At 47.6% G+C, this 230686-nt stretch carries 218 protein-coding genes, 2 tRNA genes, 4 pseudogenes and 1 riboswitch (1 of these 225 cut by a window edge); of the genes and pseudogenes, 79 read left to right on the top strand and 145 right to left on the bottom strand.

Annotation, left to right across the window (positions count from 1 at the left end):
• The 3 genes from ACYUJT_RS15455 to ACYUJT_RS15445 all read right to left on the bottom strand — a co-directional run.
• Positions 1-37: the 5' end (the start) of an urease subunit gamma gene (locus ACYUJT_RS15455; protein ID WP_460323743.1), read on the bottom strand. 266 nt of this gene lie to the left of the window's left edge; 37 of the gene's 303 nt are visible here — the first part of the coding sequence; it begins with the start codon at positions 35-37; its stop codon lies off the left edge, out of view.
• A gap of 63 nt (positions 38-100) precedes the next feature.
• Positions 101-1045 (bottom strand): urea transporter, encoded by a 945-nt coding sequence (locus ACYUJT_RS15450; protein ID WP_460323741.1) that lies wholly within the window; start codon positions 1043-1045, stop codon positions 101-103.
• A 174-nt stretch (positions 1046-1219) separates the two neighbouring features.
• Positions 1220-2146: a methyl-accepting chemotaxis protein gene (locus ACYUJT_RS15445; RefSeq protein ID WP_460323739.1), complete on the bottom strand. Its 927-nt coding sequence runs from the start codon at positions 2144-2146 to the stop codon at positions 1220-1222.
• A gap of 168 nt (positions 2147-2314) precedes the next feature.
• Between ACYUJT_RS15445 and ACYUJT_RS15440 the strand changes: the two genes are divergently transcribed.
• Positions 2315-3217 carry a MerR family transcriptional regulator gene (locus ACYUJT_RS15440; protein ID WP_460323737.1) on the top strand — a complete coding sequence of 301 codons (903 nt, stop codon included), beginning with the start codon at positions 2315-2317 and terminating at the stop codon, positions 3215-3217.
• 59 nt (positions 3218-3276) lie between these two features.
• On the opposite strand, the gene ACYUJT_RS15435 is transcribed toward ACYUJT_RS15440, so the two are convergent.
• A complete protein-coding gene (locus ACYUJT_RS15435; protein WP_460323735.1) occupies positions 3277-3828 on the bottom strand; it encodes a hypothetical protein in 552 nt (183 codons plus the stop codon).
• A 102-nt stretch (positions 3829-3930) separates the two neighbouring features.
• Between ACYUJT_RS15435 and ACYUJT_RS15430 the strand changes: the two genes are divergently transcribed.
• From ACYUJT_RS15430 to ACYUJT_RS15385, 10 genes are all read left to right on the top strand, one after another.
• Complete coding sequence (locus tag ACYUJT_RS15430) at positions 3931-4845, top strand: phosphatidate cytidylyltransferase (protein ID WP_460323733.1); 915 nt, start codon at positions 3931-3933, stop codon at positions 4843-4845.
• Between the two features lie 47 nt (positions 4846-4892).
• Entirely contained in the window at positions 4893-5765 is an 873-nt protein-coding gene (locus tag ACYUJT_RS15425; RefSeq protein WP_460323731.1) for a PhzF family phenazine biosynthesis protein, read from the top strand.
• Between the two features lie 305 nt (positions 5766-6070).
• Positions 6071-7429, top strand: a complete 1359-nt coding sequence (locus ACYUJT_RS15420; protein WP_460323729.1) for an ABC transporter substrate-binding protein — start codon at positions 6071-6073, stop codon at positions 7427-7429.
• Positions 7430-7527: 98 nt separating this feature from the next.
• Entirely contained in the window at positions 7528-8388 is an 861-nt protein-coding gene (locus ACYUJT_RS15415) for a carbohydrate ABC transporter permease (protein WP_460323727.1), read from the top strand.
• 23 nt (positions 8389-8411) lie between these two features.
• Positions 8412-9248 (top strand): carbohydrate ABC transporter permease, encoded by an 837-nt coding sequence (locus tag ACYUJT_RS15410; RefSeq protein ID WP_460323725.1) that lies wholly within the window; start codon positions 8412-8414, stop codon positions 9246-9248.
• Positions 9249-9298: 50 nt separating this feature from the next.
• Positions 9299-10225, top strand: a complete 927-nt coding sequence (gene rbsK / locus ACYUJT_RS15405; protein WP_460323723.1) for a ribokinase — start codon at positions 9299-9301, stop codon at positions 10223-10225.
• 6 nt (positions 10226-10231) lie between these two features.
• A complete protein-coding gene (locus tag ACYUJT_RS15400) occupies positions 10232-11131 on the top strand; it encodes an EamA family transporter (protein ID WP_460323722.1) in 900 nt (299 codons plus the stop codon).
• Positions 11132-11155: 24 nt separating this feature from the next.
• The gene (locus ACYUJT_RS15395) at positions 11156-12070 is read left to right on the top strand and encodes a nucleoside hydrolase (protein ID WP_460323720.1); all 915 of its coding nucleotides are present in this window, start codon (positions 11156-11158) and stop codon (positions 12068-12070) included.
• Positions 12071-12186: 116 nt separating this feature from the next.
• Entirely contained in the window at positions 12187-13191 is a 1005-nt protein-coding gene (locus ACYUJT_RS15390; protein ID WP_460323718.1) for an RNA polymerase sigma factor, read from the top strand.
• An 84-nt stretch (positions 13192-13275) separates the two neighbouring features.
• Positions 13276-13719 carry a VOC family protein gene (locus ACYUJT_RS15385; protein WP_460323716.1) on the top strand — a complete coding sequence of 148 codons (444 nt, stop codon included), beginning with the start codon at positions 13276-13278 and terminating at the stop codon, positions 13717-13719.
• A gap of 97 nt (positions 13720-13816) precedes the next feature.
• On the opposite strand, the gene hxlB is transcribed toward ACYUJT_RS15385, so the two are convergent.
• The 4 genes from hxlB to ACYUJT_RS15365 all read right to left on the bottom strand — a co-directional run bounded on the left by hxlB (position 13817) and on the right by ACYUJT_RS15365 (position 16722).
• Positions 13817-14380, bottom strand: coding sequence for a 6-phospho-3-hexuloisomerase (gene hxlB / locus ACYUJT_RS15380; protein WP_460323714.1), 564 nt, complete (start codon positions 14378-14380; stop codon positions 13817-13819).
• Between the two features lie 8 nt (positions 14381-14388).
• Complete coding sequence (gene hxlA, locus ACYUJT_RS15375; protein ID WP_460323712.1) at positions 14389-15021, bottom strand: 3-hexulose-6-phosphate synthase; 633 nt, start codon at positions 15019-15021, stop codon at positions 14389-14391.
• A 123-nt stretch (positions 15022-15144) separates the two neighbouring features.
• On the bottom strand, positions 15145-15483 hold the full coding sequence (locus ACYUJT_RS15370; RefSeq protein ID WP_460323710.1) for a winged helix-turn-helix transcriptional regulator: 339 nt from the start codon (positions 15481-15483) through the stop codon (positions 15145-15147).
• An 87-nt stretch (positions 15484-15570) separates the two neighbouring features.
• Positions 15571-16722 carry a hypothetical protein gene (locus ACYUJT_RS15365; RefSeq protein WP_460323708.1) on the bottom strand — a complete coding sequence of 384 codons (1152 nt, stop codon included), beginning with the start codon at positions 16720-16722 and terminating at the stop codon, positions 15571-15573.
• Positions 16723-17044: 322 nt separating this feature from the next.
• Here ACYUJT_RS15365 and ACYUJT_RS15360 point away from each other — a divergent pair, with 322 nt between their 5' ends.
• Entirely contained in the window at positions 17045-17782 is a 738-nt protein-coding gene (locus tag ACYUJT_RS15360) for a glycosyltransferase family 2 protein (RefSeq protein WP_460323706.1), read from the top strand.
• Positions 17782-18498, top strand: coding sequence for a glycosyltransferase family 2 protein (locus ACYUJT_RS15355; protein ID WP_460323704.1), 717 nt, complete (start codon positions 17782-17784; stop codon positions 18496-18498). The genes ACYUJT_RS15360 and ACYUJT_RS15355 overlap by 1 nt, the downstream gene beginning before the upstream one ends.
• Positions 18499-18528: 30 nt before the next feature.
• On the opposite strand, the gene pdxR is transcribed toward ACYUJT_RS15355, so the two are convergent.
• Positions 18529-19971, bottom strand: coding sequence for a MocR-like pyridoxine biosynthesis transcription factor PdxR (gene pdxR, locus ACYUJT_RS15350; RefSeq protein ID WP_460323702.1), 1443 nt, complete (start codon positions 19969-19971; stop codon positions 18529-18531).
• A gap of 100 nt (positions 19972-20071) precedes the next feature.
• Here pdxR and ACYUJT_RS15345 point away from each other — a divergent pair, with 100 nt between their 5' ends.
• Positions 20072-20623 (top strand): GNAT family N-acetyltransferase, encoded by a 552-nt coding sequence (locus tag ACYUJT_RS15345; protein WP_460323700.1) that lies wholly within the window; start codon positions 20072-20074, stop codon positions 20621-20623.
• A 21-nt stretch (positions 20624-20644) separates the two neighbouring features.
• On the opposite strand, the gene ACYUJT_RS15340 is transcribed toward ACYUJT_RS15345, so the two are convergent.
• Positions 20645-21112 carry an AraC family transcriptional regulator gene (locus ACYUJT_RS15340; protein ID WP_460324185.1) on the bottom strand — a complete coding sequence of 156 codons (468 nt, stop codon included), beginning with the start codon at positions 21110-21112 and terminating at the stop codon, positions 20645-20647.
• 163 nt (positions 21113-21275) lie between these two features.
• Between ACYUJT_RS15340 and ACYUJT_RS15335 the strand changes: the two genes are divergently transcribed.
• Positions 21276-21860 carry a TetR/AcrR family transcriptional regulator gene (locus ACYUJT_RS15335; protein ID WP_460323698.1) on the top strand — a complete coding sequence of 195 codons (585 nt, stop codon included), beginning with the start codon at positions 21276-21278 and terminating at the stop codon, positions 21858-21860.
• A 153-nt stretch (positions 21861-22013) separates the two neighbouring features.
• Positions 22014-23027 (top strand): zinc-dependent alcohol dehydrogenase, encoded by a 1014-nt coding sequence (locus ACYUJT_RS15330; RefSeq protein WP_460323696.1) that lies wholly within the window; start codon positions 22014-22016, stop codon positions 23025-23027.
• Positions 23028-23065: 38 nt separating this feature from the next.
• Here ACYUJT_RS15330 and ACYUJT_RS15325 read toward each other — a convergent pair whose 3' ends face one another.
• A complete protein-coding gene (locus tag ACYUJT_RS15325; protein WP_460323694.1) occupies positions 23066-23950 on the bottom strand; it encodes a LysR family transcriptional regulator in 885 nt (294 codons plus the stop codon).
• Positions 23951-24075: 125 nt separating this feature from the next.
• Between ACYUJT_RS15325 and ACYUJT_RS15320 the strand changes: the two genes are divergently transcribed.
• Entirely contained in the window at positions 24076-25266 is a 1191-nt protein-coding gene (locus ACYUJT_RS15320) for a coenzyme F420-0:L-glutamate ligase (protein WP_460323692.1), read from the top strand.
• Between the two features lie 110 nt (positions 25267-25376).
• Here the strand turns inward: ACYUJT_RS15320 and ACYUJT_RS15315 are convergent, their stop codons facing one another.
• The 7 genes from ACYUJT_RS15315 to ACYUJT_RS15285 form a co-directional block, all read right to left on the bottom strand.
• A complete protein-coding gene (locus ACYUJT_RS15315; RefSeq protein WP_460323690.1) occupies positions 25377-26885 on the bottom strand; it encodes a malate:quinone oxidoreductase in 1509 nt (502 codons plus the stop codon).
• A gap of 264 nt (positions 26886-27149) precedes the next feature.
• Complete coding sequence (locus ACYUJT_RS15310; RefSeq protein WP_460323689.1) at positions 27150-28232, bottom strand: sensor histidine kinase; 1083 nt, start codon at positions 28230-28232, stop codon at positions 27150-27152.
• A complete protein-coding gene (locus tag ACYUJT_RS15305; RefSeq protein WP_460323687.1) occupies positions 28229-28909 on the bottom strand; it encodes a response regulator transcription factor in 681 nt (226 codons plus the stop codon). Before ACYUJT_RS15305 ends, ACYUJT_RS15310 begins: the two co-directional genes overlap by 4 nt.
• A gap of 71 nt (positions 28910-28980) precedes the next feature.
• Complete coding sequence (locus tag ACYUJT_RS15300; RefSeq protein WP_460323685.1) at positions 28981-29796, bottom strand: ABC transporter permease; 816 nt, start codon at positions 29794-29796, stop codon at positions 28981-28983.
• Positions 29793-30824, bottom strand: coding sequence for an ATP-binding cassette domain-containing protein (locus ACYUJT_RS15295; protein ID WP_460323683.1), 1032 nt, complete (start codon positions 30822-30824; stop codon positions 29793-29795). Before ACYUJT_RS15295 ends, ACYUJT_RS15300 begins: the two co-directional genes overlap by 4 nt.
• A gap of 142 nt (positions 30825-30966) precedes the next feature.
• On the bottom strand, positions 30967-31800 hold the full coding sequence (locus tag ACYUJT_RS15290) for an alpha/beta hydrolase (RefSeq protein ID WP_460323681.1): 834 nt from the start codon (positions 31798-31800) through the stop codon (positions 30967-30969).
• Positions 31801-31852: 52 nt separating this feature from the next.
• Positions 31853-32275, bottom strand: a complete 423-nt coding sequence (locus ACYUJT_RS15285; RefSeq protein ID WP_460323679.1) for a MarR family winged helix-turn-helix transcriptional regulator — start codon at positions 32273-32275, stop codon at positions 31853-31855.
• 123 nt (positions 32276-32398) lie between these two features.
• On the opposite strand from ACYUJT_RS15285, the gene ACYUJT_RS15280 reads away from it, so the two are divergent.
• Entirely contained in the window at positions 32399-33409 is a 1011-nt protein-coding gene (locus ACYUJT_RS15280) for a phosphotransferase (protein WP_460323677.1), read from the top strand.
• 49 nt (positions 33410-33458) lie between these two features.
• Here the strand turns inward: ACYUJT_RS15280 and ACYUJT_RS15275 are convergent, their stop codons facing one another.
• A complete protein-coding gene (locus ACYUJT_RS15275; RefSeq protein WP_460323675.1) occupies positions 33459-33737 on the bottom strand; it encodes a hypothetical protein in 279 nt (92 codons plus the stop codon).
• Positions 33738-33942: 205 nt separating this feature from the next.
• On the opposite strand from ACYUJT_RS15275, the gene ACYUJT_RS15270 reads away from it, so the two are divergent.
• On the top strand, positions 33943-38223 hold the full coding sequence (locus ACYUJT_RS15270) for an S-layer homology domain-containing protein (RefSeq protein WP_460323673.1): 4281 nt from the start codon (positions 33943-33945) through the stop codon (positions 38221-38223).
• A gap of 124 nt (positions 38224-38347) precedes the next feature.
• Here ACYUJT_RS15270 and ACYUJT_RS15265 read toward each other — a convergent pair whose 3' ends face one another.
• Positions 38348-39808, bottom strand: coding sequence for a CAP domain-containing protein (locus ACYUJT_RS15265; protein WP_460323671.1), 1461 nt, complete (start codon positions 39806-39808; stop codon positions 38348-38350).
• A gap of 136 nt (positions 39809-39944) precedes the next feature.
• Entirely contained in the window at positions 39945-40862 is a 918-nt protein-coding gene (hprK, locus tag ACYUJT_RS15260; protein ID WP_460323669.1) for an HPr(Ser) kinase/phosphatase, read from the bottom strand.
• A 245-nt stretch (positions 40863-41107) separates the two neighbouring features.
• Between hprK and ACYUJT_RS15255 the strand changes: the two genes are divergently transcribed.
• From ACYUJT_RS15255 to ACYUJT_RS15240, 4 genes are read left to right on the top strand one after another with little or no spacing between them, the layout of a single operon-like run.
• Positions 41108-42193: an iron-siderophore ABC transporter substrate-binding protein gene (locus ACYUJT_RS15255; protein ID WP_460323667.1), complete on the top strand. Its 1086-nt coding sequence runs from the start codon at positions 41108-41110 to the stop codon at positions 42191-42193.
• Positions 42186-43196 (top strand): FecCD family ABC transporter permease, encoded by a 1011-nt coding sequence (locus ACYUJT_RS15250; protein ID WP_460323665.1) that lies wholly within the window; start codon positions 42186-42188, stop codon positions 43194-43196. Before ACYUJT_RS15255 ends, ACYUJT_RS15250 begins: the two co-directional genes overlap by 8 nt.
• Positions 43193-44224 (top strand): FecCD family ABC transporter permease, encoded by a 1032-nt coding sequence (locus ACYUJT_RS15245; RefSeq protein WP_460323663.1) that lies wholly within the window; start codon positions 43193-43195, stop codon positions 44222-44224. The genes ACYUJT_RS15250 and ACYUJT_RS15245 overlap by 4 nt, the downstream gene beginning before the upstream one ends.
• Positions 44224-45042: an ABC transporter ATP-binding protein gene (locus ACYUJT_RS15240; protein ID WP_460323661.1), complete on the top strand. Its 819-nt coding sequence runs from the start codon at positions 44224-44226 to the stop codon at positions 45040-45042. Before ACYUJT_RS15245 ends, ACYUJT_RS15240 begins: the two co-directional genes overlap by 1 nt.
• Positions 45043-45402: 360 nt before the next feature.
• Here ACYUJT_RS15240 and ACYUJT_RS15235 read toward each other — a convergent pair whose 3' ends face one another.
• Entirely contained in the window at positions 45403-45693 is a 291-nt protein-coding gene (locus tag ACYUJT_RS15235) for an alpha/beta-type small acid-soluble spore protein (RefSeq protein ID WP_460323659.1), read from the bottom strand.
• A 234-nt stretch (positions 45694-45927) separates the two neighbouring features.
• Here ACYUJT_RS15235 and ACYUJT_RS15230 point away from each other — a divergent pair, with 234 nt between their 5' ends.
• On the top strand, positions 45928-46809 hold the full coding sequence (locus ACYUJT_RS15230) for a GNAT family N-acetyltransferase (protein WP_460323657.1): 882 nt from the start codon (positions 45928-45930) through the stop codon (positions 46807-46809).
• A gap of 93 nt (positions 46810-46902) precedes the next feature.
• On the opposite strand, the gene ACYUJT_RS15225 is transcribed toward ACYUJT_RS15230, so the two are convergent.
• The 12 genes from ACYUJT_RS15225 to ACYUJT_RS15170 all read right to left on the bottom strand — a co-directional run bounded on the left by ACYUJT_RS15225 (position 46903) and on the right by ACYUJT_RS15170 (position 67888).
• The gene (locus tag ACYUJT_RS15225; RefSeq protein ID WP_460323655.1) at positions 46903-49815 is read right to left on the bottom strand and encodes a glycoside hydrolase family 3 C-terminal domain-containing protein; all 2913 of its coding nucleotides are present in this window, start codon (positions 49813-49815) and stop codon (positions 46903-46905) included.
• A gap of 107 nt (positions 49816-49922) precedes the next feature.
• Positions 49923-51071, bottom strand: coding sequence for a glycerate kinase family protein (locus tag ACYUJT_RS15220; RefSeq protein WP_460323653.1), 1149 nt, complete (start codon positions 51069-51071; stop codon positions 49923-49925).
• Positions 51072-51506: 435 nt separating this feature from the next.
• The gene (locus tag ACYUJT_RS15215; protein WP_460323651.1) at positions 51507-52772 is read right to left on the bottom strand and encodes a phytoene desaturase family protein; all 1266 of its coding nucleotides are present in this window, start codon (positions 52770-52772) and stop codon (positions 51507-51509) included.
• A 58-nt stretch (positions 52773-52830) separates the two neighbouring features.
• Positions 52831-53418 carry a TetR/AcrR family transcriptional regulator gene (locus tag ACYUJT_RS15210; RefSeq protein WP_460323649.1) on the bottom strand — a complete coding sequence of 196 codons (588 nt, stop codon included), beginning with the start codon at positions 53416-53418 and terminating at the stop codon, positions 52831-52833.
• A gap of 132 nt (positions 53419-53550) precedes the next feature.
• Positions 53551-53904 carry a hypothetical protein gene (locus ACYUJT_RS15205; protein WP_460323647.1) on the bottom strand — a complete coding sequence of 118 codons (354 nt, stop codon included), beginning with the start codon at positions 53902-53904 and terminating at the stop codon, positions 53551-53553.
• Between the two features lie 311 nt (positions 53905-54215).
• Positions 54216-58889 (bottom strand): S-layer homology domain-containing protein, encoded by a 4674-nt coding sequence (locus ACYUJT_RS15200; protein ID WP_460323645.1) that lies wholly within the window; start codon positions 58887-58889, stop codon positions 54216-54218.
• Positions 58890-59804: 915 nt separating this feature from the next.
• The gene (locus ACYUJT_RS15195) at positions 59805-60575 is read right to left on the bottom strand and encodes an SDR family oxidoreductase (protein WP_460323643.1); all 771 of its coding nucleotides are present in this window, start codon (positions 60573-60575) and stop codon (positions 59805-59807) included.
• A gap of 85 nt (positions 60576-60660) precedes the next feature.
• Positions 60661-61485 carry a MerR family transcriptional regulator gene (locus ACYUJT_RS15190; protein ID WP_460323641.1) on the bottom strand — a complete coding sequence of 275 codons (825 nt, stop codon included), beginning with the start codon at positions 61483-61485 and terminating at the stop codon, positions 60661-60663.
• Positions 61486-61500: 15 nt separating this feature from the next.
• Entirely contained in the window at positions 61501-62805 is a 1305-nt protein-coding gene (locus tag ACYUJT_RS15185; protein WP_460323639.1) for a DUF4129 domain-containing protein, read from the bottom strand.
• Between the two features lie 35 nt (positions 62806-62840).
• Entirely contained in the window at positions 62841-63941 is a 1101-nt protein-coding gene (locus ACYUJT_RS15180; protein ID WP_460323637.1) for a DUF58 domain-containing protein, read from the bottom strand.
• Between the two features lie 8 nt (positions 63942-63949).
• The gene (locus ACYUJT_RS15175; protein WP_460323635.1) at positions 63950-64918 is read right to left on the bottom strand and encodes an AAA family ATPase; all 969 of its coding nucleotides are present in this window, start codon (positions 64916-64918) and stop codon (positions 63950-63952) included.
• A gap of 36 nt (positions 64919-64954) precedes the next feature.
• The gene (locus tag ACYUJT_RS15170; RefSeq protein WP_460323633.1) at positions 64955-67888 is read right to left on the bottom strand and encodes a glycosyl hydrolase 115 family protein; all 2934 of its coding nucleotides are present in this window, start codon (positions 67886-67888) and stop codon (positions 64955-64957) included.
• A gap of 151 nt (positions 67889-68039) precedes the next feature.
• Here ACYUJT_RS15170 and ACYUJT_RS15165 point away from each other — a divergent pair, with 151 nt between their 5' ends.
• Positions 68040-68735 carry a Dph6-related ATP pyrophosphatase gene (locus ACYUJT_RS15165; protein WP_460323631.1) on the top strand — a complete coding sequence of 232 codons (696 nt, stop codon included), beginning with the start codon at positions 68040-68042 and terminating at the stop codon, positions 68733-68735.
• A 129-nt stretch (positions 68736-68864) separates the two neighbouring features.
• Here the strand turns inward: ACYUJT_RS15165 and ACYUJT_RS15160 are convergent, their stop codons facing one another.
• The 5 genes from ACYUJT_RS15160 to ACYUJT_RS15140 all read right to left on the bottom strand — a co-directional run bounded on the left by ACYUJT_RS15160 (position 68865) and on the right by ACYUJT_RS15140 (position 73483).
• A complete protein-coding gene (locus tag ACYUJT_RS15160; RefSeq protein ID WP_460323629.1) occupies positions 68865-69662 on the bottom strand; it encodes an SDR family oxidoreductase in 798 nt (265 codons plus the stop codon).
• Positions 69643-70446 (bottom strand): VOC family protein, encoded by an 804-nt coding sequence (locus ACYUJT_RS15155; protein WP_460323627.1) that lies wholly within the window; start codon positions 70444-70446, stop codon positions 69643-69645. Before ACYUJT_RS15155 ends, ACYUJT_RS15160 begins: the two co-directional genes overlap by 20 nt.
• On the bottom strand, positions 70443-71330 hold the full coding sequence (locus ACYUJT_RS15150) for an RNA polymerase sigma-70 factor (protein ID WP_460323625.1): 888 nt from the start codon (positions 71328-71330) through the stop codon (positions 70443-70445). Before ACYUJT_RS15150 ends, ACYUJT_RS15155 begins: the two co-directional genes overlap by 4 nt.
• Positions 71331-71876: 546 nt before the next feature.
• On the bottom strand, positions 71877-72875 hold the full coding sequence (locus ACYUJT_RS15145; RefSeq protein ID WP_460323623.1) for a DUF1835 domain-containing protein: 999 nt from the start codon (positions 72873-72875) through the stop codon (positions 71877-71879).
• Between the two features lie 62 nt (positions 72876-72937).
• Positions 72938-73483 (bottom strand): TetR/AcrR family transcriptional regulator, encoded by a 546-nt coding sequence (locus ACYUJT_RS15140; RefSeq protein WP_460323621.1) that lies wholly within the window; start codon positions 73481-73483, stop codon positions 72938-72940.
• A gap of 204 nt (positions 73484-73687) precedes the next feature.
• On the opposite strand from ACYUJT_RS15140, the gene ACYUJT_RS15135 reads away from it, so the two are divergent.
• The 3 genes and pseudogenes from ACYUJT_RS15135 to ACYUJT_RS15125 all read left to right on the top strand — a co-directional run bounded on the left by ACYUJT_RS15135 (position 73688) and on the right by ACYUJT_RS15125 (position 75421).
• The gene (locus ACYUJT_RS15135) at positions 73688-74743 is read left to right on the top strand and encodes an MBL fold metallo-hydrolase (RefSeq protein WP_460323619.1); all 1056 of its coding nucleotides are present in this window, start codon (positions 73688-73690) and stop codon (positions 74741-74743) included.
• Positions 74744-74748: 5 nt separating this feature from the next.
• A pseudogene (locus ACYUJT_RS15130) lies at positions 74749-75087 on the top strand (sensor histidine kinase).
• A gap of 22 nt (positions 75088-75109) precedes the next feature.
• A complete protein-coding gene (locus tag ACYUJT_RS15125) occupies positions 75110-75421 on the top strand; it encodes an RNA polymerase alpha subunit C-terminal domain-containing protein (RefSeq protein WP_460323617.1) in 312 nt (103 codons plus the stop codon).
• A gap of 3 nt (positions 75422-75424) precedes the next feature.
• On the opposite strand, the gene ACYUJT_RS15120 is transcribed toward ACYUJT_RS15125, so the two are convergent.
• A complete protein-coding gene (locus ACYUJT_RS15120) occupies positions 75425-75856 on the bottom strand; it encodes a rhodanese-like domain-containing protein (protein WP_460323615.1) in 432 nt (143 codons plus the stop codon).
• A gap of 93 nt (positions 75857-75949) precedes the next feature.
• A complete protein-coding gene (locus ACYUJT_RS15115) occupies positions 75950-76837 on the bottom strand; it encodes a LysR family transcriptional regulator (RefSeq protein ID WP_460323613.1) in 888 nt (295 codons plus the stop codon).
• Between the two features lie 447 nt (positions 76838-77284).
• On the opposite strand from ACYUJT_RS15115, the gene ACYUJT_RS15110 reads away from it, so the two are divergent.
• Positions 77285-78889 (top strand): acetolactate synthase large subunit, encoded by a 1605-nt coding sequence (locus ACYUJT_RS15110; RefSeq protein ID WP_460323611.1) that lies wholly within the window; start codon positions 77285-77287, stop codon positions 78887-78889.
• Here ACYUJT_RS15110 and ACYUJT_RS15105 read toward each other — a convergent pair.
• The 6 genes and pseudogenes from ACYUJT_RS15105 to ACYUJT_RS15080 all read right to left on the bottom strand — a co-directional run bounded on the left by ACYUJT_RS15105 (position 78878) and on the right by ACYUJT_RS15080 (position 83371).
• Positions 78878-79355 (bottom strand): annotated as a pseudogene (locus ACYUJT_RS15105) (isochorismatase family protein). The gene ACYUJT_RS15110 and the pseudogene ACYUJT_RS15105 overlap by 12 nt on opposite strands.
• A gap of 94 nt (positions 79356-79449) precedes the next feature.
• Entirely contained in the window at positions 79450-80151 is a 702-nt protein-coding gene (locus tag ACYUJT_RS15100) for an aspartate/glutamate racemase family protein (protein ID WP_460323609.1), read from the bottom strand.
• A gap of 19 nt (positions 80152-80170) precedes the next feature.
• Complete coding sequence (locus ACYUJT_RS15095) at positions 80171-80773, bottom strand: class I SAM-dependent methyltransferase (protein ID WP_460323607.1); 603 nt, start codon at positions 80771-80773, stop codon at positions 80171-80173.
• 82 nt (positions 80774-80855) lie between these two features.
• A complete protein-coding gene (locus tag ACYUJT_RS15090; protein ID WP_460323605.1) occupies positions 80856-81629 on the bottom strand; it encodes an ABC transporter permease in 774 nt (257 codons plus the stop codon).
• Positions 81601-82590 carry an ABC transporter ATP-binding protein gene (locus tag ACYUJT_RS15085; protein ID WP_460323603.1) on the bottom strand — a complete coding sequence of 330 codons (990 nt, stop codon included), beginning with the start codon at positions 82588-82590 and terminating at the stop codon, positions 81601-81603. The genes ACYUJT_RS15090 and ACYUJT_RS15085 overlap by 29 nt, the downstream gene beginning before the upstream one ends.
• Before the next feature lie 247 nt (positions 82591-82837).
• Complete coding sequence (locus ACYUJT_RS15080) at positions 82838-83371, bottom strand: hypothetical protein (protein WP_460323601.1); 534 nt, start codon at positions 83369-83371, stop codon at positions 82838-82840.
• On the opposite strand from ACYUJT_RS15080, the gene ACYUJT_RS15075 reads away from it, so the two are divergent.
• Entirely contained in the window at positions 83365-83529 is a 165-nt protein-coding gene (locus tag ACYUJT_RS15075) for a hypothetical protein (RefSeq protein ID WP_460323599.1), read from the top strand. The two genes, ACYUJT_RS15080 and ACYUJT_RS15075, sit on opposite strands and share 7 nt — an antisense overlap.
• 82 nt (positions 83530-83611) lie before the next feature.
• Positions 83612-84670: a bifunctional transcriptional activator/DNA repair enzyme AdaA gene (locus tag ACYUJT_RS15070; protein WP_460323597.1), complete on the top strand. Its 1059-nt coding sequence runs from the start codon at positions 83612-83614 to the stop codon at positions 84668-84670.
• Positions 84671-84766: 96 nt separating this feature from the next.
• Here the strand turns inward: ACYUJT_RS15070 and ACYUJT_RS15065 are convergent, their stop codons facing one another.
• The 5 genes from ACYUJT_RS15065 to ACYUJT_RS15045 all read right to left on the bottom strand — a co-directional run bounded on the left by ACYUJT_RS15065 (position 84767) and on the right by ACYUJT_RS15045 (position 88832).
• Positions 84767-86152 carry an MATE family efflux transporter gene (locus ACYUJT_RS15065; protein WP_460323595.1) on the bottom strand — a complete coding sequence of 462 codons (1386 nt, stop codon included), beginning with the start codon at positions 86150-86152 and terminating at the stop codon, positions 84767-84769.
• 108 nt (positions 86153-86260) lie between these two features.
• On the bottom strand, positions 86261-87361 hold the full coding sequence (locus ACYUJT_RS15060) for a DUF6138 family protein (RefSeq protein WP_460324183.1): 1101 nt from the start codon (positions 87359-87361) through the stop codon (positions 86261-86263).
• Positions 87362-87375: 14 nt separating this feature from the next.
• Positions 87376-87594, bottom strand: a complete 219-nt coding sequence (locus tag ACYUJT_RS15055; RefSeq protein ID WP_460323593.1) for a DUF6138 family protein — start codon at positions 87592-87594, stop codon at positions 87376-87378.
• Between the two features lie 211 nt (positions 87595-87805).
• Positions 87806-88180 carry a hypothetical protein gene (locus ACYUJT_RS15050; RefSeq protein WP_460323591.1) on the bottom strand — a complete coding sequence of 125 codons (375 nt, stop codon included), beginning with the start codon at positions 88178-88180 and terminating at the stop codon, positions 87806-87808.
• A gap of 166 nt (positions 88181-88346) precedes the next feature.
• Complete coding sequence (locus ACYUJT_RS15045) at positions 88347-88832, bottom strand: GyrI-like domain-containing protein (protein WP_460323589.1); 486 nt, start codon at positions 88830-88832, stop codon at positions 88347-88349.
• A 109-nt stretch (positions 88833-88941) separates the two neighbouring features.
• On the opposite strand from ACYUJT_RS15045, the gene ACYUJT_RS15040 reads away from it, so the two are divergent.
• Positions 88942-89916 carry a helix-turn-helix transcriptional regulator gene (locus tag ACYUJT_RS15040; protein ID WP_460323587.1) on the top strand — a complete coding sequence of 325 codons (975 nt, stop codon included), beginning with the start codon at positions 88942-88944 and terminating at the stop codon, positions 89914-89916.
• Between the two features lie 38 nt (positions 89917-89954).
• Here the strand turns inward: ACYUJT_RS15040 and ACYUJT_RS15035 are convergent, their stop codons facing one another.
• Positions 89955-90380, bottom strand: coding sequence for a DoxX family protein (locus ACYUJT_RS15035; protein WP_460323585.1), 426 nt, complete (start codon positions 90378-90380; stop codon positions 89955-89957).
• Positions 90381-90671: 291 nt separating this feature from the next.
• Between ACYUJT_RS15035 and ACYUJT_RS15030 the strand changes: the two genes are divergently transcribed.
• Together ACYUJT_RS15030 and ACYUJT_RS15025 are read left to right on the top strand one after the other, a co-directional pair.
• Entirely contained in the window at positions 90672-92327 is a 1656-nt protein-coding gene (locus tag ACYUJT_RS15030; protein ID WP_460323583.1) for a DUF2075 domain-containing protein, read from the top strand.
• Entirely contained in the window at positions 92314-92622 is a 309-nt protein-coding gene (locus ACYUJT_RS15025; protein WP_460323581.1) for a nucleotide pyrophosphohydrolase, read from the top strand. The genes ACYUJT_RS15030 and ACYUJT_RS15025 overlap by 14 nt, the downstream gene beginning before the upstream one ends.
• A gap of 103 nt (positions 92623-92725) precedes the next feature.
• Here the strand turns inward: ACYUJT_RS15025 and ACYUJT_RS15020 are convergent, their stop codons facing one another.
• From ACYUJT_RS15020 to ACYUJT_RS14955, 14 genes are all read right to left on the bottom strand, one after another.
• Positions 92726-93574, bottom strand: coding sequence for an AraC family transcriptional regulator (locus tag ACYUJT_RS15020; protein WP_460323579.1), 849 nt, complete (start codon positions 93572-93574; stop codon positions 92726-92728).
• Positions 93575-93809: 235 nt separating this feature from the next.
• On the bottom strand, positions 93810-95387 hold the full coding sequence (locus ACYUJT_RS15015) for a M56 family metallopeptidase (RefSeq protein WP_460323578.1): 1578 nt from the start codon (positions 95385-95387) through the stop codon (positions 93810-93812).
• 2 nt (positions 95388-95389) lie between these two features.
• Complete coding sequence (locus ACYUJT_RS15010) at positions 95390-95752, bottom strand: BlaI/MecI/CopY family transcriptional regulator (protein WP_460323576.1); 363 nt, start codon at positions 95750-95752, stop codon at positions 95390-95392.
• Between the two features lie 805 nt (positions 95753-96557).
• Positions 96558-97760, bottom strand: a complete 1203-nt coding sequence (locus ACYUJT_RS15005) for an ABC transporter permease (RefSeq protein WP_460323574.1) — start codon at positions 97758-97760, stop codon at positions 96558-96560.
• Positions 97760-98437 carry an ABC transporter ATP-binding protein gene (locus ACYUJT_RS15000; RefSeq protein WP_460323572.1) on the bottom strand — a complete coding sequence of 226 codons (678 nt, stop codon included), beginning with the start codon at positions 98435-98437 and terminating at the stop codon, positions 97760-97762. The genes ACYUJT_RS15005 and ACYUJT_RS15000 overlap by 1 nt, the downstream gene beginning before the upstream one ends.
• Positions 98430-99521 carry an efflux RND transporter periplasmic adaptor subunit gene (locus tag ACYUJT_RS14995; RefSeq protein ID WP_460323570.1) on the bottom strand — a complete coding sequence of 364 codons (1092 nt, stop codon included), beginning with the start codon at positions 99519-99521 and terminating at the stop codon, positions 98430-98432. The genes ACYUJT_RS15000 and ACYUJT_RS14995 overlap by 8 nt, the downstream gene beginning before the upstream one ends.
• A 39-nt stretch (positions 99522-99560) precedes the next feature.
• Positions 99561-100271 (bottom strand): YIP1 family protein, encoded by a 711-nt coding sequence (locus tag ACYUJT_RS14990; RefSeq protein ID WP_460323568.1) that lies wholly within the window; start codon positions 100269-100271, stop codon positions 99561-99563.
• Positions 100272-100290: 19 nt separating this feature from the next.
• Positions 100291-100806: a stage II sporulation protein M gene (locus ACYUJT_RS14985; RefSeq protein WP_460323566.1), complete on the bottom strand. Its 516-nt coding sequence runs from the start codon at positions 100804-100806 to the stop codon at positions 100291-100293.
• A gap of 75 nt (positions 100807-100881) precedes the next feature.
• On the bottom strand, positions 100882-101088 hold the full coding sequence (locus ACYUJT_RS14980) for a circular bacteriocin, circularin A/uberolysin family (RefSeq protein ID WP_460323564.1): 207 nt from the start codon (positions 101086-101088) through the stop codon (positions 100882-100884).
• 49 nt (positions 101089-101137) lie between these two features.
• Complete coding sequence (locus ACYUJT_RS14975) at positions 101138-101290, bottom strand: hypothetical protein (protein ID WP_460323562.1); 153 nt, start codon at positions 101288-101290, stop codon at positions 101138-101140.
• A gap of 2 nt (positions 101291-101292) precedes the next feature.
• Positions 101293-102042 (bottom strand): ABC transporter ATP-binding protein, encoded by a 750-nt coding sequence (locus tag ACYUJT_RS14970; RefSeq protein WP_460323560.1) that lies wholly within the window; start codon positions 102040-102042, stop codon positions 101293-101295.
• Positions 102043-102045: 3 nt separating this feature from the next.
• On the bottom strand, positions 102046-103551 hold the full coding sequence (locus tag ACYUJT_RS14965; protein WP_460323558.1) for a hypothetical protein: 1506 nt from the start codon (positions 103549-103551) through the stop codon (positions 102046-102048).
• Between the two features lie 496 nt (positions 103552-104047).
• Complete coding sequence (locus ACYUJT_RS14960; RefSeq protein WP_460323556.1) at positions 104048-104668, bottom strand: uracil-DNA glycosylase; 621 nt, start codon at positions 104666-104668, stop codon at positions 104048-104050.
• A 161-nt stretch (positions 104669-104829) separates the two neighbouring features.
• Positions 104830-105666, bottom strand: a complete 837-nt coding sequence (locus tag ACYUJT_RS14955) for a helix-turn-helix transcriptional regulator (RefSeq protein ID WP_460323554.1) — start codon at positions 105664-105666, stop codon at positions 104830-104832.
• Positions 105667-105785: 119 nt separating this feature from the next.
• On the opposite strand from ACYUJT_RS14955, the gene ACYUJT_RS14950 reads away from it, so the two are divergent.
• Positions 105786-106628, top strand: a complete 843-nt coding sequence (locus ACYUJT_RS14950; protein WP_460323552.1) for an NAD-dependent epimerase/dehydratase family protein — start codon at positions 105786-105788, stop codon at positions 106626-106628.
• A 131-nt stretch (positions 106629-106759) separates the two neighbouring features.
• Here ACYUJT_RS14950 and ACYUJT_RS14945 read toward each other — a convergent pair whose 3' ends face one another.
• The 3 genes from ACYUJT_RS14945 to ACYUJT_RS14935 form a co-directional block, all read right to left on the bottom strand.
• Complete coding sequence (locus ACYUJT_RS14945; protein WP_460323550.1) at positions 106760-107650, bottom strand: Vgb family protein; 891 nt, start codon at positions 107648-107650, stop codon at positions 106760-106762.
• 310 nt (positions 107651-107960) lie between these two features.
• Entirely contained in the window at positions 107961-108905 is a 945-nt protein-coding gene (locus ACYUJT_RS14940) for a VanZ family protein (protein WP_460323548.1), read from the bottom strand.
• Positions 108906-108965: 60 nt separating this feature from the next.
• On the bottom strand, positions 108966-109355 hold the full coding sequence (locus ACYUJT_RS14935) for a RidA family protein (protein ID WP_460323546.1): 390 nt from the start codon (positions 109353-109355) through the stop codon (positions 108966-108968).
• Positions 109356-109468: 113 nt separating this feature from the next.
• Between ACYUJT_RS14935 and ACYUJT_RS14930 the strand changes: the two genes are divergently transcribed.
• From ACYUJT_RS14930 to ACYUJT_RS14920, 3 genes are all read left to right on the top strand, one after another.
• Positions 109469-109810, top strand: a complete 342-nt coding sequence (locus ACYUJT_RS14930; protein ID WP_460323544.1) for a winged helix-turn-helix transcriptional regulator — start codon at positions 109469-109471, stop codon at positions 109808-109810.
• Between the two features lie 303 nt (positions 109811-110113).
• The gene (locus ACYUJT_RS14925; RefSeq protein ID WP_460323542.1) at positions 110114-110512 is read left to right on the top strand and encodes a nuclear transport factor 2 family protein; all 399 of its coding nucleotides are present in this window, start codon (positions 110114-110116) and stop codon (positions 110510-110512) included.
• A 37-nt stretch (positions 110513-110549) separates the two neighbouring features.
• Complete coding sequence (locus ACYUJT_RS14920) at positions 110550-111428, top strand: NmrA family NAD(P)-binding protein (RefSeq protein ID WP_460323540.1); 879 nt, start codon at positions 110550-110552, stop codon at positions 111426-111428.
• 77 nt (positions 111429-111505) lie between these two features.
• Here the strand turns inward: ACYUJT_RS14920 and ACYUJT_RS14915 are convergent, their stop codons facing one another.
• From ACYUJT_RS14915 to ACYUJT_RS14905, 3 genes are all read right to left on the bottom strand, one after another.
• Positions 111506-112126, bottom strand: a complete 621-nt coding sequence (locus ACYUJT_RS14915; protein WP_460323538.1) for a TetR/AcrR family transcriptional regulator — start codon at positions 112124-112126, stop codon at positions 111506-111508.
• Positions 112127-112359: 233 nt separating this feature from the next.
• Positions 112360-112836, bottom strand: coding sequence for an extracellular solute-binding protein (locus tag ACYUJT_RS14910; RefSeq protein WP_460323536.1), 477 nt, complete (start codon positions 112834-112836; stop codon positions 112360-112362).
• Positions 112817-113266, bottom strand: a complete 450-nt coding sequence (locus ACYUJT_RS14905) for a MarR family winged helix-turn-helix transcriptional regulator (RefSeq protein ID WP_460323534.1) — start codon at positions 113264-113266, stop codon at positions 112817-112819. The genes ACYUJT_RS14910 and ACYUJT_RS14905 overlap by 20 nt, the downstream gene beginning before the upstream one ends.
• Positions 113267-113454: 188 nt before the next feature.
• On the opposite strand from ACYUJT_RS14905, the gene ACYUJT_RS14900 reads away from it, so the two are divergent.
• Entirely contained in the window at positions 113455-114309 is an 855-nt protein-coding gene (locus tag ACYUJT_RS14900; protein ID WP_460323532.1) for an alpha/beta fold hydrolase, read from the top strand.
• Between the two features lie 123 nt (positions 114310-114432).
• On the opposite strand, the gene ACYUJT_RS14895 is transcribed toward ACYUJT_RS14900, so the two are convergent.
• The gene (locus ACYUJT_RS14895) at positions 114433-114609 is read right to left on the bottom strand and encodes a hypothetical protein (RefSeq protein ID WP_460323530.1); all 177 of its coding nucleotides are present in this window, start codon (positions 114607-114609) and stop codon (positions 114433-114435) included.
• 144 nt (positions 114610-114753) lie between these two features.
• Here ACYUJT_RS14895 and ACYUJT_RS14890 point away from each other — a divergent pair, with 144 nt between their 5' ends.
• Entirely contained in the window at positions 114754-114918 is a 165-nt protein-coding gene (locus ACYUJT_RS14890; protein ID WP_460323528.1) for a hypothetical protein, read from the top strand.
• 227 nt (positions 114919-115145) lie between these two features.
• Here the strand turns inward: ACYUJT_RS14890 and ACYUJT_RS14885 are convergent, their stop codons facing one another.
• From ACYUJT_RS14885 to ACYUJT_RS14860, 6 genes are all read right to left on the bottom strand, one after another.
• Positions 115146-115862 (bottom strand): response regulator transcription factor, encoded by a 717-nt coding sequence (locus ACYUJT_RS14885; protein WP_460323526.1) that lies wholly within the window; start codon positions 115860-115862, stop codon positions 115146-115148.
• Positions 115863-115876: 14 nt separating this feature from the next.
• Positions 115877-117343 (bottom strand): sensor histidine kinase, encoded by a 1467-nt coding sequence (locus ACYUJT_RS14880; RefSeq protein WP_460323524.1) that lies wholly within the window; start codon positions 117341-117343, stop codon positions 115877-115879.
• 3 nt (positions 117344-117346) lie between these two features.
• A complete protein-coding gene (locus ACYUJT_RS14875; protein WP_460323522.1) occupies positions 117347-118072 on the bottom strand; it encodes an ABC transporter permease in 726 nt (241 codons plus the stop codon).
• Positions 118069-118791, bottom strand: a complete 723-nt coding sequence (locus tag ACYUJT_RS14870) for an ABC transporter ATP-binding protein (protein WP_460323520.1) — start codon at positions 118789-118791, stop codon at positions 118069-118071. The genes ACYUJT_RS14875 and ACYUJT_RS14870 overlap by 4 nt, the downstream gene beginning before the upstream one ends.
• Before the next feature lie 27 nt (positions 118792-118818).
• Positions 118819-119790 (bottom strand): hypothetical protein, encoded by a 972-nt coding sequence (locus tag ACYUJT_RS14865; protein WP_460323518.1) that lies wholly within the window; start codon positions 119788-119790, stop codon positions 118819-118821.
• A 401-nt stretch (positions 119791-120191) separates the two neighbouring features.
• Positions 120192-120737 carry a helix-turn-helix domain-containing protein gene (locus ACYUJT_RS14860; RefSeq protein ID WP_460323516.1) on the bottom strand — a complete coding sequence of 182 codons (546 nt, stop codon included), beginning with the start codon at positions 120735-120737 and terminating at the stop codon, positions 120192-120194.
• A gap of 304 nt (positions 120738-121041) precedes the next feature.
• On the opposite strand from ACYUJT_RS14860, the gene ACYUJT_RS14855 reads away from it, so the two are divergent.
• Together ACYUJT_RS14855 and ACYUJT_RS14850 are read left to right on the top strand one after the other, a co-directional pair.
• Positions 121042-121938, top strand: coding sequence for an MBL fold metallo-hydrolase (locus ACYUJT_RS14855; protein ID WP_460323514.1), 897 nt, complete (start codon positions 121042-121044; stop codon positions 121936-121938).
• Between the two features lie 32 nt (positions 121939-121970).
• Positions 121971-122957: an alpha/beta hydrolase gene (locus ACYUJT_RS14850; protein WP_460323512.1), complete on the top strand. Its 987-nt coding sequence runs from the start codon at positions 121971-121973 to the stop codon at positions 122955-122957.
• Positions 122958-123066: 109 nt separating this feature from the next.
• Here the strand turns inward: ACYUJT_RS14850 and ACYUJT_RS14845 are convergent, their stop codons facing one another.
• Positions 123067-123516 carry a MerR family transcriptional regulator gene (locus tag ACYUJT_RS14845; RefSeq protein ID WP_460323510.1) on the bottom strand — a complete coding sequence of 150 codons (450 nt, stop codon included), beginning with the start codon at positions 123514-123516 and terminating at the stop codon, positions 123067-123069.
• Between the two features lie 176 nt (positions 123517-123692).
• On the opposite strand from ACYUJT_RS14845, the gene ACYUJT_RS14840 reads away from it, so the two are divergent.
• Both ACYUJT_RS14840 and ACYUJT_RS14835 read left to right on the top strand, forming a co-directional pair.
• Complete coding sequence (locus tag ACYUJT_RS14840; protein WP_460323508.1) at positions 123693-124544, top strand: aldo/keto reductase; 852 nt, start codon at positions 123693-123695, stop codon at positions 124542-124544.
• 698 nt (positions 124545-125242) lie between these two features.
• A tRNA-Met gene (locus tag ACYUJT_RS14835) sits at positions 125243-125319 on the top strand.
• Between the two features lie 120 nt (positions 125320-125439).
• Here the strand turns inward: ACYUJT_RS14835 and ACYUJT_RS14830 are convergent.
• From ACYUJT_RS14830 to ACYUJT_RS14820, 3 genes are all read right to left on the bottom strand, one after another.
• On the bottom strand, positions 125440-125796 hold the full coding sequence (locus ACYUJT_RS14830) for a nucleotide excision repair endonuclease (RefSeq protein ID WP_460323506.1): 357 nt from the start codon (positions 125794-125796) through the stop codon (positions 125440-125442).
• A gap of 503 nt (positions 125797-126299) precedes the next feature.
• Positions 126300-127745 carry a methyl-accepting chemotaxis protein gene (locus tag ACYUJT_RS14825; protein WP_460323504.1) on the bottom strand — a complete coding sequence of 482 codons (1446 nt, stop codon included), beginning with the start codon at positions 127743-127745 and terminating at the stop codon, positions 126300-126302.
• Positions 127746-128111: 366 nt separating this feature from the next.
• A complete protein-coding gene (locus ACYUJT_RS14820; RefSeq protein WP_460323502.1) occupies positions 128112-129371 on the bottom strand; it encodes an acyl-CoA dehydrogenase family protein in 1260 nt (419 codons plus the stop codon).
• Positions 129372-129506: 135 nt separating this feature from the next.
• On the opposite strand from ACYUJT_RS14820, the gene ACYUJT_RS14815 reads away from it, so the two are divergent.
• Entirely contained in the window at positions 129507-130067 is a 561-nt protein-coding gene (locus ACYUJT_RS14815) for a TetR/AcrR family transcriptional regulator (RefSeq protein WP_460323500.1), read from the top strand.
• Between the two features lie 263 nt (positions 130068-130330).
• Here ACYUJT_RS14815 and ACYUJT_RS14810 read toward each other — a convergent pair whose 3' ends face one another.
• From ACYUJT_RS14810 to ACYUJT_RS14775, 8 genes are all read right to left on the bottom strand, one after another.
• A complete protein-coding gene (locus tag ACYUJT_RS14810; protein WP_460323498.1) occupies positions 130331-130963 on the bottom strand; it encodes a hypothetical protein in 633 nt (210 codons plus the stop codon).
• Between the two features lie 14 nt (positions 130964-130977).
• Positions 130978-131415, bottom strand: coding sequence for a hypothetical protein (locus ACYUJT_RS14805; protein WP_460323496.1), 438 nt, complete (start codon positions 131413-131415; stop codon positions 130978-130980).
• 17 nt (positions 131416-131432) lie between these two features.
• A complete protein-coding gene (locus tag ACYUJT_RS14800; protein WP_460323494.1) occupies positions 131433-135128 on the bottom strand; it encodes an AAA family ATPase in 3696 nt (1231 codons plus the stop codon).
• A gap of 413 nt (positions 135129-135541) precedes the next feature.
• Positions 135542-135949, bottom strand: a complete 408-nt coding sequence (locus tag ACYUJT_RS14795; RefSeq protein WP_460323492.1) for a DUF7668 domain-containing protein — start codon at positions 135947-135949, stop codon at positions 135542-135544.
• 19 nt (positions 135950-135968) lie between these two features.
• Complete coding sequence (locus ACYUJT_RS14790; protein WP_460323490.1) at positions 135969-136844, bottom strand: DUF4261 domain-containing protein; 876 nt, start codon at positions 136842-136844, stop codon at positions 135969-135971.
• A 253-nt stretch (positions 136845-137097) separates the two neighbouring features.
• Positions 137098-138654, bottom strand: coding sequence for a stalk domain-containing protein (locus ACYUJT_RS14785; RefSeq protein WP_460323488.1), 1557 nt, complete (start codon positions 138652-138654; stop codon positions 137098-137100).
• A gap of 306 nt (positions 138655-138960) precedes the next feature.
• The gene (locus ACYUJT_RS14780; protein WP_460323486.1) at positions 138961-139311 is read right to left on the bottom strand and encodes a DUF4260 domain-containing protein; all 351 of its coding nucleotides are present in this window, start codon (positions 139309-139311) and stop codon (positions 138961-138963) included.
• Complete coding sequence (locus tag ACYUJT_RS14775) at positions 139311-139736, bottom strand: MerR family transcriptional regulator (RefSeq protein WP_460323484.1); 426 nt, start codon at positions 139734-139736, stop codon at positions 139311-139313. Before ACYUJT_RS14775 ends, ACYUJT_RS14780 begins: the two co-directional genes overlap by 1 nt.
• A gap of 251 nt (positions 139737-139987) precedes the next feature.
• Here ACYUJT_RS14775 and ACYUJT_RS14770 point away from each other — a divergent pair, with 251 nt between their 5' ends.
• From ACYUJT_RS14770 to ACYUJT_RS14750, 5 genes are all read left to right on the top strand, one after another.
• On the top strand, positions 139988-141049 hold the full coding sequence (locus ACYUJT_RS14770; RefSeq protein ID WP_460323482.1) for a sensor histidine kinase: 1062 nt from the start codon (positions 139988-139990) through the stop codon (positions 141047-141049).
• A complete protein-coding gene (locus tag ACYUJT_RS14765; RefSeq protein WP_460323480.1) occupies positions 141036-141689 on the top strand; it encodes a response regulator transcription factor in 654 nt (217 codons plus the stop codon). Before ACYUJT_RS14770 ends, ACYUJT_RS14765 begins: the two co-directional genes overlap by 14 nt.
• A gap of 86 nt (positions 141690-141775) precedes the next feature.
• On the top strand, positions 141776-142666 hold the full coding sequence (locus ACYUJT_RS14760) for a lysostaphin resistance A-like protein (protein WP_460323478.1): 891 nt from the start codon (positions 141776-141778) through the stop codon (positions 142664-142666).
• Positions 142667-142793: 127 nt separating this feature from the next.
• Positions 142794-143828 (top strand): alpha/beta fold hydrolase, encoded by a 1035-nt coding sequence (locus tag ACYUJT_RS14755; protein WP_460324181.1) that lies wholly within the window; start codon positions 142794-142796, stop codon positions 143826-143828.
• The gene (locus ACYUJT_RS14750) at positions 143773-143916 is read left to right on the top strand and encodes a topoisomerase DNA-binding C4 zinc finger domain-containing protein (RefSeq protein WP_460323476.1); all 144 of its coding nucleotides are present in this window, start codon (positions 143773-143775) and stop codon (positions 143914-143916) included. Before ACYUJT_RS14755 ends, ACYUJT_RS14750 begins: the two co-directional genes overlap by 56 nt.
• Position 143917: 1 nt before the next feature.
• On the opposite strand, the gene ACYUJT_RS14745 is transcribed toward ACYUJT_RS14750, so the two are convergent.
• Positions 143918-144283 carry a helix-turn-helix domain-containing protein gene (locus ACYUJT_RS14745; protein WP_460323474.1) on the bottom strand — a complete coding sequence of 122 codons (366 nt, stop codon included), beginning with the start codon at positions 144281-144283 and terminating at the stop codon, positions 143918-143920.
• A gap of 111 nt (positions 144284-144394) precedes the next feature.
• On the opposite strand from ACYUJT_RS14745, the gene ACYUJT_RS14740 reads away from it, so the two are divergent.
• Both ACYUJT_RS14740 and ACYUJT_RS14735 read left to right on the top strand, forming a co-directional pair.
• Complete coding sequence (locus tag ACYUJT_RS14740) at positions 144395-145045, top strand: nitroreductase family protein (protein WP_460323472.1); 651 nt, start codon at positions 144395-144397, stop codon at positions 145043-145045.
• A 181-nt stretch (positions 145046-145226) separates the two neighbouring features.
• Positions 145227-146054 (top strand): lysostaphin resistance A-like protein, encoded by an 828-nt coding sequence (locus ACYUJT_RS14735; RefSeq protein WP_460323470.1) that lies wholly within the window; start codon positions 145227-145229, stop codon positions 146052-146054.
• Positions 146055-146294: 240 nt separating this feature from the next.
• Here the strand turns inward: ACYUJT_RS14735 and ACYUJT_RS14730 are convergent, their stop codons facing one another.
• Complete coding sequence (locus tag ACYUJT_RS14730; RefSeq protein WP_460323468.1) at positions 146295-147176, bottom strand: MFS transporter; 882 nt, start codon at positions 147174-147176, stop codon at positions 146295-146297.
• Entirely contained in the window at positions 147148-147387 is a 240-nt protein-coding gene (locus ACYUJT_RS14725; protein WP_460323466.1) for an MFS transporter, read from the bottom strand. The genes ACYUJT_RS14730 and ACYUJT_RS14725 overlap by 29 nt, the downstream gene beginning before the upstream one ends.
• A 208-nt stretch (positions 147388-147595) precedes the next feature.
• Here ACYUJT_RS14725 and ACYUJT_RS14720 point away from each other — a divergent pair, with 208 nt between their 5' ends.
• Complete coding sequence (locus ACYUJT_RS14720) at positions 147596-148252, top strand: DUF1796 family putative cysteine peptidase (RefSeq protein WP_460323464.1); 657 nt, start codon at positions 147596-147598, stop codon at positions 148250-148252.
• Positions 148253-148488: 236 nt separating this feature from the next.
• Here the strand turns inward: ACYUJT_RS14720 and ACYUJT_RS14715 are convergent, their stop codons facing one another.
• Positions 148489-149382, bottom strand: a complete 894-nt coding sequence (locus ACYUJT_RS14715; RefSeq protein WP_460323462.1) for a LysR family transcriptional regulator — start codon at positions 149380-149382, stop codon at positions 148489-148491.
• Positions 149383-149516: 134 nt separating this feature from the next.
• Between ACYUJT_RS14715 and ACYUJT_RS14710 the strand changes: the two genes are divergently transcribed.
• Entirely contained in the window at positions 149517-150392 is an 876-nt protein-coding gene (locus ACYUJT_RS14710) for an SDR family NAD(P)-dependent oxidoreductase (protein WP_460323460.1), read from the top strand.
• Positions 150393-150620: 228 nt separating this feature from the next.
• On the opposite strand, the pseudogene ACYUJT_RS14705 reads toward ACYUJT_RS14710, so the two are convergent.
• A pseudogene (locus tag ACYUJT_RS14705) lies at positions 150621-151246 on the bottom strand (type 1 glutamine amidotransferase family protein).
• 109 nt (positions 151247-151355) lie between these two features.
• A pseudogene (locus ACYUJT_RS14700) lies at positions 151356-151481 on the bottom strand (DNA-binding transcriptional regulator); the annotation flags it as partial.
• Positions 151482-151817: 336 nt separating this feature from the next.
• On the opposite strand from ACYUJT_RS14700, the gene ACYUJT_RS14695 reads away from it, so the two are divergent.
• The 4 genes from ACYUJT_RS14695 (at position 151818) to metE (ending at position 158019) form a co-directional block, all read left to right on the top strand.
• Positions 151818-153245, top strand: coding sequence for a serine hydrolase domain-containing protein (locus ACYUJT_RS14695; RefSeq protein ID WP_460323458.1), 1428 nt, complete (start codon positions 151818-151820; stop codon positions 153243-153245).
• A 279-nt stretch (positions 153246-153524) separates the two neighbouring features.
• On the top strand, positions 153525-154253 hold the full coding sequence (locus ACYUJT_RS14690; RefSeq protein WP_460323456.1) for a helix-turn-helix transcriptional regulator: 729 nt from the start codon (positions 153525-153527) through the stop codon (positions 154251-154253).
• 100 nt (positions 154254-154353) lie between these two features.
• Entirely contained in the window at positions 154354-155307 is a 954-nt protein-coding gene (locus ACYUJT_RS14685; protein ID WP_460324179.1) for an aldo/keto reductase, read from the top strand.
• A gap of 441 nt (positions 155308-155748) precedes the next feature.
• Positions 155749-158019 carry a 5-methyltetrahydropteroyltriglutamate--homocysteine S-methyltransferase gene (gene metE, locus ACYUJT_RS14680; protein ID WP_460323454.1) on the top strand — a complete coding sequence of 757 codons (2271 nt, stop codon included), beginning with the start codon at positions 155749-155751 and terminating at the stop codon, positions 158017-158019.
• Positions 158020-158039: 20 nt separating this feature from the next.
• On the opposite strand, the gene ACYUJT_RS14675 is transcribed toward metE, so the two are convergent.
• Both ACYUJT_RS14675 and ACYUJT_RS14670 read right to left on the bottom strand, forming a co-directional pair.
• Positions 158040-158981 (bottom strand): LysR family transcriptional regulator, encoded by a 942-nt coding sequence (locus ACYUJT_RS14675; RefSeq protein ID WP_460323452.1) that lies wholly within the window; start codon positions 158979-158981, stop codon positions 158040-158042.
• 231 nt (positions 158982-159212) lie between these two features.
• Positions 159213-159417: riboswitch (cobalamin riboswitch) on the bottom strand.
• Positions 159418-160150: 733 nt separating this feature from the next.
• Positions 160151-160387, bottom strand: a complete 237-nt coding sequence (locus tag ACYUJT_RS14670; RefSeq protein ID WP_114498669.1) for a DUF6953 family protein — start codon at positions 160385-160387, stop codon at positions 160151-160153.
• A 395-nt stretch (positions 160388-160782) separates the two neighbouring features.
• Between ACYUJT_RS14670 and ACYUJT_RS14665 the strand changes: the two genes are divergently transcribed.
• Together ACYUJT_RS14665 and ACYUJT_RS14660 are read left to right on the top strand one after the other, a co-directional pair.
• Positions 160783-161625: a sialate O-acetylesterase gene (locus tag ACYUJT_RS14665; protein ID WP_460323449.1), complete on the top strand. Its 843-nt coding sequence runs from the start codon at positions 160783-160785 to the stop codon at positions 161623-161625.
• Positions 161622-162179: a PadR family transcriptional regulator gene (locus tag ACYUJT_RS14660; RefSeq protein ID WP_460323447.1), complete on the top strand. Its 558-nt coding sequence runs from the start codon at positions 161622-161624 to the stop codon at positions 162177-162179. Before ACYUJT_RS14665 ends, ACYUJT_RS14660 begins: the two co-directional genes overlap by 4 nt.
• A gap of 562 nt (positions 162180-162741) precedes the next feature.
• Here the strand turns inward: ACYUJT_RS14660 and rlmH are convergent.
• The 4 genes from rlmH to ACYUJT_RS14640 form a co-directional block, all read right to left on the bottom strand.
• A complete protein-coding gene (gene rlmH / locus ACYUJT_RS14655) occupies positions 162742-163221 on the bottom strand; it encodes a 23S rRNA (pseudouridine(1915)-N(3))-methyltransferase RlmH (protein ID WP_460323445.1) in 480 nt (159 codons plus the stop codon).
• A gap of 371 nt (positions 163222-163592) precedes the next feature.
• The gene (locus ACYUJT_RS14650; RefSeq protein WP_019639440.1) at positions 163593-163760 is read right to left on the bottom strand and encodes a CxxH/CxxC protein; all 168 of its coding nucleotides are present in this window, start codon (positions 163758-163760) and stop codon (positions 163593-163595) included.
• 133 nt (positions 163761-163893) lie between these two features.
• Positions 163894-165729, bottom strand: coding sequence for a glycerol-3-phosphate dehydrogenase/oxidase (locus ACYUJT_RS14645; RefSeq protein WP_460323443.1), 1836 nt, complete (start codon positions 165727-165729; stop codon positions 163894-163896).
• Positions 165730-165865: 136 nt separating this feature from the next.
• Entirely contained in the window at positions 165866-167173 is a 1308-nt protein-coding gene (locus ACYUJT_RS14640) for a S1C family serine protease (RefSeq protein WP_460323441.1), read from the bottom strand.
• A gap of 341 nt (positions 167174-167514) precedes the next feature.
• On the opposite strand from ACYUJT_RS14640, the gene ACYUJT_RS14635 reads away from it, so the two are divergent.
• Complete coding sequence (locus ACYUJT_RS14635; protein ID WP_460323439.1) at positions 167515-167724, top strand: hypothetical protein; 210 nt, start codon at positions 167515-167517, stop codon at positions 167722-167724.
• Here the strand turns inward: ACYUJT_RS14635 and ACYUJT_RS14630 are convergent.
• The 5 genes from ACYUJT_RS14630 to yycF form a co-directional block, all read right to left on the bottom strand.
• The gene (locus tag ACYUJT_RS14630) at positions 167693-168499 is read right to left on the bottom strand and encodes an MBL fold metallo-hydrolase (RefSeq protein WP_460323437.1); all 807 of its coding nucleotides are present in this window, start codon (positions 168497-168499) and stop codon (positions 167693-167695) included. The genes ACYUJT_RS14635 and ACYUJT_RS14630 overlap by 32 nt on opposite strands.
• Positions 168500-168507: 8 nt before the next feature.
• A complete protein-coding gene (gene yycI / locus ACYUJT_RS14625; protein WP_460323435.1) occupies positions 168508-169257 on the bottom strand; it encodes a two-component system regulatory protein YycI in 750 nt (249 codons plus the stop codon).
• A gap of 88 nt (positions 169258-169345) precedes the next feature.
• Entirely contained in the window at positions 169346-170626 is a 1281-nt protein-coding gene (locus ACYUJT_RS14620) for a YycH family regulatory protein (protein ID WP_460323433.1), read from the bottom strand.
• Positions 170623-172446, bottom strand: a complete 1824-nt coding sequence (walK, locus tag ACYUJT_RS14615) for a cell wall metabolism sensor histidine kinase WalK (RefSeq protein WP_460323431.1) — start codon at positions 172444-172446, stop codon at positions 170623-170625. The genes ACYUJT_RS14620 and walK overlap by 4 nt, the downstream gene beginning before the upstream one ends.
• A 1-nt stretch (position 172447) precedes the next feature.
• Positions 172448-173161, bottom strand: coding sequence for a response regulator YycF (gene yycF, locus ACYUJT_RS14610; protein WP_213591755.1), 714 nt, complete (start codon positions 173159-173161; stop codon positions 172448-172450).
• Between the two features lie 215 nt (positions 173162-173376).
• Between yycF and ACYUJT_RS14605 the strand changes: the two genes are divergently transcribed.
• From ACYUJT_RS14605 to ACYUJT_RS14590, 4 genes are all read left to right on the top strand, one after another.
• Positions 173377-174063 (top strand): response regulator transcription factor, encoded by a 687-nt coding sequence (locus ACYUJT_RS14605; RefSeq protein ID WP_460323429.1) that lies wholly within the window; start codon positions 173377-173379, stop codon positions 174061-174063.
• Positions 174060-175409, top strand: coding sequence for a sensor histidine kinase (locus tag ACYUJT_RS14600; RefSeq protein ID WP_460323427.1), 1350 nt, complete (start codon positions 174060-174062; stop codon positions 175407-175409). The genes ACYUJT_RS14605 and ACYUJT_RS14600 overlap by 4 nt, the downstream gene beginning before the upstream one ends.
• A 104-nt stretch (positions 175410-175513) precedes the next feature.
• The gene (locus ACYUJT_RS14595) at positions 175514-178624 is read left to right on the top strand and encodes an efflux RND transporter permease subunit (protein WP_460323425.1); all 3111 of its coding nucleotides are present in this window, start codon (positions 175514-175516) and stop codon (positions 178622-178624) included.
• Positions 178621-179670 carry an efflux RND transporter periplasmic adaptor subunit gene (locus tag ACYUJT_RS14590; RefSeq protein WP_460323423.1) on the top strand — a complete coding sequence of 350 codons (1050 nt, stop codon included), beginning with the start codon at positions 178621-178623 and terminating at the stop codon, positions 179668-179670. Before ACYUJT_RS14595 ends, ACYUJT_RS14590 begins: the two co-directional genes overlap by 4 nt.
• 73 nt (positions 179671-179743) lie before the next feature.
• On the opposite strand, the gene ACYUJT_RS14585 is transcribed toward ACYUJT_RS14590, so the two are convergent.
• The 18 genes from ACYUJT_RS14585 to rpsF form a co-directional block, all read right to left on the bottom strand.
• Positions 179744-181285: a peptidoglycan DD-metalloendopeptidase family protein gene (locus ACYUJT_RS14585; protein WP_460323421.1), complete on the bottom strand. Its 1542-nt coding sequence runs from the start codon at positions 181283-181285 to the stop codon at positions 179744-179746.
• A 238-nt stretch (positions 181286-181523) separates the two neighbouring features.
• The gene (locus tag ACYUJT_RS14580) at positions 181524-182270 is read right to left on the bottom strand and encodes a hypothetical protein (protein ID WP_460323419.1); all 747 of its coding nucleotides are present in this window, start codon (positions 182268-182270) and stop codon (positions 181524-181526) included.
• Positions 182271-182443: 173 nt separating this feature from the next.
• Complete coding sequence (locus ACYUJT_RS14575) at positions 182444-183730, bottom strand: adenylosuccinate synthase (protein ID WP_460323417.1); 1287 nt, start codon at positions 183728-183730, stop codon at positions 182444-182446.
• A gap of 245 nt (positions 183731-183975) precedes the next feature.
• Positions 183976-185337, bottom strand: a complete 1362-nt coding sequence (gene dnaB / locus ACYUJT_RS14570) for a replicative DNA helicase (RefSeq protein WP_460323415.1) — start codon at positions 185335-185337, stop codon at positions 183976-183978.
• Between the two features lies 1 nt (position 185338).
• Positions 185339-185782: a 50S ribosomal protein L9 gene (gene rplI / locus ACYUJT_RS14565; protein ID WP_460323413.1), complete on the bottom strand. Its 444-nt coding sequence runs from the start codon at positions 185780-185782 to the stop codon at positions 185339-185341.
• On the bottom strand, positions 185779-187767 hold the full coding sequence (locus tag ACYUJT_RS14560; RefSeq protein WP_460323411.1) for a DHH family phosphoesterase: 1989 nt from the start codon (positions 187765-187767) through the stop codon (positions 185779-185781). The genes rplI and ACYUJT_RS14560 overlap by 4 nt, the downstream gene beginning before the upstream one ends.
• 11 nt (positions 187768-187778) lie before the next feature.
• Positions 187779-188705, bottom strand: a complete 927-nt coding sequence (locus ACYUJT_RS14555; RefSeq protein WP_460323409.1) for a DUF2232 domain-containing protein — start codon at positions 188703-188705, stop codon at positions 187779-187781.
• A gap of 6 nt (positions 188706-188711) precedes the next feature.
• A complete protein-coding gene (locus tag ACYUJT_RS14550; protein ID WP_196427303.1) occupies positions 188712-189014 on the bottom strand; it encodes a MazG-like family protein in 303 nt (100 codons plus the stop codon).
• A gap of 86 nt (positions 189015-189100) precedes the next feature.
• Positions 189101-189529: a CBS domain-containing protein gene (locus ACYUJT_RS14545; RefSeq protein ID WP_460323407.1), complete on the bottom strand. Its 429-nt coding sequence runs from the start codon at positions 189527-189529 to the stop codon at positions 189101-189103.
• A gap of 138 nt (positions 189530-189667) precedes the next feature.
• Positions 189668-190720 carry an LCP family protein gene (locus ACYUJT_RS14540; protein WP_460323405.1) on the bottom strand — a complete coding sequence of 351 codons (1053 nt, stop codon included), beginning with the start codon at positions 190718-190720 and terminating at the stop codon, positions 189668-189670.
• A gap of 286 nt (positions 190721-191006) precedes the next feature.
• Positions 191007-192836, bottom strand: coding sequence for an oligopeptide ABC transporter substrate-binding protein (locus ACYUJT_RS14535; protein ID WP_460323403.1), 1830 nt, complete (start codon positions 192834-192836; stop codon positions 191007-191009).
• Positions 192837-192851: 15 nt separating this feature from the next.
• On the bottom strand, positions 192852-193760 hold the full coding sequence (locus ACYUJT_RS14530; RefSeq protein ID WP_460323401.1) for an ABC transporter permease: 909 nt from the start codon (positions 193758-193760) through the stop codon (positions 192852-192854).
• Between the two features lie 28 nt (positions 193761-193788).
• Positions 193789-194751: an oligopeptide ABC transporter permease gene (gene opp4B / locus ACYUJT_RS14525; RefSeq protein ID WP_460323399.1), complete on the bottom strand. Its 963-nt coding sequence runs from the start codon at positions 194749-194751 to the stop codon at positions 193789-193791.
• A 5-nt stretch (positions 194752-194756) separates the two neighbouring features.
• Positions 194757-195692: an ABC transporter ATP-binding protein gene (locus ACYUJT_RS14520; protein WP_460323397.1), complete on the bottom strand. Its 936-nt coding sequence runs from the start codon at positions 195690-195692 to the stop codon at positions 194757-194759.
• A gap of 14 nt (positions 195693-195706) precedes the next feature.
• Positions 195707-196702 carry an ABC transporter ATP-binding protein gene (locus ACYUJT_RS14515; RefSeq protein WP_460323395.1) on the bottom strand — a complete coding sequence of 332 codons (996 nt, stop codon included), beginning with the start codon at positions 196700-196702 and terminating at the stop codon, positions 195707-195709.
• A gap of 340 nt (positions 196703-197042) precedes the next feature.
• On the bottom strand, positions 197043-197312 hold the full coding sequence (gene rpsR, locus ACYUJT_RS14510; RefSeq protein ID WP_460323393.1) for a 30S ribosomal protein S18: 270 nt from the start codon (positions 197310-197312) through the stop codon (positions 197043-197045).
• 20 nt (positions 197313-197332) lie between these two features.
• On the bottom strand, positions 197333-197824 hold the full coding sequence (ssb, locus tag ACYUJT_RS14505; RefSeq protein WP_460323391.1) for a single-stranded DNA-binding protein: 492 nt from the start codon (positions 197822-197824) through the stop codon (positions 197333-197335).
• A gap of 81 nt (positions 197825-197905) precedes the next feature.
• Positions 197906-198190: a 30S ribosomal protein S6 gene (rpsF, locus tag ACYUJT_RS14500; RefSeq protein WP_155613261.1), complete on the bottom strand. Its 285-nt coding sequence runs from the start codon at positions 198188-198190 to the stop codon at positions 197906-197908.
• 199 nt (positions 198191-198389) lie between these two features.
• Here rpsF and ACYUJT_RS14495 point away from each other — a divergent pair, with 199 nt between their 5' ends.
• Complete coding sequence (locus tag ACYUJT_RS14495; protein ID WP_110930602.1) at positions 198390-198587, top strand: YjzC family protein; 198 nt, start codon at positions 198390-198392, stop codon at positions 198585-198587.
• A 545-nt stretch (positions 198588-199132) separates the two neighbouring features.
• Here the strand turns inward: ACYUJT_RS14495 and ACYUJT_RS14490 are convergent.
• The 4 genes from ACYUJT_RS14490 to ACYUJT_RS14475 all read right to left on the bottom strand — a co-directional run bounded on the left by ACYUJT_RS14490 (position 199133) and on the right by ACYUJT_RS14475 (position 200811).
• Positions 199133-199223 (bottom strand) — tRNA-Ser (locus tag ACYUJT_RS14490).
• 111 nt (positions 199224-199334) lie between these two features.
• Positions 199335-199568, bottom strand: coding sequence for a DUF951 domain-containing protein (locus ACYUJT_RS14485; RefSeq protein WP_460323388.1), 234 nt, complete (start codon positions 199566-199568; stop codon positions 199335-199337).
• Between the two features lie 99 nt (positions 199569-199667).
• On the bottom strand, positions 199668-200567 hold the full coding sequence (locus tag ACYUJT_RS14480; RefSeq protein WP_460323386.1) for a mechanosensitive ion channel family protein: 900 nt from the start codon (positions 200565-200567) through the stop codon (positions 199668-199670).
• Between the two features lie 10 nt (positions 200568-200577).
• A complete protein-coding gene (locus ACYUJT_RS14475; RefSeq protein ID WP_460324177.1) occupies positions 200578-200811 on the bottom strand; it encodes a DUF3343 domain-containing protein in 234 nt (77 codons plus the stop codon).
• Positions 200812-200972: 161 nt separating this feature from the next.
• On the opposite strand from ACYUJT_RS14475, the gene yyaC reads away from it, so the two are divergent.
• Entirely contained in the window at positions 200973-201581 is a 609-nt protein-coding gene (gene yyaC / locus ACYUJT_RS14470; RefSeq protein ID WP_460323384.1) for a spore protease YyaC, read from the top strand.
• Here yyaC and ACYUJT_RS14465 read toward each other — a convergent pair.
• The 11 genes from ACYUJT_RS14465 to rnpA all read right to left on the bottom strand — a co-directional run bounded on the left by ACYUJT_RS14465 (position 201553) and on the right by rnpA (position 213445).
• Positions 201553-202053 carry a DUF4446 family protein gene (locus ACYUJT_RS14465; protein WP_460323382.1) on the bottom strand — a complete coding sequence of 167 codons (501 nt, stop codon included), beginning with the start codon at positions 202051-202053 and terminating at the stop codon, positions 201553-201555. The genes yyaC and ACYUJT_RS14465 overlap by 29 nt on opposite strands.
• Before the next feature lie 23 nt (positions 202054-202076).
• A complete protein-coding gene (locus ACYUJT_RS14460; RefSeq protein ID WP_460323380.1) occupies positions 202077-203255 on the bottom strand; it encodes an aminotransferase class V-fold PLP-dependent enzyme in 1179 nt (392 codons plus the stop codon).
• Between the two features lie 125 nt (positions 203256-203380).
• On the bottom strand, positions 203381-204220 hold the full coding sequence (locus ACYUJT_RS14455; protein WP_460323378.1) for a ParB/RepB/Spo0J family partition protein: 840 nt from the start codon (positions 204218-204220) through the stop codon (positions 203381-203383).
• Complete coding sequence (locus ACYUJT_RS14450; RefSeq protein WP_155613253.1) at positions 204213-204974, bottom strand: ParA family protein; 762 nt, start codon at positions 204972-204974, stop codon at positions 204213-204215. The genes ACYUJT_RS14455 and ACYUJT_RS14450 overlap by 8 nt, the downstream gene beginning before the upstream one ends.
• A gap of 240 nt (positions 204975-205214) precedes the next feature.
• The gene (gene noc, locus ACYUJT_RS14445) at positions 205215-206033 is read right to left on the bottom strand and encodes a nucleoid occlusion protein (RefSeq protein WP_460323376.1); all 819 of its coding nucleotides are present in this window, start codon (positions 206031-206033) and stop codon (positions 205215-205217) included.
• A gap of 585 nt (positions 206034-206618) precedes the next feature.
• On the bottom strand, positions 206619-207341 hold the full coding sequence (gene rsmG / locus ACYUJT_RS14440) for a 16S rRNA (guanine(527)-N(7))-methyltransferase RsmG (RefSeq protein ID WP_460323374.1): 723 nt from the start codon (positions 207339-207341) through the stop codon (positions 206619-206621).
• A 4-nt stretch (positions 207342-207345) separates the two neighbouring features.
• Complete coding sequence (gene mnmG / locus ACYUJT_RS14435; RefSeq protein ID WP_460323372.1) at positions 207346-209232, bottom strand: tRNA uridine-5-carboxymethylaminomethyl(34) synthesis enzyme MnmG; 1887 nt, start codon at positions 209230-209232, stop codon at positions 207346-207348.
• A 125-nt stretch (positions 209233-209357) separates the two neighbouring features.
• Complete coding sequence (gene mnmE / locus ACYUJT_RS14430) at positions 209358-210737, bottom strand: tRNA uridine-5-carboxymethylaminomethyl(34) synthesis GTPase MnmE (protein WP_460323370.1); 1380 nt, start codon at positions 210735-210737, stop codon at positions 209358-209360.
• A gap of 696 nt (positions 210738-211433) precedes the next feature.
• Positions 211434-212147, bottom strand: a complete 714-nt coding sequence (gene jag / locus ACYUJT_RS14425; RefSeq protein WP_460323368.1) for an RNA-binding cell elongation regulator Jag/EloR — start codon at positions 212145-212147, stop codon at positions 211434-211436.
• The gene (locus ACYUJT_RS14420; RefSeq protein WP_460323366.1) at positions 212144-213019 is read right to left on the bottom strand and encodes a YidC/Oxa1 family membrane protein insertase; all 876 of its coding nucleotides are present in this window, start codon (positions 213017-213019) and stop codon (positions 212144-212146) included. Before ACYUJT_RS14420 ends, jag begins: the two co-directional genes overlap by 4 nt.
• A gap of 75 nt (positions 213020-213094) precedes the next feature.
• Entirely contained in the window at positions 213095-213445 is a 351-nt protein-coding gene (rnpA, locus tag ACYUJT_RS14415) for a ribonuclease P protein component (protein WP_460323364.1), read from the bottom strand.
• A 181-nt stretch (positions 213446-213626) separates the two neighbouring features.
• On the opposite strand from rnpA, the gene ACYUJT_RS14410 reads away from it, so the two are divergent.
• Complete coding sequence (locus ACYUJT_RS14410) at positions 213627-213893, top strand: hypothetical protein (RefSeq protein WP_460323362.1); 267 nt, start codon at positions 213627-213629, stop codon at positions 213891-213893.
• Here the strand turns inward: ACYUJT_RS14410 and rpmH are convergent.
• Positions 213883-214017 carry a 50S ribosomal protein L34 gene (gene rpmH, locus ACYUJT_RS14405; RefSeq protein ID WP_040735642.1) on the bottom strand — a complete coding sequence of 45 codons (135 nt, stop codon included), beginning with the start codon at positions 214015-214017 and terminating at the stop codon, positions 213883-213885. The genes ACYUJT_RS14410 and rpmH overlap by 11 nt on opposite strands.
• A gap of 341 nt (positions 214018-214358) precedes the next feature.
• Between rpmH and gnd the strand changes: the two genes are divergently transcribed.
• The 9 genes from gnd (at position 214359) to gyrB (ending at position 224793) form a co-directional block, all read left to right on the top strand.
• Positions 214359-215261, top strand: a complete 903-nt coding sequence (gnd, locus tag ACYUJT_RS14400) for a phosphogluconate dehydrogenase (NAD(+)-dependent, decarboxylating) (protein WP_460323359.1) — start codon at positions 214359-214361, stop codon at positions 215259-215261.
• 185 nt (positions 215262-215446) lie between these two features.
• Complete coding sequence (locus ACYUJT_RS14395) at positions 215447-216121, top strand: GntR family transcriptional regulator (RefSeq protein WP_460324175.1); 675 nt, start codon at positions 215447-215449, stop codon at positions 216119-216121.
• Positions 216122-216268: 147 nt separating this feature from the next.
• Positions 216269-217801: a gluconokinase gene (gene gntK / locus ACYUJT_RS14390; RefSeq protein WP_460323357.1), complete on the top strand. Its 1533-nt coding sequence runs from the start codon at positions 216269-216271 to the stop codon at positions 217799-217801.
• A gap of 522 nt (positions 217802-218323) precedes the next feature.
• Positions 218324-219670, top strand: coding sequence for a chromosomal replication initiator protein DnaA (gene dnaA, locus ACYUJT_RS14385; protein ID WP_460323355.1), 1347 nt, complete (start codon positions 218324-218326; stop codon positions 219668-219670).
• A gap of 289 nt (positions 219671-219959) precedes the next feature.
• The gene (gene dnaN, locus ACYUJT_RS14380; protein ID WP_460323353.1) at positions 219960-221102 is read left to right on the top strand and encodes a DNA polymerase III subunit beta; all 1143 of its coding nucleotides are present in this window, start codon (positions 219960-219962) and stop codon (positions 221100-221102) included.
• Positions 221103-221169: 67 nt separating this feature from the next.
• Positions 221170-221385 (top strand): S4 domain-containing protein YaaA, encoded by a 216-nt coding sequence (gene yaaA / locus ACYUJT_RS14375; protein WP_460323351.1) that lies wholly within the window; start codon positions 221170-221172, stop codon positions 221383-221385.
• A 66-nt stretch (positions 221386-221451) separates the two neighbouring features.
• Positions 221452-222564 (top strand): DNA replication/repair protein RecF, encoded by a 1113-nt coding sequence (recF, locus tag ACYUJT_RS14370; protein WP_460323349.1) that lies wholly within the window; start codon positions 221452-221454, stop codon positions 222562-222564.
• 16 nt (positions 222565-222580) lie between these two features.
• Positions 222581-222829 (top strand): extracellular matrix regulator RemB, encoded by a 249-nt coding sequence (gene remB / locus ACYUJT_RS14365; protein WP_460324173.1) that lies wholly within the window; start codon positions 222581-222583, stop codon positions 222827-222829.
• A gap of 50 nt (positions 222830-222879) precedes the next feature.
• Positions 222880-224793 (top strand): DNA topoisomerase (ATP-hydrolyzing) subunit B, encoded by a 1914-nt coding sequence (gyrB, locus tag ACYUJT_RS14360; protein WP_460323347.1) that lies wholly within the window; start codon positions 222880-222882, stop codon positions 224791-224793.
• An 88-nt stretch (positions 224794-224881) separates the two neighbouring features.
• On the opposite strand, the gene ACYUJT_RS14355 is transcribed toward gyrB, so the two are convergent.
• On the bottom strand, positions 224882-225661 hold the full coding sequence (locus ACYUJT_RS14355; protein ID WP_460323345.1) for a YheC/YheD family protein: 780 nt from the start codon (positions 225659-225661) through the stop codon (positions 224882-224884).
• Between the two features lie 339 nt (positions 225662-226000).
• Here ACYUJT_RS14355 and gyrA point away from each other — a divergent pair, with 339 nt between their 5' ends.
• A complete protein-coding gene (gyrA, locus tag ACYUJT_RS14350) occupies positions 226001-228529 on the top strand; it encodes a DNA gyrase subunit A (protein WP_460323343.1) in 2529 nt (842 codons plus the stop codon).
• Positions 228530-228612: 83 nt separating this feature from the next.
• Here gyrA and ACYUJT_RS14345 read toward each other — a convergent pair whose 3' ends face one another.
• Positions 228613-229068, bottom strand: coding sequence for a hypothetical protein (locus ACYUJT_RS14345; protein ID WP_460323341.1), 456 nt, complete (start codon positions 229066-229068; stop codon positions 228613-228615).
• 210 nt (positions 229069-229278) lie between these two features.
• Here ACYUJT_RS14345 and ACYUJT_RS14340 point away from each other — a divergent pair, with 210 nt between their 5' ends.
• Positions 229279-230397 (top strand): HD-GYP domain-containing protein, encoded by a 1119-nt coding sequence (locus ACYUJT_RS14340; protein WP_460323339.1) that lies wholly within the window; start codon positions 229279-229281, stop codon positions 230395-230397.
• The last annotated feature ends 289 nt before the right edge of the window (positions 230398-230686 follow it).

Genomic DNA, 230686 nt, shown 5'->3' with positions numbered 1-230686 from the left:
TCATCAGCTTCTCTTGTTCCCGATCGGAAAGCTTCATTTCGATCCTCCTTTATACCTTCAGTTCGATAAACCTCATTATTTCCTTAATTTGGGTCAATATTCAAAGATTCTTCAATAGCTGCCTCCCGGCGAGCATTACCCAAGTGACGAGTACAAAAGGCATCGTCAAAGCCGGGAGCCCATAGGGATTAAGCCAAGTTTCGATCCCTGCCGCGACCGGAACCGTAAGTATGGCGGCAAGCAGTCCTGCTGGGATGTTGGGCCCTTGAGCATTGCGGTACGCAAATGACACTGCGAGCACTGCCAATACGGCATTAAAACCATAGAGCCCGGAATTCAGCATCGCAATCTCTGCGCCTAAGCCGTAAGCCGTTATCCCACCAATCACCGTTCCGGCAATCGCATAAAGTCCCAGCCTCCAGCCAGCCACAAAAATAGCCAACAGAATCAATATTCCGGACACCAGGCCCTCCACGAAATAAACCTGCCCAATGCCATTAATTAAGCCGGCGAGCCATTCGATCGTTCGTTCTTTAAGGTCTGGTTGTAGGTTGACGATATCCTGGGGTTGTATCTTCGCATTAAGATGAACGGCGTTCAAGTGAAAGGCGGCAAGCAGCCACATCCAAGTCAGGAGAATATAGGGGAAGGTCAGCACGGGCAGCCCCCAATTTCTCATAACATGCATAGCGGCGGCTGTTGTAAGCGCCGCGACGGCTGCCCCGGCAAGCGCGAACCCCCATTTTGCGCTTCCATCCAGATATAGTGAAAACGCCAGCCCGGCTAACACCGAATTGTATCCAAACAGTCCTTGAACGGCCGTTGCCCTGTCCTTCCCTCCGCTGTAACCGATCCAAGTCCCGATCACCGAACAAGCCAGTGCGATCAGCCCCAACGAATAACTGGAAATGGCAATAGCCACTAGAACGAGGAGTCCGGTAGCCGCATTCTCGATTAACAAGACTTGGGATATTCCCCTGAAAACGGCCAGGACGAACTGCCTGAAATGACCATCTGGCTGGGCCTTGCGCTTAGTAGTATGCATGCTGCCCCCTCTATTCCAGTAGAATAATGAGATTATTATGCCCTCTGTAATATTTTTACATACACAAATCGCTTAATTTGAAATTAGCCAATGCAAAAAAGCACCCTTAGGGGTGCTGAGAGGTGCGTGCTTTTCCATGCTTCTTATTTAGCTCGGCATACTATCCTATAAACCCTATAAAATTTCGCTCAGTACCTTAGCCTGCTGATCAAGCCGTTTCGAGGCTTCTCCGATACCAATGAATTCATTAACTGCCAATTCGATATGCTGCTGATTGTCCGTAATAATCGTCTGTGATCGCTTCATGCCTTTTGAGATGTCTTCAATCTGAGCCGCAATTCCCGTCAGATTCGCCTGCACTTCCTGTGCCGCTTCCTCCGCTTGCCCAGCCAGCCGGCGGACCTCGGTTGCCACCACATTAAACCCCCGTCCATACTCCCCGGCATGAGCAGCTTGAATGGCTGCGTTCAGAGCCAGCAAATTCGTCTGTGCCGCCACTTCGCGAATGGTCGTGATAATGCTCCGGGCGGAACTGGCTCGCTGCTGAAGCAATCCAAGAACGCCAAGATTATTCTCCGACTGAGCTACAGCTTGTTCAATGGCCGAGGACATTTCACCGCTAGTGGATATGCCTTCCTCCGCCCGGATTAATAAATCAGCCGCCATTTCCTGCAAATCCTGGGTCATTCGAGTAGTGGCATTTTCCCTAGCCGTAATATCGGTTGCTACCTTAAGAACAGCCTCCACTTGACCTTCTTCATTGTAAACCGGAGTATAGGTAGCCTCAAACCACAATTCCTGCCCCTCTTTAGAGATACGCAAAATTTTCTCCTGGAACGAAAATCCCTCCCTCAACTGATTCCAAAAGGATTCATATTCCGGGCTATTCACAAACTCGGTCGAACAGAAATGCCGATGCATCATTCCCGGCAATTCCCCCGCTTCATATCCCATAGTCCGGGCAAACAACTCATTCGCCCATATCACCTGTCCATTGACATTAAATTCAATCATAGCCAATGACCGCTCTATGGCCGTAAGCACCGCTTCTTTATCAAGCACCTGAGTGCTGAAATAACCATTTTTCAACATACTCCTCATGGCATACTCCTTAAGAAACTAATTTGTATAATTTGTGTATAATATTTATGGTTAAATTATACAAACATTAGACAAATATATCAATATCGTTCACATAATGTTGATATAACGTCGAACATCCTAGTCATTTTGTATAGTTTATGTATAATTATGCTGAGGTGGATGAACATGTACTACAGCATTAAACAGGTCTCCGAACGGCTAGGCATTCCTCCCGTAACCATACGAGCATGGGAGAAGAGATATCAAATTATCAACCCAGCCCGCAGCCATGGGCGGCATCGGTTATATAGCGAAGAAGACATTCATACCCTCCTATCTCTAAAGCGCTTAATGGAAGAGCAGAATCTGAAGATTAGCGAGGCAGTTATGCTGTTGCGGACAAAATCCGCGGAAACCTACGGTCTGTACGGGCCCTATCAAGGCCAGCCTTTGAATACAACTTACGCACATATCATCGCTCGGCTGTATCAGGATCTCATCCATTTTAATGCGATGCAGGCTAATGAGACGATCGATTTAGCATTCTCACTGTATCAGTATGAAGATGTATTCCAACGCATCTTAGTCCCTACCCTCTACAAGATAGGCGACGAATGGGAGCAAGGCGAAATCAGCGTCGCCCAAGAGCACTTCGCTTCCCAGCTAATCATGCAGCGTTGTGTACAGTTTTTTAGAATTCTGCCCATTAATGAGCAGCTTCCGAGGGCCCTCGCTTTTTGCCCTCCGAATGAGCATCATCACATGGGTTTAACGCTGTTTAGTTTATTCTTGCGGAAAAAAGGACTCGATGTTATTTATCTTGGGCCGGACACTCCGCTTCACGGGCTCGATGATATTATCAAACTGAAGAAGATTTCTATTATATCTATATCCATGACGAGTGGTGCGCAACTTGAAGAATTGGAGCAATGGATTGAGCTCTGCCGCAAATCCTATCCGCAGCTGGTCTTCGCGCTTGGCGGAACAGGCTTTCAGAATTGCTCGCCTAAATTGACCCCTTATGTAGTTTCGGCTGACATGGACGAGTGGGATAGCTGGTATCAGGCCATTCAAATAAGACTCCCTTAAGAGAGGGAGCCTTGAGCCTTCAAACCGCCGAGTATGCCTTGGTTCGTCTAACGTTCCGATTATTCCTTATCGCAATCCGGTTCATACTCACTTAGTTTGCCTTCGTAGATCAGCTGCAATCGGTCGCTCTGCCGAAAATCGTCCGGCGTCACAAGGGCCGGCAGCTTGTTCCACAGCTTAATGCCGGATCTATCCAAAATTTCCGCAACGAATTGCGAGCAGAAATAAGAGTTGCTGAATTCGACGGGCTCCTTTAGGGCGATGCCGACCACGCCCAGAATGTTATATAAATACTTATTGCGGCTGCGGATGAAAATATGCAGGACTCGCTTCATCTTCTCGACTTCACGCTCGGATACCTTCAGCTCATAAATGACGCACGTCGTATTGGGATACTTGCTGAACGTACCCGTCTTGATATCTTCCTTCACGAACCCGCCATTCAGCGGATTGTTTGGGCTCTTCCTTCCAAAGCTGTACAGCTCGGATAGCTCCCGGTTAAAGGATATGGAGGCATGATTGTATGGGGCTCTCGTGTACCCTTTGATAACCCTCGTAAAGAGCGTCCCGGTATTCGTAAGCAAAATAAAGACCGAACGATCAGCTGCCATTTACGAAATTCCCCTTATCAAAATTGAATTGTTCCTTCATAATAACATATGATCACCCCTGTGGGAGGTCTTAAGTCATGACAAGTTGGATGGTGAAGGGCTATGAACAGCTCGCTCATAACGTTAACTCTTATTTTCACAGCTTTATTAGTCATTCAGGTCATCTATTATGTCCTGAGCAAAATACAACCGGACAAAGACTACGCTGCCATCGGCACCAAAATCAAGACCTGGTGGGGCATGTTCGCTATCTTTTGTCTAGCCACCCTATTTAATCCGGTCGTATCGCTGCTGTCTCTCATGGTGCTTACCTTCTTCGCGTTGAAGGAGTACTTCTCCATGATCCGCTCCAGAAAAGCCGACCGCAGGCTATATCTATGGGCCTATTTGTCCATTCCGGTGCAATTTTACTGGATCTACATCGAGTGGTACGGAATGTTCATTATCTTTATCCCGATCTATGTGTTCCTATTCCTGCCGCTCCCGCGGCTGATCAACAAAGGAACGGTCGGCTTCCTGCGCAGCGTCAGCTCCACCCAGTGGGGACTCATGCTGATGGTATTCGGGCTTAGCCACCTCGCCTATTTTCAATTTGCAACGCCGGAATATGGCGCAGGGCTTGTATTGTTCCTCGTCGTACTGACACAGCTCAACGATGTCGCTCACCATCTGGCGTCGATCTATTTCGGCAAACGCAAAGTCGTTCCGACGGCCAATCCCTACCTGACCTGGGAAGGGTTTGCCTTCGCATTCCTGGTGACGACCGGAACAGCCTATTTGATCCATCCATACCTGACGCCGCTTGGACCTGTGTTTGGGGTATTCTCCGGCATGCTGATCAGCTTGAGCGGTTTCTTCGGCAGCTTGACGGTATCCGTGCTGAAGCGGGATTTGTTAATCGGCGACGACAACAAGTTCGATGCCCTCAAGAAAAGTTATATCAGCCGGGTCGACAGTCTGGCCTATACTTCGCCGGTCCTTTTCCACGTCATTCGCTACTTTTTTGATTTCATGTAACCTGTGAAACGTTATACCTTACTTTGGATGCCTAGGAGATGCTTGCTATGGAATTCTATATCGTCGATGTATTCGCGGAACAAAAATATCAAGGCAATCCGCTCGCCGTACTGCTGCCGGATCGGGAACTGACCTCGGAAGAAATGCAGCAGATTGCCAAAGAGATCAACTTCTCGGAGACAACCTTCATCATGTCGGACAAACAGGAGGACGGAGGGTATCCTGTGCGCATTTTTACCCCGGATGTAGAGATTCCCTTTGCGGGACATCCTTCGCTCGGAACGGCCTTCGTCATTCATCATCAGCTCGATCCGAATAAGAGCAGGCATATTCTCTTGAACCTTGGCGTGGGTCAAATCCCCGTCTCCTTTGCCGAAGGATCAGATAACGAGTTATGGATGAAGCAGCAGCAGCCTGTATTCGGGGAGGCTATCGCCCCTTCCGTGATCGCAGAAATACTCCAAGTTCCTGTCGAGGACATTCAGTCCGCCTTCCCCATCCATGTATCCTCAACCGGGCTTCCATCCGTCATTGTTCCTTTGAAAACCCTTGATGCTGTCCAAAAATGCGAAGTTGACCCTAAGAAGTATAAAAACTTCCTTGAAAACACAGCGGATGCGAACCTGCTTGTGTTCACGCAGGAAACACTTCATGAACAAAATGATTTGCATGTACGGGTATTCGTCAATGACACGGGATATTATGAAGACCCCGCTACCGGCAGTGCCAATGGTAATCTAGCAGGCTACCTGTTAAAGCACGAATTCCTGCAGAGCAGCGTAATTCAGCTTCGCGTCGAACAGGGGTACGCCGCTGGGCGTCCTTCCCTCCTGCACATAGACGCCGCACAGCGCAGCGGTGCTTACGATATCAATATCGGCGGCCAGGTATTCTTCGTCGCTAAAGGCGAATGGCTATAGCACCGCCCCCTCTGGGGGTAATTTCCACAATAAAATAGATTGACACATTTTAGACACATCATATAAACTAGCCTTACGCAATTATGTAACCGTTACCATGCGGACAAACAAAAGTATTCTTTCAGCTGCATTCAGAAGTAAAGCATATTTTTTTATCCTTGTGTGTAACCGGTTACATGTCTATTTAGCATGCATTTTCTGAAAGGAGGACTTCTGCAAGACTCAATAGCATCAAATTATCCGGATTAGATTCACTGAGGTTAATAACAAAATACACTAACCAATCATCCAGGGGGAATTTATCAGTGAGAAAAGTACTTGTGGTATTGCTATCCGTAATGATGTTTATGTCGATAGCTGCTGGCTGCGCGAAAGGCGGCAATCAGACAACAGAGCCTGCTGCTTCAGGAAACGCTGCCGAGAACGGCGGCAAAACAAACAGCGGGGATAAGACAGAAGTCAGTTTCATGGTCGTGTCCACTTGGGCCGATGATTTGCAAGCGCTCGCAACGAAATTTGAAGAGCAGAACCCGAACATTAAAATTAATTTCGTGTCCCTCCCATTCCGCCAAATGCTGGAAGGCATCGAAGTGCAAATGAATTCCAAGAAACCGTCATTCGACGTCTTCATGGTTGACGGCCCGCTCGTATCCAACTACACGGTCAAAGGATTCCTTGAGCCGCTCGATAGCTACTTCAGCAATGATGAAAAAGCAAAATGGGTCGATGCCTCTCTCCAAGCCGGAACATATGACGGCAAATTCATGGCTGCACCGGTGAATACGTCGACAGACGTACTTTATTACAACAAGGATATTTTCGCAGAGAAGGGCATCGATCTCCCCGCCCAGGATCCCGATAAACGCATGACCTGGGAAGATACGGTCGAACTCGCCAAGAAGCTGACCTACGACCAGAACGGAGACGGTCAAACCGACGTATTCGGCTTTACCTTCCGCCAGGTAGGACGTCCATATCAATTGCTTCCACTAGCAAACAGCCTTGATGCAGAGGTCATCAGCAAGGATGGCTTCACGGCACAAGGATACACGAATTCTGACAAAATGGTGCAGGCCGCCAAGTTCTACTACGACACGTTCAACACTTGGAAGATCAGCCCGAAAATTACGGCTGACGAAACCGTGGAGTACTTTGCAACTGGTAAGGCTGCTATGATGATCGGCTCGACGGCTTACGTCAAAATGTTCACGGAACGAGGCGTTCCTTTCGGTGTAGCGCCGTTCCCTTACTTCAGCGACAACAAAGCAGCCACGCCGACAGGCAGCTTCCACCTTGGCATCTCCAGCTTCTCCGACAAGAAGGAAGCCGCCGCGAAATTCATCCAATTCGCGACAACCGGCGAAGGCTCCAAATTCTGGTTCGAACAGCGCAATGAGCTTCCAGCCAGCAAAGAAGTTCTGCATTACATCACGACCGATCCGAAGTTCGAATCGTTCCCGTCCAACGTGTTCCGTTTGGCAGCTTATGAAGCTCAGAATACGGCAGTGCCTCGTCCTGTATCCCCAGGTTACCTGGAGTGGGAATCCCTGCTGACCAAAGCTTACGATGATATGAAGGCCGGATCTGATCCGAAGAAAGCCCTTGATTCGGCAGCTGAGCAAAGCGACCGGTTATTGAAGAAATACGAATCACTGAAAAAGTAGGAGCATCATGATTCAGCAGTAGGTTCCAATGGGGGGCAAAGCTTAGGCCCACTCCCCCCATACTTGCTGACTAAGACTAACGGCGGTGAAATGCAAGCATGCGCGAGAAATCGTATGTACCCTATTTATTTTTATTCCCGGCGCTAATCGGAATAATCGTGTTCAAGCTGTTCCCCATCTTCCAAGGATTGAACGAGAGTTTGTACAGCCCGACCTTCCTGCAAGGCGAGAAAGTCTTCGTTGCCTTGGACAATTATGTGACCTTACTCAAGGACCCCGTCTTCTGGAATTCCGTTAAAGTAACCCTATTAATGAACGTAGTCATCAACCCGCTGCAAATCGGACTTGCCTTGTTTCTGGCGCTCCTTCTGAATATTCAGCTGAAGGGCATCAGTTTCTTCCGCTCGATCCACTTCATTCCGATTGCCGTATCGCAGCCAATTGCCTGCGTGCTGTGGGCACTCCTGCTCAATCAAGAGCAAGGGATTGTCAACTCGATTCTAATCGCCATGGGCCTTCCGGCGCAGCCGTTCCTCGGCAGCAGCGAACAGGCACTCTGGGTCATTATCGCGATCTCCACCTGGAGAGGCGTCGGCTACTGGTCCGTATTCATCCTGGCTGGACTTCAGGAAATCCCCGGCTCCTTGTACGAAGCTGCCGCGATTGACGGTGCCGGACGCTGGGAGCGCTTCAAGAACGTCACGTTCCCGATGCTGAAGCGTCCACTTATCTTTGTCACGGTAACGGACACCGTCATCAACTTCCTCATGTTCTCGCCAATGTATATTTTGACCAAAGGTGGTCCGGAGAACAGCACGAACGTTCTAATGAACGAGAGCTTCAACAGCGCGTTCCAATACTCCGACCTCGGCAGAGCCTCGGCGATCGTCATGATGCTGCTGGCGCTAATTCTGATCATCATTGCGGCGCAATTCAAACTGCTCAAACCTAAACATTAAGTCAATAGAAAGAGGTTGTGACCTTGAAGAGTACCTCAAAATGGCTTCTCTATACCATTCATTTGGTGTTGCTCGTGATCGTCTTTTTTCCGCTTATCTTTGCGCTGGTGTCTTCCTTCCGGCCGGTGGATGACATTTTCCGTTACGTCTCTCCGATCTCTTGGCGCACATTCTTTCCAACCGATTTCACTTGGGAGGCGTACACAAATCTGTTTGCGCTGAGAGGCTACGGTCCAATCGTGGTGAACACGTTCTTCATTGCCTTAACAACCGTTCTATTTAGCGTCATATTCAACTCGATGGCGGCTTTCGCTTTTGCCAAGTTCACATTTAAAGGCAGCGAGATCCTGTTCGGCCTAGTCATCTTCAGCTTCATGATCCCTTTCGAAGTCATTTCCATTCCGCTGTACAGCTTAATGAACAACTTCGGCTGGATTGACAGCTACTATGGCTTGATCATTCCCGGTATTGCCAACGGCCTGGTCATTTTCTTGTACCGCCAATTTTTTATGGATCTTCCAATGTCTTTGATTGAAGCGGCACGTCTTGAAGGCGCTTCCTGGTGGAAAATTTACTGGGGAATCATCATGCCTCTTTGTAAGCCCGTTACGATTAGCGCTGCTCTGCTCACCTTCATTTTCCAATGGGAGTCCTTCATGTGGCCTTTGATTGTTACGCGCTCGGAGAAATACCGCGTCATCCAGGTAGCCATCAGCATGTTTACGACAGAGCACGCGACGGCTTGGAACGAAATGTTTGCCGCTACCATCATTGCGGTCATCGTACCTGTCATATTGATTTTGATGTTCCAGCGTTATTTTGTGCAAGGCGTTGCGAATTCAGGTTCCAAAGAAGGTTAATTATCCAGTTACTACACACAACATATTAAACTTAGACGGATGTGAGTGGATTGTTGAATATTCTAGTAGTCGGCAGCATCAATATGGACATCATCAACCGAGTGCACGAATTTCCAGAAGCCGGCGAGACCGTAAAAGGATTAGAAACAGAATATCTGTGCGGAGGAAAAGGCTCCAACCAGGCAATTGCAGCTTCATTAGCCGGTGGATATGTAACGATGATCGGTTCAGTCGGTCAGGATTCCTTCGCGAACCAGCTCCTTGCCACGATGCAAGGATACGGGGTGAACACGAGCCTCGTTATGTCCAAAGAGGGCTTCTCAGGCTTGGCCTTCATTAACGTTAATGACCATGGGGAGAATACGATCATATTGTCCGAAGGCGCGAACGGCAAAATGAACCCGGACGATATTCGCTCATCCCTTTCCATACTCAAACAAACGGATCTATTGCTGCTGCAAAACGAAATCCCGTGGGAGACGAACGAGATGGTAATTGAAGAAGCCCGCCGGAAAGGGGTCTTCATTATTCTCAATCCCGCTCCGGCCACCTCTATTTCGGACGAAGTGCTGCAGAAGATAGACTTGCTCATTTTGAACGAAACCGAAATCGAGACGATTACGGGAATCTCTGCAAACAGCGCGGAGCAGGCGGATGAGGCGCTTCGCAGTCTGATTCATAAAGGCGCCCGGGAAATCATTTTGACCTTGGGGGAAAATGGCACATCGTATATGAATGCGGCGCTAGACAAAATCGACGTGCCGGCATTCCGTGTCGATGCGGTAGACACGACAGCCGCCGGGGATACGTTCATCGGGGCCTTGGCAACGTTGCTGCGCTCGCCGCTCTCCACCGAGGAGAAACTGCGGTTCGCTTCCGCGGCTGCGGCAATTGCCGTTACCCGAAAAGGTGCGGCAAACTCGATCCCTACTCGCGAGGAGATTGAGCAATTCATGTGTGAACGCATTGGGAGCTAGGGCAGCATGTGGCTGGTATTTGCAATATGCGTAGCCATTATTTATGGGGTCAGGGCCATACTGTTCCAATGGTCCTCCCGTAAAGGCTTCGATCGGAACCCGCTGCTGCTGGGCGCTTATATCGGGGCCTTCCTCCTGTCCTTCATCCTGAATGTATGGATAGGACAAGCTTGGAATTCCGCCGCCCTGCTTGGCATACCAATCGGAGCGTTCGCTTATGTATCCAACTCGTCCATGTACAAGGGATACGCTACAGGCAAAGCATCCTTAATTGCCATCTTAATAGGCACATCGCCGCTGGTCGTAACTTCGCTGTCCTTCCTGCTGTGGGGAGAGACAATGAGCCTCGGCCAAGGCCTGGCCTTCCTGACCATCTTCTCGGGCGTGTTCCTGATCAGCTATTCCAACCAGCTCTCCTGGCGGCATCTGCAGGGAGCGCAGTGGGGTCTGCTGGCCATGCTGTTCTTTGGCATGACGGATATACTGTGTAAAATATCGGTCCTACAGGGCGCGGAGACGCTGCCCACGCTGATTCTGATGTTCGGCACCGGGGCGATCCTGTTCTTTGCCACCTGGCGGTGGCAGCAATCGAAGGAACGAGGACGCGAAGCCACCAAGAAACAAGCTGCCAATCCATCTTTGAAGGCGGCGGTGCAACCGTGGCCTATTCGTAAGACCCTATTATGGGGCATGTCTATCGGATTAACGAATTTCCTAGCCATGTTCTTCATCCTTCCGGCCTTTAAGCTGGGCGTGACAGGGCTGGTATCGGCCATTATTTCGGGCAATATCCTGTTAATTGTGCTCTATGCGCGAGTCGTATTGAAGGAGAAAATGGCGCGAACCGAGGTGTTCGGCATCGCCCTAATCTTTGGCGGAGTCATCGCCATCAAATTGCTTAGTTAATGGATTAAGAAACGGAGGTACACCATGGTAAAACCGATTATTATTGACTGCGATCCCGGAATCGACGATGCTCTGGCCATTTTGCTAGCCGCAGCTTCGGAGCAACTGGACCTCAAGCTAATTACGACCTGCGCCGGCAACCAGACCAGCGAGAAAATTACCGCCAATGCGCTCAAGCTGCTGTCGTTCATCGAGCGGCCGGACATTCCGGTGGCCAGAGGAGCGACCCATCCGCTGCACGGTGAACTGGTGGTCGCCGAGAAAGCCCATGGCGATTCAGGATTCGGCGGAGTGGAATTAGGCGAGACGACCCTTTCGGTGATCGATCAGCCTGCCATAGATGCCATGCGCGACGTGATTCTGGCCAGCGATCAGAAAGTGACGATTATCGCCATCGGCCCGCTTACGAATGTAGCCAAGCTGCTGCAGGAATACCCAGAGATCGCTGAACGCATTGAGGAGCTTTCCATCATGGGTGGCTCGAGCACGGAGGGCAACGCGACGCCGGTTGCGGAATTCAACATTTACGTCGATCCCGAGGCGGCGCGCATCGTATTCCGTTCCGGTGTTCCGATCACGATGTTCGGCCTGAACGTTACCTATCAGGTGCCTATGTACATCGAAGATATCAATCGTATCCGGAACATCGGCAACCAAACAGGCCAGGCAATTGCGGCCATGCTGGACTTTTATTTCCGAAACGACCGGGTTGAAGGTATGCACGACCCTTGTGCCGTAGCCTACCTGATTGATCCGTCCCTATTTGAGACGAAGCTGTGCAATGTCGAAATCGAGGTTAGCGGCGAGTTCACCCGCGGACAGACGGTCGTGGACCTTAGAGGCCGCACCAGCCGGGATAAGAATGCCAACGTAGCCGTCGGAGTGTCGAGCCAAAAGCTTCTGGACATGCTGTACGAAGCGGTAAAGACCTTCAAATAAGCTTGGCTGCAAAGGCCGGATAACCGGCTTCAACCATAAAGGGGCTCTTCCATCAAACGTTCTAAACGTTATGAACGTGGAGGAGTCCTTTCTTATTTGATAGGGGAAATAATTATATGACACCTAACAACGGAGTAAAGTATACTTGGGATATACAGGTAACAATTAGCCATGATCAAGCAATGGAAGGTGATCTTATGACCGAACCATCCGATAGGCAGCTGGCAGCAAGTGCAATAAAAGGCGACTTCGAGGCGTTCCGGGCGATCGTGCTCCGTTATTCCAAAGCCCTGCTTTCTGTGGCCTACAGCGTATTGGGAGATTATCACGAAGCCCAAGATGCGGTCCAAGAGACCTTTGTGAAGTGCCACCGTAACCTACATACGTTAAAAGACCCCTCCCAGCTTGGAAGCTGGCTTTATTCCATCGCTCACCGAACAAGTCTTGATTTTATCAAAAAGAAAAACAAGCTCCTTCCTTATGACGAGGCCACCGCCCCAAAATTAGACAACATTCATACCTGGTTGGATCAGCACGCCATTAAAGAATCAGTCTGGGCTGCCTTGCAAACATTAGAGGAAAAAAGCAAATCCGCTATCGTACTTTATTACTTAAACCAATGGCCGATGAAAGACATCGCCCCATTTCTCGATTTATCCATAGCCGCTGTGGAAAGCCGCATTCGCCGGGCCCGGGAAATGCTTAAACTCCGCCTTGCCGGTGATTTTGAGTCTTATTTCCGCCCATATCAGCCGGATCGCAGTTTCGAGCAAATGGTTTGCGAACAAGTTTTGAAACGAGCAGGCCATTTCTACATCCCGGTCTCGAATAAAAAACAAACCACGAGCTGGTTCTTCCTTCACTTTAATCTGAAGAGCAGCAGTCATGGTAATTTGCTATTGGAGTCCGGCCATGAATTATACTTATTGGAGTCGGTGAACCACTTGCCAAGAGAGATTCCTTTGCTTACCTTTTCTGTATCTGACGCCAACCCTTTATGGCTCACACTCACAAGCAGCGGTGTACGGACGGAGCCTATAATAGAAGATGATCTATTCGGAAAGTCCTTTATCTTCTATGATCCGGACGGGAACAAGTTCAATGCCGTAGAAAATGTGTAAGTAAGTTTTTAACCCTGCGACGGATTTCATCTATACTCTTCGTCTATTTACTGAGACTACAAAAATACAAGAGGTGAATGACGGATGGAACAACAGAAAACGCCGGAAGTGGAAGACCTTAAGGTCGAGCAAAAGCCAATGCTGAAGAGGGTGCTCTGCAACTATTTACCCGTATCCAATCTAGAGTCTGCAGCAAAATGGTATACCGGGATTTTCGGTTTGGAGCTGAAGAAACGCGACCCTGGCGGCGCGATCCTCGTCTTAGGAGATGGCCAGTGGCTGTTTTTGCTGGAGACAACCGAGAAAAGAAACGCTAATTTTGTTACCAGCCAATGGGATGGAGATGCATATGAAATGTTCTCCTTAACCTTTGAAGTCGAGAATATTGTCGAGCTGCATAAGAAGCTTAGAGATAACGGCGTCGAGGCCGAGCCCTTGATGGATCATGACAGCTGTGGTTTACAGTTTAAATTTAAAGACCCGGACGGCAACAAGTTTAATGTATGGCAGGACCCTATATCTGAATAATAAAATGAACTGTTAGTGAAATATGCGACCTTCAAAACAAAAAGACAGTCCTCTACCGGGATCGTGTAGGGACTGTCTTTGTTCTGTTTGTGACTCGCTATTCCAAATTAGCATGATTCCCGTACATCGCACGGCCGCTGAGCTCTTGTTTGTCCATCAGCGCCAAAATGACGGCATCGCATGCAAGCAGCAGCAGCTGTTCAAATAACGAGCCCATCGGCTGAACCGTCGCTGTTGCCGCAGTATTGTCGGCTTGATCCTTCGGCGCCCCAGGCAGCTTCACAATGAGGTCTGCCAGGCGGCCAAGGGATGACTCTGGGGAGAGCGTCAGTGCTCCTACCGTAGCTTCCAAGCTTCTCGCCTTTTCTGCCATAGGCACAAGCGACCGCGTCTCGCCCGAGCCTGAACCGATCAGGAGCAAATCGCCTTTGCCCAAGCTTCGGGTAACCGTCTCGCCCACGACATACACCTCTAACCCAAGATGCATCAACCGCATGGCGAATGCTCGCATCATTAGTCCGGAACGGCCTGCCCCTGCAACAAAGATGCGCTCCGCCGACAAGATAGCTTTCATCAATTGATCCAGCTGCTCCGCAGCAATTTCATTCGCAGCTTGGTCCAATTCGCCCAAAATCGCGGTTAAATTCCGATTGCCTGCCATATCCGCCACTAGCCCTGTTGGATCAGCTTTTGCATTTCGGCGGCTGCTGCGGCAATGTCGGCTTGCCCGGTAATTCCTCCGCCTACAATGACCAAATCAGGCTTAACGGCAATGACTTCTGGCAATGTGGCTAGCTTAATGCCGCCAGCAACAGCGACTTTGGCATTTTTCACAACGGACTTGATCGTGCGAAGATCCTCGAAGGAGTTCTGTCCTTCCGCTTGAAGGTCATACCCCGTGTGGACGCAAATATAATCGACGCCGAAGGAGTCAATCTGCGCTGTCCGCTCCGCCAGGTTCTTTACGGCGATCATGTCGACCAAGATTTGCTTGCCCTGCTTTTTCGCTTCCGCGACCGCTCCCTGGATACTCGCATCCTCTGCTACGCCAAGGATGGTTACGATATCCGCCCCTGCTTCAGCCGCCTTCATCACTTCATAGCCGGCCGCGTCCATGATTTTCAAATCGGCAAGTACGGTTACGTTAGGAAAAGCCTCTTTCAACGCCTTCACGGCGTGAAGTCCTTCATTGATAATGATCGGAGTTCCGATCTCGACAATATCCACATATTGCTCCACTTGCTTGACGACTTCGATGGCTCCTGGAATACCGACCAGGTCCAAGGCTAGTTGTAATTTCATTTATGATTGCTCCTTTAAGGGTATGTTTTAATACGACACCCCTTATTCTAAGCATCTCGCCCATAAAAGAAAGTACGCACTTTTATGTAACTAGTTCCCATTTGGTAACTATGCCAGGCCCGATTAGTCCGATTTTCGCAGCTCTTTTTCCTTCTCTAAATGCCTTTCTCCCCACTGCGACATAACGTTTAGCAGCTCTTTCACGGTCAACCCGTATTCGGTCAAAGAATACTCCACCTTGGGAGGGACCTGGTCATACACTCTCCGGTTGATGATTGCGTCTTCCTCTAATTCACGCAGCTGCTGCGTCAACATTTTTTGCGTAATTTGCGGCATTTCCCGTCTCAATTCTCCAAAGCGGTGCGTGCCTTCCGTCAGGTGGCAGAGGATCACAGGCTTCCACTTCCCGCCGATCACCTTCAAGGTCAGCTCCACCGTTTCTTTAAAATGCTGGTCACCCAAAGCGAGTAACTCCTTTCCTGATTCATACTTTCTTGCATTTAAGAAAGACCTGCATGATAGCAGGCCTTCCTAAATCAGGCATTTATATTAACTGCCCGGATTATTATATTTGTAAATCACCCTGTTATCAAAATCCATAAGATAAATAAAGTTATTGCTCACAGCATAACCGGCTATGTTACCAGAGAACTTAAACTCCTTTGCATATGCGCCATGGAAACTGTATAGACCGTTCTTTTCCTTTAAAGAGAATACCGCATTGTTATTGAGGAAGTAAAGCCCCTTGTCACCCCAAACCGGGCGCTCCAATGACATCTCCTCTGGCATAGGATGAGTCTTCAACTGTTCTGTGGCCAGGTTGTATTTATGGACGCTTGTTCCCCCATCATAGACAGTAAGGACATTGCCTTCTCGTACCGGCATTTGATATTTACCACACTTCGAGGCCTCGCAATAACCTGAATTCTCCGGGAATAAACTGCCACGCCACTCATAAAGCGTTTGTACTTTTACGCCATCAGTGCGTAATTGAACGATTAAATTAAGTGGAGTTAGTTCAGCTTCATCTTTCGTCGAAAGCCGATAGAGCAGAATCACCTCGTCTTTATAAAAACTAAAGTGCGGATAAGGCACGTATTTAGCATAGTCATACAGTGTATAGTCTCCCCAAGCGTAAAGGTCTTGAGGACGTCCGTCTTGCGTTTCAAATACAGAAAATGGCGTGATCCCGGTATTTACTTTAGAGCAAGCAATAAATAGCAGTTCTGCGGTTTTATCCTTTTTTACTTTAAATAATACCGTATACGTTTTACCGACAATCCGGCCATCTTCAGGATTTACGTATTTCGGATATTCCAGATACAGCTTCTGGTCCTCCAGATTGATAAACATCAATCCGCTGACGTACAATTCGTTCTTGTAGAAGGTCATCTGGGAGAGGCGGAAGGAATGTATAGCCTCCTCGCTTCCTAACCCGGCTATTTCTTTTTCAAACTGCTTGGACATCTTTTGCAAATTAAAGTATTCCTTAAACTGCTTTCCCTCCAGCTTTTGAATGATCGTACCATCCATAACATACATCTCTTGTCCATTTACGGTCATTCCCTGTGCATAGCCATATTGCTCATTCGGTTGGTTGAGTTTGACCGCTTCTATCGGATTATATTTCGCGGCATATGTAACGGAACTAAGTGACAGAGCAATTGCTGCAGCCAACAATAGGCAAACCCATTTTTTCATAAGATGAACCACCCCAAAGAAAATTATGTATCAAACCTAAGTTTATCGTATTGTCGTCAAGCTGTCTCCAACTATTTCCGAACCCTCGATCCACAGCTATATATGGGAGGGCAGCATCCGCTAGACTAGGCTTTTTCGCAGGATGATAGTCGGTATCTGCTATCATTCTATTACGCAAATGGCCGTCAGGTGCTCCTCTATCTTCACACAGAAAATATTATATGCTTGCCAATCCTTGGTGGATATGCCGTTACTCTTCTTTTTCGTGTACATATTGTAGAGTAAGTTGCTATTAATCATAACGGATAGGAGGAGTGATGTAATGGGATCTGGACAGAGGAACGCGATAAAAAAGCAGGGAGTTTCCATCATTACCTGTACGAATCGCCAAAGTTTTATAAACAACCTGTTTAATAATTACATTCAGCAGCGCCATCCGAAAAAGGAACTCATCATTATTGTAAACAACGATAAGATACCGCTGGAGCCTTATCAGCGTTTAGCTAGGAAAAACCGGAGCATCCAAGTCTACCGCGTTGCAGGCCGCGAATCTCTCGGTGCTTGCCTAAACTATGCCGTCAAAAAAACAAAATACAACTACATCGCCAAGTTTGATGACGACGACTATTACGCACCCTACTATTTAATAGACAGCCTACAGGCCATGCAAAAAGCAAATGCGGATATTATAGGCAAACGGGCCCACTATATGTACCTACACGGATCTAAAACTTTGATTCTACGTTTTCACCAGGACGAGAACAGAACAGCCTCTAAACTCCCCGGCGCTACGCTGTTCATGAAACGGCATGTGTTAAATAAAGTACAATTTCCTCATCAGAACGTGGGGGAAGACGATCTTTTTTGCCTCAGAAGCAAAAAGCTGGGTTACAAGGTCTACTCCGGAGGAAAATATAATTTTGTCGCTGTACGTCGAAAAAACTCATCCAGCCACACGTGGGTCATCAGCGACAAAGAGCTTCTCTCTCACCATAAAAGAATTCCCAATGTCCAAAATTACAAGAAGTTCGTGCAGCGCACGATAAAGGATGCTCCATAATGGCCAAACTGGATATCTTCAGCCAGCCAAGAGCCGTTTCCATCATTACCTGTACCAAGCGGCAGTACTGCATGGACACGCTACTGCGTAACTACAATAGACAAAATTATCAGAATAAAGAGCTTATCATCATACTCAATCATAAAGGTCTAAAAAAGAACGAATATATCAACGCAGCAAAGCCATATAAGAACGTAAGGGTATACAGTCTGCCCAATCATTCGCTAGGCAGCTGCCTTAACTACGGAGTAAAGGTAGCCAGGTACAATCACATTGCTAAATTTGATGATGACGATTATTATGCTCCCGGCTATCTCAAAGACAGTATGCAAATTTTGCGCGACACCAACGCTGATATTGTAGGCAAACGAGCTCATTACATGTACCTGAACAGTAAAAAGGTACTCCTTCATCGTTACTACAATATGGCTGATAAATACGTTCCCCTTGTTCAAGGCGCAACCCTTGTCGTGAAACGCCACGTGTTCAGCAAAGTCTCCTTCCCCAACCGAAACCGGGGGGAAAGTGTAGAGTTCTGTTCCAATTGCCGGGCTAAAGGCTTCAAAATTTATGCCGGCAATCCCTACAACTTTGTTGCGTATCGCAGAAAAAATTCGAGAGACCATACTTGGATCGTAAGCGACGACAATCTTTTGGCAAGCAAAGTAAAAGTGCTAAAGGTCAGGGACCCCGAAAAATTCGTGAACCGAGAATAAACTCTACCGCCCAAGATGCCGCATCAGGGATCAAACGTGAAGGTAAGGCTCCCACAGCTGCCTCAGTTGGGATGCCCCTTCCTTTATACGCTGCCCTGCAATGCCCCCGAAGCCGATAAGGAACCGCTTCCTCTTCTCACGTTCGCAGGCAGCCTGATCCGCATAGAAAGCGGATGCCGAGGCGACGCGGATACCGCCGGATTTCGCCGCTTGAATCATTTCCTGCTCCGAAGCCTCCGCGTTGAGCGACAGAATCAGGTGAAAACCGGCATGTGGATTATGGACCTCGCCGCAATCACGAAACTGCATCTGAAGGGCTTCGGCGAGCTCCTGGTTTTTTCTGCGGTACAGGCTTCTCATTTTACGAACATGCCTCTCGAAATACCCCTGCCTCATAAGCTTCTCCAGCGTGCGCTGGTACACCCGGGAAGAGGACTGCTCGAACAGCAGTCTTCTTCTCAACTGCAGATAAGGGGCCAATAGCGATTCAGGAAGCACCATGTAATGGATGCAAATGTCGGGCGCAAGAATCTGGGAGAATCCCCCTACATAAATTACATTCGCATCCGGCGCTAAGCCTTGAAGCGCAGGTACTGGCTGCCCTAAATAACGAAGCTCTCCGCCGTAATCGTCCTCTATGATATAGCCCTCTTGCTCCTTGGCCCACTTCAGCAGCTCCATTCTTTCGTTGATCGGCATTACCCTGCCCCCAGGAAACTGATGGGAAGGAGCGACGGCCACGATTCGAGCTGATGCCTTCACCATACGGGAGATGTCTATTCCCTTTTCTGCTTCAGACGCAGTCAAGACAGCAAAGCCCTCAGCCTGAAATGTACGGGCAATCAGGGGATAACACGGGTCCTCTACAGCTACAGCCGGAGAAATTCCCTTAAGGAGGATAGCCAGGTAATGGAGAAGCAGATGCTGCTCCGCGCCAATGACGATCTGCTCCTTGCGGCACACGACCCCGCGAATCCGGGACAGGTAAGCGGCAAGCTCCCCACGCAATCCAGCCTCGCCTTGCGGATCCCCGTAGAAGAGCAATTCATCGTACTCCTCCCGGAGCGTCTGCATCAGGAGCCTTTTCCAATGAGAGACCGGAAAGCTTGTAAAGTCATTTTTGGCCAGATGAAAATCATAAGCATACGTCACCGCCGTAGAATAGTCCTTCTCGGGATGACCCGTCGTGGCCTTAGGGTCAGACATCGTAAACCTTCCATACGAATCGGGCAGAGCGGCTACATAGAACCCTTGTCTGGGACGACTCTCGATGAACCCTTCTGCAATCAGTTGCTGGTAAGCAGTCTCTACAGGGGTCGCGCTAATGCATAGCTGCTTAGCTTGTTCCCTGATGGAGGGCAGGCGATCGTTGGCATGCAGCCTTCCTTCCACGATATCCTGCTTGATGGCTTCATAAACGGTCATATAAACGGGTGATTTAGAAAAAGGCGTTGAATCCATGCTATTTCTCATCTGCCTCTCCTGTCCTCTCAAAAAAATACAATCTGTATATTTTTAAGTATACAGATTGATGGTAAATTGAGATAGAGTCAAGACAAAGGAGATATGAATCATGGAACCCGTACGCTTTCTAGAAGGAAAAAAAGTATATTTACGGCCGATTGAGGTATCCGATGCAAGTTGGTACTTCACCACACTATACCATCATGAGACAAGGAAGCTCACTGGGACACAGAAGCACTATACCCAGGATCAAATTGTTCGCTACATCGAAGGAAAAGCCCAAGACAGCTCGTCCGTACTGCTGGTCATTGCCGCCGTGAGTGACGATGCTCCCATTGGAGATATTGCGATTCAAGACATAGATACGATCAATCGCAATGCAAACATCCGCATCGCTATCCCTGACAGCGGTAATCAAGGAAAAGGCTACGGTACCGAAGCCCTCCGTCTCATGCTGGATTACGGCTTCGGTATCCTCAACCTTCACCGGATCGAGCTGAACGTGTTCTCTTACAATGAGCGTGCCATGCAGGTCTACGAAAGTATAGGCTTCAAGAAAGAAGGGGTTCAGCGAGAAGCCTTATTTTACAACCATCAGTATTATGACTCCATTCTCATGAGTATTCTAGAGGATGAATTTAGATCCCTATACTGTAAATAAGAATAATTAAGGAGAGCCATTCTACAAGGATTGGAGCTCCTTTTTTATTGGCACACATATTTCGCAAAAATGATGGTTAACCAAATCGCCAGTGTATTTTTCTAAAATCGGTTTGTTGTCAGGTTGAAGTCCGATGCTGTGTAAAGCTGGAAAAATTTCTGCCCATGCTCTTTGAATATCCTCTGCTGTATGTTTGATTCTAAAAATCGCATAATCTCCGCCAACAAGTTTACTTTCGCAGACGAAGTCATCAATTTGGTACTCTTCTGTAATGGTAATACATGCATCATATCTGCATTTCTCTGGAGGCGTTATTTGCGGGTTATCTTGTGGAATTCCGAATAAAATAGCTGGTTCAGTGAGTAGTTTTTTCTCCTTAGCCCAACTTTTTAGCTCTTCCATTGCTTGCACGTTGGCTGGGCCATAAGGGCCAATTTGTCGCACATACGCAAGGCGATAATTGGGGAGAGTTTCGACTCTAATATCCATTGCTTGATCTTCCTTTCTCATATGTTATTTCCTACATTTTGGATGCTATCATGGTATAAAAAATTATTCATTTGTTTTTTTTGAATGGATACTTTCTTATTCAACAGTTTTTCGCAGACAAGCGTATAATCATTTACATAGTGTCTATTTAAGGAGCGAGGATATGGCAACAACTGACCATGATTTACGGGTTCATCGGACACGTAAATATTTGAAAGAGGCATATATTGCACTGCTGCAAGAGCAAGAGTTCTACAAAATTACCGTTCACGCTCTGACCAAACGCGCGGAAATCAATCGGGTCACGTTTTACCTGCATTATCAGGATATGGACGATTTCGTAGAACAATTTCTGCAAGAACTGCTCGATGAAATCGAAGCCATCCTAAGAACAAAATACGATGCGCCCTATGAGCCGGGCTACGAGCTGGCTACCCTAGTGACCTTACTTGAATACATTGCTGCTAATGCCCACATTTATAAAACCTTGATCGTGTCCAAAAGCATTCCCTATTTCACGCAGCATCTCATGGAATTGATGCGGAAATTGATCTTAGGACGCGCACCAAATACGGATCACCAGGCGTTCCCAGCCATGGATATTCCGAAGGACATTGCGGCTTGGTATGGGACATCTGCGATGGTTGGGACCATTGCACTCTGGCTAGGTGAGGATATGCCTTATTCCCCCCACTATTTAGCGAAACAAATCGTCAAACTGAATCCATTTCGCCCGGATATCCGCTAACACACTCCGTAAATCCGTCTAAGAACGATTCGATAATCTACACTTATGATGAATGTGTAGTATATTTGACGACGTGTGAGGAACTGTTGTTTGTCGAACGGTGGAATTCCTTTTACGATGTAAGAGACATTTGTCATAAAGGGGGCCGTTAAGATGATGAAAGTTGGCATTTATCATGGACAGCAGGATGTGCGCGTGGAGGAACGCCCAATTCCAACAGCCGGACCACAAGATGTGGTCATCCGTAACCTGCGTGGCGGAATTTGCGGAACGGATATCAATATTATTAAAGCTGGCGTCGAGATGGGCATCCGCTTCGGACAGGAATTCGGTCATGAGCTGTTTGGTGAAGTCGTAGAAGTCGGCGCAAAAATAACCGATGTTAAAGTGGGGATGCGCGTAGGCGTAAACCCGATTACAGCTAAGCGGGCAGGACGCCGTTATTCACTGGAAGCAGGCGGCTTCTCACAATATGTATTAATTGAAGACGCGGCATTGAACTACAACTTATACGAAATCGCCGACGGCGTAACGCCGGAAGAAGCCGTATTGATGGAGCCGATGAGCGTAGGCTTCCATGGCGCATTCAGCATAAATCCGCAAGCGGGCGAGAACATCGTAGTTTTAGGGGCTGGGCCTATCGGATTGTCGGCCGCTGCCGGCTTAATCGGAGAAGGCATCAAGAACGTCGTGGTTGTGGATATCGATGACTGGCGTCTAGCGAAAGCCCGAGAATTGGGCGCAAAAACAGTGAACACGAAAGAGCAATCACTTGCTGACGGTTTGAGCGAACACTTCGGAAAAGTGAACGTATACGGCGTGGAAGTACCGAATGCAGATGCTTTTGTGGATGCAGCCGGTGCCCCTGCTTTATTCGAGCAAGTGATGCAACTCGTCAAACCCAACGCACGGATTGCGATTATTGCGGTCTATAAACAGGATGTGCCCGTAAGTCTGGCGCAAGTCATGAGTAAGGAAGTACAAATCATCGGGGCAAGCGGCTATACCCATGAGGATATCACGAAGGTCATTGCCCATATCAATGAGAAGAAGACACCGATCGGCACCATGGTGACGCAGGTGTATAAATTGGACGACATTCAAGAAGCATTCAATAAAGCGATCGAGGCTAAAGAAACGATTAAAGTCGTCGTGGACTTAACCTAAAAAGTATAAAGCTGTCCATTCCTGCGGGAACGGACAGCTCATTTATTTTCCAGGAGCTCCACAAACTTGGTTGCAGCCGGCGATAGGGGCACGCTTTTTATATTACAAACGCCTATGCCTCTCCCTGGGATTTCCTCGACCAGTTGAACCTCAGACAGCCATCCCTTCGCTAAATATTCCTGGGAGAACTCTTTCGTCACGCATGCGATTCCGAGATTAATTCTGGCAAACTCCAGCAATAAATCATGCGAGCCCAACTCAAACTCTGGCGCAATTTTAATCCCTTTGGAGATCATATAGTCTTCCACATATCTTCGGGAATTCGATTTCGGTTCAAGAAATATGAGCGGAAGCTTCACTAATTCATGAAGGCTGACCGGCTGTGACAAAATCTCCGCAAACCTCTCTCCGTAAACAAACGTATCATGAATATCAATACACGGTCTTACCTCTAATGTGGCATCCCCGATCGGGAGGTTACAAATAGATATGTCCACCTCGCCCGACTTTAATATCGAACAAAGTTCTAAAGTGGTACCATTCACAATAGTAAATTTAATATTCGGATATTTATTGTGGAAAGCTTCCAAATAGGGAAGCAAGAAATATCTAGAAATCGTATCTCCTACGCCGATTTTCAGTTCCCCAGCTGTCAGGTTTTGAAATTCCAATATCTTTTCTTCACCCGTTTGCAGCAGGTTCATGGCTGAATTCACGTATTCAAACAGAAGGCTCCCTTCATTGGTCAGCGATGCCCCTTTGGGCGTTCGGTTAAACAACCGCGTATTCAAATCCTTTTCCAATTGCATGATCGCCTGGCTAACTGCCGGCTGCGTCATATACAGCTCTTTGGCTGCATTGGAAAAGCTTTTGCATTTCGCAACTTTGCTAAAAATTTTGTATAAATCCAGCTTGCTTATCACATAAACACCTCTTATACCCTCTATTCGATATATTAATTTAACTTATACCACTATGCTGGTGTATATTACAAGTAGATGGTTAGATAATGTAAACAGACTTTATCACCCTAAGGAGCTGAATGTAATTGGAAAGAGTCGTTGGAACAGTTGCTAGAGGCCTTCGTTGCCCAATCATCAAACGAGGGGATCAAATAGAGGATATCGTGGTAGATAGCGTACTAAAAGCTGCAGAAGTTGAAGGCTTTCAAATTCGGGATAAAGATATCGTATCCATTACGGAGTCCATCGTCGCCCGCGCTCAAGGCAATTATGCGACAGTTGATCATATCGCCAAAGATGTACATTCTAAGTTCGGTGACGAGACAGTTGGCGTTATTTTCCCGATTCTAAGCCGCAATCGGTTTGCAGTCTGTCTCCGCGGCATTGCCAAAGGCGTTAAAAAGATCGTATTAATGCTTAGCTATCCTTCCGATGAAGTCGGCAACCACTTGGTGGATCTCGACATGCTTGATGAGAAGGGGGTTAATCCTTGGACGGATGTACTGACAGAAGCACAATTCCGTGAACTCTTTGGCTACAATAAGCATACGTTTACAGGCATCGATTACATCGATTATTATAAATCGTTAGTTGAAGAACAAGGAACGGAATGCGAGGTCATTTTCTCCAATAACCCAAAAACGATCCTCGACTATACCAAGCATGTTCTGACTTGTGATATCCATTCCCGGTTCAGAACGGCAAGAATTCTGAAGGCGAATGGCGGGGAGAAGATCTACAGCCTTGACGACATCCTCGCGGAACCCGTTGATCATAGCGGATATAATGAAAATTACGGCCTCCTGGGATCGAATAAATCTACAGAGGACGAAATTAAGCTTTTCCCGCGCAACTGTCAGCCAACCGTCGATAAAATCCAGCAAATTTTCAAGGAGAAGACGGGTAAAAATGTTGAAGTCATGATCTATGGAGACGGAGCATTCAAAGACCCTGTGGGGAAAATATGGGAGCTGGCTGACCCGGTAGTATCGCCCGCTTATACATCTGGACTTGAAGGAACGCCGAATGAAATCAAGTTAAAATATCTCGCCGATAATAACTTTGCAGACCTGAGCGGCGACGAGCTTAAACAAGCGATTTCCGAGTACATCAGCAATAAAAATGATGACCTCGTGGGATCAATGGAAGCCCAAGGCACTACGCCTAGAAAGCTGACGGACCTTATCGGCTCTCTATCCGACCTGACTTCGGGAAGCGGAGATAAAGGCACGCCGATCGTCTTTATCCAAGGCTATTTCGATAACTTTACGAAGTAATTGCCTATAAATTATACTTTTTATCCTTAACTCAAAAGAGAGACCACCTGCGAAAGCAGGCGATCTCTCTTTTTTATGACGTAGAATAATCAAATTATAGCGGAATGGAACTATGCGTGCAGTTCAACCGGGAGGTCTTCACCGCCAAGGCCAAGCGACCGCGCTGTTGAAGTATGAATTTCCCGGGTAAGCTCTGTGTCTGCTAATAGGGATGTACCATAAGAAGGAATCATCTCTTTAATTTTTGGCTCCCACGCTTCCATATATTGCGGGAAGCACTTATTGATCACCTCAAGCATGACAGAAACAGCGGTAGAAGCACCCGGAGAAGCGCCAAGCAATGCAGCGATCGAGCCATCGGCAGCGCTTATGACTTCGGTGCCAAATTGCAGCGTTCCTTTGCCGGCATCGGTATCTTTGATCACCTGCACGCGTTGGCCTGCTATTACCAAATCCCAATCCTCGCTCTTCGCGTCCGGGATAAATTCCCGCAGTTCTTCCATGCGTTTTTCTTTGGACAACATCACTTGCTGGATCAGGTATTTTGTCAGTGGAATGTTCTTGGCACCTGCTGCCAGCATCGTTACGAGATTATTTGGTTTTACGGACGTAATTAAATCGAACATGGAACCGGATTTTAAGAACTTCGGCGAGAAGCCCGCAAACGGTCCAAACAACAACGATTTTTTATTGTCGATAAATCTTGTGTCAAGATGCGGAACGGACATAGGAGGAGCGCCCACCTTAGCCTTGCCGTATACCTTGGCATGATGCTGCTCTACCACATTCGGATCGTTACACACCATAAATAGTCCGCTTACCGGGAACCCTCCGATATGTTTACTTTCCGGAATGCCGGTTTTCTGCAGCAGATGCAGGCTTCCTCCCCCGCCGCCAATAAAGACGAACTTCGCAGCATGGCTTTCGACACTGCCGGTATCGGCATTTCGCACCTTCAATTCCCACAAGCCGTCGCTAGTACGTTTTATATTATCTACACTATGTTTATATTTAATATCAACGCCCTGATTCTTTAAGTGCTCGAACAATATGCGCGTTAAAGCACCAAAATTGACATCCGTCCCCGACTCGATTCTTGTTGCCGCTATAGGCTCATTGACTGGACGATCCTTCATCATCAGCGGAATCCATTCCATCAATTTCTCTGGATCATCGGAGAACTCCATCTCCTGAAACAGAGGGTTGGTTGATAGCGCTTTAAAACGCTTCTTCAAAAACGATACATCCTTCTCCCCTTGCACAAAACTCATATGAGGCAGCGGGGCGATAAAGTCCCGCGGATTGCGGATCAGATTGCTGTTTGCAAGATAAGACCAGAACTGCATGGAGACCTGAAACTGTTCATTAATTTTGATAGCTTTGCTAATATCTACAGATCCGTCTGATTTCTCGGTAGTATAGTTAAGCTCGCACAGCGCTGCATGCCCCGTCCCCGCATTATTCCATTCGTTAGAGCTTTCCTCTCCTGCATTAGCAAGCTTCTCAAACACTGTAATTTCCCAGTCCGGTACTAATTCCTTCAGCAGTGTCCCCAAAGTTGCACTCATAATCCCGGCACCAATTAAGATAACATCTGTACTAGTTTGTCTGTTACTCATTTTTACCGTCCTTATACCCTAAGTTTTGCAGAAAGGATGTAGGCGCTCCTGCGCAGGCGTTCAGCAAGCCAGTGCGGAAACTAGTCACACACCTTTTCTGGATCAATTTTATAAATTCTTTACCTGATCCTAGTGTATCAATAATACTGATAGATTAAAATATTTATTTAATATAAATATGATAATTTTAATTGACTTAGAATCTAAAATATCCTTGGTTAGGTATCATTTTATATATTTCTCAGGTTTCCCTATTAGATATAGCTATTGTATGTGTGTCGATAGTTGCTTTAATTCTATGGTCACTACAGTTCCTTCTCCCGGTTCACTTTGAACATGAATCAAGCCACTATGCAAATCGACTATTTTTTTGACAATGGATAAACCTAGGCCACTGCCCCCGAAATTGCGATTTCTTGAAGGATCCGCCTTATAGAACCTCTCAAATATGTGCATTAGCGTTTCTTTATCCATGCCAATTCCAGTATCTTGAATCTTCACAATGAGATGATTATTGGACGCCCTCAGCGCTTCGACCCTAATGGTCCCTTCTCTAGGTGTGAATTTGATACTGTTATGGAGCAGGTTAATCCATACTTGTTCCATCAGATCCTTATTCGCAGTGACGGTTAATTCTTCAAGAGAAATATCCATATTGATTTGCTTCTCAGCCCATTGTGGTTCAATGGCCAGAATACTTCGGCGAAGCTGGCGGTCTAATCGATAGTCTTGTTGGTCAAAAAGAAATTTATCAGACTCTAGCGAAGTGAGTTTCAGTAAATTTTCACTCAATTTCGAAAGCCTGCTGCTTTCCATTTCTATTATTTCTAGGTAGTGCTTACGTTCATCAGGACCTAACTCCTCGTTCTTTAACGCATGGGCAAACCCACTAATCGAAGTCAGCGGAGACTGGATTTCATGTGAGACATTCGAAATAAATTCTTGCCGCATTTCCTCCATTGCACTGAGTTTGCCTGCCATATCTCTAATACTTTCGACAATTCTGGAATAGGGGTGGCCTCGTCCCTGGTGTTGATTTCCATAATAAGAAAGATCGATATTAAAGTTTCCTTCAGCCATCATTTTCATGGCCTGAATGATCGGATGCAGAAATTTTTCTTGACGATTTTTTACCCATTTGATGTTCGCTATAATAGCCATGCAAAAGCCAAATAGGAATAATCCCAATAACGAATTGATTAACAGTCTTACATAATCGCTAGGAACATAGTGAATTGCCTCAAAAAGCCAAGATGTAACCCAGTAGGCACAGGACCAAGATAACAGCAAGGATAATATGAGAGCTACAACACCTGAAATTCGCTTTATCATTTCCATCAGCTTCAAGGGGTGACCTCCAGACGATAACCGAGTCCACGGATTGTTGTAATTTTAAAGGGGCAATCGTCGTAAGCAAAACGTTGCCGTAAACGCTTGATGTGGACATCAACCGTTCGCTCATCCCCCTCATAGTCAAATCCCCATATATCCTCAATTAATTGTTCTCGTGAAAAAGTTCGCTGCGGGTGTGTTGCCAGCTTAAACAGCAGCTCAAATTCTTTCAGCGGCAAGGTCTGCTCATGATTCCCAATAAAAATTCTATAGGAAGCACGATCAATCAAGACATCCCCGATTTCAATCCGATTGGAAATAGTAATTTTATGGCGCTTGAGCAACGCTTTGACCCGAGCAACGAGCTCAGCTGCAGCAAATGGTTTGACCATATAATCATCCGTTCCAAGATCAAATCCTTTAACTTTCTGAGCTGTCTCTCCTTTTGCAGTTAACATTAAAATGGGAAGTATACTGGAATAGTAGGTTCGTATTTCACGGCAAAATGTCCAGCCATCCATATTGGGCATCATAATATCCAGAATTATCAGATCTATTTTGTCCTTTTCGAGCAAGGATAAGGCGGCTTCTCCATCCGCTGCTTCAACAATCGATAAGCCCTCTCTGGAAAGAAGGACGCGAATTAATTCACGGATGTGAGGATCATCATCTACAATTAAGATGGTTGTCATTGTGTTCATTCCTTATTTATTTTTTAAATAAAGAGTAGCCCCGGTCAGCATCCATTGTCAAAGCATATCAACTAAGTCCGGCGCATGTATGCACGCACGGTGAGCGGTGCGAAGATGGCCACAATAACCGCGGCGCCAATGAGAGAAATGGTCAAATCCGAACCGACGGTTCCCGAGTTGGTAAGCTCCCTGATCGCCGTGACAAGGTGCGAGATCGGGTTAATCTTCACAAACCATTGCAGCCAATTAGGCATAGTCTCAGCCGGCACAAAAGCATTAGAGACAAAGGTGAGCGGGAACAGCACAATCATCGAAATCCCCTGAACGCTTGATGCAGTACGCGCAATTACGCCAAAGAAGGCAAAGATCCAACTGATTGCCCAAGCACACGCAATGACGAGAAGTGCGGCAATGACAACACTCCCTAGTCCTCCCTCAGGTCGATAGCCCATAATATAGCCCATAGTAAAAGTAAGCACAGTCGCAATTGTATACCGGATCGTATCGGCCAAAAGAGCTCCCGCTAACGGGGCAATTCGTGCAATAGGCAGTGATTTGAATCGGTCGAATACACCTTTATCCATATCCTCACGCAATTGAACACCAGTGACAACAGAGGTTGTTATCACCGTCTGCACCAGGATTCCGGGAATAATAACCGGCAAATAGCTTAGTACGTCTCCTGAAATCGCTCCGCCAAAAATGTAAGTAAACATCAAGGTGAAGATGATTGGCTGAAGCGTTACATCAAATAACTGCTCGGGGGTGCGGCGAATCTTTAGCAGACCCCGGTAAGCCATGATTAAAGAATTTCTTACAGATTGGCCGAAGCTGGTTTTGTTGCGTAATTGACGGGCGGCAACTGGAGTAATTGAAGTATTATTCATACTCTTACCTCACCTTCTTTTTCCGATTGATTTGCAGCCATTGCTGCATTCTCCTTATCACCATGACCGGTGATGGTTAGAAAGACCTCATCTAAGGTAGGTTTCTGTACGCTGAACTCTGCCAATTGAATTCCCGCCTCGCGAAGGGCGATCAGCAGATCAGTGACTCGGTCGGCATCCCCCATCGGGGCAATAATTCTTCCACCTTCGGAAGAGACAGATGACCTAACCTCCAGAATTCGATCAATCGTTTGACGAGCCTCCTGTATGTCTTGCGGATTTTGAATGCTTAAATGCAAGGATGAGGTGCCTACAGACGCCTTCAGTTCATTTACGGTCCCCTCGGCAACGACACGGCCATGATCGATAACCGCGATCCGGTCAGCCAATTCATCTGCTTCTTGAAGATATTGCGTCGTTAGCAGTACAGTTGATCCTTCCTTTACTAGCCGGCGAATCGTCTCCCACATTTGATTGCGTGTTCGTGGATCTAGCCCCGTAGTCGGTTCATCTAAAAAGATCAGCGGCGGCTGTGCAATGAGGCTTGCCGCCAAATCCAGCCTGCGGCGCATGCCGCCTGAGAAATTTTTTAAGGGACGCTTCGCGGCTTCCGTTAGACCAAATTCCTCTAGCAGCTCTGCTGCCTTTCGCTTCGCCTCAGCCCGGCTCAACCCTAATAATTGAGAGAAGATGAGTAGATTCTCGGTAGCACTGAGCGACTCATCGACCGAGGCATACTGACCGGTTACCCCAACCAATTGGCGTACAATTTGCGCCTCCTTCACCACATCATATCCAAAGATCCGTGCCGAACCTTCGTCCGGTCGCAGCAATGTCGCTAGCATTCTGATTGTGGTCGTCTTCCCTGCACCATTTGGACCGAGTACACCGTAGATGGAACCGGTGGGAACTTTCAGGTCTACCTTGTCAACCGCACGATTGCCGCCAAAATTTTTAACTAAACCCTGCGCTTCAACGGCCCAATTGCCATTGGCTGTCAGGGACTTCTTTTCTTGATGCTTACTCAATGTGAATCCTCCCTTTCCATGTGTATTGCTGAATACATTCGGATGATAAAGAGGTTTTATGAACTGAATGTGAACTAAGGCGACTCTTGGGGTCGCCTTAGTTCACATTATTCTAGTCGCCTATTTTACTCAGCATGCTGTTCTAAAGTCCTTTCAACCAGCCCATAATGGCAGCTGCTGATTCCATATATCTCTGCCCTATAAGCACGCCGGTATGTGTTGTATCCCAAAGCCCCTTATACTCAGCACGGAGATGCTGCGCTGTCACTCTGCCCCTGCGGTCGTCATCATCACAGCTTACTGCCTTGATAACCAGGCAAGGGCAAGTAATGGCGCTGCTGTCTATGGATATGCCCTTTGATTCGGTCGAAAAAGCAAAAGCGTTATATGCCTTGGTCGACTCCATCGTCAGGTATTTTCTTTGGAATGCAATGTCTTCTGCAGATTCGTCTATGCTCGATTGTTCTTCTCGGGCCGGGGCCGGGACTACAATAGCAGTTGTCAAAGGCACTAAGTGTTCGTAGGGCACTATCTCGTGAACTTCTTGGCTTATAACGGAATCGATCAGCACCAGGCCGGCAAGCTCAACGGTTTCAGCTAATTTCTGTCCCAAGATTCCCCCCATGCTAAATCCGATAAGAATTGGCGCAGCGCCACACTCAGCGACAACCTCTTTGATAACCTCCCTAATATCCCCCAAATAGTCCTCAAAAGTTATCTTGGTCATGTCCATGAGCCTACTTTTGTAGTGGCTTCTCAAGTTCATGACATAGCATTTCCACCCTTCGCCGATAAAGTGCGGAATGTATTTGCTCCACATCCAACTGCCCGTGAAGGCCCCGTGAACAAAAAGCAATGGCTGTCTGGTTGCCGCTGACTTTGAGAGACTTTCCTCCTCGAATATCTCCAGAAACAAATCATTCTCCCCAATATATTTCTCCACATGGTCAGGCAATTCTTGCGTGAAATCCCTCATGATAATCTCTCCTTATATTTAGTTTGATATCAAACTATTTGTTGAAAAAAATTTAGAAGTTGCCGTAAATTCTTTTTAAAACGTGAAGCAGGTCTTCTTTTTCTTTATCGGAAATGTCGAAGTAAAACACGTCCAACAATTCTTGGGATATGGATTCAAATATCGGCTCCAGCTCTCTCCCCTTCTCGGTTAAAGCAACATAAACAACCCTCGTATCCTCCGTATTCCTTTCCTTTGTCACATATCCAAGCCGGACCAGCTTATCAACAAGCGCCGTGACGGTAGACTTATCCTTATTTATCTTTTTGGATATGTCCGCCATTGTAAGTTTGGGCGTCTTAAATAGGGCATAGATGATATCACCATGCGAAGTGGCAATACTCTCAACCCCGTACTTCACCATCTCTGATACAATAAACCGATTAACCTTCTCTCTAATTTTAGAGATTAATGAAATAACGTCTCTGGTTTCCATAATCGCATTATAGTTTGATATCAAATCAATTGCAAGATTTAATCTCCCGGAGACGTTAGACTATGCACACTCCCCCCTGATGAATATCCTAGCTAATAACGTATAAATGAAACGAGGCTGCTTATGGCAAATTCCTATTCCCAAAGACGAATACGCAAAATTGTCCGCCGCTTCGGCCTGATTCCGTTGAGATCAGAATCGGTTGCGTCCTTTTACCGGAAGAATGCGATCATCCGCGTACAGACCGAAAGTGGAACCTATGCGATGAAGCCCTTTTATCGAAGTTTATTACTTCGTTCAGGTACAATTGACCAAATAAAAACAACTGCAAGCTATATACAATTCTTGATGAACAGCGGCTTCAGTAATATGCCAAAATGGCTTAAGAGTAAGGATGGAAGGTTGTGGATTTCAAACCAAGGAAGGCCCTTCTACGTAACTGCATGGATACATGGAAGGAGATTGGAGAAACCAGAGGATTTCGAAAAGCTTGGCCGGGCTCTTGCCTCTTTGCATACAACATCCAGTCGATTCCTTTCTATGAATAGCCCCTTTTTTGATCATATCCGCTTATGGAAAAATCGGGACCGTCTCTTTCGCAGCCGAATGGCAATAGCAAACCAAACGAATCTATGGACCCGCCAATGGTTCAAAAGGTTCGGAGAATCCTGCATCCAATTTTCGGAGCGTACTTGGACTGAATTAAAGACCCCAGAGATTATGAAACTCTTGAAGAAGGAAATGTTCCGTCCCGCTTTGATACACAATGATATTACTGCACATAACGTCATTATTTCCGATGACGGCCAGCTTTTCATCATTGACTGGGACCGCATAAAATTAGGCTCTATTTATGTCGAATTAGCAACCACCCTTATGAACACAACTCACTTTAACCCCGTTTTCATGCATTCGTTGTTACAAGGGTATGATGAGCTCCGTCATCTAAACCACGCCGAACGCAAATTGATTTCCGCCTTGTACCGATTGCCTCGGGAAGCTTGGCATGCCGCCCGGTTCCCTGATCGCCCAAGAAGCCGCAACATGCTGGATATTATGGAACAAACATGGCTTCTGCGATTAAAGGCAATGGATGAATTAGATGAATGGGCAAAATCAGGAGCCGAGCAGTAAAATAACCCCCGTAAGGTATTAGAACCTGCGGGGGTTATAATCTTATATTTTACTGATCCTCTGCAATCTCCTGTACTTCTTGCAGATGCTCCTTCGCCAGCTCTAATCTTTCTTTATATTGCTGAACGGTATCCATGTGTTCATCGTGCTGCTCTGCATTGAAGAGTGCATTCTCTGCGTGGGATATTGAATTAACAGCATGCTCAACCGTAGTTCCCTCTGGGTGCGACATCGCTTGCCTCACCGAACGATCCGCCTTTTCGACAGAATTGCTCAATAAAGAGTTCGGATGATTCTTTTTCCAACTTGTGTTCGAATGCTTAGCCAATGGTGCATCATCCCTTCCGCCAATGAGATCATGTTAACTTGAGCATAGTATTGTAAGTTGTCCTGAAATTATACATATTGCTTGTGTTTGTTTTGTCGTTTTATGACGTTGAAGCTATATAAATATGTCTTTAGTTGCAGGAAAATGTTGGGTGATGACGAATAGTACAATAGAACTAACCATATTACGAAAGGCGTTGAAGTAAATGAAACTAAAGTTACGCAAGCGAACAGCAATACCAATACTTATGGCATTCCTGCTCTTCTTTACAGCTGTTCTTCCGCTGCCGCAAGGCATTAGCAAAGCCATGGCCGCAAGCGATTGGCAGACCATTGGAAACAGCACAACGGGTTTAAATGTAGACGTTACAAAAGCAACAACTGAACCCAGCATGATTCATTTTAATAACGAACTATACGTAGCCTGGTCTGAAGATGAGTCCTCAAGCTACAAACGAACAATTCAAATTAAAAAATTCAATGGTACGGACTGGGAATATGTAACTGGCGGTGCTAATTTCAATGCCGATCCATCGGCTGAGGCAACCCGCCCTATGATGGCCGTATTTCATAACGAACTATACATAACATGGTATGAACTAACGAACCAAGGTAACCTAATAAGAGTCAAGAAATATGACGGTGCAAGATGGACTTTCGTAAATGGCGGAGGCAGCAACGGACTGAATATGAATTCTCCCTCAGTTGCGTATGCCCCCCATTTGATCGTCTATAATAACGATCTCTATATTGTATGGGCAGAGGGTGACAATGGGCCTTATCAAATCCGAGTTAAAAAATACAACGGTTCAACCTGGGAATGGGTAGACGGCGGTAGCAGCGCAGGATTGAATGCGAACCCAACTTTGTCCGCAAGCGGCTCTGCATCGGCTGTTTATGACGGCAACTTATACATATCCTGGAGTGAAAGGAACGGTGCAGCTTCACAGGTCCGAGTTAAAAAGTTCGACGGTACTACATGGTCTTTTGTCGATGGACCTGACGGTTTGGGTAATGATTCTTTCGATAATTTAAACGGCAGTCTGACCGTGTTTAACAACGCTTTGTATGCTGTATTTACTGAAAATAACGGAACAGGCACAGGAGCACAGCTCCGAGTCAAGAAGTACGACGGAATAAATTGGACATCTGCTGATGGCGGCGGTAATGTCGGATTAAATGTAAATATGTCGAAAAATGCAAGGCATCCATATAGTACAGTTTATAATAACGCTTTATATGTAACTTGGTCCGAGGTGAGCGGAAATAACTGGGGCGGGGAACTCCGTGTGACAAAATATGACGGAACGAACTGGGAAGAGGCTAGCCCAGGCGTCTTGAATATAAATCCTTCGCAGCCAAGTGCAATGAATCCCAATTTGTCTGCATATGACGGCAAACTCTATGCGGCATGGATCGAAAGTAACGGTTATCAGAATCAAGTCAGGGTCAAACAATATGATGGTAACGCCTGGACGTCTGCTCATGATGAAATAAGTATAGGGTTAAATGGCAATTTGATTTACTCCTATGATCCAGATCTGAAACAATTTAACGATGAGTTGTATACTATCTGGGTCGAAAATGGAAAGATTGTGTCAGGCAAATACTCCAATGGAACCGTCTATCCCCTATCTGGACCGGAAGGTTTGAACGTTGATCCTACAAAAGTTGCTGAAGCTCCGAAACTAGCCGTCTTCAACAACCAATTATATGCATCATGGGTAGAACGCGACGATGCAAACGTCAGAATACTGCGAATCAAAAAATGGGACAACGATTTAGGATTTTGGGACAACGACGTTGATTGCTGCAGAAACGGATTAAATACGGATTCTCGAAATCAAGCGCTGCACCCTAATCTTCTATCAGCGGATGACGGAATTTACGCAGCTTGGGCCGAATCTGCCAGTGTAGGATATGACATTCATGTCAAGAAATTCGATGGAACCTGGAAATCGCTTGGGCACGCCGCATCACACACTTTTGGCAAACCGAGCTTGGCTATATTCCAGAACGAATTATATGGATCCTGGCTGGAATTGAACGATTCGATGCAATACAAAGCAAGAATCAAGAAGTACAACGGGCAAGACTGGGTGTATGTGGATAACGGGGGCGTAAATGAATCGCCCGATATCGGTAACTCTATCAGCTCTATCGTGGAGTTCAATAATGAATTGTACGTTGTATGGAACGAGCCAAGCGCTGGTGGTGCTCTATTGAAAATGATGCGTTTTGATGGGACAAGATGGGAGCCAGTAGAAAGTATCACGACGGCTGTCGGGTTAACCACCCCTCCCGATCTGCAGGTGTTCGGCGATTCACTTTTTGCGACATGGTCGGAAATGAATGGACAAGCCGAGCAAATACGTGTTAAACAGTTTAACGGTACAAATTGGTATGATGCAGACGGTGGCGGAAGAGACGGACTAAATGTGGACGCAACCAAACGAGCATTCGCTCCCGTTCTGGAAGTGTATAATGATGAGCTTTACGCGGCGTGGGCTGAATATAACGGAGTATCTAACCAAATTCGAATGGCTCGTTACACAGGAAGCATTATCCCGCCAGCAGATCCAACACCGGAGTCTCCGATTGAGTTGGCTGCACCCACGGGACTTATCGCTACTACGCCAGAAGACGGGCAAGTGTTCTTACAGTGGAACAGTGTTACAGGAGCTACTTATTATCAAGTTTACCAAGGTGTTGCCACGGGCAGCTATGACTTCAACCCAGTAGTAAAGTTAAGCGGTACAACGAATTCTACTCTTATTACGGGCCTTTCGAGCGATCTAACTTATTATTTTGCGGTACAGGCCGGTAATGAAAATGGTGTCAGCCCGCTTTCTGCAGAGGTGACCGCCGTGCCTCAGGCGAATCGCAAGACGGATCTGCGAACCTTAGCCTTGTCTCAGGGGACGCTTAATCCTGCCTTCGATAACAGAATTCTTAATTATACAACCACTGTTCCAAACCATGTTTCGTCGGTAACGGTGACTGCTTCCGTATATGATCGCCTGTCGACATTGACAGTGAACGGAGCTGTGGTTACTAGCGGTCTAGAAAGCGGCCCAATTCATCTTGCTGTAGGAAACAACACCATTTCAACAGAAGTAACTGCAGCGGACGGAACATTGAAAACCTATACGGTTAGAGTAACAAGGGAATCTGCACCCTCGTCATCAGGAACCAGTTCCTCCAGTTCAAGCAATTCGGCACCCGCTCCAAGCAGTGGTCAGACGATGACAAATCAAATTACTTCCAGTACAGTCACGAACGAAAATGGCCAAACCGTTGTAAATGTATCCATTAATTCAGCCAAGATGATTGAACAGCTAACAAAAGATGGAGACAATCAAACACTCGTCATTTCCGTGACTCAGGACGCAGATAAAGTGTCCGTACTCCTGGACGGAGACGTCTTAAACGCATTGGAACAGTTCCAGCAAACCGTTCTTGCGATTATGACGCCTAACGGCAATTACAAGCTGCCTGCGGCACAATTTAATCTTGAACGTTTGTCCGCCGAATTTGGCGAACAAGTGCAGGTGAGCGACCTATCCGTTCAAGTGGTTGTTGCCAAGAGCGACACAACTAAGGAAATACTCGTCGGGGCTGCTGCGGATAAGGGGCTTTTCACCGTAATGGCTGCACCTGTCGATTTTACAATTACAGCTACTTACAAGAATAAAACGATAGATATCGTTCAATTCAGCAAATTTGTTGAGCGTGAAATCCCGATTCCTAGTGGCACCGACCCTAGCAAAATCACGACGGCAGTCGTCCTGAATGATGATGGAACGATACGCCATGTGCCAACACAAATCGTATCCCGCAACGGAATAACTTACGCGGTTATTAAGAGCTTGACGAACAGCACTTATTTGCTGATTTCGCATCAGAAGACTTTCGGGGATGTACAAGAGCACTGGGCGAACAACGCTATCACCGACCTGGTATCAAGAAAAGTAGTCAACGGTATTGACGCTGAACACTATGCGCCTAATGCACCGATTACACGTGCCGAGTTCGCTGCAATTATCGTCCGGGCACTTGGCATGGACAATAAAGGAATGTCTGCAGATTTCAAAGATGTAGGCACATCGGATTGGTACAATTCTGCCGTTGCTGCGGCACAGGAGTACGGCATTATTGAGGGATATGCAGATGGAACATTCCAGCCTGGGAAGACGATTACGCGCGAGGAAGCCATGGTCATAATTGCCAGGGCCATGAAACTAACTGATTTGGATACGGACGTTAACGGTGTCGATACGGAATCCATTTTGTCCGCATTCGCTGATGGCTCATCTGTCGAGGCATGGGCTAAACCAGGTGTCTCCGCAGTCGTGAACAGCAAGCTGGTCAAAGGTAATGACATCGGATTGCTGCCTAAGACAAATATTACCAGAGCCGAAGCCACTGCGCTCGTTCATCGAATGCTGGAAAAGGCACAATTAATCGGCGGTATGGGCGCAAAATAACCCCTTGCTTTGACGAGCTAATTCATAGAAAAACCCGGAAGGCGTACTCTACGAGGACTGCCGCTCCGGGTTTGTTTTTTATCTATAAATGAATTCTAGAACACAATATTATAAGCTGACATCATTAACGCGGAGTGTAGAAGTTTTGAGTGTAGTATGGAACATCATTTATAAACTTAACTCCAACTCCAAGCGTTGTATAGCCACTGGTCAACATATTATTCCGATGTCCGAGGGAATGTAGCCAACCATAATGAGCATCAATTGCACTACTATGGCCAGCTGCAATATTTTCACCTGTTGCCATAGATTTAGTCAAGCCTTGAGCGGCCATTCGGTCACCAACTGACTTGCCATCAGGATTCCTATGGGCAAAAAAATCCCTTACCCCCATATCCTCGCTATGCAGGCGAGCGGCAACAGCAGCCTTCTCATTCCAGGTAAGGGGCTTCAAGCCTTTGCTTACACGGAAGGTATTTGTCAAATCAAACACTTGAAGCTCATATGCCTTTAATGTGTCTTCAGTAACATTAATATTGTACACATAATCAAAATTGCTATTATTAGTTACAAATACACCATCAACTCGTCCATTCTCATGATCATCTGTGAACAGCGTTATTTCAATGTCATCCATTTTATAGTTGATAACATTATTAAAGCTGCTTATACTTTCTCCCCATAACTTGTCGGCCCTTGATTTCAAATCGGCAAGTCCTTTTCCCTTATCCCCGCCGCCAAAGCGCCAGCCTGTCCCATTAGAAAATAAGGCAACGACCTCTTGATTCATCATCCCGATTTGGGCATAATTTTTTAAATCCCGGTTATAAATGTACCATGTCATGTCACTGCTGATTTGATCTTTACGATTCGGCTGTCCTAGTGCAGCAATGACGTTAGCTTCGGAATCACCGATTTGCACGCCTAGCAGCTCTATGGCGGATGGTGTTTGGGCTTCCTGCTGAGTTTTATCCTCCTCCTGCCGTGTTACGACGTTTTCCTTCTCTTTAGCAGGAGCATCCTCTATCCGTCCCCCCTGTTGCAAACGATAGAAGAAAGTCTGCGCTTCTGCACGAGTTAAAGTGTCTTTCGGTGCAAATCCATCGACGCCTGATCCATTCTTGCCTTCAGCAAAACCCTCGTCTAACATGAACTGGACGGCTTCCGTCACCGTTAAGGTTTTACCCATCATCCCCGTCATCAATTGTGCTGCATGCCCACGTGTAATCGACTCATGGGGTTGCTGGTTTACCTGTAAATTCAACTCTTTTGCCGACCTATAATAAGGCGCGTACCATGTCTCATCAGCCTTTGTATCTTCTACTTGCAGTTCAGGGTATGTACGCAGAAGCATGACTAAAAATTCAGCCTCAGTAACTGATTTGGAGGGTTTGAATGATCCATCCGGATAACCACTCGCTATCCCTTGATCCTTCGACCACATTATTTTTTCATAGGCCCAATGCGAGCTGGACACATCCGAAAACATCGATGGAGCGGCTAAAATCCCCTTAGGCACTCCGATCCATACAGCTGCCGTAATGCCTACGACACCAGCTACCTTTAACCAACGACTCTTCCCCACAGCAATCTCCCCTTAAACTCATGATGTTCTTCTACACAATCTTGCTTAATTCGACAAAATAAAATAAAACCCCTTCTTGCAAAGGAGGGGTTTTATTTTAATCTATTATTTCGTCTCTCGTTTCCAAGGATCCGGATCACTGCTGCATCTCGTTTTCGATCCGCTTCATGAACTCTTCGGCAGCACTATAGCCGAGCTGCTTGAGGTACCAATTGTTGGCCGCCGCCTCGATCAGACCAGCGACGTCACGTCCCGGCTGAAGTTGGACTTCGATATGCGGTATCTTGACGCCTAGATATTCCGTGAACTGAGGTTCTACTTCCAGCTCATTATTCAAGGAGCTTTCCTGCCATGGGGCCAGTTCTATGTCGAGCACGATTCGTGTCTCGTCTTGAAAGGCCCTGCGCCCGTACTGCCGTACAACATTAATCAAGCCGACGCTGCGCAGCGCAAGAAATTCGCGCGTGGTCTCATTATGCGTCCCAAGAAGAGTTGCCGGGCCGAGCTTCTTAAGCACCACAATATCGTCGGCCACGAACCGGTGGCCTCTCCGGATAAGCGTATGTGCTGTTTCACTTTTGCCAATCCCCGATTTACCCCGAAGAAGAATGCCTATGCCCGATACATTCACACATACGCCATGGATCGATATTTCAGGGGCAAGTGCCTTAATCAGATAGCTGTCCAGCTTGGCGATAAATTCCGTAGTTGTTTCCTTCGTCCGCAGCAGCGGGATACCCTCCTGCTCACAGAACAGGATCAGATAAGGGATCTCCTGCTGACCTGACGTCACAATGAAGCATGGCGGATGATATTTGACGACGTTTCCGATATGCAGCTTGCGTTCCTCTACGGTTAGGGTCAATAAATAGTTAATTTCCTTGCGGCCGAGCACCTGAACCCGGTTCATAGGAAAAAAATCAAAATACCCGACAAACTCCAGCCCAGGTCTATGCGTCCGTGGACGGGTAATCTCACGGTCCATATGGCTGTCTCCCGTAAGCACTTCCAGATGGAAGGCTTCCTTCAGTTTTTGAACAGTGACCGTCTTCATGATGTTCTCCTCCTGCGGCTAAGGCGTCCTGGCATACGCCTGTTATTCATTACTCGATTTCGGATATATTCAACAACCAGGAGGGTTGTTCCTGCTATGATGCTTGTTTTACTGAAGTCCATACCCGCCTAAATCCAAAATTTTCTTGACAATCCACAAATGCAAATATATATTTATTGACAATGATAATCATTATCATAATGGTGGGTCAATACTACATTTTTTTATAAAGGAAGGATATTTACATGAATAAAAAACGAAGGTTCTCATTCAAACCATTGCTTATCTCATTGGGTCTTGTACTAGCTTTAGCGGGTTGTTCAGGTCAACAATCCAGCTCAACGCCAAGCGAGGGCGCTCCGGTAAATACCGAAACTTCTAAAGCAGAAACCCCTGCTGCCCAGGAGACAGATGCGGAATATCCGATCGTGATAAAGCATGCTTTTGGAGAAACCACAATCGAAAGCAAGCCTGAACGAGTCGTTACTATTCAATGGGCGAATCATGATGTTGCTCTCGCTCTGGGCGTTATGCCTGTAGGCTTCTCGGCTGCGAATTATGGCGTTCAAGATGACAGCGGACTACTGCCTTGGACAGCTGAGAAGCTCAAAGAACTCGGCGTAAGCGACCCGAATGTTTTCCAAGATACGGACGGCCTTGATTTTGAGGCAATTTCAGACGCAGACCCGGACGTCATTCTTGCAGCTTACTCCGGTATCACACAGGAAGACTATGATATTCTTAGTAAAATCGCTCCGGTTGTGGCCTATCCGACCACTCCTTGGTTAACCACCTGGCGTGAGCAAGTCATGATGAATGCAACAGGCATGGGCATGAAAGCGGAAGGCGAACAACTTATTAAGGACACAGAGGACCTGATCAAGAAAAAGGCTGGCGAGCATCCTCAGATCCCGGGTAAAAAAGTAGTCTGGGTTAACTTCTCGGCGAAAGACATGTCGAAACTACATATTTATACGCCTGCAGACCCTCGCGGCTCTTTTCTCGAAGAACTAGGATTGGTCTATCCTGAAAGTGTTACGAAGCAGATTGCGGATCCAACCAGCTACTCCATGAATTTAAGCGCCGAGAATGCGGATATGCTTAACGATGCCGATATATTGATCGGATATGGCGGCGAAGACTTATATCAAGCCGTGAAAGCAGATCCCCTGCTGGGTAAAATTCCGGCGATCAAAAGAGGTTCTGTCGTATTTATTGGTAACGGAACGCCTCTGGCGGCTTCCGGAAACCCAAACCCGCTTTCGATTGCTTATACCATTGATGAATATCTCGGATTAATCGATGAGGCTATCAGTAAGATCAATGAGTAGTTCTCATACCCCGAGGAATTTTAAGGTAGTTCTGGTGATTTGTTTTGCCCTGCTGGGAGTATGCGTGATTGCCTCCCTAGTCTTAGGCTCTCGGCTGGTCAGCTTTCATGAACTGATCGACGGTTTGTTCCACCGAGACGTCGACTCCTACGGGGCAAACGTCGTTCGCAAGCGAGTTTCCCGAACCGTATTCAGCTTGTTTGGCGGCGCGGCACTCGGAGTTTCCGGGGCGCTGATGCAATCGGTCACGCGCAACCCAATTGCAGACCCGAGCATACTGGGAGTCAACACAGGCGCATCCTTGTTTGTGGTTTGCGGAATTGCCTTCCTGAACATCAGCACCGCTAATCAATATATATGGCTGGCTTTAGCCGGGGCTGCCATTACGGCAATTTTCGTATTCGGAATCGGCTCTATGGGGCGTGGCGGAGCCACGCCCATTAAGCTTGTATTGGCAGGGGCCGCTACAAGCGCCGCCCTCTCCTCCCTGGTCACGGCCATCATGATTCCACGCTCTTATGTCATGGATCAATTCAGGTTTTGGCAGGTGGGAAGCGTCGGTTCGGCAACCTGGAGCGGGATTGCTACCTTCGCACCGTTTCTGATAGTCGGAATATTGACAGCTGTGATTACGGCTCCAGCATTGAATGCACTGGCACTGGGAGACGAGGTTGCAACCGGTCAGGGCGTTCGCACAGGAACGCTGAGGCTTGTTGCGGCTCTTGCAGGGGTTCTCCTGTGCGGCGCAACAACCGCGCTGGCAGGCCCTATTGGTTTTGTCGGGCTGTTGGCCACTCACGCCATCCGCCTGATTCTTGGCCCTGACTTGCGATTCGTTATACCGATGTCAGCGATTTCGGGAGCCATCATTTTAACGATATCCGATGTGTTCGGCAGGCTCATCAGCAGCCCTGGAGAGCTTGAAGTCGGAGTCGTAACAGCATTCATTGGAGCTCCAATACTCATCATTTTAGCGATGAAATCGAAAGTGCGTTCATTATGAAAAATCAATCGATTGAATTTATTATGGCGGGCAGACGTCAAAGATACCGGCGTTGGATTGTTATCACCAGCCTTCTTGCTGTACTTGCAGGCATGCTTTGCTGCGCTATGCTGTTACTGGGGAGCACCATTTATCCGGTGAAAGATGTCATCCGGGCACTTTCGGGGGAACACCTCAAAGGCGTATCTTTTGCGGTGAATACGATACGTTTGCCAAGAATGCTGGCAGGTTTTTTTGCCGGATTTGCCTTTGGCATTGCCGGATACACCTTCCAGACCATGCTGCGCAACCCCCTTGCGAATCCGAATGTCATCGGGATTACCTCCGGCTCAAGCGCGGCGGCTGTTTTTTGCATCATCGTGCTTCATACAAGCGGAGCTGTAGTTTCCGCTGCCTCTGTCATTGCCGGGCTTGCTACCGTTCTATTGATCTATATGTTATCCAGAGGAAGATCCTTTTCGGTCGGGCGATTAATCTTGGTCGGAATAGGCATCCAGGCCATGCTTGATGCGGTGATATCCTATCTGCTGCTCGTAAGCGCACAACAGGATATTCCCGCAGCACTACGGTGGCTCACCGGCAGCCTCAATGGCTCTCAAATGCACGAACTCCCGCCTCTAGTAATAACGGTTATTATTTTTGCGCCTATCGTTATCGTGCTGGGAAAACATCTGGATATATTGGAACTTGGAGAACAATCGGCTTCTTCCCTCGGTGTAGACACGGACAAGACAAGAATCGCTCTCATTGTGAGTTCCGTCTGCATGATTGCAATAGCTACCGCTACCACAGGTCCAATAGCCTTTATCTCCTTCCTATCGGGACCGATCGCAAAAAGACTGGTCGGCGTTGGCTTCTCTAACGTCATTCCGGCAGGCCTTGTTGGTGTTAATTTGGTGTTAGCGGCGGATCTAATCGGACAATTTGCTTTTGAGTACAGATTCCCTGTGGGCGTCATCACCGGGTTACTCGGAGCGCCGTATCTGATCTTCTTGCTCATCCGAATGAATCGAAAGGGAGAATTATAATGAAACCGACACATATTTTTCAAGCGGAACAAGTCGTAGCGGGCTATGATCATAAAACAGTTATTCACGGGGTAAGCCTTGTTATTCCTAGCAATCAAATAAGCGTTATTATTGGGGCAAACGGCTGTGGGAAGTCTACGCTTCTTAAAACACTGGCGAGGCTCATCAAGCCTGCCTCCGGCAGCATCACTCTTGACGGAAAGCCCATCGGCAAAATTCCGCCAAAGAAATTAGCCAGGGTCATAGGGCTGCTGCCGCAGTCCCCCATCGTTCCGGAGGGAATTTCAGTCGCTGATTTGGTCGGACGGGGCAGGTTTCCGCACCAATCCTGGCATACTGGATGGACTAAACAGGATGTCGAGGCTGTTGCTGAAGCGATGAGGATCATGGACATAACGGAGCTGGCCAATCATCATATTGACGAGCTTTCAGGCGGTCAAAGGCAGCGCGTATGGATCGCCATGGCTCTGGCGCAGCAAACCGATATTTTATTTCTCGATGAACCGACAACTTTTCTGGATATTACCTATCAAGTCGAAATTCTTGACCTCCTCACAGACCTTAACCGGAAATACGGAACGACGATTGTCATGGTTCTTCATGATATTAACTTGTCCGCGCGATATGCAGACCATATTTTTGCACTTCAAAAAGGCCAGCTTATGGCAGAGGGTAAACCATCAGAGGTTATTACAAGCTCTTTAGTCAGAGACATTTTTGGGCTGGATTGCACGGTGATCGAGGATCCAATTTCCGGCTCCCCTTTGGTAGTACCCAAAGGACGGTATCATGTTAATGATGAATATGCTTCTATCTGAATGACAAATTCTAAGGACATCCTTACCGGATGTCCTTATTTGCGTTCCCCAATCCATCGAATATGTCTTTTCATTGAACATTTGATATCCTAATGATAATATTTAATGTGACTATTGGACTATTTAATTATTTGATATAAATAAATATCATGCTGAGGTGTCAAATGAAATCCTTTAAGCTTATTGCCCTTACCCTATCCATAATCGCTGTATTATTTACAGGTACAACCTTATACATCCTCTTTGCCAAGCCAGATATACTCATGGCGGCTAACAAACTATTTACGACAAAAAACTGACCATGCAGACTGAAGCTTCGCCACGGTCAGTTTTTATTAGTGTTTTACGAGAACAATTTACTCATAAACCATGCTGATCCTTTTTCGCTAGCTGCTGCTCAGCAAGCCGAACCATTTCCCGGACCATGGATCCGCCAATTTTACCGCCTATCTGACCAACCGATTCCGTCTTCAAATCACCATTTCCACCAGGCTGTAAGGGTACACCTAGTTCTTCCGCTACTTCATATTTGACATCGTCCGGCCGATTGGGGTCAACAGTGTATCCTTCGCGCCTCATCACGTCTGCTTTAAAAGCCTGCATGCCTTCTTCTGCTCCCGGAACGACATATCTCCTTCTTTTTCTTGCCATCTCAATGAACACCCCTTATGCTTTTGTCCTAACATGCCCGGAAGTCGTAACATTCATTCTGATTCACTTTTTTTGTAGACATTGACCTTTATCGTTAATTAGTGAAAAATAGAATCATCCATTATCGAGGAGGCGGTTTCAATGGTAACCATAAATGAACGGACAGATTATATGAGGATAGCGCCTACTCGTCCATAAACTGCGTGTTTCCTCCTTAATGAGGGCAACCACATCATGCAAGAATATCAGATAATTAAAATGGAAGACTACTCCAATGATCAGATTTATCGAATTCGAACCTTAGAACAACTTTGCAAAATAAACGATAGGTCAAATTTAAGGGTGGGCATAGAAAGTCTTAAAGCTATAGACGGAGATGAGGCATACCTTTGTTTTTTCGATAATCGATTAATTGGCTTTTTAAGTTGGTATACTTCCGATGGAACTGAAGCAAATATTAACGGGATGGTTCATCCCGACTTTCGACGCAAGGGCGTTTTTACCGCTCTACTGAAACGGGCGCTGTCCGAAATGCAAGCCAGGGGAATTCAAGTCTGCCGCTTTCGGATACCGTTTAATTCAGAACCAGGTATAGGCTTTATGAAACATTCAGGGGCAAACTTTCATACGTCGGAATTTTCGATGAACCTAAAACAATTCCAGGCAGATGCATCAAATCACCCGGCTTTCATTTTACGATTAGCGGAAGATCAAGATTTAGAATTTATGATTACCTGTTCATCACAAGCCTTTGGCGATTCGGAGACTTGGACTAGGAACTATTTTGCTCGTACAAGAGAACCTGAACGAGTTAGTTACATCGCTCTGGACAACCTGAAACCAATTGGGATGATCAGGGTCAATTACGTGAGTAGGGACACTGCTGTTATTCACGACTTATGTGTGCTTCCGCTACATCAAGGTAAAGGATATGGCCGTAAAATTCTGAATCAGGTAGTTAAAATTTTACTGGAACAGGAGTGTGCCACAATTCGCCTGGGAGTAGTAACTGACAATAGACGTGCGCTAAACCTCTATCAATCGATAGGGTTCGAGGTGTCTTCTGAGTTTCATTATTATGTAATCTCATTAAATAAAACTCTAGAACTCTGCTGAAAACTACTAAATAACTAACACAAGTAAAAGCCTCCTCACGAAATGAGGAGGCTTTGAATTCTTAGAAGCCAACAGCCCATTAGCAATAGGCTGTTACAGAAATTGTACCGTGCTCACCGAAGCTTTGCCGTTAAGAACGATGAACACATCCTGACGTCCGCTTACGCCACTCACCTCAGCGGTATAATCGCGCCATTCCTGAGCACTGCCGACCGCTAACTCGATTCGGCCCGCAAGCGGCCCATCCGCGTTCTGCAGTCGGATCTCCGCGAAAGCCTCCGCCGTCTGGCTGACTGCCCGAAGCGCGACCTTATTCACGCCTTCACCAAACTCAGCGTCTTTAAAGGCAATCCAGCCGGATTGCGCTTTAACCTCTATGGCGCTGCCGCCTTCCTGGCATTCGCCGAGCAGCACGCCATCGTAGGCGTCATAATTGATCGCCTTCACAGGCTGCTTCAAGTCGCGCGGCGGGATGGCCTCGCCTTGCACCTCAAGTGCTGCGCTCACCGGCAGGCTTGCCGAAGAAGGACCGGCCATAAAGATGTATTTGCCGTTTTCGATGCAATAGCGCTCGCGAGTAACGTCCCATATCGCCAGTTCGGAAAGGGGCAGCACGAAGCTCACGTCAACCGACTCACCCGGCTGCAGCAGCACCCGCCGGAAAGCAAGCAACTGCTTCAGTGGCCGCTTCACGCGCGATTGCTCCGCTCGCCCGTACAGTTGCACCACTTCCTCTCCCGCACGGTCCGAAAGATTAGTCACGCTTACCGTAAGGCCGATTTCCCGGTCTTGATCCGCCGAAGCCTGGTTACGGTCTACGCACAATCCGCCATATTGGAAGGTGCTGTAGGACAGACCGTGTCCGAACGGGTACAGCGCTTCGCCTTCAAAGTAACGGTAGGTTCTTCCTCCCTTAATGATGTCGTAATCCATAAAGTCCGGCAGCTGATCAACCGATTTATACCAAGTCATATTTAAACGCCCCGCCGGGTTTACGTCGCCAAAGAGTACGTCAGCTAAACTATGTCCCAGTTCCTGACCGGCATGCGTTGTGTATACGATGGCCGGAACATGGCCGTCCGCCCAATTAAGGGCATACGGATAACTGCCCACCACAACTACAACGGTGTTCGGATTTACGGACAGCACTTCCTTGATCAACTGCTCCTGCGAATCGGGCAGCGTAATATCCGGTCGGTCGGCCGTCTCCTTGCCATTGATCAACGGATGGTTGCCGACGAATACGACGGCCACATCTGCCTCGCTCGCGGCTGCTTTTGCAGCCTCGTATTTATCCGTCAGCGTCTCCACTTCAAAGACGTCCGCAACAACAATCTTATCCTCTTCGCCGCTTGCTACGGACGCTGCTCCAGCCACGTTGATCTCGTTGGCCGTTTCTTCCGCACTGCCGCTGCCGACAAACAGCCCGCCAGTGTCCCCTTTCACCGTTACCGGAATATCGTTCCATGTCGAGAATGTTACTGTACCTGCTCCCTCTTTCGAAGAACGAACGAGGAACACTTCCTTAGTGAACCATTCCCAAATGTTATCCGCCGAAGCTTTCACAATCCGATCATCCGTCGTCAAATAACGGCCGTTATGTTCCGCGATGATCGTATGACTGTCCCAGCCCCAATCCGTCACTTCAAATACGGCAGCATGTTCCGCTGCTTGGCCGGTCGCAGCCAGAGCTGCCTGTTCGCCATCCTGCACCTGTACATAGCGTCCATTGCGTTTCGCCTTTAGTATGACGCGGTCTGTACCACCGGTGAATACCGTTTGTCCCCCATAGGCATCCAGCTTCTCCTGAATGCCCTGCAGCGGCGTGATAGCGTAAGGCAAAAAGCCGCTGTACCAGTCGCGATACACGGTGCCGCCAAGCGGCCCGATCACAGCGACTTTCTTCAGCTTATTGGCCTGCAGCGGCAGCATGCCCCCTTCATTTTTCAGGAGCACGACCGCCTTGCCTGCTGCTTCGCGCGACAGCTCGGCATGTGCCGGATGCAAAATCACGGACTCATCAATCGCCGCATACGGATTGTCTTCCTCCGGGTCGAACTCGCCCAGCCGGAAGCGGACCCGGAACGTGTTACGCAGTGCTGTATCAAGGTCAGCTTCTGCAAGCAGCCCTTCCGCTAGCGCTTCGCGTAACGCCTGCTTGATCAACTCCCCATCATCGGTAATGCTGTCAATACCACCTTCCTTCACAGAACGGGCAACCGCTTCCTTGTACGTCTCCAGGTAGCCGTGATCACGCACCGTGCCAGACACGTCAAAAGCATCGCTGACGACAAAACCGTCCATCCCCCATTCTTTTTTCACGATCTCGTTGACCTCGGGCATAAGGTTAGCTGGCACGCCATTAACGGCATTGTATGCCGTCATCATGGACTGGACCCCGCCTTCCTTGAATGGAATTTCAAATGCCTTCAAATAATATTCACGCATATTGCGCGGATCGATACTGACTGATTGATCGCCGCGGCCTGCTTCGTTGTTGTTGGCAATAAAATGCTTCAGGGTAGCAACCGCTTTCAAATACTTCGGATGATTTCCCTGAATCCCTTGAGCGAGAGCCGCTGCCAGCTTACCAGTCAATAACGGGTCTTCACCGTACGCTTCCTCCGTCCGGCCCCAGCGCGGATCACGCTCCATGTCAACGGTCGGCGCCCACAGTGTCAATCCGTTTACCTCCGGATTCCGTTTAAAAAAACCTCTCGCCTCATCGCCGATAGCGCTGCCAATTCGCTGCATCAGATCGGTATCCCAAGTACACCCCAGACCGATCGGCTGCGGGTATCCCGTGGCTTCGCCAAGCCAGGCCATACCGTGCGCTGCTTCCGTACCGTGTTTATACGCTTTCACGCTCAGACGTTCGACGGCTGTCTGGTATTGAATCATGAGTCCCACTTTCTCCTCCAGCGTGAACCGGGAGACCAGGTCGTTGACCCGTTCCTCCAGCGGAAGAGATGTGTCCTGGAACGGATATTTACTTATTTCAGACATATTGAACCTCCTTATCGTCAGTTCCCTCACGCCGTCATTCTATCTAATATCACCTCCTGCTGCTACCCGAATAATTAGAGGCATTTTCCTAGATTATTAGGGATTTTTTATTTTAACAACCTGGCGATACTTTCAGATGTGCGAGCAATATTTTCTCTGCCTCTAGCCAACAAAAATTCGAGATCCGCTGCGCCAGGCACAATTCCAAAGATCGCATCAAATCCTTCATTGTACAAAGCCTCAACATCCTTGCCTACATGTCCAGCCACTGCGATGACTTTGATGTTGCTGTTAACACTTTTAGCTGCTTGCGCAACACCAAATGGCGCTTTACCGAATTTCGTTTGAGAATCGATACCGCCTTCACCTGTAAAACAGTAATCGGCATTTTGCAGTTCCTCTTTTAAATTTGTTTTTTCGACTACGATATCAATCCCTTTTTTCATGGTTGCTTTCGTGAAAGCCAGCAATCCCCCGCCAAGTCCGCCTGCTGCCCCTGACCCTGGTATGTCTGCAATATCAACTCCAAGCTGCTGTTTCACGATTTCACTGAAGTGCCTTAAGTTTCTATCCAAAACTTGCACCATTTCAGGTGTAGCACCCTTCTGCGGGCCAAAAACAACCGACGCCCCGCGCTCACCGCACAATGGATTAGTGACATCCGATGCCACAACAATATTCATACGCTTCAGCTCCGGAAGAACATCCGTAACATCAATCTTGTCCAGTTCGTTGAGATATCCCCCACCAAGCAATAGCTCTTCCCCCTGCTTATTCAGGAACTTATACCCCAGTGCCGCAGCCATTCCCGTGCCTGCATCATTCGTAGCGCTTCCTCCTAGGCCCAGAATGATATCTGTTATGCCTCTTTCGATACAATCCTTTATTAATTCACCTGCCCCATAGGTCGTTGTAATCAGTGGATTTTTGCTTTCCTTAGTTACATGATGAATACCACTGGCTGATGCCATTTCAATAACGCCTGTTTTTCCGTCACCCAGAATGCCATAGTGAGCAACGACCTCTATACCCAGAGGGCCAGTCACTTCCTTTTGGATCAATTTGCCGCCTGTAGCATCAACCAAAGACTGCACGGTACCTTCCCCGCCATCAGCCATCGGCACATGAATACACTCCGCGTCAGGAATGGCTCTTTTGATCCCCAATTCCATTGCCTCGCAAACTTCTTTTGCTGTCATGCTTTCTTTAAAAGAATCGGGAGCCAGCACAAACTTTTTTGCCATTGTATGTTTCATACCCCCCAATTTACGACTTCATCGCTACAAATAGATATGCGATATTTCCAATTACGATACACTGAAAATATTATAAGGCAACAGACTTGGAATTGGCATATATATGCTGATAAATACGAATTGAGGAGGCTTTGAACCTTAGAAGCCAACAGCTGCTTTCTTGGCATTCGCGATTCCTTCAGCAATAAGGGCTTCTGCTTGGTCCCCAAATTGGTGATGCCCTTCTACAACGACATTCGCACAGATCAAGCTCTATGATCGTATCGTTGGGATGACTTTCTTGGTAGCTGTCCAGAAAGGCTTGGTACAGCATCACGCTCGCAGCCTGCTCCAGACCCCGATTATTCGCTTTTAGACATCCCGATGACAACAGCATTAACGACGGCTAGCGAGTAGGCAACCGATACCCCTTTCGGCGAAATTGTCGAAATAGCATCAGCCATGGCGCAGCACATCCTGGGCAGCCTGCTTCGCACTGGCCATTCCTGCGTCGGCGAGCCGCCCCTCCGAACCAACCCAGTCGCCGGCAACGTACAAACCTTGGACCTCCGGAACGACCGGGCTGGGAGCCGGCCCCGCGCCACAATGGCGGATCGTGCGTGAATCATGGGCGACAAGGACATTCGGCGAGAAACGGATAGCCACAACTTCCTGGTTCCAACCAGGCTCTAGTAAATCAAGGAGGCCCGCAAGCTCGCTTTCATCTGACTTGCCGTCCCTTGCAGCCTCATTGTCGTTATATCTCATTACATGGAGTACGTGTGCGCCGTTATCGCTCAATCGGACAGCCCCCGAATGTTTGGAGAAATACAAAGGTTGATCCAGCCCAAGTGCAAAAACGCGCTCCGGATACGGCAGCTGTCTTAGCGCGATGTCCAGGCATGCGGCGTACAAAGGACGTGATTCATTCTTCCATCTCCCGATCGACATTTTTTCCGAACCCTCAACGAGCCGGCATACCTCACGCGGACCGCATGCCGCGATAACGGCATCCACCTTGATTTCCGTCCCATCCGACAGCGCTAGCGCATGAACATTTCCGGCTCTCAGCAGAATTTGCTCAGCTCTATGGCCGGTCACGACGGCGGCACCGGCCTGAACGGCTGCATGGTGCAAATCGTTCACAACAGTCTGCCAGCCGTCCTCCACGTAACGGACACCTTGACCAGCGAGCTGCCCCTGCTCGATCACGTAACCAGCGCTTAGCTCGCTCATTTCGTCGCAATAAGACCATTGCTGGCACATGGCGTAGAAGAAGTGGCGCACCCGTTCATGCCGGACGTGCCGAGCCGCCCACTCTTGAAGACTGACCGAACGAATCGGCTCTGTGTCGATTTGGCTTAACCCGCCCATCAGCTTGCTCCATTCCGCATTTTCTTCCGGGGTCAAGTCGGCAGGAACCCTTACGATCTTCCCTTGCCAAATGCCAATCATCCCGCTCTTGGATGCGTACCCTCCGTCAGGCAGGCAATCCAGTTCTCTCAGAATGCTAAGCGCGGCCCCTCCTTCATACATCGCATGGGGCCCCAGATTGAAGCATGCGCCATTCATCCGTACCGTTTGGGCAAGCCCGCCCAAACGGCTGTCTTTGTCCAGCACCACCACGGATTTCCCCGACCTTGCCAGATAAACGGCGGCAGTCAGCCCTGTCAGCCCTCCGCCGATCACGGCAACATCATACGCATTCCCTATACTTGCCATTTCAATCTCCCCTCCCATTGTCTGTCAGTACTTACTGTCATTCTTTTTGAAAAAATTGCTAGGGGGTTAGTGCCCTAGCAAAAATTATGACGCTTTCCTCGATGAATGGTTCAAGCGCAATATCTGGATAACTCCGCCCAGCTTCCAAATCGTTCATGAACGCCCCGTACTGCGACATCATGAACGTAAAAGCCTGCATCCTTGGATCCGTCAACCGCAGTTTACCCTTCTCGCTCATGGCTTTGAAGTAGTTCGTCAGATACTCAAGCAACTGCAGAGGGTGCTGGTGCAACCGTTCCTTGAACCCCGGCATCTGGGCCTCGTCCTTGATACTGATCTGAACCAATTTGCGGTTGCGGTTCATGATCTCATGGTACGCTCTGCTGATCGCAAGGAGATCTTCCTCTAGCTCCCAGACCAGCTTCTCCGTGAAAATCTTCCTCATCTCTTCAGCGTAGTGATACCGGTCGAAGGCCGCTTCAAGGAGCTTCTGCTTGCTGCCGAAGTGCCGGAACAATGTCTTCTCGCTCAGACCAGCGGCCGCAGCGATCTCTTGCGTGGTTACACCATTGTAGCCCTTTTCCGAAATCAGATCGATCGCGGCCAGCAACAGCCTGTCGCTGCTCCCCAGCTTGCTGATGTCCATATCTAAGCGCCTCGCCTTCCGTTAATGTCTGTCAGTGGTGACTGTCATTATGATATCAAAATGACAATCTCCTGTCAATTGCCAATTCAGCGATGTATGGCACGTGCCGGTAGAAGAAGAGTTTCCGCGATATTATTTTTTAGCAACTAGAGTGAAATCCATGTCTGCACTTCCGGGATTACTATTTTTTACGATTACAACCCATTTTCTTGATTCTGCCGGCTGGTTAGCAATAAGAGTTGGGATAAATGATGCATTGTTACCGTATCCTCCGGCGATCACTTTCTCTCCAGGTCCAGGAGATAAGATAATTGATACATTTTCATTTGGGGATATAATAAATCTCCCCCATTTGTACATTAGAAAGCCGTTTCCTAGATCTGTAACAACTACTGCATTTGTGTTATTGAGAAAAATTTGTCTGTTCTGTCTAGTATTCGAAGGACCATAATTGTAACTATTCGCTTTTCTCTGATGGTGATACACTTCGTTTCCTCCTTAGTTATTTGCCTATGCTTAGTTTATGACTAGGGAATATTTGTGTTCTGGGCCGAGGCCTAAATTATCAAAAATCCGAGACTGGAACAAGCGTAAGAGCGGAAACGAAGCATGTTGGACCAATAGGACGACTGAATCCTAGTCTCCTTTCCCACTTCTGCGATCCAACTCTTTTCCAGCCCACGACCAGGAGACCATTTTAATGCGGAAGCCGTCTTCACTGCCATCCGCATGACGAATAGACCGCTTCTGCTGCAAGATCCATTATGCAGGGAGCGGTCTTTTCCAAGTCTATATTGTTAGATAAGGCCAGATTTTTGAAGCAATCTTTGTATGATCGCCGTTACCTCGGCCCGGGTAATGTACGCCTTTGGAGCAAGCTCCGTACTGCTTCTGCCAGATACGATTCCCGCTTGGACGCTGTCAGCAATACCGCTTTTTGCCCAATTGGATGCGTCTGATGCATCTGTGAAAGATTGAAGCACCACATCTGACGTTTGAACAGAAAGCTTCATCTTCAATTCTGTGATTTGCATAGCTTTGGCGATCATCACCATCGCTTGTTCTCGGGTGATCTTCTCATTTGGACGTACCGTACCGTCTTCAAATCCTTCGATCAGATGATACGCAGCCGCCGTGTTGATCGCACTGCTATACCAATCCGATGTCTTTACATCAGTGAATTGCGATTCGCCACTCTCCGGCTTCAGTCCCAGCCCACGAACAATGATGGATATAAATTCGGCGCGCGTAATATCTCGGTCAGGGCTGAACTGATCACTGCCGATACCGTTGACGATCATCCGCGATCCCATATCGTTCACTGCGGTTTTCGACCAATGGCTATCCAGATCGGAAAATTCCAGCGGATGCCATATTACCGAATACACACTATTGGTCAAGCTGTTCACTATTGCGTAATAATGCTCGTCGATCACGACGACTTTAGTAGGAACATGACGAACCGTTCCGTTAGGCTCAATGACAACGCCTGTCGTAATCTTATTCGCATCTACACCGTCCGGCAATGCAATAGCACGCTCTACATAAGCTTGGAATTTCGATACTTCGATGGTCGTATCTCCGTATATACCTCTGATAGCAAACGCAACCGGTGGTACGACTGGCGTGAACATTCCTTTTGCTGCCGCACTCTCTACAGTCTTCACTGTACTTTCTGTCACTGAGGCAATTTCAATCTGTACCTTGATATCCTGCAAGGCAATCGACTTTCCGATCTGACTGGACAGGGAATCAATGTTGATTTGCTTCGCAGGTATCTTATACGTTGCCTGGCTCGTTTTAATCTCTAAGACTGCCTGTCTGATTTCCATGTTTTTAATCAGCTGACCGTTCAATTCACCAAGGATCACATCGGACTTCGTATTTACAGAAATAGTTACAACCGATTGTAGTCCTTCCATCGCAAGTATGTCATCCAGCTTTTTCTGGTCAATAGAAACGATGGTTACTGTTTGGTTATCACGGCTAGCTGTCAATACGATTGCCGCATCCTTTTCTTTTCCGTTAACAAGTACACTCACGCCTGTATTCATCGTTTTGCTTTCTTGCGAACCTGAGACGTAATCTGGAAAAGATGATTTCGCTGTTTTATTCGCATAGCTCGGTGCAACGTTAACCACCGTCACCTTCGCGGCACTGCTCGTTGCTGTTGCCGTCTGCGTACCGTCTACGCTGTTGTTCGTGTTCGTCACCACAACATAGTAGAATGTCGTGCCTACCGTTGTTGTCGGCGCTGCATATGTTGCGTCCGTCGCGCTATTGATTAGCGTTCCCCCACTATTGCTGTGGGTCGTGTTGCTGTACCACTGGTAGCTCAGTGCACCGTTGTCAGTCACGGTGGCTGAGGCACTCAAAAGCGCACTGTCCCCTACAGTCACCGTTTGATCCACTGGCTGCGTACTGATGCTTGGCGTTTCTGCATTCACCGGTGTAATCACCGGCGTAATCACCGGTGTAGTATTCACTGGTGCAGTATTCACTGGTGCAGTATTCACTGGCGTATTATTCACTGGCGTATTATTCACCGGCGTATTAACGGTCACTTTCGCGGCGCTGCTCGTTGCTATTGCCGTCTGCGTACCGTTTACACTGTTATTCGTGTTCGTCACCACAACATAGTAGAATGTCGTGCCTACCGTTGTTGTCGGCGCTGCATATGTTGCGTCCGTCGCGCTACTGATTAGCGTTCCCCCACTATTGCTGTGGGTCGTGTTGCTGTACCATTGGTAGCTCAGTACACCGTTGTCAGTCACGGTGGCTGAGGCACTCAATAGCGCACTGCCTCCTACAGCCACCGTTTGGTCCACTAGCTGCATACTGATGCTTGGCGTTTCTGCATTCACCAACGTATTCACAGTTATTTTCGCGGCACTGCTCGTTGCCGTTGCCGTCTTTGCACCATTTACGCTGTTGTTTGTGTTTGTCACCACAACATAGTAGTGCGTCGTGCCCGCTGTTGTTGTCGGCGGCGTATATGTTGTGCCTATTTCGCCGCTGATTAGTGTTCCCCCACTATTGCTATTGGTCGTGTTGCTGTACCACTGATAGCTTAATGTACCGCTGTCACTCACGGTCGCTGCGACACTCAAAAACGAACTATCTCCTACAATCACCGCTTGGTCCGCTGGCTGCATAACGATGCTTGGCGTTTCCGCATTCACCAGCGTATTTATGGTTATTTTCGCGGCGCTGCTCGTTGCCATTGCCGTCTTCGTACCGTTTACGCTGTTGTTCGTGTTCGTCACCACAACATAGTAGTACGTCGTGCTCGCTGTTGTTGTCGGCGCTGCATACGTTGGACCCGTCGCACCGCTGATTAGCGTTCCTCCACTGTTGCTATTAGTTGTGTTACTGTACCACTGATAGCTTAATGCACCGCTGTCACTCACGGTCGCTGTTGCACTCACAAACGCACTGCTTCCTACGGTCACCGTTTGATCCGCTGGCTGCGTAACGATGCTTGGCGTTTCCGCATTCACCAGCGTATTCACGGTCACTCTCGCGGCGCTGCTCGTTACTGTTGCCGTCTTCACACCATTTACGCTGTTATTCGTGTTCGTCACCACAACATAGTAGTACGTTATGCCTGCCGTTGTTGTGGGCGGCGCATATGTTGTACCTGTTTCGCCGCTGATTAGTGTTCCCCCACTATTGCTATTGGTCGTGTTGCTGTACCACTGGTAGCTTAGCGTACCGCCATCATTCACGCTTGCCACGGCACTCACAAGCGCACTGTCTCCCACGATCACCGTTTGGTCTGCTGGCTGCGTAATGATGCTTGGCGTTTCCGCATTCACCAGCGTATTCACGGTCACTTTCGCGGCGCTGCTCGCTGCTGCTGCTGTTTTCGTACCGTTTACGCTGTTGTTCATGTTCGTCACCACAACATAATAGTACGTTGTGCCCGCCGTTGTTGTCGGCGGTGCATACGTTGGGCCCGTTGCGCCGCTGATTAACGTTCCCCCACTGTTGCTATTGACCGTGTTGCTGTACCATTGGTAGCTCAGTACACCGTTGTCACTCACGGTCGCTGCGGCACTCACAAGCGCACTGTCTCCCACGATCACCGTTTGGTCTGCTGGCTGCATTCCGAGGCTTGGCGTTTCCGCATTCACTAGCGTATTCACGGTCACTTTCGCCGCGCCGCTTGTTGCTGCTGCCGTCTTTACACCGTTTACGCTGTTGTTCGTGTTCGTCACCACAACATAGTAGTACATTGTGCCTGCCGTTGTTGTCGGTGGTGAAAATGTTGGGCCCGTCGCGCCACTGATTAGCGTTCCCCCACTGTTGTTATTAGTCGTGTTGCTGTACCACTGATAGCTCAGTGTGCCGCTGTCACTCACAGTGGCTGCAGCACCCAGAAGTAAACTATCCCCTTCGATCACCGTTTGGTCCGCTGGCTGTGTAACGATGATTGGCGTTTCCGCATTCACCAGTGTATTCACAGTTATTTTCGCAGCGCTGCTCGTTATTGATGTCTTTATTCCGCTTGCGCTGTTGTTCGAGTTCGTCACCACAACATAATAGTACGTTGTGCCTGCCGTTGTTGTCGGAGCTGCATACGCTGGGCCCGTTGCCCCGCTAATTAGCGTTCCCCCACTGTTGCTATTGGTCGTGTTGCTGTACCACTGGTAGCTTAACGTGCCGCCATCATTTACGCTTGCCACGATACTCAGAATCGGGCTACCAGCACCTACATTTACAATTTGATCCATTGGCTGCATCTGGATTACAGGTGATTCAGATAAGGATCCACTATTACGAGGGGGAACAACATTCCCTAATATGAAGTCCTCACCATTATTTCTCGTATCCCAGCCATTTCCGTCTGTTGTATCGATAAACGGGTCTGTACCGCTGTTCGTTTTACGCAACAAACTTATCGTATTAATGTTGTTGAATGCTGGCGCAACTGTCGTATAGTAGTCGTTGGCCGTTCCATATCCGACAAAATCAATGACGTTGGAATGACTCGAACCTGTTATTAATGTAGTCGATTTTACAAGGGCGACCTTCCCGTTGGAAGCGGCTATGTCGAACCCCGTGTTCGAATCCGCAATTAGGTCGGCGTTTACCGGTAACGGACCGCCTGGATTGTTGGTGGCAATCCCTGCGAGTTGCTGGATTAAATAGTACGAATGCGGCTTAATTATGCCGTATAGCGGCGTTACTCTTGTAAAAGTTCCACCTGCACTTCCATACTGAACTGACCATCCAGTCAAGTCCTGCGGTTGATCCGTCGGGTTGTACAACTCAATAAAATCGTAACCGTAAGACGAGTTAACGTTCCCTCCGCTTGGATAAATCTGACTGATCACCACATGATCCGCCACATTGCCCGCTGCTGACGCTCGTATAGCCATTCCCTGGGGCAAAATAATGCTAAGAAACATCACACAGCTCATAGTAAAGCTTAGGATGTGCCGAAATGTATTTTTCTGTTTCACCATTTGTTTATCAACCTCCACAGAGTATTTCTTGTTCGTTCACCGATTCCGCTGCTATCTACTGCTACGCCCATGGGACCGGAGAAGTCTCTGCACCGGAAACTCACAAGAAACTCATCAGTACCGCAGTCCAATCGAATGATTCTTTAATTGCAATCAAATCTCTCGTCCCACTCGTAAAATCACAAGTGCCGTCGAACAAAAAATACACCGTCGACTGAACATGTGAAAAAAATTGAGCACAAGTTGTTCATGACGGATCATAATTTCGATGGATAGAGAAAGGCAATGAAAGGCTTTATGTCCTACGAGTTATGTCGTACGAGAAAGTGTCCAGTGTAAACTATTTTTGTAGCGAAGAGCGCAAAAAAACGCCCACCAGAAAATAAGGCCTCCTCACCGAATCGACAGCCCTATTATGTTCCTATGAATTAAGTATGTTCCTATGTATTAAAATAGTTGGATCACTGAGACAGAATATTATGTACAATCAGATGATGTATAAATATTATTCCGAAAATTATGTAGGATGAAACACCTGGAATTTCTTAATAATGTGCTCTATCTCCGATTAATACATTTAATATTTCGTGCAAATAATCTTCTATGTACTTCTTTTATATAAGCCCTTCTTACCTGTGACATAAAATTTACTTATTCTATAAAAATGCACCCCCGTATATTTGGATAATTTGTATAAGTATATTTTTCCAATAAGTTTATATCGGATGATTCATACTGAAAATTTACATTGCTTTTCAAGTTTCTGGAGAATATTTGACCATCGTCCGATTTATCGGCAGTAAAATGGGGACACGAAGCTCTCGCGTCCCCCATTAATACTTCCCCTTATCATTCATTCAGGCAACACAAACAGTACTTCCACATATGCCGCTTTGTTTAATATGCCGCCCAGAGTTACAAATGCGATCCTCCAGTTGCATCGAGCATTTGCCCCGTGATCCACCTTCCATCCGGCGACGCCGCGAAGGCGACGATGTCCGCGATATCCGCTGGCTCACCGACGCGTCCAAACACAGACATCTCCTCGGCAGACTTACGGCCATCAGGTGTGTGCAGCCATGATGCGTTGACGTCCGTATCAACAATGCCGGGCATGACTGCGTTCACGGTGATCCCCCGCGGTCCCAGAAGCTTTGCCAAATGCAGGGTGAACGTATTGAGTGCACCTTTCGTTAGGTTGTAGGCCAAAATATGCGGATAGGCGATGCGCGTCACCCCGGATGAGATATTGATGATACGACCGCCGTCCCTCAAGCGTTCCAGCGATTGCTGCACTAGGAAAAACGGCGCTTTAACGTTGACCGCAAATAGCCTGTCGAAGTCCTCCTCGCTCGTCTCTCCAAATGACGGGGAGGTACCGATGCCGGCATTGTTGACTAAAATATCGAATGATTTGCTGCCCGTCCTGCGCAGAAGCTCCTCATCCAGCTGCTGAAGGAGCATGCCGACGCCGTCCCTTGAATCCAGTTCCGCACCGATGACAAAGGCTGAGCCGCCCGCTGCTTCAATCGCGGAGAGCGTCTCCTCCGCCGCGTCTCTCCGTGTACCGTAATGAACGGCAACAAGCGCGCCATCCGCGGCGAGACGCAGTGCAATCGCTCTCCCGATCCCTCGGCTGGCTCCCGTAACGACCGCGATTTGCCCTTTCAAACGTTTCAACGTCATATGAATCCACTCCTTATCCTTTTCTTGTTTTCAGGATAATCCCTCCCCGTAAGGGGAGAGTCAAGAGTAGATCCGCGAACTTCCTTTAGATTCGCTCGACCGGTACAACCGCCTCTGCCATTCGATACTGGCCATAGATATCTTTGTCTGACGTCAGATAGATCTCCCTGAATGGAATCTGCTCGATCGGCCGGTATCCCTCACTAGCAATCCATACCCCTAGCGCTTCAATCGCCTTACAATCGTCTATATACGGATTGCATTGATGGATATAAGATGCCGCTTCTTTTATGCCAGGCAACTGATGAATCATCACTCTGCCGCTACTCTGAATCGATTTTGGGATAGAAATTGCCACCTCGATGTCCGAAGGCTCTTCGCCGCAATCGGCTCTGCTGTGCCAGACGATCGTCAACCTGCCATCTGGCTCTTCGCCATGCGAGCCGACATACTGCTTCAATTCATCGAGCAGCAGACACAGTTGACTCCTCGGCAAAGTTTCGCGGATGGAAGCAACCAGAACCGGCTCCAGACTTCGGAACAGAAACGTTCCCTCCTTGGCCGCCGCGCCATCCCATGCGATCCGGTCGAGCCGCTCGTCAACCTCCGCGATTTGCCTCTGAGCCTCTTCAATTTGCCGCTCCAGCTCCTTCCGCTTCTCCAGCAGCATGCGCTCCGCATCCATCGGAGAGGCGGGGCCGATTAACAGCGGCCGCATTGCCTCGAGTGTCAGACCCTGCTCCTTGAACCCCGCAATGCGGCGGAGGGTCAAGAGCTGGTCCGCTCTATAATAACGATACCCCGATTCTTCATCCACCCGTACAGGCTTTAGTAAGCCGAGTTCATCATAATGGCGCAATGTCTTCACGGTAACGCCGCCCAGTTTCGCGAACGCTCCAATTTTGAACATGCAGACACCTCTTTTTTACTTCTGACTCAACATCCGTCTTATATCAGCTACCTCTTCATCATCAGGCTCCTGTCCACCGTATCTAACCAGGTAATAAAGCTTGATTAACGGCTCTATAGCGGCCTTGTGGGCAGCCTGCCCAGACTTCCTTCTCTGATTCTTCTTATCATCATGGGGCAGCATATCCCGGGCCATTTCCAACGGAGTAAGCCCAGGCCTCCATTCGCAGCCTTCATTGAGCCTGGCTAAGAGAAAACGCCGATACAAGAAGCGTATTCTCTCTTGATTGCTGTGCATATCCTCGTATCGCTCCTGGCGCTTGCCGAACCGGGCCAGAGCATCCCTCCATTGACCCCATTTCTGCCGCTTCTCTTCCCAGGAGAAGATCGAGCTCTCCTCGTCACGATAGCCAGCGCTTTCGCCAGCCCGATCACGCCGACGCAGCAGGGCCAGGAGGCGGCCGATACTCCGCTTCCAGAAGCCCCCTGCATTTTTATACAACAAGTAAAGTGCAAATACGACGATGGCCGCGACCACAGCGCCGCCGATCACATAGAAGAGAATATCTAGAATTTGCGATAACAGACCCGGCTTTTGTACTTCCTCCGGAATAAACATCACCGGTGGCTCCTGGAGTTCTTCCGGCTGCGGCGCCTTCGGTTCTCCAGATGAACGCGTAATCCAGGCGACAATATGCCTGATGATCTCCAGCAGCATATGGCCGATCCAACGCCCGGCCCCCGCTGCAAACAGAACAATGAGCCCCAAAATAATGACGATAAAAACGGTATTATGCCGGCGCAAGCCCCTCGGCAGCGGAGATGCTGATTTATTAGCCAACGTTGTATAACGCAAGTATTCATAATTTGTCACAAACAGCGCGATTCCCAGGCAGGCCGCACCCAGCCAGGTAATTAGACCAAGCTCTCCGCGCAGCAGAGCAATTCTTGAATAAGCGATTCCAGCGGCAAAATATAGCGCGGTCCCATACCAGTACAGCCTGGCCTCCCCTGCCCGCGCGGCAACCGTCATCCCTTGCAGCGCAAACAACGCCGCGCCGAGACCGATCAAGGAGGACAGCCCCTCTCCTCCGGTTCCTATGAAAATAGCAACGCACGCAGCGCCAATCAGGACTGCGATCCCAAGCTTTTTCCACAAGATCGATACATAACTGTGAATAGCCGCACCGAGAGAAGAAATTAACGGCAGGATCATCATCCAGCCTAAGGGCAAATACTGCGGGCTTAGCAGGATAATTGCAGCAAGATAGAGCGGCATCAGCACCACTATCTCGCCAAGGCAGGACAAGCATAGTTTCAATGTCCTTATTATGTAATTGTCACCCTCATTCTCCATTAGAAATGCCCTCCATCGCCATCATCATCGGGAATAATCATCCATTCGACTCCATTTCCCCGACGCAGCAGTTGATCGGCTGCCTTGCTCAGCTTCTCGCCCTGATGGCAGGTAATAAGTAAATAATCCGTATCTACGGGCTCCTCACTCAGTACCTCTTCGAGCAAGGTCGGCATGGAAACCGTTCGGTCGAGGACCAGTCTGGCCAATGTCGTCAGCAAGAGCTCCAACTGGTCCGCAGCGGCGGAGGGGCCGATGGTGACGGATTGTCTTGGTCCATCGATCAGATGTCCATTGCAGATGAAGCCCGTCTCAATCCCGCTGCGCAGCGCCTGATCAGCAACGGTAGCGGCATACCTGATCCCTAGCTCAATCCGCTGTGGATCATTAATATTGCGCCACATCGTGTCGCTATCCTCCAAATTGAGACAGATGATTAACCGATGATCGGCCGTATAGTCGCGCTTATGAACCTGCATAGTTCCCGTACGAGCGGTGGCCTTCCAATTGATCGATCCCATGGCATCTCCGGAACGGTATTCGCGGATCCCCGAAGTCAAGAACGGGTCCTCCACAATCCAGCGCTGCACCGCCAGCTCCCCAATCCAGCTATGATTCGGCAGCGGCAGTTCCTGCAAAGCCAAGATTTGTGGGTATACCAGCAGTTCCAGATGAAGCGGAAATTTCTGTGCTCTGGAGCTTAGCCCTAGCGGATCGCCTGTCGTCAGCGTAGCCGAATCAAGGCGGAAGAGGCCGCGCCGCGCGCACGTCACCTGATGATGTCTCTTAATCCGGCGATAAGGACGAAGATAGAATAGACTGATATGATTCTGATAAATATCACCAGAGTATATATCCAGATTGGCCTGGTCACCGAACCGGAGCCCAGTCTGGATGCTCGACTCCAATCGCAGCCAGGGAAGCGGCAGCCATTTCGCATTGGAGATAACCTCCACCATTTCAACCGTATCCCCCTCGAATACCGCATCCTTTGTGAAGTAACGGGTATAAGTCAGCCCTCTCATCGCCCCTCGCTGATACACAAGCGACAGCACTCCGATCAGAATGCAAGCGCTAATCATCAACCAGGTTAATTGCATATCTCCACCTACTTCCCTCTTCCTGCCATTACATCCTCCGCAGGAACCTCCACTTCACTGAGCACTTGACGCACTACAGCATCTCCTTGCTGATCATCAGGACGGAGTCCACGGCGTACCAGCAGACGATGGGCCAACACCGGCTCGGCAACCCGTTTGATATCATCCGGCGTGACATAATCACGGCCTTGAAGCAGAGCGATTCCCTGCGAGGCACGCAACAAAGCACTGCTCGCCCGTGGACTAGCGCCCAGCCTCACATCGGGATGTCTCCGGGTAGCCTCAGTAAGACGAACCATGTATCCCAGCAAATCCCTGGACACGCTGATTCCAGCCACAAACCGCTGCGCAGCAGCAACTTCCACACCCGCAGCTACGGGGCCTAACTCTTGCAGCGGGCTTTGCACCTGGAACCGCTGCAAGATGTCTACGCCCTCTTCAAGCGTAGGATAACCGACCTCAATACGCATCAGGAAGCGGTCAAGCTGAGCTTCGGGGAGCGGGAATGTTCCCTGGTTATCGATCGGATTCTGAGTCGCCATAACGAAGAACGGTCTGGCCAATTCATGGGTCACGCCGTCTATAGTTACCTGCCGTTCCTCCATGCATTCCAATAGACTGGACTGAGTCCGTGGTGTGGCCCGGTTAATCTCATCGGCCAGCAATACTTGAGTGAACACAGGGCCTGGTCTGAACTCAAACTCACTCGTCTTCTGGTTATAGAAATTGATTCCGCTCAGATCAGAGGGTAATAAATCGGGGGTAAATTGGATTCTCTTAAACTGTCCGTCGAGTGATCGGGCCAGAGCCTTGGCCATAAGCGTTTTGCCCGTCCCAGGAACATCCTCCAGCAGCACATGTCCATTGCCGAACAAGGAAGCCAGCAACAGTTCAATCACTTCTTCCTTCCCTACGATCACTTGGCTGATATTGGCGTGAATCCGCTTCGATATGGATACCGCTTCCTGTAAGTTCATCATTCCACCGCCTTAATAACTAGAGTTATGTTTGAACTACAACTTACCTTTTTTACCTACATAGTAGGTTTCTGCAGGTCCCAGATAGCTGTCTGCAGGTTTCTTGCCTACTGGATAAATGACCAGTTTTTCCAATACAAACCCTGGACTTACGGCAAAAATCCTCAATGTATTTAACCCTTCCCGGCAATGTACTCCCGTGCTGTGCCTGCGAATGTGATCAAGCACGCCTTTGGCCCAATTCTCGTCATCCACCCGATACCCCTCAGGAAGTGTATTGACTACGCTAATCTCTTCCTCATTGACTTGGATTCCGCACAATAACGTTCCTTCATTTGTCACTGGATTGGACGGCTGCATATAGAGCTCCACCTCATACTCTCCGCCTTCCTGTACCATGAAATGATATTCTAGATAAGGTGCGTCTTCACCTGCCGTAAAATATTCTGTTGTTGGGAAGGCCTTCAGCCCTGATAAGGTCTTGCCATATCCGTGAATCACTTCAAATCTGCTAACTGCCCCATTCTCCTTGGCGGCTTCCTTGTTTAGAGCATAATGTTCAGCTTCTATGGAAATATACCTATTCGTTTCTACAAAGGTCATATTAGGCAGCTCAATAAAATCATGGTTAGACGCGTTTACCATAATTGTACAGGTGCCTACTGGCATTTCAATAACAATATGGCCTTCTGTCTCGCCATTCATCGTGCAGCGGTCAATTTTTACATGAATAACTTCCGTAGTTTTCTCTTTTCCGTCCAGACTCCCGCTCGTGCTAGAACACGTCAGCCACGGGTGTTTGCATGTAATCTTATATTCCGCAGGAAGATCGCTGATGCTGGATATCGTAAATGAGGCTTCCTCAACATCTGGCTGTAAAAAATCATTCATCACTAATTTATTAATATGCCAGGCGCTTCCTTCACTGCGCTGAGTCGTTCCATCTACAGTTACCAATAATCTAGGTTTATTCGCAGGCAAAACATGCATAAGAATCGGATTTTGAGCCTCGTCTTCATTCCATTGCGTAAAGCCAATATGCTCGGAGAGCCCCATGCCGTACCACCTGCCATGATCCATCGTATGGAACTGGTCCACAAGCTCCCTATCTTTCTTCATGCATTCTCGAATCTGCTCCGCAAGCCTGTTAGCTTCTATTTCACCAAGCTTGGCTTTGTAATGGTTTTTACCTGTGAGCAGCCACACTTTCTGCAAATTGAGGTTCCCGACAGCCGGATAATAAACTAGCGCAAAATAAACCGGCAAATCCGCTTCATCCACCGTCTCAACCAGTTCATTCGCCACATCCAGAAGGTGGTCGATTTGATGCAGCATATCATCCGTTTCCTTGTAATTTACCGGGTGATATACATTTGAATTCATATGCTCGGGTCTGCGCTGATGGGCAATCCGGGTATAACCTGTCATCAGCTCAAAAATTCGGGTCATCTCATCCTCATTGAACACGCCAGCAAACTGCTTTCGAATCCATTGCTTCGTATAGTGATCCGTCTTATTTATGGCATGGGTTCCCCATTGCTCAAAATCATAGGCCAAATCCAGGAAATAAGATAACGGGAATTCTTGAGTTGCAATATCCCCCACATTGACGATCCAAAGATCACGGATGCCAAAGTCGTAGGCCATCGTCATCTGTTCCCAGATCTTCGGGAGGTAAGAGCTGTTAATCCATTCATAAGAGATCGGCCCACCATGGTAATCGAAATGATAATACATCCCATAACCACCTGTATGGCTGCGCATTTCTTCCGTTGGCAGGGTCCGAAGATTGCCGTGATTATCATCGCAGAGCATAAGGATGACGTCCTCCAGCTCCTCGGAGTTGATTAAGCCCGGCGTTTTCTCATCTCCATAAAAGAACGGCTCCACTTCTTTATACAAAGCCAGCATTCTGGGCACTTCGGAAAGGTTAGGATGGATCTGCTCCCGAATCAACCGATTTTGGGTCTGCAATACCTCCCGCAGCAGCTGGATATTGTCCGCCAGCGTAGCTTCATTACCCATGATCGCCGTATCCGCTTCTCCTCGCATCCCGACCGTAATCACGCTCTCAAATTTACCGCTCCGCTTCAGACCGTCTTCCCAAAACTTCGTAATCCCTTCTCGGTTCGTGGTGAAATTCCAGGCGTCTCCATAAATCGAATCCTTTCCGCGGAGATATTTATATTCCTCTCCATAACGCAAGCAAGGCTCATGATGAGAAGCCCCCATGACAACGCCATATTCATCCGCCAGTTCCGCATTAGCCAGGCCAGGGCCATCATCATAGAATCGGGCTGACCACATCGCAGGCCAGAGATAATTCCCCTTCAATCTCAGCAGCAATTCAAACACATGCTCATACATTTCCGCATTAAACCCGCCGAAATTTTTCATGGTCCAATTGCCAAACGCCGGCCATTCATCATTGATAAAAAAGCCGCGAAAACGAACAGAGGGTTCCTTAGAGATATATTTTAAATCCTCAATCAGAGAAAAGGCTGCTTTGCGCTGTGGCTTCACATTGGCCCAGTCCACCAACGGAGAAACCCCAAGCTGCTCCGACAGATGAAACAAACCGTAGATCGTACCGCGTTTATCACTGCCTGCAATGACTAATGCTTTTTCAACACCTTCAAAGGGACGGTCAATAACTTGAAATAAGAACACTTCCCTCTTTCCCCGGATTTCTGACAAATTAATCAGCTGTTTTTCTTCAAGCTCGAGAAGCATAAGACTGTGACCCACGGTGCCATACAGAATAGCATTCTTCCCAAGCTGACTTCTGTCTGTGGTGGCCTGCGGTGCATAACCAAATACCAGTTCCACATCATGCATCACTTTTTGAGCGATCTTATTCACGCCGCTGAAAGCTTCCTCTTCCCGGTAAAATAACGCGCCTGACATGGATGTACCGTCTTTTGAAGCGGTTACATTTCTTAAAATCTCTTGAGAAATTATGAATTCCATAGTGACTTCCTTTCTGCTGCTTTTTTTTATTCAGTTTATGCTCTCTTCATTTAATTACAGCAAAGTATACATTAGATTCGTTGTTAAAAGGTATATACTAACTTAAGATAAAGGCTTGAAAATTAAACAAGTTTAAAGGAGAACGAGAGGAATGACCGAAGTTTCCAGTTGGAAAACAGGCGCTTGTGGACATAAATTTATAGCTTCCTTTAGCGGAGGAAAGGACAGCACGCTAGCCTTGTACAAAGCGATGAAGATTGGAGAGGCCATTGGACTTATCGTGATGTTAGAAGAAGAAGGGCACCGCTCCCGGTCCCATGGCTTGCCTCCAGCGTTCTTGCAAGCTCAAGCGGAGTCTATAGGGTTACCCCTACATACCGCAGCTTCAGGCTGGGCAGATTACGAAGAAAACTTTATAAGGTTGCTGGAAAACGCTAAAGACCAAGGGGCAGAGGTGTTAGTAACCGGGGATCTGGATATGCCTGCTCATAGGTGCTGGCACGACAAGGTGACTAAAGCTGCTGGATTAAAGCTTGGCATGCCTCTATGGGAGATGAATCATCGAGACGTTGTTGAAGAATTCATTCATCTTGGATTCGTTACAGTGATCGTTACAGTGAACGTATCGTTAGGCATGAAAGAGAAAGATCTAGGGCGGGTGCTGACTCTAGATTATGTGAAGGAGCTCGAGGCCCGCGGAATTGACCCCTGCGGAGAAGGTGGAGAGTTCCATACGGCCGTCATCAATGGCCCTATATTCAATATGCCAATCTCCGTAAACAAAGGTAATATCATTCGTAACGGCGAGTATGCTTTCCTGCCATTGGAACTGGTAACGAGAACGTGAACTTGGTAGGATAACCCGATAGTCGACTATGAACAGATATTATAACGAAGTTTAAGGACCATCCTTCGTGGATGGCCCTTCATTGAGTTCGCTTTTCTTGAACTATCGTTAACCGTTAAGAAGCTTCTCTTAGAAACCGCCTCTAGAATGTATGATTTGGCCAGTAATCCATTGGGAATCATCGCTTGCCAGAAAAGCGATCAGACGAGCCGCATCTTCCGGAAGACCAATTCGGCCCATCGGAAATTGCGGCAGCAGTGCATTCCTCACCTCTTCGGACATCCAGCCAGAATCGGTAGGGCCGGGATCGACCGCGTTGACCGTAATGTGAAGCGGGGCCAGCTCTGCGGCCAGGGATTCGGTAAACACGGAGATGGCCCCTTTGGTCGCGGCATAGGCAAGATTGCCAGGCATCGGGCCCTTCCCTTGGCCGGAAGTAAGGTTGATGATCCGGCCGCCGAGTACACGATTCGAGGAGCGAGCGTTGTTCTCGGTCTCGAGCATGCGGGCGAATTCGGCGGATAACATAAAGGTTCCCCTCATGTTTACAGCACAGTGAGCATCGATAAGAGACTCGCTTAATTGGCGGAAATCAGCATCAACGCTATACGTCGCATTATTGACGAGGATCGTGGGAAGACCAACCCTTTTCCGGACCTCCTCCAACAAATAAGACGCGGAGCCCGGTACGGCGAGATCCAATTTCATATGTGCAGCTTGAACGCCCAATAGCCGCAGTTCTCCTGCGAAAGAATCGGGCCAATTCTCATCAGCATCCTGTGGGTAAAATTCTTTCTCGTAATCATACAAATGTGTAAAGAACAGGCTTGCGCCTTCGTTAGCCAATGCCCGGCAGATCGCAGCCCCAATTCCGCCTGGACGACTCACCCCCGTGACGATGGCTATTTTATTGTGTAATTTGGTCATTTTCGATATACCTCCCGTTAAGAGAAGACGTGAGCGCCGTTGGAGATGAATTCATCCCGCCGCTAAACAAAAAAGCGGAAACCGTACGAATGAAATAGGGATAGGGGTCCATCTGGAACTCCGCCTCTCGATCATCAAGAACCGTCACGCGAATGGGGTGTATCTCCGGAATTTCCATCGAAGGGTACCAGCCGATCGACAAATCCCCCAGGATAAACATCCCTTGGTCATCTCCCAGCATCTGAAACATCCTCCCGTCTCCAAAATAAGGAGATACGTCAAGACGAGTCTCTAGGCACCGTATCACTTCCGGTACTTCTCCTCGAAGCGGCAAGCCAATCTCGCTGATATTTAGAATCGATGCGGAATCGAAGGACTCCTCCGAGGTATTTCCCATGCGGTGCCTCGCAATGAACTCGATCAGATTACCCGAAGGATCCTTAAAATAGAAGGCATGCGCATCCGTTCCCTCGAAGTAAGCGATATTTTCGTTCGCTTGGATCCCTGCGCCCGGAATAGGAATGGCGGGAAGCACCGAACAGCCTCTGGCCATCAGCCAGCTCTTCGCTTCGAGTATCCTATTCTCGGGGATGTTCATTGCCAAATGGTACGAAGGCAGATACCCCTGCCGCTCTTCACGAACAAAAGTCAATCGGGTCTCCCCGGCCATGAATGTGACCGATTGTTCCGCTTCACCCACACAGGCTAATCCGAGTTGATCCGTATAGAACTCCTTCATCTCGGATAAGCAGGCGGTTCTCAGTTCTAATTCGATGATTCTCATCCTATCATCCCCTCCAAATGCTTGAGTTTATCGGGATTGGCAACGGCATAGACAGTCTGGATTCGGCCAGCCGACGACCCGAACGAGTATACATAAGCAATGCATCCGCTAATCCTCGTCACAATGCCCGGACTTCCATTTACCGTTTCAATCGTATAGGAATAATCGCTATCAGACCGCCTGAACCAATTTATCCATTGACTATAGAATGGAATAACCCGTGAGACTCCGACGACCGGCTGTAACGCGGCATGGGCCTTGCCTCCGCCATCCGTATAGTGAACGGCGTCAGGAGACAGCAGCTGCAACAGGCGTTCGGTGTCTCCCGCGAGCAAGGCCTGGATGAAGTTCCGCACCTGCGCCTCCGAGACGGAGCTGGCCTCACTGTTCAGCGGTTCATGAGAGATACTCCTTTTGGCCCGATGGAAAATCTGCCTGCAGTTAAAGCTGCTTTTCCCCACAATATCGGCAATCTCGTCGTACGGATATTGAAAAATCTCACGCAGTAGGAACACCGCCCGCTCCATCGCGCTGAGCTGCTGCAGCAGCAGCAAATAGGCCGTCGAGATCGTCTCCTTCTGTTGAACAATCTCCGAGGGATCCCCGTGTGCTCCCTCGATTTCCACAAGCGGCTCCGGCAGCCAAGTCCCCATGTAAACTTCCCGCTGCTTCGCAGACGATTGCAGCAAGTTCAAGCAGCGGTTCGTAACAGCCTTGCATAAATAGGCCCTTACGTTTCGGATATTCGCATCCGAAGGCAGCCGATTCATCGCCAGAAAAGCTTCTTGCACGATATCCTCCGCATCCATAACGCTCCCCAGCATCCGATACGCCATTGAAAATAATAACGGCCGGTACGTCAGATACAGCTGTTCCGTTTCCATTCCGTCCTCCCTTCTAAACCTAACCGTTTAGTGCACGAGGATATGAAGTGCGGCTCGCTTCCCGCTCGCTGCCGATAGCAAGGGAGACTTGAGCATGGAACCAATCGCTATCATACTTTACATCCAAACGTGTTACCTCCTTCCGTCGTTGTCATTAAACAAGACAGGGAGGTATTCTGAAATGTGACAAACGGGAATTTGTCTTCCCGCATCTTCATTCATGATCGGTTACTTCTTGCCCCAAAGCTATGGCTGACTACTTCGCTCCATTCCCTCCAATTCTTGCTTCAGAAATTGAGAAAGCCTTTGGCTAGCCCGTTGGAACGGATATGCCGATACCTTGCACAGGATTCCGAAGGTTTCCGTATAATATCCTCGATAAATCATACTAAATTATCCTTCAAACGTTTGATTCTATGGTTCCTATATGAAAGTTCATGCACAATTGCTCAAATTAAAAAAAGAACAACGATTCAGTATGAATTTTCGAATAGAATCGACCTATGATCCGGTTCTTCACGCTGTCTGTAACGGCAAGTTATTCCCTCATTCCATATCAACCAATTGCATTCTCTCCGTGTCCCAGCGCCATGTTAAATCTCCATGCAGCCACAGACCACCGTACCACTCATTCATTCCCTTCACTGTCACCCAGTCCTTTACTCCCATCGCTACTTCCATCCCTACCTCCGTTAATGCAACTTCGCAATTTTCAAAGGATGGGGTAGCTTTCTTTCGATAATCGGGAAAAGACTCAGAACCCCGTAGCTCTAATAGTGCATTCGGTCGCTCCGACATACTCCGTAGTCGATACCCATATTCCAAATCACCCATTCCAAGCACACTCAAGCGGTTTCCGATCTCTTTAAATAGCTCTCGCGGGGTATTCACCCCTTGCCTGATCAGCTCCAAAGTGGTTTGCTCTACAATCCCCAGTCCATTCTTTGCGGATGGCAAGCGGGATACGTGCAGTTCAAGTGCGGCGCGAGCGAAGGGCAGTGCCGATGTATCTTCATGCAAAATTTCAACATGCCTTTCTACATCCGGCGAAGCGTATGCCTTCCAGATCCTGCTGCCTGTCTCAAGTTCCTTCTGTCCGATACTCTGCCACGTACCTGCCAATGTTTCCAACTGCTTGATTGTAAGCTGGCCCAATCCTCGAAACAAATCAATACCCGGGTAGTCGCCGATACACAGCAAATTTAGCTTTGTATGCCCTAGTTCCCGCTTTGAGAACCAATGCAACAAATAACTTAACATGAGCTGATCAAACAGATCATGCTCGAACCATAGTACGATCTCATCGTATTTGTGGAAGTTTTGCAAAGTCTGTTCCTGCGACTTCTGATAGGTCACATAGTCATCTGCCGGAATGCCCAAGGTTCTCTCCAAATATTCCACTCTTGGCGAACTCGGATGGGGCTCGTCCATTTCGACGAATACCGGACCTACCGGATACACTTCTCTCCAAACCAGAATATCCCCGGGGATATTCCCCCTTCTCAACTTATCACCGACAATATCTCCGTTGACGATATGAAGCATCTAAACTCCCCCTTCGTAATTTCATTGAATTGAACATTATTATCGAAAATCTCTGATTCTGCTTAGATATTCCTCTCCAACAATGTCCCCAATTGCTTGGCTAAAACTTGAGGAGTGACGGGTCTTTCATGAGTAAACCACCATTCCACGACCCCCAACTGAGCAGAGGCAATAAATTGAACGAGTACCTCCGCAAGTAATCCCTGATTTTTACCTTCGGTTACATCCACTTCCTGCCTCAACTCTTCAACCAGGAAATTCTGGAATCGGTTGCGAAAATACGGAGCGCCTTTACTCGCTAACATCGTGGAAAAAAAGGAGTAATTACTATCAAAATATTCTGCCCAGATGAGCGTCGCACCAACTAAATCCAAATCTGCCGCTGATTCGCACAACCCTCTAAGTTCGTTAATATGCGATTCAATCAGCTTGTCCAGCAGATCGAATTTGTCCGTATAATGAAGGTAAATCGTACCGCGACTGACGTTCGCTCTGTCTGATAGATCCTGAATCGTAATATTATCTAGATTTTTTTGAGCCATCAATTCAAGGATCGCATTCTTTAACGCTGCCTGTGTTTTCTGTATTCGTCGATCGACTTTAGCCATTTCAGCGTTCACCATTCTTTCTATAGATGCTATACAAAAATCATTGATCTGTTCACTATTTAACAAATCCAGTTACTTTAACAATTGTATGTTTTTCAGTTCTGTCTAAAATTATATACATATGTCTATTTGTATACCCATATTCAATAATTAATTATAGTTTAGTAGTTGAAGACATAAAGGGGAAGGAAATGTGAAAGCAATATGATTCCAGTATTCGGCGGCAACCCAAGTAAGGACCAAAAAGAACGATATAGCAAGCTTGATAACTATGTAAAAGGGAAGTTTGTTAACCAGGTGCCCACCAATCTAGCTATGAGTGCATCCGATTATTTCTCTCTAATCAAGAATTCGATTTCAAAGACTAAGGATCGCAGGCCTTCTGGTAAGCTTCCTATTGCAAAATTGGACTGGAACAAAATCAAAAGTGAAGAAGATAGCCTAACTTGGTTTGGACATTCTGCTTTTTTACTCAGTATCGATAATAAAAAACTTCTTGTAGACCCGATGCTGGGGCCAGTGGCGTCGCCTGTTTCTTTTGCAGGAAGTAAACGCTACAGCAAAGATTTACTATATGTTATTGATGAAATACCGCCGATCGATGCAGTTTTGATTACCCATGATCACTACGATCACTTAGACTATCCCTCTATACACAAGCTAAAGAACAAAGTTGGACATTTTTTCGTTCCTTATGGTGTAAGTGCTCACTTGACCCGTTGGGGTGTTGCAAAAGAAAAAATCACTGAGCTGAATTGGTGGGATGAAACGGAGTTTCAAGGTTTAACCCTTGCATTGACTCCGTCCAAACACTTTTCTGGCAGAGGACTCCTTAATCGGGATACAACTTTATGGGGCGGATGGGTCATTCTTGGGAAGAGAACCCGTTTCTTTACCAGCGGCGATGGCGGCTACGATACGCATTTTAAGGAGATTGGAAAAAAGTATGGACCATTTGATCTTACATTGATTGAAGGGGGACAGTATGACTCGCACTGGTCTTGGGTTCATATGACCCCTGAAGAAGCTGTAAAGGCTCATAAAGATGCAAATGGGAAAAATATGATGTTAATACATTGGGGAGCTTTTACTCTTGCTTATCATGGTTGGACGGAACCGATCGAACGAGCCCTAATCGAGGCTAAGAAAGCAGATGTGAACCTAATTGCTCCTCATATTGGCGATACCGTTGCATTGAATGAGGAGATGCCTCTTCCTGCCTCGTCATGGTGGATTACTTCAAACAAGCTTGCTGACTAAAACGAATTTTTCAAGCACTGTATAACATCCTGACGAATGCTATCTACTATACGAATCCCGGCGGACAAATCCGAGTCCTTGTTGAAACGGCACAGCTGCCCAACCAGGAGCAGCCCTATGCCCAAATCCGCATCGAAGACAGTGGTGTCGGCATATCCGAAGAGGAGCTCCCTCATATCTTCAACCGATTCTAAAGAGCGGACCCTTCCAGGGCTCGTCCCAGCGGCGGGACCGGTTTGGGGCTTGCGATTGCGCAGCAAAACATCCTTGCCCATCGGGGCTGGATTGAGGTGGAAAGCGTGTTGGGTGAGGGTTCGGTGTTCACGATCTATTTACCAGTATGAGGTATGAAGGAGGTTTTCCACGATGGCATCTTCACAAAAAACATTAAGAACTTGCGATAAAGGACACCAATACTATAAAAGCAGTGATTGCCCAACCTGTCCGGTTTGTGAACAAGACACGAAACCGGACAGCGGATTCCTTTCACTTCTTTCGAGTCCTGCCAGACGAGCATTAGAGCACCACGGAATCACCACTTTACAAAAGCTATCAGTCTTTACTGAACGCGAGATATTGCAACTCCACGGTGTGGGGCCGCGTTCAATGCCAATACTTAGGGATGCTTTGCACTCCCAAGGCTTAACGTTCAAGCCTAGCGACAAAACACCAAAGTAAAATTTACCCAATCATACATGCCGAATGTCCCAGCGTACCTTCTACGTCGTTGCCTTCCTTGCGCCAGTACTCAATGCCTCCGAGCATCTCTTTCACTTGGAAGCCGAGAGCGGATAAGCGTGCCGCGCCTTTGGTACCTCCGTTGCAAGCCGGCCCCCAGCAATAGACGACAATAAGTTGCTTTTTGGAGAAAGTGGCGGTCGTCTCCGCGCTGATCTGGTTAGAGGGGAGGTTAATCGCGCCCGGTACATGGCATTCTCCGTAGGCAAGTGCACTGCGAACGTCGATGAGCAGGAAGTCGGCGATGCCGTTCTTCATGTCATAGCACACGTCAGAAACATCCGTTTCCACGGACAGCTTGTTTACAAAATGGCGATGCGTATGCTCGGGAGAAGCTGCTGGTGTTTCGAGAACTAGAGAGCGAATGGTTGTCATTAGAATTACCTCCAAATAGGGATGTCGTTGTCTTGACACCACTATAGCACGGCCCCTTCTAATGGAGTTATCGATAGAATTCAATGGATACTATCAATAGTTTTGATAATTCATACCACCAAGGAGCTCGATAAATCCGACGAACGCATTCGATTTCCATTTTTTCTTCGGATAGATCAGTTGCGTGTAAAATTGGCATGCCGGACCGACGAAAGGAATACCGATCATTTGCCCATTCCGTATCTCTGCCGCTACCGCTATTCGCGGCAACAAAGCGATCCCCAGACCATTAATTACGCACTGCTTAATAGCCTCCAAATTGCCGAATTCGTAGGCGAGACGATAACTAATCCGGTTTCCCTTTAACATCCGAAGAAGCATCGCTCTATACGTGCAGCCGTCTTCCGTCAGAATCAAGGACTCACCTTCGAGATCCCCAACGCGAATTTCGTTTTGTCCCGCCAACCTATGATCCGGACAGACGATGATGTCCAAAGGTTCTTTCCTCAGAACATGGATATCGAGTTCCTCGTCCGCGAACGGCAGATCTAGAATGATTCCGAAGTCCAGTTCCCCTTCTTTGACCGCTTGGATGATCTCAGATTCGTTCCCCGGCTGAATCATGACATTAACTTCCGGGAAATTTCCTCGATACGCACCAAGATACGGTGGAAGGTAAAAAGCCGCCAACGTCTCGATCATTCCGATGGAGAGCGTCCCTTTGGATTGCCCGGACACAGCTTCTTTCGACTCTTCGTGAATTCTATGAATCTCGTTGGCGTATTGCAGAAGTGTCTCTCCAGCCAGCGTCAGCTTCATGTTCCGACCAAAGCGCTCAAGGAGAACCGCGTCATAAGACTCCTCAAGTCTCTGAATCTGCGTCGTGACGCTGGATTGAGCATATCCTAGAGCTTCCGCAGCGCGAGTATAGCTCCCCCGTTTCGCCACTTCGCGAAATGTCTTTAAGTAGGTGAGTTCCACAGGCTCCTCCTTTCAAATCCTCTGTAACGGCTAGTCGCAATAAGGGCCACCAATTGGCCCCTCGTCTCATTAATTATACTTGATTAGACCCCAGTAGACATAATCCCTACGAGTAAATGAATATCTCATCTAATTACTTTGATAGTGACGATATGTAAATTTCAATTTGATTATCTTCGTTTTCTAACGTTGATGTACGCTTTTGATAAAGCGTCCAGCTGGTAAGGAAAATGGTTAAGGACAATAAAGAAGGAGGTTTGGGGTACACCGTGAAATCCGCATGTCTCCTGATTGGGGAAGCAGGCCTGCAAAAGTCTTGGCACCCAACAATCGGGTTACCTCTATCATGCCTGGAGCCGAAACGAATGCCCTATGTACCTTTTTAGCGTTACTTTTCATGATTTAAGGGGATAATAGGGAAATCACAGTTAGAAGGGGCGTAGTAGTATGAAAGCAACAGATTTACTTGTTCAGTGCTTAGAAAATGAGGAGGTTGAGTATATTTTTGGCATCATGGGAAAGGAAACCCTTGACCTGATTGATTCATTGTCTAAGTCTAATAAAATTCAGTTCATCAATGTTCGTCATGAACAAGGAGCAGCTTTTATGGCAGATGTTTACGGTAGACTAACAAATAGGGTTGGTGTTTGCGTAGCAACTTTAGGACCTGGAGCGACAAATCTTTTGACGGGAATATCTAGTGCAAATCTGGACCATTCTCCGGTTGTAGCCATTACAGGACAAGCAAGCTTTGAAAGGCAGCATCAAGAATCTCATCAATATTTAGATATCGTTAAAATATTCGAACCTGCTACCAAGTGGAGCGTTCAAATTAAAGATTCGCAAACCATACCAAAAATCATTCGTAAGGCATTTAGATTAGCACAGATGGAAAAGCCAGGTGCTGTTTTAATTGAATTACCTGAGAACATCGCAGCACAAAAGCCTCCAGCACAACCATTACCAGTATTGCCTATTCCAAAAAGCATTCCTATTCCACAAGCTATAGAGGATGCTCGTACATTAATAAGCCAGAGCCAAAAGCCACTTGTCATCGTGGGCAACGGGGCGATCAGGCAAAAAGCGATGTCAGGGCTTCTGACTTTTGTAGAGAACCTACAATCACCTGTTATCCATAGTTTTATGGCAAAAGGAGTTTTACCAAAAAAACATCAGCTAAATTATTTTACATTTGGTTTTAAAAAGAAGGATGAAGTATTACCCATAATAGAGGAATCTGATTTATTAATTATCGTTGGTTTTGATTTTGTTGAAAGTCCGCCTAAGGATTGGAATAAAAGGATGAACCCCATTTTGCATATCGACACACTGCCTGCCGAAATGGATGAACATTACCCCGTGAAGGGAGAATTGGTTGGTGATTTAAATGAGGTTTTTCAGGAACTTAATAAACTGGATATACCATCTAAACCATGGGCTCCGATTGGAAATCTAAAGGAAAGGATTAAGACAGCTTATCAAATTGATTTAGATGTGAAAGAAAATCTATCACTTACTATAGAGAATATCTTAACGATTATTGAAAAGAATGCTACTGAAAAGACTATCGTGATTTCTGATGTAGGTGCCCACAAGTTGTCTATTGCCCGTACCTATCAATCAAAACAGGCAGGTCGACTCATCATCTCAAATGGATTTGCCTCAATGGGCATTGCGTTACCCGGTTCTATTGGTGCTAAATTAGCTTGCCACGATGCTCCAGTTATTTGTATTACCGGGGATGGAGGGGCTTTAATGAATATTTCCGAATTAGAGACGGCCAAACGACTTGGCCTGTCGTTTATCATCATTGTATTAAATGATTCAACGTTAAAATTAGAGGAACAAATGTTGCAAGAGAAATTCAATAATAGCTTTGGTACGGCATTTGGAAACCCTGACTTTGTGCAGCTTGCTGAAAGCTTTGGAATAAAAGGAATTAGGCCGAAACAATTGAATGAGTTTGAACAAGTATTGAACCATGCCTTAAAACAAAACAATGAAATTACACTGATAGATATTCAAATGGGAATGGACAATTTACCTATATGAATCATGAATTGGATGGAACAAGTCTTCCGCTGCATTTCTAACAACAGCAAAGTGTTCCACATTGTAATGACCATGAAGAGTTTCATTATGATGCTTAATAATCTGTTCTGACTGCACTGTCTATACAGTGTTGAGTTTTACACCCCATTATAACAACATGCTCAATTTTTTGAGATTTTAGGTGGTTCAGCAGTCCTGTTCCATGAAAAGAATTTGTTGCAGTTTTATCAAAAATCTTTGTATCCATAGGCACATTAATTTCTTTGTGAACCTGAAATCCTTTTCCTTTCCCTTCAGCAACATCCAAATCCCTTACAAAGACAACGGGTACACTGGATTTATTTGCTTTTTCAATAACTACATTGATATTCTTAATAAGTTGCTCTTTATTATAAACAGCACTTTCTTCTTGATTCCCATCAATTAACTCTTGTTGGGCATCAATAATTAACAATGTTTGATTCAAATGATTTCCCCCTTATTTAGACGTATTCCTCTTAATATTATTTACGCCAAGTCCATAATTCCTTCATGAAATTGGTCGCTGTACGCTTTCAATTTTAATACTCGTCTCCTAGCGCAAAATCAACGGCGGCCTCGGCATGAAGTCGTGTTGTATCATAAATCGGGATATTACAGTCTTCTTGGGAGATGAGCATGGTGATTTCCGTACATCCGAGAATAACCGCTTCCGCTCCCTTACGGATAAGACTGTCAATGATGTCTAGATATCTTTTCTTTGAATGTTCATTTATAATTCCAAGACAAAGCTCGTGATAAATGATGTCGTGAATGACCACTCTATCTGCTTCATCCGGGACAACAACCTCAAGTCCAAACTGATGGATCAGTCTACCCTTGTAAAATTCCTGCTCCATAGTAAAAGCGGTCCCTAACAAAGCCACCTTCTTTATTTTATCGCTAACAATTTTATTTGCTGTTGCATCTGCAATATGAAGTAAAGGAATCGATACCGAGTTCATCACTTCGGGTGCCATCTTGTGCATCGTATTCGTGCAGATGACTATGACATCGGCTCCGCCTGCTTCCAGTCTTTGTGCCGACTCAATTATGACCTTCGTAGCCTCTGTCCAATTCCCTTGATGCTGGAGGTCCTTGATTTCTTGAAAATCTACGGAATACAGCAGACTCTTTGCTGAGTGATGTCCACCCTTCCTTTCTTTTACCCTCTCATTGATGATTTGGTAATAGAGCATGGATGATTCCCAGCTCATGCCGCCTATAAGCCCTATTGTTTTCACTACCTACTCACCCCACCCGTTACTTTTGAGCATCCAGAACAAACATCGATGCATCCTGCCCCATAAATATTTTACTTCCATGATAAAAGGTTTTGGATTGAATACTTTTGTACCCGATTTTCGTCATCATGCCGGATAGCTCATCTTGATGGAATCCGTTATGAACGATATCTGAAACGATATTCTCATTTTTATTAAAATCTACAATTAGTAAATGTCCGCCTTCATTTAGAACATCAAATAATTTAGACAAAACGAATTCAACATCAGGAATATGGAGGAGAACCTGTGCCATAAAAATATAGTCAGCATGTAAATCCGACAGACCTTCTTGTTCAAAATCAAAGCACAAAGTATCTGCATTCCGAATATTACAATCCGAAATTTTCTGCTTTACTTGCAGAATCATGTTTTGTGAGGTATCCAGAAAAAGCATGGAATTAAACTCATTTAACAAGTCCATTCCGACAAGACCCGTTCCACACCCAAAATCAATAGCATTCTTACTTTTAGCGTCAACTACATATTCACGGATAGCATCAGATGATACCTTTGCGGTTTGAATTCTTTCAGGTGTATCATACACGTTAGCTATCATTTCAAACTTATCCGTATTGGCCATAAATAAATATCTCTCCGATCGATACCCTCATGATTTGTTATCCCTCATCAGTATATCAGTAAGTCGTGAGTTGTTGGTGCTATTAGTATTGTCCTAGAAGACCTTTCTTCATCGCTACTTTTTCGCAGAGATGAAACACAAAGAGCCCTGCAAATAGATATATCACCGAATTTAGGGTTAAGACTGCATAGTCGGCTAGTGGCAATTGTGTCAGCGTCAGATCCTCCATCATCACCGTTCTGACCATATTCACCCCTTTGACGAACGGGGCAAAGGCTAGAAACGGAGCTGCAGTTAGCGGAACAAAGACCAGCCCCATCAATACAAATTGAAAAATCTGCAGAAATGCCTGAATTTGTTTCACGATAACGGCCAGGCCAGCAATCATAAAGCTGACCCCCACCATACTTATCATTGTGATGATAATGATCGGGATCGTCGTCATAGGGTTAAGACTCAGCCACTGCCCAGAGGTAAGCATCGCAGCAAACAGCAGGATCACCATCACAACCGACTGTAACCCAAATTGCCCGATGATGCGTGTAAGCATGATTTTCCATACCCCCATAGGGGACATATATATTTGCTCCAACGTTCCGCGCGTGGCCTCGGTAATGATCGAATAACCAATGAAGTTCATCGTCATCATCGTTAAGCTCCAGAAGGCTACACTAACTATCGAATATTGCACATTCGCTTCAAAACTGGCAGGATCACCGATGAACATGATTCCAAAGAATGCCGCTAAGAAAATAATATAAAAAGTGAATATTAACGCAATGGTGTTCGGCAGATAACGTTTCAGTTCAATATATTCCTTGCGAAAATTAGCACTCAATAAGTGTAGCCATTTCATGGTTTTTCCCTCCCTTAACAATCTGAATAAACACTTGCTCAAAATCAATGGTTATACGATCAATACTCTCCACAATGGTTCCTTCCTCTTTGAGAAGATCAAATAACTCGTAGATGTCCTGACTATGTTCTAAATTAACTTCCACGATGCTCTCATGGGAGCTTGCTTTATATATACTTAAAGGGAATCGACCTCTCAGCTTATTCTCCTGTTCCAAGCTTAATTGCTCACCCAGCTTAATCGAATATGCTCTTGTTTCAAACAGCTTAAGCAAATTCTCCACCCTGTCGTCGATTACAACTTCACCTTTATTAATGATAATGGCCCGATCACACAGCTCCTGAACAACGGGCATATCATGTGAGCTAATGATAATCGTACGTTTTTCTTCCTTAACGATTGTTTTTAAAATTTCACGCAATTCATAACTAACTTCAACATCCAGCCCGAGAGTTGGCTCATCCAGCAAGATGACATCCGTATTAGCTAAAAGTGCTACCGCGATGGCCAACTTTTGTTGCATCCCTCGAGATAATCCATTGACCAGCTCATTCTCCTTTTCCTTCAGGTTGAATTGCTCTAATAATTTATCCGCTTGTTCGGCAACCTGCTTCCGAGAGTAACCGCGGGTACCTGCAAAGTATTCCAGGTTCTCCCGGACGGTAAGGCGCCAATATAAATTTCGGTTCCCCTCTAATACAGCACTAATATGCTCTAGAGCTTTAAGTCTCTTCTTACGAATATCCAGACCATTAATGGAGATCGAACCCGCATCCGATTCCAACAAACCACAGAGCATCTTTATCGTTGATGTCTTCCCAGCCCCATTGGGTCCTAATAAGCCGACAACCTCTCCACGGTTCACCGTGAAAGAAACATCCCGAACTGCATGAATCTTCTCTTTCGCTTTTCTTCGTCCATACACTTTATTGATGCCCCGTACTTCAATCATTTTGTCCACCTCATAACCATCCTTTCCCGAATGAAATAAAAAGGCGATGCCATTGATACCTTCATTTTATTTTTGTATCTTAGTTTCTTGAACTGGCTCCAGATGGAAATGGCCTCCGTCTGAGGATGGAGATTTTGGAGGTATACACTCGATATTACATAAAAAAACCAAGTTCCTGAGCATCAGGGCTTGGTTTTCTTGTTGTTACCTCAATAGTATTCCGTTAAACGAACCTGCCGCATCTCGTTTTTTGCGGTTACGGTGATTCGTTTTCTGCCGCGGCAACTTCGGGTGGCGCCATCAAGCCTTGGACAGCGCCAAGGAATGGGCGTATGGATTTGATCATGCCGTATCCCAACTTCACAACCGGGACAAATCGCTGGATCATGCCGAACAGCTTCATGCCGCTGCCCAGCGCACCGCCGAGCGCTCCCGCAGTAGCACCTGTGCCGCCTAGTCCCCCGAACAGCGAGCCTAAAATCGGCAGAAAGGCCGATACCTTGGCGTCCGGCTTGCGTGAGCGGGAACGCGCAGAAGGCTTGCGCCCACCGCTTCGCCGGCTGCCCGAGCGACTGCCCGAGGCATGAGAGCCGGCTCTGCGCTGCTTAGGCCGGGAGCCTTGCTTCCCGGATGAGGTGCGGGGCTGAGCTCCGGTGCTGGCCAGCGTCAAACCGCTGCTGTTGACGTCGGTAATGTAGCCAACGTAGGTCTTGCCACTGTGCAGGGTGATGCATACCGGCCGACCCTGCAACCGTTTGGCCCGTCCGAGCACCTCTTTGGATTGTGCCATGGAAGTTCACCTCGCTCACTGGTTATGGTTCATTGTACGCCAGGGGCGGGCTGCCTGCTTGTGCGAATGCAGGGTGTGGGCAAGCCCTCTTCGCTGTGCCTACGACGATCCCCGGGGCCGGCTGGTCGAGTGAACGCAAGGTACATGCCAAGCTTTAAAATTAATGCCTGATTTTCGGTTACGGCTGTTGTAAGCGCAAGGTATAATAAACTCATTCTTAAAAACGTAGGTGTATCCATTATGATCCTTAACGAGGAACGAAAAATCGAATATTATAAAGCCCTTATTGAGAAAAGATCTGACTATGAAGGCGTCTTCTACGTTGGTGTCAAATCCACAGGTGTGTTTTGCCGTCCAACTTGTCCTGCTAGGAAACCAAAGTACGAAAACTGCGAGTTCTACGAGACTGCGCAGCAGGCGCTTCTGGCTTCCTTCCGTCCCTGTCAGCGCTGCCGACCCTTGTCGCATCCGAATCAAGTCTCGGATGTCGTCCGTTTACTCGTTGAAGCCGTTGAGCAAAATCCGGAGAAACGTTGGAAGGGGTACGATTTTAAGACTTTATCCATTGATGAATCCACTGCCCGCCGTCAGTTCAAAAAGCGCTTTGGCATGACATTCGTTGAATACGCTCGGGCACGTCGAATGGGACTCGCTTTAAAGAGCATCCGATCGGGGGAGAAGATTATCGATACGCAATTAGCTTCAGGTTACGATTCCAGTAGCGGATTTAGAGATGCATTCTCTCGTATCATGGGGGCACCTCCTACGCTCCTGGATGTCAGCCGTATTCTTAAGGCAGCGTGGTTGGACACCCCGCTTGGCCCTATGATTGCCATATCGGACGAGATCGAGCTGTTTCTACTGGAATTCGTGGATCGTCGAGGATTAGAACGCGAGGTTGAACGACTAAGAAAAAGATGGAAAGCAGCTATAATTCCCGGCCAAACAAAACCCATTCAATCCATTGAACTAGAACTGACTCAATACTTCGAGGGTACGCTAACCGAGTTCAGGACCCCCCTCCATCTTATTGGATCACCTTTTCAACAGAGCGTATGGGAACAATTACGGCAGATTCCACCCGGGGAAACCCGTTCTTACGCCGCAATCGCGCTGGCGCTTGGCAAACCCACGGCATATCGTGCAGTAGCACAAGCGAACGGCGCTAACCAGCTGGCCATTGTCATACCCTGTCACCGTGTAATCAATACCGATGGTGAGCTCGGCGGGTACGGTGGCGGAGTTGCACGCAAAGAATGGCTGCTAAATCATGAGAGAAGTTGGAGGGAAACAAAGTGAGTACACAACTAGAACAAGCACATCAATACAAAAAGCCACTTCCCTTGAGAAGCGGCTTCTTGCGATAACATTCTAATAAAATATACCTGTCTAGGCCTACGCTCCCATGCCGTTTTCCGGGACAGAAACTGGCTTCACAAGCGCCTTCTTCTCCCAGGCCCGGCTTCTCCAGCGAAGCAGCATGATCATACCGCGCAGCCATTCATCTACCGTGAAAGCGATCCATACGCCAAGCAGCCCAAACCCGAAATGAATACCCAGCGCATAAGCAAGCGGCACCGCGACTCCCCACATAGAGAGTACACCCATTAAGACGGGAAAGCGTGCATCCCCTGCGGCACGTAGCGAATTGATGATGACCATATTGAATGTCCGGCCGGGTTCGAGAATGATGGAAAGCAGAAAAATACCCGCTCCAGCGGCAATGATCTCGGGGTCTTTCGTGAACATGCCAATGAGCTCATGCCGGAATATCGATGCCGCACCGACGATAGCTAACGTTAACATGAAGCTGATTCTCACGCTTCTCATCAGTCTCCGGTAGGCCTCTTTCATTTCCCCCGCACCAACCATTTGTCCGACAATGATTTCCGTACCTGCTCCGATCGCCAAAGCAAGCGCCATAAAATAGTTCGAGATGTTCATGACGTAAACATGCGTGTTCAACGCGGAAACACTGATCATATTGACGAAACTGATGATCATAAGGTACTGCGACTGCCAAGCAAGATGCTCGCCTGCAGCGGGCAAGCCGACGTGCAAAATCTGTTTCACGTAAGTGCCGTTCCAGACCACGTAATCTTTAGCACGAATCGGTGCAGGACTCCGGCGGTACAGAATAATAAACAGAACGATGATGCCGAGCAAACGGCTAACGACCGTGGATACGGCTGCTCCCGTCACACCCATCTCCGGAAAACCCAGGTTCCCGAAAATAAGCAGATAATTGCCTGTGACGTGAACGAGATTGACGCCCAGGGTTACAAACATCACGCTTTTGGTGTGTCCGCTCGAACGGATAACCGACGAAACCGCATAAGAGAGCGCCTCGATCCAGATGAAACCGCCGATGATCTTTAAATAATGACTGGCAATTCCGATTTGCTCGGGATTTAACTTCATCAAATGCAAAATGGGCTCCCCGTACAGAAAAAGGACCAGGCTGACGAGCACCCCGAAAATCAGGTTTAACGTAATGGCATTCGCCGAGATACGGCCTGCCTCTTTCTCCCGCCCGGCGCCGATATACTGGGCAACCGCAACGCTGGTGCCGATGCCAACAAAGCCGAACATTAGAATACAGAAATAAATAATTTCGTTGGCTAACCCTACTGCTCCGGTCACCTTATCGGAGATGCGGCTAAGCATAAATACGTCCACCGTACCCAGCATCATCCGCAGCACGGAGTCGATGAGAATAGGCCAAGTAACAGCAAAAAGACTAAGTTTTTTCCATGATGGAATACGATCTGTTAATGTCACGATTTACAAGCTCCTACCCTATTTTTTCTCTGTCGCTTTTCCTAGTGTAGTGCCCATAATCCAACAAGTCTATAATTAAATTTTCCAAATAAAATAGTTTCACTACCGTCAGGCTATACCTGCCGCCTTTAACAGACGAAGCAGCAGCTCCTTGCGCGGTTCCTGCGCCTTGCGAGCCATTGCAGCCAGCTTCTCCGCCTTGCCCCAGATCGGGTACAGTACCCGCTCGGCCTCGTCGTCTGATAGAGTCTCTATATGCTGCACGAATAACGACAGCTTGTCTTCGTTTTCCAGCTCCGGCTGAATCTTCAGCTTTAGCGAATCATGGGAACGCAGCAGACAGGCGATCAAGGTAGGAGTCGAGCCTTCCGTTATGCCATAGGTCTCGGCAAAAACAGCTGTGAACTTGTCATGCCCCAGCTGATGCTCATCATCCACAAGATCCATGTAAGCCTCAACAAGCGGAAAATACCGCTCGGATGAAAGCCCCAGCCCGAACACCGCATAACTGCCTGGCATGACGCTTTTTTCGTCTTCCGTATCTTCATACCATTCAAATTCTACCATCGCCTCCCGAGCGTATTCCTCCAATAACGGATACAGCTCGGAATAAGCCAGTGCATTCGCAAAAAAACGGTGCGTGTCCGATTTGGCTAGCCCCTTAATGGGCAAATACTCTCTCACGCTGGATTTTAGCTTAATTTTGTAGCTTTTCGGGAAGCCCTTTCGGAACAGAGAGAGAATAAATGAAATTACCCGCTCATACGCCCCGGCTTCTTCCTTGCGAATAACAATTGTGAAGATGGAAAAAACATCGTTAGCCTTGCATTCAACCAACTCATGCCGTATATGAACTTCGTCGTGCGAGTAGCTGTCGCTGCCCTCCTTCAGCATACGCGCGGCTTTCCCGCTGCCAAGTTGCTTCGCCAGCTCCAGAAAAGTCTGACCCCTAAATTTGCTGTAGTTCGGCTCATAACGAATAATCATTACCGCCCCGTACAAAAGAAGGTCAATAGGCTGATTTGGCTCATCCTTATTCTCAAGAACAGCATCCGGCTTGATCACATACTCATTAGTCCTGTATTCGGAGCGGGTGACGTCACAGTAACGCGGCAAGAATACATTCTCGGCCCAGCCGGTCAAAGCCCTAATGATATCTCCTCGGTGCTCCGCGAGAGCTTCAACCCGTTCCTTATTTAACTCCTGAATTCGGTCAAATACAGCTATCGTCTTTGCGGCTTCCGGGTACTCCCCATCGATTTCGAACTCTCAACCCTAGTCCTGCCCGGCCGATAATCCAGCAGGATAGAGTTAAAGATGCCTACTTGCAGCGTGGTACGCAAGACCACTTCCTCTACGTCAATTCGATTCTCCTGTTCATCAAACCATTTATGAATGGCCGTTTTCATCTCTTCCAGCGCTTCTAGCTGTAGTTCGTCCATTATCTTCCGCCTTTCCGCGTGTTTCATCTTTTCTCAACATAATCATGTGTCATGAGAGATATCCCAAATCTCCCGGCATAATCCTGCTACTCTGCCGTCTCATAGCGATTATTCTGTATCGCCTGCTCGATCCATCCCTCAATCTGATGCTGAGGCAGCAAGATGTTGCCTCCAAATGCATCACTCCTATGAAAGCCCCAATCTCCGTAGACTAGCATATGGTATCGATGATCCACTCGTTTAACGAGTCCCCATACGCCAAGGTCTCCCTGCGCGCCAGCACTGATAAATAGCCAATCCCGATAATTGAATATATAGGGCTCCCCGAACATCTCAAAATTTCGTTTTCATAATCAGACCATTCCATAACATCGTTTTCGAAGCCAACAATATCAAAAAGCTCACTATCCATCTTCACTCGCTCCGATAAACTATTGCATGTGCCGCAAACCAAGGCGATTGCCTCTTGCTCCAATGCAAGCTTTTTCTGATGGCATGGCATACAAGTCCCGCCTGTCTTTAAAGCAGTTGTAGGCAGAATGGTTGCAGAACAACCGGGGTTTTGGCAGGGCACACGTTCGCTCATCGAATCCTCTCCCATTTGTGTAAAATTCTCTATGTATGGATTTTGAGATCTATATCATATTCGTGAACTGATACCTAGACCCCTTTTTGAGGTATTACGAAACAAGGGTGCCGTATGATCTATGGAGCCAAAGCTAAAGGCACCCAAACCGGGTGCCTCCATCACTTTATTTCCGAACAACGGGAATCCACATTTCGCCGTAAACTTGACCGTCCCGCTGTCCCATTATAACTGTTGTATTCGGCCCGCCAACATAAGCGACATGATTTACTTCCGGCAGCACTTGACCAAAGGCTACCCCGGCAAGCATATTGCTCATCTCATCGGCGGTTTTCCCTTCCCCTTTTACAACCAGGTATTCCCCTTTAGGAAATTGGATCACTCTAGAACCTTCCGATGCGGGTGCCGATGCCTCCGTCATGACGCCGGCATAATACATCATCTTGTTATTCACCGCTTCATTAACGGCAAACACATAATCATTGGCGGCCATGGCTCTTAAAGTGTCCAGCCTTCCATCATTACTGACCGCCTGCCAAAAATCCGACTTTTCCTTGTTAATGCCGGCGTAGTCCGTATAATCGCTCTTAAGATCCGTTCCAAGACCAAACACGATAAAGCTCTCTTTTTCTTCCAACTGATAATTTGCCATATTCATTACCATCCTTCTTTTTTAAATTTTCTAGGATTTGCCTTCTGTGCTTGTTGGATATATCATAACTTTAAATCATGTCAAAAGATGAACCTGTTTAGGAGCCCCGATGAAAAAAGTTGAACGGATTAATACCATCATGCGGTATATCAATAACCGATCCCAATTTACAATTTCTGAAATCATGCGGGAATTTAACATCTCCCGTTCGACAGCTGCTCGGGATGTCCGAGAAATCGAGGCCCTAGGGATGCCGCTAGTCGCGGAGGTCGGGAGGGATGGGGGCTATTTTGTCATGCACAACTCTCTTCTGCCCGAGGTGCGTTTTACCGATAATGAGGTCAAAGCACTCTTTATCGCCTTTATGGCCACAAGAAATGCGCAGCTTCCCTACCTCAAGAGCCGTCAATCTTTAGCTGAAAAACTGCTCGGGCTCATCTCGACAAACCAACAGGACGACCTTGTTCTTTTAAATGAAATCCTGATTTTTGAAGGCACCAACCCGCATAATCCCGACCTGCTTGAGCTTTCAGACCTCCCCCATCCCATGTTAGAAAAGCTTATCCAGAACCTTCTTATGGACAGCTATTTATGGATCAGCATTGAAGAAGGGAAGGAAATCAAATCTTATCCCATTTATCTCTTGCAGCTTTACCATGAGAAAAGCCTATGGCTGATCGAAGGCGTTGACTTGCAGGAAGAGAAGAAGAAGATTTTTTCAGTCGATGAGCTCACCGAAGTCAAACCCTACTCACCGAAAACACGATTAAGCCGAAAAAAGATGTTGGATAAATTAAGCCGACAGAATGAAGAAATCAACCTTGTCCTTGAATTGGGCCCCCGTGCCGTTGCTCAGTATAAAAAATATCACCCATTAAAAGCTTCCATTTCTTATACGAACCCTTACCAAACCACCGCCCTGCTCAGGGCATTTATCCAAGTGAATAATTCTGAAGAATTGGCCGAAATGATAAATTGGCTTCTTTTCCTCGGTGAAGATCTTAAGGTCAGGGAGGCATCGGAAGAAATCCTGAAAGGTTTGCAAGTGAGGGTAGGTTGTCTTAAAGAACAGTTGAGCAGATAACAAAGAGCCGCTTGTATGCGGCTCTCTTACATTTCTTCTTAAACTATCTTGCGGCTCTTGGGACGCAGCGCCCACGAGGCGATACTTAATGCAGCATAAAAAAGCGGAAGGATGAAATGGAACCCATAATCACCATAATCGTTAGCAAATGCATGAGATAATGCCGCACCTGTCATAAGGAAGAAGATGCCGGCGTATGCCCATTCTTTAAGCTGGGGAAATGCTGGCACGATGATCGCAATAACCCCCAGCAGCTTCCAGGTGCCGAGGATGTACGTAATGTATAATGGGAAACCAATATTGGTCACTAGGTCTACATTCCCTCCATATCTCATGAGTTGCCCAATTCCACTTAATGTAATCGATATTACGAGCAGTAATGTGACTACCCAATAAGCAACTATTTTTCCTCGGGGCTGGATTCCTACTTTCGCCGTTGTTTCCGTACCAACGTTTGTACTCATTTTGTTGCCTCCTCATCTCAAAGTTTCATTCAACATTACTTATAGGTCTCATACTGCCTTTCACGTCTTTTTAGCATTCATTCTGTGCTTGTGGGTATATCATAGCCTTAAATCATGTCAAAAAATGAACCTGTTTAGGGTTCCAATGAAAAAAGTGGTGTGCTATTGAATAGCAGACCACTCTTACTTTTGGTATTTTACAATTTCAAAAATATCCATCTCTTTTAAATAGACTATCACAAATGTGATACTATTATTAAAAAACGAAATACAGAGGCAGAGGCTAACATTATGAATGGACTTGTGTTTGAAAATAGTGATTTCACTTCTGATCATGTGCGTTCTGTAAAAGCATTACATCTGAACAACTATCCAATTGTATATATATTATATAATGACAAAAAAAGACCGGCTGCATATATTGGCCAAACGGTACAAGCTTCCAGACGCTTGAAGAATCATATCGAAGATAAAAGGCGGAAGGTTTTGAACCGCTCTATAATGATTTGGCACGAGAAGTTTAATCAGTCAGCGACGTACAATATCGAGTCGAATCTCATTAACTATTTCATTGCCGACAACAACTATCAGCTGCAAAACGTGAGTCAGACTAGATCTAGGGTAATGCACAATTACTATCAGAAGTCCTTTTATAACGAAGATCTATTTCAGATGATTTGGGAGAAGCTTAGAGAAGAGAAAGTTGTGAGTGATACTCTGGAGAACCTTAGGAACAAGGACATTTATAAGTTATCTCCTTATAAGGAACTTTCACCTCAGCAGCTTGATATTAAAAATGAGATTCTGGACTTTTGTAAAGAACATATAAGTAAAGACGGGAATCATGTCATTGCCATTGAGGGGGATGCGGGTACGGGTAAAAGTGTCTTGCTAAGCTCCCTATTTAATACGATTCAGGATTTAGCTAAAGATGACAGCTCTCTTTTATATGGAACAGATAATTACTTGCTGGTTAATCACACGGAGATGCTGAAGACTTATAAAAGTATCGCCAACAGCCTGCCGAACTTGAAGAAAAAGAGCTTTATGAAGCCAACGCCATTTATTAACGATAAGACAAAGGCAGAAAAAAAGGCAGATATCGTATTAGTCGACGAAGCTCATTTGCTTTTGACAAAGGAAGATTCCTATAACAATTTCACCTATCAAAACCAACTGGACGAGATCATTAAGCGCAGTAAAATTTCCATTATCATCTTTGATGCAAAACAAGTATTGAAGATTAAAAGCTATTGGAATGATAGATTGCTAGAAGAAATCAAAAGTCAGTATCATGCAAAGACCCTAAAACTCACCGACCAGATGAGAATGAATGCAGACTCAGAAACTATTAAGTGGATTAACGAGTTTGTTGCCAAAAAGATTCTCCCCTTACCATCACAAGAGAGTTCCTGCTTCGAGCTTAAATTTTTTGAAGATTCCGAGACGTTTAAAGAGGCTATTGAACGCAAAAATAACGAATATGGTCTTTCTCGGATTGTCTCAACTTTCGACTACTTGCACAAAAAAGACGAAAGCACCTATATTGTGGATGAAGTAGGAATTAATATGCCTTGGAATAGCACCCGGGATAATGTGACATGGGCCGAAAACCCAGATTCGATTAGAGAAGTTGGATCCATTTATACCGTTCAAGGATTTGATCTGAATTATGTCGGCGTCGTCCTTGGTCCTTCTGTAAGTTATGATGAAACAAAAGACGAACTCGTCATTGATACTTCGGCATACAAAGATACAGGTGCATTCGTTTCGAGAACGGATTTGTCACCTGAGAAGACTCAGGAAGTTAAAGAAGAAATCATCTTGAATTCCATCAATGTCCTGATGAAACGAGGGATCTACGGGCTATATATTTATGCTACAGACCTAAAATTAAGACAGAGACTACTCGAGTTAAAAAGGAGAAACCATCATGAGCGATATTAAAAGCTTAATTGACGCCATCAATGAATTCAGGGACGAAAGAAATTGGAGACAGTATCACAACCCCAAGGATCTCGCCATCTCCATCTCCATAGAAGCAGCAGAACTACTGGAAGACTTTCAATGGATCAGCAGTGAAGAAGCACTCAAAGAAAATAATGAAAATATCCGTGAAGAAATTGCGGATGTCTTGATTTACTCATTCATGTTATGTTCAGATCTTGGGCTAGACGTTAAAGAGATTGTGGAAGAAAAGATTATAAAGAATGGGAGGAAGTATCCTGTTAGTAATAAATAGGGGACTCTCAGTGTAACATGGCCTGTATGTACTGGAATCAAGAAGAGCGCCCGCAACAGTGCAGGCGCTTTTTTTACATAGTCGTGCCACATGGCGTATAAAGTTATTTTTTCTTTACCGGTATCCAAATTTCCCCGGCATCATGCCCTGCCATTCCATAATACATTTCGAAACTAGGGCCTTCAACCTGCTCGTATCCGGATGTTGGAAACCACTCTGAATAAATTCGTTCCCATAGTTTTTGCAAATCACATTGCGGCTCCGGGAATATAGCCCATGTTAATGCCGGGACAGAAAGCTTTGTAAATCTCTCCGGAATTTCAAGCCCCTCTGGCAAATGATAACAGATCATGTATTTGAAAGTTTCTCCATTGTCATCATATAAGGCGGCGTGCAATAGGGAATCACCAAACCGTCCCAGTACTTCGTTCATTAGATCAACACTGCCATCCTCATCACATTGTTTACGGAACTCTGGAACTTCAGCAAATGCGGTCTGTCTGTCCGAATTGATAAGACCATAAACTCCAAACATCTCAAAAGGCCTTCTTTGTTCAATGCGGTAATTCATTTCGACATCTCCCTTTATTGAAATATGGAAGGACATTCGAGGATAGGCCTTTAGAGACACCCCTTTATCGCGCGCGGATATCGGTATGATCCCATGAAGATTCTTAAACGCCCGTGCAAACGCCTCTGGCGACTCATACCCATATTTCATAGCTACATCAATAACCTTGGCATCTGTTGTCTGCAGTTCAAAAGCTGCCAGAGTCAACCGCCGACGTCGAATGTACTCAGATAACGAGACTCCCGTAATAAACGGAAACATCCGTTGAAAATGATAAGTAGAACAACAGGCGATCTGCGCGATTTCACCATATGAGATATTGTCTGCCAGATTTGTTTCAATATATTCCATGGCGCTATTCATCCTGTCTAGCCAATCCATCGTTATCCCTCCCTTCAAGATCAATTTTAGGGCAGCTCAAAAATGAATGCCGTACATTTACTGCACGAAAAAGTCAGCATGCCGAGGCAGAGAATTTCACCTGGGCTGATGGGCGTACCCTGGAATTCATACCAGCTGCCTCGTAATTCCTTGACACTGGTGCTCTCCTTATCTGGGAATTCTGACATCATCAATTCATCTTAAGAACTTTCGACTCATAGGAGTTCAGTTCAGTTCAGTTCATTTTTTCAAGCTTTTCAAAAACACCATTAACCCATACTTGGTTATCCCATAGTTTTGGATCATGAAGTTTTCTATCAGCAGGATGTCCTGTTACAATAGTATCTACACCATCTTTGTTTCCAAAGTACAAATCAACCATTTTTAATGCCTTGTTTTCAGCTTGAACTAACATTTCGAGGGCCCTTACTGACCCTTGGTTCGAAAATGGTAAACTTACGTAGTAGACATTTCCATCAAGTTTCTTGAACTCTGCTTTACTGAATTCATTTTCTAAACCGAAAATCACACCGATTCCGCCCTTTAATTCCTGTCTTTGTTCTAACTCTAACATTTTATTGGTAAATTTGAGGAGATTCTCGTTGGATATATAATTTTTAAATGAAACTGCTTGTTGTTCTGCAATAGCTCCGGTATATAAATCCACAAAAGCCTCTCCAAATGCTACAACGGTTTCTTGATCATCATCACTAATTTGATTACCTTTAATGGTAAATTGTTGATTTGCTAGGTCTCTTAATATTTCCACTGCTGATTTCTCTGGTAGTTCAAAATTAACTTCTTCACCTGTTGGTATATTTTTTGAATCAGTAATTTGTTCTAATTCATCTGTCCCTATCCCCTTAATTTTAGGATTTGCTATCAATCCAATCGCAACTGCTGTCATAATGGCAATTGAGAAAGCAAGTACCCAGAACCTTGGTTTTCTATAATTCAAAACGTTTTTAATCCTTCCTTTTACATTTCCCTCACCAAAAGCAAGCGGGCTTCCATTCAAAATCTGTCTATCCGTAGCAAGTGATAACAATGATGATGCGTAAGATTTTTTAATATAAATATCAGAATTCATCTTTCTCAATACACGTTCATCACAGGAAAATTCCATATCCCTACTCATTAACATGAATGCTACCCATACAAGAGGATTAAACCAGTGCACGGACAATACCAAGAAGGCTGCTAGCTTAATGATATGATCATATCGTTTAATGTGAGTCTGTTCGTGTAGCAGGATGTAGCTGCGCTCCTCAGCCTGAAGTCCAACGGGCAAATAAATCTTTGGTCGTATCAAGCCAAGCACAAACGGTGTTTTCAAATTCTCAGCTTCGTAAATATTCTGCTCTATGAATTGTGCGTTTGTAAGCTGTTTCTTCAAGAGCAATACAGATACAAGGCTATAAATAAGCAATGCCATCATACATAGAACCCAAATATATGACCCAATATGTAAGTAATTCGGCAAATGATTCACACTATCACTGGCAGTCGGTGCCGGCAGTGTCCTGCCTACAAATGAATCGACCAGTTCTATTCCGCTATTAATCTGCGTACTTTGCTGATGCATACGATCTTGAGGGATTGGATTTGGACTTCTATCCCCACTCCTTGGCAACAGACTAAATACACTCTCAAATGTGAATGGAACAACAAGTCGGAAAGCTACCACGCCCCATAAAGCGTAAGAGATGACCTTCGGGGCTCTTTTAAGTAATAATCTGATTAATATCACAACAAGAATGACATAGCTTGCTGTAAGGCTCATATTTAAAACAGACAGAAACAGCTCGCTCATGATTACACCTCCTTGTGCTCATCAATCAGCTTTTTCAGTTCCTCCGCTTGGCGGCTATTTAATTTTTTCCCTCCCATAAACGCTGTTAAAAATTTGGGCAATGACCCTCCGTAGGTATCTTCAACGAAACGTACGCTTTGATTCGCGTAATATTCATCCCTTGTAATCAAAGATGAGACTACTGAATTTTCATTTTGAAAAAAACCTTTTTCACACAACTTTTTTAGAACTGTATAGGTGGTAGACTTTTTCCAATTCATTTCTCTTTCACATAGTTTCACAAGATCACCAGAACCAATCGGTTCGTTCTTCCAGATTAAATCCGTAAACTTTATTTCACTTTCTGTAAGCTTGTACCCTTTCATTTTACCACTCCTTGGTCTATAAGATATCGACCTCACACTTCTAGTCTATAACTTATAGACCCAATGTCAATAGTGAATTACTTGACCATAGTTTTTTAAAAGTGTTTTATCCTTTGATATGGCCAAAATAAATTTGTTATGATGATGTAGTCGAAAAATCATACTAAATTATCCTTCAAACGTTCGATTCTATGATTTCTATATGAAAATACATACACATTCGCTCAAATTGGCAAAAAAATAACGATTCAGTATGAAATTTCGAACAGAATCGTTTTGACGCAAAATTCGTATAGATGTTGTTGTCAATGATCCCGCCGTAATCCCCCTTTGTTCCCCATTCAAAGAACTTGCCATCACTTAGGATACAAGAATTTCCGGTGCAATGATGGATCCTCCACAACCGATCACTTTTAGGCTGGTCATATCTAAACCAGTTACAGACGCCTCGCGTATCAGATCACGAAGTATAAGATCACGAAGCAATTTGCCAACCGTGCTGAGGTGCGTAATCCGGCCCCGTTCTATAGCCTCCAGAAGCCATGGTCGCCCACAGCTGAAATTGATCAGATGTTCTACAAAAAAAAGGCCGTCTCGGCCCCTCGAAAGTTCGATGGAGAGGCAGACGCCCACTTCGGCTTCCTCAGCACACTTGCAGCGCTTGATATTCCGAGATCAAGCCCTGTTACTCAGGAACTTCTGGGCTGGAGGCCCGTCCAACCAGCACTGATCCCCGACCTCAAACAATCTCCCGCGCAACAGGGAACGACTGCTTGAATCAAGAATAGCCGACTATCGGAAGTAATTACTCGTAACGCAAGGAATCCACCGGTTCCCACTTCGCCGCTTGATAGGCGGGTAGTAGGCCAAAAAATATGCCGATGCTCATGGAGAAGAGAACGCCGCCGAGGACCACCTGCCACGAGACAACCGGGGGCATATTACTGATCATAGCGACGGTATATGCGCCGCCCAATCCAAGCCCCACACCAATCATTCCACCGATGGTCGTAAGCGCAGCAGATTCGGTGAGAAATTGCGCCAACACCATCCCTCGGGTCGCTCCTAGCGCTTTGCGGATCCCGATCTCCCTTGTTCGTTCCGTAACGGAGACTAGCATAATGTTCATTACCCCAATCCCTCCAATAAATAGAGAAATCGCGGCGATTCCGCCGATAATGGCCGTCATGATCGTTGTAATGGAAGATAGCGCCTCTTTGATCTGTTCCATATTTAATATGTAATACTCGCCAGGCATCCCCGTACTGTCCGCCTTCTGCGTAAAATAATCCAAGGCTTTCTGGCTCGTCTCTTCCAGCAAAGACAGGTCGGAGACTTGGATAATCAAAGACTGATAGTCTCCGTTACCGAACAATGACGGCCATACGGTTTGAGGAACGAGGAGACTTTCTTTACTTAACTCCGTCAGCCCGCTTCGTTTAGACGCGAACGTACCGACAATAAAGAATGGAACTCCCTCTATTTCAATGATTTCACCGATGTAACTTTTCTCTTGCTCGAATGAACGTGCTGCTTCCTCGCTGATTAATGCGGCCTTTAGGCCCTCCCGTAATTCATTGTCGGTCATGGATCTCCCGGCGACAATCTCGATGGATTGAAGCTCCTCAAATCGTTCCGAGACGCCGATGATCTGCATCTGCTTGGTGGTATCCTCTACCATGACTGAGGACATAGCAGAGCTTGTTGGAGTGACCATGACGATGGATTCGATTCGCTCAAGCTCGGAGACATCTGCTTCAGTGAACGGGGAAGTTGTAGCGGGGGCGGCAGCGCCGACGACGGCATCCGTATCCATATGCATAATTTCCAACGTGTTATTCTGGCTGCCTGCAAACTGATTCTTTAATGCGGCATCTCCACTTTGACCAATGGATACGATCGTAATGACTGAAGCGACACCGATCATAATGCCGAGCATTGTGAGTATAGAGCGAAGCTTGTGAGCCAGTAGAGAGGAGTAAGCCATTTTTATACATTCCCAAACCATCAACGTAACCCCCGATCTTCGACCAATGCGCCGTCTCTAATGACCAAGATGCGATCTGCGCATTCCGCGATGGCCAGTTCGTGTGTCACGATGATAACCGATGTTCCGGCATCGTTCATGACCCGAAACAAATCCATAATTTGTTCTCCAGTCTTAGTATCCAACGCCCCCGTCGGTTCGTCCGCTAATACAAGATATGGTTCCGTAACCATCGCCCTCGCGATGGCAATTCGTTGCTTTTGGCCGCCGGATAATTGGTTAGGATAATGATCCTTCCGTTCGGTCAGACCGACGGCTTCTAGCGCTTCGGTTGCTTTCCGCGCCCGTGAAGAGGCGGAATCGCCTCTGTAGATAAGCGGGAGCTCGATATTCTGAAACGCCGTAAGTCTGGGGAGCAAGTGAAATTGCTGGAAAACAAATCCGATATGCGCATTCCGGAGCTTCGCGAGCTCTTGATCGGTATACTGTTGAACATCAATCTGGTTTAACTTATAAGTTCCCAATGTCGGTTTATCCAATAATCCCATCAAATGAAGCAATGTTGATTTTCCTGAACCTGACATTCCCATGATCGCTACGAATTCACCTTTATCAATCGAGAAGCTGACATCCTTGAGGACATGGGTGTGTCGCTCATCGGCATTGTAAATTTTGCTGACATTATAGAAATCAATCATGGATCTCTACTTCCTCTTCTTCATCCCAATGATCGGAGGGCTCGAGAAGGATACGATCGCCTTCAAGTAAACCGTCGACAATTTCGGTATGATCTCCATTCACATTTCCTGTTGTTACCTCTCGGAATCTTAAGCTATCACCTTCCAGTACATAGACATGAGTCTTGTTTTCCTTCCGGACGATAGCGGAGCTTGGAATTGAAAGAGGCTGCACCCCGGTCTCTTCAATCCCAATATACACATGGTACCCGGGTAATAAAGAGGCACTCGATTCCTCCAATGTTACGATAAAGGGGTAACTCGAGATTGTTCCTGTTTCGCCGCTCTCCGGCTTGTTCGGGATGCTTCCGATATGCTGCAGCGTTCCGTTCCATTTGTGATCCGGCAGAGCCTTCGACTTGATCCAGACGGATTGGCCGGGACGAACGCGAACGGAGTCGAATTCGTTAATCGCACCGCGTATGACGTACTTATCCGAGGTAATGTGCACGACTGGGAGATCGTCGATTGAGTGTTGGCGAGCATTCACGGCTTGAACGGTACCGTCAATCGGACTTTTTACGAGCAGGGACGATTCCTTCGCATCCAGCTCCTCCAGATCCATCTCTAACGATATCAGTTCGACCTCCGAGAGTTCCACTTGCATTTGCAGGTCCTGAAGCTGACCAGAGGTATAGCTTTTTGCCTCGTCGGGCCCTTTCGCTACAACCTCCTCCTTGAACTGTGCTTCCAATTCAGAAATCTGACGACGGTTCATCTCGGTTTGCAGATGCAGTCGTCTCCTCTCTAGTTCGATCTGTTTTTTTTGTTTCGCAATGGATTCGCTGTTATATTTGAATAGGGGGGTACCGATTCTAATGGACTGTCCTTCCGAGACAGAGATGTTCTGGATTTCCCCCAACGTCTTGTCAACGTAAATGAGCTCCTCCTCCTCATATTCAAAAACGCCTGAAAGTAATATCGTCTCTGAAAGGGATTGGCTGGCGACGGTAAAAATGTTATTATTGGAAATAATCGTTTTTTGTGGAGCTTCCCGGGTAATGATTAAGTAAATATTGATTCCTAAAAAAAGTATGCTTGCCAATGCAAGGATCCATTTCATTTTCATTCGATTCACCACTGATTATCGAGGCAGCAGAAAAATGACCGCCGCGTTCAGAACGAATACAAGAGCCCAGATGGCAAAGGAAGCGATGAACCCTTTCTTGATGGAACATGCTGTGGCCACAGAGATGCCTAATGCGATTAATGCATAGCTCCATATTTCGAAAATATTCACATTCGCAGCCAATCGAATGAACGTGCCGTCTGTCGTGAATTGCGATACGAGGAGGCCAAGGCTACCGATAGAAATTTGTGTTTCTTCGTTCTGGAGTTGCTCCGGGTTAAAAAAAGGTAACTGAACGATTTTTCCAATGATTTGAGGAACTTGGGATAACAGGATGATTGCGCCGAGCAGCTTTCCTCCGATCGGCAGCTTCATAATCTTAACCACCGCGAGTTGTAATAAGTACACGATAAACAGCATAAAGAAATACCATAGCGATGAGAACAAGATAATAAAAAATTTAATCAAATTTAACACTATAGGCGGCATTTGTATTTCGTTTTGATTCAGAAGCTCTTGTATTTCGCGAGTCTCCAGCAGGCCTTTGGAAACGAAAAACGTTATCCCGATATGGGCCACCAATAGAATGAGAATTAGCCATCTGAGCTTCGGAGACTGACCAAGCGCACGAAAGGTGCTCGTAGGTGCATAAAGGATCGTAAGGAGATGAGAGAGCTTCGTCTGTTTCTGATTTGTATTCACAGCGACCAAGTGACCGTTCTCCATTGGAACTTCACCTCCATTTTTATAACTTCGATGTGATGAGCCCTTCTACAATCGCCGCGGCGATCAAGAGTGAGCACATCAAAAGGATACTCTTAAGGTAATACGCCCATGGACGTTGCTTATGGATATAGAAGGTAATCCCTTGAAATCCTACGAATCCGGCAATAATTAATGCTGGGATTTCAAATATGCCGTGCGGGACGATCTTAAGAGCTAGTTCGAGCGCGGAAACTCCATCCATATAACGGCTGGTCAGGCTTGCCCCAAACCAGAATCCGTTAAGAAACAGGATGATGATCGTCGGAAGTGACAAGGAAAATAAGCCTGAAATCAACAAGGCGCTTGTAAACAAGTTCTGAGTCAATATAGGGAGTACACTTTTGTCCAGATGGTCAATTTGCCGAGAGACTACAGGGGAAGCCCCGATCTCACTAGACATTCCACTTACGAAAGCCCATCCGGCAAAGAAGGAAAATAGAAGCCAGCCTGCTGAGGCCAAAAGAAACCACCGATTGCGGCGAAAGTAATTTTGCATATATTTCCACCCCTTGAATTAGGTGAATAGGATAAGGGTGGCACCCCTTATCCTATCGGTGAAAGCTAACGTATGTTACCAGGCGATAGCTGCCTTGGTACCGTTCTTCTTGACGAACTCTTTTACAACTAGAATGAGACCTGCGCTAAGACCTGCGCTTGCGAAAATGGATGCAAGTGCGATGACCGTAGAACCGGCGTTGATCGCGGCGATGATGACTGTAGCCCAGGCTGTGGATATACCTGTGTATGCAGTCAAATCAGCAATAATAAGTTCCAGCATAATTTATCACCTCCTTTCCAGCAGCCCTTGTCTCGCACAAGGGCTCGCTTCATTTCTTGAAGCCGATTAAGCCAAGCATCATTCCAATACTTACCGTAACAACAGCCGTGAAAATCCAGTTTCCGAAGTACAAATGATAGAGAAGCGGAGGAGCTCCGAACAAAATAACCATGATGCGCATAAGATTCTTTGTTGGTTTCATATTCACCTAATTCCTTTTTGCGCAGTCTCGCTAGATTGCAGCTGGGATAAGAAGTAAGATTCGATCGATTCGTTGTCTTGCAAAATCTCGGGCAGTGTACGCCGATCCACAATACATCCTTCGTTTATAAAAATCGCCTCATCGCAGAACGACTTTACGATATCCAATTGATGCGTAGAGAGAAGAATAGAGTTGCCGCCTTTTACGTATTCGTGTAATATTCCCCGAATAAGGATGGAGTTCACTGGATCTAAGCCCGAGATATACTCATCCAGCAGCAGGAGTGGGGAACGCCGCAGCAATGCGCATAGCAATGCGAGTTTCTTGCGGTTTCCTAACGAATAGTGGAGTATCTGCTTATTGTACTCCGATTGGAATCTGAATCGTTCGATCTCGTCGTCTACCTTTTTGGCAGGAACATCCACCGCGAACAAGTCCATGAAGAAGCGGATGTACTCTTTGCCGGTTAATTCATCATATAATAACGGGTTATCAGGGATGAACGTCAACATTTGCTTCGCGATTTTTCTTTGTTCGGTTAAGGATACGCCCCCAACGAAGACCTCCCCGGAAGTTGGCTTTACAAGTCCCGCAGCAATCTTCAACGTGGTGGTCTTGCCTGCTCCGTTCGGACCTAAGAAACCGATAATCGACCCGGGGAGGATATCGAAGCTAACATCAGAAAGTATAGCTTTCTCCTCCGCCCGTTTGGAAATCTTTGATAAGGATAAAATCGTAGCTATGAAAATCACCGCCTACTTTAAATGAAGATCGTTGATGTCAATCCAACGGTGCAATCTGGCCTTCATCAAACGCAAACCAATTGCCGCAACCCCAAACATAAGACCGGGAATTACGATGTATTGCAGGCTGACGAACCAGAAGAATTCAATATAGTCCGCCATGTACAAGATTAGTGGGAACAGCGCGGCAGGGAGAATGACACCGAGTACGATATAGTGCATGATACCCCTGATAACTTCCTTTTCGGGATAATCTTGAATTTGTTCCGGATTCAAATAGTCGAATCTCGGATGGATCACACTTGGAATATGGCAGATCAACGTAAAGCACCGAACATAGATGGCCTGGACCGGCAAGAGCAGCAGAAGTAGTATCGAGAACTTCCCCGATAGCAAGATAACCACCAACTGTCCCAATGCAAAGATTGGCCAAGCGAGCAGCTTGTGAATACTCCACTGCTGCTGCAATTCATTCCAGAGCGTTCTCTCTGCCATGAGATCGAGGATGATTCGCTCGCCGCTTGCTTCTAGTGAAATTTTGCCTGATAGAGAGCTGTACAACTCGAACGACAAGAAGTACATAATCATGAACGACATAAAGCTCAAGACAGCGTATTCAACCTTTTCAACATTGACTCCGCTCAGCATCCCGGAGAATATGCCGATTAGGATCCAAAATCCTATGCCTCCAAATAGAGCCTGGAGATTTCTGAGGGTATAACTGCTACGGCAGAACACCTTAATTCGTGCGGATAACAATCCTGCGTCCTTCGCCGGTACAATCGAATGCAGCTTTCCATACAAGGTTTCCAATATTTTATTAAGAGCAATTTGCCGATTTTGGCGCGAGAAAGCGCTTAACCTTGTCCAAATGATAGCACCGCCGAACACGATCGCCCAAAGAATCAACCAACCAGATGCTTGGAGCATAAACAGATCGGCCAATACAACATGAGGCCACCAACTTTCCAGCAGAAAGTGCAAAACATCCTGGATTTCCTCCATAAAGAGTTTCGAACCTTCCCGCTGCCATGTCTCCAAAGCTTGCACATCCAGTTCTCTCTGAGTGAGAGGGATAGTATTCACCCATGGAGCGGCAATTCTTCCCGCAATTGTACAGAACGCCACGATTACCGTGCGAGTAATGACCGCTCCTGCCATCGTTCCAACGAGTGCAGCCCGACTTCGGTCTCTTGTCTTAAGGATTCCGGAATACAACGCTGCAATTCCCTGAGTGAGGAATGTAAAGACCAGAAACGACAAGACAAGAATCCACATGGCATGGAGAGGTGGAATGCGCGTTGTCCATAGAATGGCGGCCAGTACCGGAAGCAAGAATGAAATCCACTGTTTGGCATCCCAAAGAATATCCTCAAGGCGAAGGAGCAGATGTTTGATCTGCTCTGAAAACCACACATTCTGCAATAAGAAGTCATCTTGCGTATTGAGTTCCCACTTTGCCGATTTAATCCCGCTCAAAGTGGAGGCCGCGATCATTAGAAAACTAACTATCGCCAAAATCAAATGCAGATGATCGATACCACCTTCGTTCGAATTCACAAATTTGCTTATCAGGAATGCGGTTCCCAAAAAGTAGGCAACCATTTTAATCAATTCCCAAAAGAGTAGCAGGAAGAATAACCGTGCTCTGCTCTTCCACTCGTTCCTCCAACGAATAAACAATCTCCATTTGAGCCATCGAGTCAAATATGTAATGTGTAACCAACCCCTTACCTTGAGGCCCCATCATTTGCATATAAATATATCTTAATATGGAATATTAATACATAGGATTAACGTACCAACTTTCTACAATATATCCATATTTTTGAATAGGATCTTCGTTCCTTCCCCTGAGATCCCCTCCCTTATTTTTGACAACAAAAAAAACCTCATCCCATAGGGATGAGAATTTGCTGCAATAATGGATGCGGGTTCAACGCAGCTTACAACCACATGGGGTTTCGATGCGCGTCTCTGAGACCTTATTCCCAATTCCGCAAAAAACTTGCCCTTATTTATTTCGGATCTCCGAAAATTCGTCATTCTCTACCCTAACGTGTTGAATCTCCTTCCACTTCTCCCTCAAAGCTTTTAAATCTTCTACGAAGAAACTTAATAGATTGGGTCGTCTTCTTACTGCCAGCGGGTGATAGGTGAAGCCGACTGGCGTACCCTGAAACTCCTGCCAGCTGCCTCGTAATTCCTTAACGCTGGCACTCTCCGTATCAGGGAATAAGGCTTCCGCCACGACATTTCCAAATCCAAATAGTACAAGCGGCTGCTTCTGAAAGATCTGCATCTGTAAATGAGGAAGACACGCGGCTCTAGTCTCAGGCTTATTGTAGGCACGCATCGGTCGGCGTTTTAGCAAATAGGTGACATAAACCTCATTTACATCTATCCCCGACTCCCTCATGCCGAATTGGAGCGTTTCTCGGGTACCGCATAGAAACGAATTTCCTTCCCGATCCTCCCGGGCTCCGGGATTATCCAGAATCATCATAAGCGAAGCTTTCGGATTTCCTTCACCCCAGATGACCCGATTCCGCTGCTTGGATAGTTCGCACAGTTCACAATGCTCTATACCTTGAGGCGCTTGTTCTTCAGGTAAGACTACAAAAGGTTGATCCATCTTCTTGTTGCAGCTCCTTCCTTTCACACGCAATGGATCTATTATGCCCACCCACAACAAAAAAACTTGCCACTACTTGAGGTACGGTTCTCCGTACTGTCTGCAACGGCAAGTCTTTAGTCCACCATTTTGCGTGATGGCCCTTGTGTTATTAGAATCTGCTATCCATGCTCCCGATCGTTCATTAAACTTCGCAAACACGCAGCCGTATCCGTTGAAGCTGTATAAATCATGAGCTTCAGATCCGGATTGTTCGACGGTTGCAAGGTAACATGTTCAAACTCCATCTCCCCGATACGAGGATCATACCCCCGTTTGCGGCGATCCGTTGCGATCTGAACGTCATGCAGCGGCCAGACCTCGCGAAACAGCTGGCTAATCTGCATGAATTCATCAATAAGCTCCTTAAACCTTGCATCATTAGGGAAGCGTGCGTAATCCGCACGAAAGTGTGCAATTAAGACTCTCACCCTGGCTTCCCAATCCATTATGTTTAATCCAAACTGTACATCCGTCAAAAGATGTCTCATCCAATGGGGTCTCTCTCGCATGTGACTTGAGAAGGTTGGCAATCGGAAAACGAGCTCGGCCGCTTTGTTCCAAAGCAACAAATCCCAATACCGTCCAATCACAAACGCCGGATGCGGTTCCAGAGCCCGTATCGTCCCTTCCAAACCTGCAGTTAACCGCTGACCTTCCACCGGTTCCTGTTGGACCGGCCTTGCGAGAAGATGGAGGTGGCGACGTTCATCTTCCGTCAATCGCAGCGCTTTGGCTATGTTATTTAATACGTCCTCCGATGGATTGACACTTCGCCCTTGTTCCAGGGAGGTATACCAGGATGTTCCGATATGAGCTAGCTGAGCTATTTCTTCTCTTCGAAGACCCGGGGTCCGCCGCCGCCCATAGGATACTAACCCTACATCTTCCGGAGTAAGGCGTTCCCGACGCGACCGTAAAAATCCACCTAACGACATTTTGGAAGGAATGTTATCCATTTACAACTCCCCCTTTAGCCTGACACTTCCAATCATACGATAAACGCAGGAAGGAAGCTGCTCGCACACTCTATTATACTGCCAGTATAGCATTAAAAAAACTTAGGAGGTTTTGAAAAATGAACCTTTTTGTAACAGGGGCCACAGGTAAAGTAGGAAGCCGTTTTGTTCCGCGTTTGTTACAGCGCGGTCATCACGTGAGGCTATTGGTAAGGGACTCTGCAAGGGCGGAGGGGCTTCACCAGCTAGGGGCTGAACTTTTAGAAGGCGATCTTTTGCAGCCAGACCATTATGCTGAGGCTCTGCGGGACACTGATGTAGTAGTTCACTTGGCCGCGCAGTTTCGCGGTGTAGACGAAAACACCACAAGAGTATCCAACATCGATGGAAGCATAGCGTTAGCTCGCGCTGCGTTGAAGGCGGATGTGCCCAGGTTTGTTTTTTCCAGTACTAATAATGTATACGGTTCTGGGGGGCATTCAAGGCCGAAACATGAAGATGACGAGCCTAATCCTACCTTTGCTTATCCTCAAACCAAAGTGGAAGCTGAAGCGGCGCTGCTGCGACTTCATCGCGAACAGGGATTGGGACTGCGCATCGTACGGTTTCCGTTCGTCTATGGTGATCACGATCCCCATATCACGGAGGTTCTGCCGTTATTGCGTAATTGGAATCCGGCCAAACGAATCCATATGGCGCACCATGCGGATATAAGCCAAGCTCTGATACTCGCAGCTTCTACTCCAGGTATTGATGGCCGAATCTACAATGTTGCCGACGATGCGCCGATCTCCGTTGCGGAATTGCTCCAGCTTCATCATAGCGAAATTTCGTCAGAAGCACTGCAGCAGGATTATGATCCATGGGATATGATCGTCGATACAACGCGTATAAGAGAGGAACTACATTATCGACCGATTTACCCGTCGTTCTATTCGGCAAGAGATGCAGGTGCATTGTAAGGTAAAGACATAACCCCACTAGTTGCGGGGTTATGTCTTTTTTTGCAAGAACCTGCCTTTTATAGTTTCCGGTGAAGTTGATAAGCTAAATGCCCCCAAGATGGGTAACATGAGGTGGTCGGCTAATGCTGCTATGGGGAGATGTTGAGACGTCCAATTTGATTGCACTCTTCAGCGAACCAAACATCCCCATTTTCACCAATCGCTATACCGTGGGGCTCTGCGTGTTTAGTAGGGATTTGATATTCTGTAATCATTCCTTGAACCGTAATTCGTCCGATCTTGTTACCGCCCCATTCCGAGAACCAAAGATCCTCATTTTCACCGGAAATGATAGCATGGGGCCTAGCATTCGATGTCGGTATCATAAATTCCTTTACTTCGCCTGAAGTTGTCATTCTTCCGATTTTATTGCCCATAATTTGTACAAACCATAATGCCCCGTCAGGGCCGCTCGTAATGCCTACAGGTCCGGAATTCGGGGTTGGTATGGGAAATTCCGTAATATCACCCTCGGTGGTGATTCTACCGATCGAATTCCCTTGATTCTGTGTAAACCATAATGCTCCGTCTGATCCGGGAACAATAAATGAAGGGAATGTATCCGGGCTAGGCAACTCGAACTCGGTCATCTCTCCCGATGCGGTTAACCTTCCGATTCTTCCGCCATTCATTTCCGTAAACCAAATCGCACCTTCCCTATCTTCCGTTATGCCGAAAGGCGCTGAATTTGCGAGAGGAAGTTCATATTCTGTAAAATAGCCATCTAACGACATTCTCCCGATCTTATTGGCTTGATACTCCGTAAACCAAAAGTCGCCGCTCCGATCCGATATAATCGACATCACTCCGGCATTCTCTGTCGGTAGGGAGAACGAATTGATCTCGCCCGCGGCATTTATTCGCCCGATTCGATTGCCCCTTTGTTCCGTAAACCACATGGCACCGTCTTTTCCCCTCGTTAATCCGTATGGCCCCGAGTCTTGCGTCTTGACAATATATTCATGGATCATGACCGTCATACATACTACCTCCGGTCTGCCTATATTGGTTACCGTGTTAATGAAATTGTTTTTTGCTCCGCCTACCCACGGAGCCAACAAGCTGTATGAAGGTGCGCTCGGAGAACACCAGAATAAGACAGGTGTGTATCTCCTGAAAGGTCAGGTTGCGGAATTAAAATTTAAAGATCAAGCACGGAACGTTTTTGAAAGGATTCATGCGATTTACGAACACGAATTTTTACTGCGTAATTAAAGCCTAACGGCTGTATAAATACCGGCCCTCTTCGCTTAGCAACTAATAGCGTAACTTATAATAAGGTTTATCTCGTTATCGATTCTTTATTTCCGTGAGAATCATATCCCATAGCACGACATTCGTATTTGGCTTATCGTCTTCATTCCTGATCGTTATGGTCAGCTCTTTCGCCCGATACACGTCTAATTCAAAATAACTGGCGTATTCGCTGCTGACAGTGCTCACGCTGGCCTCGCCGTCCACGGCGATGATCACCGTACTTTCACCCTGAGGGATGTGGTCCGGAACGCCCATGTTACCGGAGAAGGTCAAATACTTCCCATCCAACGCGTACGTTACACTCGTCGATCCCGGGTTCTCTCTGCTCAACAAATTCACCTGAGGCTCCATTTGATAGCCCCCGACTTCAAATCCAGCGGGGCTGGGGTCCCAGGAGATCGAACCTTCCTTCACCGGAAGACTGTCGATCCCGACCTCTCTGCCTGCCTCGACGCTCGTTGCCTTCGCAATCCAATGATTTATCCCCTGGACTGTAATGATCGTTCCGAGCGAGAACAGAGCCGCCGCGGCGAAAATCATCCCTATGCCCTTCAAGGTATCCTTCGTGCGAGGCACCCATCTCTGCGCCATATACCCGACGACACCCCCTAGCACATTTGTGAGAATGTCGTCAATATCGAAGCTTCCCAATCCGGTCGCCCATTGCAATGCTTCAAGAATCGAAATCGTAACGAGAAACAGCCCTAAGAACCGGAGAAACCGGACCGATACCACTCGCGGAACGAACATCCCATAGGGCAGGAACGCCGCAAAATTCGCAAAGTTATAAAACCAAAACCAGGTCACGTTACCCGTTGGTAAAGATAGCGAAATGCCGTCCGGGATCAGATTATACCTATCCGTCCCGTCGTGGATGCTATTGATCCGGTCAAAGCCGAAATACAGGAAATATAACATAAGTACGGTATAAGCAGTTAGTGCGATAATCGTTGCGGTTCGAGCTTTTCCTATTAACATATGAAGACCTCTCTTATCATTCCTGGGGCAACATGCCTGTATGCTTCGGCATTATTATCATCAGTCCATATGGGCAATCGCACTGATTTCAATCAGCTGCTCAGGGAACGCCAGCGATGTGACGCCAATAAGACTGCCAGCGGACCGATGCTGCCCCATATATTGTTTAAACAGCTGAATGCAAGGCTCAAAATGTTCTTTCACATTGGTCAGATAGATCTCAATATAAGCGAGGTTAGACCTCGTGGCACCAAATCCCGCCAGTACACGATCAAGATTCTCTAGCGTCTGCCTAGTCTGCGCCTCTATATCTCCCGCGCCGATCAAAGTGCTCTGCATATCGTGGGAGAATTGCCCCGAAATGTAAATCGTGCCGTTGACGGAATAACCTTGGGAAATGCCGCTGCCTTCTTCCCATGCAACACCGTGATTATAAGTTCTAGCCATCATTGTTTTGTTTTGTACACTCCTTTAGCTTAAAGTACGATTAGTATAAAATGGAGACAGCTAAAAAAACAGTACGCACTTTGTGGATAGATACTACCAGAAAGGATAGTGTAAACATGGGTATGGCTCAATACAAAGGTAAAGTTAAAGATATTCAAGACACTCCGTTTGGATATACATTATCAGTTATTGGTGGAAAATGGAAGTTGGTGATTATTTACCTTTTGGCAGAAAACGAACCGGTTCGTTTTAATGATCTGAAGAGACAGATTGGGGCTATTACTTATAAAATACTGAGTTCACAACTCAAAGAATTAGAGAGAGATGGTATGGTCGAGCGGAAAGAGTATCCGCAAGTTCCTCCAAAAGTCGAGTACCGTCTCACAGATAAAGCGAAGACACTGCTGCCCATTTTGGAAGGTCTATGTGAGTGGGGAGCGAAGAACCAACACTCTTGAATCTGCTTCCTTTCTTTGGTATAACAGCTCGCCTTATTTCCGGATTTGTACCCCTAATTTCCCCTACAATGACAAACTTACCATTCACATCATATGCTCGGGTGATGTCGGCAATGTCTGGTGATACGTATGGGTGGTCCAGGACGAAATATCCACTTGTGAGCCAATTACCAAAGAAGCGAAAATTTTTGACCGATCAGTCCAAATTTATTTGACTGTTTGGTCCGGAAAGTGATATAGTGGCTCTATACCTTCCATTTTTGGATAAGACACCCACTCTCTTAAGAAAGCGAGGCAACTGAAATGAGTACTTTGTCTTACGAGCAAGCCGGACAGCTCATTCAACTTTTCACAGACCGTTTTATTCGTAAGGATTATGCTGCATTTTTCAATTTATTTACTGACGATGTAGTCTTCGAATTTCCTTATACCCCGGACCCGAATCCTAAACGTCTGGACGGGAAGGCGGCGCTGCAGCAGTATGTGAAGAAGCTAGAGAAGATGTTTGATATCACCTCATTCACCAATCCGGTCATTCATGTAGCGGCCGACGCCCCGGTGTTCTTTGCGCAGTTCGAAGGAAGCGGCAAAAACCTAGTCACAGGCAGATCTTATGAACAAAGCTATATAGCCGTAGTCGAAGTTCAAGATGGAAAGATCATCCACTATAAGGAGTATTGGAATCCATTGGCACTAACTTGAAACCGGACATCAATCCGAGCTGAGGGAGATTAACCGTATGTATGATGAAGCATCAACCCGTATTCTACTAACCGGAGGATATGGCAAAACTTCCTCCCGCATCGCACAGCTGCTGACCGAGCAAGGTTATATAGTTCAAAGAGCCGGCCGTAGTACACCCAAGCCCGGAGTTGAACAAGCTGGTGAATACGTCTCATTCGACTGGTTTGATGAGGCTAACCATGATGACCTCCTGCAGGACGTCCATGCCGTATATCTGGTTGCACCTGCGAGTCTGCATCCTGAAGAAGTCATGATTCCTTTTGTCCGCAGAGCACTTGACGCTTCGGTTAAGCGCTTTGTCCTGTTATCCAGTGCCTCGATTTCGGAGGACGGTCCAATCTTCGGGCCCGTTCACCGTTACTTGCGTGAGCATGCCCCAGAATGGGCCGTACTGCGCCCTTCCTACTTCATGCAGAATTTTACGGATGCCGGACATGGACACGGACATTCCTTGCGCCATAGCGGATACATCTATACTGCAGCCGGGGACGGCAAGATAGGCTTCGTCGACGCAGATGACATTGCAGCTGTCGGATTTCATGCCCTGACCGACAAGGAGCCCCATAACCGGGAGCATATCATTACCGGACCAGAATCACTCACTTATGACGAGGTGGCCAAAGTGATCCGCAGCGTCACCGGCCTGGATGCCAAGCATATTCATGTTACACCGGAGCAACTTTCAGAGAGGCATAAGGCCGCCGGCTTGCCGGAGAGCTATGCCGAATACCTGGCCGGAATGGATGTCCGTATTCGCCTCGAAGGAACGGAGGATCAAGTAACGGACACGGTACTTCGTGTAACCGGGCGGGAGCCCCGTTCCCTGGAGCAATTCATTTTGGAGCATAAACATGGTTTCCATCTAATTAACTAAGAGGTACGTTAAAATAAAAAGGCTCTCCTGTCATCACCGTTTAAGATGACCCTAGGAGAGCCTTTTGGGGTTTACATTTATATGAAATCTGCCGCTTTGCTGCCTTGTCCTTGCATCGTCCGGAAGATCGACATTACCATCTGTAGAATGCCAAACAGCTTCGGCTCATCCATTCCGAGCTTGGCTGACGTGATCAAAGCGATCCGCTCATGCACTAGGAACCGGGCTAAGTCTCGGATGTTCACCTCCGGGCCTATTTCCCTTTCTCCCACCGCGCGTTCCAGCATCGTGTAAAAGATCTGCTCCGACAGCTCGATATTCGCCTGCAAATAAGCAGCCAGCTCCTCATTATGAGGCGCCTGCTCGATCGCGCTGCTAATAATGAAGCATTGCAAGCGCAGTTCGGGGTCCATTAGGACTTTAAAGATCGTAGTGAATACGAGTTCCACCTTGTCAACGGCCGTTCCCGGCCCCTCGCAATGCTTCCTCAACTCCTGATTCTTTTGATCCATATAATGCTTAACTGCTGCGAAGAACAGCTCCCACTTCGTTCCATACGTATCATATATACTTTGGCGGGCAATGCCCAGCCCCGTGATCAAATCCGGCAGCGAGGTGCCTTCGTAACCACGATTCCCAAAAACAACCATGGCTTTATGCAGGATCTCATTCGTATCAAAGGCCTTCGTTCTTGCCACCGTCTACGCCCCTTTCTCCAGTTAATCATATAAGTAATTATACTATAATTACGGGCGAACCCGCTTCTTCCGCTGAACGTTTTTAGGGATGATACGGTGCTAAAGCCCCGGTGCCGTCCCTCATCCTCCAATGTGATCAGGACCAGCGGTCAACTTGCGTCATACAAACTAAACCCCGAACAGATCACATTCAAGTGAGCCTTCGGGGTTTAATCGTTTTAGGAATAGCCTAATTATTTAGCTGATGGATTCGCATTATGCCAATCTTGGAGCAGTCGATTGGCTTGAGTATCAATATTAGAAATGGTCGTTTGCATATCTTGGCTGCCATCGCTGAATCGAATAATTTCATCCTGGATCATCTTGTCCATATCCGTGAAAGAAGGAACCCATGGTTCAAGATATCTCTTATACTCCTTGGAATTATCGACAATCGTTTGGATGATCTCATACTGCGGATTTTGTTCGATAAATCGTTTCGTTTCGTCGAGTTCCATGGCCTTATTATTCATTGGATAGTAACCCGTAGTCATAAACCAGTCTGCAGACACTTCAGGAGTAGATAGGTATTTCAAGTAATCCCAGGCACCGAGAAGGGAATCTTTGTTGCCGCGATCAAATAGATAAACAGCGGAACCCCCAATACCTGTACCCGTAGTGCTCTCTTTGTTAGTATACAAATTATTGCATCTATTTCTCAGCCGTTCCATTCAGCTGATCTAAAAGGTGCGTGATTCTTTCAGTTATTTCATCCAATTCCTTTTTATTCATTCCAGTTGCGTCGAATAAAGATTGCGGAACACACGATGCCTTCTCCTGTAGTGCTTTGCCGGCATGCGTAATAAGAATGTTCATGACGCGTTCGTCCACTGTGTCACGACGACGCTCGATGAGACCGACAGCTTCCATACGTTTGAGTAGCGGAGTCAGTGTACCTGTATCAAGATTAAGCACTTCACCCAGCTCTTTAATTGTTCTTTGCGGTTTTTCCCACAGGGTAACTAAGACTAAGTACTGAGGATAAGTGAGCTGAAGTTGATCTAGGTAAGGGCGATAAAGTCGTGAGATAGCCCGTGAACAGGCATACAATGAGAAACATAAGTGATTCTCTAATTTGAGATTATGCGGGTTATTCTCCATGGTTACACCCCTCTAATGATTAGTATTTCTCTGCATTAATAATTTAACATACCTCCTAAATAATAAAAAGTATTTTGGGAAATTTAATTGTTGACAATATTTTTTATTGAAAGTAAGATGGGAATGCGAAATGGATTTTGCACAATATTATTTTGTAAAACTAAAACGAGAAGATGGAGGAATTTGAAATGAGTAAACTTTCAGTAGGATTTGAAAATGGTGCACCGATTGAGCTTCACATTGAGGATGTAGGATCTGGTAAACCAGTAGTGTTAATCCATGGCTGGCCACTTAGCGGGAGATCGTGGGAAAAACAAGTACCAGCATTAGTTGAGGCTGGTTACCGAGTAATTACGTATGATCGTCGTGGATTTGGGCAGTCTTCACAGCCATGGAATGGGTATGAATATGATACGTTTGCGGCAGACCTACACAAAATACTGGAGCATCTTGACCTTCGTGACGTAACATTGGTTGGCTTCTCGATGGGTGGAGGCGAGGTTTCTCGTTACATCGGAACTTACGGAACAGAGCGTGTATCAAGAGCTGTACTAGCAGGGGCAGTACCTCCGTATCTTTACAAAACTGAGGATAATCCGGACGGCGGATTTGACGATGCAATAATCAAAGGCTTACAGGATGGAGTAAAGGCAGATCGAATTGCATTCCTCGATAAATTTACGACGAACTTCTTCGCATCTGGGGACAGAACGGATCTAGTGAGCGAAGAATTCCGATTATACAATCGTGACATTGCAGCATTTGCTTCACCAAAGGGCACACTTGACTGTATAGCAGCGTTTAGTAAGACAGACTTCCGTGGTGATTTAGATAAGTTCAACGTACCAACACTAGTTATTCACGGTGATTCAGATGCCATCGTTCCATTGGAACTCAGCGGGCAAAAGGCGCATGAACGCATTCCGAACAGTCAGCTTGTGGTAATTAAAGGTGGTCCTCATGGGTTTAATGTGACGCACGCCGAAGAATTCAACGCGGAACTGATTCAATTTTTGAATACTACTGAATCAGATTCTATATAATGAATTTTTTTATATGTTTTCAATTAGCCGGTTATGAATAAGACAACCGGCTTTTTTGCATTTACAAAATATTAACATCTTGATGATACCAGCCTGACGTTTTTAATGAAACGAAAGTAAAATCTAAAGCAGATACCGGATCAATCTTTGCTCATTTTCTCTCGCATCATCCAAATGGAAGGCATGGGAGGATTTATCTGACCATAGCAGTCGTTTTCCTTCCGGAGCGTCAAGCTGCTCAACAAATCGCTGAATCAGTTCAGGCATCACATGCTTCTCTTGACTTCCGTGTATAAACATGACGGGCATTTGTAACAAGGGGACTTCTTTAAAAAGTCAAACGTATTTATATCATTCAGCATTTCAGCTGTATACGAGAGCTTAAAGCCTCGAACAAGGGAATTGTAGATGTCCATAAGCGAATAGTCCGGCGACCGAAGCATAATGTTAAGACCTGAGAAAAACGTCGACATGCAAATCAAAATAGAGGCCTACATCGGAGCCGTGCTTGGTGTGGTCACTTGGTGGATTGATAGCAACGTGTCTATCGATCACGATGAACTATTTTCAAAAATGAATATTTTTTCAGAAGGGAAATTTGCAGAATAACCTCTTAACTGAGGAGTGTTTATTGTGATCCGCTCATCGCAGCTTGCACCGATACCAGACGGTGGAGAATCAGGGCCAATTGAGAAAGATCTGCTTTTCAAAGGACGGGCCGCATAGTCTCGAATAAATAAAAAAGTCCTCATTAGCTTCAAAACAAAGCTAACCGGACCTCATCTTTCCATCCCTTATCCCAGCCGTCTCTTAAAAACGTCTTTACCTTCACCACATTAAACCTTGAACCGGTATCCCGCGCCCCATACCGTCTCGATAAACTGGTGCTGCGACGGGTCCTTCTGGATCTTGTCACGAATCTTTCCGATATGAACCGTGACCGTGGCGGAATCGCCGAAGTTCTCGATCCCCCAAACCTTATCCAGCAGCGCATCCTTAGAGTATACCCGATCCGGGTTTTCCGCGAGGAAGAGCAGTAGATCAAACTCTTTTGCCGTGAACGAGACTTCCTTCCCTTGCAGCGTCACCCGCCTGGCATCGACCTGAATCACAAGTCCGTGGATGTTCAGCTCACGCGACTTCCGGATCGGCGGAGCACCAGCGCCAACCGCAACCCCCGTCAAACGGTCATACCGTTCGAGATGTGCCCGCACCCGCGCAACAAGCTCGGACGGGCTGAACGGCTTGGTCACGTAATCATCCGCGCCTAACCCCAATCCCCTGATCTTGTCGATATCCTCCTTGCGGGCGGAGACCATCAGTACCGGAATAAACTTCGTTTCCCGGATCCGCCGCAACAGATCAAAGCCGTCCATGCCAGGCAGCATGACGTCCAGAATGATCAGGTCGTATTCTTGTTCTAGCGCTTCCTTGAGCGCCTCGTTGCCGTCTGCCCGAAGGGTAACCTCATAACCATGAACTTCGAGGTAGTCCCGCTCCAACTCGGCGATCGCTTGATCATCCTCGACGATTAACACCTTCCGCTTCGACATCTCACACTCTCCAGTCACGTTCTATTCTGAACCATTGGGATGGTAAACATCACCGTCATGAACCGCCCCGGCTCGCTTTTTGCATAAATCATTCCACCATGCTGCCGGACAATCTGCTTCGCGATCGCCAGGCCCAGCCCCGTGCCAGCCACGTTCTGATTCCGGTTTACATCCCCGCGGTAGAAACGGTCAAAGATTCGCTCCACCTCGCTTGGATCCATCCCAGGTCCGTTGTCCGTCACCGCTATAACCCATTCCCCCGCTTGCTGACCAAAATGAACGTGGATCGTTGGATTCTGTTTATCCATAAATTTCACCGAATTGCCGACAATGTTGAGGATGACACGCTTGATCTTCTGGGCGTCCATCGTCGCAACCGCGTCGACACCGGCCTCGTACTCGCCCGTCAAACGAACCCCCGCACTCTCGTATTCCATGCACAGCTCATTCAGCGTCTGCCGGTAGAACTCCTGCAGCGGCACCGCTTCGAAGTCGAATCTCTCCTGATCTAGATCCAGCTTGGAGTACAGGAACAGGTCGTCAATCATTCGATCCATGTCGAGCGTCTTCGAATGAATCACATCGATGTACTTCTTCAGCTTCTCCGGATCATTCGCTACGCCTTCCCGAATTCCCTCCACATATCCTTTAATCGAGGTCAGCGGCGTCTTCAGGTCATGCGAAATATTCGAAATCAGCTGTTTGCGGCTCTCTTCCATCGCCAGCTGCGCGCCGATCGCCAGCTGCAGCTCACTCCGCATCTTCTCGTATGAGCGTATAACGCTGCCAACCTCGTTGCGAACCTCTGAGTGTAGACTGAAGTTCAGGTCCCCTTCTGCGATTCGACGGGAACCCTGCTCGAGCTGCCGCAGCGGCCTTACGATATCCTTCGTCGTGATCCAGATCAAAGGGACCAGAATGATACCGAATATAACCGCAATGGCTATAAATACGAAGATGTGGAACTGGTTGTCCTTGGTCCCGGTCTCCGTCACATCGGCGATGAGATAATACGATAAGGGATCGTCCATTCCAGGAAAATCATAGCGCACGGTGAGCAAATTGCGGCCCTCCCACTCATTCATCACGAACACCTCGTCCGCATGCTTCCCAGAAGTTGAAATGTTCTTCTGCATCTGCGCCAGGAACGCTTCCCCTTCTCTCAATTTACCGTAGCTTGCCCATTGATCCCCCTGCCGGACAACAACGAAGCCCCCGAACGGCTCCAGCCGATCTCCAAATTGTTCAGCGAACGAGGGGGATGCCAGCTCCTCTGGCATATACCGCTCCGCATAACGCAGGTCTACGAACAGATCGATGCCTCGATGAAGCGCATCCTCCGCAGTCTGTTCCTTTATGAAACTGTTCGCGAAATAGGAAAAGACAGCCGAGACGACACCGATCCCTGTCGCCGTAACGATTACTGCAGTCAGGATGATGCCGATAATATACGTTAAAATAAGCTTAAGCCGAATGGACATGAGTTAGACTTCTTTCTTTTGAAAGGCTAGCAAGCCCGTAATAATGCCCATAATATAGTAAGCTGTTATAAATAGCAATGTCGTTACAGACGGGCCGAAATCACCTCTATACAGGAGCGGATGCAACCAATCCGCGAAGTCCGTTAGGAAGAACCGGTTCAACTGCGGCTGGAAAAATCCAACGACGCCCATCGTCATCCACAGCACAATGCCGACGACCATTCCGACCCCGCCGCTCCCCGTCCACAAGGACACACTGTTTGCCAACACCACTAACAAGCCGCAGAAGAGGATCGCGCCGCCGACCTCGGCCATAGTCACCCCAAGCGTGGACAGGGCAGACATGCCCTTAAGCACGATGTTTCCGATAAACGTTGGGACAAACACACTTAGGACAATCAAGGCGCCCGCCGTCCATCCTGCAAATATTTTCCCTATAAAAAGGACCTCCCGGCTGACCGGAAGCTTCAGCGCATTCTTGATTGTGCCATCCTTAAATTCGCCCGCCATGAGGTCGCTGCCAAGCGAAACCATGAACAAGGGCAGAACGACTGCAACCAGCAGCTCCAGCGCGGTCACCGGCAGGTTCCCGCTCAGTCCGACACGTTCGCCAATTAAGACGAAGATCACACCGATAAGGAAGGAGAGCATCAGCAGTACTTTCAGCTTGCCTCCGCGGAACAGCTTGCGCAGCTCTTCTCCAGTGAGATAAATAATGGATGCCATCATGCGACTCCGCCCCTTTCCTTGGCTGTACAGTACAGATAGTAGTCCTCAACGCTGGCGAACGACTCTCGAATCTGGGCAATGCTTGAGCTACCGACCTGTTTTCCCTCATAAATAATGCAAGCATGTGTAATCCAATCTTCGATTTCGTGTACCTGATGAGAAGAGATGACGACACTCATCCCCGTCTCCGTCACGAGACCTCGGAGCATGGCCGTCATCTCCCGGCGTCCCTCGATGTCCATGCCCGAGAACGGCTCATCCAGCATCAGGAGCTTCGGCCGATGGAGCAGCGCGCTGGCAAGCTCGATCCGCTGTTTCATGCCGGTGGAGTACTTCTTGATCTTGATCTTTTGGTGCCTGGACATGCCTACGAGTTCCAGCGTCTCTTGGATACGCGCTTCGTCGATACCCGGGTACAGCTTGGAGTACAGCTTCAGATAGTCGCTTCCTGTCAAATAGCCATAAGGAGCCGGCTCACCAATCATCAGGCCCATGTGCAGCTTCGTCAGATCAGGCCGCTCTGCGACGGAGACGCCGTTCCAGCTCGCTTCCCCGCGGTCGGCTGTGACCCAACCGGCCATCGCTTGCAGCGCTGTGGTCTTCCCGGCACCGTTCGGCCCTAGCAAGGCTGCAACCTCACCGGGATGTACGGTGAGGTTAAGCCCCTGGATGCCTCGGTTGCCGGGGTAGACCTTTGTAAGATCGCAGACTTCAAACATAGTTAGATCCTCCCCCGAATTGAGCTATTAGCTGCGGCCTTCGAACGCTTCAGCGTCAATGATCTCTATGGACTTGCCAGCAGGATCATACACATCAGGCGTCGTGGCGTTGATGCCGCTGATGCCGCCTTCGCCTTCCATTGTCACGCGATGGATGACGCCCGCCTTGTCCTTGCCGCTCACCTCAAGCTTGCCTTGCACCCCTTGCAGCCTGTTGTCCGCATCTACCGTCAGTTGTAGACGCAAATACTCAATAGTGACTTCCTCTGTCAGCTCCGGCAACTGCTCCTCAAGATTTGCTGCTTCCAAACCCTGAAAGAAAGGAATCTGCTTCAGACTCTCCCACTCTGCTGGCACTTCCGAAGCTTTCGAGTGTCCCTTTCTGCCGTCGGCCGATGCCACGTCCATCAACAAGCGGACCACCAGCGGAACCTCCTCCTTGCTAACATCGACCGAAATCGTCTTTGAATGATCCGCATGATTCACTACGCTGAAATTATCCTTGAGATCACCAACTATGAAATCAAGAAGCGCTTCCTCCGCTTTAGTCATCGGACGATGCTCGAAGTCCCCTTCTTCCTTCCATTCATGGTGCTTCCCGGCATGCTCATCGTCCAGGTTAATCACCTGATAGTCCAAACCGTGCGTCTGGTCTACGAGATAAGCCGTGTCATCGCCGCTGCTATACATACTGCCGCTGCGTTCAACGCCCTTGAGGGTGAAGTCAAAGTCGCTGCTTACGCTGTGCTTATCTCCCGCTGCCTTGAACTTCGTCAAGCCGTCCGCCTTCAGTACCGTCTCGCCATTCAACGTAACCGCGAAGTTTCCGTTCACCGTTGCACTCTCCATCGTTTGCTCCGACATCTGGTTCGCTTTCAGCACCTCTTTGAAGGCCTTGTAACCATCCATCTCCGGCGTGGAGGCAAATGCCGCCACCGAAAACATGCTTACTGCAGCCAACGATGCACCGATCATCAATACTTTGCTTTTCTTTTTCATTTTCAACTCGCTCCTTTAAGGTTGTATGGCTTCTCTTTCGTGCCTACAACCTTAGTTTAGAGGAGGAGTCTAAAGTCCCTCGAAAGGAAAAATAAAATATTTCTAAAATGTAGCATCCGAGAATATCCTTCTTGGTTTTTCGTTGTTCCTTCTGCATAATGGGAACCAAACGGCTCGAATCGCGCCGATATCGGCTTCAACCTGAAGAAGCGGGGATCAAGCCATTCCCTGGCCGAAGGCGTACCCCGGGGCTTCAAGGGAGAAATCTTTCTCCAAAGCGCGCTGAAAGAATGCAATCGTTCGAATCGTTGCCTTGCCTAATTATGAAGGCGATTCTCCTTTAACCGGAGAATCGCCTCTCTGTGCTTGATCTACAAATTCTACGTTGGCTGCTGACTTCGTCAAAAAGTAGGTGGAGTAGAAACCGCTATTAGCAGCGTTTCGCCATCCCAAATATTCTTATAACTATGGGGGATTCTGGCATCATAATAGATGCTGTCCCCTTCTTCGAGCGTATAACGTTCATTGCCAAGCACAAACTCCAAACGCCCGGAGTGAACAAACAGAAACTCCTCGCCATCACTATGGCCCACGCTGATATCGCCGTAGGTTGCTCCTTCTTCCAGCACTCCCCATATCGGTCCCATTTTGTTGCTGCTTCCTTGGCTGAGCGCGTACCAGGTAATACGGGATCCCTCGGAATGCACCAAAGGTTTGCGCTCGTTTTTTCTAACGACAATGCTCCGCTCCTCCTCGCCGAACAAATACGTAAAATTCACGCTTAATGCGTTCGCGATTCGCTTCAGAACACTGATAGACGGATTCGCCTTATCGCGTTCGATTTCACTGAGAAAAGATATAGATACGGAAGCTGCTTCGGCTACTTTCTTGAGCGTTAATTTCTGTTTTTTTCGCGTGCTACGAATGGTTTCACCGATCGATTTCATAGGAAATCTCCTAATTCTCAAAATTATTTCGCTGACAACGAAATTTTTATTTTCATCATATGTGTAAACATGAGCAATATCAAGCCCTTTTACAAGATCGAAATTACGGTGTAAAAACGTTGATTTGTCTGCTTTATTGATCTACTATTTTCTTAAAGTTGACGAGTGAATGTTACCCGGGTAAATACACTTCGTTCATTCTCAACAGAATAATTTTCATTTACAGCGAAATTTCATAAAGTAAAGCCGTTCCTTATTATTCGGATTCATAGAACATGTCAGAAGGACGAAAGGGGTATATAGAATGACTGCCAAAATTCCCAAGGTATACAAAGTAGGCGATGTTACCGTTACACGTGTCACGGAGATGATGCTTGACGGCATTCCCCCCGAAGTTTACTTCCCGGGATCGTGGGACCCCATATTCTTGGAGGATAATCGGCACTCTTTTCCCACTGGCCTGATCGATGGCAATTCTCAGCTTGTCGTTAGCATTGGAACATGGGTGGTGAAAACCCCGAAGCATACGATCCTTATCGATACCGCTACAGGAAATGATAAAAACCTGCCTTTAAATCCGGATCTCGCCCATCTCCAGCTCCCTTATCTCGATCGGCTGAAGGAGGCGGGGGTTACGCCGGAGGAAGTGGACTACGTTCTGCTGACCCACCTGCACGTGGACCATGTCGGTTGGAATACGAGGCTCATTGACGGGAAGTGGGTACCGACTTTCCTTAATGCCAAATACGTATTTCCCCTCGCAGAGCAACAATATTACTCCAACGAGGCCAGTCACAACAAAGCTAACGAAGTAAACCTCAACGTTTACGAAGAAAGCGTATTGCCTGTTGTTGAAGCCGGCTTAGCGCAAGCCATTGGCCCTGAAGGCGGAGAATTTCTTGATATATTCAAATTCATTCCGACACCCGGACACAGTATCGGCCAAATGTCCATCCGTCTTAAATCTGGCGGAGAAGAGGCTTTTTTTGGCGCCGATGTAATGCACCATCCGTTCCAGGTTTACAATCCGGGGTGGAATTCCATGTACTGCGAATTTGCCGAACAGGCATGTATTTCACGGCTCCGAGTGCTGGAACTCATAGCCGATCGCCCGGTCATTTATTTCAGTACGCATTTTCCCGAAAGTGCGGCGGGGTACGTCACTCGCAGCGGAGACGGATACAAGTGGGATTTTATTTAATACGACCTGACAATACGAAAGGTGCTGAGCATATGTCAATCCATGATTTTATTAATGGTACGAATATCGTGACAGAAGACTTGCGTATCCCCAGTGATACGCCCGGAATCGAGCTTTATGTACGAAATAAACGTCCAGCTTCATTGAATTCCTTCTCTAACGAAAAAACTATCGTCATGGTTCATGGCGCTACCTATCCGATTGGCAGTCTGTATGATGTGAAGCTGGACGGCTTTACCTTTCTGGACTACCTTGCCAGTCACGGCTATGACGTGTACGCCGTGGACGTTCGCGGCTACGGGGGCTCGACAAGACCGCCTGAAATGGAGCAGCCTGCTGACCTTAATCCGCCGCTTATCCGCACGGAAACAGGAATCCGGGATTTGGGCGCAGCCGTGGACTACGTTCTGAAATGCCGGAATTTAACGAAAGTAAATGTACTGGGAATGTCCTGGGGAGGAACGGTTGCGGGAGCTTATACCAGTCAAAACAATGATAAAGTAAACAAGCTTACGCTTATCGCTCCGCAATGGCTGAGCACTAAACCGGTTCCTATCGATACCGGGGGCCCGCTTGGCTCCTACCGCCTTGTCGCTGTCGCCAGCACAAAGGAACGCTGGCTAGGCGCGGCGCCAGAACATAAGCGCGGCGATTTGATTCCGAATGGCTGGTTTGAACAATGGGTCAAAGCCACTCTTGATTCCGACCCGGGTTATCCTGAACATATTCGGGCAACCAACGGCCCTATCCTGGATATTCGCGAATACTGGACCGCTGGCAAAGCTATTTATAATCCTGAGGAAATCACCGTTCCCGTCCTGCTTATCCATGCTGAGTGGGATATCGATGTCCCCCTTGAATTGGCCCAGAACTTCTTCACTTCCCTGACAGGAGCCGCCTATCGCCGCTGGGTTGAAATAGGTGAAGGGACGCACATGGTTTTATTGGAGAAAAACAGACTTCAGGCTTTTCAAGCCATCCAAAGTTTCTTGGATGAAGCGTACACACCGGCAAAATAAAGAGGCATTGGCTCCATTGTTTGCGATCATCTTGGCTTCTTTTATTCTGCGCAATCCTTTACGGAAGCAATTAACGCAGCTACCTTAATACTTCCAACACGAATATCCCTCACGCCTTACGAACAGAGGGCGAGTAAAATACGTCACTATGCATATGCTGAATTTTGTTCCAGTTGCTGGGGTTGGTCGTGTCCGGGGAGCGGTGCTCAAGAATAGCCTGATATAGATCGGTTTTTTCCTCCAGGTGGGCAACGTGCCGTTTGGCTTCTTCGAGCTTGGCGAGCGCCGCTTCTTTATGCTCCATCATAAGTTTGTAGCGTTGCTGAATAGTTGAATCCCCTTCGAGGCATAAATCGACGTACATTTTAATAACTTCAATCGGCATCCCGGATTGCTTGAGGCATTTGACGCCATGCAGCCAGTTGATCGATTCTTCATCGAACATCCGGATATTATTCCCATTGCGCTGTACGCTTGGCACCAGGCCTTTATCCGTGTAAAAGCGCACAGCGTGCTCAGTAAGTCCCGTGATCTGGGCAGCTTCTTTGACCGTATGCATATGAAATCCTCCTTGGAAAATAATTTTCTTAACATGGCTTGACTTCGTGTAACACGAAGGCTCTAAGCTGATTGTAATGCAAATCGGCTGCAAGCGGAATCCCCCCTCTGCAGTGCCGATCCCCCGGGATTCGCAGCCGTTTGCCATTATACATTTGAACAATAGGAGGAGTTACCATGCAAACTGTAACATTAAACAACGGAGTGAAAATGCCGATCATCGGCTTCGGTGTCTACCAAGTTCCCGATGCTGAAGAATGCGAGAACGCCGTATATGAAGCCCTGATGGCCGGATACCGCCTGATCGACACCGCCGCCGGTTATTTGAACGAGGAAGCGGTCGGACGCGCGATCAAACGCAGCGGTGTACCGCGTGAAGAACTGTTCATTACGACCAAGATTTGGGTCCAGGATGCCGGCTACGAGAGTGCCAAACTGGCGTTTGCCAAATCCCTGAAGAAGCTGCAGCTCGACTATCTCGACCTGTACCTGATTCACCAACCGTTCGGCGATTACTACGGCACGTGGCGAGCGATGGAAGAGCTGTACCGTGAAGGCAAAATCAAGGCGATCGGGGTCAGCAACTTCCTGCCCGACCGTCTGATGGACCTCATCGTGCATAATGAAATCGTGCCTGCCGTCAACCAGATCGAAACGCACCCGTTCTACCACCAGGTCGAGAGCGCCGCTTTTATGAAAGAGCAAGGAGTGCAGCACCAGTCATGGGCGCCGTTTGCTGAAGGACTAAATAACATGTTCGGCAATGAGGTGCTGGCCTCGATCGCAGAAAAACACAACAAGTCCGTCGCCCAGGTCGTGCTTCGTTGGCTGGTTCAGCGTGGAGTCGTAGTCATTCCAAAATCGGTGCGCAAAGAGCGGATCGTTGAAAACTTCGACATTTTCGATTTTGAGCTCCATGCGGACGATATCGAACAAATATCCACCCTAGATACGCAGAAAAGCCTATTCTTATCGTACCGTGATCCGGAAGTCGCCAAGATGATGGGCAGCTGGAGAGTCGAACTGTGAATGATCGACCGTAAACTCATCATACGTATACCCTATTAAAGAAAGGACAGGATGGTTCGCCTGTCCTTTCTTTACCCCTATTTTGTACTCCTGTTTTTTCAAGAATGTTCTTATTCAGATAGGGTTCTTAAAAAACTTTCTCCTATTATTGCATCCATGAGAAATTGGGAAATATTCACGTGCCCTGAACTCGCTCATTCCGATCAAATATCCCGCCACCCGAATACCGGCCTCAACATGATTTTCCGAGTATATTATACGGAAACTTGATTGAATTAACGTAGTCGTAGTAAGGAGCAAAATACATTCTTCAAATGGATATGTGTCTCCCTCATGAACGCAGTGGCGGCGGCCAGCACATATAGGCAAATGTTAGACGCGTCGGGATGAGTGGAGTAACAAGCAATCTCGTTCGTTCCTAACCCAAAGAACTTGCCGCCGCCATCACTTATGATATGGTTTACCACGCTGTTTGTAGCGGCAAGTTTTTAGGCGTCCCTTTGCGGGGATGGCTTTTCTTAATATTCAACCATTGTTTCCACTTGGTAGTCTCAAAATTTCGTTGTCATGGAAGCCTCAGATATGCTCACAAGCGATTTTCAAGCTTTTTTCGGCGCTGGAGCTTGCATATTGGCTCGAACTGCTGTAGTATAAGAGACCTGACCAAAGTTAAAGATCATAGTGATTAGTTATCCTATCGCGGGGTGGAGCAGCCCGGTAGCTCGTCGGGCTCATAACCCGAAGGCCGCAGGTTCAAATCCTGCCCCCGCAACCAACTTACAATTCAAGCTCGGCACCTATATCAAAATGCCTTTAACCCGCTAAACGTGGATTAAAGGCATTTTTCCGTTATCTTATCATTTCATGGATCCTTGGACGATAAGAACACTGTCTACTATTTGTACAACACCTTATCTACATTGTACTTAGCCTTATATTCGTTGATGATGTACGTCTCGTAAATCTCTCGGTGGACGGGGTCCTCGACCAAACAACACTCGATCTTGGTCACTTCATTCCGATGATCCTTCATCACCGACACGGTATCTTCGAAGTGCTTTTTGATTCGAGGCCTCAGCTTCCGTGCCTTGCCGACGAACAGGAGCTGATCCTTATCGTTGTAGAACATGAAGATGCCCGCTTTATCCCGAGGAATCTGAATAAAATCCGTGAATCCGTATATATGGCTTAATTCAGGCTTCTCCTGTTTGTAGATCGTGACTTCCGGCGTTGGTATCGTTATTTGGATCATAAACATTCACTCTCTCTTCTGCGTCATTGTTATCTTCGGTTCGCCTCATGTACCTTCAGCAACTTGCCTTTGACCGTCGTATTCTTCATCATATCAAGAATGAGACGTCCTTTGCCATTAAATTAATTTTGTTGCGGAACCCTTGTCCTTCTTTGGGGTCCTCCGGCTTATCTTCGCTTCAAAGGCGGGGCTGCTGCGAGCTATCGCTTCTTTGTAAGGGTTGTTCCTCTTCGGTATCTCAAACCCGATATACCTCTCCGCGTTGATTACGAATTTCTCTTCGGCGTTAAATGAAGAAGAATCCCTAAACCGGCAACTCGTTTGCTATGCACGGATAGAATGTTCTACTAACTTCATTTTCCCTCGGATTACCATGCATATACCCGCCAATTTTGTTCATGACATAGGCATAACCAACAGCGTGGCCCTTTCTTTGATCTAACTTTATTCAACTATCGTAACCAATAAAAACCGTATCGTTCGCCGATACGGTTTTTGATCGTTCAATCCGTAAATTGTGTAAGTTTACCTATAAGCATTTCCAACTCCTTGAAACTTTCAACGATTTTCTCAACCATTGCTCGTTGATCCTCCATACTGGCCATAATTTGCTCCACTGCCGCTGTAGATTGCTCGGTCACACTTGAAATCGAGGTAACTTCATTGACGATGGAACTGGATGATGTTCGGAATGAATTGGACTTCTCTTCTACCTCTGATGCCTGCGTCGAAACCTCGCGCGCATCCATCGCAATCCGATGGAAAACCTGTTCCGATTCCGATGAGGATATCATGCTTTCGCTTACTGCCGCATTGCCTATGGCGACCTTTTCGGTTAGCGCCTTCGTACCTACATCGATTTCTTTAATGATATTCGAAATGCTCTCGGTTGACAGACGTGAATGCTCGGCCAATTTTCTGACTTCCGTAGAAACGACTGCAAATCCTTGCCCATGCTCTCCCGCCCGGGCTGCTTCGATCGCCGCATTCAGCGCCAGCAGGTTGGTTTGATTAGCAATTTCTCCAATGGTGTTGGACATTTCGCCAATCTTCATAATTTGCTCGTTTAATTCCTTCACTTCCACAATGATGTCCTGGAATATATCGTTCACTTGAGAAATCTGATGGTTCAACTTTCGTACTTGCTCATTCCCTGTTACCGTCGCTTCAACCGTTTGATCAGAAAGCCGTTTCATGACCTCTGAACTATCCGTCATCATTTGAGCATCCCGATGTGTTTCTTGAATCGTATCTGAAATATCGGTAATACTTGCCGCTTGAGATTCAATGCCTTTCGCAACCTCCGAAAAACCAATTGTTATTTCCTTCGTTAATTGGCCCGAGTGATCGACATGATGCTTGAGATTCCGATAAAATTCATTCAATACTTGGATAGAATGCTTCAGCTCTTGCAGTAGTGAATCTGCTTTCGTTTTGGCCTGTATGGCCTCCTGGCTGCGCTGTTCAGCTCCGACGAATAGCTGCTCGCCCAATCTGGCTGCAACGATTGTCATGATTCCATAAAAAACCAACATAATATTCGGAGAGATTATAGCGGATACATCCCCGCCTCCAAACAATATTTTGGCATTGAAACCAACCAAGTTCACTATGTTGAACAGCATGATCGGTTTATAGCTGGGATAAATAAGCAGGAAAGCAGAAAGGATAAAATATACATCTAAAACTGGATTCTGAACGTCATATATGCCAAAAATGAGCAGGAGAATCATGAGACCGCCGAACAGATATGGCGTTAACCGTATGTATTTTCGAATTCGATTGAGGACGGTAAGGGAAGCAGTAACCAATGCACCAACGCCCAAAATCCAAATCCTCTCATAGTTTCCCGTTAATACAAGAAATATCGTAAAAATACCAATAATTCCCCATAACACATTCGTAAGCAGCTTATTTCTTTGCAAAAATACCAAATCAAGTCTGTCCATGAACATCCCCCCATGTTGACACTATAGTCGTTGCTTGATACATTCGACATTATTTAACAAAATCCTCCGTAAATCGACAAACAAATTAAATCCAAATTACGATGAAAAGAGCTGCCTAGTCGCAGTCCTTTTCACAAATACCGACTTTAATTCCAGTATCGCGTAGTTCATCTGCAAATAATGCTGCGCACCCGGGAGTGGTTAGCAGCGCACTTAGCAATTATATGGGTACTCGTACAGGTCAGGATGGCGCCAAAATTATCATTCAGCTTGCTACTCTAGATAGCTTTACCACTACTTGTGATACGGCTCACGTATCATCAAAAGAACAAAGACGCCCTTAACGGCGTCTTTGTTCTTCTTTCCTCATTGTTTGATCGGCTCCGTGAGTTGGCTTTTTGATAAAGATGCGGCGCCTAATGTCATAACATGCTGTGGAGGTACACCCATCAGTACTCTTCCATATAGCTCTAGTCCTGTCGACGCTGTAGTCAGGGCATGATTGGAACCTCCTCGAATGTCCCGGAATATTTGGGACAAGCGATTGGAATCGGCAATGACACTCCCTCCGCTCTCTGCCATTAGCAGATCTACGGCTTCCCAGCACAACATGGCTGCATAAGTCATATCTGTCTGCAGCTGTGCCATTTCCCTTAAACTAAACGGTTCTGTGTTTCGCACGTGTCGCTCTAAATTGTCAATCGTTCGACTGATATGAAGATGCGCGGATTCGACCTTCATCGCCGCAAGTCCTACTTTATATTGAATATGACCCACTGCCGCTTGAGAAGTATGAACCGTCATTGAAATTCCCTTATGAGGTGCTTTGTCAACGAAATACTCGACAGCCCCCCTGGCGAGTCCGAGAATTGCGCTTATTCCTGTTGTGATACTGATAATAAGCTGACCGTAAGGCCTGTATCTGTCACGCCCCTGCAACTGGGCAGGCAATGAACCTCCCTGATGGATGACGACATATTTGTCGGGTATAAACACATTTTTGATTTCCAGACTATTACTTGCGGATCCTTTTAAACTCATCGTATACCAATCATCAACAATCGTGACTTCACTGATCGGAACAACGGCCAGCATCATCTCCATAGCTTTGCCTTCTTGCATGGACTTTACGTCCTTCAAGTTCAACAAGGCATGGGTGGCATGCTTTGATCCTGAACCGAACCTCCACAATCCTTCCTCTACCAAATACCCTCCGTCTACTTTCTTCACGACCGCTTTTTGTGCCAGCAACACAGAACAAAAGCGGATCTCCTCTACCGGGTTATAGATCGAATCTAATACGCCCGGAGGTAAGGATAGTGCTGCATTATAGTTATTTCCATTGATAATTTGAACGACCCAGCCAACAGAGCCATTCCCCTTGGCTACCTCGGAAATAATCTCGACCATGGCACGGATACTAACCTCATGACCCCCGTACTCTTTCGGTGTGCCAAGCTTAAACAACCCCGCATCCGAGATTTTTTGAATCACTTCATCAGGAATATGTCGTTCTTCATCAATCATCGTACCGAACTTCTGAAGATAGGGAACTAACTCGGTAGCATGGTTTAGCAATTGCTGCTCTAGAGCAGTGAGTTGACGTTCTGTACTTAGATTGGCCATGAAAATCCACTCCTCAACTATACATTTATATACTTAAAATCCATTTGTAGGGTAAATAATATAATGTATAATTGATTTCAACAACCGATAAAATCAGGGATATGTCGAGAAACGATACAGGGAGCGGAATTTGTCATGAAGAACCATAAAACAACCGAAGACCTTCGAGTCAAAAGAACTCGTAAGCTTTTATACAATGCTCTGTTAGATTTAATGGACAAACACCCATTTGAGAATATAACGGTGAAGCAGATCTGTGATCTAGCGATGGTACATCGAACTACGTTCTACACACATTTTCAGGATAAATTTGATTTACTTTCACGTGCCATGCAACAAATTGCTGATGAAGAGTTTAAGGATCTTGTCGATGCATCCTTTTCTCCAGCCGATAATTTTAGGGAATTATTTTCTTTAGCCATGAGACATAAGAAATTGTTTTCCATTCTTTTAGCCGAAGAGAGAGATTCCTTGAGAATTTTGTTGCGAAGAGAGATGGGGAGGGGCATCAAGGAATACTTGGCCCAGCATAATTCAATTGAAGAAAGTTCCATCGACATGCAAATTAAAATAGAGGCCTACATCGGAGCCGTGCTTGGTGTGATAACTTGGTGGATTGAGAGCAAAGTGCCTATCGATCACGAAGAACTATTTACTAAAATGAATATCTTTTCGGAATGGAAATTCGCAGAATAACCTCGTACTTCTTACTGATGAGTGACTTTCCTTCCAGTTCCCCCTGTACAAGAGTACAAGGAGTGGCTTCTGCAACACCTCAATATTTCGCCCTACTTATGATAAGGTTCAGCTTAATGGGGCTATCGGCGAAAATGATATGCTGAGAAAAAACAACCATTGATGACATAAAGTCGGCAATGGTTGTAGTTCGGAATAACTGTTCACTTGTCGATCAACTTGGAGCTTGGCGATTCTTTTCCATTTTACATGCTAGCTTCAAACTACTGTACAGTTATCGTATAGACGTTAGAGGAGCCTACCGGCGCCGCATTGAAATAAACGCTATTGTCAACGGCTCCGGGGAACTTAGCTGCGTATGTAATCCCGCCTTCGCCATCCTTGACACCTATAATTTCAACCACACTTGGAATTGGAATATCAAGTGCCACCGGGTTATTCATAATATTTATGTTCGCTAGAAGGATATTGCCGTCTACCTTCACCGTAACGACATCGCCGTCTTCCGCGGCGAAGTCCCAGATCAGCATGCGGCTTGTCGTCGTATTTTGCTTCATCTCAATCTCGAAGTTTCTGGCTACGAGATCCGCCAAATCATCTGATGAAACTAACTGGACACCGGCCTGCATCCCTTTACCGATCCCATCCGACTGAACATCTTTTATACTATAGGCGGTTGGACCCTGAAAATATAATCCCACTCCGAGCATGATCAACACCGTAATCCCAATCCAAAATCGGTGCTTATTCCTTGCCTTTTGTGTAGAAAATGACTTACGATCGGCAGATGACTCTGTATACTCCAATGGAACATCTTTATTATCCGATTGTCGAAGCTCATATTGGTTTGTAGCTTGTGAATTCGACCTTTCCTTGTTTTGTCGGTAATTCGCCAATTTCCTTCCCCCCACTATTTTATATATTGATTTGTTCGCTGAACAATCGGGTACTTCCAGTACAGCAGTGACATGCACAATCGGATTGCCACAATTGCAAGCAGCATAAGCGTAATAGCCCATCCTTTAGAATAAAGTCCTTCGTCAGCCCATTTGTTAAGAATTGTAACTCCGGCCGCCAGAGCAAAACTGGTATAAATCAACATGTGCAGGAGGGGGAGCAATATCGTTATCTTGCGATAGGGTATACCTAAAAATCGGCTCCTTGTGGCCAAGTAAATAAAAAAACCGAAAAAGCTTACTAAGATCGTGCTGCCGTTTTGAATTGGAACCTCGTCATTCAGAATACTCTTTATATCAATATATAGTGTGTAAGGCATGATAAGCATAAGGTTAATGGCTAAGAACATTAATGGATGATAGAAAATAATAGCGAGCAACCATTTTAACAATGACTTTAGGACTTTCATCACATCACCCCCATCTGTTCTTGAAAATCTCCAGGCTCCAAAGTGGATAATTCCTCGGCTGTGGCATTGGCTTCCTTGCTCATACGCAAGGCATGGGCTCGAATCGCCTTCTCGACCAAATTTCGCACAAGCCGTCCATTGCCTGCGGTCATATCTCCTTCAAAGGTGTCCAAAATGGAGAGCAGCCTAGCTTCAGCCTCCCAGCCGATCACATATCCTTGCGCTTTCACTTGCAAATGCGCGATTTCCAGCATTTCCTCAGCTGTATAATCAGGGAATGTAATGATATTGGGAAATCTGGAGCGGAGTCCCGCATTGCGGTTCAAGAAGCGCTCCATATCTTCGTCGTAGCCGGCCAATATAACGATGAGCCTGTCCCGGTAATCATCCATCGCTTTGACAAGCGTATCAATCGCTTCCTGGCCGAATTGATCCCCTTCCGCCAAGGCATAAGCCTCATCCACAAACAAGATCCCGCCAAGAGCGCGTTCGATAACCTCTTTCGTCTTGAGCGCAGTTTGCCCCACATAACCGGCAACCAGGCCGGACCGATCAGTTTCTACCAGCGTGTCGGCCTTAATCACGCCTAGTTCTTTAAATCGTTGGGCCAAAATACGGGCAATCGTCGTTTTGCCAGTCCCTGGGTTCCCTTTAAATACCATATGGAGGGCTTGAGCGGAAGCCTTGGGCAGCCCCATCTCCTGACGGCGCTTAGCCACCTCAATTTGTGCCGATAGGCTTCTCACAAATTCCTTAACAGAGGACAGACCGACGACGGCATCGAGCGCTCCAAGCGCATTCGCCCTCTTCGCTGCAAGGTCTACATGTGCCGACAGCCCAAAATCCTCCAAAGTCAGCTCATTTAACTGATCCGCCACAATATCAGGATGATCGGCCAATCGCTCCGCTTGCTTGCGTATTGCCTCCTCCAGCGTATTGCGGACGAGCCGGCCGTTACCTCCGTCCTTTCTACCCGGGATTTGCTTCTCATTAAAATAGGATTCAAGCAAACCTGGCACATCCGAAGCTAAGGTAAACCCTCGCGTCTTCGCCATTATCAAGGCGATTTGCTGCATTTCTTCGGCCGTGTAGTCCGGAAATTCGATCTGTAGCGGGAAGCGCGAGGACAGACCCGGATTGACTTGAACAAACCGCTGCATATCTTCTGTGTATCCCGCCAGAATGACAACCAGATTGTCTTTATGGAGCTCGATAAGACGAACCAGCGAATCGATGGCTTCCTTCCCGAAGCCCCCGCCCTGCATACCATCCTGCGCAAGCGCATAGGCTTCGTCGATAAAGAGAACGCCACCAAGAGCCGATTCGACAACCAGCTTGGTCTTGTTGGCCGTCTGACCGACATACTCCGCTACCAGATCGGATCGGTCCACCTCAACGAGATGTCCTTTTTTCAAATAGCCCATGGATCGGAGCATATCTGCCACCAGCCGCGCCATCGTCGTCTTGCCCGTACCGGGATTTCCCGAAAAAATCATATTGAGAGTCTGGCCAGTATCGACATGAATCCCGGCTTCCTTCCGCCTTCGATCAACAATAAGCTGTTTCTCTAACGTTCGGACGAATAGTTTGACCTTCTCCAATCCGACAATTCCGGCAAGTTGATTTTCGATGTTAAATGCTTCTTTCTCACCGATTCCGAAGTCTGCCCCTGTCAATAACTGCAAGTCTGTATCTGCAATTGCATCTGACATCAGCCCTCTAAGCCGAGCAGCTTGCTTGCGGACAGCCTCCTCGAACAAATTGCGGACGAGCCGGCCGTTACCGCTGTCATTGCGGCCAGGGATTTGCCGTTGATCGAACAGCTCGATCAAACCCTCATAGGCATCCGAATCTATGCGGAAACCATTCTTGTCCGCTATCTGAATCATAATGTCCAGCATATCTTCCGCCTTGTAATCCGGGAACTCCACGATGAATGGAAATCTTGAACGCAAGCCTGGATTTGATCGCAAGAAAGTCTCCATCTCTTGCGTATACCCTGCCAGCACAACAACCAAATCATCCCGATGATCCTCCATCGCCTTGACAATCGTGTCGATTGCCTCAGTGCCGAACGTATCGTTATCGTGACGAGCGAGCGTATAGGCCTCGTCGATAAACAATACGCCTCCCAAGGCCTCATTGACTTGTGCCATCGTTTTCGGGGCAGTAGAGCCCACATACTGTCCTACAAGATCCTGCCTCGCCACTTCGATCAACTGACCTTGCGGCAGCAATCCTAGCGCCTTCAGAATACGGCCAATTAAGCGGGCGACCGTCGTCTTGCCGGTTCCGGGATTCCCGGTAAACACCATATGAAGCGACATCGGCACAGAGCCTTCGCCTACCCTAGCCCTCAGCTTGTTCACCTGAACCATCTCCATGAGCTCATAGACAAACTTTTTCACAGGTTCCAGTCCCGTTAACGCATTTAACTCTTCCAGGACATCGTCAATTGACTCCTGACCAACGAAAGATAGTGCTTTGATCGGAATTTCAAGAGTGTTCGACTCTACAAAAAAAGAATCGTTCTTGAAACGAATACGCACGCGCTCATTGCTACGAATCTCATTACGGGCCCGTAGGCCGGACAATACGACAGTAAGCTCCTTATCGATCCAGTGCTGCACTGCCTCGCCAAATGTTTTGTTTGTTGCGGCGATATCGGCTAACGCCTCATACGTGGAAGGATGAACAACGATAGTTATCTGCATATCCCTTGACAGATCGTCTACCGCTTTCCCAAGCAAGGCCTCTGCAATTTGTCGCATCGTCTCCCACTCTATCGGTGAAGAGATAGCCGCCGCAAGGATGCTTTGCAAGATAGAGATCGGGAGATGATTTGCCAGCCCGGACGGAACCTGGCCAAATTCACTTCCTCTCTCTGCATGTTCATCGATATAGAAAATGATGAAAAAATCGTCGGCGATTATGCGCAACCCTTCTTTGGTTCGGAAGCTGCCTTCCGCGGCAAGCTTAGCGACCAAGCTGATAATAGCCTGCTCAGCCCCTTTAATCCCCTTAAATAACACCGTGCCCTCGGAGTATTGAAAAGCCTCCGCCATATCAATAATAAAATTCCCAGATATTTCATCTGCCTCATATCGCTGCAAATCAATTTCTGAAAAATGTGGCCTAGAGGTTAGCTGATATGCATGCATCTCTCGAACTAGGCATTCCAAGGCTGTTTTCTTGCCCGTTCCGGGGGCCCCTGCCAGCAAGATCACATTCCTTGGCTTATTATCCTGGCGCCCATTCATATATCCCTGCTTATATCCCGCAACCAAATCGTCTACGAAGAACGGCTGTCCGATCACTTGATTATTAATGCTCTTCTTCACTTCTCGGAATAGTTGATCCAATTGATTGGGAGATAAAGCGCTCTGCGCATCACTTTGGCCTACTCCCTGCGACGTATATGCTTGAGGTTGAGCAGGACGGAAAGTCGACGAAAAAGTGCTCTGTCCCGCAGCAGTCTGCGCGGAATTGCTCGAACCTGCACTTCTGAATCGCGATCCTGTATTATATTGTGGCGTCGGCTGCTCTTGCCTCTTTGGAGCTGGTTCGTCTTCTTTTTGTGCGATAAACCCTTTTTCCCGAACCAATTCAACAAGCTGATACTCAGGAAAAATAAATTTGAGCGCCTTCACCACACCTTTGAGTGATTTCACCATACCTTTTCGGTTGATTCTCATATTTCCCGTTATCCCTCCTGGGGCCTACTATTCATTCTATTTTCCTATATTATACTATGTCTCTACTATACTTGCTCCTAAATCCTGGAATGTGTATTCGCCTCGGGTCAAAATATTAAGATGATTCGCGAAGTAGGAAAAAAGCCTCCCTATCAAACATCGGGAGGCTAAAATCAAAATCAAGATCATATTTGTCCATTCTCATGGTCAACACTTCCCAATCATAAGATTTGCGTCACTATGATACGGCTCCCCGTATCTATAGAGCGAAATCGAAGGCATTCAATTGGGTGCCCTTCGAAGTTGGGATAGGAATCGTTCACGCCATCCAGTAAAAGCGATTGTTATCGGTAAAACACATAAAAAGCTGCCCTACACACATGAGTTGAGTTGCCATCTAAAGTACTATGTCATTAAAGTACGGTAATCCCACTCTCAAAAATGACCTTCAAGCAGTCACCCTCATATTGAAACTCAACACTCAAAGTCAAATCATTGGGTTCGCCATCTGTCGTCAATGCATATTCGTAAGAAATTCCGCTTCCATCGTTAAAGTGGTAGAAAGATTCTTGTTGATAAACACTGCCATCTTTATAAACAGGCCTAAAGGTACATTCTACATCAAACCTATCGATCTGTTCCAACTCATTATCTTCCTTAAAACTCTCGATAACCTCTTTTAGCAGCTCAACGTCCCAATCTTGCATATCATCAACTTTTTGAGCAATTTCCTCATATCTTCCATCTGCGATTGAGTCAACAATCTCTTTTGCGAACGCCCGAATGATATCTTCCTCTTTGCCTGATACCCGTTTAAGCATACCACGTGCTCCCTTATCTTTATTCTCGTTCTCCTGCCGCATATTCGCCCGGACAGACGTCCATCACTTCTCTGGAAGGCTGGATCAGCGCCATTTCAAACCTGCAAGGCCAATGAACGTCCGGCGCCATCTCCCCGTTCAGCAAGCCGGCGATCGTCTCGCCATCGCTCACCGGCACATCCGCTTCAAACAAGTAGGCTGCAACATTGAATGCATGCCGTGACACGTCGTTCGGATCCAATGTATGAAAGTGGTACTGGACATCCGGAAGTCCAAGCGCAAAGAGGCCGAGCGAATCGATCAAGCTGTCTTCGGTCCCATGAATTGTAAAATAGCGGATATTCATGCCGAACTGCAAGAACCTCGCGGCTCCTTCGTAAGGATTATCCGCAATTACGGCCGGATGCAGTAATTTCCCGCTCGATGGAATCCAGATCGCTTTGCAGGTCGGGAACAGGCTTACGGCAGCCTCCAGCCAATCCGCCAATAAGGCGCTGCGCGATTTATAGTCCAGCCCCGCCGCCATGAAGTCGCTGATCAGCAGCTTATAGCGGCATTTTTGCAGAACGTCCTCCGCATCCGGCATCGTCCAGAACTGGGTGCGCTCCAAGTCGGTAATCGTCTCCGGTTGAAAAGGAGCAACGTCTGCCATCATCACCTGAGCCGGCAGTTTCCCCTCCTGGTAGGCTACTTTATAAGCCTCTACGGCAAACGACGATAATGCGTCGGCTGCCGACACAGTATCCGTTTTCCCGCATCGTGTTTCTAACGCGTTCCGGACGACTTCCGCATTCGGCCGTTCCACTTTCTCCTCGAATAGCAGATACATTTGAAACAACCGCTGAAACTCACTTTTTTCGTCTAAATTTTGCTGAAGCACGTGTTCGCTCTCCATTTCTCCCCTACCACTCCATTCGTATGTCGTTCCCCTCTACTATATTGATTGCCGCACGGTTCACACAAGTCCGGCTAGGAAAATGATTTCAAAGTCGGATCTATGGACATACAGCCTTTCCTGCATCCGAACGCCCATCTCCGCCTTACGCCTATCAAAGCAGCTCATATCGGACCTAAGAGGCTTTGCGTGTTAAGATGCTAAGCCTCTGCTTTTTGTGCCATTGAACAGAGATGTGATCAGAGAGAATATGCTAGTTTAATTTTATACCTTTTAATATTTCGTCGAACTCGGCGTTGGCTTGATTGCTGACCTGCGATGGATAAACTAGCAATTGGGTATAGATTTCATTATTTTGCTCGAATAGAATCATTCGATATTCAATCGTTTCATTTTTGTTGCTTAAGCTATAGGTCAACTGTTTCGCATCGAATTTCCCCACCTTCACGGACTGCTCAGTGATTTTCACCCCACTTCTGTCCGTTATATCTTTTTTGGCGAAGCTAACATATTGTTCGAAGTCCATATCTAAATCGCTCTTGCTAAGATGCTGAATAACCATCATGCTATTCTCGGGTGAGACTAAGATAAGCTGGTGATCACCTGTATTCTCAATAGAAGATGTTATGTTACTCCAGTCGCCATAGGCTGTGACTTGGACTTTTTTGTCTTTGGTCGCAAATGGCTGCTTCGTAAAAATTGTGACTGCTTGAATCTCGGCCAGCCAGTTCACCTTCGCATCCACTGCTTCGCCGATAAAACGTAACGGAACGTAGGTGCTGCCCTTAATGGTAAAAGGGGCTACTGTCAGCTCTTTCTGCTTGCCATTGATCTTAGCAGTAGTTGAACCCACTTTAAGCTTGATAAACGTACCTGATTTACTTCCCGTAATCGTTTGCGTTTTTGAATCCCAGTCAACCATCAATCCCAATGCTTCGAAAATAGCGCGGAACGGAACAAGTACAGATCCATTTTGCTGGATGGGTGGCACTTGGAACTTAACGATCTCCCCATTCAATAGCACCATGATTTCGTCAGGATCTGAAGGTGGTGTCGGTTGTTCATCTTCTTCTTTAAGCACTTTGACGCCTTTGGCAGCGAGTTCAATCAGAATTTTCTCCGCACTCGCATCTAGAGGGTTATTGCTGAGTGAAACCTCCTTGAGCTTTGGAAGACTTGTTAAGACGCTAATATCTTGAATCTGATTATTCTCAAAATATAAATGTTCTAGTTCCGGGTGATCCCTTAGCGGTTCAAGAGACTGGACTTGGTTATCGCTTATGTCCAACCAATTCAGTTTGACTAAGGATTGGATCGGCGACAGGTCCTTAAGCTGATTATTGCCGATTAACAGGTCCGTTAAATTGGTTAATCCCGCTAATGCATCAAGCTTCTTGATATTGTTCGAATCGAGTACAAGCTGCTCCAGTTGGGACAACTCTTGTAGCGGGTCAATTTGAGTAATTTGATTGTCATTCAGAGCTAGGAAGGTGACTTTATGTAAATTTTTAAGTGGCCCAATATTCGAAATTCCAAGCCCTGGGAGCATTAGGCTTTTTACATTAACAGCATGCTCTAGTCCGGTTAAACTGTTAATTTTCTGCTCAGGGTCATCGGGATAGAGCGACGTTATGGTCTGTAAATCTTCTTTGGTAATGGGACCAGTCGGTTTCTTTAGCTCGACTCTAATCGCTTGTTCCAAATTTTTGTCTGAGATAAGGGAGGTCTCTGCGAATGCGGATGGAATAGAAGCGAAGCATAGCAAGAAAGCAAGTACAGTGATTAGTTGCAGTTTGATCGGTTTACGCAAAATGGGTTCACTCCTCGAATTGTCATAGTGACTACATTCGCCATTTGTAAACTATTCCCTTTATAGCAGCACCTAAGTGGTGATTCCCGTACTGAACAGGAGTCATCTTCCTACATAGCAACTTAATGCGAAAAATTCGCCCTATTTATGATAAGGTTCACCGTATTTATGATACGGTTCACCGTAACATCTATAGAGCGAAGTAAAGGACGTCCTAATTGGACGTCCTTCACAGATACTAGCGGAAAAATGTTGTTGAAAAACTGTAGAAGGCAGATCCAAGAACCTTCTGTCTAATTTGTTACGCTAAAGCCTTTGTATATGTGTATTAGTAAATGAATCTTGATATTTCAACCCAGCACCTATTGCTCTATCCATACAGATATGAGCGATCCAGATGATCGATCCTAATAATAGATAATCGTTTGAAAAATATAAGTAACCTAATGTAAAAAGCAGGGGGAAAATAAAGGTGTGTCCCAAATTATAAACAATCGCACCTATTTTCTTATTCATGATGTACCCAAGCATTGTAAGATCAGGAACAAATAAAAGAGCAACAAACAACCATATGGGAAAGTGTAGCTGCATGTAAATAAAAAAGGAAAGTGCAAAGGCAAGTGCATATTCAACATGAACGATTTGTTTATTTGTCATCATATCTCTCCCTTTAAACCCTGTTGAAATAAACCAAGCAATAGGTTTTCGATATCTTCAATATTCTCTGAATACTCCACTTCACTCGCAAGTTCTTTAATGGTTTGAACCACTGTCAATGCTTGTTGGTAAAACCGGATTTTTTCCTCAAGATTCATTATTTTTCGATTCAATAACAATACAGTTGCATCCTTACATTCCGTAGATATGGATCTGTCTCGTAGTATAAGTGATTGTTGAATTTCCTTTATTGTAAATCCTAATTGCTTTAATACGATGATAAGCTGTATCTGCTTCTCACATTCTTCATCAAATTCCCGATAACCATTTTCTCGTCTGATTGGAGTCAATAAGTTCTCTTTTTCATAATAACGAATGGTATCCGTTTGAATTTGATATTTGTTCGCAAAATCATTAATTTTCATTGTCGGCCTCACCTCCAGAAAAATCATAACATTGGAGTAAACTCCAGAGTCAACTATTTAACCTATTTTTCCCTTATAATTGATACACTGGATGCACTGGTGCTGATTTATTTTTACTGGAAAAGTGGGATGACGATATGAAAAAAATATTATCTTTCATGGAATGGGGCCTATTTGCCCTTCGTTTGTATCACTATATTTTGCTAGCGTCCCGTCTATTGGAAGAAAGTGAATTTTCGATCCTAACGGTAGTGAATATCTTTTGGCTGATTCTAGCGTCTGTCGTCCCTATGCTGTTCTGGTTCCCTGGGTTTAGAAATAACAAGACTTGGTTCTGCATAATGGAGCTGCTGTTGGGCGGTTCTTATTATGTGAATTCTGACATCCATCCGGATCTGACTTCAAGGGCGGACTATTTGCTGCTCAGTCTTATCCTGGGATACTTAATGACGAAGAAGACGATCTGGGTTATTCCTGTGGTGGCTTTCATTCCTTTTTTATCAAAGACTTACTTGCATTTGCCTTGGGAAGAGGCGTTTAGCTTCGCATCAGACAATCTGCTGTTCTGCTTCATCGGCATATGGGCGAGCTCCGTAGCCAAAGCATACGAAGAGAAGAATAAACTGGCACTGGAAGTGGAGCGGCAAAATAAGCTGCTAACCCTCTACTCTGCGGAAATCGAGACCATGACGCTTCAGGAAGAGCGAAACCGTATGTCGAAGGAGCTTCATGATACTTTGGGGCACTCCTTTATCTCACTGATTATGAGCCTTGATGCTTCGATTGCCCTTCTGGATCGGAAGCCAGAAGAGGTCAAAAGCCGATTAATCCGCTTAAGGGCACTTGCTGAACAAAATTTGGACGACATGCGAAACATTGTGCATGAAATGGCAGAGGAAGAGGGGGCAAGTCTTACACAGCAGGTGGAGAACCTTGTCCTCCGTTTCCAGGAGCACACGGGAACTGTACTCACCGTCAATCTGCTGGGGACAGAGCCCAGGTTGCCTTTTGAAGTGCGGCAAACGGTCCTCCGTGTCATTCAGGAAGCTTTTACGAATGCGCTAAAACATGGAAAAGCATCTCAATTGTTCTTGGAGCTTGAGTTTGCCGTGAGCACGCTGCAATTAATGGTCCGGAATAACGGCATACCGATCAAAAAAATGGATTATGGCTTTGGTTTGACCACGATGAAGCATCGAATCGAGCGATTGGGAGGCAGCTTGTCCGTGGTTTCTAAGGAGGAGGCTGAGGCGATGACCGAAGTCAGATGTGAAATTCCGCTGAAGGGAGTGCTGCTGCATGTCGAACATTAAGGTGCTGATTGCTGATGATCAAGAATTAATCCTGGAAAGCTTACATATCGTGCTGTCCATGGAGGAAGATATCGAAATAGCTGCATTGGCAAAAAACGGGGAGGAAGCCATTCAGGGCTGCGAGCAGTTTCAGCCCGACATTGTGCTGATGGATATCAATATGCCTGTCATGGACGGCGTGGCTGCAACAGCCCTGATTAAGAAGCGATTCCCTGACATCAAGATTATTATGCTGACCTCTTATAAGGAAGTGGAGTATGTGCTTGCGGCGTTAGGTCATGGCGCAGAAGGTTATCTGCTCAAGGCCATCCACCCCAAGGATCTGGCTGCAGGTATTCGCGTGGTTCATGCGGGAGGCACCTTAATAACACAAGAGATGGCGGGCAAAATGATTAAAAACATGAACATGAACCATTCCTCCGCCGTAAAAAGTAATGAATACGGGCTCAGCGCCCGTGAACTCGAAGTGCTGCATAAGCTGGCTTCCGGCCTGCGCAATCAAGACATTGCTGAGGCGCTTTTTCTTAGTGAAGGGACAGTTAAGAATTACATCTCAACGATTTACTCGAAGCTTCATGTCAAGGGAAGGCGAGAAGCTGCCCGCATAGCCCGAGATTCGGGCATATTGGATCACAAGTAACCATATCATGACCAAAGCGCACTATGTCTTTATGACTTTTTCAGCATAAACTCGGGTCTAACAAGTTATAAGGAGCTGAGGAAGACATGAAGAAAATGTTTGCAGATCAAGAGAAGCAGCATATGGGTGGGATAATAAGTACGGGACGTCCATGGTGGCGATTTTCCATCATCTGGATGATTGTGGGGACCATCGGCATTATTCTCGTGGATGCCCTAATCCGGCCATTAGCAGAGCAAGCACAGGGAGTTGCTTCCCTTCTTTTGATACTAACGGATGGCATTGTGGCTATCATCGTCTATGGGCTAACGATGAAATTCTTGGCTCGTCGGTCAATTCCTGAGATATCAAGAAAACGAGCAGGAATTGAAGCTGGCATGGGATTACTAACTGGAGCCATTTTTATCACAGTGTCCACTTCTATAATTGTTGCTGCGGGAGGCTACACCTTTCAATGGGCGAGTACTGCGGACACGGGTTCTGTTCTAATATCCTCAGTTACACCAGCTTTAAGCGCAGCTATTATTGAGGAGCTTATCTTTCGCGGGCTTATGCTTCAAGCAATTAGTAAGTTGGCGGGAAACGGGGTCGCACTTGCTATGACCTCACTATTCTTTGGAGTTGTCCATCTTGGCAATCCTGGGGCAACCCTATGGAGCGCATTTGCCATTAGTGTAGAAGCAGGTATTCTGCTTGGAGCCGCATTCTTGTGGCGACGCAACCTATGGTTTGCCATGGGACTGCATTTTGCCTGGAATGCGCTTGAGGCTTTACTTGGTATTCCTGTTTCCGGACACTCTTCAGCGGGTCTGTTTACTGTCGAAGTGACCGGTGCAGCCATTCTCACAGGGGGGGACTTTGGACTCGAGGGCTCTATTGTTCCGGTGATAGTCAGCCTTCTAATTGCGATTCCCATGTTAACTGGAGCTGCTCGGAAACGAGTATCGTCGTCTGAAAAGCCTTATATTAGCGGATGACAACAATCTTTCAACGTCAATTACAGCAATGGATCGCTGGTTTACCCAATTACATCAAGGCATATCTGCCTATTTCATGTTGCGAAAGTTGAGTTAATAAAGCTACTCTTATTAATGAGGTGAGATTATCAAAAAGGTAAGAAGGATGTTGGTATATTCGGGCGCAGCTATTATATTACTTGTTGGGTTAGCGTTGTTATTTCCCACTTGGACTCCCAAGATAGAGGGCAAAAACAGCATAAGCATACTTGAGCAAGTCGAAATTAATGGCACAGGTCATGAACTTCTGATACGAGGTCAGGATAAGAGCAATCCGGTTGTTATTTTTGTACACGGAGGTCCGGCGGTTTCAGAAATCCCCTATGCCACCAAGTACCAAGACCTGCTGGAGAAGGACTTTACGGTTGTCCGATATGACCAACGAGCCAGCGGAAAATCTTATCACTTTGGAGAGGACTATTCCAATCTTTCGACAGATCTATTAGTGGAGGATTTATTGATTTTGACGGATTACATTTCGGCTCGTTTGAATCAAGAGAAGGTCATCCTCGTCGGACATTCCTCCGGAACGTATATTGGCATACAGGCGGCACAGCAAGCTCCTGATAAATACGAAGCCTATATTGGCATCGGACAGGTGTCTAATATTGTTGATAGCGAATGGGATAGTATGAATTATGTGATTGATCAAGCGAAACAAAGCGATAATACGACCGACGTTCAATATTTGCAAGGGTTAACCGAACAAGTCCGAAACGGCACTGCGTTAGTACCTCGCCAATATGTTCACAAATATGGAGGTGCCGCAAGACTGATCGATGCTGAGGCGGATATGGAACAGGGGTTATGGTTTGGACCTGAGTATAACTTATTAGATCGCATCCGTTATAACCGTGGTGCAGCTTACTCACAAGGCATTTTAATTCGGCAAGCCCTTGCAGAGCCTCTGCCTACAATCGTTACGAAACTTGAGATACCAGTATATTTTATCATGGGACAGTATGATAACATGACTTCCGCAAAATCGGCCAAAGCATACTTCGATCAAATTGAGGCGAGTTCAAAGGAATTTATAACATACGAGCAATCTGCTCATTATCCACAATTTGAAGAGAAAGAGACATTTTCCAAGTGGATGGTGGATTCATTCGTTCAACAATAGTGCGAAAGGTCATTTTTATGGTTGCAGCAATTTTCCGAAGTGCCGGTATATGAAGGCATATCTGCCTATTTCATGTTGCGAAAGTTGAGTTAATATTTTCCGAAACCCTTTTCGCAAGTAATGTCCAACTTAAGAATGTCATACAGGTTTTGCTTGGATTCATCTAATTTTTTTTGAGCAGCTTCAATTTCCGCAATTTTCATTTGTATCAGGCTTACATGCTCTTCCTTCGACATTCCGTTTTTCGAGATCATTGATTTAATATCCTGAATGGAAAAGCCAACTGCCAAACAATGCTTTACAACATTCAGATGATGAATGATGTCTGTCGCATAAATCCGATAGTTATTTTGATCTCTCGATACATATTCATCCGTGATAATGCCTATTTGCTCATAATAACGGATCGTTGAAATCGGGAGATCCATACTTTTCGCTACTTCACTTATCCTCATGACCATCCCCCAGTTTTAGCGCTTGCTATAAAGTGTACTTTATAGTTTACCATCTCAGTAGTACTGGTCAACATCATTTCCAAACTCAACCGAAAAAGGAGAGAAACATGTATGAGCATCCTTACAGGCAACTACCAGAAAACAAACGATTTCAACAAAATTGCACTGGAACGTCGCTCTGTTAAAGTTTACGATCCCGAAGTGAAAATCAGTCGGGAAGAAATGACCGAGATCTTAGCGAAAGCTTCCCGCGCCCCATCTGCCATTAACATGCAACCCTGGCGTTTCCTTGTGATCGACAGCCTTGAAGGCAAAGAAAAACTCGCATCACTGGCCTCCTTCAACCAGACGCAGGTTTTGACATCCTCGGCTGTTATTGCGGTGTTTTATGACTCCAACAATATTGAATATATGGACGAAATTTTTAATAAAGCAGTAGAACTTGGCTACATGCCCCAGGACATCAAGGATATGCAATTGCAACAGGCAAGGCCGTATTATGCAAGCCTGACTTCATCCGCCTTGCGCGATATAAACATGTTGGACTCGGGTCTTGTGTCCATGCAACTAATGCTTGTAGCTCGCGCCCACGGCTATGACACCAACCCAATGGCGGGTTATGACAAGGATCGAATCGCGGAGGTCTTTCACTTGGACAAGGAGCGATTCCAGCCTGTCATGCTGCTTTCGATCGGTAAAGCAAGCAAAGAAGGCTATCCTTCCTACCGATTACCAGTAGATACGATTACGACTTGGGCATGACCGGACTTTTAGAACCGCGAAATCCTAGTACTTCGCGGTTTTCGCGAGCATTCATGCCCGCATAGCCCGAGATTCGGGCATATTGGATCACAACCATGTCATGACCAAAGCGCACTGTGTCTTTATGACTTTTTCAGCATAAACTCATAACTACCAAACGTTATAGGAGCTGATGAAAGACATGAAGAAAATAAGGTCCAACAACATAGAGAGGCTGCTTCGCTTTCCAATAACCTGGATGCTTGTGGGTGCGGTCGCTATTATTCTTGTACAGGGGTTATCCCTTGTGCTGACCCAGCGAATAGAAGGCGCAGGATCCCTGCTCTTAACACTCCTGATGGGCTTAGTAGCCATCCTGGTGTATAGGCTTATTATGAAATACGTGGCTCTGCGACCCATTCCAGAGCTATCCCGGCAGCACGCATGGATGGAAGCTGTCCGGGGTGTAATCACGGGAGCGATTTTTATCGCGGTGTCCACGCTTATTATTGTTATGCTCGGTGGCTACTCCTTTCAATGGGCGGCGGCTGCAGATCCGGGTTCTATTCTCATAACGTCCATTGGAACAGCGCTGAGCGCAGCCATCGTTGAGGAACTGGTGTTTCGTGGATTGATGCTTCAAGCTATACAGAAATTAGGCGGCAGCTGGATTGCACTCGCGATAACCTCGCTTACCTTTGGGGCCTTCCATCTTGGCAATCCAGGAGCAACACTATGGAGCGCACTTGCCATCACACTAGAAGCAGGGGTTCTGCTCGGAGCTGCATTCTTGTGGCGGCGTAATTTGTGGTTCGCCATGGGGCTGCATTTTGCTTGGAATGCACTCGAAGCTGCGCTTGGCATTCCTGTATCCGGACTCCCTGCGGCCGGGTTGTTTACAGTGAAGGCAAACGGCGCAGCATGGCTTACGGGGGGAGATTTTGGCCTGGAGGGCTCTATTGTTACGGTGATCCTAGGACTTGTGATTGCCATTCCGATGCTGATCCGTGCTGCACGGAAACAGTCATGATTGCTCCTCCAGCGGTAAATACAAACTTAGGAGGGACACAGGACTATATACGCAAGGAGAACCGCTAGGTACCTTCGCGAATGGGATTTTCAACGATTTAGCTAAGGAAATCTACTAAACGTGAATGCCGCCTACAGGCGGCATTACTCTTGCAAAACTTATCCATGTCCGACAGGACCAAGCCAATTGAACTTTCCCAAAATCCAGATTCCCTTAGATTAACCTTCAAATGTTTTTCAACTAACCCCTCAACCGTGAAGCTGTCTCAACCTTCGTAACATAGAGCATCCCAGGAACTATTACAACAGCAACAACCACTAATACCAATGCCATTGTGTGCATATTTCCTATGTTCACTCCTGTAGCAAAAGCCACACCATAAATACTTGAAGCAAGGATATTTCCAATGAATCTTGATGTTATCATCAACCCTGCTGCAATCCCGCTTTCCGACGTCTTAATAAAGGTATACATCAAATTTTGCAGGCTTATAATCTGTATCCCATTACTAATCCCTGTAGTCGCAAGCACGATGCCAATCCACACGAATGAAGAATCACCCTGAACTGTGAAAATGAGGATGACTCCGGCTAATCCAAGTAACGCACTGGTCAATAGCGGAGCCCGAAATCCTTTCTGCTCAGCCCATCGAATCGCGATCGGTGTCATGATCATGGAAAAAATGGAGAGCGACAGCATGACGATTCCCGCCTTTTGAGAACTTCCCCCCAATGTTCCTTGTAATAATGTGGGGAAGCTTAATAACAAGGAAAAGAAAATAACGGTTGATAGAATGTACTGGCCAAAAATAAGCGCAACATTCAAGTTTTTACGAAAGAAGTTTACATTGATGAATGGTTCATCTCTTCTTTTCTCATACATGTAGAAACCAATCGTTAGCAAGATAGCCATCATTAATGTTCCGATTTGAACACCTTTCTCCAATCCAAGCAAAAAGACCATCCAGCAAGTAATGAATGAACTAAACAAAGTAATGCCAACGACATCCATTTTATAGGACTGAGCAGTTGTTTTCTTATCTTTCGGAATAAACTTCAATGTTAAACCCATTGCAAGGACTAAAATCGGTAAATTAACATAGCAGGAACGATTTCCTTCCATATGTATCACTTAATTTCCCAATCAATGGCGTAAAGACTGCACTGATAATAAAATAGGAAGCAATTAACCACGATATTCCTGACGCACTCAAGTGAAAATCTTGTTGAATGGCTGGTAGTGCTACTGTAATCATTGTTGTATTTAATGGATTTAATATCACCCCTAGCGATACGGCCAGAATGATCCATTTTTCTTTAACCTTAACATTCATTCTGCAGTCTCCTCTAGATCGTATATTCTTTAACTTTTAGTATGAGTTATATCCTAAACATAGCCATGCAAAAATAAAACGCCCCTTCAAAACACAATATCGGCGTCTTAACCCGGGACCGGGGGTATTGCCGTGACGCGCCTAAACGAACCGTCATATACCGATTAATATATCGCCTCTAATATGAAGACGACAAGGAGCGAATTGGATGAAATGGTCTAACGGTGTAGCGGCCTACGGCGCTTATATTAGCTTGGGTTCGACTTGTCAAACCGCCTATCAGTTAAGAAGACTTCGGCTAAGGAAATTCGCCGGTCCGCTGGATTGGTTTATCTCGCGTGACGCTGCGGATGTATCCCGTCTAATCCGGAATCGGTTTGAACGGTTTATGGATTTCGATCGTCTTCAGGTTCTGGGTATCAATGCAGATCAATACGTCATAAGAGATAATAGACATAATGTCTATTCTTACCATGATTTCCCTTTACCATATCACTGGACGTATACTTATCCCGATTTCAAACAAAAAGTGGACCGTCGTATAAAAGCTCTTGTGACGGCGGCTAAGAAGGGGCCGATTTGTTTCGTTAGAACCAGCACATCCAAGAACGAGGCGCAGCAATTGCACTCGGACTTAAGAACAATCGTACCCGGTAAATTTCAGCTGTTAATCGTGAACGAAACTGATTATGATCAAGTGGTCACGCACGAGGATTGGGGACTTCGGCACATCAGCTCCGTTCGGATTCCTAGAGGAAAAGATTGGAGAGGCTCCGATCTTGCATGGGATGAGATTATGTACGGGTTTACACTGATGTCTGGGGGACTGATCACTCCAGGTAACGGAGACAGTAATTGTGTATGAACGGGTTGGCGACGGCACAAGAGATCTTGGCGTTTCGTCCCCATTCAGCCTTTTAGATAAATAGTATAACGTAGATAAAGTTCCCCCGCAGAGATTAAAAAATTTGCGTTATTTATGTACGGCTAACCGCGTTGCCGCTGTCTGTAACTGCAAGTTTTAAGGCCATCCTTTGCGGATGGCCCTTTCTTTGATCTCGCTTTGTTCAACTATCGTTCCCGTCAGTTGAATGCGTCCCCCTATTTGCTAACATTCATTTCTTTTATGATTTCTATGAATTGATTGACTACCTCCGATGGATGTAATGAATATAGCAAGCCATATGGAATTGCAAAATCCAAATCACTCGGGATCGTCACCAAGGATGGATGAATATCTGCCCACGCCTCCAATGTCAGCATAACGATGTTGCTTTCCTCGCAGCGATTAAACCCATCAAGATCGTAGAGCCGCGGAATGTCTTTAATTCGTATTTGAGGATGATTCTTTATTAGGAAATCACGTATGTCATGAATAACTGAGCAGTTCCCGCCATTCACCAAAGCCAATCTTTCCCCATATAAATCTGTGACAGAGAGTGTTTTCTTAGAAGCTAACCTATGGTGCCGAGATACGGCAAAGCAAAAACGGTAACTCCCCAATTCAAGCACACGGTAGTAATCCTTCCAGCTGTCTGCAAGAAAAGGTCCTACCATGATATCGAACGATTGGCCGATCGTACGGTAAGTGGTTGGGAGTATATGTGCATCATCTTCGAAATGAACGATGCTTATTCCGAATTGCGGAGATAAGTCGCTAACTTCATTCCACAGATCAATCAAAACCTTACATGAGTTAAGCATAGAAGTGCCAATCCGAACAATATGCCGATTTGCTTGAGCGGCCTGACGCACACGGATCAGAGCTTCTTGATAATATTGCAGAATAAATTCCGCATCCTTGATAAAAGCTGCTCCTGCCTCCGTGAGCCTGACACCGTGGTTGGTACGGTTAAAAAGAGGGGTTCCGGTTTGCTTTTCCAACAAATTCATTTGCTTCATCACCGCGGTGGAAGAAATAAATAGCTGTTCGGCTGCCTTAGAAAAACTTCCTGACTTCGCCACTTGAACAAACGTCTTCAGATGTTCATTCATTCAGAAAGCCCCTCCTTATGCATAAACCAATAGTTAACACCATGCTAACCTATTTGAAGTTCCGTATCAAGCTGTTAAGCCTTAACATAAGACAAGAACGAAAGAGTACAAAAAATACCACATACAGGAACATATTGGAGGGGAATACTATGGAAAACAAAGTCTGGTTCATTACAGGAGCCTCTCGCGGGTTAGGGCGCATTTGGGCCGAGGCCGCTCTCTCTCGTGGGGATAAGGTTGCCGCGACAGCCCGCACACCGGAAAGCATCGCCGAACTTAAGGATCGTTTTGGAGACGCCGTTCTTCCCCTAGCGCTCGATGTGACGGATGCCCGTCAGGTCAAGCATGCCGTTCAGCAGGCACATGCGCATTTCGGCAGGCTGGACGTCGTCTTAAACAATGCCGGATACACGTTGGTTGGCACGACTGAGGAGGCTGAAGAGTCCGACGTCCGCGAACTATTTGATGCCAATTACTTTGGTACTCTTCGGGTCATCCAAGCTGCCCTGCCTCTGCTTCGAGTACAGGGCAGCGGGCATATTCTCGGAGTCTCCAGTGCCATGGGGATTGTTGCGGCACCGCTCATCGGCTTCTATTGCGCTTCCAAATGGGCGGTCGAAGCACTGCACGATAGCCTCGCGCAAGAGGTTAAAGGCTTCGGCATTAAGGTCACGTTGCTCGAGCCCGGCGCCTTTGCAACTGATTTTGGAAGTCCCTTGTCCATGAGGACATCACAGCAACTGGAAGTCTATGATGAACTTCGGAAGGCAGTGTTCGGTCGCTTATCAACTGAACACCGAGGCGATCCGCAGGCAACAGCCGAAGCGATTCTTCAAATTGTAGACGCCCAGGACCCGCCTCTGCGGTTTGCGGTCGGCGCTGGGGTCTTGCCTTTGGTCCGCGGAGCCTATGCCGATCGATTAGCCGCTTGGGAGGCATGGGAAGCTGTATCGAACGAAGCGCAAGGCAATCCGACCGACCGTTTGCTTAACTCGGATACCTCAAAATAGTACTACTTTCGCGTATAGCAAGGTCAAAAGCTTAGGACATTGAACTGGAATTCGAGGAGACGCTACTACAGTGTCTAGTCGACGCTGCCCCCTCCACCGACAAGGTGGACGGGGCTTTTTCTTTGTCCAGACACAAGCACATCTCGCCCTTCACGATCGTGATCTAGGAGCATCTCTCTTTCTGCTAAGCGAAAGTACCCTCAGAAGCGCATTCACTGCCAGCATCTATTATTGGGTTGAATTCATTAGTTCATAGAAATACTTTGATTCATGGGTTTTATAAAGACTATACCATGCATCTAAAGCTTCAGAGGGGAATACATCCAATGCTCTCAAAATATGTACAGAAAATTCTAATGGAGCTATACCAGATGCGGTGATCAAATTTCCATCCGTTACTGCAGGCTCCGTTCTATAATACTTTTCACCTGTATACGTGGGACAGATCATTTTGAGATATTCCAGATCATTACTTGTATGCGGGCGTAAATTTAGCAATCCTGTCTGGGCAAGTCGTATCGTGGCACCACAAATCGCCGCAACCAATACACCTTCTTCTAAACACTTTTCAACAACTCTAATGATAGGTAGGTGAATTGTTTCTGACCATGTATCTCCACCTGGTAAAATCAATGTATCAGTGTTTTCGAAGCTGCACTCTTCCAGTTTAATGTCAGGAAGTATTTTCAATCCACCCATTGTAGTTACGGGAGTCATATCATTTCCTACAGTAACTATTTTTAATGGAGCCAGCCCTTTTTTAAAATATCTTCCCGAGTTCAGTTCAGCAGTTAAGTAACCAATTTCCCAATCGCCATTGTGTCAAATACATAGAGATATACTGTATTTTTCATTTGTAATTTCCCCTCGTTTTACAATTCATCAAGTGATACCAACCATCGGTAATAAGTGATTATCATCATAATAAAACAGCTTCCCCGACATCTGCAGTCAGTGAAGCTATTATAGTTGATAATATTCCGTTAACTCCGACGCAATAGCAACAAGCTTTGCCTTCAAGCTCTGCGGTTCGATGACTTGAATCGATTTCCCGTAAGGTAGAAGAAAATTCGGAACATAGTTATAAATTCTTCCTCAGATCCACCTTGCACTTATTACATTATATAAGAATTTTGGCGATCTTGATGAGGGTAGTTTCGGAGGGACCCATTCAGAATAGAGAATTCCTACTCGCCTAATAAATACAATTTCGCCCTATAGATGATACGGCTCACCATATCATCTATAAAGCGAACTTAATTCCTAGCAAAATAGTTCGTAGTAAGTAGAAGATTATGATAGTAATCCCATTTTTTATATCGTATGATTCTTCACATACAATAAGATTTTGCAATAATAAGCTTCATAATATATATCTTATTATTTATATTTTCCGTACGGGAGTTTTTTCGGAATGGAGAGACTATGAAAAAAAATATTGTCTTTGTGATTGCACTACTTATACTGTTCACCCGATTCACAACTCCAAGTTATGCATTATCAGATTCCCAATCTGATTCAATACAAACCTTGTTGGATGATGCAAGCCGTATATCAGGTGTCCCGGGAATGTCAATCTCAATACTTGCGAACAATGAAGTGCTTTTCTTTTCTTCCGGGTACGCAGATCGTGAAAAGGGACTGCCGGCAAGTGAAAATACTCTATATGAACTGGCTTCGGTAAGTAAAGCTTTTACCGGCATGGGTATTCTGCTGATGGAAGAACAAGGACTGCTGTCAATGTCAGACCCTATCCAGAAATATTTGCCTTGGTTTACGTTAAAGTATCAAGGGAAACACGTTGATATGCAAAGTATTACACTCAATAACTTTTTACACCATACTAGCGGCTTAACAAATGGCAGTCACAGTCAAAACATTCCACAAGGCAATACGCCGGATATGTTGCAAAAAACCGTAGAAATGCTCGTAGATTCTGAATTGTCGTTCTATCCTGGTAAGCAGTATAATTACGGAACTGTTAATTATGACGTATTAGGTCTGGTTATTGAGATGGTGTCGGGACAAAGCTATGAAGACTTTATGAGGGAACAGGTATTTCAGCCGTTGGGTCTTCACCAGACGTATGTTTATAAAGAAGATGCTCAAGCCACCGGACAGTTGGCACAGGGCTACCGTTCTTCCTTTTTTATGACAACTCCATATAACGCGCCGGATTATTCCGGGAATAAACCAGCAGCCTACATCATTTCTTGTACAAAAGATATGGCGCGTTGGATGGGCATACAGATGGGTATTGTGCAGGACATACCCGAAATATTCCATACGGTTATCGAAAAATCACATCAAGGTGATATGTCTGTTCCGGCTGTCAACGAAATGTATTATGCGGCGGGCTGGTCGGTAAACGCCAACCAAACGATTATAGAGCACCCAGGGGGCAATCCCAATTTCGGAACCGAAATGGTCATACTGCCAAATGAACGAACAGCCATCTGCTTGCTGACCAACGGAGCAAATATCAATAGAAGCATGGTACTAAAAGTTAAAGATATACTAGACGGCAATCTGACGCAGTCATATGGAATAAGCGGCACACAGCTTTTGGATATCATTTTGTCGTCTACCACAATTATTCTTTGCCTATTGGCTGTTCTGTTCTTTTTCTTAGGATTACGCAGAAGGAAAACGAATGAGCGGCAGCCAATGACAAAAAAGCGAATAATCGTAACCGCTGTTTTGCTGGTTGCTACGATTGTCCAGTGTATAATGTGCTGTGCATTAGATTGGTCAACGATACTTATTTGGCAAACATATAGTGTTCTTACAGCTTTGATTTCGTCGGCATTATTAGCAGCAAGCATTACATGGTTTGTATACACTCAACGATAAATGCCTCGCTCCGAAAATAAGCATTTCATTCGTTCGCTTATTGAAAAAACGCGAAGATTTATTTTAATGAGTGAACAATATCAGCAAAAAGGAAGTGCCAGGGCACCCCCTATTTTTAGCCGTCACTTATGGTATGGTTCACCGTATCATCTATAGAGCGAAAGCTGATAACACAGTGAATTGTTAGCTATTATAGTACAATTGTTATTGTTTTTCAAAGCTATTCTTTTGTTATCCAATGAATGGCGCAATACCAAACTTTAAGGTGGTGTTCGATCCATGACTGTTACGAACAGCAAGGCAAAAGCGATGGGGATGTTTCTCAAATCACGCAGAGAGCGGCTTTCTCCGGAGGATGCGGGCTTGGAGTTCACGAGCGGGCAGCGGAAGACGCCTGGATTACGTCGCGAAGAAGTCGCCGTACTAGCAGGTGTAAGCGTCACCTACTATACATGGCTTGAACAAGGACGGGATCTGACCCCTTCCAGAGATGTGATCGACTGCATCGCCCAAGCTCTCCGATTATCTCCCGCAGAGAAAAGTCATTTATATCAGTTATGGAACCCTCATGCATCCGAGACGCCTCTTGCGACACGAGCTGTCGTGGATCCACAGATACAGCAGATTATCGATCAGCTGGCGTTCCCTTCTCATATCACGAATGAGAGGACCGAAGTGCTCGCTTGGAACAAGGCAGCCCAGGAGATGTTCTTCGACTTTGCCTCTATTCCTGTCCAAGAACGCTATTTTATTCGTTTGTTATTCGAAGATACGGAAATGCGCAGTCGTATTGTGAATATAGAACATCTTATTAAGAACAACGCCGAATTCGAACGAATCTGGAAACAGTACGATGTTCAACTAAAAAAAGTAAACCGGATATTTCTACAGCCCCCCGGTGTCTATCAATCTTATGACATCCAATCATTGGTTAATCTAACTGATAGCCCGGATATCCACATTTGCATTTACACACCAATTACGGATGATCCAGCTGCAGACTGTTAGTATTTTTACTAGTAAGAACGTTGTGTGGCTGCCTCAATAAGGATCGATTAGAGTAGGTTTATATTCGAAACATCCTAAACCAGAAATGAGGGAGCCTATGTTGCAGCAAAGAAAATTAGGGAACGAAGGACTTGAAGTGTCAGCCCTCGGCCTCGGAACGATGATGATGCCTGATAACGATGAATCCGTGCATACTATTCAGGGAGCACTGGATATGGGCGTGACGATGTTCGATACGGCCGACCTTTATGGGACGGAATATCTGCTAGGGCGGTTCGGTGAAAATGAGAAGTTTGTCGGACGTGCCCTTAAAGGCCGGCGCGATAAGGCCGTTATTGCAACCAAATTCGGCATCACGCACGGGCAAGGACCGAAAGGAGACCCCGCCTACATTAAGAAATCCGTTGATGCCAGCCTCTACAGCCTGGGACTAGATTACATTGATCTCTATTACCAGCATCGCCCTGATCCGAATACTCCCATTGAAGAAACGGTCGGCACGATGGCTGACCTCGTTAAGCAAGGGAAGATCCGATATATTGGCTTGTCTGAGGCGCCAACCGATATCATCCGACGTGCTCATGCGGTACATCCGATTACCGCAGTCGAAACCGAATATTCCCTTTGGAGCAGGGAACTGGAGGATGAAATCCTCCCACTTCTTAAGGAGCTGCGTATCGGCCTAGTCCCTTACAGCCCGCTTGGCCGCGGCTTCCTAACCGGCCAGATCAAGAAATTCAAGGATTTACCGGAAGACGACTATAGGCGCTATTACCCACGGTTTCAAGGCGAGAACTTCGCCAAGAATGTTGAGGTCGTCTCTCTAATCGAGAGAATGGCCTCCAATAAAGGCTGTACTCCCGCCCAATTGAGTCTGGCCTGGCTCCTGGCACAAGGCGAACAGATCGTGCCGATTCCGGGAACGAAACGATTGGATCGTGTGCAAGAGAACCTCGGCGCGCTGCAAGTGAAGCTGACAGCCGAAGATTTGGCAGAGATTGAACGTATCTCTCCCAAAGGCGTGGCCGCAGGCAACCGCTTCGGCGCCTTCTGATAAAGCACTCGGCCTTCCTATATCAGACTTTAGCCGTACGGGTAACCCTCCGTACGGCTAAAGTTAATTTATTAGTGTAATACTTAATTCTAAATCCAATCATTAAAATAATCTGCTACAAACCGAATCTCGCTCAGGGCTCAAGCATCCGATCAATGCACTCCGTTGATGTTCGCGGTGCACCATTCCGACGAAATGATGGAGAGTTTGATGAGATCCGCCAGCTCTATGGGGTGATTGGTTGTATAGTCTTTTAACTTTCAATCCCTACTAATTGCGTCATAAGTTGTGGTACGGGGGTTACAGCGTAACATAGTAACGGCAAAATCAATGGCAGACTATAGCAAAAAGCTATGCCTCTATATAGTTTTTAAGTATTTACCAATAGCAGCTTCCACGCTCTATAATGAAACCAACATACCACATAAGGAGCTGTTATAATTGAAAACATCCATCATCGGTTATCCGCGAGTTGGCGCGCTTAGAGAGCTTAAATTCGCATCCGAAAAATACTTCAAAGGCGTACTTCCCGTCGAAGAACTGCAACAAACGGCAGCTCAGCTTAGATCGGCAAACTGGAAGCTTCAACAGGAGAACGGCATCGATTTCATTCCGTCCAACGATTTTTCCTTCTACGACGGACTGCTCGACACAGCTTGCTTGCTTGGGATCATTCCGCAAAGATACCAAGCGCTCGGCCTAAGCCCGCTGGAGACGTATTTCGCAATGGCGAGAGGATATCAAGGCGACAAAGGCGACGTTAAAGCGCTGGCGATGAAAAAATGGTTCAACACGAACTACCACTATATGGTGCCAGAAATCGACGATACAACAAGCATCCGTTTAGCCGGATCGAAGCTGTTCGACGAATTTACGGAAGCAAAACAGCTCGGCATCGCAACCAAGCCTGTGCTGATCGGAGCATTCACCCTGCTCAAGCTCGCGAGATTCACCGGCTCGAAGAAAGCAAAGGATTTCGTGCCTGCGGTTGTCGAAGCTTATACGGCTCTCCTGAACCAATTGAACACGCTGGGCGCAGCATGGCTTCAACTGGATGAGCCTGCATTGGTAACGGATTTGACTGCGGAAGATATCGCGCTGTTCACGGAGCTTTATAACGGTATCCTGTCCGCCAAAGGAAGCATAAAAGTTGTCGCGCAAACGTATTTTGGAGACGTTCGCGACTGCTATCAGGTGCTTCAAGCGCTGCCGTTCGACGGAATCGGCATCGACTTCGTCGAGGGCAAGCAGTCTTTGGACCTCGTGCGCAAGCATGGCTTCGCAAGCGATAAGGTGCTGTTCGCCGGTGTAATTAATGGCAAGAACATCTGGAAAAACCAATACAAGCAGACGATTGCCCTCGTTTGCGAGATCGGCAAGCATGCAGACCAAGTCGTGCTCGGCACTTCATGCTCGCTGCTTCATGTCCCATACACGATTAAGAACGAAACGAAGCTGACGGCGGCGAATAAGCAATATTTCGCGTTCGCGGAAGAAAAGCTGCGCGAGCTTGCAGAACTTAAGTCGATTCTGGAGCAAGCGAGCCCTGAAGCCTCTGCTTTTTACACGGAGAATGAGAAGCTATTCAGTGCTTCGCGCCTCACGAACGACAACTCGGTACAGAAGAGAGTGGCGGAGTTGACGGACGCCGACTTCACGAGATTGCCTGCGTTCGCTGAGCGTGAAGCCATTCAGAAAGCGAAGTTCAATCTGCCGCTGCTGCCTACGACGACGATCGGCTCGTTTCCGCAAACGGCTGAAGTCCGCGCTAACCGTTCAGCCTTTAAGAAAGGCAACATCACCGAGGAACAGTACAAGCAATTCAACTTTGAGCGGATCGCGGAGTGCATCGCACAGCAGGAGGAAATCGGAATTGACGTCATTGTCCATGGCGAATACGAACGCAATGATATGGTCGAATACTTTGGCGAATGCCTGGATGGCTTTATTTTCACAGAGAACGCCTGGGTGCAGTCTTACGGAACGCGCTGCGTAAAACCGCCAATCGTATGGGGCGACATTAGCCGCAACAAGCCGATTACGGTAGAATATTCGGCATTCGCGAAGAGCCGTACTAACAAACTGGTCAAAGGCATGCTGACGGGTCCGGTAACGATCCTGAACTGGTCGTTCCCTCGCGAAGATATCAGCCTGAAGGAAAGCGCTCTTCAGATCGGTCTTGCCATTCGTGACGAAGTACTCGATCTCGAAGCCAACGGCATTGAGATTATCCAGATCGACGAAGCTGCATTAAGAGAGAAGCTTCCATTGCGTCATTCGGACTGGCAGAGCGAGTACTTGAGCTGGGCGATTCCTGCCTTCAGACTTGTACACAGCGGAGTTAAAGCCGAAACGCAAATTCATACCCATATGTGCTACAGCCAGTTCAGCGACATCATTCGCGATATCGATGCGATGGACGCCGATGTCATTACGTTCGAAGCGTCGCGTTCGGATCTAGCCATCATCGATGCAATTAACGAATGCGGCTTCCGTACTGAAGTCGGCCCCGGCGTATACGACATTCATTCGCCTCGAATTCCTAGCGTCGACGAGCTTAAAGAAACGCTGGGCCACATGCTCGACAAGATCGAAGTCTCCAAGCTATGGGTTAACCCGGACTGCGGACTTAAAACTCGCGGTGTTACGGAAACGTGGGCCAGCTTGGAAAACCTTGTCCAAGCAGCCAAAGAAGTAAGAGCAACGCTATAATAACGTACAAGAGGATGGGCTCAGTCGAGCTCATCCTCTTGGTCTATGATCGGGTAGCCGAATTCCGTAATGACGGTTTTGAGCTTCATCAAATAGGCGGCAGCCAGCTGGCTCAAGCTCGCCTTTTGATTCACGATGTAACCTACCTTTATGTTCTCGTCCGTACGAAGTCGTACAGATTTGATTTGTTCCCCGTTCAGATCCTTATTCAGTACGCCTGAGCTAATCGTATAGCCATTAAGCCCGATCAACAGGTTGAATAACGTGGCACGGTCACTGACCAGTATTTTCTTCTTGTACGTTCGCGTGCTGAGTATTTCCTCCGCGAAGTAAAAGGAATTATATTCACCTTGCTCAAAGGCCAAACACGGGAAGTCATCCAAATCCTCGATGTCCAGCAGCGACTTAGAGGCAAGTGGATGCTCCTCACTGATAAATACGTGCGCTTCCGCTTGGAACAGCGGATGAAATCGCAGATCGTTGTCCTTTAATATCTTTTGAATCACCTTTCGGTTGAATTCGCTGATATAAATGATTCCGAGCTCACTTCTCATATTCCGTACGTCTTCGATAATCTCGTGGGTACGCGTTTCGCGTAGCGTGCACTCGTACTCATCCACTTTAAGCTCCTTCAGCAGTCCGACGAAAGCCTGCACTGAGAAGGCATAATGCTGTGTTGAGATCGAGAACAGCTTCTTCGAAGGCTTACGATTCATGTACCGCTGCTCGAGAAGCTCAGCTTGCTCTACGACTTGCCTAGCGTAAGATAGGAACTCCGCTCCGTCGCTGGATAGCACGATTCCCTTGGACGATCGAAGGAAAATCTCAATACCTGCTTCCATCTCGATTTCTTTCACCGCATTGGATAAGCTCGGCTGCGAAATAAACAGCCTCTTTGCCGCTTCGCTTATCGAGCCGCAATTCACGATAGTCAGAATATATTTCAATTGTTGTAAGGTCATTGGAATACCCCCTTCACTAATCATCTTCTGCACGCCACGAGACTTTTCCCGCTGACTAGCCTAATGAAGCAATTTGCTCACCCATAACGGCATAGTGGTACACGTCTTAACGTGTTGTGTCTGCTAGCAACAATAAAAGGCGTCTTCCCTGTGAAAAACATAGGGAAAGACGCCTGCATAATCGTATATTATGACGGTTCATCTAACACCTTCCTATCTCCCGTAGGTACAGCAGTGCTGTCAGAACAGGCAGGTCTCCTGGCTCCGGAATCGTCACTCGGCAGCGGCCTTCCCAATCCATGTAGATCAGTGGCCGGTTGAGCTGCCTGCTCCTCCGTTACAGTGGCGGGACCGCGTCGGTATTGCACCGAACTTCCCTTTTAAGTCAGAACGACAAGCACGTCGCCGATCAGACACCTGTTCTCAATTATGCAATTTATACAAAGTTAATGATACCTACATCTTACTCGACAATTAACGATAAAAACAAGAGCAGCAGATGGCGATCAAAAGACCGCGCTGTATCGTAAAAATAAAAAAATCCGCGTTTTAACGCGGACTCGCAACGATATATCTTCATGCGCACTACTTGCGGGTCGTTCGCAGTTCCTATTCCTCATCTTCATGTTCGCATTCGACTTCAGTGAACTGATTTAACGGAAACAGAGTAGGAACCCTCCGGCCTGGCATCTTGATAAACTCGACAAAGTTTCTTCCAACACGGATGAGTCTCCCGTGAAGCTCACCGATGTCTTCTGCGGTAGCCGTCAAATCAAATGGCTTTGTCTTTTTAACAAGTTGGTTAAGGACAATAAAGAAGGAGGTTTGGGCACACCGTGAAAATTGGCGAGGCAACCCGTTTTACGCTGGCTAAATGGGTCCGGGGCCCAAAATTAGTTTTGCCCCGACACCCCAATTTTCGCCGTCACTTATGATACGGTTCTCCGTGCTACCTCTTGAGCCTGGGTCCGACAGTAAGTCAGTTCATTGGAGGGTTCGGCAAGAACTTGTGGCGGCGAGAAATTAGTAAATCTTATGTTGGCATCCCCACTAAGCGAAAAGATTGATTAAGTTGCCATCAGGGTCTTGCACGATCACGTAGCGTTATAACAAGCGACATGCGATAGTAGGCATTGTAGCAGCTCCGGTCTACTACGGCCAATGCCTCCTCAGGTCCAAGCCCAAAAGAATCCGTCGCGGTCCCAAGCAATTCTGCCGCCGTGGAGTTTGCGGAAAGCCTTCTTCACTTCTTTAGACAGCGATGTATTTCCATTCTCATTCACGAATACGAATTGTTCGCCGAAATGGGTCTTCACATATTCAATCGCATCGGTCTGGTATAGCGTTCCCGTAGACCTGATTTCCTTGACCATCCATTCAGCCACTTCCTGTGCGGTTACTTCCATAGGATTATTCTCCTTTCTACTCGCTTGCTGTCACAACTATAGCAATCCTCACTCAGCTTCTCATATTCTACTTCCGAGAGCTTATTCTTAAAAGTTTCATGAAATAGATAGAGTGAGGAAGACATAGGCATTTCCCTTGTTTTAAAATACATTTTTCCACTATGCGAAAAGGGAAGATTCATCTAATACTCTTCATTCTAGGATTCTAAGTTTTCTTCAAAGTCTTCAATATATTTTACCAAAACAGGGCTTTCCAAACCAAACATCTCTTCATTTACAACATAATGGGGTTAGATGAAGTATTGAGCCCTCTTAATAGACAATAGTCTAATTAGACTATATAATGTTTTTAGACCAATTAGACCGTAATAGTTATGAAAAGGAGTAAAGATTAAATGATACAATCATTTTTAATGTTGGGTCAGTCTAATATGGCAGGCCGTGGATTTTTGCATGAAGTCGACCCTATCTATCATGAAAAAATAAAAATGCTGCGTAATGGACAGTGGCAGATGATGACAGAACCGATTAATTATGACCGTCCGATTTCCGGTGTAAGCCTGGCGGCGTCTTTCGCCGATGCCTGGTCGAAAGCCAACCCCGATGAAGAAATTGGTTTGATTCCTTGTGCGGAAGGTGGCAGTTCCTTGAATGACTGGCATCGGGAAGGCATCCTTTTTCAACATGCTTTGTCCGAGGCTCGCTTCGCCTTGCGGTCCAGTCAAATCTGCGGAATCCTTTGGCACCAGGGTGAGAGCGACAGTTATCGTTCGCTACATGAAACTTATTACGAGAAATTAACCCTTATCATCGAGACCCTAAGAAACGAATTAAATCTTGATGAGGTGCCGTTGATCATTGGCGGACTTGGTGATTTCCTGGGAAAAACCGGTTTTGGACAGCACGCGACAGAATATCGACAGGTTAACGCGCAATTACAGCGCTACGCCAATGAACACCCGAATTGTTATTTTGTCACGGCGGCAGATTTGACCGCGAATCCTGATGGCATTCATTTAGACGCGGTTTCGCAGCGCAAATTCGGCTACCGCTATTTCGAAGCTTTTTCGAAAAAGTGTCATGTCCTGGAGCCCATCCCGGGGGAGGAGCAGTCGCTGAAAGTGGAGCGGGACTATTCGAAAACAGAACAGATTTACCTGCTTAGCATGGATTTGGCTTTGGGTAAAATCACGTACGCGGAATTCGAGGCGCAGATGGTGAAGGTGATGCAGCCTTGATCCCCTTACTCATTCTTGGCTTACTTATCCAAAACCCCGGCGCTCACGGCTATGAACTATTGGCCTTAATGGAAAAACGCCATTACAAATACATTGTAAACTTCACGAAAGGCTCGTTTTATTACAATCTGCAGCAACTTGAAGAAAAAGGTTGGATTGAACAAATTCAGCAGAATCCTTCAACCAGTGGGCGCGAAATTCGGAACTTTAAAATCACCGGATCGGGAATGGCTGAATTCGAAAAATTAATGGTCGAATACGGCACCAAATCGGAATATGTGAACCTGCAATTTTATGGGGCACTGCTCTTTGCCGATGAATACGACAAAAACAAATTGCTGGAACTGATCCAATCGCAAATAGACCAGGCTAAAACCCGAATCGCCCTCCTTGATGAGTACCTGTCCAACACACAAGAACTCTCCGGCACAATCGATTACTACCGCCGCATGAACGAAAATTCCCGTTCCCATCACTTGGTTAACTTAGAGTGGTTTGAACAATTGAAATCAGAAATAGTGGGCCTGTTGCATAATAAAAAAGAAGTTAAATAAACTGGTCCCCATAGACTGGACACTCTGAAAAAAGTGTTTAGGCTGTGGGGGCCTTTTTGCGCGACACAACATCCGCGATCTCGGCAACGTTGGGCTAAACCGTGAAAACTGTGGGCTGCTATCCATCCCGCTTCAGATCACTATATAGCATCTTATCTCTCAGCTAACAGTAGATTTAAGCATTGGACTAATGTTGCAATCTAATCAACATGTCATCGTCCAACATTAACGATCTTCCTAACCCTTGCTGGCTCAGTAGGGGTAGTGGAATGGTGGTTCAAGAATGGACAGCCTCTCCCTCCTTCGTTTATGGCGTGGCGGTTGGGGGCATTGCTTGAACGAAATCGTGAGTTTCTGGACACACCGAGCATCAAATAGCCCCCGCCCAGTAGTACAGGCAGGAGCTGGTACGATGCTATAAACGGACCATCACGGTATGCGACATCAGCGGAATTTAATTGATTATGGCACGCGGGCACAGTTTGGTTCTATGAAAAGACGATTGAATCGCCATTTGCGCACCAGCGTGCAAATACCTGTTTGGCAATAGTAAAGATTCGCCCTACTTGTGATAAGGTTCCCCCCGATTGATCTTCACCGCCCGATAAATCTGCTCGGTCAGCACCAGGCGCATGAGCTGATGGGGCAGCGTCATGCGCCCAAACGACAACCGCTGCTGCGCGCGGCGTAGCACCTCATCGGCGAGCCCATGGCTCCCGCCGATGACAAACACGACATGGCTCGTCCCATACGTGCCGAGCTTGTCGAGACTTGCGGCGAGATCCTCGGAGCTCCACAGCTCGCCGCCTACTTCCAGTGCGATGACATGCGCATCGCTCTTCACCTGGGCCAGCACGCGCTCACCCTCGCGTGCCTTCACAGCCTGCACCTCCGCCTCACTCATCGTCTCCGGCGCTTTCTCGTCGGGCACCTCCACGACTTGAAACTTCACATACGGGGTAAGCCGCTTCGCATACTCCGCGATCCCGTGGACCAAATACTTCTCCTTTAATTTGCCGACGGCCACTATTTGAATGAACATTTCATGCATCTCCTATCCAGCCTACCCCGGAACAGCGGCAGCTAACTTTTTACTCCATTGATCTTTTTCGCAATACATATCTCGTCTATGTAATTACCTCATAACACCAATACCATCCTGACAAAGGCGTTACCATTGGTTTAGCCCTAGCCCCTAATTAACCTACATACCCTAAGTAATTCCGCTTCCCCACTCATTTTACCCATCATCGCTCATCTACGCAAAAAGGCCGCTCTCCACACCCAAGGATGAAGAAGCCGCCCTCTACATTTAATCTATCATTCCAATAAGTCCGTGCCATCGACTCTATCCTTATGCACATCGCTTAGCCATCCGAAATGGCCGCAATTCACTTCCAGGTTAGCCGCACGTCAAATAATCAAAAACTTCGCCCGCTGCTCGCATTCCTGGCAGGTCACCGGAGGATCCCACTCGATAAATTTCGTTTGATCCAAATCGACAATGTCTGGGGCCTCCTCGAACTCGTCCACGAACATATCGATCGCTAATTCCACATGATCTTTGCAAACTACATACATAAAATGAAAGCATCCTTTCTCTAGCTCGTCTCACGATCCGCCTCTTGGTTCCACGGTAAACACAGTATACCCTTTTCAGTTCTACCACACTCCCGGGTAAAAAGGAACCATCTTCCCCACAAAATATCGCCTTCTAACCGTCCAAGTCCACGTCCACAGCATCCTCCGGCACGATCGCTTCTACCAGCCGACTCTCCAACTCCTCCGCATACCGGGCTTGCTCATCCGCGCTCCAGCCTAAATAAGAAGCCATATATGCGGCGGCAGGCCCCATCCATTTCCTCGCCCAGTCGATATCAAACAGCAGCGCCCCTGTCCTGCGAACGAAAATATCCTCCAACGTGACCGCCATCTCATGCTCCATCGCATACCTCAGCGGCACGCTGACTTCCAGGGGAAGTTCCCCCGCATCGAACACACCGGCCTCAACTTCCACAGCCGACTCAGTCCCCATCTCCCGTACCAGCTCAAGCAACCGATCCACGTTGGACCCGTAGCAAACCGCCCACTTTGCCGCCAACTCGCGAGGCAAGCCGAGGGCGATTCCCTCCGAGGTCTTCCTCTCTACATAGCTCTGAAAAGAAGCCGCTCCCCCCACATGTCCGCCTGAAATCGGCAGCCCCTTCGTCCTGCACGGCGGGTATCTCCCACCGTCACCCACAACAGGTACAGCAACGCCGCCTGTCTCAACCCCGCTACCCGAAGCGTCTTTACGGAAACCTCCCGTTTCTTCAACACGCCCATTTCTGTCCCCGTCCGTCCCACTGCCTTGGCCAGCCCTTTCCTCCAGCTTAGCCGCAACCCGATCCACCACGGTCTCCGCCATCTTCCGGTAACCCGTCAGCTTCCCGCCGGCAATGGTGATCAGGCCGGACTCGGATTGCCAGATCTCATCCCTGCGGGAAATTTCCGAAGGACCCTTCCCTTCCTCATAAATCAGGGGACGAATGCCGGCCCAACTGGACTCGATATCCTCCGTCGTAATCCGCAGCTCAGGGAACATGCCATTCACAGCATCGAGAACATACTGCCGATCCCGCTCCGTCATGCGGGGATGCTCCATATCCCCGGTGTACTCCGTATCCGTCGTGCCCACATAGGTCTTGCCATCCCGGGGGATGGCAAACAGCATGCGACCGTCCAACGTATCGAAATACACCGCCTGCCGCAAAGGAAATCGGCTCTGATCCACCACGAGATGGATCCCTTTCGTCAGCAGCAGCCGCTTGCCCTGCTGCGATCCGTCGAGCTTCCGCAGCCTATCGACCCAGGGACCAGCGGCATTGACGATGCACCGGGCCTTTACCGTATACAGCCTACCGCTGAGAACATCGGCGATCTCTGCCCCTGCAATCTGTCCAGCCTCATAAGCGAACCGCTCAAGGCGGGCATAATTCACGGCAAGCGCCCCGTGTGCCGCCGCCTCCTTGATCACCTCCAGCGTAAGCCGGGCATCGTCCGTGCGGTATTCCACATAGTATGCGCTGCCCTGCAGCCCTTCGTGGCGCAGCAGCGGCTCCTTTGCCAGCGTCTGTGCCGCGCTCAGCATCCGGCGCCGTTCCTCCCGCTTCACGCCGGCTAGGAAGTCATAGACCTTCAGCCCAAGCGAAGTGCTGAATCTACCAAAGGTGCCCTCCCTATAAATCGGCAGCAGCATCCACTCCGGCACCGTCACATGCGGCCCGTTCTCATATACGATCGCCCGCTCCTTGCCCACCTCGGCCACGACGCCGATATCGAGCTGCTTCAAATAACGCAGTCCGCCATGAACAAGCTTCGTCGAACGGCTGGACGTGCCCGCTGCATAATCCTGCATATCGACCAGCCCGACTCTCATTCCGCGGGAAGCCGCATCCAGAGCAATGCCAGAGCCTGTGATTCCGCCGCCAATGATCAATAAATCAAGCGGAGCCCGTTCCATTTCTTGAAGTAAATGCATTCTCATCCTGGTTGCAAACGGAGCTGTCATCTTCGTCTACCTCCTCTTATTGCAAGAAAGGGAGCACAATTACCCCTTCACCGTTTCCCCTCGGCTGTCCTGTAATGTGCTCCCTTGCATATTTGACTTCATTTGCTTCAATTCAGGTTATAATCCCAGTGGCTTCCTAATGATCGAGATCAAACTCACCGAAGCCATGGTCCCCGTGGTCATGCTCCCCATCGGGCATATCGTACGCATCGTCCTCCAACTCCGCATCATCAGGCTTATCCGCGAGCTTGACCTTTACACGCTGCAGTTGACCTTCCCGATAAAAGCTGACATCCAAATCATCGCCGATCTTCTTATGTCCGTACAAATACTTGCGCAGATCAAGCGTCGATTGGATCGGCTGCTTGTCGAGCCTGACGATAACGTCATTCAGCTTCAATCCCCCCGATTTCGCCGGGCCGTGCGCTTCAAGTACAATGACGCCGTCCCTCACATCATCCGGCAGCATCAGTTCCCGGTGATCTTCGTCGTTAAGTACGGAGAACGGGTTATTTAAATCGAGGGTATACACGCCCAAGTACGGACGCGCCACCTTCCCGTGTTCCATCAAATCATCAACCGTCTTCATGACCTCACTGACCGGAATAGCGAATCCCAAGCCTTCCACGCCCATATCGGCAATTTTCATCGTATTGATGCCGATCAGCTCGCCGTTCAGATTGACCAGCGCTCCGCCGCTATTGCCGTCGTTGATCGCCGCGTCCGTCTGAATGACTTCCTGCTCCCAGTCATAATTGCCGTCCTGGTTGATCGATACCGGGATCACCCGGCTCGTATAACTGACGATGCCCGAAGTCAGCGTACCCCCAAGCCCCAGCGGATTGCCTACGGCAAGCACGGTCTCGCCCGGACGCAAGTTGGTGGAATCCCCAAGCGATATCACTGAGGTAACCCCTTTGTCATCGACTTCCAATACCGCAATGTCGCTGATGACATCCTGACCCACAACCGAGGCCCTCTTGGAATCCCCGCTGCTCGTCAAGATTTCCAAATCACTGGCTCCTTGAATGACATGCGCATTCGTAATAATGAAGGCCTTGCCTTTCTCCTTCTTAAAAATAACGCCAGATCCAAGCGCCGCCTGCTCTGGATCCCCGCCTGACAGCTCGTTATGGTTCAGAATGCTAACGACCGTCGGCCCGACCTTCGCGGCCGCCGTGCTGATCCTGCTGAACGGATCAAGATCCCCGCCAAAAACGGCACCTCCCGTAGCGAATCTGGCCTTGGAAGAGGGTAGCCCTGTCATGAAACTGAAGAGCAGCACCGCAACAATGGCGCTCAGCACGGAAGAAACGATCGACACCTGCAGGGTTGACCACCCCGGGCTGCGCTTCCTTCTTTTCCACCCGCGTTGGCTCTCCGCTCTCCGATCATGCCGCCGCGATACCTTCGTGGAATAAAAATCGTCATCAAACAATCCCATCCGAACTCTCTCCCTCCGTGACTTGCTCCCAGGCTACTCGCTTCCGACTCGTCTTATCATCACAACATAAAGTGAATCTCACCTTACTTCACCTTATTCCCGGTAGGCAAAGCCATATGTCCGTACAAACCTCTAGCTTCTTGACGAGATGGTTCAGTATGAAGTTGCTGGCTTCCCGCAAATCCTTAAATTTTTCAAGGCGTCAGGAATGTTTCTGCTCACAATAGACTAAACTATAACAAAGCGATAGATTCATAGATTCATTTTACCATATACGGCGGGTTCCTGAAGGTTTTTCCAATGAGGGAAATACCGGAAATTTTAACTTAAGGAGGATGATTATGGATTATTTCTCTCCGATGGACGAGGTGAACATCCTGGCCAAGCTGGCCGATCTTAAGGAAGATCACTACCATCAGCTTCTAACACTAAGCGCTATGATGGAGCTGCTCATTGAGAAGGGCATTATTACCCATGAAGAGATTGCGCAGAAGACCTCCGAGCTGGACAGCTCTAGCTCTAGCGCTCGCCCACCCTATCCCACGGTGTAGGACGGTCCGCATAAGTATCGCATAGGCGGAACTCACTGTCCTTATAGAAGCAGCCCCGGTCCTCCATAGCGCCCCGAACCGACATTTTGGCTAAATCCAGCATGTTATGCTCCTTGCTGAGATGGGCCAGATAGGTGCGCTTCATGCGGCCGTTAAGCAGCTCGCTGAGCACCTCGCCCGAGGCTTCATTCGATAGATGCCCCATATCGCCAAGAATGCGCCGCTTGATATTCCAAGGGTAACGCCCCATCCGCAGCATCTCAATATCGTGATTCGCCTCAAGCACGAGTACGTCCGAATCAGCGATCGCTTGCTTCACTTTATCACTCGCGTAGCCCAGGTCCGTGCACACGCTCAGTTTCTCCCGGCCGTCGCTGAAGGTATAGCCGACAGGCTCAGCCGCGTCATGCGAAATGCCGAACGACTCCACCCGCATCGACCCGAAGTCGCGCGCCTCTCCCGTACCCAGAAGGCAGCGGTTCTCCTCGGAAATGCTTCCAATTGACTTTTCCATCGCTTGCCATGTCTTCTCATTGGCGTAAATGGGCAAATTATATTTTCTCGCTACTGCTCCAAGTCCTTTGATATGGTCGGAGTGCTCATGCGTCACCAGAATGCCCGCCAAATTCTCTCCGGACAATCCGCGCTCTAGCAGCAACTCATCTATACGGCGGGCACTGAACCCCGCGTCGATCATCAGTGTCATCTCTCCGTCCGTCACCACCGTGGCATTCCCGGTAGATCCGCTCGACAGTATTGTAAATTGTAAACCCATGCTCCCCATTACTCCTTTGGTTCCTTCGTGTTAGGACTGATGACGTCCCCGCTAATACCCTGCACGTAATACTCTTCTCCGCTCTCCAGCAGGAAGCGCCATGCCGGCGATGCCGGCAGGTCGGCGTCCGAGTCGAAGACCTGGCCGTAATAACCGAGCTCAATGCTCGTCACCACCGAGCCTTCAGGCAAGAAATTCTCAATAAGATTCCCTAGTGCCTTGGAAGCGGACAGCACCTGCTGCTCTTTCTCATCCGCAGATTCGTTGATTTCAATGATGTCCTGACGGTAAGACACGATCTTCTGATTCGCGTAATACAGCTCCAAATTGATTTTGAAGAGCGGCCACTTCCCATCCACGAGCGGATGGAGGACGAATACATTCTCGTTTCCTGCCCATTCGTCGTAACGGTAATTTCCGATATCCGGCAGGCTCGGCTTCAGCGCGTTGACTAGTTCCTTTGGCGTAAAGATTAGCCTGCTGTCCACGGAAACCGGCAAATCGGTAATTTTATGGCTCTGCTGCCCGTCCACAAAGCGGTAGGATATTTTGCGCAGCTGCGGCGACTCGCTAGGTATTTGCGCCAGCACCTTGATGCGCTTGCTCTCCATGACCTTCTGCGTCCTGCTTTCCAGGGAGGTAAGGTCTGGATTGGAGTCGGCCTGCTCCCTCAGGTCATTCCAGAGCTGATAGCCAAGCACTAAATTCAGCAGCAAGAAGGCGTAAATAAGCACATTTTTAGCTCTGCCCCAATCCATACTCCATGACCTCCCTTAATTATGAATTGCACTTGCTCTCGCACGCCGCGTACAAAGTGCCGCAGGGCATCCCGCCTTGCGCCTATGCCTAATTCAGCTCATGTATTGCACCGCTGCTAAGCTCGACGATCCAAGCCGGCTTCAGCAGCAGCCCCTCCTGACTTAGCGAAGGCAGATACGCCGGGTACAGGTTGATGACACCGGACAATTTCTCAATCTTGTCTCTCAGCTCTTGACCGCCAGACAACTGAACGACCTGCTTGTCCCAATCTCCCGCTTTTACATACAGCAAGGAACGCTCATATCCCGTAATCGTGCCTTGACGCATGGCCAGCGAAATGGTTCCATATCGGAACGACCGGAAGTCCATGATCGGAAAAGCCCCGAACTGCCCACTTCCGAAATACTGGCGGAAAACCACCCCGCCCATCTCGTCTGAGCCGTCCATCCGCTCCAAGCGGTAGCTTCCGTTCCAGCCGCCATGCTGGTTCACGAAGTCGATCGAAGATAGCGCATTGCTGGCTGGGCTGTTCTCACCTGCCGACGGCGCCGCCGGATCGGTATAGTTGATCCAGTTCCCATCCTGCTTCACTTGCAGACTCCGCCTACTGTCCGTATAAATTTCCGAGCCGTCCTTCTCGCGAATGATTCTCGTAATGCTCGGGTCAAAGAACAGGCTGCCCTGAATTTGCTCGGTCGAGAACACGCCTACCTTCAGCAGGGTCTCCACCATATCAATCGGCTTCTCCGGAATATAATAACCATCCTTCAGCGTGTACGGAATCCAGTCCTTGCCGAAATCGACCTGCTGCCTAACATCCTGCACCGTCAAATCGGCCTTTGTCGCCTCATAGACGACATCCCCGTGCGAACTGAAAAAGAAAACGCGCGCCCGTTCCTCATTTTCCCCGTTATAGATCAATATCCGGTGAATACTCTCTTCCTCAAACAGCGGATCGGCGGATATTTGCATCACTTTCTGCAGGAGCGATACAGGAATTCCGCTTCCGAACTGAAGCTCTACGCCCGGATATTTACTGCGGATTTCCGCCCAATTCATATTGTCTACGGCGTTGCGCTGAAACCCTTCAAACATCCGCCCCTTCAGGCGTGAATATATCAAATCGTAGAACATCGAATCCGGGTAAAACACCGTATGCCGGTTCTCGCCCATGTGAACGGATATTTGCGCCGGAAATATGAGCTCCTCAGCCCGCATCTCCGCCCCCATATTCTCCGTCTTGATGTAATCATTCTCCGTCTTGACCACAGGATCACTGCCCGGCAGCCGGTAAATCAGAAAATAACTCTGCACCAGACTGCAGGCCACAAGCAAAGTAAGCAGGAGAGATTTTACCGTTTCCTTCACCGACCCTCGCCTCCTTGCTCCTGTGTAGGCAGTGTAAAAGTTACCTTGGTGCCTTCCCCCAGCTCCGATTCCAAAGTTATCGTGCCGCCATGGGCCTTAACAATTTCCCGGGCAATGGATAGACCGAGGCCGGTTCCTCCCATATTACGAGCCCTGGCCTTGTCCACTCGATAGAATCTTTCAAAAATACGTTCCAAATCACGCTTCGGAATGCCAATTCCGTTATCTTGAATCGATATGGCGATCATACCGTCATCCACTCGGCGCGCCTCAAATGCGATCCTCCCGCCTTCCGGCGTATATTTCATCGCATTGGAAATCAGGTTGTCCAGCACCTGATCGATTTGATCCCGATCCATCCAAGCCATATCGACGCCTTCTTCGATAAAAATCTCCGGCTGGACTTCCTTCTCCTGCATTTGGAAGGAGAAACGGTCAACAACCTCTTCCAGCACTTCCAAAACACCGATCGACTGCTTGCGCAGCAGAGCCTCCTTCGAATCGAGGCGGGATAAATGAAGCAGATCCGTGACGAGACGGATCATCCGGTCCGTCTGATTCTGAATGACGGAAGCAAACCGCGGACCAAGCTCCGGGTCCTCCAGCGCGCCGTCCTCCAGCGCCTCCGTGTAGCTCTTGATCGTCGTTAGCGGCGTCCGCAATTCATGGGAGACGTTGGCAACGAATTCTCTCCGGGACGCTTCCAGCTTCTCCTGCTCCGTCACGTCCTGCAGCACGGCAATCGTCCCGCTGACACCGAATTCGCGCCGATGAATCGGCGTAAACGTCACGCGGATCAGAAACGTATCCCCCTCCGGAGAATCGATCTCCAGAATAGCCGAATGCATCGTCCCCCGCTCCAGCACCTCCCGTTCCTCCTGCGGCAAATGCAGCAGCGACATAATATCCTTGCCGCTGACTGCCTGCTCTTGAACACGCAGCATCTCGCTCGCTCGGCGGTTCATTAGAATGACCTGATACTTCTCATCCGCAGCGATGACGCCGTCACTCATATTGGTAAGAATGGAAGCTAGCTTCTCCTTCTCTTCCTCATTTTGGGCCAGCGCATCCTGCAGCCGGCTCGTCATATAGTTAAATGCCTTGCTCAATTGGCCGATCTCATCGTTGCCGAGTACCGGCATTTTCTGATGGAACCGCCCTTCCGCCACCGCTGTTGCCCGCCGGGTCAACTCCTTGATCGGCGACGTGATCGTATGAGCAAGAATGACGCCCAGTACGGCAGTCAAAGCAAGAGCCAGCAATAAGCCAGAGATGAATATGCTGTTGATCCGCTCCATCGTGTCGTAGAGCTCGGTCATCGACGCCGCAATATAAATAGCGCCCACCGTCTTTCCATCCCTTACGACCGGCTTGGCCACCACTTTTTTGCGCACATTATCTTCATCGATCATATACTCTTCGTTGTCACGTATGCCCTGCAGTGCACGGCTGACTACCGTTTGCGTATTCTTCGTACCGACATAATCGGCATGCGACGGCTTGGAGGTTGTCAGAACCCGGCCGCTCGCATCCAGCACCTGGATCTCTGCACCGTTAATATTAAATAAATTGTTGACGAGAACACTTAAATTATCTAGCGATGCGTCTGCCGATTCTCCGGTAACCCCCAAGTTTTGTGCAGCCAGCACCGATAGCAAGGCCGCCCGCTCCTGCAGCTCCTTCGTAAAGTTGCTGGTCAGCGAGGTTTTCATGGCGCTCACGAAATAGACCCCGATCAACTGCATCGCGATCAGGATCAGAAGCACGTAAATCATGATCAGCTTAGCCTGGATCGTGCGGAAGAAGGACGGCAGATTCATCCTAGAATCCACCCGCCTTGGAGCTGCGCATCATATAGCCGAGCCCGCGCCGGGTCAAAATATACTCGGGTTTGCTCGGATCACTCTCAATCTTTTCCCGGAGCCGGCGAATCGTCACATCCACCGTGCGTACGTCTCCGAAATAGTCATAACCCCATACCGCTTGCAGCAAATGCTCCCGGGTCATCACTTTTCCGGCATTCTTCACCAAATAATGAACCAGCTCAAACTCCCGATGCGTTAAATCCAGCGGTTCGCCATTCTTGTATACCGTATACATATCCGTATCGATAAACAGCTCAAACAAGCTGATTCCCTGTTTGCCCTCGGCGCTTTCCAGCTGAGCCGGTTTCTGCTGCCGCCGCATTTGCGCTTTCACCCGGGCAAGAAGCTCCCGCGTGCTGAATGGTTTCGTAACATAATCATCGGCCCCAAGCTCCAACCCGAGCACCTTATCGATTTCGCCATCCTTGGCAGTTAGCATAATGATCGGCGTCTGCAGCCTGGCCCGTACCTCTCTGCACACGTCCATGCCATCCTTGCCGGGCAGCATCAAATCAAGCAGAATGAGATCCGGCTGCTCATTGAATGCCAGCTCCACGGCCTCGATTCCATCGAAAGCAAGGATAACCTCGTACCCTTCTTTCTCTAAATTGAATTTCAAAATATCAGCAATGGGACGCTCATCGTCCACGACTAAAATTTTTCCCAGCATTATTGCGTTTCACCCCAAACTTTCGATCATAGCTTTGATCTCCCTCTATCTTACCATATCCTCAGTGGCATCAGCTATTGGGAAGCCTAGGACAAGTATTGAATGCCCCCGCCTAAAACTGTTAATCTATCATTGACGGTAACTATCCCATTCGCCTTAGATCATACATATATTTACTTATTTTTACCAGTCACTTAAGGAGGAAAATTAACCCTATGGCCACCATTATGCTCGTCGATGACGATCCCCATATACGCGAACTGATTTGTCTCTATTTATCGACTGAAGGATTCCGTCCCATCCAGGCCGAAAACGGCGCCGTGGCGCTGAAAATGATGGAAGAGGTAATCGTTGATCTGGTTGTACTCGACATCATGATGCCGGTCATGGACGGCTGGGAGCTGTGCGCCGAGCTGCGCCGCCTATACCCGGATACGCCGCTGCTCATGGTTACCGCAAAGGGTGAGACCGGGCAAAAAATAAAGGGCTTCAACCTGGGCGCCGACGATTATGTCGTGAAACCGTTTGAGCCGCTCGAACTGGTAGCCCGCATCAAAGTGCTGCTCAAGCGCTACAAAATTGCTTCTTCCCAAAGCATTCAGCTAGGGAACACTTTGCTGGACCGCCAAAGCTATAAAGTGATCCGCGGTTCCGAAGAGTTCATGCTCCCACCCAAGGAGTTCGAGCTTTTATTTAAACTCGGAAGCTATCCCGGGCAGATCTTTACCCGCGAGCAGTTGATCGAACAAATCTGGGGACCGGACTATACAGGGGATGACCGTACGGTCGATGTCCATATCAAAAGGCTGCGCGAACGCTTTGCCGCAAACGATCAGGAGGCTCTCTCCTTTCATATCTCCACTGTATACGGACTCGGTTACCGGCTTGTGGTGGAAAAATGATCAAATCGCTATACGTCCGTATCGTTGTGATGTTTCTTGTGGCCATTCTCGTCAGCCTGCTGACCTCCACGATGGTTATCGGCTATCTATACCAGCGTCAGATCCAGGATCAAACCCAGGACTACATGATAACGCTAGGCCAAAGCCTGATCCGGATTTTCGAACGGGTCGGATACGACCACCGGGCCCTGGTGATGGACGACATCAAGGATCTTGCAAATATGGTCAGCATGCAAATTTTCGACGGCCCCCTGTCCGAAGAAAAATACGGCTCGGCTTCCCTAATCGAGATAAGCCCGGAGCAAGTCGAGCGCGTGCTTCAAGGGGAGACCCTTAAGGGAACTACCTCCGAAGGGCATGCCTATGTGGGACTGCCTTTCGGCCATCAAGGCCAAACCTATGCCATGTTTATTATGCCAAGTTCGAACAACCAAGTCGGTTATCCGATCGGTGGCATGATCCTCACCGGGATCACTGTCCTGTTGGTGGGCGGCAGCCTGTTTTTCGTCGTGGAAGCCGCCTTTTTGATTCAGCCTTTACGCAAAATGACGGAAGCAACGAAGCGGATGGCCAAAGGGGATTTCAGCAGTGAGCTGAAAGCGCGGCGCAAGGATGAGTTGGGCGTCCTGGTGCAGAGCTTTAACGAAATGCGGCGGCAGTTGCGGCAAATCGAGGAGATGCGCCAGGACTTCGTCTCCAACGTCTCACACGAAATTCAATCCCCGCTCACGTCCATCCGTGGCTTCGCCAAAGCGCTGAAGGAGAATGATACGCTTGGCCATTTGGACCGGGACCGTTATTTGGACATTATTATCGCGGAAAGCGAGCGGATGTCCCGAATGAGCGACAACCTGCTGCAGCTGGCCTCGCTCGAGTCGAAGCATCATCCTTTCCATCCCGTCACGTTCCGGCTCGATGAACAGATCCGGCAAACGGTTGTCGCTCTTGAACCGCAATGGGCCGCCAAATCCATTGCCATCGATCTGGAACTGCCTGTCGTCAAAATTTGCGGCGACCGCGACCAGTTGGACCAGGTGTGGATCAATCTGCTGGGGAACAGTATCCGCTTTACGCCGGAAGGCGGGAAAATCGCGATTTTCGTCCGGCGGGGCATTCAGCAGGTTTCCGTGACGATCAGGGATACGGGGATCGGCATCGAGCAGGAAGATCAAATCCAAATATTCGAACGGTTTTACAAGGCCGACCGCTCCCGCAATCGGGTTTATAACGGCAACGGGCTTGGCCTGGCGATCGTCAAAAGAATCGTGGACCTTCATCACGGCCATATCGAAGTGCGCAGTGAGCCCGGGACCGGAACGGAAATCACCGTCACTCTGCCGTCCTAAAAGGTTTAGTTCTTTTGCCTCAAATTTTAATTTGTAAATTTGGCTTCTTATTCATACTCAGTTCACATTTATATGGTAATCTTTCCTAAGATAGGAGGATTACCATGAACAAACTGACCAGTTTTTCCATGAAGAATATAGGCGCCTTGTTTATCATGATCATCATGTTGTTTGGCGGTGGCCTGTATGCAGCTGGGAATTTAAAGACGGAGATCATGCCGGACATCTCGATTCCCGTGGTATTCATAACGGCCCAATACCCCGGGTCTCCCAGCGACGTCATGGAACAAGTAACCAAACCGATAGAGAAAAAAATAGCCAACATGGAGGGAGTTACCTCGCTGGACTCTACGTCAAGCGACAACTTTGCGACCATCATAGTCATGTTGACCGATAAGGCCGACCCCGAAAAGAAAAAGCAAGATATTGAAAGCTTGCTGCAAGAGGTCAATCTTCCCGCTTCGGCCAGCACCCCGAAGGTGGCCACCTTCGGTTATGCCTCGATTCCGGCTTATTATTTCGCCATCTATGGTGGAAACGGGATGAGCCAGACGGAACTGGATCAATGGTACGCTAACGAGATCAAGCCTGAACTGGAATCGATCCCCGGCTACGACCATATGGACGAAATCGGAGCACGGGAAACGAAGCTTACCATCAAGCTTGATGCCGGGAAGCTGAACGATTTTGGCCTTACTCCCGGACAAGTGTCCGGCCAGGTTCGTCAAAACCTTACTTCGCTGCCGGCAGGAGCCGTCGATCTCGACGGCAGTTCCTTGATGGCCCGCGTAAAGGGCGATACCAGTAGCGTATACAACCTGGAAAATATGGACCTGCTAACCCAGAGCGGCACCCGGGTTCGCTTGAATCAGCTGGGCAAGATCGAATCAATCTCGGAATCCGATTTTGTAGCACGCCTGAATCAGCAGCCAGCCATCGGCATCCAACTGTACAAAACGAGCGATGCCAACGCCGTAGATTTTGCGAGGGAAGTCAAGTCACTGTTCGCAGATTGGGAGCAGCAGCTTCCCGATATCGGCTTTAAGACGATTTATGACACTTCGGAACTAGTCAGTTCCTCCATTAGCGGAATGGTGCATGAAGGGCTCACCGGCGCGCTGCTGGCGGCGCTCGTCATCCTGCTGTTCCTGCGGAATATACGCATGACCTTGATCGTCCTAGTCTCGATTCCGCTGTCGATCCTGATTACGCTGCTCGTCATGAACTCCTTAGATATTTCCTTGAACATTCTGACGCTCGGCGGCATGTTTATCGCGATCGGACGGGTCGTGGACGACAGTATCGTCGTTATCGAAAATATATATTCGCATTTGCAGAAAGCGCAGGAACGCGGGGAATCGGTCATAAAGCTGGCCACCCGCGAAGTTGGCGCAGCTATTACGTCATCCACGCTGACGACGGTCGGGGTCTTCGCCCCGCTCGCATTTGTCAGCGGTATGGTCGGGCAATTGTTCCAGCCATTCGCAATTACTTTGTCCACCGCCATGCTGGCCTCGCTGCTCGTAGCATTGACAGTGATCCCGATGCTGGCCAAGGTGCTGGTGCTCCGCGGAGCCAAGATCAAGCACCATGAAGAGAAAGCAGGACGTACAACGGCTTTTTACCGCCGTGTCCTGGAATGGTCGCTGCGCCACCGGATCAAAACGCTGCTGGCGGCAGGAATTCTGTTCATCGCGTCAATTATTGGAACGGTACCGTTTTTATCGATCACCTTGATGCCTGAAGAAGAGCCTCCGCGGCAGTTTTACTTCGTCATTAAGATGCCGTACGAAACTTCTTTGAAAACTATGGATGCCAAAGTCAAAGATATGGAAGAGATTTTGCATAGTGCGAAGGCGTCCGATGGCCAGCCGCAATTTACCTTTACCGAATCGCTAATTGGATTTAACGACTCCACTGAGGCAACGCCTTATCGGGCACAAATTTTCACCGAAGTCACCGAAGGCAGCGATGTCAAAACCGTTCAAGAACAATACAAGAACATTTTGATGGCCGAATTGCCGCATTACTCTGAACTGGACGTTAGATCGTTCGAAAGTAATTCAGGCGGCACCGATTTCCAATATTCTCTGAAAGGGAACGACCTCAACCGGCTGGTTGAAGCTTCCGCACTGTTGAAGGAGAAGCTGAAGGAATTTCCAGAAATTAAGGAAGTGGAGGATTCTCTCAGCGATGCCAAGAAGGAGCTTGAGATCGAAGTTGATCAGAACAAAGTATGGCAATATGGACTAAGCGCCTCCACGGTACATCAAACCGTTGCCAGTTGGCTTGCGGAGGATGAGATCGGTGATATCAAGCTGGATAACATCACTTACACGACAACGGTTCAATTGGATAAATCAGGCATCGATACGTTGTCCAAACTAGGGGACATCCCGTTCCGCTCCGGTAGCGGCTCCATCGTTTATCTGAAGGAAGTGGCGAAGCTGAACATTATCAACGCCGCCTCCAGCATTCAGCGCAATGACCAAGAACAGGTCGTGAACATTACAGCCAAAATCGACAGCCAAAACAAGGGCGGCGTTGCCGGTCAAGTCGCGATGGCGCTGGACCAGGCCGAGCTTCCGGACGGCGTGTCGCGCGAAGTCGGCGGAATTAATGAAGATATCGCAGAAAGTTTCTCCCAGCTGTTTGTCGCCATGGGAGCAGCCGTATTTATCGTCTATCTGATCATGGTTATTGCTTTCGGCAATTTGAGCGCGCCGTTTGTCATCCTTTTCTCATTGCCGCTTGCCGTCATCGGCGGTTTGCTAGGTCTCTTGATCAGCGGCGAAGCGCTGAGCATCACCTCGCTGATCGGCTTCATGATGCTGATCGGGATCGTCGTGACCAACGCGATTCTGCTTATCGACCGGACGCAGCAGCTTCGCGAAGAAGGCTACACTGTTCGCCACGCCTTGGTCGAAGCGGGTATGCTTCGCCTAAGACCGATCATTATGACGGCGGTCGTGACGATGGTCGCCATGCTGCCGCTTGCGCTTGGATTTACCGATGGCGGAGCCATCATTTCGAAAGGCATGGCCGTCGTCGTTATCGGCGGGCTCGTTACATCGACGATTCTGACGTTAGTCGTCGTTCCGGTCGTCTACGAATTGCTCGAATCGTTCAAGAACCGGATGGGCCGTTTGTTCCGTAGAGGTGGCCGAGTCGATAAATCATCCGACGACATCAGTGAGGGAGTGGTAAGTCAATGAGAAACAAAAAATGGATCAAAATCATAGTGGGCTGCGCATTGCTGGCCGTGGGCGGAATGGCTCTGGCCGGCTGCAATGCCCCTAAGGAAACCCAAACGGAAGTGCAGAACGTTCAGAAACCGTTAGTCAAGATCAGTGAAGTTCAGAAGAGAAGCATTGGCGCTCCGCAGGAGACGGTAGCTGAAGTGACGGCTTCGGCGGAAAGGGATGTCGTGGTCAAAGCGAGCGGCGACGTGCTCAAAGCATTGAAAAACCGCGGTGACCAGGTAAAACAGGGGGAACTGCTATTCGAACTGGATCCGGCTGATGTGCTGCTGCAGAAGCAAAAGGCGGAAATCGGAATCCGCACAGCCCAGAATAATCTGAAAGAGGGCCAGTTTGCCGCGCAAGACAATCCGGATGCCCTGCAGCCGCTGAAAGATCAGATTCAAATGGCACAAATCGATATGGAGCAAATCAATCGCACCTTAGATAATTATAAAGTAACCGCGCCGATCAGCGGCATTCTGACCGATTTCTCGATTGAGCCCGGCATGACCATAAACCAAGGGATCGTTGGCAAAATTCAGCAGATCAATCCGGTCAAAATCAAGGCGAACATCACGGAAGAAAACGCCAAGCTCCTTAAAGGCAAAACCGAGCTTTCGTTCTATGCGACCGATCAGCCAGGACAGCTGCTTAAGGGGAAAATTGTCTATTTCGCAGACATCATGGACACAATGAACAGAACCTATGAGCTGGAGCTGCAAGCCGACAACGCCAATCTGGCGCTGAAGCCGGGAACCAAAGTGCAGCTGCGGCTGACCGATGAAGCGGAGCAGGAAGTGCTCACCATCCCAACTACGGCGATTATTCGGGAAGAGAGCAACACTTACGTCTACATCTTCTCCGGTGGCCAAGTTGAGAAGCGGCAAGTGGAACTGGGACGCCTCAACGAACTGTATCAGGAGGTCATCGAAGGTTTGGCCTCGGGAGATCAGGTCGTGACATCGGGTCAACACCAGTTGAAAGACAAGCAAGAAGTCGAAACCGTTACGGCGAATTGATAAAAAAATGGCCTTGCGCGATGATGTTCCATCAGGAACGCCAAACGCGCAGGCCATTTTTTATTTGAATTACTTATAAATATTTCATCGGATTTTGGATGCTACCGTTCTTATGAATTTCAAAGTGAAGATGTGTACCGGTCGATCGGCCTGTGCTGCCCATGACTCCGATCTTCGTACCCTTCTCGACGATCTCGCCTTCCTTGACACTGATCTTGCTCAGATGACCATACAGCGTCTCATATCCGTTATTATGATTAATAATAATAACATTGCCATAGCCGGATTTAACGCCTGCGAAGCTGATAACTCCTTCATCCGCGGCAAGAATGTTCCGATTCGAGGAGACCAGATCGACGCCCTTATGGGTTCGGCCCCAACGCTCGCCGTAGCTGCTCGTCATCCTTGCGCCGGATACCGGCCACGCGAACTGGCCGCTGCCCTCGCCGACGATCTTCGTTCCTTTCATGATGATGCGCGGCGACGATGCCTTAATGACCTCATGGCCAAGCCATTCCTCGGTGACCACCTCGCCGTTCTCTTTGGTCAGCCGATACTCCATAATCTTCAGGCCGCTTTGCCCTTCCGCCACGACCTTGGACTGGCCCGCTTGCATATCCGCGTTTTTCTGAACGATCACTTCCGGCTCGGTGACGATTTCCTCGGATACCAGTTCAACCGTCTTCACGGTGAGAGCTGGCTTCAACGCCCTGACGTTCAGCTCCGTACCGATTTGCATCGTTTTCTCCTGAACACCAGGGTTATTCGCGAACAATTCCTTCTGAGTCACCCCGTACCGTTTGGCGATGGATGAGATCGTATCCCCCTCGCGAACGATATAAGTGATCGCTGCCTCGCTGCCCTCTACGATGCGCTGCACCGCCTCCTCGGCGCTCAGCACCTTGTTCGGATCCGTCTTCACGGCATTTTGCGTCACGTCCTCGACGATTTCAGCGGATTCCACTGTTACACCGTTTTGCTTCTTAGCCGCGTTCGGATTGCTGCTCACTAATTTAATTTTGGAAGCCGCATTATTGGATGAAGTGCCCGGTATGTATTTCCCTTTCACTTGCTCCAGAATCGCGTTTGCCGTAGCTTGATCCTTCACGACTGCAATGGTCTTTCCGTCGACCTTCAGCTCTACCCCTCGGGAGTAACCCGTCAGCCTCTCATCCAGCTTGGCCAGAGTAGCCTCCGTATCGATCTTAGCTTTATACTTCTTCGCCTCGACCGTTGTAATGCCCTTCGTATTAACCACCATATCCGCCTGTGGATACTTCTCAGCGTACTCCTGCTCTTTGCGTTTGTAGAGTGCCAGAAGCTGATCTTCACTGTCGATCGTCCCGATCTCCTCGTCCTGGAGCATGACACGATAGTAGGTCACCGTATGCGCCTGCGCGTATTGGTAACCGGCCAATAACATGCCTGTTGTAAGTACGGCTGTGATTGCCCCAATTTTGACTCTTCGTGATCTTATTTTCCGCTCTTTATCTATGCTATCTATATCTTCTTGATCATTTTCCGGTAGATTGTTGCTTGGCTTAATACTCCGAACTGCAGACTGAATCCGCTCCGCAAGCCAGTCAAGCCCGAGTTTTCCCCTGAAACCTTTCATGGTAATCTCCTTTTTATTTGACTCTATTCGACAATAAATAGTTTCAAAATTTTAACCTTTTATCACTATCGTCTACTTTAGCATACGACCATCCTGAATTTCAACTCTGTTCACAAATGGCAAAAACCCGCTACAGGAGCGGGTTTAACGTGTTTTTGCTAAAATATCCAGCAAGTATTTTATTTACAATCCTGCGAATGGAACCGCTATCATGGTAATTTGGTAGAAATGCTTCCATTTATTTTTTGAGCATATCCATGACCTTGGCATATTGTTCTTTATCTAAATGCTTGGACAAAATTTGCTGAATCTCTATCATTTCCGATTCGGTCAATCCGCCCTCCATGGCTTCGGTCATTTTGCGCATTTCCTCCTCCGGAAGCTTGGACATCAGGATATTGAATATCTCTTCCTTCTGCTGGTCGGGCAGTTCATCCTTTTTAGCCAACAAATCATCGGGAGAAATGATGACCACCTGATCCTGGCTCCCAAGTGAATCCTGCTGCGACTGCTGTGATTGCTGCGATTGGCCGGAGGCCACCCCCCCCATCACCGGGAGCGCATCCTCCGGAATTCCCTCTTCCGCATTTACGCCGTCTTCGGCAGGCTGCTCCAATTCGTTGCTGTTGCCGGTGCCCCCCCTGCTATTCTCACTACCGTTCTCGGCACTATTTCTATTGCTATCCCGATTGCTATTTCCACCGGTACCTGTATTCGCGCTTGCATTCATATTTTTATGATCCATCCCGTTCGAGTTCGCATTCCTGCTTTCCAGGCTTTCGCCGCTGGTTCCTTTGCCTCCAAAACCCAGCATGCCCTTCATCATACTTCCAAGATTAGGCGATTGCACATCAAGAGGTATGTTATAACTGCCCAGCAACGATTGAATATACCAATTCACGACATAACCGGTCGTGGCCACGGTTAACATGCTGACGATAACGACAGTAATTGATAGCTTTACCAGCCAAGAAACCCACCTCATCTTATACCTCCTTCTATGTCTTTCTACTTACCAGTATGGACGATAGAAGAAGATTTCAACCTCCTTAAGGGGATAAGAAACGCAAAAAAACCGCCTGGAGCCAGACGTTTACACGAACGCTCCAAACGGCTAAATGTTATGACGCTTTCGATTCCATGATACAGCATGCCGCCTTATTCGTAAATCGGCAGCACTTGATTTGTCTGATCGCGGTTCCGACCCACGGAGAAAATTGCGATCGGAATGCCTGTCAGCTCGGATACGCGCTTTACGTAATTCCGCGTCGTTTCCGGCAGATCATCGAGGGTCTTCGCCCCGGTAATGTCCTCGGACCAGCCTGGGAGTTCCTCATAGACCGCTTCGCACTCGGCAAGCATTTTGAGGCTGGCTGGATAATGGCTGATGATCTCGCCGCGGTATTTATAGCCCGTGCAGATTCTGACCGTCTCCAGCCCTGTCAGCACATCCAGCGAGTTCAAAGACAGTCCTGTCAGGCCGCTTACTCTGCGGGCATGGCGCACGACGACGCTGTCGAACCAGCCGACGCGGCGCGGGCGTCCCGTTACAGTGCCATATTCGTGCCCGGCCTCGCGAATCGAGTCGCCGATGACATCGTTCAGTTCTGTTGGGAACGGCCCGTCGCCAACACGCGTCGTGTAGGCCTTCGCTACGCCGATAACCTGGTCGATCTTCGACGGGCCAACGCCGGAACCGATGCACACGCCGCCTGCGGAAGGATTTGAGGAAGTCACGAACGGATACGTGCCTTGGTCGATATCCAGCATGACACCCTGCGCACCCTCAAACAATACTTTTTGCTCCGCATCAATCGCATCATTCAGAATGACCGATGTATCTCTGACATACGGCCGAACGATCTCCGCATACGCCAAATACTGCTTCAGCACTTCTTCCACATCCAGCTGCTCGGCCGCATACACCTGCTCGATGATATGGTTCTTCTCCTTCATGAGGTGGCGGAGCTTCGCCTCAAACTCCTCCGGATCGAGCAAATCGGCGATACGAATGCCGCTACGTGCTGCTTTGTCCATATAAGCCGGGCCAATCCCTTTGCGGGTCGTTCCGATCTTGTTCGGCCCCTTGCGGTCCTCCTCCAGCGCATCCAGAACCATATGGTACGGCATAATGACATGCGCGCGATCACTGATCACCAGATTATCCGTCGTGAACCCATTGTCATGAATATAATTGATTTCCTCGATAAGGGCTGCCGGATTGATAACCATCCCGTTACCGATGACGCATACTTTGTCCTTATAAAAAATACCCGATGGAATTAAGCTCAGTTTGTACTTCTTCCCGTCAATAAGTATGGTGTGACCGGCGTTGTTGCCGCCTTGATAGCGCGCCACCACATCTGCGCTCTCAGCCAGATAATCGGTGATTTTGCCTTTGCCTTCGTCTCCCCATTGCGTTCCGACAACGACTACTGTTGACATGTACATTCCCCCGTCGGTGCGTAAGGCACCTTGATTTGCCTTGCTCGGATTCCATACGTCAGATTCGTTTTTGTCTTCGGCCGCTGCGGATTTTCTAATCAATCCAGAGCAGCAATACAAGTGTAACAAGCGCCATTTTCAATGTCAAATTAAAAGACGAACAATCACGCATCGAAATACGTGATTGTTCGGAATTTGGCATGAAAATTTGTAATATAAGGACAATGCCGTTATTTTATTTATAATTACCCAGCAAACGCGTCAGTATGCGCGCGTTCGTAATTCGCGAACTTATTGAAGTTCTTCAGGAACACCAGCTCTACGGTGCCGACCGGGCCGTTACGCTGTTTGGCGATAATAATCTCGATGATGTTCTTTTTCTCCGTTTCCTGATTGTAGTAATCATCACGGTATAAAAATGCAACAATATCCGCATCCTGCTCAATCGAACCCGATTCCCGCAAGTCGGACATCATCGGCCGCTTATCCTGCCGCTGCTCTACGCCCCGGCTGAGCTGGGACAAGGCGATGACCGGAACCTCGAGCTCACGGGCGATTTGTTTCAGCGTACGCGATATTTCCGATACCTCCTGCTGCCGGTTCTCCCCCGCCTTGCCGCGCCCATGGATGAGCTGCAGGTAATCGATCACGATCATGCCAAGGCCTCTCTCCTTCTTGAGCCGGCGGCACTTGGCCCGAATATCGGCTACCGTTACCCCAGGCGTATCATCGATATAAATCTCTGATTCCGACAATGCGGCAATCCCCATCGTCAGCTTGGACCAATCGTCATCGTTTTTGAAATCCCCAGTCCTCATAACCCCCGCATCCAGATTCGCTTCCGCGCAAATCATCCGCTGAACGAGCTGAGCCGCCGACATCTCCAGACTGAAGATCGCGACGGTCTCTTTGGCCCGAACGGCCACGTTCTGGGCAATGTTCAGAGCAAACGCCGTCTTACCGACAGATGGACGAGCCGCCACGATGATCAGGTCGTTACGCTGGAAACCGGACGTCATCCGGTCCAGATCGACGAAGCCCGAAGGGATTCCTGTGGTAGTACCCCGATTTTGGTGGAGCTCCTCCACCTTTTCGAATACTTCCATCAAGACGTCGCGAATTGCGATAAAGCCGCTGCCGGACCGGCTGTTGGAAATTTCGAGGATCTTCCGCTCCGCATCGCTCAGCAAGCCGCCGACATCCTCACCGCCAGCATAGCCCTCGCTGACGATTTGCGTAGCCGTCCGGATTAGCCGGCGAAGCATGGACTTTTCTTCTATGATGCGAGCGTAATAGTCGACGTTAGCCGCCGTAGGCACCGCGTTAGCCAGCTTCGCCAGATAACTGACTCCGCCGATATCCTCCAGTTCCCCCCGATCTTGAAGCTTCGAGGTCAGCGTAACCAGGTCGATCGGCTGGCTTTCCTCGCCAAGCTGCACCATGGCCTCATAGATCAATTGGTGAGGAGGATCATAGAAATCTTCCGTCCGCACCCGCTCCATGGCGGTAATCAGCGCTTCCGATTGCAGCAGTATCGCCCCAAGCACCGCCTGCTCCGCTTCAAGATTCTGCGGGGGAATACGGTCGAAAAATTGATCTCCCGCCATTTTATTCCTCCGTCACTTGAACCTTGAACGTCGCTTTTACGTCAGGGTGAAGCTTCACTGGCACCTGGGTGACGCCCAGCGTCCGGATCGGTTCGGCAAGCTCGATTTTGCGCCGGTCGATCTTCACGCCCGCTTTCGCCAATGCTTCGGCGATTTGCTTATTCGTGATTGCGCCGAACAAACGGCCGCCTTCTCCCGCTTTAGCTTGCAGCGTTACCGTCATCTCTTCCAGCTTCTTGCCCAGTTCGCTGGCTTCTTCCTTCTCCTGAGCCTTGCGCTTCTCCTCTGATGCATTCTGAACCTCCAGCGTCTTGACGTTGCCATCAGTAGCTAAGCGAACCAGCCCCCGCGGAATTAGGAAGTTCTGTGCGTAACCTTCAGATACGTTCTTGATTTCCCCTTTTTTGCCTTGACCCTTTACATCTTTTAAGAAAATGACTCTCATTCGAATAACCCCTCTTCCTTTTCTATTTCATCCAGTACTTCGAGCAGCCTTCTTTCCGCCTCAGCCTGGGTTCCTTCCAATTGCACGGCAGCGTTCGTCAGATGCCCGCCACCGCCAAGCCGCTCCATTACGATCTGCACATTCATATTCCCCAAGGAGCGGGCGCTAATGCCAATCAAGCCGTCCGGCCGCTCGCTAATGACGAACGAAGCCAGTACATTCGTCATATTCAGCAGCGTGTCCGCCACCTGGGCGATCAGCAGCTGCGGAATTTTGCGGTTCGGCTCCGTCACCGCCAGAGCGATATGATTATAAATCATGCGTGCATGCTTTATAATATCGGCCTTTGCAATATATTCCTGCAGGTCTTCCTTCAGGACTCGCTGCACCATCACGCTGTCTGCACCGATGCGCCGCAGGAATGCCGCAGCCTCGAATGTACGCGATCCAGTATGGAGCGCGAAATGCTTCGTGTCTACCGTAATTCCTGCAAGCAGGGTCGTCGCCTCCAGCGGGCTGAGCTCGACCTTCTCGTGGATATACTGGACCAGCTCGGTGACGAGCTCGCTGGCCGAGGATGCATAAGGCTCCAGATAGACAAGCACCGCATCATTGATGAACTCCTCGCCCCGCCGATGGTGGTCGACGACAACAACCCGGCTGGCCTCTTCAACCAATTTCGGCTCCATCGTCATCGACGCCTTATGCGTATCAACGACGATCAGTAACGTATGCTCGGTCATAATATCCAGCGCGTGCTCCGACGTAATAAATCGCCGCCGCAGGGACTCTTCCTTCTCGATCCGCTCCATCAGCCGGTCGATGCCCGGATTCTTGTCGTCGAGCACGATATGCGCCTCGACCTGGAACATATCGGCTGCCTTCAGCACGCCAATGGAGGCACCGATGACGTCCAAATCCGGCATGCGATGGCCCATAATAATAACCTTGTCGCTCTCCTGCATCAAATCGCGTAGAGCATGCGCGATGACGCGCGCCCGCACGCGCGTCCGCTTCTCTATGGCGCCCGACTTGCCGCCATAGAACGAGAGCCGCTGACCGGCCTTCACCGCGGCCTGGTCACCCCCGCGCCCGAGCGCCATGTCCAGACTCGACTGGGCGAGTTCGCCCAGCTCACTGAAGCGCTCGGTGCCGAAGGCGAGGCCGATGCTCAGCGTCATCGGCACCTTCAAGTCCGCGGTCATCTCGCGGACCTCGTCCAGGATAACGAACCGGCTCTGCTCCAGTTCGTTCAGCGATTTTTGATTCAGCATCATCAAATATCGCTCCGAGGACAGTCTTCGCAGATAGACTCTATACTGCTTCGCCCATTCGGTTAGAGCCGTCGCCACGCGCGCGATGAGCGCAGTACGCTGCTGATCGTCCATCCCCTGGGCCGCCTCATCCAAGTTATCGAGCATCACGATGCCGAGAGCAGTCTTCTCATCCTCGTAACGATCCCGCAGAACGGCGAACTCGGTAATGTCGTGAACGTAAATCAGGCGCTCATCATGGAGCACCGTCAATTCGTAATGCCGGTCTGCTACGGCCGCCTCGACTGTAGAGATTGTATTTGCAGCAGCATCCTTCTTATCCCTTGGGGGATAAGGAGGCAGTGTCGGAAGCAGCTCCGCTATCGGTTGTCCGACGACAGAATCTTGGCTGAACATTTTGTTCACAAAGCGGTTGTGCCACTCTACCGTCCGTTCCTCACTGTACAGCAGGATGCCGAACGGCAGCCGGCTTACCGCCTCGCCTTCTACCCGCTTAATACGGTACGTCAAATCAGTCACATAACGAACGAGCTCCTTGCGAAAGCGCCGCTCCGCCCGAAGCATCACATAAGTCAAGCCGCAGACCAGGCATAAACTGACCAGACCTAGCGCCCAATTGTAATATGAGATGAATATGACGAGCAGAAGCTGCAGTGCGAACACCCACACGGTCTGATAGCCGTGCCAACGTTTTTGAAGTAAATTAGGCATGATTTCTCACCCTATCGTCTTGATCTCGTAATCATCTCACGCAGCGGCATAGCAATATCCAGTATTCCCGCAATTTTCAGAGGCGGAATTAACAGCATCGCTATGATCAGCAACACCGGTATCACCGGATTCCACTTCTTCTGATAAGCTAAAAAGAAGAAAAAGCTGGCTGCCTGAATCATAAACAAGAAATTGAGCATCGGCGATAAATTGAGCAATACCGTCCCGATGAAGCTGTCCATGACGGCAGCGCCGCCAAACAGCATGATCAATACCGTAGCCAGGTAGTACCAAATCAGCGCTCTCGGCAGTCTCCAGTCCCGCAGCGGAGGGAAGCTCCTCACCGAATGTCCGAGACTGTTCAAGGTCGGCCGGGCAATCAAATGAGTTACGGCAGCAAGCAGGAACGAGCAAATGATCATCGTGAATGGAGTCATTCTAGCCGCTAGGCTGGAAAGCTGCTGCGTCATTTCTGGAGTCCATATTAAGTCCGAAGCGATCAACTCATTATCGGCCATATTCTGCATCAGGGACATCATCGTATTCAGCGTCTCCTCAATCGAAGAGGCTAAATTGAAGTCATAGATGACAGTGACGGCGAGAAATGCCAGCAGAAACTCCAGCAGAAGCGTTCCTGTTCCCGTCATAACGACCTTGAGCGCGGATGCCCTTGTCTTATACAAATGTCCCATAACCAAGGCCGGAATCATAAAAAATACAGCCATGAGAATAATCACGGGATTAGACAGCAGAAGGGACGCTGCTATCCATACGACCGCGATGTGAAATACAAATGCTCTCAGCGATAACGTTGAGTAGAGGATTACGCCGGGCAATAGCATAACGAAAATAGCGATAAAAGAAAAAGGCGTAGCAAACGACAGCAGGAGCAGGAGATAGACTACGCTCCATGCAATCGAGGTCCAGCGTAAATTCAAATGGGTTCACCTCTTGCGCATATGTTCTTGCAATGTAGAAATATCCTGATACCAATCTTCCAACTGGTGCCCTTCTTGCTCATGCTTCTTCAGCTTTTCCAGGATATGATCGTCCATATCCTTATAGGATATGCCTAGTCTGCGTCCCAGTATGTAGCAACTGACGACCAGACTGGCAAGACTGTCACTTACCCGTGTCGTGCTGCCTTCCCACAATGCCTTGAATAAACGGGATACGTGATCGACCACTTCCGTTTTGAGCCATTCAATCACTTTGGCGCGTTTGGCCACATCCATTTCTTTCTGCATGGCGGACAGCTTCCACCCTCCCTGAAAAAAGCTTTATTCTTCATTATAGCATAAAGCAATTCATCCCTATGAAGCAAACCTTGCGTCTAATTTTTGGGAACGGATACATCCCGTGCCACGAAACGTTCGCAATACTCAATAATCTGGCTGCGGCGCACGATGCCGATAAACCGCCCCATATCATCCACCACGGGAACGAAATTCTGTACCTTGGCAAGATTGATCAAGTCTTCCATATCTGCATCGATCGATACCGCCTTAATGTTCATCTTAAGCGGAACGTCCTTGAGCAGAAATTTAGAAGCGTTCTCAAAAGTGACCTTGCCTCCCGAATTCTTCATATACCACAGAAGATCTCCCTCGGTTACAGTGCCGACATATACCCCGTCCTTGCCGATTATCGGCACGGCCGTATACCTGTGATACTCCATTCTCTCTAAGGTCTGCCTTAATGTAGAATCCAGCGTTACGGCAACGACGTCCTTTTTGGGAAGTAAAAAAAACGCGATATTCATAGATAAAAGTCCTCCTCTGCCCTTTTCAGACTCTCCTATTGACTACGATTCAAAGAAGGTTTTGTTCCATTACAGGTGCGAAATCGGCAGCCGGAAACCGGACTGCCGAATAAGGTGACGATTTAATACAGACTTATCTTATAATGATGGCTGTTCACTATTTTGTCCCTCTTGCGCGGACTGTGCATTAGGATTCAGCAAATCTTCCGTTTTCGTGTCCGGATCCGTCCAGTTCTCGATTAGCTGTTCGGCAAAAGTCACATCTTCTTCGTTGGCTTGAATATAGTAGACTCCGTTTTTGCGCATACCTTCGCCCATAATGGTAAACCCGCTGATTTGCGGCGCTTGATTGGTCAGCAGCTGCTTGGAAAGATCGATGATGAAGCTAGGGGTCATGTCAGTTTTGAAATTCTCGCCCAGCATATCCATCAGATCAGGGATTTTCCCAATTTGGTCCAGCTTCAGCATACGGTCCACCAATGCGCTCAAGAAAATCTGATGCCGCTTCGTCCGGTTGAAGTCGCTATCCTCCCGGTATCTTACGAAATTAAGCGCTTCTTGCCCATCGTACAACGGCTTGCCTGCCTTAATGGTGAATTTCTCATGATCCTGTTGTTTATTTACGATATCCTTGTCGATCGGCAGCTCAATACCGCCAAGCTCATCGACAACCTCCCGAAGCCCCTCAAAATTGATGGCCGCGTAGTAGTCGGCAGGATATCCTAAGAAATTGGCTACCGTATCCTTAGACATCTTGGCACCGCCGAAAGCATAGGCATGGTTGATTTTATCGTTTTTGTCCCGGCCGACGATTTCCGTATACGTATCCCGCGGAATCGAAACCAGCAGCACCTTGGAATCCTCCGGGCGCACGACGGCGTAAATCAGCGTATCAGAACGGGCCGGCTCGTTATCCCGCTGATCGATCCCGAGCAGCAAGGCAGTGAATGGCTCCGTTTGCTTGGCGGCAACGGGCTTAGGCTTCTCTCCATCGATCGGAGAATACGATTTCTCCAGCTTCTCCTCTACCTGGCCTGATAGGAACAAATCAAAGGCCATCAAAGCTAATGGCTTGCGGAATGTATATGCGCCGGCTCCGACAATGACCAGAACCAGCAGCGTGATGAGCAGGCCTTTTAGTCTGCTGCGCTTCTTCGTTATATCCTTTACCTTATTTCTTCGTTCTAACATCATATGCCTCCCATGGTTTGTACTATACGGCTCTCCCCCACAGCGTCTTCACTGACTTACGGTATACAGCCGCTATACCAGGTGTCTTCAATTAATTGTAAACCGTAGTCTCTTGCAAAAAACTACAAAATAGTAATTTAACCACTACAGAATAAATAACTCTACCGCTTCGTACTATACCATAAACGGGTTTTTTCGCACAAATATGTTGTTGGAAGAGCAACAAAAAAATCCCCCCTGTACAGGGGGGAGGGATTCATTCCTTAACTTCTAGCCGTAAACACTTCTACTCAGCTACAAATGGCTTATCTTGCGATACAGCGAGCTCATTAAGATAGATTCCTGTGCCATCGCCGATCGCATAATTAAGAATACGCTTGTTGACGGGTACAATCTCGGAGCGGTATAACGTCGGGAACACCGGAATTTCATTGATCATCAGCTGCTGCCATTCCTTATAGATGGCTTGGCGGGTAGCTACATCAAAAGCTTTCTCGGAAACTCCTTCCGTAAGCAAACGATCATTCTCCTCGCTGGCGTATCTCGGGAAGTTGTACAGCGCATCCCTTCCATACAGGCCCGTTGGGTCAACGTCAATGCCTACGCTCCATGCACCCTGATACACATCGACGCTTGGATCATCCTTCCCGTTGTTTCCTACGCGATCATAGAATGTGTTGAATTCGACCAATTCCAGGTTAACGTTCAGCCCGATCGCATTCCAGGACTGCACATAATAACGGGCTAACGGCTCCGCAATATCTCCGCCCGTCATCGATAAGAAATTGATCACCAGCTCGCTGCCGTCCGGTTTGGTGCGGAATTCGCCGTTTTTCTTATAACCGGCTTCATCCAGAATTTGATTGGCCTTTTCCACGTCATACGTAATTCCTGGATTGCTGGCATCATGGAACTCCGGATGCGACGGAGGAATCAGCGTCGTTGCGTTCCAGCGCAGGCCATGATAGAAACGTTTGCCCACCTGGTCATTATCCACGGCATGCCACATGGCTCTGCGCAGGTTCACATCGGCCATTTTGGCATTGGGATCCGGAGCGACGACCTTATTGGTTTCATCCCATTTGCCCAGTTTAAAGCCAATATACGTATATGCCCGATCGACAATACCTAAATATTCTACATTGGACATGTCTGAATTATCAGGGAACTGGTCAATCGGGAACGCATCCACCAGATCAACTCCGCCCGACTTCAATTGCTGTACAATCGTGGTCGGATTGATAACCTTGAGCACAACTTTATCCAGATTCGGCTCGCCGCGCCAATAGTCCGGGTTTTTAGCATAGACCACTGATTCTCCCGGGACGATGCTCTCCACCTTAAAAGGACCAAAGCTTATCGGCTTATCGCGCACTGCCGGGGAGGATGACATCTTGGCGACTTCCATATCCCCGAAAATATGCTTCGCAAGCGGATACGTCCAGATGCTGCCTGTCAATAAAGACGGTGTAGATTGGATATAGGTGATTTGCAGCTTCTTATCGCCCAGCACTTTAATGCCGGAAATTTTATCCGCCTTGCCTTCCCGGTATTCGACCAGCCCTTCAATATTCGTGAAATCAGAACCGTAGCGCGGGCCATCATAATCCTTATGGGCGATGACCTCATGGGCAAACTCCCAATCCTCCGCGGTTACTGGCTTACCGTCATGCCAGTTGACATTGTCGCGAATTGTGAAGGTAAAGGTTCTGCCATCCTCCGATACCTCATAAGTCGCCGCCCCATCATTCGTGAACACATAGTTCTTATCCCACGTCAATAACGATTCGTCAAACCACTCCAAAACCTTGGCGTCAGGAATACCCGAGGAGAAATTATAGTTGAGTATGCCTTCGAACGGCGTGTCGGAGATAAGGCCGTATGTAACCGTCCCCCCTTTGATTGGTTCCCCTTCATTCGTCTTAACATTGCTGAAATCCTCAATGGAATACAAACCATCCTCTGTCTGCTTCTTCTCGCCCTCCGTCTGGTTCTGCGTGTTCGTCGGCTTGGGCTGGGTCGCATCATTCCCTTTGCCGGATGTGCAAGCGGAGAGAACAATCATGAATGCAAACAATAGCGGCAGCAGCATTTTGGGGCTAAACCTTTTTCTCATCATATTTCCTCCCTTTTATCCTCTTCTTTGTCTTGCATCCGTCGCGCGCTTTAGCGCTTGACCGACATTATTTATGCTAAGCATCAATACAAGAATGAGTAGTGATGCCGGCAACCAAATCCACCACCGGTATTCCAGCGTCTGCGGATTCCGGGCGTAGCTGACCAAAGTTCCAAGACTTGGGGTACTCTCCGGGAAACCAAATCCCAGGAAGGACAAACCCGACTCCAGGCCGATATTGGCCGCTAAGTTCAACGTCATCGTCACGATGATAATGGAGCTCAAATTGGGCAGAACCTGGGTGAACATAATTTTCAAATGGGACGAACCAAGCGTCCTTGATGCTTTCACATATTCAAGTTCCCTTTCCTGCAGTGCCTTCGACCGTATGAGACGGGCTATCCCCATCCATAGAAAAGCGGTCATGATCAAAGAGAAAGATACGATGCTGTATTTCGGTACTGCGGCCACAAAGGCAATGACGATCATCAGCGTAGGCAGAATCATAAAAAAATCAACGACCCGCATCGAGATATTGTCTGCCGTTCCACCGAAATAACCGGATATAAGTCCCACCAGAATCCCGATCAATCCGGTCAGCACCGTCACGATAATCCCGATCGACAGCGAGTTTCGCGTACCGATAATCAATTGCCCGAATACGTCCCGCCCGCCGTAGTCTGTGCCTAACCAGAACTTAGAGGATGGGGGCTGGTACAATGCAAATAAATCGACCGTTACAATTTGCTTTTGATCTAGAATCAGAGATACGCCATAGACCGCCACGACGATTAATCCCAATAGAATCAGGGACGCCAAAGCCAGCTTATCCCGCTTGATTTCCCGCCATAAAATTTGCCAGCTGGAGGGGCTGGCCGCCGATTCATAGACTCCTTCCTCCACTAGCTTGCTTGCTTTATTCATTCATCATCACCCCCATACGTTCAAAGCATTATTTAATACGAATGCGAGGATCCACGATGCCCAAAATGATATCGGAAATTAATGAACCTAAAATGGAAGCAATGCCATAAAGGAGAACCAGGGCAGTCACAACGCTAAAATCACGGATTAAAATGGAGTTGAGGAAAAGCTGCCCCATCCCTGGGTAACTAAAAATATATTCGATAAACACGGTTCCGCCGATTAGCCCCGTTATTTCATAGCCAAAGAATGCCGCGATCGGCAGAAGCGAGTTTCGCAAAATATGATGCGTATACACGCGAGATTCCGACGCTCCCTTCGCCCTAGCCAGCAAAATGAAATCTTTCTGCTTCGTATCGATAATCTCGCTGCGCAAATACTGTACGGTGGATACGGTAGTAATCAGGGCCATAGACAATGCGGGCAGCAGCAAGTGGTATATTTTACTGGACATGTAGGTAAAGGTTCCTGGAACGAGCCCGGGAGTGACGCTTCCTTCCGTAGGGAACGCCCGGAAATGAAACCCAAACATCCACAGCATGAGCAGCGCAAAAATGAACAGAGGTGCAGCGAACCCTAAATACGTATAGCCGGTAATAATCCGGTCACCCCAGGTATCGTTGTAACGCCCGCTAATGATTCCAAGCGGAATAGCGATGAGATAGGTGATCACTAACGTAACCAAAGACAGCCATATCGTGTTCGAGATCCGCTGTCCGATCAAATCCGTAACGGGCATCTTGAACCGGAAGGATTGGCCAAAATCGCCCTGAACCGCCCTCTTGATCCAGTCCCAATACTGAATATGCCAGGGATTGTTCAGTCCCATCTTCTCCCGCTGCTCCGCAAGCATTGACGGATCGACGCTAGGGTCAAGCATTCCCGTCAATGCATCACCAGGCAAAGATTTCGCTAGAATAAAAACGAGAATACTCAGCAGGATGATTTGTGGAATCATGATCAACAGCCTGCGTAGAATCGTTTTCCACATCGGCTTCACCCCCTTTCGGGCAATGCGGCAAAGTGAGTGGTAGAGAGCGGCTTTAAGTCGTAAGCTAGACCATCATGATCGAAATATCGGGAATATGCCTCGTCATATTCCAAGCGAATGGATTGACGCAGCCGCTGACGCTTCTCCCGCTGCCTCGGGTCCAGATCCGGAATGGCCGCCAGGAGGCGTTTCGTATAAATATGCTGAGGATCCTCAAAAATATCCCTTGTAGTGCCTTGTTCCACATGCCGCCCCTTGTACATAATGCCGATATAATCACACATATGTCGGATAATCCCAAGATCATGGCTGATGAATAAATAAGTGAGATTAAGCTCCTTCTGAATATCCTGCATGAAGTTCAACACCTGTGCTTGAACGGAGACGTCCAGCGAGGATACGGGTTCATCGGCGATAATCAGCTTGGGCTTCAAAGCAATCGCCCGGGCTATGCCGATCCGTTGGCGCTGGCCTCCCGAAAATTCATGCGGATATTTATGTATCGTCTCTGCGCTTAAGCCTACCTGGGTCAAAAGCTCCTGTACACGGCGCTTCTCTTCCCCAGCCGACAATCGCTCGAAATTGCGCAGCGGCTCTGCTACGATGTCCAGTACCCGCTTCTTCGGATTCAATGAGGAATACGGATCCTGAAAGATCATCTGAATATCTCTGCGGAACTTTGAACGGCTCCGGCGCATACCGTCGCCGATGTCCTCCCCCTGGAATAAGATCCTCCCCGAGGTGACCGGATTCAAGCCGATGATCGCTCGTCCTGTCGTCGTCTTTCCCGAGCCAGACTCTCCAACCAGACCGTAGGTCTGCCCAGGCTCTATGCTCAAGCTGACGCCGTCCACCGCCCTCACCCGATCGATGACCCTTCTGAATACCCCGCCGTAAACCGGAAAGTACACCTTCAAATCCCTAACCTCAAGAAGCGCCATACGTATTCCTCCCTTCAGTGATCGAGAAAGTGAAAATCCTTATAGCATGTGCAGCGCACATAGTGGCCCGCTTCAACTTCGTGCAGCTGCGGATCAGCCTCATGCTTCGATTCATCGATCCACGGAATCCGTGATCTAAAGCGGCAGCCTTGACGGGGTAAATGCTTCAGAGAAGGCACGACGCCATGGATAACGTGCAGCTTCGTCCGCTCGTCACTCACGGTAGGTATGGAGCTCATTAGCGAACGGGTATAGGGATGCTTCGCATTCGTCATCAACGCATAAATTGAAGCGATTTCAACAATCTGTCCGGCATACATGACCGCTACGCGATCCGCCATTTCCGCCACGACACCCAAATCATGCGTGATCAGAATAATTCCTGCATTCATATCCTCTTTAAGCCGCCGGATCAGCTCTAAAATTTGCAGTTGAATCGTAACGTCAAGAGCCGTCGTTGGCTCGTCGGCAATCAACAGCTTGGGCTGGTTCGCAATGGCGATTGCAATCACCACTCGCTGCCGCATGCCGCCGGATAATTCATGGGGGTATTGACCGTAGGCATACTCCGGACGGGGAATCCCAACCTTATGTAATAATTCGATGGCTTGTTCTTTTCTGGATTTCTTAGCTGACGTAGATGGTTTGGATTCATGAAGAAACAGCACTTCTTCAATTTGTTCTCCAATAATCATCAGAGGGTTGAGTGCTGATAATGGATCCTGAAAGATCATACTGACTTCGTTGCCACGAAGCCTGTTCAGTTCAGCAGGAGACATTGCTGCGAGGTTCTGGCCATTGTAGTAAATCTCACCTTCCATCTGGGCACGCGTATGCAGTCCCATGATGGAGAATGCCAACGCACTTTTACCCGAGCCGGATTCACCGACGATAGCCAATATTTCATTTTTCTTAACTGTTAGACTAAGGTCATCTACAGCAGCATACCATTCATCGGATATGCGGAATGAGGTCGACAGATTCTCGATTTTTAAGAGTTCTTCATTCACATTCATCACCCTATCGCAAGGTTTTGTAAAATGCATAGAAGCTGCTTAATTTCAATAACTCCGCCCTACTTACTTGGTTTTAAAATTTAACTTCAAAGGACTATTTATAATAAAAATAACCTTTAATAGAAATATATTCTTTTTATTTAATATATATTATTACCAAGTATATTCCAAGTGTTTTTTTCAAGTTAAGGATATACCTGGAAAAATATTAGTTAGATCTGTTTCTTTACCCAACAAAAAAATCCCCTTTGTTCAACAAGTGGAAAGGCATCCGCTAGAGATGCCCTTTCCCCATTGTCTACTCAAAGAGGATTTCTGTTGCTTGTCTATACGATTACTCCGTAGTGTACGGAAGCAATGCGATTTGACGGGAGCGTTTAACCGCAATCGTCAACAGACGTTGATACTTCGCGCTTGTTCCTGTCACACGACGAGGCAAGATTTTGCCACGCTCGCTGATGAATTTCTTAAGCAGTTCAGTATCTTTATAGTCAATGTGAGTAATTTTGTTCACAGTGAAGAAACATACTTTACGACGTTTGTTACGGCCGCCGCGGCGTGCCGGTCTTTTGTCGTCTCCGCCTTCTCTTTGCTTGAAGCTCATGCTATTCAGTCCTTCCTATATTAAAATGGCAAATCGTCATCCGATATATCGATCGGTTTCCCATCGTCAGAGAATGGATCTTGGTTGCGTGAGAAATTGCTGTTGCTGCTGCGGTTGCTATTGCTATTGCCGCCCGCGCTGCCTCCACCGAATGGATTATCCTCGCGCTGTCCGCCACCACTGCCACCTTCACGATTAGACTCCAAGAAACGGACATTATCAGCAATGACTTCGGTTACGTATACACGTTTGCCTTCGTTATTCTCGTAATTCCGTACCTGAATGCGTCCTTCAACAGCTGTGAGGCGGCCCTTACGCAAGTAATTCGCGCACGTCTCAGCCAGTTGTCTCCAAGTTACGACCGGAATAAAATCCGCTTCGCGTTCTCCTCCCTGCGATGTGAACGGTCTGTCCACGGCAATCGTGAACTGGGTAACCGCTACGCCAGCTGGCGTATACCGCAGCTCGGGGTCTCTAGTTAGACGTCCGATCAGAATGACACGGTTCAACAATCCAATCCCCTCCTCCGGGCTAATGCTTACAAAGTACTCAGGGTTCAAGCAAGTCCCGAAGACTTCTTGAACATCCTAATATTAGGCTACGTCTTTCGTAATGAGATAACGGATAACCTCATCGGAAATCTTCAGAATCCGCTCGAGCTCAGCAACGACGTCAGGAGTCGCTGTGAAGTTCACTAGGACGTAAATACCGTCACGGATTTTGTTAATCTCATACGCAAGCCGGCGTTTGCCCATTAGGTCGTGCTTTGTAATTTCACCGCCGTTTTGGATGATGCCTTGGAATTTGTCAACTACGGCTTGAACAGCTTCTTGTTCAAGTTCAGGACGAATAATGTACATCACTTCATATTTGCGCATATATGTCACCTCCTCTTGGACTATGGCCCCCATCTTCTTACCCATGGGAGCAAGGAGCGAGCTTCAACTCGCACCAAAATATTATATCAAACCCGCGTAGTCCCTGCAAGTATGAAACCCAAACGAACTCCATACAATAAACCTGCTTCATGCCTTTTATCGCAAATCCCCCATTTTAACCCGAAAGGAGGCCTTACCCATGGGTGAACAAACCGAATTCGAGCCTGGGGACAAAGCGCCCAATCCCGGCATCTACACAGAAGTAGGCGAGGCCCGCAGCTTCCATACGCAAATCAAGAACCCCAAGCGGATCGAATTAAAACGCGGCGAAACATTTCCCGAGACGACCAACAAGGACCGCAAGTGGAAAAAAGCCGAGAAAGCCCGTGTCCACTAGCCTTAATCGCATTTGCCGCAGCTACAGAAATTTTTATTTTGAATCCTGTGCATAAAACAAATATCCCTGCGCATAATAAACTCAGACGGTGATGCAAAGAGAGGTGTGGTTCCGTTGGAGCATCCACGAGTAACACAGCTGTCAGGAGTCTTATTCACTATCCATTAGAAACAAAAGATCGCGAATTGAAAAAGACCCCTCTTTATCACTTCGTTAAAGCCTAGGCGAAGATCAACTGTTTCTTAGTCGTGAGAGAAGAATTCCAATCCGCATCCCGTCTGCAAATGGAGAACCCGTAAGGGTTCTCCTTTGTTTATTTTGGATTTGCTGGGTTTGCCTTAAAAGACAAAAAAACCCCCTACTTGCATAGTAGGAGATTCTTGGATTTATATTATTGAAACTTACTGAGGACTATAATGGCGGAAAGGGTGGGATACCCTCCATTGCATTCCGGGACTGCGACGATTATGCTATCGAAGCTTAAGCTCCGACGCCCCCACTCTCGTGGGTTCTCATCCCGACTAATAATAGTCATTGGACTATAATGGCGGAAAGGGTGGGATTCGAACCCACGCACGCTTTGACACGCCTAGCTGATTTCGAGTCAGCCCCCTTGGGCCTCTTGGGTACCTTTCCACAGTACAATTGAGTATATCATAAAACACCCAACCGATCAAGGGAACCTATGTTCCTATGATCGGTATTATGTGATCAACGAATGCATTGATCTTTTCGTCATTCAACAAATTAAGACTGATTCTGCGTATCCGCGTCCTCTTCCCCAACTGACGCTGCCGAATGAATGACCTTACGCATATTTTTCTCAAATTTTGCTCTTGGAACGAGTACACTGTGTTTGCAGCCCACGCATTTAATCCGAATATCCATACCCATTCGGATGATCTCCATTTCATTGCTGCCGCAAGGATGATTTTTCTTCATCAACACAATATCGCCCAGCCCAAACGATTTACGCTCCATGTGTATTCCTCTCCTACTTCTTCCATAATTAATTTATTTCCAACAGCCATTTGGCGGCTGGTTAAATCCCTGCTCTATGCGTAACGGCTTAGCGCAATTTTATTCGCCCTCTGTCAAAGCTGCTCTTTCCGTTTCCTCTTCTTCCAGCGCTTGCTTAACATAGGTCTTTATCTTTCGCTCCACTTCTTCTCTTGCCGCAGGCAAGCATTCCATCGCAATGCGGATAACAAATTCGCTGGCTGACAGTGACTGGATGCCAAGCACATGCGGCACTTCCGGATGATACGGGTGATCCTCCTTCATTTTTAGCATCGCCTTTTTCAATAAGTCGATACTCTCTTCCAGCTGCTTTGAAGTGCTGAACGGAAAATCAACCACGACCATCGCATTGTTCAACGAATAGTTCGTTACATTGGTGATCATGCCATTTGGAATGATATGCACTTCCCCCGTCCAGCTGACAAGCCGTGTGGAGCGGAGTCCGATCATCTCGACCGTACCTTTGAGGGTACCGGTTTGGATGACATCGCCTACGGCAAACTGATCCTCCAATATGACGAAGAACCCTGTGATCACATCCTTCACCAGGCTCTGGGCGCCAAAACCGATGGCCAGCCCCAGCACCCCGGCTCCGGCAAGCAGCGGCGCAAGCTGGAAGCCGATTTCACCCAGTACGAGCATGACCATAATGAAGTTGCTCGTAATCCAGGTAATGTTTTTAAGCAGCTCACCTACGGTTACGAACCTCCGAGGATTGACCTTTAACCGGCTTTTCTCCCTCTTCTCAAGAGAGCGGTCGATAATCCGATATATGACTTTTATAAATATTCGCGTAAGGATAAAAATGAGAATAATCCGCAGGGCGGAGAACATGACCATTTCCCACATATCGATATTAGTTACCCAGGCCCACAACTTATCCTTCCAGGTTATCGCAGCTTCGAGCGCATCTTTGGGAGAATCGATACCATTATCCGTCTCCATTGTTAGATATGTCATCTGCTCCCTCCTATAATTCGATGTTATCATAACCTGATTCCGCTTGGGAATAGATTCCCCGTATAACTACGTTCTCCTGAATTACAATCTCCTTAACGGCTGACAGGGATTCCTCCGGAAAACGAATCGATAGAGCGCAGCCAGCCGTGATTTCCTTAGGTGTTGGAAACAAGTCAATTTCGATTTCTGCATATTCCAGCAGCATCTCAGCTCGTAATGCTTGCTGCGTTGAATCAAACGCCATCACTAACCATGTGTCCACAGCCTTAGCCCCCTAATATAAGCGATACTTTAGTCGGAGTATAGAAATGCTCTTTTTTCCATATACTATCTATTATTCCTTATAGCAGATATATCGTTCGCCGGCAGCTGTAATGATAACTTCAAGCGGAAAGGAAGATTTCTATGTCTCAGCTAAACCCTTCTTTCTCAGGACAAGAAATTCCCTATTTAAAAATACCCCATAACGAGCCGGGCATACATTCCGCCATTATTCATCGACTGCTGCTACATCTTGCCCAGGTCGAGCCCGGTCAGGAAATCGTTGTGGTTTGCATTGGCACCGACCGCTCCACCGGTGATTGCCTGGGCCCTCTTGTGGGTACTGCCTTGGCCAAATACAACAGCCCATACTTTCACTTATATGGTACATTGGAGGACCCGGTCCATGCCGTGAATCTGAAAGACATTCTCCACCAAATTAATACCACATTTATGGATCCTTATATCATTGGCATTGATGCTTGCCTTGGCCAAACAACTAGCGTAGGCTCGATTCAAGTCGTTCAAGGGCCGCTTCGGCCCGGAGCAGGCGTAAATAAAGAATTACCGCCGGTTGGCGATATCCATCTGACAGGGATCGTCAACGTCGGCGGTTTCATGGAATACTTTGTATTGCAAAATACAAGGCTCAGCCTGGTCATGCGTTTATCTGAAATCATCGCCAGCAGCCTTTATTCAGCCATTAAAGAATGGAACAAAGGGTTTATTCCCCTTGCGCGGCAAGAGCAATAACCTCGAGCTCTTCCGTAGAGAGAGCATGCGGAGATTCCCCTTTAGTCAGCGGTTTGGCATATACATAAGAACCTTCCCGATTATAAATACCGGTAATGACCACTCCATCCTTCTCATCATTGATGAACGCTATGGAGAAGCTCAGGTCATTTCCCCGCTCGGCAAAAGCGTTGTAACGCTTTATGCCGATTTTTGCTTTTTGTTTCGGAACCATTGTTTGTAGCTGCCCGAGTACTTTCTGTTGCTGCTCCTGCGCATCCTCCAGCTTGCCTTGCTGCAGCTTCAAATCGACGAGCAAGCCCTCTAAATTTTCAACGCCCGTGCCTTGCATCATCGTTTCATATTTCCGACGGATCTTGCGAAGCTTGCTGCCTTGAAGCAAATTCCATATGAGCAGCCAAACCACGACGATAACTAATCCAATTACGACCCAAACCAATTGCTCCAGAATGAGCCCATTCCATTCTTGCATGCTTCCTCTCCCCTATGTTCATGTCATTGAGCCGAAATTTCTCGCATGGCTAATACGAATGACTCAACCTCTTCCTCCGTCGTATCAAACCCAACGCTGGCTCTAACCGCCCCACCAGCCGATGTTCCTGCTGTCATATGTCCTAAGGGCGTACAATGATAACCAGCGCGCACAGCTATTCCATATTCTCTATCCAACATAAAAGCAATTTCCGCGGCATCCCTGGCCTCCAGATTAAAGGATACGAGTCCCATACGCGATTCTCCAAGCTTCGGCCCGATCAAAGACATGCCTGGCATCTCTGCCAATTCCTTCATCATACTCTGGATGAGCATCCACTGCCGTTCATAAATTTGTTCTACCCCATATTCAAGCACAGCATGCACGCCCGCAGCCAATCCTGCAATACCGACCGTATTAGCCGTTCCGGCCTCATAGCGATCAGGACGCACGGTAGGTTGTTCGAGCTCCTCCGATTGGCTTCCTGTACCTCCATGCAACAATGGCTCCAGTTCTACCTGGGGAGAAATATATAACCCTCCCGTTCCTTGGGGGCCAAGCAAGCCTTTGTGTCCAGGAAAGGCCAATAAATCAATTTCCATTTCGGCAACATCAATCGGATACGTTCCCGCAGTTTGTGCCGCGTCGACTAGAAAAATAGCCCCATGCTCATGAGCGAGGCGTCCGAGTTCCCGCAGCGGCATAATGCTCCCCAGCAAGTTTGAACCATGTGAACAAACAACCAGTGTTGTCTCCGGTCGGAATGAGCTCTTGACGGCATCCCAATCAAGCTGTCCGAATTCATTTACGGCTACATAATCAACTTGAATTCCGATGGTTCTTTTCAAAAATTCCAACGGCCTTCTAACTGAATTGTGCTCAACCATCGTTGCAATCACATGATCCCCGGGTTTCAGCCAGCCTTTAATCGCCAAATTCAAAGCCGTGGTCGTATTGGAAGTAAATACGATATCATTCGGATTGGAAACATGAAACAACGTTGCCAGCGCTTGTCTAGCATTAAACATAATCCGTCCTGCTTGAAGCGCCATGTTGTGATTTCCCCGTCCGGCACTGGCGGCTTGGCCATTCAAAATTGACATCATGGCTTCCCCTACTGACGGCGGCTTAGGCCAAGACGTCGCCGCATGATCGAAATAAATGACGGATTGCCTTTTCAGCGAACTCGCCTCCTTAGACAAGCTGTGTATGATCTTCATCTATTCACTCAATATTTCCCATAGATCAAAAAATGACATATCCCTCCGCTGCAGAGATTAAGCATCCCTCAGGCAAGACGAATATGTCATTCGCAATGAACCCTGAATTAAGAGAGTAAATCAAGCAATCTTTGCAGATCTTGTTGATTATAATAATTGATTTCTATTTTACCTTTTTCTTTACTCGCTTTGATTTTTACTGTTGTCTTAAATTTTTCTCTTAAGCTACCCTCAACCTCTTCGATGTAAGGATCACGTTTTTGCGATACCGGCTTCTGTTTATCCTTCTTTTTGCGATCCAACTGCTGCACGGCATCCTCAAGTTCTCTTACGCTCCACTCATTATCGATGCATTGCTTGGCAAGATCCTTAATCATTGCCGAATCTTTCAAACCAACCAGAGCCCGGGCATGTCCCATAGATAATGTTCCACGTGAAACATATTCCTTCACTTCCTCCGGCAGGGACAGCAATCTTAGGAAGTTTGCAATGTGGGAACGGGATTTCCCAACCTTCATCGATAGCTCTTCTTGCGTTAGCTGGAATTGATCCATCAACCCTTGATAAGCTACTGCTACTTCCATCGCGTTTAAATTTTCACGCTGCAAGTTCTCTATTAAGGCAATCTCCATAACCTGTTGATCGGAGAAAGATCGTACTACAGCCGGAATGGTTTCATTTCCACAATACTGGGAAGCCCGAAATCTCCGCTCACCGGCAATGATTTCATAACCCTTCAACACGCTGCGTACAATGATTGGCTGAATAACGCCATGCTGGCGAATCGACTCAGCCAACTCACGAATAGCATCCTCGTCAAAAGTCTTACGTGGTTGATACGGGTTGGCACGGAGCTGATTCAGTGGTATATCTACCACCTTATCATCCTCTTGAATGGAGAGCGATGGTATCAGCGCATCCAAACCTTTCCCCAATCGTTTACTCATAAGAGACCACTTCCTTTGCCAACTCTAAATATACTTCCGCTCCCTTGGATCGGGGATCGTACGTTATAATCGATTGACCGTGCGATGGTGCTTCACTTAAGCGAACATTGCGTGGAATAACTGTTTTGTAAACTTTTTGCTGAAAATATTTTTTTACCTCTTCAATTACCTGAATCCCCAAATTGGTACGGGCATCAAACATCGTAAGCAGAACACCCTCAATTTGTAGAGACGTATTTAAATGCTTCTGAACTAGACGAACCGTATTCAGAAGCTGACTCAAACCCTCAAGCGCATAATATTCGCATTGAATAGGAATCAATACGGAATCAGCCGCCGTAAGCGAGTTGATGGTCAAAATACCAAGCGATGGCGGGCAATCAATAAGAACATAATCGTACATATGCTTGACTTGCTGAATCGACTTCTTAAGCCGAACCTCACGTGAGATCGTAGGCACAAGTTCAATTTCCGCCCCTGCCAGCTGAATGGTAGCAGGAATGATATCCAACCCCTCGACTTCCGTCGAAACGATGGCTTCCTTTGGATTGACTTCATTAATAAGCACATCATAAATACAATTGGCAACGTCAGCTTTATTGATTCCGACACCGCTTGTTGTATTCCCCTGTGGGTCAATATCTATGAGCAGCACTTTTTTACCGATCGCAGCAAGTCCTGCCCCGAGGTTCACGGAAGTCGTCGTTTTACCGACTCCTCCCTTTTGGTTAGCAATGGCAATGATTTTAGACAATCTATTTCACCTCAGTATCCGTTAAAAATCTTCTTGTAGTGTATTTCTAGGCAGTTACAACTAAGCTGAAGCTACAAAAAGACAACAAAGTCATCCTATTCATGCACACTCTGCATGAATGATCATTCCCGCTAGCTGCGTGTTCGGTTAGATGGAAATGACCTTAGAAGACTCAAGCCATTTTGCCGAAAAAGAAGCTGACCTCTTAACCTCGCGGTTATGGTCAGCGAGCATCACACATCATCTTTTAGGAATTTGAATCACGATTTCATAGTGATCTTCATGGTCTTTCTCCGAAGTCTTGATCTGCATTCCCGATCCAGATACCATATCAATCGATTGGCGGATCGTATTCAGAGCCAGCCGGACATCCTTCGAGAACGAAATTCGTCTTGGCGACTTCTTATTCTTGGCAACCTCTTTATAAAAGGCTATCCGGGCTTCGGTCTGTTTCACATTCAATTCTTTGCTGATGATTTCATCCAGAACTTTTAATTGTAGTTCCTCGGTATCGAGGGACAGCAACGCTCGTGCGTGGCGCTCCGTAACTTTGCGTTCCATAAGCGCAACCTTTACTTGTTCCGGCAATTGAAGCAGCCTAATTTTGTTGGCAATCGTCGATTGACTTTTCCCCAGCCGTTGAGCCAAGCTCTCTTGGGTTAGCTGATGCAGATCAATCAAGTTCTGATAGGCCAGAGCTTCTTCGATTGAAGTAAGCCCTTCCCGCTGCAGATTCTCAATCAAAGCAATTGAAGCGGCTTGAGAGTCATTGAAGTCCCGCAAAATAGCTGGGATCGTCTCGTAGCCTAACTTCATGACTGCGCGCCAGCGTCTCTCCCCTGCGATCAGTTCGTATTTATCATTTCGATAACGAACTACGATAGGTTGAATAACCCCATGCGTCTTGATCGTTTGGCACAGCTCTTCGATTTTCTCATCGTCAAAAATAGTTCGGGGTTGGTATGGACTACTTACGATTTCACCAACTGGAATTTGTTTCACTTCATCCCCGGTGCTTCGTTCGGTAAAACCAAACAATTTCGAAAATTGTTCTTTCATTCCGTAAATTACCACCTAATTTGATAGTGTCATAAGGCATAACCTTATGGGCTGCATTTCCTTGCTTAAGAAGACAAACCGCAAATAGCGATTGTGTTCCTTTTGATCATAGAGAGTTCAGCATAGCTGATAAGCATTTAATTCTATAATCTAAAATAAAGGGAAAGCTGCACAGTAAACGGAGAAAAACGTCTATTGACGTACTCTCTAAGAAGACAGAACCGCAAGTAGCGGTAATTTTCTTCTTGAAATAGTCCCACCGAGAAAATCGATCACCTATGTATACCTTCGAGGTGAATCATCTCATAGCTGGTTGTATTTCAAGATGAATTCCCGAGCAACATTCTCAAAAAATTCATTCCATAATAAATGTACAGAATGATGCTTGATCGTAGAATTCAACTACATCGGGCAAATGATGATCGATATATCTATTCTACCACTTTTTTCTCTATAATCCTATTCTCTTATTCAGCATTTTTTTCAGTCTTCCTGACATGATTAAAAGATCCCCCAGCATGTATTGTTTCACGTGGAACAATATGCTGGAAGGATCAATTTTACTAGATAAAATGGTCGAATATATTAAACAATCGGTGATTTTAAAGGTGTGCCTGCTTTTCGAGGATACGCCTTTGGCGTAGCGGCAGTTTTCTTGACAATAATAATATGGCGGTCAGAGTCTTCCATCGGCAAGGTGAAGTGGTGATTACCAAAAAGCTTGCCATTAAGCACTTTCATGCTTCGCGCTGCTTCTTCCACCTCTTCTCGAGGATCGCTCCCTTTCATGGCCGCAAAAAGGCCGCCAACTTTAACGAATGGAAGGCAGAACTCATTTAATACAGCCATCCGCGCAACAGCGCGAGCCGTAACTAAATCGAATTGATCGCGGTATTGCGGCTTACGTGCAATATCCTCGGCCCGGCCATGGATCAGCTCCACACCGTCCAGCGAAAGCTGATCTACGATATTTTGCAAAAACTGAATTCGCTTATTCAACGAGTCGACGATGGTCAGCCTCAAATGAGGGAAGCATATCTTCAGAGGAATACCTGGAAATCCCGCTCCAGAGCCGATGTCCGCCAAAGATTGAATATCCTTCATATCCACATGAAATGCCAAGGATATCGAATCGTAAAAATGCTTCACGTATACCTGTTCACGTTCAGTAATCCCCGTTAGATTCATTTTTTCATTCCAGGAGACCAATTCCTTAAAATATGTTTCAAACTGGGTCAACTGCTCCGCATTCACCTCGATCCCATGATCGCGGAGCATGGATTGAAATTCAGACTGTACTTGATCCAATCACTTATCCTCCTGCAGCGGTAACCCGATTATAATGTTCCAAATAGACGAGCAAAATGGAAATGTCGGCTGGCGATACTCCGGAAATTCGTGAGGCTTGCCCGATGGAAAGCGGACGAATCTTAGCCAGCTTTTGGCGCGCTTCGATGGCCAAACCTTGAATATCCTCATACTTGATGTTTTCAGGGAGTTTCTTCTTTTCCATTTTTTTCAATTTTTCGACATGAAGCAGCTGTTTCTCGATGTATCCGGCATACTTCACTTGAATCTCAGCCTGCTCCCTCATCTCCTCATCCAAGTCGACCTCGGAAGGAGAGAATTGATGGATCAGCTCATAGGTCACCTCCGGACGACGCAAAATCGCCAGCAAATTGCTGCCATCCTGAATCGGTGCCGAACCGATCGATTCCAATAGAGGATTGATATCTGCAGGGCGTACTTTGGTCGTCCGTAGACGCTCTACTTCTTGCTCTACCTTCTCCTTCTTGTCAAGGAATGCCTCATAGCGCTCCGGTGAGATCAGGCCGATATCATAGCCGATTTGAGTCAATCTCAAGTCCGCATTATCGTGGCGAAGCAGGAGACGGTATTCTGCACGCGAGGTAAGCAGACGATACGGCTCATTGGTGCCTTTAGTCACCAAGTCGTCAATCAGCACCCCGATGTAACCTTGGGAGCGATCCAGCACGATGCCTTCCTTGCCCTGGACCTTGCGAGCGGCGTTGATTCCCGCCATTACCCCCTGAGCTGAGGCCTCTTCATAACCTGATGTCCCGTTAATTTGTCCTGCTGTAAACAGGCCTGGGAGCTGCTTCGTCTCCATCGTCGGCCACAGCTGCGTCGGAACGATGACATCGTATTCGATGGCATAGCCATTTCGCATGATTTTGGCGTTCTGCAGCCCTGGAACCGAGCGGACGATTTGCTCCTGTACTTCTTCCGGCATACTCGTTGACAGACCTTGAACATAATACTCCGCTGTATTTTTGCCTTCCGGCTCAAGAAATACCTGATGCTGCGGCTTATCGGCAAATCGAACGATTTTGTCCTCGATGGACGGACAATACCGGGCTCCCGTTCCTTCAATAATCCCTGAGAACATTGGCGCGCGATGCAAATTGGCATTGATGATTTCATGCGTCTCAGGCGAAGTATAAGTCAGCCAGCATGGCATTTGCTCATTATCCGAGCTTTTCGTTTCATACGAGAAAAACTTAGGATTGTCATCCCCCGGCTGAATTTCCGTCTGCGAAAAATCAATCGAATCGCGATGAACGCGCGGCGGCGTTCCCGTCTTGAAGCGAACCAGCTCGAAGCCTAGCTTCTTCAAACTATGAGACAACGTTACTGCTGGCTGCTGATTGTTCGGCCCGCTCTCATAAGCCAGTTCACCCATGATGATTTTACCGCGCAAGTAAGTTCCCGTCGTCAATACGACCGCCTTGCTGCGGTATCTCGCACCAGATAGGGTGATGACGCCCATGCATTTGCCATCCTCCACGATTAAATCCTCAACCATGCCTTGGCGCAGCGTCAAGTTATCCTGCTTCTCCAACGTCTCTTTCATCGTATGCTGGTACAGCACCTTGTCCGCCTGCGCGCGAAGCGCGTGAACAGCGGGACCTTTTCCCGTATTCAGCATCCGCATTTGGATGAATGTTTTATCGATATTACGGCCCATTTCCCCGCCGATTGCATCCACTTCTCTTACAACGTGGCCTTTGGCCGGCCCACCGATGGAAGGGTTGCATGGCATGAATGCCACCATATCCAGGTTAATCGTCACCAGCAATGTTCTACAGCCCATACGTGCTGCGGCCAAGGCAGATTCACTGCCGGCATGTCCAGCACCAACGACGATAACGTCGTATTCTGCTGCCTCAAATCCCATCCTAAAACCCCCTTTGAAATCCATAATTATATAGTAGAGAAACGTCATATTCATTAAAAATTTAACTACTTAAAACGTTCTTTTTCATCATACCATGAATGAACGCCGTCCATACGTACGTGATCTTATTTTCCGAGACAAAATTGGGAGAAAATCTGATCAATCAGCGCATCCGGTGCAGCATCGCCGATCACCTCGCCCAACTGCTCCCAGGCCAGCCGCACATCGATTTGCAGAATATCAATCGGGATGCCGGTATCGGCTGCCTCGTAAGCATCCGCGAGCGATTGCTTCGCCTTGTTCAGCAGCGCAATATGGCGCACATTGCTCACGTAGGTCAAATCCCCCGACTCCAGCTTGCCGCCAAAAAACAGCTTGGAAATCGCATCCTCTAGATGACTGAGGCCCTCCTCCGTCTTCACAGACAACTCTACGATCGCTTCCTCCGGGAAGTAACGGCTTACTACCTCTCTGTTCAACTGCGAAGGCAAATCGATTTTGTTAATTAACACGATCGTCTGCCTTCCTCTAAGCTGCTCCATCAGATGAATCTCGTCCTCGTGCAGCAGCTCAGCGTTGTTCAGCACAAGCAGAATCAAATCCGCTTCATGCACCGCAGCCCGCGAACGCTCCACCCCAATTTGCTCAACAACGTCAATCGTTTCACGGATGCCTGCCGTATCCAGCAGCTTTAGCGGAATATTGTTAATCGTCACGTACTCCTCAATCACGTCCCGGGTAGTCCCCGGAATATCGGTCACGATCGCCTTATTCTCTCTCGCCAATGCATTCAGCAGAGATGATTTACCTACATTGGGCCGTCCGACAATTGCTGTCGTAATGCCTTCCCGTAAAATTTTTCCCTGGTTGGCCGTCTTCAGCAACTGATCGATGCCCTCCGTCACTTCCGCGCATTTCGTCTTAATAAACTGCGTTGTCATCGACTCCACATCATGTTCCGGATAATCGATATTAACCTCAATATGCGCCAGCGTCTCTACCAATGTATGGCGCAGCGCCGTAATCTTCCGCGACAGATCGCCTTCCACTTGTTTAAGAGCAACCGAAAACGCCCGATCCGACTTCGAGCGGATCAAGTCGATTACCGCCTCCGCCTGCGACAAGTCAATCCGCCCATTCAAGAACGCCCGTTTCGTGAACTCTCCCGGCTCGGCTAGGCGGATATTCGGCTGCAGCAAAAGCAAGTCCATCACACGCTTTACGGAAATAATCCCGCCATGTGTGCTGATCTCCACAACATCCTCCGTCGTGAACGAGCGAGGCGCCCTGAACACCGAGACCAGCACCTCTTCCAGCTTCTCCTGCGTCTTGGGATTAATAATAAAGCCATAATGAACGGTATGGCTTTCAACCTCAGTCAGCGGCTTCTTGGAGCGAAACAATGCTCCCACTTCAGCAATCGCCTCCGGACCGCTAACCCGGATTACCGCAATCCCACTTTCACCCACTGCCGTCGATATGGCGGCAATTGTGTCGCTCAACATGGTTCATTCACCTCATGATTTATAAAATAAATTTTGCTTGCCTTAAATAGGCTCGAGCTAAAACCCGTGGTGAAAACATTAGCCGCGCCGCATTCCGTTTGATCCTTCGATCGCTGTTGTCGCCAGATTATGATGATCTGATAAATTCGTAAGAGGTTATAATCCGCCGACAAAGGCGACCGCTACCGCTTCTCCGAATTCAAACGGCCTGCTCTGCTACTCTTTTCACCTACCACATTCAAACACTATAATTCCCGCACAAACCCAAGCGCATCCCGAATGGATAGCGACTTCTTGCACGCACTGCCCACACACACCACCAACCCCACTCCCACGCCCGCTGGAGCGCCTCAAGTAGAGCGTGCCCGTTAGGGCGAAAGCGAATCCCTCCACCATCGCCAACTCAGGTGCGTCGACAGCAGTAGTGTCTGCAGCGTGTTTCCAGGTTGCCCGGGAGATCCAAAAGTAAGACGTACCCGAAGGGGGAAAAGCGTGCCTCGCACCAAAAGTAGCGCGCATCCCCGAGGGGACAGCGGGCAGGAGCGCCTCTGTAACTCCCACGTTACTCCAGTTAGCGGGAGTCCCGAGGGCTGCAAGCCCTGGGGGCCCTCCCTTACGGTAAGGGAGGGTTTGGGTGGGATGAGACAAAAACAAGACGCAATGACATTTGCCGAAACAACGTCATTGCGTCCCCATTCATTTGCTCTGCTTCAGGGCGATCACCACACGCCGGTTAGGCTCCTCACCTTTACTGTAAGTCTTAACCTCCGAATGGTCCTGAAGTTTGGAATGAATCACTTTGCGCTCTTGCGGCGACATCGGTTCAAGCGCTAGTTCCTTCCGGGTGCGAACCACCCGGCCAGCAAGCCTGACGGCCAAATCCTCGAGCGTCTTTCTCCGGCGTTCCCGGAAATTCTCCGCATCAAGCACGATACGAATGAAGCTATCGGAATAACGGTTAGCGATAATATTCGCCAAATATTGCAGGGCATCGAGGGTTTGTCCTCTCCGCCCGATCAGTAAACCCAATTCACTGCCGGAAATGTTCAATATGGTATTATCCTTCTTGTGCTCAATTTCGACAGTTACCTGAAGACCCATATTTTCGCCGACGTCTCGAACAAATGACGCCGCCTCCTCGTAAGGATCCCGTTCATCGCTAACCTCATCCTCTAGAGCAGCTACAGGAACAGTATGGCTCGAACGGCTTCCTTGAAGCGGTTCTGAAACGGTCTCCTCCAGCAAGGTCAATTCTACCTTGGCTTCCTTGACACCGATCAGTCCCAGGAATCCTTTTGACGGCTGCTCCAACACATTCACGGCGACTTTATCCTCGGTAGTGCCGAGCTTGGCCAATCCTTGTTTTACAGCATCTTCAACGGTTTTTCCCGACGTCACAATTTTATTCATTTCGACTTTTTGGCCTCCTTGGCTCCTTTGCCGGGATGACCGGCTTTCAAATTGGAACCGCCCTTTTTCGACTTCGTTCCGCCGCCACCATTATCTGCTGCAGCAACGACAGGGTCTTTCTTGCGATAAATGAAATAGTTTTGCGCAATCGTATATAGGTTACTGTATACCCAGTACAGAGGGAGTGCCGCAGGGAAGTTGTAAGCCATGATGAAAATCAGCACAGGGTAGACCAACATCATGAACTGCATCGGTCCTTGCATGCCCGACGGATTCATACTCGACATCATTTTCGTTTGGATATATGTCGTTAATGCAGCAATGACAGGCAAAATAAACAATTTATCCGGTTCCCCGAGCTGCAACCACAAGAATGAATGTGTGGAAATCGCCGAGTTATTGTAAATCGAATTATACAGCGCAATGAATACCGGCATTTGAATCAATAAAGGGAAACAGCCGGCCATCGGATTGACTTTATGCTCCTGAAACAGCTTCATCGTCTCTTGCTGCTGCAATTCTGGATTATCTTTATACTTTTCCTTAATCTTCGTCAATTCAGGCTGAATGGCTTGCATCGCTTTCGAGCTCTTGACCTGTTTGAGCGTCAGCGGCAAAATCAGCGTACGTACAATAATGGTAAGAACGAGAATCGCGAACCCGTATTCCCCGCCAAACCAATCCGCAAACGTATCCAAAGCAAGCGAGAAGTAATAAACGACATTCGCCGTCCACCAAGAACCGCTGTTACGCATATTTTCAGTTGTCGTAGCATTATTCGCAACTTGTCCGCAACCGGCAAGCACGACAACCAGACCGATCGCTAAAATGAGGAGAAGCCATTTGCTTCTGTTCTTCTTAAAACGCGACACTTCAAAACCCCTCTCTTAACCTATCCATTCATCGTAAATCATAACATATTTAAAAGGACAAATAAACAAGCATCCCTACGGTCTGAAAGGCTTGAGCAACGAGGCTTTACGCAGAGCATGAAGCACGCTTTTCTCCAGTTCCTGATACTCCATTCCGACAGCGCCTTTCCGCACGATGAAAATAATGTCCACATGATCCCTAATCTTTGATTCATGCAGCCTAACGATTTCTTTAATCAACCGGCGCATCCGATTGCGGACGACTGCATTCCCGATCTTCTTACTGGCCGAGACGCCAAGCCGAAATCGTTCAATATCCGGTTTGTTCGACCAATAGACAACAAGCTGGCGGTTCGCAAAAGACTTCCCAAACCGGTACACTCGGCTGAAATCAGCCCGGTTCCTTAATCGTAGCTTCTTATGCACGACAATCTCCTTGCTTCGAACCCCGCGTCTCCTCAGGACGATGCAGGGCTTCACTTTCTTTGTATTATAAACCAACACCAAAAACGGTAAACCTCATTTTGAAATAGGTGTCCCGTTCCATAAATAAACCATATTCCTAACTCCTGCTTACGTGAAAATCATAACGTTCATCGCTATACGAATGGATACCGAGGAAAATCCCAGCCCGGCCATTGCAACAACAGAAGCAACAAAAATAACCCCGCAGCAACAAGAGCGCTTCGAAATCACTTCCGGCAAATATCATGCGGTACCACAACCGAAGGACGGAAACGAAAAAGCGGAACGTTCACTGCAGGGAGCCTTAACCAGCAATATATTTCACCATATAATCTCTTCAGCAATTCAGCGCATACAAATTTTAAAAAAAGACCACCGTAGTGGTCTTTACGCTGTCATTACGCACTGAGGACTTTTCTGCCTTTTTGACGACGAGCAGCCAAAACTTTACGGCCATTTTTCGTGCTCATTCTCTTACGGAAACCATGAACCTTTTTACGTTTGCTCACATTCGGTTTGAAAGTCGGTTTCATTTATCGCACCCCCTTACAGGACTAACTTCTATATTCACCATTTTCATTATCCACAGAAAATGCCTTTTTTCATTTAACCACAAAACCTTGAAGAAAGTCAACCGGGCCCGGCATTTCTTTTTTATCCTCTTTTTCTGAACCGGATTTTAAATTATACACAATCCCCAAGCAAAAAAATGAGTATTCTTTGTCCACAAGTTCATTTCTTGATTCGACCGAATAATAGTTATGCACATGTGGAAAACTATTTCGAAATAATGTTTACAGAGCACAGATGCAGAAGTATAATCAAATTCAAGTTGTATACAAGTATACCAATTGAGAAAAGGAGCAGTATAACAATGAAAATTGGCATGATTGGTCTTGGCAAAATGGGTTATAATCTGGTGCTTAATCTGCTGCGCCATCAACATGAGGTCGTGGCCTACGATGTAAATAAACAGGCGCTCGGCAAGGCAACGGATAGCGGAGCAATTCCCGCTTCTACGTTAGAGGAATTGGTCGCTTCGCTTCAGACTCCACGCATCATTTGGGTTATGGTTCCCGCTGGCGATCCCCTGGAATCCACCATCAGTGCATTGACTCCCCTGCTAAATCCAGGAGATATCCTCATCGATGGAGGAAACTCTCATTATAAAAATTCCGTAAAGCTCGCCGACAGACTGTCGCAGCACGGAATTCATTTCTTCGACGTCGGTACATCGGGCGGTGTGGAAGGCGCCGAGCACGGGGCTTGCTTCATGGTCGGCGGCGACGAGGAGATTTTTCGCAAAATTGAACCGATATTTAAAGATATTGCCGTTAACAATGGCTATCTGTACGCCGGAAAAGCCGGCAGCGGCCATTTTCTTAAAATGGTGCATAACGGGATCGAATACGGGATGATGCAGGCGATTGCCGAAGGCTTCGAGATTCTGGACAAAAGCGATTTCGAGTTCGATTACGAACAAGTCGCCAAAGTCTGGTCGAACGGTTCGGTCATTCGTAGCTGGCTGATGGAGCTTACTGAGCAAGCATTCGCTAAGGATCCTAAACTTGAAAATATCCGCGGCATCATGCACTCTTCCGGCGAGGGCAAATGGACGGTCGAAACCGCATTGGACTTACAGGCAAGCGCCCCGGTCATCGCCCTGTCCCTGTTTATGCGCTACCGTTCCCTTGATCAAGATGCATTCCACGGAAAAGTAGTAGCCGCGCTTCGCAATGAGTTTGGTGGACATGCAGTTGTGCCCATCGGCAAGTAATAAGCATATAGCCGCCGTCGTAACATTGCAGTTCATAAGCCCATTTTATCGTTGGCTCAATGCCTTCACCTGTGGAACCAGCCGCCCGTTCACTACTTACCCGCTAAGTGAAAACCATGCTATGATTAAGCTGTAAGAACGCTTAATATGGAAATTTCTCTTTAAGATAAGGGGTTATAAGTATGATGAAATATCCAGCTGCCTGGTTAAAAGGAAACTCGCTGGGCGAATCCATCGCCAGCCAACTTCGCCTGCAAATTATCCGGGGCCAAATCAAAAGTGGCGAAGTGTTATCCGAGAACCGTATAGCTTCCGATTTCGGAACGAGCCGCTCCCCGGTGCGCGAAGCGCTGAGGACGCTGTCCGCCGAAGGACTCATTGCCTTGCAGCGGATGGGTGCTGTCGTCGTAGGCCTTCATCTCAAAGATATCATCGAGCTGTATGATGTGCGTTACCTGATCGAGAGCTTTGCCTGGCAACAGCCGGATCTGACGAATTCCGCAGATCTTCTGTTCCGCATGGAGCAAATGATTGACAGAATGGAACTGGCGGCAAAGCATCAGGATTACGTAGAGTTCACCTCCCAGGATATCGGCTTCCATGAGACGATGATTCAGGCATCGAAGCATGCGAGAATCATGCATTTATGGGCAAGCATCCGCCCCATCGTCCTTACGGTCATGCTGATCACGAATGAGGAAGTGCTCTCGCGCGGTGAAGAACAAACGAAATACGTAATCAACAAGCACCGGAAGCTGTTAAGCAGCTTGCAAACCCGCAACAAATCCCTCATTCAATCCGGGATTGAGGAATATTTCGCAGATTCGCGGAGAACTTTGCAGGCCAGCCTGTCTCAATAGCGGTTATTTAAATTTTCATTTTATCGCCTCTGATAACGATGATCTCCGTTTCAAATTGTCGACAAGTATACCTCAAAGCGATTTGAATAAGTAATACAACAAACTATAAATAGAGGGTAGGTAATAATTATGGAACATCCCCTGTATATGATAGGTATAGATATCGGAACAACAAGCACCAAAGCCGTTTTGTTCGAGCAAAATGGCCGGATTGTCGCTTCCAGCAACGAGGGGTACCCCCTCTATACCCCATCCGCTTCCGTCGCAGAGCAGGATCCGGAGGAAATTTTCGCGGCTGTCGTCCAATCCGCCAAACAAATCATGGCGGACAGTCATATTTCTCCCGACCGGATCATGTTTGTCTCGTTCAGCTCAGCGATGCACAGCGTCATTCCGGTGGATCAAGCCGGAAAACCGCTCATGCGCTGCCTAACCTGGGCGGATAACCGCAGCCAGCCTTGGTCCGACAAGCTGAAGAACGAGCTTGGCGGTCATGATATTTATATGCGTACCGGAACACCGATTCACCCGATGTCGCCGCTTACGAAGCTGATGTGGCTTCGTCATGAAATGCCGGAAATATTCCATGCAGCCGATAAATTTATTTCTATTAAAGAATATGTATTTAAAAAGCTGTTCAATCAATATATTGTGGACTATTCCATCGCCTCGGCAACGGGACTGATGAATTTACGCCAGTTGGACTGGGATGCCGAAGCGCTTAACCTGGCCGGAATTACAGCGGATCGCCTCTCCGAGCTCGTGCCGACCACGCATACGATCCAAGGACTGTCGGAAGCCTATGCGCGGGAGATGGGTCTCTCCGCTTCCACCCCATTTGTAGTCGGCGCAAGCGACGGAGTCTTATCCAATCTCGGCGTCGACGCGATTGACCCCGGGGTCGTGGCAGTCACGATCGGCACAAGCGGGGCCATCCGGACCGTCGTTGACCAGCCTGTCTTCGATCCGAAGGGACGGATCTTCTGTTATGCACTAACAGACAAACATTGGGTCATCGGCGGGCCAGTGAATAATGGCGGCGTTATTTTCCGCTGGGTACGCGACCAGTTTGCCGCCTCGGAAATCGAAACGGCCAATCGGCTTGGAATCAGTCCTTACGATGTCCTGACGAAAATTGCCGAAAGAGTCAACCCAGGGTCGGATGGGCTGCTATTCCACCCTTTTCTATCCGGGGAACGGGCTCCGCTGTGGAATCCGAACGCCCGCGGCTCTTTCTTCGGCCTTACGCTCAACCATCAGAAGGAGCATATGATCCGCTCGGTACTGGAAGGCGTTATTTACAACTTATATACGGTGCTGCTCGCCATGGAGGAACAAATCGGGCAGCCGCGCAAAATCCAGGCTACCGGCGGCTTTGCCCGCTCTCCACTGTGGCGGCAAATGATGGCCGATATTTTCGATCAGAAGGTCGTCATCCCGGAAAGCATCGAAAGCTCCTGTCTGGGCGCGGTAATTCTCGGTTTATTCGCTCTCGGCAAAATCGATTCCTTCGACGTCGTCAAAGAAATGATCGGTGACACACACGAGCATGCACCGAATAAGGATCATGCAGCTGTTTACAAGGAGTTACTTCCAATCTATATCCGAATTTCTCGTAAGTTGGAGGAGGATTACGAGGCGATCGCCCGTTTTCAAAGAAATCTAACCTCCAACATCTAGTCAATAAATATGACAAAAGAGGGAATAAGCCAGGGTTACCCTGCTTACTCCCTCTTTTTTTCCAATAATCGCAGGCAACAGAAATCCGTCCCGAGTTATTCACAAATCTCTACGAGAAATTGATTCCACAAATTCCAACCTTTTATTTAACAACTTGTGCATAATTTTTAGCGATAATTCACCCATTATGTCGAATACTGAACAATTTATAAACAATATGTAGTGGTGTGGATTAAAATTATACACAAGTTATTGAATTTGTGGATAATTTGGCGCTGAACATTGAAATACAAGGCTTATTTTGCTATGATTAGATTGCTTTTAATGTGAATATCTATATGTTAACAACATAATTATCAACAGCCTGTGGATAACATTGTGAACAATTTTAAATTATCCACGTTTATAATTAGAATAGCCTTCTGACCAATGGGGATAACAGTCCCCTTTATTTATGCTTTTTTTCGACTCGTTCTGCATGGCTCAAGCCACAAATGTAAGATTTAAAAGGAGTGACAGTCTGTGGACAGCCATACCTCCGAAATATGGCAGCATATCTTATCCATTATTAATTCCAAGCTGAGCAAACCCAGCTTCGACACCTGGTTCAAAGCAACGAAGGTAGTGTCTCTCAGCGATGACTCCATTGTCATATCCGCCCCGACGACGTTTGCCGTGGAGTGGCTGGAGAGCCGGTATACCAAGCTGGTTGCTACAACCGTATATGAATACCTCGACAAGCAGGTCGATGTTTCCTTTGTGATTGAGGAATCGGCTCCTGCAGAGCAGACCCAGAAGCAGAAAGAGACACCGGCACCGATCACGATGGATGAACCCATTTCACATATGCTTAATCCGAAATACACGTTCGACACATTCGTTATCGGATCAGGCAACCGGTTCGCTCATGCCGCCTCGCTTGCCGTTGCCGAAGCTCCGGCGCGGGCCTATAATCCGCTATTTCTGTATGGAGGCGTCGGTCTCGGCAAAACCCACTTGATGCATGCCATCGGCCACTATATTTTGGAGCATAGCCCCAGCAGCAAGGTGGTTTATATCTCCTCGGAGAAATTCACAAATGAATTTATCAACTCGATCCGGGACAACAGAGCCGAGAGTTTCCGCAATAAATACCGGAATATCGACATTTTGCTCATTGACGATATTCAATTTTTGGCGGGCAAAGAGTCTACGCAGGAGGAATTTTTCCATACCTTCAACGCGCTGCATGAAGAGCGCAAGCAGATCATCATTTCCAGTGACCGGCCGCCAAAGGAAATTCCTACGCTGGAGGAACGGTTAAGATCACGGTTCGAATGGGGATTGATCACCGATATCCAGCCGCCGGATCTGGAGACGCGGATTGCAATACTGCGCAAGAAGGCCAAAGCGGAGAATTTGGACATTCCGAATGAAGCGATGATGTATATCGCCAATCAAATCGATACGAACATTAGGGAGCTTGAAGGAGCTTTAATACGGGTTGTTGCCTACTCTTCCCTGATTAATCAGGACGTAACCACCCATCTGGCCGCTGAAGCATTGAAAGACATCATCCCATCCAGTCGTCCCAAAATGATTACCATTCAAGACATTCAGCAAAAAGTCGGCGAATACTATAATTTGAAAATCGAAGATTTCAAAGCACGCAAACGAACAAAAGCGATCGCCTTTCCGAGGCAAATCGCCATGTATCTATCGCGGGAGCTTACCGACTTCTCATTGCCAAAAATCGGCGACGCCTTTGGCGGCCGAGACCATACAACCGTCATCCATGCGCATGACAAAATATCCCAAGCCCTGAAGACCGACCAGGAATTATACAAGATTGTGAACAACCTGATCGAAAAAATTAAAAATTTATCCTGAATAAGCTTTAAGCCTATGCACATTCTATGCACATGTGGATAGGCTTCATTTCATATAATTAGGGGTGTTATCCACATATTCAGTGCCCCTACTACTTCTTCTATTATTTATAAAGATATATCATCATAAATAAGCGGCTTAATGCCGCAGGCGAAACAGAGCAAATCTTCGCTTAATTGTGGCACCACGAAATTCTCGCCCACTTTTTGTCGATATAATTGAAATGTATGCTTTTGGGATAACTTTTATGACATGACTAGCTACATAAATTTTGTTAGGAGTTGAAATTATGAAAATCCGCATTCTTAAGCATGAATTAAATGAATCCATTCAACACGTTTCTAAGGCGATTTCCAGCCGGACGACGATTCCCATATTGACAGGTATCAAACTAGAGGTAAATTTCCAAGGCATGACTTTAACCGCCAGCGATACGGATATTTCAATTCAAGCATTTATTCCAGCCGAGGATCATGACAAGCAAATCGTTCAAGTCGAGCGTCCAGGCAGTGTTGTTTTGCCGGCTAAATTTTTCGTAGAGATTATTAAAAAGCTTCCTTCTCAAGAAATTGAAATGGAGGTTAAAGAGGGCTTCCAAACACTAATCCGCTCCGGTTCCACGGATATTCAAATGGTTGGACTAGATCCGGAGGAATTCCCGGTGCTTCCAAGCGTCGAAGAGGATCAAATCATTATGATCCCGGGCGATCTGCTCAAGAACATGATCAAGCAAACTGCCTTTTCCATTTCGACAAACGAAACATCGCCTATTTTGACCGGTATACTCTGGAACTTAAGCGATAACCATTTCAAATTCGTCGCTACCGACCGTCACCGCCTGGCCAGCCGTACAGCCGTATTGGCTGATGCCGACGATATCCGGTTCAGCAACATCGTAATTTCGGGTAAAACGCTGAACGAGCTCAGCAAAATTATTCCCGATCAGAACACCATGATTGAAATTGTTGTCGCAGACAATCAAGTGTTGTTTAAAATCGACCGGATACTGTTTTATACCCGTATTTTGGATGGGACTTATCCGGATACTTCCAAGATTATTCCGACAACCTATAAAACCGAACTCGTGCTGGATACGAAAAAATTGAGCGATTCCATTGACCGTGCTTATCTGCTCTCTCGAGAAGAGAAGACGAATATTGTTCGCCTGCAAACGATGGATGACGGAACGATTGAAATTTCCTCCAGCTCGTCTGAGCTCGGAAAGGTTACGGAACAGCTCGAAGTCGCTAAATTTGAGGGTGATCCGCTGCGGATTTCTTTTAACTCAAAATATATGCTCGACGTGCTGAAGGTGGTCGAGAGCCAGCAGCTGCATATCGGCTTTACGGGCGCTATGAGCCCAATCATAATCAAGCCTTTGGACGACAGCCAAAGCCTGTACCTCATCCTTCCTTACCGCACGACGAACTAATCGCTGGACGAGGCGGGACTTAACTGCCTAGAACGCCAAGCACGATAAGGAGAAAGGAAGAATCTACATGAAGACAGTCGGAATATCGACCGAATACATTAAGCTCGATCAATTTCTGAAGCTGGCGGATTGCGTGCCTACGGGAGGCATGGCCAAAGCGCTGCTGCAAGAGGCAGCTGTCAAGGTGAACAGCGAGCCAGAGGATCGGCGGGGCCGCAAGCTGTATCCAGGGGATATGGTGGATGTGGAAGGATGCGGCGTGTTTCAGGTGGCCAAGCAATAAAGTCCCTTGACTGCAGGCCATATTCGTTCATATGGCGCAGCGGGAAGGAAGGGGGCTTAAGACCGCATGTATGTGAATCATTTACGATTGGAGCATTACCGGAACTATGAGACGCTTGAATTGAACGGCTTTGGTAATGTCAATTTGCTGATCGGCCGCAATGCACAGGGAAAGACCAATTTGCTGGAATCCCTTTTCGTGCTGGCCTTGACCAAATCGCACCGCACCACGAAGGACAAAGAGCTGATCGCCTTCGGCAGCGACCATGCGGTCATCGCCGCGGAAGTAGAGAAGAAATACGGCACACTGAATCTGGAGCTCCGTTTATCCCATCAGGGAAAAAGAGCCAAGCTAAACAGCCTGGAGCAGCGCAAGCTCAGCGATTTCATCGGCGCGTTGAACGTCGTTATGTTCGCTCCGGAGGATTTGGAGATTGTCAAGGGAACACCGGGAATTCGCAGGCGGTTCCTCGACATGGAAATCGGCCAAGTTCAGCCAAGCTACCTGTTCCATCTACAGCAGTATCAGAAGGTACTTATGCAGAGAAACAATCTGCTAAAACAGGCTTATGGGGCCGGACCGGAAATGTTGACGATGCTGGAGATTTGGAATGAGCAGCTTGCGGAGCACGGTGTTAAAATTATCAAAAGAAGGAAACAATTTATAAGAAAGCTGCAGAAATGGGCGGAGCAGATTCATGAAGGCATCACGGGAGGCCTCGAAAAGCTGGAATTATCCTACTTGCCTTCCTTCGGAGAGGCCGAGGAAGAAGATGAAGCTGTCCTAATGGAGCAATTTATGATAAAGTTATCACAAATGAAAGATCAGGAAATACGCCGTGGCATGACGCTTTCCGGGCCGCACCGCGATGATTTGGCGTTTCATATTAACGGGAACGAAGCCCAGGTGTACGGCTCCCAGGGACAGCAAAGAACGACGGCATTGTCGCTAAAATTAGCAGAAATCGAGTTGATCCATGAGGAAATTGGGGAATATCCGATCCTTCTGCTCGATGATGTGCTATCCGAACTAGATCCATATCGGCAAACTCAATTGATCGAGACTTTTCAGAGTAAAGTGCAGACGTTCATAACGGCAACGGGTATTGAGAGCATCAATGCGGGCCGGCTGCAGGACGCCAGCATTTTTCATGTGCATGAAGGACAAGTCAATTCATAATGAGCGGGGGAAAGAGATGTACATTCACTTAGGTGGTGAGAAAGTAATATTCTCTTCAGAACTGGTTGCCATCTTCGATATTTCCATCGAGAAGTCCTCGAAGATTTCCAAGCAGTTCGTTAGCCACGCGATCAAGGAGAAGAACGTGCAGCGCATCGGAGAGGAAGAAGCGAAGTCTATCGTAGTGACGAAATCTACGGTCTATTATTCACCGATTTCTTCCGCGACGCTCAAGAAGAAAGCCAATATATCTTTTGCAATTTAACTGCCCTGCTTTGCAGGGATTTGAATCTATAGAAGTAGGTGAATGAAGGCATGTCGATGAACGAACAATCGTATGACGAGAGTCAGATACAGGTGCTCGAAGGCCTGGAGGCCGTTCGTAAGCGGCCCGGTATGTACATTGGTTCAACCAGCTCCCGTGGACTGCATCATTTGGTGTGGGAAGTCGTGGACAATAGTATTGACGAAGCGCTTGCCGGTTATGCAGATACGATCGACGTAACGATCCATCCGGATAACAGCATCACCGTAACAGACAATGGACGCGGCATCCCTGTCGGGGAACATCCGAAAATGAAGCGTTCCACGCTAGAAGTCGTCATGACCGTCCTGCATGCCGGCGGTAAGTTCGGCGGCGGCGGCTATAAAGTGTCCGGCGGTCTGCACGGCGTCGGTGTATCTGTCGTTAATGCCCTTTCTTCGAAGATGATCGTCCAGGTACGGCGGGATGGCCATGTGTACATGCAGGAATATCATCGCGGTGTGCCGCAGTATGATATTCGCATCGTTGGTGAAGCGGGCGAGCATACTGGTACGAAGACGACATTTTATCCCGATCCCGAGGTTTTTACAGAAACTACGGTATACGACTATAATATTTTGCTGTCCCGTATTCGCGAGCTAGCTTTCTTGAACAAAGGCATCAATTTGTCATTGACGGATGAGCGGACGGGAAGTTCCGAGCGGTTCCATTATGAGGGTGGAATTAACGAATATGTGAAATATTTGAACCAGAACAGGGAAGTCCTTCATGAAGAGCCGATTTACGTCGAAGGACAGCGCGATATGATCGTCGTAGAGGTAGCGCTGCAATACAACGACAGCTATACGGAGAATATCCACTCGTTCGCGAACAATATCAATACGCATGAAGGCGGGACGCATGAATCCGGTTTTAAGAGCGCATTGACCCGAATCATCAATGATTATGCCCGCAAGAACAACATGATTAAGGATAACGACTCCAACCTAACCGGGGATGATGTGCGTGAAGGGTTGACGGCAATCATTTCCGTCAAAATCCCTGAGCCTCAATTTGAAGGCCAGACGAAGACGAAGCTCGGGAACAGTGAAGTTCGCGGGATCGTTGAATCGTTATTCGCTGAAAAGCTGCAGGAGTTCATGGAGGAGAATCCGGCCGTATCACGCCGAGTTCTGGAGAAAGCGCTCCAGGCTTCGAGGGCGCGTGAGGCTGCGCGGAAAGCTCGTGAGTTGACGCGCCGGAAGAGCGCGTTAGAAGTAAGCGCACTTCCAGGTAAACTAGCAGACTGCTCTTCTAAAGATGCATCGATTAGTGAGCTGTATATCGTCGAAGGAGACTCCGCGGGCGGATCGGCCAAGCAGGGACGGGATCGGCATTTCCAAGCGATTCTGCCGCTGCGCGGTAAAATCCTTAACGTAGAGAAGGCCCGTTTGGACCGTATTCTCGGCAATGCGGAAATTCGGGCGATTGTTACGGCGCTAGGGACGGGGATCGGCGAAGAATTCGATCTTGCTAAGGCCCGTTATCACAAAGTCATCATCATGACGGATGCGGACGTTGACGGTGCGCATATCCGTACTTTGCTCCTGACCTTCTTCTTCCGCTACATGCGGAAGCTGATCGAGGCTGGATATATCTATATCGCACAGCCGCCGCTTTTCAAAATCGAGCGGAACAAAATTATACGTTATGCCGGCTCGGAACAGGAGCGCGATGAAATCATCGCCGAGTTTGGCGAGAATGTCAAAGTCAACGTGCAGCGCTATAAAGGTCTTGGCGAGATGAATGCTGAACAGCTCTGGGAGACAACGATGGATCCTGAGAGCCGTACCATGCAGCAGGTATCCATCTCGGACGCGATTCAGGCCGATGCGATCTTCGATACGCTGATGGGCGACAACGTTGAACCGCGTCGTGATTTTATTAATGAGCATGCTAAATACGTGACGAATTTGGATATATAAGCAGAATAACAAGGTGCTGTCTTGCAACGGACAGCACCTTCTTTTTTTGGCTTGAAGGCGCGGTGGCGATTTAGCTGTCTTATCATCCTTATTTCGTGGATTTTAGCCTACCGTAGGCTACTGCATATCGGCGAACCTTTTTATAAATCCCTTTGTCCTGCAGCCACTTGAAAGGAAAGAGAGCAGGTTTAGTATTCACTTCCAGTATCCACACTCGGAAATTCTCATCGATGGCAAGGTCAAGTCCAATCTCCTTGAGCCGGGAATATTTGCGCGATAGCTGCGATGCTGCACTAACTCCGAGAGCCCTCATTTCCTTGTATAGGTTAGCGAATTGTGCAGGCGTCAAATAAGGACCTAGCAAATCCTCGATCGGCAGAACCATTCCTCCACTATGGTGATTGGTTACGATTTTCTGGGGGGCAGCGACGCGGCCTATGAAAGCTGTAGTTTCCCAGGTGTTATGAGGCGTTTTTTGCACAAGGGCGCGAATGTCAAATTTTCTGCGCCTATGGGTTAATAGCGAAATTCCTTTTTGGAGTAAATATGTTTTTTGACCGATTTTTTTTTTAATGGCTTGATGAAGGGCTTCTATACTTGGATAAGTTTCGGTTTGGGTCTCAAACTTCAGTTTGTACGATGGGGCAGCGTTCTCGTCGACTTCATCTTTCCACTTTTCCACGCACATGACGCCAATGCCGTAAGTTCCACAGTCCGGTTTGATGTAGACCATATTATAGGCGCCTAGCATGTCTTGCAGGTGGGTAAGAGAGTATTTACGGGTATCCGGAATGTAAGGCATAATATGCTCTTTTTTGTTCAGGGTTTTGGTCTTTTCCCATTTGCTCGCAACTCGCTGAATCGCCAATTCATCTTCCTTCCTTTCTTGAAAGGTTGTTGTACATTTTCTTCATGGATGAAAACATAGGACAGAAGAGATAAAAAATGATATAATTATGAGATGTAGGAATCTTGTTGGTTCATTGGCGTGTAAAGAAAATGCCTATATCCGTAGTATATGAACGAAAGCAGCAATGGGAGTGGACACATCACTATTTTTCATTCATAACGCGTAGATTACCGGGAAAACAAATACGTTTAATTGTGCTTAAAATGTGAAAGTAATATAATAGGTACTAGTGACTTGCCGGTTTTTTAAGGTTTTCCCGAACATAGGCATTTGGATAGAATTTGAAGGAGGTCCAGCATGGCGGAAGAAAATTTTTCGCAAATTATAGATCGGGACATTAATGTGGAAATGCGTGAATCCTTTATGGATTATGCGATGAGCATTATTGTCAGCCGTGCTCTGCCAGATGTTAGGGATGGTTTAAAGCCGGTGCATCGTCGTATTCTGTATGCGATGTCCGAGCTTGGGATGTATCCCGATAAGCCGTATAAGAAGTCGGCCAGAATCGTCGGCGAGGTTATTGGTAAATATCATCCGCACGGGGATTCGGCAGTATATGAAACGATGGTCCGGATGGCCCAGGATTTTTCTATGCGTTACATGCTTGTGGAAGGTCACGGCAACTTCGGCTCTATAGACGGTGACTTTGCCGCTGCAATGCGATATACGGAAGCGCGCTTATCCAAGATCGCGATGGAGATGCTGCGCGATATCAATAAAGAAACGATCGATTTCATGCCGAACTATGACGGGGAAGAGCATGAACCAGTCGTGCTTCCAGCACGATATCCGAACCTGCTTGTAAACGGTGTATCTGGTATTGCGGTCGGTATGGCGACAAATATTCCGCCGCATAATTTAGGCGAGGTCATCGATGGGGTTCAAGCGATGATTAAGAATCCGGAGATTGATTCATTAGAGCTGATGGATTATATCCAAGGCCCGGATTTCCCGACTGCCGGTTATATTATGGGGCGTTCAGGCATTCGTCAGGCATACACCACGGGTCGCGGCTCTGTGACCATGCGAGCCAGAACGACGATTGAAGAGAACAACAATAAAGCGCGCATTATCGTGGACGAGCTTCCTTACCAAGTGAACAAGGCCAGACTGGTCGAGAAAATCGCTGAACTCGTTCGCGAGAAGAAGATCGACGGTATTACCGATTTGCGGGACGAATCCGACCGCAACGGGATGCGTGTAGTCATTGAACTGCGCCGTGACGTCAATCCAAATATCGTGCTGAACAATTTATATAAGCATACGTCTTTGCAGAGTACATTCGGCATCAATATGCTTGCGATTGTAAACAATGAGCCGAAGATTCTGACTCTTAAGGAAGTACTTCATCATTATTTGCAGCATCAAGTGGAGGTTATTCGCCGCCGGACGGAATTCGAGCTGAAAAAAGCGGAAGCGCGCGCTCATATTCTGGAAGGATTGCGAATTTCTCTCGATAACCTGGATGAGGTCATTGCCCTGATTCGCGGATCGCGAACGACGGAAGTTGCCCGTACAGGGTTAATGGAGCGGTTTGGCCTTAGCCAGGAGCAAGCGCAAGCGATTCTCGATATGCGTCTGCAACGCCTGACCGGCTTGGAGCGCGAGAAGATTGAGGAAGAATATAATGAGCTTCTGCAGAAAATCGCCGAGTATCGCGAGATTCTTGGGAACGAATCGCTCGTTCTGCAAATCATCAGCGATGAGCTTCAAGAAATTCGCGAACGCTTTGCCGATCCGCGCCGTACGGAAATCACGGTTGGTGCAGAGAGCATTCTCGATGAAGACTTGATTCCGCAGGAAGATGTCGTCATTACGATTACTCACACCGGCTATATCAAACGTCTGCCATTGACCACTTATCGCAGTCAGAAGCGCGGCGGACGGGGTGTCGTGGGCATGGATACGAAGGATAACGACTTCGTGGAGCATCTGTTCGTTACGAATACGCATCATTACTTGATGTTCTTTACGGATCGAGGCAAAGCGTATCGCCTGAAGGCCTACGAAATTCCAGAGCTCGGCCGGACAGCGCGCGGGACGCCGATCATTAACCTGATCCAGATCGAACAAGGGGAGACTGTTAACGCGGTTATTCCGGTAGAGAAGTTCGATGAGGAAAAGTATCTTTTCTTCGCGACGCGCCAAGGGATCGTCAAGAAGACGCCGCTGGAGGACTATGTCAACATCCGCAGAGGCGGGCTGATCGCTGTGAACTTGCGAGAAGATGATACACTGATCGATGTAAAACTTACCGACGGCCAGCAAGAGCTAATCATGGGGACGGCTCAAGGGATGTCCATCCGCTTCCCGGAAAGTGATGTCCGCTCTATGGGTAGAGCAGCTACCGGGGTTAAAGGGATCACGCTCGATGAGGATGATATGCTGATCGGTATGGATGTCATCGTCCCTGATCAGGATATACTGATCGTAACGACCAAAGGTTACGGCAAGCGTACCCCTGTCTCCGAATACCGGATTCAGAGCCGCGGCGGTAAAGGGATCAAGACGATCAACGTCACCGAGAAGAACGGTCCGGTCGTCGGTCTGAAGGTAGTTAAGAACGACGAGGATTTGATGATTATTACAAGCAGCGGTACGCTCATCCGTACAAGCATGGAAGGCATATCGACCATGGGACGTAACACGCAGGGCGTGAAGCTGATCAATATTCGTGAAGATGATGCCGTTGCTACGGTTTGCCGCTCGGATAAGAGCGAAGAGCAGGATGATCTTGAGAATGAGGAGAACGGCAGCAATCCGGAAGGCGCATTAAGCCCGGAAACGGCAAATACCGAGACCGAAACGGATTCATCCGAGGAATAAGCAAGTTAATTCTTGCAGCATCTTACTAAAAAGCGGTACCCGACGGGTACCGTTTTTTTGTATTTTTATATACTTAAGATACTTTAGCTTTCGTGTACTTTCACAAATATCGTTCCAAATAAAAGATCTCCGACATAGGCGTCCAGTTTCCACATTCCCTTTGCAGGCAGTGACATCTGGGATGGAATATGACGCATTGCCCCATTGTTGGGGCCGCTTAGGTAAGACTCCGCCAACACGGTTACAGGCTCGCCCCCGTCTTCAGGACTTGCGATCACTTTGAATTTTCCATCCAACTCCTGTTCATTACCCCATAAGTGCCACATATATTTTTGAACTTTATCAGGTTTGAATCTCATCACATCGGAGTCGTCATATAGAAATCCAATATGCCCTTCTTCTCCAATCATAGAGAAGCCATTAGATTGAAAGAGCGGGCTCTCCTGCCATGCCTGCGCCTTATCCGCAGCATTCATGCAGCCTGCCATGGTAAAGACGATTAGAACTACCAATATCGATATGCCCCATCTTTTAACCATTGGATTACCTCCTTTTGGTAATTAGACGCGGAAAACAATGCTTTGTTACGCACAAAATTAAAATAATTAACAATTTAAGAGATCTTTTACGAAAAGAAGATTGTTGGGGCAATTCAGCCATACTATAATGACAATAGTACTATTTTGTCGGTAGTTCTTAATGAATACATAGGGAGTACATCCTAAGTAAAGAGTTGAGGAGAGAGTGTAATGAATAAGATCCCTGTGACGGAACTGAAGCCCGGGTTAAAAATTATAAGCAACGTACACAGTCCCTTAGGTGGATTATTATTGCAAAAGGGGAAGGTGCTGTTGCCGAGAGATTTGGATATTTTGCGTGCGTTCCTGATTTCGGAGGTAGAAATCGAAGAGCCGTTTAAGTCCTCGAAGGATGTTAACACGACAAAATCCGTTCAGACGACTACAAAGGCGGAAAAAGCCTCAGTAAAAGCATCTTCTACTTCTGTAGTGCTAGAATCCGTACAATTGACGAATAGCACACTTCATCAAGAATATGACCGGATGCTTCATTTAACAAAAAGTGCCTTCCAGTCTATATTGGCTGCTGAGCTGCCCATATATGAGCTGCGACGTCAATTAGAAGCATTGCTCAGCCAATTGAAGCATTATAAAGTCTTGACGTTTACGCCGCGTAATATGAATGAATATGATTACCTGTACCATAATGCCATTCTCTCTGCAATGACGTCCTATTTGCTTGCCCAGTGGTATGGCCTGCCGCAAAAGGACTGGATGCAGGTTGCCTTTGCCGGTCTGCTGCATGACATTGGGAACACAAAGATTGATCCGCTCATTCTGTATAATCCAAATTCCCTTACGGAGAGCGAAGCCGAAGAAATGCGTATGCATACGACTTACGGATATCAACAACTTCGAAAAACGTCGGCAATCAATGAAGGGGTTCGTCTAACCGCGCTGCAGCATCATGAGAAAATGGATGGGTCCGGATACCCGTTTCATTTGGTAGGCGATAGAATACATATTTATGCGAGAATTGTAGCGGTAGCGGATATTTTCCATGCAATGACTCTTAATCGGAGATACCGGAAAGCGCAGTCGCCATATTTGGTTCTGGAGCAGCTAAAGTCCGAAGCATTCGGCAAGCTTGATCCGAGTATCGTGCAAACCTTCGTGGAGAAGGTTACGCAGTTTCATAACGGCATGAAAGTGCTCCTTAGCAACGGTACAACGGGCGAAATTGTATTCTCCGACCGCAATCATCCTACCCGGCCAATGGTATCGGTAGATGGTGAAATTATTAATTTGATACAGAATACTAGTTTGTATATTGAGGAAGTTCTTTCCTAGGGTTGCTTTTAGGATAGGAAATAGGATATAGTAATACTTGCTGCAGCGAGAGCAGATAGAGTTGAGATTTAAAACTTCTAAAAAAAGATTTTAAAAAAACTCTTGCATTTGTTCGCAGCAAGTGTTATATTATAAGAGTTGCCGCTGAAACAACGGTAACGAACGAGAAACGAAGTTGATCTTTGAAAACTGAACAACGAGTGAGCGGGTTTCACGCAAGTGAAATCTAAAAAATAGAGTCAGATGTAAATCTGATCTCGTCAGATTCAAAATGAGCAAGTCAAACACT

The organism is Paenibacillus sp. YSY-4.3 (assembly GCF_054767475.1).
This window is presented reverse-complemented; position numbering and strand designations above follow the sequence as displayed.

Coding starts and splice junctions, on each gene's coding strand:
- ACYUJT_RS14950 (WP_460323552.1), top strand. CDS start 105,786: ATGAACCTTTTTGTAACAGGGGCCACAGGTAAAGTAGGAAGCCGTTTT.
- rplI (WP_460323413.1), bottom strand. CDS start 185,782: ATGAGAGTCATTTTCTTAAAAGATGTAAAGGGTCAAGGCAAAAAAGGG.
- ACYUJT_RS15225 (WP_460323655.1), bottom strand. CDS start 49,815: ATGTCTGAAATAAGTAAATATCCGTTCCAGGACACATCTCTTCCGCTG.
- ACYUJT_RS15035 (WP_460323585.1), bottom strand. CDS start 90,380: ATGAGTACAAACGTTGGTACGGAAACAACGGCGAAAGTAGGAATCCAG.
- ACYUJT_RS14800 (WP_460323494.1), bottom strand. CDS start 135,128: ATGAGAATCAACCGAAAAGGTATGGTGAAATCACTCAAAGGTGTGGTG.
- ACYUJT_RS15290 (WP_460323681.1), bottom strand. CDS start 31,800: ATGAGGGATTTCACGCAAGAATTGCCTGACCATGTGGAGAAATATATT.
- ACYUJT_RS15025 (WP_460323581.1), top strand. CDS start 92,314: ATGAGCGATATTAAAAGCTTAATTGACGCCATCAATGAATTCAGGGAC.
- ACYUJT_RS14920 (WP_460323540.1), top strand. CDS start 110,550: ATGTATGATGAAGCATCAACCCGTATTCTACTAACCGGAGGATATGGC.
- ACYUJT_RS14955 (WP_460323554.1), bottom strand. CDS start 105,666: ATGGATAACATTCCTTCCAAAATGTCGTTAGGTGGATTTTTACGGTCG.
- pdxR (WP_460323702.1), bottom strand. CDS start 19,971: ATGAGAAATAGCATGGATTCAACGCCTTTTTCTAAATCACCCGTTTAT.
- ACYUJT_RS15340 (WP_460324185.1), bottom strand. CDS start 21,112: ATGGATATTAGAGTCGAAACTCTCCCCAATTATCGCCTTGCGTATGTG.
- ACYUJT_RS15090 (WP_460323605.1), bottom strand. CDS start 81,629: ATGAAATGGCTACACTTATTGAGTGCTAATTTTCGCAAGGAATATATT.
- ACYUJT_RS15055 (WP_460323593.1), bottom strand. CDS start 87,594: ATGGACGAACTACAGCTAGAAGCGCTGGAAGAGATGAAAACGGCCATT.
- ACYUJT_RS14715 (WP_460323462.1), bottom strand. CDS start 149,382: ATGAATGAACATCTGAAGACGTTTGTTCAAGTGGCGAAGTCAGGAAGT.
- ACYUJT_RS15390 (WP_460323718.1), top strand. CDS start 12,187: ATGACACCTAACAACGGAGTAAAGTATACTTGGGATATACAGGTAACA.
- ACYUJT_RS15145 (WP_460323623.1), bottom strand. CDS start 72,875: ATGCTTCATATCGTCAACGGAGATATTGTCGGTGATAAGTTGAGAAGG.
- ACYUJT_RS15120 (WP_460323615.1), bottom strand. CDS start 75,856: ATGACAACCATTCGCTCTCTAGTTCTCGAAACACCAGCAGCTTCTCCC.
- ACYUJT_RS14640 (WP_460323441.1), bottom strand. CDS start 167,173: ATGGGATTGTTTGATGACGATTTTTATTCCACGAAGGTATCGCGGCGG.
- ACYUJT_RS14345 (WP_460323341.1), bottom strand. CDS start 229,068: ATGGTTAAAAGATGGGGCATATCGATATTGGTAGTTCTAATCGTCTTT.
- ACYUJT_RS14865 (WP_460323518.1), bottom strand. CDS start 119,790: ATGAAAAAGAAAAGCAAAGTATTGATGATCGGTGCATCGTTGGCTGCA.
- ACYUJT_RS14410 (WP_460323362.1), top strand. CDS start 213,627: ATGGATACCGAGGAAAATCCCAGCCCGGCCATTGCAACAACAGAAGCA.
- ACYUJT_RS14690 (WP_460323456.1), top strand. CDS start 153,525: ATGACTGTTACGAACAGCAAGGCAAAAGCGATGGGGATGTTTCTCAAA.
- ACYUJT_RS14910 (WP_460323536.1), bottom strand. CDS start 112,836: ATGGAACGGCTGAGAAATAGATGCAATAATTTGTATACTAACAAAGAG.
- ACYUJT_RS14945 (WP_460323550.1), bottom strand. CDS start 107,650: ATGACGGTCATGATCCATGAATATATTGTCAAGACGCAAGACTCGGGG.
- ACYUJT_RS15220 (WP_460323653.1), bottom strand. CDS start 51,071: ATGAAACATACAATGGCAAAAAAGTTTGTGCTGGCTCCCGATTCTTTT.
- rpsR (WP_460323393.1), bottom strand. CDS start 197,312: ATGAGCTTCAAGCAAAGAGAAGGCGGAGACGACAAAAGACCGGCACGC.
- ACYUJT_RS14340 (WP_460323339.1), top strand. CDS start 229,279: ATGAATAAGATCCCTGTGACGGAACTGAAGCCCGGGTTAAAAATTATA.
- ACYUJT_RS15030 (WP_460323583.1), top strand. CDS start 90,672: ATGAATGGACTTGTGTTTGAAAATAGTGATTTCACTTCTGATCATGTG.
- ACYUJT_RS15095 (WP_460323607.1), bottom strand. CDS start 80,773: ATGGCCAATACGGATAAGTTTGAAATGATAGCTAACGTGTATGATACA.
- recF (WP_460323349.1), top strand. CDS start 221,452: ATGTATGTGAATCATTTACGATTGGAGCATTACCGGAACTATGAGACG.
- ACYUJT_RS15000 (WP_460323572.1), bottom strand. CDS start 98,437: ATGATTGATTTCTATAATGTCAGCAAAATTTACAATGCCGATGAGCGA.
- ACYUJT_RS14545 (WP_460323407.1), bottom strand. CDS start 189,529: ATGAATATCGCGTTTTTTTTACTTCCCAAAAAGGACGTCGTTGCCGTA.
- ACYUJT_RS14665 (WP_460323449.1), top strand. CDS start 160,783: ATGATACAATCATTTTTAATGTTGGGTCAGTCTAATATGGCAGGCCGT.
- ACYUJT_RS14895 (WP_460323530.1), bottom strand. CDS start 114,609: ATGTTTATACACGGAAGTCAAGAGAAGCATGTGATGCCTGAACTGATT.
- ACYUJT_RS14530 (WP_460323401.1), bottom strand. CDS start 193,760: ATGAATAAAGCAAGCAAGCTAGTGGAGGAAGGAGTCTATGAATCGGCG.
- ACYUJT_RS14645 (WP_460323443.1), bottom strand. CDS start 165,729: ATGACAGCTCCGTTTGCAACCAGGATGAGAATGCATTTACTTCAAGAA.
- ACYUJT_RS14825 (WP_460323504.1), bottom strand. CDS start 127,745: ATGGACAGACTTGATTTGGTATTTTTGCAAAGAAATAAGCTGCTTACG.
- ACYUJT_RS14745 (WP_460323474.1), bottom strand. CDS start 144,283: ATGAGGATAAGTGAAGTAGCGAAAAGTATGGATCTCCCGATTTCAACG.
- yycI (WP_460323435.1), bottom strand. CDS start 169,257: ATGGATTGGGGCAGAGCTAAAAATGTGCTTATTTACGCCTTCTTGCTG.
- ACYUJT_RS14925 (WP_460323542.1), top strand. CDS start 110,114: ATGAGTACTTTGTCTTACGAGCAAGCCGGACAGCTCATTCAACTTTTC.
- ACYUJT_RS15070 (WP_460323597.1), top strand. CDS start 83,612: ATGATCCTTAACGAGGAACGAAAAATCGAATATTATAAAGCCCTTATT.
- ACYUJT_RS14900 (WP_460323532.1), top strand. CDS start 113,455: ATGAGTAAACTTTCAGTAGGATTTGAAAATGGTGCACCGATTGAGCTT.
- ACYUJT_RS14860 (WP_460323516.1), bottom strand. CDS start 120,737: ATGAAATCGATCGGTGAAACCATTCGTAGCACGCGAAAAAAACAGAAA.
- ACYUJT_RS15270 (WP_460323673.1), top strand. CDS start 33,943: ATGAAACTAAAGTTACGCAAGCGAACAGCAATACCAATACTTATGGCA.
- ACYUJT_RS15020 (WP_460323579.1), bottom strand. CDS start 93,574: ATGGATTGGCTAGACAGGATGAATAGCGCCATGGAATATATTGAAACA.
- ACYUJT_RS14830 (WP_460323506.1), bottom strand. CDS start 125,796: ATGATCCAAATAACGATACCAACGCCGGAAGTCACGATCTACAAACAG.
- hprK (WP_460323669.1), bottom strand. CDS start 40,862: ATGAAGACGGTCACTGTTCAAAAACTGAAGGAAGCCTTCCATCTGGAA.
- mnmG (WP_460323372.1), bottom strand. CDS start 209,232: ATGGGATTTGAGGCAGCAGAATACGACGTTATCGTCGTTGGTGCTGGA.
- ACYUJT_RS14730 (WP_460323468.1), bottom strand. CDS start 147,176: ATGGAAGGAAATCGTTCCTGCTATGTTAATTTACCGATTTTAGTCCTT.
- ACYUJT_RS15250 (WP_460323665.1), top strand. CDS start 42,186: ATGAGTAGTTCTCATACCCCGAGGAATTTTAAGGTAGTTCTGGTGATT.
- ACYUJT_RS15345 (WP_460323700.1), top strand. CDS start 20,072: ATGGAACCCGTACGCTTTCTAGAAGGAAAAAAAGTATATTTACGGCCG.
- ACYUJT_RS15330 (WP_460323696.1), top strand. CDS start 22,014: ATGATGAAAGTTGGCATTTATCATGGACAGCAGGATGTGCGCGTGGAG.
- ACYUJT_RS14650 (WP_019639440.1), bottom strand. CDS start 163,760: ATGTATGTAGTTTGCAAAGATCATGTGGAATTAGCGATCGATATGTTC.
- ACYUJT_RS15245 (WP_460323663.1), top strand. CDS start 43,193: ATGAAAAATCAATCGATTGAATTTATTATGGCGGGCAGACGTCAAAGA.
- ACYUJT_RS14880 (WP_460323524.1), bottom strand. CDS start 117,343: ATGTCCATTCGGCTTAAGCTTATTTTAACGTATATTATCGGCATCATC.
- ACYUJT_RS14765 (WP_460323480.1), top strand. CDS start 141,036: ATGTCGAACATTAAGGTGCTGATTGCTGATGATCAAGAATTAATCCTG.
- ACYUJT_RS15050 (WP_460323591.1), bottom strand. CDS start 88,180: ATGAGCGAACGTGTGCCCTGCCAAAACCCCGGTTGTTCTGCAACCATT.
- ACYUJT_RS14855 (WP_460323514.1), top strand. CDS start 121,042: ATGACTGCCAAAATTCCCAAGGTATACAAAGTAGGCGATGTTACCGTT.
- ACYUJT_RS15440 (WP_460323737.1), top strand. CDS start 2,315: ATGTACTACAGCATTAAACAGGTCTCCGAACGGCTAGGCATTCCTCCC.
- ACYUJT_RS14930 (WP_460323544.1), top strand. CDS start 109,469: ATGGGTATGGCTCAATACAAAGGTAAAGTTAAAGATATTCAAGACACT.
- ACYUJT_RS14580 (WP_460323419.1), bottom strand. CDS start 182,270: ATGAGGTGGGTTTCTTGGCTGGTAAAGCTATCAATTACTGTCGTTATC.
- gntK (WP_460323357.1), top strand. CDS start 216,269: ATGATAGGTATAGATATCGGAACAACAAGCACCAAAGCCGTTTTGTTC.
- ACYUJT_RS14695 (WP_460323458.1), top strand. CDS start 151,818: ATGAAAAAAAATATTGTCTTTGTGATTGCACTACTTATACTGTTCACC.
- ACYUJT_RS15210 (WP_460323649.1), bottom strand. CDS start 53,418: ATGGACATCAGCAAGCTGGGGAGCAGCGACAGGCTGTTGCTGGCCGCG.
- ACYUJT_RS14635 (WP_460323439.1), top strand. CDS start 167,515: ATGGATTATTTCTCTCCGATGGACGAGGTGAACATCCTGGCCAAGCTG.
- ACYUJT_RS15335 (WP_460323698.1), top strand. CDS start 21,276: ATGGCAACAACTGACCATGATTTACGGGTTCATCGGACACGTAAATAT.
- ACYUJT_RS14890 (WP_460323528.1), top strand. CDS start 114,754: ATGTTAAGACCTGAGAAAAACGTCGACATGCAAATCAAAATAGAGGCC.
- ACYUJT_RS15425 (WP_460323731.1), top strand. CDS start 4,893: ATGGAATTCTATATCGTCGATGTATTCGCGGAACAAAAATATCAAGGC.
- ACYUJT_RS15175 (WP_460323635.1), bottom strand. CDS start 64,918: ATGAACTTACAGGAAGCGGTATCCATATCGAAGCGGATTCACGCCAAT.
- gyrA (WP_460323343.1), top strand. CDS start 226,001: ATGGCGGAAGAAAATTTTTCGCAAATTATAGATCGGGACATTAATGTG.
- ACYUJT_RS15165 (WP_460323631.1), top strand. CDS start 68,040: ATGACCGAAGTTTCCAGTTGGAAAACAGGCGCTTGTGGACATAAATTT.
- ACYUJT_RS15155 (WP_460323627.1), bottom strand. CDS start 70,446: ATGAGAATCATCGAATTAGAACTGAGAACCGCCTGCTTATCCGAGATG.
- ACYUJT_RS15450 (WP_460323741.1), bottom strand. CDS start 1,045: ATGCATACTACTAAGCGCAAGGCCCAGCCAGATGGTCATTTCAGGCAG.
- ACYUJT_RS14975 (WP_460323562.1), bottom strand. CDS start 101,290: ATGAAACCAACAAAGAATCTTATGCGCATCATGGTTATTTTGTTCGGA.
- ACYUJT_RS14630 (WP_460323437.1), bottom strand. CDS start 168,499: ATGGGTTTACAATTTACAATACTGTCGAGCGGATCTACCGGGAATGCC.
- ACYUJT_RS14740 (WP_460323472.1), top strand. CDS start 144,395: ATGAGCATCCTTACAGGCAACTACCAGAAAACAAACGATTTCAACAAA.
- ACYUJT_RS14935 (WP_460323546.1), bottom strand. CDS start 109,355: ATGATGGCTAGAACTTATAATCACGGTGTTGCATGGGAAGAAGGCAGC.
- ACYUJT_RS14540 (WP_460323405.1), bottom strand. CDS start 190,720: ATGTTAGAACGAAGAAATAAGGTAAAGGATATAACGAAGAAGCGCAGC.
- ACYUJT_RS14675 (WP_460323452.1), bottom strand. CDS start 158,981: ATGACCTTACAACAATTGAAATATATTCTGACTATCGTGAATTGCGGC.
- ACYUJT_RS15280 (WP_460323677.1), top strand. CDS start 32,399: ATGGCAAATTCCTATTCCCAAAGACGAATACGCAAAATTGTCCGCCGC.
- ACYUJT_RS15230 (WP_460323657.1), top strand. CDS start 45,928: ATGCAAGAATATCAGATAATTAAAATGGAAGACTACTCCAATGATCAG.
- hxlB (WP_460323714.1), bottom strand. CDS start 14,380: ATGGCAGGCAATCGGAATTTAACCGCGATTTTGGGCGAATTGGACCAA.
- ACYUJT_RS14775 (WP_460323484.1), bottom strand. CDS start 139,736: ATGAAAATTAATGATTTTGCGAACAAATATCAAATTCAAACGGATACC.
- ACYUJT_RS15005 (WP_460323574.1), bottom strand. CDS start 97,760: ATGGTTTGGGAATGTATAAAAATGGCTTACTCCTCTCTACTGGCTCAC.
- ACYUJT_RS14560 (WP_460323411.1), bottom strand. CDS start 187,767: ATGCCTAATTTACTTCAAAAACGTTGGCACGGCTATCAGACCGTGTGG.
- ACYUJT_RS15080 (WP_460323601.1), bottom strand. CDS start 83,371: ATGGCACAATCCAAAGAGGTGCTCGGACGGGCCAAACGGTTGCAGGGT.
- ACYUJT_RS15235 (WP_460323659.1), bottom strand. CDS start 45,693: ATGGCAAGAAAAAGAAGGAGATATGTCGTTCCGGGAGCAGAAGAAGGC.
- ACYUJT_RS14535 (WP_460323403.1), bottom strand. CDS start 192,836: ATGAGAAAAAGGTTTAGCCCCAAAATGCTGCTGCCGCTATTGTTTGCA.
- remB (WP_460324173.1), top strand. CDS start 222,581: ATGTACATTCACTTAGGTGGTGAGAAAGTAATATTCTCTTCAGAACTG.
- ACYUJT_RS15360 (WP_460323706.1), top strand. CDS start 17,045: ATGGGATCTGGACAGAGGAACGCGATAAAAAAGCAGGGAGTTTCCATC.
- ACYUJT_RS14590 (WP_460323423.1), top strand. CDS start 178,621: ATGAGAAACAAAAAATGGATCAAAATCATAGTGGGCTGCGCATTGCTG.
- ACYUJT_RS15385 (WP_460323716.1), top strand. CDS start 13,276: ATGGAACAACAGAAAACGCCGGAAGTGGAAGACCTTAAGGTCGAGCAA.
- ACYUJT_RS15045 (WP_460323589.1), bottom strand. CDS start 88,832: ATGGCAAATTATCAGTTGGAAGAAAAAGAGAGCTTTATCGTGTTTGGT.
- ACYUJT_RS15150 (WP_460323625.1), bottom strand. CDS start 71,330: ATGGAAACGGAACAGCTGTATCTGACGTACCGGCCGTTATTATTTTCA.
- ACYUJT_RS15170 (WP_460323633.1), bottom strand. CDS start 67,888: ATGGAATTCATAATTTCTCAAGAGATTTTAAGAAATGTAACCGCTTCA.
- ACYUJT_RS14575 (WP_460323417.1), bottom strand. CDS start 183,730: ATGTCAACAGTAGTCGTTGTCGGAACGCAATGGGGAGACGAAGGCAAA.
- ACYUJT_RS14905 (WP_460323534.1), bottom strand. CDS start 113,266: ATGGAGAATAACCCGCATAATCTCAAATTAGAGAATCACTTATGTTTC.
- ACYUJT_RS15125 (WP_460323617.1), top strand. CDS start 75,110: ATGGCATCTTCACAAAAAACATTAAGAACTTGCGATAAAGGACACCAA.
- ACYUJT_RS15140 (WP_460323621.1), bottom strand. CDS start 73,483: ATGGCTAAAGTCGATCGACGAATACAGAAAACACAGGCAGCGTTAAAG.
- ACYUJT_RS14605 (WP_460323429.1), top strand. CDS start 173,377: ATGGCCACCATTATGCTCGTCGATGACGATCCCCATATACGCGAACTG.
- ACYUJT_RS14720 (WP_460323464.1), top strand. CDS start 147,596: ATGAAATGGTCTAACGGTGTAGCGGCCTACGGCGCTTATATTAGCTTG.
- ACYUJT_RS14840 (WP_460323508.1), top strand. CDS start 123,693: ATGCAAACTGTAACATTAAACAACGGAGTGAAAATGCCGATCATCGGC.
- ACYUJT_RS15285 (WP_460323679.1), bottom strand. CDS start 32,275: ATGGAAACCAGAGACGTTATTTCATTAATCTCTAAAATTAGAGAGAAG.
- ACYUJT_RS15195 (WP_460323643.1), bottom strand. CDS start 60,575: ATGACGTTGAAACGTTTGAAAGGGCAAATCGCGGTCGTTACGGGAGCC.
- ACYUJT_RS15255 (WP_460323667.1), top strand. CDS start 41,108: ATGAATAAAAAACGAAGGTTCTCATTCAAACCATTGCTTATCTCATTG.
- ACYUJT_RS15110 (WP_460323611.1), top strand. CDS start 77,285: ATGAAAGCAACAGATTTACTTGTTCAGTGCTTAGAAAATGAGGAGGTT.
- ACYUJT_RS14875 (WP_460323522.1), bottom strand. CDS start 118,072: ATGATGGCATCCATTATTTATCTCACTGGAGAAGAGCTGCGCAAGCTG.
- ACYUJT_RS14760 (WP_460323478.1), top strand. CDS start 141,776: ATGAAGAAAATGTTTGCAGATCAAGAGAAGCAGCATATGGGTGGGATA.
- ACYUJT_RS14940 (WP_460323548.1), bottom strand. CDS start 108,905: ATGTTAATAGGAAAAGCTCGAACCGCAACGATTATCGCACTAACTGCT.
- gyrB (WP_460323347.1), top strand. CDS start 222,880: ATGTCGATGAACGAACAATCGTATGACGAGAGTCAGATACAGGTGCTC.
- dnaN (WP_460323353.1), top strand. CDS start 219,960: ATGAAAATCCGCATTCTTAAGCATGAATTAAATGAATCCATTCAACAC.
- ACYUJT_RS14870 (WP_460323520.1), bottom strand. CDS start 118,791: ATGTTTGAAGTCTGCGATCTTACAAAGGTCTACCCCGGCAACCGAGGC.
- ACYUJT_RS15365 (WP_460323708.1), bottom strand. CDS start 16,722: ATGAAAAAATGGGTTTGCCTATTGTTGGCTGCAGCAATTGCTCTGTCA.
- ACYUJT_RS14395 (WP_460324175.1), top strand. CDS start 215,447: ATGAAATATCCAGCTGCCTGGTTAAAAGGAAACTCGCTGGGCGAATCC.
- ACYUJT_RS14850 (WP_460323512.1), top strand. CDS start 121,971: ATGTCAATCCATGATTTTATTAATGGTACGAATATCGTGACAGAAGAC.
- jag (WP_460323368.1), bottom strand. CDS start 212,147: ATGAATAAAATTGTGACGTCGGGAAAAACCGTTGAAGATGCTGTAAAA.
- ACYUJT_RS14960 (WP_460323556.1), bottom strand. CDS start 104,668: ATGGATCAACCTTTTGTAGTCTTACCTGAAGAACAAGCGCCTCAAGGT.
- ACYUJT_RS14735 (WP_460323470.1), top strand. CDS start 145,227: ATGAAGAAAATAAGGTCCAACAACATAGAGAGGCTGCTTCGCTTTCCA.
- ACYUJT_RS14820 (WP_460323502.1), bottom strand. CDS start 129,371: ATGGCCAATCTAAGTACAGAACGTCAACTCACTGCTCTAGAGCAGCAA.
- ACYUJT_RS15430 (WP_460323733.1), top strand. CDS start 3,931: ATGAACAGCTCGCTCATAACGTTAACTCTTATTTTCACAGCTTTATTA.
- ACYUJT_RS14465 (WP_460323382.1), bottom strand. CDS start 202,053: ATGCAAGAATGGAATGGGCTCATTCTGGAGCAATTGGTTTGGGTCGTA.
- ACYUJT_RS15040 (WP_460323587.1), top strand. CDS start 88,942: ATGAAAAAAGTTGAACGGATTAATACCATCATGCGGTATATCAATAAC.
- ACYUJT_RS14795 (WP_460323492.1), bottom strand. CDS start 135,949: ATGCTTAAACGGGTATCAGGCAAAGAGGAAGATATCATTCGGGCGTTC.
- ACYUJT_RS15395 (WP_460323720.1), top strand. CDS start 11,156: ATGGTAAAACCGATTATTATTGACTGCGATCCCGGAATCGACGATGCT.
- ACYUJT_RS15355 (WP_460323704.1), top strand. CDS start 17,782: ATGGCCAAACTGGATATCTTCAGCCAGCCAAGAGCCGTTTCCATCATT.
- ACYUJT_RS15300 (WP_460323685.1), bottom strand. CDS start 29,796: ATGAATAATACTTCAATTACTCCAGTTGCCGCCCGTCAATTACGCAAC.
- ACYUJT_RS14815 (WP_460323500.1), top strand. CDS start 129,507: ATGAAGAACCATAAAACAACCGAAGACCTTCGAGTCAAAAGAACTCGT.
- ACYUJT_RS14990 (WP_460323568.1), bottom strand. CDS start 100,271: ATGGAGAACGGTCACTTGGTCGCTGTGAATACAAATCAGAAACAGACG.
- ACYUJT_RS14475 (WP_460324177.1), bottom strand. CDS start 200,811: ATGGCGTTTGATTCAACGCAGCAAGCATTACGAGCTGAGATGCTGCTG.
- ACYUJT_RS15190 (WP_460323641.1), bottom strand. CDS start 61,485: ATGTTCAAAATTGGAGCGTTCGCGAAACTGGGCGGCGTTACCGTGAAG.
- yyaC (WP_460323384.1), top strand. CDS start 200,973: ATGTCTCAGCTAAACCCTTCTTTCTCAGGACAAGAAATTCCCTATTTA.
- ACYUJT_RS15415 (WP_460323727.1), top strand. CDS start 7,528: ATGCGCGAGAAATCGTATGTACCCTATTTATTTTTATTCCCGGCGCTA.
- yycF (WP_213591755.1), bottom strand. CDS start 173,161: ATGCTGGGAAAAATTTTAGTCGTGGACGATGAGCGTCCCATTGCTGAT.
- walK (WP_460323431.1), bottom strand. CDS start 172,446: ATGAATCTGCCGTCCTTCTTCCGCACGATCCAGGCTAAGCTGATCATG.
- ACYUJT_RS14980 (WP_460323564.1), bottom strand. CDS start 101,088: ATGCTGGAACTTATTATTGCTGATTTGACTGCATACACAGGTATATCC.
- opp4B (WP_460323399.1), bottom strand. CDS start 194,751: ATGTGGAAAACGATTCTACGCAGGCTGTTGATCATGATTCCACAAATC.
- ACYUJT_RS14480 (WP_460323386.1), bottom strand. CDS start 200,567: ATGACATATCTAACAATGGAGACGGATAATGGTATCGATTCTCCCAAA.
- hxlA (WP_460323712.1), bottom strand. CDS start 15,021: ATGAAATTACAACTAGCCTTGGACCTGGTCGGTATTCCAGGAGCCATC.
- gnd (WP_460323359.1), top strand. CDS start 214,359: ATGAAAATTGGCATGATTGGTCTTGGCAAAATGGGTTATAATCTGGTG.
- ACYUJT_RS15305 (WP_460323687.1), bottom strand. CDS start 28,909: ATGACAACCATCTTAATTGTAGATGATGATCCTCACATCCGTGAATTA.
- rpsF (WP_155613261.1), bottom strand. CDS start 198,190: ATGCGCAAATATGAAGTGATGTACATTATTCGTCCTGAACTTGAACAA.
- ACYUJT_RS14600 (WP_460323427.1), top strand. CDS start 174,060: ATGATCAAATCGCTATACGTCCGTATCGTTGTGATGTTTCTTGTGGCC.
- noc (WP_460323376.1), bottom strand. CDS start 206,033: ATGAAAGAACAATTTTCGAAATTGTTTGGTTTTACCGAACGAAGCACC.
- ACYUJT_RS14725 (WP_460323466.1), bottom strand. CDS start 147,387: ATGAATGTTAAGGTTAAAGAAAAATGGATCATTCTGGCCGTATCGCTA.
- dnaB (WP_460323415.1), bottom strand. CDS start 185,337: ATGGCGGGAGATCAATTTTTCGACCGTATTCCCCCGCAGAATCTTGAA.
- rlmH (WP_460323445.1), bottom strand. CDS start 163,221: ATGTTCATTCAAATAGTGGCCGTCGGCAAATTAAAGGAGAAGTATTTG.
- ACYUJT_RS14495 (WP_110930602.1), top strand. CDS start 198,390: ATGGGTGAACAAACCGAATTCGAGCCTGGGGACAAAGCGCCCAATCCC.
- ACYUJT_RS15315 (WP_460323690.1), bottom strand. CDS start 26,885: ATGAGTAACAGACAAACTAGTACAGATGTTATCTTAATTGGTGCCGGG.
- ACYUJT_RS14780 (WP_460323486.1), bottom strand. CDS start 139,311: ATGACAAATAAACAAATCGTTCATGTTGAATATGCACTTGCCTTTGCA.
- ACYUJT_RS14885 (WP_460323526.1), bottom strand. CDS start 115,862: ATGTCGAAGCGGAAGGTGTTAATCGTCGAGGATGATCAAGCGATCGCC.
- ACYUJT_RS14520 (WP_460323397.1), bottom strand. CDS start 195,692: ATGGCGCTTCTTGAGGTTAGGGATTTGAAGGTGTACTTTCCGGTTTAC.
- ACYUJT_RS15200 (WP_460323645.1), bottom strand. CDS start 58,889: ATGGTGAAACAGAAAAATACATTTCGGCACATCCTAAGCTTTACTATG.
- ACYUJT_RS15180 (WP_460323637.1), bottom strand. CDS start 63,941: ATGCAATTAACCTGGTTGATGATTAGCGCTTGCATTCTGATCGGAGTG.
- ACYUJT_RS14790 (WP_460323490.1), bottom strand. CDS start 136,844: ATGGAGAGCGAACACGTGCTTCAGCAAAATTTAGACGAAAAAAGTGAG.
- ACYUJT_RS14550 (WP_196427303.1), bottom strand. CDS start 189,014: ATGCAGAAAGAAATGGATGTGGCCAAACGCGCCAAAGTGATTGAATGG.
- ACYUJT_RS14485 (WP_460323388.1), bottom strand. CDS start 199,568: ATGGAGCGTAAATCGTTTGGGCTGGGCGATATTGTGTTGATGAAGAAA.
- ACYUJT_RS14455 (WP_460323378.1), bottom strand. CDS start 204,220: ATGAGTAAACGATTGGGGAAAGGTTTGGATGCGCTGATACCATCGCTC.
- ACYUJT_RS15400 (WP_460323722.1), top strand. CDS start 10,232: ATGTGGCTGGTATTTGCAATATGCGTAGCCATTATTTATGGGGTCAGG.
- ACYUJT_RS14595 (WP_460323425.1), top strand. CDS start 175,514: ATGAACAAACTGACCAGTTTTTCCATGAAGAATATAGGCGCCTTGTTT.
- ACYUJT_RS15435 (WP_460323735.1), bottom strand. CDS start 3,828: ATGGCAGCTGATCGTTCGGTCTTTATTTTGCTTACGAATACCGGGACG.
- rpmH (WP_040735642.1), bottom strand. CDS start 214,017: ATGAAACCGACTTTCAAACCGAATGTGAGCAAACGTAAAAAGGTTCAT.
- ACYUJT_RS15240 (WP_460323661.1), top strand. CDS start 44,224: ATGAAACCGACACATATTTTTCAAGCGGAACAAGTCGTAGCGGGCTAT.
- ACYUJT_RS15135 (WP_460323619.1), top strand. CDS start 73,688: ATGATTCCAGTATTCGGCGGCAACCCAAGTAAGGACCAAAAAGAACGA.
- ACYUJT_RS15010 (WP_460323576.1), bottom strand. CDS start 95,752: ATGAAAGGGTACAAGCTTACAGAAAGTGAAATAAAGTTTACGGATTTA.
- yaaA (WP_460323351.1), top strand. CDS start 221,170: ATGAAGACAGTCGGAATATCGACCGAATACATTAAGCTCGATCAATTT.
- ACYUJT_RS14845 (WP_460323510.1), bottom strand. CDS start 123,516: ATGCATACGGTCAAAGAAGCTGCCCAGATCACGGGACTTACTGAGCAC.
- ACYUJT_RS14670 (WP_114498669.1), bottom strand. CDS start 160,387: ATGGAAGTAACCGCACAGGAAGTGGCTGAATGGATGGTCAAGGAAATC.
- ACYUJT_RS14585 (WP_460323421.1), bottom strand. CDS start 181,285: ATGAAAGGTTTCAGGGGAAAACTCGGGCTTGACTGGCTTGCGGAGCGG.
- ACYUJT_RS15445 (WP_460323739.1), bottom strand. CDS start 2,146: ATGAGGAGTATGTTGAAAAATGGTTATTTCAGCACTCAGGTGCTTGAT.
- mnmE (WP_460323370.1), bottom strand. CDS start 210,737: ATGTTGAGCGACACAATTGCCGCCATATCGACGGCAGTGGGTGAAAGT.
- ACYUJT_RS15160 (WP_460323629.1), bottom strand. CDS start 69,662: ATGACCAAATTACACAATAAAATAGCCATCGTCACGGGGGTGAGTCGT.
- ACYUJT_RS15015 (WP_460323578.1), bottom strand. CDS start 95,387: ATGAGCGAGCTGTTTCTGTCTGTTTTAAATATGAGCCTTACAGCAAGC.
- ACYUJT_RS15215 (WP_460323651.1), bottom strand. CDS start 52,772: ATGGCAAGTATAGGGAATGCGTATGATGTTGCCGTGATCGGCGGAGGG.
- ACYUJT_RS14985 (WP_460323566.1), bottom strand. CDS start 100,806: ATGCAAAATTACTTTCGCCGCAATCGGTGGTTTCTTTTGGCCTCAGCA.